This is a genomic window from Streptomyces sp. NBC_00996, from assembly GCF_045162675.1.
In the GTDB taxonomy this organism is placed as follows: domain Bacteria; phylum Actinomycetota; class Actinomycetes; order Streptomycetales; family Streptomycetaceae; genus Streptomyces.
Genome location: NZ_CP108723.1, coordinates 3489221 through 3717791, shown reverse-complemented (window position 1 = coordinate 3717791; position 228571 = coordinate 3489221). Strand labels below are relative to the sequence as shown.

Here is a 228571-nt window from a genome sequence, read left to right as displayed (position 1 = left end):
CCGAGGCCTGGCTGCGCTGGTCCGTCGTGCTGTGTGGTCTGGCCGTGCTCGGGTCCATCGCCCTGCGCAGGAAACGGCGGGCCGGGGCGGGTCAGTGGTACGCCGCCTGTCTGCTGGCCGGCAGTGGCTTCCTCGCCTACCTGTGGTGCGAGCCCTCACCGCTGTGGCGGCCGAGGCCGGTCGGCCACCCGCCGATGACCGGCCGCCGGGTGGCAACGGTCACCCTGGCCGTCTTCGTCGGCGTCGTCGTGTCCGGCGTCGCCCTGGCGGCACTGCGCCGCTGACCGAGGCGGTCGCCGGACATCGTCCGGACCGTGAAACGTTCGCGCACCTAATGGGCATCCGGGCCGCCTCTTCGCGTAGATTGCCGATCAGGGCAGTCGATCGGCGCGCAGCGCGGCGATTCGCGTGTGAAGGGGGACGAGACCGCAAGTGTCAGCGGCAAGGCAGGACGGCGTAGCAGCAAGGCGACGGGTCGCGGAGGCGGCCCGGATCGTCGTCAAGGTCGGCTCCTCCTCGCTGACGACCGCCGCCGGCGGCCTCGACGCCGACCGTGTCGACGCCCTGGTGGATGTCCTCGCCAAGCACCGCAGCGGCGGTGAGAAGGAGATCGTGCTCGTCTCCTCCGGTGCCATCGCCGCCGGGCTCACCCCGCTAGGGCTGCGCCGCCGCCCCCGAGACCTCGCCCGTCAGCAGGCCGCCGCCAGCATCGGCCAGGGGCTGCTCGTGGCCCGCTACACCGCCTCCCTCGCCCGTTACGGCGTCCGGGTCGGTCAGGTGCTGCTGACCAGCGACGACATGAGCCGCCGCGCGCACCACCGCAACGCCTCCCGCACCCTCGACAAACTCCTCGCGATGGGCGCCCTGCCGGTCGTCAACGAGAACGACACCGTCGCCACGGACGAGATCCGCTTCGGCGACAACGACCGACTCGCCGCTCTCGTCGCCCACCTCGTACGGGCCGACCTGCTCGTCCTGCTCTCCGACGTGGACGGCGTGTACGACGGCGATCCCAGCAAGCCCGGCACCTCGCGGATAGCGGAAGTGGGCGGGCCCGCCGATCTCGACGGCATCGAGATCGGCAGCGCGGGCAAGGCGGGTGTCGGCACCGGCGGCATGGTCACCAAGGTCGAGGCTGCCCGGATCGCGGCGGCCGCCGGCATCCCGGTGGTGCTGACCAGTGCGATCCACGCCGCCGACGCCCTCGCGGGCCGGGACACGGGCACCTACTTCCACCCCACCGGCAAGCGCTCCGCCGACCGGCTGCTGTGGCTGCAGCACGCCTCCACCCCGCAGGGCGCGCTCACCCTGGACGACGGCGCCGTGCGCGCGGTCGTCGAGCGGCGCAAGTCGCTGCTGCCGGCGGGCATCGCGTCCGTCGAGGGCGAGTTCATCGCGGGCGACCCGGTCGAGCTGCGCGACAGCACGGGCCGGGCGGTCGCGCGCGGTCTGGTGAACTTCGACGCCAAGGAGATTCCGCAACTGATCGGCCGCTCGACGCGTGAGCTGGCCCGTGAGCTCGGACCCTTGTACGAGCGTGAGGTCGTACACAGAGACGACCTGGTGATCCTGCATCCGTAAGACATCCGTTCTGCGGCACCCCCGAAACGGCTGTCCACTGCACCCGTAAACGGCCCATTCCCCCGCCTACGGTGGGGGACGTTCCGTAAAACCGCCACGCGACGGCTCCCCACCTGCTCAACTTTGTGGCAGGGAGACCCCGGTATTCGGCACGACCATTGCGTAAAGGAGGCCGTCGTGAGACGAGTGCGCCCCGAGGCGGCGGCGTCCCGCGGTGGTGCCGCTTCCCGTGCGGGTGGCGCCGCTTCCCGTGCAGGAGGTGCCACGTCCCGTGCGGGTGCTGCCGCTTCCCGTGCGGCGGGCGAGGAACGGGCCCTGACGAGCGTCGCGGCCGGTGACACATACGAGGGCGAGGAACCGGCGGACCAGCCCCGGCTGTGGCACGTCACCCTCAGCGTCTCGGGCGATGAGGCCCCGCTGAAGGAGGTCAGGCGCGGTCTCGAACAGCTCGCCCACGACCACCCGTTTCTGCTGACCAGCCGTTACGCCAACGACCACGCGGAGATCCGCTACTGGGAAGAGGCCCGCGATCTGCACGACGCGGCGGCGGTCGCCCTGCGCCTGTGGGGCGAGCACCGCCAGACCGCCAAGCTCCCGCCCTGGGAGATCGTCGGCCTGGAGGTCATCGACCGCGAGACGTACCACCAGCGGATCGCGGAGGGCTACGGACCGCTGCCGGCGACGCCCGTCGGAGTGCACCCCTTCTGAGTCGGTGTCCGGGTCCACGCCGAAGTGCGCCCCCCTCCGTCCGCGCGCGAGCTCACGTCGGAAATCGCTCCGCTTGAGTGCGCGTCCGGGCTCACGTCGGAGTTCGCCCGTTTTGGGCCCGTCTCGCGGTGTGGGATAGCCGGTGGACCCGCTCGCCGGGCGCACTACCCTTCCCTCATGACCACGCTCTCGCCGTACGACTCGATGTCCCCGGTCACCCAGGCCGCCTACCGCGCGAAGGCCGCCGCCGCCGACCTGGCGCCCCTGCCGCGGGCCGAGAAGGACGACGCGCTGCTCGCGATCGCGGACGCGCTGGAGGTCCGTACCAGCGAGATCGTCGCCGCCAACGCCAAGGACATCGCGCGCGCCCGTGAGGCCGGGACCAGCGAGACCGTCATCGACCGGCTCACGCTCACACCCGAGCGCGTGCGCGCGATCGCCTCCGACGTCCGCGACGTGGTGGCGCTGCCCGACCCGGTCGGCGAGATCGTCCGCGGCTCCACCCTCCCGAACGGCATCGACCTGCGCCAGGTCCGCGTGCCGCTCGGCGTCGTCGGCATCATCTACGAGGCCCGCCCGAACGTGACGGTCGACGCCGCCGCGCTCTGCCTGAAGTCCGGAAACGCGGTGCTGCTGCGCGGCTCGTCGTCCGCGTACGAGTCGAACACGGCGCTCGTACGGGTCCTGCGCGACGCCGTGGGCGGCGCCGGGCTGCCCGCCGACGCCGTCCAGCTCGTGCCCGGCGAGGGCCGCGAGTCCGTCCGCGAGCTGATGCGCGCCCGCGGCCTCGTCGACGTGCTCATCCCGCGCGGCGGTGCCTCGCTGATCCGCACGGTCGTCCAGGAGTCCACCGTCCCGGTCATCGAGACCGGCACCGGCAACTGCCACGTGTATGTCGACGCGAACGCCGACCTCGACATGGCGATCGACATCCTGATCAACTCCAAGGCCCAGCGGCCCAGTGTCTGCAACGCCGCCGAGACGCTCCTGGTCCACCAGGACATCGCCCCGCAGTTCCTGCCGCGCGCCCTGGACGCCCTCGCGGACGCCGGGGTCACCGTGCACGCCGACGAGCGCGTCCTCGCCTACGCCAAGGACTCCAAGGCCACCGTCGTCGAGGCGACCCCCGAGGACTGGGAGGCGGAGTACCTCTCGTACGACATCGCCGCCGCTGTCGTCGACTCGCTCGACAGGGCCGTGGAGCACATCCGGCTGTGGACCTCGGGCCACACCGAGGCCATCGTCACCACATCGCAGCAGGCGGCCCGCCGCTTCACCCGACTGGTCGATTCCACGACGGTAGCCGTCAACGCGTCGACCCGCTTCACCGACGGCGGCCAGTTCGGCTTCGGCGCCGAGATCGGCATCTCCACGCAGAAGCTGCACGCGCGGGGGCCGATGGGGCTGCCGGAGCTCACGAGCACGAAGTACATCGTCACGGGGGACGGGCACATTCGGCGCTGAGGCGCCGGTGCAGGGACGGCCGGCGCCGGAGCCCGGGGGCGCGCGGCGTGCGGTGGACGGTCCGCGCTCCGCGCGAGATGCGTCTCGTCAGGTGGATGAATTTCCATACCGTCTGCCCAAAATGACCCCCCAGGTCTACTCTGGATCCGTGCCGGAGGACGTGGGGGGCACGCCGTTCCCTGACGGCTGGGAGCCCGACGACGACCGCGACCGCGGGGGTGCGGACGAAGAGTTCGCCTCCGTGGTCTTCGACGAGGACTTCGTACGGGCGGCGGTGATCCACGAGCCGACCGCCGTGGAGAGACTCCTGGCAGCCGCCCAGGCCCGCGCGGAGGCCTCCGAGGCCGAGGGGCGCCGGGCGCACGCCCGGGGTGCCCGCGGCGACGATGAGCGCTACGAGGACGGCTTCGGGCCCGACGACCGTGGCGATTTCGGCCACGATCCCGAATGGGACGATCTGGACGACACCGAGGTCCTGGAAGGCCGCTACGGCGTACCCGGGACGTACGGCAGGGCCTACGGGAAACAGACCCGCTGGCACCGCCCCGTCGCCTGGATCCTCGCCCTCGTGATGGGCATCGGCATGGTCGCGCTGGCCTTCACTGCGGTCTACCGAGGGGCATCCTCAGGCCGTCAGGAACAGGTCCCGCCGCCCGCCTCGACAGGCCTGGAACATGGCCAGGACAAGGTCACCGGCACCGGTCCCTCCGCCTCGGCCGACTACTCCCAGCCAGCGGTGTCGGCGGTCCCCCGGACACCCTGACACCAACGCTGCCGACGACCCTTCGGACACCGTGACGATCCTGGTGAGAACCTGTCAGAACTTGTCGTGTACCAGGGCGTTTACCTGAGCTCCGGGAGACCTACTCTGAATATATGGGCGGGCCTGGAGACCCACCTGAGGGGACACCCGAGGGTGCTCCCGCTGGTGGAGAGGACGAGTACCGATCCGTCGTCTTCGACGAGTCGTTCGTCCGTGCTGCCCGCCTCCAGGAATTCTCGGCCCAGGAGCGCATGGCCGACCACGCCCCGGCCGTACGCCGCCGCCCGACCCTCCAGCGCGGGCTGTCGCGGCAGGCGCTGATCCTCGTCCTGCTGATCGCCATAGCCTTCGGCACCGCGATCTACATGGGTGTACGCCATCCGTACCAGGCCCCCACCGCCCAGCCCCCCGAGCCCCTGCGGATGACGGTCATACCCCTGGCCCCGCAGACAGCCGTGCCCGGCTCCACGAGCGCCGACGAGCTGTACGCGCGCAGCCCGGCCGCCCAGTTCCGCATCGGCGCCGAGGGCATCACGCTGCCCGCCTCCCGGCGCACCGCGCACTTTTCCGACAGCCAGGTCGTCACCGCCCTGACCACCGCCAAGGACTACCTCGTCGAGTCCTCCCTCGACCCGGACGTGCTCACCGGCGGCGCCACTCGGCCGGTGCGGATACTGCTCGACCCGCAGCAGCTCGACCAGTTCGACCAGAGCATCGACCGGCCGATCGCGGACGGGCGGCACGCGCCCACCGGCTGGCTGGTCCGCTTCGACGCGGCCCAGGTCCAGCTCGCCGACAAGAAGATCCGTGTACAGGGCACCCTCCAGGCCGCCGAGTTCGACTCGAACACCCTTGAGGTCATCGCCGACCACACCTTCGTCTACGCGCTGAAGCCGACGGGCTCGGACGCGAAGGCGAAGGCCTCGCTGTTCACCGTCCGGCGCGAGCTGCACTTCCGCTTCGACCGCGACGACCTGCGCATGCACCAGGCCGAGCTGGTCGTCTCCTACGTCCAGGCGGGGCCGCTCGCCTGCTCCGAGGACTCCGTCAACCACCTTCGCCCGCTGCTCGCGGGACAGACCGCGAAGGCGGGCGGCCCGGCCGGCACCGACCCGTACGCCACCGGCAGTGCGACGGCGCTGTGCGGGTCGCTGGCGACGAGCGCGCAGCCGAAGCTGTAGCCGTTACCGGCGGCGTCTCCGGCGGCGCGGCCCCTTTGGGGCCGCCCTTGGCCGGTTCCGGGTCAGCCGTCGCCGTTGGGGCTTTCGTCGTCCGGGTGCGCGTCGGTGTCCCGCGGCGGCGCGTCCTTCGGTGAGCCGGACGTGTCCTTGCTGGAGCCGCCGCCGCTCGCGAAGCCGCCGAAGCCGCGTCGCACCCGGCCCCCGAGGTCTCCCGCACCGCCCGCGATGTCGGTGACCAGCTTCATCAGCGGGTCCTTGGAGTTCTTCACGTCGCTGGCGTAGCTGGCCGCCGACTGCCGGAAGGAGTCCGAGACCGAGGTGTCCTTGTCCTCGTTGCGCCGAGAGTAGTGACCGTCCATGATCCGCTGGAAGTCGCGGGACTCGGCCCACTTCTTCAGCTCGCCCGCGCGGACGGTGGTGAAGGGGTGGGTGCGGGGGAGGGTGTTGAGGATCTTGAGCACCGAGTCGCGCAGGTCGCCCCCGGCCTCGTACTCCTCGGCCTGGGCGAGGAACGCGTCCACGTTCATCTCGTGCAGGTGATTGCCTCCGGCGAGCTTCATCAGGCCGCGCATCGAGGCCTGCAGGTCCTGGCCGACCAGGAGCCCGGCGCGGTCCGCGGACAGCTCCGACTTGCGGAACCACTCGCGCAGCGCGGTGACGATCGCCATGATCGCGAGGTTCCCGAGCGGGATCCAGGCGACCCGGAGCGCGAGGTTGGTGAGGAAGAGCAATATCGTGCGGTAGACCGCGTGGCCGGAGAGGGCGTGGCCGACCTCGTGGCCGACGACCGCCCGCATCTCCTCCTCGTCCAGCAGCTCGACGAGCCCCGTCGTCACGACGATGATCGGCTCGTCCAGGCCGATGCACATCGCGTTCGGCTGCGGGTCCTGGGTGACATACATCGGCGGGACCTTCTCCAGGTCCAGGATGTAACACGCGTCCCGCAGCATGTCGTTGAGGTGCGCGAACTGGGCGTCCGAGACGCGCACCGAATCGGACAGGAACAGCAGCCGAAGGCTGCGTTCGGGCAGCAGACCGCTGAGCACCTTGAAGACCGTGTCGAAGCCGCTGAGCTTGCGCAGGGCCACCAGGGCCGAGCGGTCCGCGGGGTGTTCGTACGCCCGAGAGGAGATCCCCTCGAAGCGCCTGCGCTGCCTGCTCGGCACGTTCTCGTGCCCGTTCTGCTCGTGGCCGTCGTCGGACATGTGTTCCCCCATGTGCGTCTGAGTGCCCTATGTGCCCCCAAGGCAGAGCCCAGCCTAGGCGGAGATACCGTGGACGGGCAGTACAGAGAAGGAGTCGTACGCCATGGAGCACATCTCCGCAGCCGCCTGGCTCACCGAAGCCGCGAACGCGGCAGACAGGCAGGGCCCGGGAAATCTGCTCCGTGTCGTGCTGATCGTGATGGTCGTCGGAGTGGCTCTGACCGCCTGGTTCCTGCTGCGGGGGTACAAGCGGGACGACTGAGCGCCGCGTCATGGAGGAGGCCGCGACAGTCGGCACACGGGTGTGCGCGGCAACCGGCGTCCCCAACGGCGGAGTCGGGGTGATCGTGGCGGAGGCGCCCGCATACGATGGGCCGACGTCTTTATCCCGCCCACACCGGATAGGTCCTGCCGAGATGAGCTTCCACAGCACCGCTGCACAGTTGGTCACCGTCGCCGCCGAGGGCGAGAACGGCGGCAACCATGAGAGCCTCAGCCCGTTCCTGACCGGCGGCGGGGCGCTCTTCATCCTGCTTCTGCTGCTGTGGATCACCACGCGCTTCAACCGGGACCGCTGAGCCCTATCGGGCCCGCTCGGGGCCTCTGTCGGCCGGAGCCCGTCGGCCGGGCGGGTAGGGTCTGCACGCATGGGAGAGCAGGACATGCCTACCGGTCCGGTGAGTGACACGGAGAGCGGCGCCGCCGGCGCCGCCACGGGTGGCGCGAACGGCGCGGCCGACGACAGCGCGGCGAAGCGACTGACGACCCGCCCCGGAAACGGCTCCTCGAATCCGGGCAAGCGCCGCCTCGGCGTCATGGGCGGAACCTTCGACCCGATCCACCACGGGCACCTCGTGGCGGCCAGCGAGGTCGCCGCGCAGTTCCACCTCGACGAGGTGGTGTTCGTGCCGACCGGGCAGCCGTGGCAGAAGACCGACCGCAAGGTCACCCCGGCCGAGGACCGCTATCTGATGACGGTCATCGCGACCGCCGAGAACCCCCAGTTCTCGGTGAGCCGCATCGACATCGACCGCGGCGGCCCGACCTACACCACGGACACCCTGCGCGACCTGAAGGCACTCAACCCCGACACCGACCTCTTCTTCATCACGGGCGCCGACGCGCTCGGCCAGATCCTCACCTGGCGGTACACGGAAGAACTGTTCTCCCTCGCGCACTTCATCGGGGTCACCCGGCCCGGCCACCCGCTGACCGATCCGGGGCTTCCCGAGGGCGGTGTCTCGCTCGTCGAGGTTCCCGCGCTCGCCATCTCGTCCACGGACTGCCGTGCGAGAGTGGCCAAGGGCGATCCCGTCTGGTATCTGGTGCCGGACGGTGTGGTGCGCTACATCGACAAGCGCGAGCTGTACCGCGGCGAGTGAGCCGAGAGGGGCACCGGTGAACGACCGATACGACGGATACGCGGGCGGCGACCAGTACGAGCTCGTCGGCTATGACGAGTTCGGGCAGCCTGTGTACGGACAGGTGCCGCAGCAGCCTCCCCAGGGGTACGACCCCTATGGCGCCCAGCCGCAGGGCTACGGCTACGACCCGTATGCGACCGGTCAGCAGCAGCCCGTGCAGCCGTACGACACGGGCCAGCAGCCGCATGTGTCGGCATATGACACCGGTCAGCAGCCTCCTGTGTCGCCCTATGACACCGGTCAGCAGCCGTCCGTCCCCTCGTACGACCCTTACGGCACCGGCGCGCCCGGCGCCGCCGGGACCACCTCGCCCGCGTACGACCGCTACGGGCAGTCCGCGGGGCCGGCCGGCACCGCGGGTACCGGTCAGCAGCCCCGAGTTGCCGAGCAGACCGCCTACATCCCGCAGCAGGCCGGACCAGCCAAGGACGGCGAACCCCGGGGCGGTCGGGTCGACCGGGACTACCGCACCGAGCAGTTCGCCTTCGTCGAGGAGCAGGAGGACAACTCCGAAGACGTCATCGACTGGCTGAAGTTCACCGAGAACCGCACCGAGCGCCGCGAGGAGGCCCGGCGCCGCGCCCGCAGCAGGGTCGTCACCCTGCTCGTGGTGCTTGCCCTGGTCGCGGTCGGCGGCGTCGGCTATCTCTGGTACGCGGGCAAGCTGCCCGGCACGTCCTCGAAGGGCAAGCCCGCTACGACGGCCGCCGTGGGTGCTCAGAAGCGCGACGTGATCGTCGTCCACCTGCACAACACCAACGGTGGCGGCACCTCCACGGCGCTGCTCGTCGACAACACCACCACCAAGCAGGGCACCACGGTTCTGCTGCCCAACACCCTTGCCATGACGGGCGACGACGGCTCGACGACCACGCTCGCCAAGTCCGTCGACGACGACGGCTCCTCCGGGACCCAGGACGCGATCGACACGGTGCTCGGGACCAACATCCAGGGCACCTGGCGCCTCGACACCCCCTACCTCAACAACCTGGTCGAGCTCGTCGGCAACATCGACATCACCACCAACGCCGATGTGCCGGACCCCGGTTCGAAGAAGAAGGGCGAGTCGCCCCTTGTGAAGAAGGGCGAGGAGCAGACCCTCAGCGGCAAGATGGCCGTCGCCTACGCCACCTACCGGGCCTCCGGCGAGTCCCAGAACGCGCAGCTGGAGCGGTTCGGACAGGTCATGCAGGGTGTGCTGCGCAAGTTGTCCTCCGACAAGCAGGCGGCGACCACCACGGTGCAGACCCTGGCGCAGATCCTCGATCCGTCCCTGACCGACCAGGACCTCGGCGCCTTCCTCGCCAAGCTCGCCGACCTTGCCAAGGGCGGCGACTACAAGACCGCGCTGCTGCCCGTGCAGCAGGACGGCACCCTGAGCGAGAGCGCCTCCGACAGCGTGGTCAAGGACGTGCTCGGCGGTACCGCGAAGAGCCCCGACGCCGGCGCCGCCGTCCGCGTCGGCATCAGGAACGCCACCGGCAACAAGGCCGCCGCCGCGCAGGCCCGCGTCGTCCTGGTCAACGGCGGTTACACCTTCCTCGACTCCGGTACCGCCACCGCCGCCCGGAGTGTGTCCCTGGTCACATACACCGACGCCGCCAAGAAGAACGACGCCGTCGAGGTCGCCAAGACCTTGGGGCTGCCCACGAGCAGCGTGAAGAAGGGCAAGGCCACGTCCAACGCGGACGTGTCCGTGGTCCTGGGCCAGGACTACAAGGCGAGCAGCGGCTCGACGGGGTGACGGATGCCACGTCCCGGGAGCGCCCGGGGCGGGGCCGAAGAAACGCGTGGGGTGTCGTCGGCGGTCCGTGAGACCCTGGAGTCATTACTGACCGCCGACGGAAAGCCGCGTAGTGACCGCCACGGACCGCTCCATCGAGCTCATCAACACCGCCGCACAGGCGGCCGCAGACAAGCTCGCGCACGACATCATCGCCTACGACGTCAGCGACGTGCTCTCCATCACCGACGCCTTCCTGCTGGCGTCCGCGCCCAATGACCGCCAGGTCAAGTCGATCGTCGACGAGATCGAGGAGCGGCTGAGCAAGGAGCTCGGCGCCAAGCCGGTGCGCCGCGAGGGCGACCGCGAGGCCCGCTGGGTCCTGCTCGACTACATCGACATCGTGGTGCACGTGCAGCACAGCGAGGAGCGTGTCTTCTACGCTCTGGAGCGGCTGTGGAAGGACTGCCCGGAGCTGGACCTGCCCGCCGACGCCAAGGCCACCCGCGGCAAGGCGGCCGAGCACGCCAAGCTCCAGGCCGAGGAGGACTCCGCCGAACTGGGGGAGCTGCGGTGAGCGCCGAAGCCGGGAGAAAGCCGGGCCGGGGCCGCCGCATCATCCTCTGGCGGCACGGCCAGACCTCCTGGAATGTGGAGCGCCGCTTCCAGGGCTCCACGGACGTCGAGCTCACCGAGACCGGGGTGGGCCAGGCCCGCCGTGCCGCCCGGCTGCTCGCCTCGCTGAAGCCCGACGCGATCGTCGCCTCGGACCTCCAGCGTGCCGCGAACACGGCCGAGGAGCTGTCCGCCCTCACCGGCCTCGACGTCACCCACGACGAGGGCCTGCGGGAGACCTACGCGGGCGTCTGGCAGGGGCTGACGCACGAGGAGATCATCGCCCGGTACGGCGACCAGTACTCCGCCTGGAAGCGGGGCGAGCCGGTACGCCGAGGCGGTGGCGAACTGGAGACGGAGGTCGCCGACCGCGCCGCCCCCGTGGTGCTGCGGCACGCCGAGAAGCTCCCCGAGGACGGCACTCTCGTCGTGGTCAGCCACGGCGGCACGATCCGCACCACCATCGGCCGCCTCCTCGGCCTGGAGTCCCAGCACTGGGAGAGTCTCGGCGGCCTCTCCAACTGCTGCTGGTCCGTCCTCGGTGAGGGAGCCCGCGGCTGGCGCCTCCTCGAGCACAACGCCGGCACGCTGCCGGAGCCGGTGCTCGGCGACGACGACTGAGCGGCCCCTGTCCGGTCCCGCGGGCCCGTCGGGACCGGATTTCACTTTCCGGCTGGTCGCAGGCTAAAGTTCTTCTTGTTCGCCCCGCCGGGCGGGAAGAACGCAAGGGGCTATAGCTCAGTTGGTAGAGCGCCTGCATGGCATGCAGGAGGTCAGGAGTTCAATTCTCCTTAGCTCCACAGATTGACTCTCTTTTGAGTTGTCAAAGAACAGTGGTGAAGATCCCGTTCCCATCAGGGGGCGGGATTTCTCATGTCTGCGTCCCTGTCGCCTCGACGCCCAAGGAGCGTGACGGCGGCCACAACTCGTCCCGCCGATCCCGCAACGCGGCCAGCCTTCTCCTCGCCTCCTCATCTTCCGGTGTGTAGGCCACGATCCGGCACTCCGGCATGCCGTTGATCGACAGCGACACCGAGGTCATGTGCAGCTCGCCCACAGCCTCGTGCCGGAACGTCTTCACACGCGGTCCCGGCGGCACGACATCGCCTCCCGACCACAGCTCCGCGAAGTACGGACTGGCGGCCGAGAGCCTGCGTATGAAGTCCTCCCAGGCGGGCTCGCCGACATGTCTTCCGTACGACGACCGCATGGTCGCCACCATCAACGGCAGCTCGCTGTCGCGGAATACGACCGGGCAGTTCGGTTCGGGCACGGTGAACAGCGTCCACAGCGCGTTGGGAACGCCGACGTGGAGCGTCTGCGGCACGAAGAACAGGTCGCGGTAAGGGGGGTTGGTGGCCAGGATGTCGTACCGCGAGTTGTAGACCGCTGCCGGACGCGGGTCGAGGGCGTCGATGATGCCCTGGATCTCCTCGCCCACGGTCTGCACGGGGCCCTCGCGTTCGGGCTCGTAGGGCACCTCGGCCAAGTGATAGAGATGCTCGTGCTCGGGCTGGTCGAGGCGCAGCGTGCGCGCCACTGCATCCAGCACCTGCGCGGACGCGTTGATCGGGCGTCCCTGCTCGAGCCATGTGTACCAGGTGACGCCGACCCCGGAGAGTTGTGCGACCTCCTCGCGGCGCAGCCCCGGCGTACGGCGCCGTAAGCCCGGTGGCATCCCCACGTCGGCCGGTGTCACCCGCGCCCGCCTGCTGCGCAGGAAAGCGGCCAGCTCCGGCCTGCGACGCTGTGTCGTGTTCATCGGCCTCACTTCCCCCGTCACTCATCGTCCGTGCCGAACCCGTCCGCTGCCAGGTGCTGTCAGTACCAGCATCGGCGGGCTCTCGTTACCCGTATCCAGCCGCCATCACGCTCGACGGCATGACGACGACAACCCCCGCGGGAACAGGTCCGGCACGCGATCCAAGTCCTGAGACCAGTAAAGACCCCGGCACTGACAACCGGCCCGGACGTCTGCTCGCGGTCGTGCTCGCGGCCCAGTTCATGGCATTGCTCGACGTCTTCATCGTGAACGTCGCGGTGCCCACGATCGGTTCCGAACTCCACGCGTCCGGCGCCGGACTGCAGCTGGTGGTCGCCGGATACTCCATCTCGTACGCCGTGCTGCTGATCACCGGAGCGCGACTGGGCGACCGGCTGGGCCACCGACGGGTCCATCTGGCCGGGCTCGCGCTGTTCACCGCCGCCTCGCTGGCCTGCGGACTTGCCCAGGGAACAGGGGAGTTGATTGCCTTCCGGCTGATCCAGGGCGCCGGATCAGCTGTGATGATCCCGCAGGTGCTCAGCCTGATCCAGCGCAACTTCACCGGCGAGGCACGGGCCCGCGCCCTCGGCGCCTACGCGGCAGTCCTCGCCACCGGCGCCGCGGCCGGACAGGTGCTGGGCGGCGTTCTGGTCAGCGCCGACCTGTTCGGCACCGGCTGGCGGCCGGTGTTCCTGGTGAACGTGCCCGTGGGCGTCGTACTCCTGGCCGTCGGCAGCCGCGTACTGCCGCGGGACGACGTATCGGCCCTTGAACGCTCGCGCGGCCTCGACCTGCCGGGGCTCGTGCTGCTGGCCGCCGCCGTCTCCCTCTTCACTGTGCCACTCGTGCTCGGGCAGGAGGAGGACTGGCCGCTGTGGTCCTGGCTGTCACTGGGAGCGGCCGCGGTGTTCTTCGCCCTGTTCTGTCTGTACGAGTCCCGGTTGGCCCGGCGCGGCGGGGTGCCGCTGATCGCGCCGAGGGTGCTGCGCCACCCGGGCATCGGCCTCGCGGTGTTCCGGCTCCTGGCCGTGATGGCGGTCAACGCGGGCTTTCTGTTCGCACTCACCCTGCACATCCAGGGCGGCCTCGGCTACAGCGCGCTGCGCGCGGGACTCACCTTCGCACCCACCGCGGCGGTCTTCGGTCTGGTCGGCCTGACCTGGCGCAACTGGCCCGCTCGCTGGCAGCGCGGCCTGATACCGGCCGGGTTCGCGCTCGCGGCCGTCTCGGTGGCCGGGGTCGGCGGCGTACTGAAGGACGAGGGCGACGGCGGCCTGTGGCTGTATGTGGCGTTCGCGGGTGTCGGTGCCGGGCTCGCGCTCGGTTTCAGCCCCACGCTCACCAGGGCTCTGGCCACGGTGCGGCCCGAGGACGCGGCGGACGCCAGCGGACTGCTCGCGACGGTCACCCAACTCGGTCAGCTGATCGGTGTCGCGGCCTTCGGCACACTCTTCTTGAACCGGCTTGAGTCACTTGGGTCCCCCGGGGCGTATACCTCTGCGGACGCGCTCCTCGCGTGCACATATGCGCTGGCCGCGACGGCCACGTTGGGTGCCGTGTCCGGACTGGTACGAAGGCGTCGCTGACCGTATTGCTCCGGCCGTGGCAGAATCAAACGGCCGGAAGGGGGCGCGGCCCGACGGGAGGGAGAAGCGATGCCTGCGAGCATCCTCGAGGAGGTCGACATTCTCCTCGAAGTGGCACTGACGCGGAGAAAAGCCACTCTTCTCAACTGCCCTTCCTGCGGATCGGTCCACGTCGCCCAGGTCCTCGGTGACAACGGTGGGATCTCCTACGTGTGCACGGCCTGCGGCCACAGCTGGAGCTGATCGATGGGTGCACACAGGCGGAAGTGCGATTGGTGCGGCAGTGGTACGCCGATCGTCCGCGACATGGAACCGGTCAACCACGACTACCAGTACTGGTGCGAGGAGTGCGCGCGGGCGCTGATCATAAAAGGCGACCCGATCGAGACGTACCGCGAGCTCGAGGGCGAGCCGATCTATGGCCGGCTCCTCGACGAGCACTGCACGCTCAAGCGGTTCTACTCGTTCGCCACAGCCTGAACCCGATGAGGGCCAGGAAGGCGAAACCGGTCGCTACGTAGAGGGCGGACAGCGTCAACTCGGAGCCGTCCTGGTGCAGTTCGAGTCTGCCCGGCCCGTGCGGCACCCACCACAGCGCGTACGTACAGAAGGCCAGGGCCGTGCAGACGGCGGCCGTCCGCCGCGTCGCCGCGAGGACCAGCACCATCGGCAGGCACCACACCCAGTGATGCGACCACGACACCGGACTCACCAACAGCGCTGTCACCGCGCAGGAGGTCGCCGCCCAGGCGCGTCGCCCACGCAGCTCGGCGGCCACGGCGATCGCGAGGCCCCCGACGCCCGCCAGGGCCGCCGTCGCACCCCACCAGACGCCGGGCTCGGTGGTGTGCAGCAGCCGGGCCAGGACGCCGCGCAGCGACTGGTTCGCGGTGTCCTCGACGAGCCCGACCCGGCCCGCCGTGAAGACCATGCGGGTCCAAAAGCGCCACGAGTCGTACGGCAGGACGGCCGCCGCCAGCAGCGTCGCCCCGGCGAACGCGGCTGCGGCCCCCCGCGCATGCCGCAACCACGGCCCACCGGACGCCCGTCTTGTATGCTCCACGACACCGGTGACCAGCAGAAACACCGCGAAGAGCGCGGGCGTCAGCTTGATCGCCGCTGCGATCCCGATGCCCGCTCCGGCACATCGGTGCCCGGGGCGTCGTGACAGGTCCCACAGCACCAGCACGGCGAGCAGCAGATTGATCTGGCCGTACCGCAGCGTCGTCCACACCGGCTCGCACCACACGGCGGCCGCGGCGACCCACCAGACGTACTCCACGCGCGTGTGGCCGCCGAGTCGCAGTGAGAGGGAGACGAACACCACAAGAAGAGCCAGGTTTCCGGCTGTCGCCAGGGGGCGCATGGCCGCCGTGTCCAGCAGTGTCAGCGGTGTGAACAGGAGCGCCGCGAACGGCGGGTACGTGGTGGGCAGATGGGCCTCGGTCGTGCGCAGTGCGTAGAGGTCGCCACCCGCGCGGACGGTCTCGCCCTCCGCGCGGTACACCATCAGGTCGATCATCGACACGTGTGCGGCCCGCTGAGCGCACCAGAAGGCCGCGAACGACAGCAGACACACACCCAGAGCGACGGGCGCACGGCGGCGGACACGAGGGAGTGCGATCACGGTCACGAAGGCCGACACTATCCCGCATGTCCGTATTGTCTGCGCGGGACGGAAACGATTTGGTGGTGCACCCGGAGGACCGTGTAATGTTGGCGTCGCCGCCGGGGAAACCGGGCGACACGGTCAACATGCGGCTCCGCCGCGTGGCCGCAAGGGGCTATAGCTCAGTTGGTAGAGCGCCTGCATGGCATGCAGGAGGTCAGGAGTTCAATTCTCCTTAGCTCCACAGACGTTGAGAGCGGGCCACCCGATCAGGGTGGCCCGCTTCTTCGTGTTCAGCGGCCGCTGCCGAGGGCTCGGCGGCCGCGGCCCTGGGAGAGGACCGGCAGGTTGTTGCGCGCCGGGGCGGCGGACCGGGTGTCCTCCTCGATGCGCAGCGCGAGCGCCGGGCAGCGACGCACAGCACGCAGGGCCTTCGCCTCCGCATACCGGGGCACCGGCGCCTGCGCGACGGTCGGGAAGCCGTCGGCACCCAGCTCGAAAACCTCCGGAAGGATGTCCGCGCACAGTCCGTGACCCCGGCACAGCGTCCAGTCGACGTAGACCTTCTGACGGCTGGGGCCGGCCTCCGGCTGCCCCTGGCCGCCCGGGATGCCTGTAGGGGCCTGGCCGCTCTCGAAGAGCGGCAGAACGCCCTCCACGGGCCTTCCGCAGCCGTTGCCGAGGACGTGCGCGGCCAGGTCGTCCGTGAACGCCTTGATGGTCGACTCGATGAACATCGCCGAGCCGTCCGGGTGCGAGCAGGCGCCGCGCCGCTTCACGGCCTTGGCGACCTGCTTCACGGCCTCCAGGGCCGCCGGGCCGCCGCCATTGAGGATGTCCTCCAGGCCGCGCGCCGCGGCGGGCAGACCCAGGTAGCAGGGCCCGCACTGTCCGGCGCTCTCCTCGGCCAGCCACTGCGCCACCCGCAGTGACTCGCCCAGCGGGCACGTCTGCTGGCTGATCGGGAGGATCGCGCCCGCGCCGAGCGCACCGCCCACGGCGTCCAGGGAGTTGCGCGAGACGATCGCCTCGTCGAGCGCCGCCGCGTCCAGCCACTTGCCGTGGTATCCGCCGGTGAGCACGCCCTGGGGCATGGGCGGGGCGCCGGCGAGCTGGAGCACGTAGCGCAGCGGCACGCCGGTCGGGACCTCGATCACCATGGGACGGGCGACCGCGCCGGAGACGGTGAGCATGACGGTGCCGGGCTCGTCGTACAGGCCCGTGTTGCGGTAGCGGTCGGGGCCGATGCGCGCGGCGATGGCCAGCTGGGCGAACGTCTCGGCGTTGGACAGCAGCGTGGGCGCGCCGCCGACGCCGCTCTGCGACGCGCTGATCTTGCGGCCGGGCGGGATCGCCGGGCCGCCGTCGATGGACCGGATCAGCGAGGCGGCCGCTCCGGTCACCATGCGCACCGGATTGCGCTGCACGCGTGCGCGTAGGGGTGATCCGCGCCGGTTGCTCAGCCCGCGCTCGGCCAGCGCGGCTTCCATCGAGGCCTGCGTGGACGCACGTGTCACTCCGATGACCAGGGTGCGAGCACCCATGGCCTCCGCGGCCAGCAGGGCGCCGTCCAGGATGAGGTGCGGGGCACGGTTGATGAGCACCGTGTCCTTCCGGCAGGCGGGTTCGTCCTCACTTCCGTTGACGACCACCACGGGGCGGATGCCCTTCTGGATGGCCGACTCTGCTACCGAGCGCAGCTTCTTGGCAAAGGGGAAGCCCGCCCCGCCGCGACCCTTCAGGGAGATCGCCTCGGCGAGGCCCGCGAGCTGCTCACCGCCCATGGGTTCGAGCGGCCCGTGCACCTTGAGGTGCATGGGGAGATCCAGTCGTTCAACCAGGTCGAAGCCCGACGTGAGCTGCGGAAGCCCGACGACGCGGACCTCCGGGACGTCGGGCAGGGCCTCGTTCACTTAAAAGCCTCCGGAAGGGGCGTTCCATGGTTCACCGGAGCCAGGAGCGTCGAAGGCGCCCGGCAGTACGTCAGTCGTGGGACCGCTGTCGTACGTGTCGTTGGTGTTGTACGTGCCGTAGGCGGGGTTCGTCTCACCGGTGTCGTACACATCACTCGTGCCGTAGGCATTGGCGGCCGAATTGTCATAGACCGGGATGTTGTATCCCGTGTCGTTGAGCGGGTCGTACGCCGACTGGGGCGCCTCGCCGACAGGGGGCGGGGAGGGGATGGGCCAGCTGCCGGACGTGCTGCTGCCGTCGACGTGCGGGAACGACTCGGTGGGCTGCATGTCCATCGGCATCTGGAAGCGCTCGGTCGGGGTGGCACCGAAGCTGTCTGCGCCGGACGCCCCGCCGGACACCGCCCGGTAGGCGGCCGCGAAGCCGGGCATGCTGCCCGTGGTTGCCGGGTCGGGCGCGGCCTCGTAAAGCGACGAAGGAGACTGGGTGCGCTGCGGGGGCACGAACGAGTCGCCCATGGACTGAGCCTGGGCGGAGCGCGCGGCGAAGCCCGGCAGCGGCGAGTCCGCGACGGCGGCACGGGATGCCTCCAGATCCTCACGGGCGCGGGCGCCGGGGCTGCTGTTCTCCCCGATGATCGCCAGAATCCGGTCGGCGACCTTGCGCTTGACCGGGCCCGAGGCCGAGCGAATTGCCAGGGCGCCCATTACGGCGACCAGGCAGAGGCTGTAGAGCACCGTGACGTACGTCTTCGCGGGGCGTCCCGCGTACAGGCCGTGCACCAGGGCGGAGCACCAGGCCGGATACGCCAGCATGTGCACGGCCCGCCAGCGTGCCGCGACCGGCGCGGGGGACGCGAAAGCGCTGCGCAGCGCGCCGGTGATGGCCGTGAAGATCATGAGCAGGCCGGCCAGGGAGCCGAATCCGATGAGGCCGTTGGTGCCCGTGAGGCCGAGCCCGAAGGGGATCAGTGCGGCGACCAGAGTGGTGTGGTCGAGGGCCAGCTTGACCGTGATGTGCAGCAGGAGGAAGGCGACCGAAGAGACGGCGGTCGTCCTGTGCACAGCCTGGGCGACCAGCCGCTGACGCGTGTTGAGGAACAGCCGGTCGGTGGCGACGAGGCCCCACACCACGGAGCAGGTGAGGGCGACGAGCGACAGCACGCCGGCGCCGAAGTTGAGGAAGTCGCGCAGGCCGTCGCCTCCGACCAGTACGACCATGGGTATGAGCAACAAGGCGGCAGCCGTCAGCGCCCCGTAGGCCGAGCGGCCCGGTCGGGGTAGCGAGCTGTTGTTGCGACGAGGGTTCATGGGGGTACTCCCAACGGTTCGGGGAAGCGGTCCCGAAGCCGCACTCTAGGTCGAGCCATACCGATGAGTACGAGGTTTGAGTTATTGCGTTGTTACCAAAGGGCAATGAGCTCTTTGTGTTGTCCCTTAGCGTCCGTTACGCGAAGTAACTTTTGAATATTGTTCAGATTTTCCGGTGATCGCGTGGCGCTCGGAGGGGTGGCACGGCGTGCCGAACGGTCCCCGGCAAGCTCGTCGCGGCGCCCGTGGGGGCTGCGGTACCCTGACGCCATGCGTGCCGTACGCCTTCTGCTTAGCGAGCCGCGCTGATCAGTCCCGACCGCTGAAGAATCGTGGTCGGAATCGGCGCGGCGTCCCCTCCTGTGCGAGGGGATTTTTCGTTTCTTGAATGTCGCAGCCGCTGGCAGAGACGATCGATGGAGCTTTGAGGATCATGAGCGAGACGACTACCGCTGCCACCGCCGAGATGGCAGCGCCGCACCGCTACACGGCCGCCCTGGCCGCTGAGATCGAGGCACGCTGGCAGGACTTCTGGGACGCCGAGGGCACGTACGAGGCGCCGAACCCGAGCGGTGACCTGGCCGGGGACGCCGGGTTGGTCGCCAAGCCCAAGAAGTTCATCATGGACATGTTCCCGTACCCCTCCGGTGCGGGCCTGCACGTCGGTCACCCCCTGGGCTACATCGCCACCGATGTATTCGCCCGATTCCAGCGGATGACCGGCCACAATGTCCTGCACACCCTGGGCTTCGACGCCTTCGGCCTGCCCGCCGAGCAGTACGCCGTGCAGACGGGCACGCACCCGCGCGTGTCCACCGAGGCCAACATCGAGAACATGAAGGTCCAGCTGCGCGCGCTGGGCCTGGGTCACGACAAGCGCCGGTCGTTCGCCACGATCGACCCGGACTACTACAAGTGGACCCAGTGGATCTTCCTGCAGATCTTCAACTCCTGGTACGACGACGAGGCCAAGAAGGCCCGTCCGGTCTCCGAGCTGGTCGCCCAGCTCGAGAGCGGTGAGCGTGCCGTACCGGCCATCGACGGCACCACGCGCGCGTGGAACGAGCTGAGCGCCGCCGAGCGAGCCGACGTCCTGAGCGGATACCGACTGGCGTACGCCTCCGACGCGCCCGTCAACTGGTGTCCCGGACTGGGCACCGTACTGGCCAACGAGGAGGTCACCGCCGACGGCCGTTCCGAGCGCGGCAACTTCCCCGTCTTCAAGGCCAAGCTGCGCCAGTGGAACATGAGGATCACGGCGTACGCCGACCGGCTGCTGGACGACCTGGATGCGCTGGACTGGCCCGAGGCCATCAAGCTGCAGCAGCGCAACTGGATCGGCCGCTCCGAGGGCGCCCGCGTCGACTTCCCGATCGACGGCGAAGCGATCACGGTCTTCACGACGCGCCAGGACACCCTGTTCGGGGCGACCTACATGGTGCTGGCGCCCGAGCATCCGCTGGTCGAGAAGTTCACCCCGGCCGCCTGGCCCGAGAACACCCACGAGGTCTGGACGGGCGGCCACGCGACCCCGGCCCAGGCCGTCGCCGCCTATCGCGCGCAGGCCGCCTCGAAGTCCGACGTGGAGCGCCAGGCCGAGGCCAAGGACAAGACCGGTGTCTTCACCGGCGCGTTCGCGACCAACCCGGTCAACGGCGAGCAGATCCCCGTCTTCATCGCCGACTACGTACTGATGGGCTACGGCACCGGCGCGATCATGGCCGTCCCGGCGCACGACACCCGCGACTTCGCGTTCGCGCGCGCCTTCGAGCTGCCGATGCGGTGCGTCGTGGAGCCCTCCGACGACCGCGGCACGGACGCGTCGACCTGGGACGACGCCTTCGCCTCGTACGACGCGAAGATCGTCAACTCCTCCAGTGACGAGGTCTCCCTGGACGGCCTGGGCGTCGTCGACGCCAAGGCGCGCATCACGGAGTGGCTGGAGCGCAAGGGCATCGGCGAGGGCACGGTCAACTTCCGGCTGCGTGACTGGCTGTTCAGCCGCCAGCGCTACTGGGGCGAGCCCTTCCCGATCGTCTACGACGAGGACGGCATCGCGCACGCGCTGCCCGAGTCGGGGCTGCCCCTGGAGCTGCCGGAGGTCGAGGACTACTCGCCCCGCACCTTCGACCCGGACGACGCGAACACGTCCCCGGAGACGCCGCTGTCCCGCAACGAGGACTGGGTCGACGTCACCCTGGACCTGGGCGACGGCCGTGGTCCGCAGAAGTACCGCCGCGAGACCAACACCATGCCCAACTGGGCCGGCTCCTGCTGGTACGAGCTGCGCTACCTGGACCCGCACAACGACCAGAAGCTGGTCGACCCGGCCATCGAACAGTACTGGATGGGCCCGCGCGAGGGCCGGCCGCACGGTGGCGTCGACCTGTACGTCGGCGGCGCCGAGCACGCCGTGCTGCACCTCCTGTACGCGCGCTTCTGGTCGAAGGTCCTGTTCGACCTGGGGCACGTCTCCTCGGCCGAGCCGTTCCACAAGCTGTTCAACCAGGGCATGATCCAGGCCTACGTGTACCGCGACAGCCGTGGCATCGCGGTGCCCGCCGCCGAGGTCGAGGAGCGCGACGGCGCGTACTACTACCAGGGCGAGAAGGTCTCCCGGCTGCTGGGCAAGATGGGCAAGTCCCTGAAGAACGCGGTCACTCCGGACGAGATCTGCGCCGAGTACGGTGCGGACACGCTGCGCCTGTACGAGATGGCGATGGGTCCCCTGGACGTGTCCCGGCCGTGGGACACGCGCGCGGTGGTGGGCCAGTTCCGGCTGCTGCAGCGGCTGTGGCGCAACGTCGTCGACGAGGCGACCGGTCAGGTCACGGTCGTCGATTCCGAGCCGGACGAGGAGACGCTGCGTGCTCTGCACAAGGCCATCGACGGCGTACGCCAGGACCTGGAGGGCATGCGGTTCAACACCGCCATCGCCAAGGTCACCGAGCTGAACAACCACCTGACCAAGGCGAGCGGTCCGGTGTCGCGGACGGTCGCCGAGGCTCTGGTGCTGCTGATCGCGCCGCTGGCCCCGCACATCGCCGAGGAACTGTGGCGCAAGCTGGGCCACACCGACTCGGTCGTTCACGAGGACTTCCCGGTCGCCGACCCGGCGTACGTCGTGGACGAGACCGTGACCTGCGTCGTGCAGATCAAGGGCAAGGTCAAGGCGCGCCTGGAGGTCTCCCCGTCGGTCTCCGACGAGGAACTGGAGAAGGTCGCGCTGGCCGACGAGAAGGTCGTCGCGGCGCTGGGTGGCGCGGGGATCCGCAAGGTGATCGTGCGGGCGCCGAAGCTGGTGAACATCGTTACCGCATAGCCGTTTCGGCTGGTGAGCGTGGCGGGTGGGCTTCGGCTCGGCCGCCGCGTCCGTCCGGGCGTGGCCGACTCGGTCTGTCCGGGAGCGGCCGCCTCGGGGTAGTCCCCTACGGGCAGGTTCGGGGTTCTTCCGGAACTCCGAACCTGCCCGCAGCGTTTACCGTTGAAGAGCGCGGCGGCAGCTGTCGCGGCCGGTTGGAGGAGGAGCGTGGTGGGAACCTTGATCACAGTTGTCGCCCTGCTCTTCCTGCTGTTCGTGGTGCTGGGCGCGTATGCCACGGTGAAGGTGATGGGTGCCGCCAAGCGCGGTGTGGACCGCACGATCTCGCAGGCGCGACGCACGGTCGAGGACACCACGCTGCGCGCCAAGACTCTTGCCCAGCCGGGCCCGCTGGGCGAGCTGGCCCAGCTCCGCCTGAAGCTGCGCACCTCGATGCGGGCCACGCAGGACGCGCTGCACGCGGGCGTGGCGGAGGACGAGTCGCTGAAGGAGTCCCTGGGCCTCTTCGAGCGGCTCAGCGTGCACGGGCACGAACTGGACGACGAGCTCAAGCGCCTGGAGACCGAACCCGACCGGGGCGCGCTCGCCTCGCGGCTGCCCGGACTGCGCGAGCGCACCGAGCGGATCACGCAGTCGGCGGACTCGCTGCGCTGGGCCGCGCGCGACCGGGCTCGCCGCTTCGCGGACGACGACCTGGACTCGCTGAGCGCCCAGATAGACGTGGAGGCCGGCGCACTGCGGCACTGGACGACCGAGCCGAAGCCGGCGGCTTCCTGGCCCGAGGCGCCGACGCCGGACGCGGCCACTTCCGGCGGGCAGACCTGGCCGGACAGCCCGGAGTCCCGGACGGCCGAGGAGCCGACGCGCGCCGCCATCACGCCTCCGGGCCGACGCCCCGCCTACCCCTGGCAGAAGAAGCCCCGTCCCGAAAGCACGACTTGATCCGGCCGCTCCAGCCGCAGGTGGGAGGGGCCGGGCTGCCGCCCGCCCGCCCCGACAGGTAACCTCCAGCTCATGTCCCGCCATGTCGCGATCGTCACCGATTCAACGGCCTACCTGCCGCCGCGGACGATGGAGCGTCACGGCATCACAGCGGTGCCCCTGACCGTGGTCCTCGGTGACCAGGCACTTGAAGAGGGCACCGAGATCTCGGCCCGCTCCCTGGCCCAGGCGCTGCAGAAGCGGCGTCCCGTCACGACGTCCCGGCCCAGCCCCGAGCTCTTCGCCGCGACCTACCGCAAGGTTGCCGAGTCCGGCGCCTCCGGCATTGTCTCCCTCCATCTGTCGTCCGAGTTCTCGGGCACATACGACGCCGCGGTACTCGCGGCACGTGAGGCTCCGGTGCCCGTGCGGGTGGTGGACACCGGGATGGTCGCGATGGCCCTAGGGTTCTGCGCCCTGTCCGCGGCTCAGTCCGCGGAGTCCGGCGGCACCATCGATGAAGCGGTCACGGCCGCGGAGAAGCGGGCCGCGGGCACCTCCGCGTACTTCTACGTCGACACCCTCGACTATCTGCGCCGCGGCGGCCGGATCGGGGCCGCGCAGGCGCTGCTGGGCTCCGCGCTCGCGGTGAAGCCGCTGCTGCAGCTGGACGACGGCCGCATCGAACTCCTGGAGAAGGTACGGACGGCGTCCAAGGCGATCGCCCGGCTGGAGGAGATCGTGGCCGAGCGAGCCGGCGGCGCCCAGGTCGACATCGCCGTCCACCACTTGGCCGCCCCTGATCGGGCCTCGGCTCTCGCGGACCGGTTGCGGGAGCGCGTTCCTGGCCTGGCCGATCTGCATGTCAGCGAGGTCGGCGCGGTGATTGGGGCGCACACGGGGCCCGGGCTGCTGGGGGCGGTCGTCTCGCCTCGGTGAGCCCGCGCATCACTCATGTGGGTGGCGGAGTTATCCACAATTGGGCGGTAGCCCACTGGAATTGAGCAAGATCATCGCGAAAGCGCCGAGATGCCCGACCCTCGTCGCATGGCACTTCGATCATCTTCACGCACAGCCACACCCACCAGCGGTCCGGGTCGCGGCCCCGTCTCCGACGGCCGCATCCGCCATCGCCGCCGCCACCCGCGCAGCCGGGCCCGACGCCACGAGGCATCGGCCGAGGCCCTCCGGCTCCGCGCGGAGGCACTCTTCGCCGAAAGAGCCGGAGAACGGCATGAGTTGGGGAACGGACCGCCGGGGGCGGACAGGGATGTGGGAGACGGGCCGCGGGCGAGCACCGCGGTGGGGTTGGGCGTTGCCGATGTGTGGAGACCGGAGAACAGGGTCGGCGAGGCCTTGGGGCGCGGCGGGTCAACGGCGGGTGGGGGACTGCATCCTGATGGCGCCGGAGCACGCGAAAGGCCGAGGACTGACGGCGCCGGCGTACACGGGACGCTGAGGCCTGGTGGCGCCCGGGGCCACGGGCGCTTGAGCTCTGCTCGCGCCCGGGCACGTGGCGTGGTGAATCCTGAAGAGTCGTGGACGTCGGGGGCGCCGGGCTCTGAAGGGGCCTGGGCCCGCGGGTTGCTGGGCTCTGGCGGCTCCCGGGTCAGCGGTGCCGTGGCCGCGGACCGGGACGCACCGGACAGGGGTGCGGCGCCTATCGCGAACGCGAACGCGGACACGCACACCCACGTGGACACGTACACGCCCACGGACGCGCACACAAACGCGCCCACGGACACAAACACGCCCACGGACACGGACGCGCACGCTGACGTCGCTTCGAGTACGGCGGGTTCGGGGGCGGCCTGGCGGGACCGGGTCGGCCCTGCCGTGCGGGAGCGGATGCCGCTGTGGCTGCAGTCGAGGTGCGGTCTTGAGCGCAAGAGCGTGGCCGCACTCACTGTGCTGCTGGTCGTCGCCGCGGTCTTCGCGGTGCAGCACTTCTGGGTCGGCAGGACTCAGTCGGTCCGGGCCCCCGAGGTGGTGCGGGCGGTGCCTCCCTACGGCGGAAGGGCCGGACAGGGGGAGCCGTCGGGCGCGGGACCGGATGCCTCGGCCGGAGCACCGAGCCCCGTTGGCGCGGCAGGGACCGCGATCGTCGTGGACGTCAGCGGCAAGGTGCGCAGCCCTGGGCTCCAACGGTTGCCGTCCGGTTCCCGCGTCGCGGACGCGCTGCGCGCGGCGGGCGGGGTCCGCCCCGGCGCGAACACCGATGGTCTCAACCGCGCGCGCCTCCTCATGGACGGCGAACAGATCGTGGTTGGTGCTCCCGCGCCTGTCGCGGGATCAGGCACAGGCGGGACGGGCTCCGTCGGCCCAGGGGGATCCGCTGCCGGCGTGGCACCCTCCGCTCCGGTCGCGCTCAACACGGCCACAGTGGACCAACTCGACAGTCTCCCGGGCGTCGGCCCCGTCCTGGCCCAGCACATCATCGACTACCGCACCCAGCACGGCGGCTTCCGCTCGGTCGACGAGCTTCGCGAGGTGAATGGAATCGGGGATCGCCGGTTCTCCGATCTTCGGAATCTGGTGCGGCCATGACCGGGCCGGAGGTGCCAGAAATGGCCAAGGTGCCGGAAGGGACAAAGCAGTCGGAGGAGGCAAAGCAGGCGGGGGAGACGAAGGCGGAAAGAGGGCCGGGCGAGGTCAAGGCGCCGAGAGGGTCGGGGGAGACGAAGGCGGAAAGAGGGCCGGGCGAGGTCAAGGCGCCGAGAGGGTCGGCGGAGACGCAGGCGCCAAGAGGGCCGGCGGAGACGAAGACGGGAAGAGGGTCAGGGGATACGAAGACGCCAAGTGGTCCGGAGGATCCCGACGTGCCGGAGCGCGCCGTGCCGAACCGCCCGAGCATCCCCGGCGCCGCGAGCCGACGCCCGGTGCATGCCGCCTCGGGCAAGCGGTTGGGGGCCTCGCATCCCCGGGAGGAAGGACCGACGGATCTCCGGCTCGTGCCGCCCGCTCTGGCGGCCTGGGTGACGGCTGCTGCGACGGTGGGCGCCTCGCCCAGCTGGGTCACGGGTGTGGTCGCGGTTTCGCTGGTCGTGGCCGGCGTGCTGCTGGTGACAGGGCGGAGAGGGGCGCCCGGTGCGAAGCGACACGGGGGACAGGCGGCGGGTTCGTGGCGTCGGGCCTCCGTTGCGGCAGCGCTGCTCTGTGTCGCCGCGGCCGCGGCCTCGGCGGGGTTGCACGGGGCGGATCTGCGACGCGGACCCGTTCCTTCCCTGGCAGGGCAGTTCGCCTGTGTGACGGCAGAGGTGGAGATCACCTCCGATCCGCGGCTCACCCGGCCCCGGATCAAGGGGGATCGCATGGCTCCGACGGCCGTGCTGCTGGACGCGGAGGTCAGGCGGGTGACGCGAGCGGACGGGACGGCCGTGGCGACACGCGCGCCGGTGCTGGTGATCGTCGACGCGCGCTCGCCAAGGGGTTCGCCTCAGCTCTCCGTCGGCGGTCCTGAGGGTTCACCCTGGTTGTCGCTGCTGCCGTCCACGCGGCTGCGGGTGTCGGCGCGGCTCGTGCCCGCCCTGTCGGACGGCGATGACATCGCGGCCGTTCTGCGAGTGTCGGGCGGCGCGCCGCCCGAGGTGGTGGGAGAGCCGTCCGCGTCGCAGCGGTTCGCCGGTCGGTTACGTGAAGGCCTGCGGAAGGCGACCGACGGGTTGGAGACGGACGCGCGGTCGCTGCTGCCCGGGCTGGTCGTGGGGGACACCACGCGAGTAACACCGGAGCTGGACGACGCGTTCAAGGCGACCGATCTCACGCATCTCCTGGCTGTCAGCGGCGGGAATTTCACGATCCTGCTCGCCCTGTTCATCGGACCGCCGGGCCTGGCCCAGCGCGCCGAGCGGCGGGGTCTCGCACCGCGGCTCGGTGTTCCGCTCCGGGCGACGGCGCTGTTCGGCGGAGTGCTCACGCTCGCGTTCGTGATCGTTTGTCGCCCGGATCCGAGTGTGCTGCGGGCCGCGGCCTGCGGATCGATCGCGCTGCTCGCCATCGCGACCGGGCGCCGCAGATCGCTGATTCCCGCGCTGGCCACGGCCGTCCTGCTGCTGGTGCTGTACGACCCGTGGCTGGCCCGCAGTTACGGCTTCCTGCTCTCCGTCCTGGCGACCGGCGCCCTGCTCACCCTCGCCCCGCGGTGGAGCGCGGCGCTCCAGAGGCGACGCGTGCCGCCGCGTCTGGCCGAGGCGCTCGCCGCGGCCGCCGCGGCGCAGGCCCTGTGCGCGCCGGTGGTAGCCGTCCTGTCGGCTCGGGTGAGCCTGGTGGCGGTGCCGTGCAATCTGCTCGCGGAGATCGCCGTCGCGCCGGCCACGGTCCTGGGCTTCGCGACACTGGCGACGGCCTCAGTGGCGATGCCCGTCGCCAAGGCCCTGGCGTGGTGCGCGAGTTGGCCCGCCCGGTGGATCGCGGACATTGCGCGTGCCGGGGCGGCTCTGCCTGGAGGGGGAGTGGACTGGCCGGGCAGCTGGACGGGGGCGCTGCTGCTCGCTCTCGGCACCGCGGTGGTCGTGCTCGTGGGGCGACGGCTCCTGAGACATCCGTGGCTGAGTGGCGTCTGTGTGCTGCTGTTCCTGCTGGTCGTGGTGCAACCACCGCCTCTCGCCAGAGTGATCACGGGGTGGCCACCGCCCGGCTGGCGGTTCGCGATGTGTGACGTGGGGCAGGGGGACGCGACGGTGCTCTCGGCGGGCGACGGCGTAGCGGTGGTGGTGGACGCGGGGCCCGATCCGTTGTTGGTCGACCGCTGCCTGAGCACGCTCGGCATCACCAGGATTCCGCTCGTCGTACTGACGCACTTCCACGCCGATCACGTCGCGGGGCTGCCCGGCGTGCTGCGCGGGCGTTCGGTGGGCGCGATCGAGACGACCGGCTTCGAAGAGCCGCCGGACCAGGTCGAGTTCGTACGAGGGGAGGCGGCGACACGGCACATCCCCGTGACGCGGGCCGTGGCGGGGGAGCGGCGGCGCACGGGAAGCCTCGAGTGGCGGGTGTTGTGGCCGCCCCCGAGCCCGGCCCCGACGCCGGACGGCCCGAACGACGCGAGTGTCGCCCTGATCGTACGGTCCGCCGGACTGCGGCTGCTGTTGCTCGGCGACCTCGAACCCCCGGCCCAGCGGGCCCTGTTGAGATCGCCGGCGGCCGCTGAGCTCGGAGCGGTGGATGTTCTCAAGGTCGCTCATCACGGTTATGCCTTGTTCGTTGTACTCTCGGAGGGTAGTCCGGCAAGGGGAGGGCAAGCATGGCCGTTCTGACGGCAGTTGAGGCGACGGCGATCGACGTCATGACACGGTCCGCGCGGGAGTACCTGCGCGTATCCAAGGGCAAGGGCCGCACCGCGCGCAGCATCCGGGACCAGCACACCGACAACCTCGACGCCGAGCAGGAGTTCGGGCCGTGGACGTGGGCTGAGCCGTACACGGACACCGGGTCGGCCAGCAAGTTCGCCCGCAAGCAGCGCGACGACTTCGAGAAGCTGCTCGCCGACCTGAAGACCGGAGCGTTCGGTAAGCCGGGCGATGTGCTGGTGCTGTGGGAGATCTCCCGCCTGGCCCGTGAGACCGGCCGCGGCGTGGAGATCATCGACCTGTGCGAGACACGCGGCTATCTGATCCACATCACCAGCCACGAGCGGCCGTCGTACAACCCCGCCAACTACAACGACCGGCACGAGCTGATCTCCGGCATCGCCGACGCCGAGCGAGAAGCCCGCCGCCTGTCCAAGCGGACCCTTCGCGGCCTGAACTCCGCTGCCCGCGAGGGCCGCCCGCAGGGACAGGTGCCGTTCGGGTACGCACGCGACTACGAGGTAATCGACCGCCGGCCCCGGCCCGTCGCCCAGTACCCGCACCGCGAGGAAGGGCCGCTCATCGCGGAGCTGTTCGTCCGGGTGGCGGGAGCCGACGACAACCAGCTCGGCGACGAGGACGTCCCGCTGCTGTACGTGCGCCCAGCCGAGGGCGATGGATGCGCCCTGCCGGAGCCGATGTACGCCATCGCCAGGGACTGGGAGGAGCGGGGCATTCTCAGCCGGGACCGGATGGTGGACGGGGAGATGGTGCCCGGCATCCCGTTCAGCCCGCAGAACCTTCGCTCGATGCTGCTCCGTCCGGCGTACGCGGGGCTGCGCAAACACAACGGGAAGATCGTGCCGATTCAGTGGGAGGGCTGGACTCCGGTCGTGTCCCGGCAACTCTTCGACCGCGCTCAGAAGATCCTCGCCGAGCCTTCGCGGCGCACCTACACGGGCGAGCACATCAGGCACGCATTGACCATGACGTTGAAGTGCGGAGTCTGCGGCGGCGGGATGGTGGTGGTCACCCGGAGGAAATCCGGCGCCCGGGACCTCGTTGGCTACCAGTGCGGTCCCAAGGGCCACGTGTGGGTGTTGAAGGAGGAGACCGACCGCATCATCATCGGGGACCTGGACCGGTTCGACCCGGAAACCGGACAGCGCCTTGCGCCTGTGCTCGGCACGATTCTGAAGTATCTGGCCAGCCCGGACCGGCACGCCGCTCTGCGCCATCGCCCCAAGGAGGGGCAGGAGGCTCAGACCATCCGCGGCGAACTGGCGAGGCTGAACGGTGAGCTGAAGGTGCTGGAGGACGAGCCGGCGCCGAAGACGGCACGCGCGCGAATCCAGCGGACCAAGGACATCGAAGAGCTGGAGACAGACGTGGCCGGGCTGGAGGCGAAGCTGAAGAAGCTGACGACCCCGGCCCCGCTCGCCGAGCTGCTTCCCAACGGGCCCATTACGGATGTGGTGCGGTGGTGGAGGGGAACTGGCGTCGAGAAGCAGCGGGCCATTGCTGCACGGCTGCTGACGCCCTCTCTGCTGGGCGAGGTACGCATCATGCCCTCGCCCAGCAGGAGACCCCTTCCGGCAGCCGAGCGGATCGGCTGGCGCCGAGAAGGGCCCACGGACGGTTAGCCGTCAGGTAAGGCAGGCCTCCAGGGTCGGCAGGGGTTCCGCGGACACGCCGACGCACATGTGATGGCCCCGCGATGTGGCGGGGGAACTCGGCGGGCGCGTCTGGCCCGGCGGCGCACTGCCTTGGCCCGACGACTTGGCCCGGGGGCCCGGTGAATGCGTTGCGCCGGGCGGTGTGACGCGGCCGGGCGACGCGGCCGGCCTGTGGCCCCGGCCGGGCTTGCCGGTGCTGGCCCGGTCTGCGGCTATCAGCTCCTCTCCTGCCGGGCCCGGCGATTGGGTCGGCTGTGGACCCGCTGGCGCGGACTTGCCCGGGGAGGCGCTGGGGCTTTCGCTGATGCCGGGCCCCGGCGGTGGCGTGTACCCGGGAGAGGATGCCGCCGTCGGTGCGGAGGACGGCGGCTGGTGGCTGGCGTCGTCGGACCACGGCTGCACGGTGATCAGGGTGACAGTGGCTGCTGCCGTGACGGCGGCCCCGGTCACTGTGGCGATGAGCTGGCTGCGGTGCGCGTGCAGAGCGTCGCGTGCCGCTGTGATGATGGTCGCGATGGCGGCGACGGCGCCGCCGATGTAGAGAGCCAGATTCCCTTTGCGCAGGACAGGTTCAGGCCCGGCCTGCGGCTGGACTCCAGCTGCGGCGCCAGGCGGAAGCCCGGCGCCCTCTCCGTTCACGACGGCGGCATGCACGGGCGGACCGCCGTCGTCGTCTCCTTCGTCTTCGTCTTCTTCTTCGATGAGCTGTCTGACAAATTTCACGTGGGCTCGCTGGGCGCGCATCTCCCTGTCGAACCGTGTGATCTGCCGCCTCAGCTCGGCTACTTCACCGAGCAGGCGCCGCAAGAACAGAACCCCACAGATGACCATGATGACGCCGAGCGCGCCCGCAACGATGACCGAGGTCATATCCCATCCCCTGTTGCGTGCGCGTCGGGCTCCATACATGTCGGCGTATGTACGGGACATGCATAGTGCGCCTGGAGTGACGCGACGTCATGCATATATGCAGGGAACGTGACTGAAGCGTTACAAACCTTTACCCTGTGCAACTATCCCGTGCGACGGGGCTGTTGAGAATCGCCCTTCCGGGCTCGACGCCTCATCGCGGCTTCGTAGTCAGCTGCCATCTCGCGCAGCACGTCGGCCCGGTCCTCGGGGTCGACGTCCTCAAGAGCGGCCTGGATCATGCGGCGCACGTGCGGCGGTGCGGTTCGCAGGACTTCCGGCATCGGCGGCGCCTGTTCGGCGCCCTGGCGCTCCATCTCCCGCAGGATCGCCGCGGCCTCCGCGTGATGCTCCTGGAGCCGGTCCGCGGTCATGCCGACGGTGCGCGCCATGGCCGCCAGTGTCGACGGCTTGGTGCTCACCGGCTTGCGGTCCTTGCCTCGATAGCCGGCCTCGATCTGCCGCCAGCTGCTCCCGCTGAACTTGAAGGGCATGTTCGCGGCGGCCGTCTCCGGGCTCCAGCCCTTCGCTTCGCGCGCGAGTTTGATGAGTGCTCCGTAGCCCGGTGGGCCCTGGTCCTGTTCCTCCGGCATGACTCCCCCTCGTGGTCACTCGTACTTTCTCGAACTTTATTGACGAGCGGCAGGTAGCGCGAGTGCGTGCACGAGTCCTTCACAAAGGCCAGAAGTTTTCAGGACATGCCACTTGTGGAAATTGATACAAGGTCGTACCTTCGAGTGCATGAACGAAGACCCCCGAGAGTTCCGCCGTCGGCGGATCGAGGCCGGTCTCTCCCAGACCGAACTCGCCAGACGGATCGGCAAGGGCCGAAGTCGGATCTGCGACGTCGAGAAGGAGCGGGCCGGGCTCGCACCCGAGGACCTCAAAAAGGTCGCCGAGATCTTCGGCTGTGAGGTCCACGACCTGCTGCTGCCCGACTCGGACGACACAACAGGCGTGATCCAGTCGGTCCGAGCCGCGATCGGGTACCCGTGTCCGGCCTGTGATGCCGAGCCCAAGAAGGCCTGTCTGACACCGGCGGGGCGCCAACTCCCTGGCGTTCATCGTGCCCGAACTCGTCTCGCGCAGCGGGACGCTCGCCGCCCCCACCGGAGCGTGGCCTAATGCGCGCCCGCATCGACGCCGTATGCCGGTGGGTGTGCACCAACTGCGGCCACCGCAACGGGATCCTTCGCGCCCAGTGCCGCGTGTGCGGCGCCGACCGCGAGTTCAAAGCGGGCACGTCGTGAGCGGCGAAACGGTCCTGCGGATCCAGCCGGGCGAGTCCATCGAGGACTTCACCAACCGGATCGCCGACACGGCACCCGCAGCGCCCCCCGACGTCATCGACCAGCTGCGCGACCTGCTCGCGATCGACGCGCAGGCGCCCGCCGAACGCGCCGCCTCCCGGCAGCCTGCCCGCGCCGCCGCCTGACAGCACTGAGGGCCCGCCGGATCGCACCCGACGAGCCCTCGGCCCACCCGCCCATCACCTTGAGAAGGAAACAGAGGTGGACCCGATGCAAACCAGCATCGCACACACCGACCGACCGCCGACCTTGTCGGCGTTCGTTCCGCCGCTCGACATCGCACGCGTTCAGGCCCGCCGCACGCTCACCGAGGCCATGGCACTCGACTTGGAAACCGCCGACTCCCTTACCGTCGCTGGCGAGTTCGGCGCGGTTCGCGAGAGCCTCCGCCAGGTCCTGGCCGCGCTCGACGCCGATGACGCCCAGGAAGCGCCCGAACCGGACGACGCCCTGGCCACGATGACCGTCCGCGTCTGCGACCGGGGCACCGGGCCCTCCTACGTCGGAGTCACCATCCGCACGGTCACCGTCCCCGCGGTCTGTCCCGTCTGCGGTGGCCCGCGCGGCGTGGACAGCTTGCGCAGCGAGCAACTCCCCGAGGACGGCGAGTGGTACACGGTCTCCCGCTGGGAGAACCCCTGTGGCCACGTCGACCTGTATGCCGACGTGCTCCGCGAGGCCCGCGCGTACGCCGGGTTCGGTGAGCGCGATGCCTGAGCCGCTGTCCGCCGAGTACCTGAAGGAGACGCAGCGGATCATCGCTGCCGTCCCCAAGGGACCCTGGGAGGTCGAGCCCAGCGAGCACGGCTTGCCCGATCAGGTCGGCCCCATCTGCTTCCTGGAGACGTGGGTGGACAGCGACCGGCTGACCGTCGTCGAGTTCATCGCCTTCGCCAGGGAGGCGCTGCCCCGGTACGTCGGCGAGATCGCCCGGCTCAAGGACCAAGTCCGGCGGCTGGAGCGCGCCAAGGACGGTGCCCGCCATGACCGTTGACGACCGCGTCTTCCCCTGGGCAGCTGAGTACGACGCCGACCAGCTCGCCGCGTTCATCGAGGACCTGTGGGGTGCCGCGTCCGGCGACAACGACCTCGCCACCCTCCAGGCCGTCGAGGACGCCATCGCCGCACACCGCCCGGCAGCTGACCTCCCGGCGCCGTGCCCGCTGACCGAGCGGGAGGTCGAGATCCTGACCCTGCTCGCCAGCGGAGCGACGTATGCGAGCGCCGGACAGAAGCTGAACGTCACCGACCACAGCGTCCGTCGCCATGCCGAGCGCATCTACGACCGCCTCGGCGTGCGGAACGCAGCCCATGCGGTATCCGTCGCCGCACATCACCGCTGGCTGCCCGACCTGCCCATCCCGGAGCCCGTCGCACGGATGCCGCGTGCCGGTCCCCATACCCGGCTGGCCATGTACCAGGAGCGGGCGGCCGAGATGCGCGGGCGACCGGGCGAGCCCGCCGAGATCGGGCCGTACGGCTCGATCGCCGCGGTGAAGAACGCGGCCTATCGCATCAACAGGGGTCTGGTGAACGCGTTCAAGCCCGCCGGTTCCTTCCGCGCCCAAGCGGTCCGCTCCGACAGCGGCCAGTGGTTCGTCCGCGCCCGCTACCTCGGCACCCCCGTCCGCACCACAGAGAGGACCACGTCATGACCGCCCGCGCGCTCAACTACCGGGGCGCCATCGTGCCTGACGGGCCGAAATGGGTGACGTACCGCGCCCACCTCGCGGAGCTCGCCGTGCAGTTCCCCGTCGGCACCCGCATCGTCCACGCCTGCGGCCGGGCGGGCACCGTCGCACTCGACCAGCCGGTCCACGTGCCCGGCATGTTCGACGGCGAGCCGTCCGCCGTCCGCCTCCAGGGCGAGTGGCACGACCAGCCGATGGTGTTCGCCAGCTGGGAAAACGAGCACGAGTTCACTTGGGGCGTCTGGGTGCCCGCCGACCAGGTACGGCGCACCAGCGCTGTGTCAGCGAACCGGCCCGGCAACCGCGCACGAGCGGGTGGCCGGCGATGAGGTACGCGGTCATCGCCCCGGACGGCGAACTCACGCACCACGACGGCGACTTGCTGTGGGACGACGTCATCGGGCCGGAAGGCAAGGCCCGGGTCCGCCTCGACGAGCGTCTCGCCGTCGCCGGTTGGGCCAACGATGTCGGCCTGCTCAACCCGAAGCGATACCCGCGCAACGTCGTCGGCTCCTGCGTGCTCGCCGCGCTCGGCGCGAACGTGCAGCCGTACGCCGGGCCGGTCGTCTTCACCGGCTGGAACCCGGACAACACCGCTCTCGGGCTGCTGGAGATCGATGCGCTGCCGCAGCCCGTGACCACGCTCGACACCGTGCACGGCGACGTCCTCAAGGCGCTGGCCGGACAGACCCCGCGCGAGCTGTCCCCGAGCTGGGCCGAGCAGATGCGCGAGATCGCCGAGCACGTCCGCACCGCGCCCACCCCCGGCATCACGATCCGGACGGTGAAGCTGCCATGAAGACCACTCGCCCGGAGTCAACGTCACCTGCAGCCGGTCCTCGAACAGCCGCCGCGGGATCGAAGGGAGGCGAGGGGCTGGCGCGTACCTGGGCCCCGGAGACCTTCCCTGCTCCGGGCGAGTTCCAGACCGCTCGCTCGAAGTCAAAGCCGCCCGCCGCCGGACAGAGCACGGCCGTCGTGGGAGCCAAGGCCGGAGAGGCGCCGAACGACAGACCGGCTCCCGAGACCCTGCCTGCTTCGAGCGAGCCCCCTGCCACCCGTGCGGCGTCAACGCCGCCTGCTGCCGGTCTCCGAACAGCCGCAGCAGGAGCCAAGGCAGGCGAGGGGCGCTCCCCTTGTGCCGCCCCCGAGACCCTGCCTGCGCCGCACGGGCACCACGTCGGGCCGGAGGCAACCCCCATGGCCTCCGGCCCGACGGCCACCCGCCCCGTCTTGGAGACGCGATGAACACCCCCGAACACAAGACCCGCCAGCCCGGCACCGAGGCCGGTGAGTCAGCGTGAACCAGCGAGAGACCGAAGAGGCGATCGCGCAGGCGTTGACCGCACGCGGCTTCAGGGCGATGACCTCCGAGCACTGGTCACGTCAGGGCGCCCTCGACGTGGTACGCGAAGGCCGGCGCCGCCACGCTGGGGACCCGCGAGTCCAGAAGCTTGGTGAGATCGCGGCCACCCTCGCCGACCGACTCGCCACGCATCTGGACGTTCCGCCGGAGGACATAGCGACCGTGCTGCTGGCGGCCGGAGCATCCGTTGGCGCGCTCGCCGTCATGCACCATCTGCCCGGCCCGGTGATCTCCGAGATCCTCCAGGTCACTGCCGACGAGCTGGACCAGCGGGGGACCGGCGGTGAGCCGCGGTGAGCGCGCCCCGTGTCCTCGGCTTGGACCTGTCCATCACTGCCACGGGTATCTGCCTCCCGGACGGCACCACGCGAACGATCAAGACGAATCCGAAGGACGGCGACCGCCGCCTCCAGCAGATCGTCTCTGAGGTCGGCATCGCCCTGGACGAGCACGAGTTCGGCGACGCCAGCGACCTCGTCGTCATGGAGGAAGCCCCGCCCGGCCTCAAGGGGCCAGCGATCAAGGCCATCCACATGGTCCACGGGGCGGTCCGGCTTCGACTGCTCGACTTCGACACCCCGTACGCGGTGATCAACCCGACAGTGCTGAAGACCTACGCCACCGGGAGCACGTCGGCTGACAAGACCGCTATGGCCATGGCCGCGTACAAGCGCACCGGCCGCGAGTTCGGCGACGACAACCAGTGCGACGCCTGGTGGCTTCGCGTGGCTGGTCTCGACTGGCTCGGCTCCCCCGAGTTCTCCCTGCCCGTCGCCCAGCGCGACCGGCTTGCCAAGGCCACCTGGCCCGTCCCGAAAGGCAACCCATCGTGACCGTCCTCAAGTTCGACGCGAAGGTGTCGATGAGCGCCCAAGAGGCCCTCGAACCGCACGTGCGCCCGATGTACGACCAGCCCGGCAGCCGACGGATGGCGATCATCGAGTTCGCTGCGATCGAGCGTACGGAACCCGCGCCCAACACCGAGGGCAAGCCGTCGGTAAAGGTGCGCATCGTCGGCCTGGAGCTGCCGAACAAGGAGCAGGAAGGCGCCATCCGCGACGCCCAGCGCTTCCTCTTCCTCCAGCGCACCGCACGCGGCACGTTCGACGACGACGGCCAACTCGAACTTTCCGACAACACGCTGCGGTTGACCGGCGGAATGCTCGCCTATCTGGAGACGGCACGGCTGCGTGCCGGTCTCGCTCACTGGCGGGAGTACGCCCAGCGCCTCGTCCACGGACCTGACTTGACGGTCACCGAGGTCCGGCACGAGATGCAGGCCCTGTCCGAAGGCCTCACCGCCGTGCTCAACACCGCCCGAGATCACGGCGACGACGACGCCTGACGCACCCCTGCCCCAACCCATCCAGCTCTGAAGGGAGGTGACCCCAATGCCCCAGCCTGTACGTGTACCCCTGCGCGTGATCGTCGGCTCGTATGCCGACTCCACCGTGTCCGTGTACGTCAAGGTCGCGGCGCTCGACCGGCGAGACACCGGCTGCGAGGCGGGGGTCGCCTACCTTGCCAGCCTGCTCGGCCTGGCGCGCTCCACCGTCGAACGCGCGCTCACGCAGCTCATGCGGCCTGCGCCGGACGACGACGTGGTGGAACTGACGAGCCAGCGGCGCACCCGCCGGGGCGGCAACGGCTGGACGGCCGTGCGCCGGATCCGCGCCACGACGCGCGCCGAGCACGGCGCCTGGGTGCCCAGCCGCGCCGCCGAGTCGCTCAGCCCGCGCCAACTGCGCGCCTACTGCGCCTTGTCGTACGCCACCGCGACTGGCACTCATATAACCCTGGCCGAGCTGGCGCGCGTGCTGCGCCACCGCTCCGGACAGAAGGCCGGCCAACCGCTCGACGTGCGCTCCGTGCGCCGCATCCTGAGCGACCTGGAACGGCTCGGCTGGATCAGCGTTGAGCGGCGCGCTGGGTACCGCGGCCGCCACCTCTACACCGTCCACGACGAGCCGACCCACGCCGTGCTGACTGCGGACTCTGGAGAGGGATCGGGTGGGGATCTTGGTGAGGGATCCCTCGCGTCTAAGGAACACCACCAGACTGACTCACCTGATGATCCGCGGGCCGGTGGTTCCATCCGCCGTAGGCGAGATCAGGTAGTAGCGCGAGCGGCTGTGGAAAACCCTCCGCTTCCGCCCACGTTCCGCCACCCGTACACGGGGCCACAGCTGAGTCTCGCTCCGCGGATCTGGCGAGTCATCGAACCCGTGAAGCCGCTGCTGGCCGGGCTGTCGCCGTACGTGGTGCGGGAGCTGGCGCGGGAGATCGGCCGCCAGCTCAACGCAGGCACCGACGGCGAAGTCCTGCGGGCCCGACTGGAGTTCCGGTTCGCGTCCACCGAGGACATCCGCGACCCGGGCCGCTGGCTGCTCGGCGCGGCCCTGCGGCCGCCGAAGCTGCGCCGGTCCGACTGCGGCCTCGCCGACTGCGACGGCGGTGTCATGCGCTACACGGGCGCCCCGTGCAAGGCCTGCGCCGAACTCGCTGGCGCCCATCCACCGCATCCGCCTGCCGAGCTGCTGGGGAGGCCCGGATGAACGACGTTCCCCGGCCTGCCACTGGGCAGCTGCTCGCGCTCGCAGCAGCCGCGCGCCCGGACTGGTCCATCGACCAGCTCCGCGACGTCCTCGCCCAGGCCCGCAACACGGACATGAGCTGGCCCCGCGTCCTCGTCGCCGTCGCCCAGATGATCGCCGACCCCGACGCCGAACCACCCGACCTGCTCGCCGCCACACCGGAGCCATGGCGCCAACGCCGGCACCCGCCCGCACCCGAGACCGCACACCGCGGGGCCGCCGCCGTACGCGCAGCCCTTCACCACACCGACACCGACACCGACTGACCGAGGGAGATGATGGCGATGGCCACGCTGCACGTCGCCCGTCGCACCATCCCGCACCACCCGCTCACCGGCCTGCGCGAGCGCTGGAACACCTTCCAGTTGCGGCACTTCCGCCGCGTGCAGACGGCGTACTTCACGCAACTGCACGACGCGCTGCCCCTGGACGACCCGGACCGGCACGCGCTGGAAGCCCCGGCCCTCGAGGACGCGTTCGCCTGCCTGGCCGCCGCGCACCCCGAGGCGGTCACCCCCGCCGACGGCGGCGCCCTGGCCCGCGACACGGACCGCGAGCAGCTGCTACTCGCGGCCTGCGACGCCTGGTTCCGCGATGCCCACGGTCCCGAGCACCGCTGGTCGCCGCGCACCATCGCCAAGTACGACCGCCTGATGGCCGACGTCCGCGGCTGCTTCCACCCTGGCGGTGCGGCGTGAGCTCCAAGACCGGACAGTTCCAGGCGGACGCCGCCACACGGTCCGCACTGGACGAGCGGCTGTACATCCTGGTCGGCCGCAGCGTGAAGGAGATCCGCATCACCCGCGTCCGCTGGCCGCAGGGCAAGCGGTGGGTGGCCCTGGTCATCGGACGCAACGGGCGGGAAGTGCCCCTGCACGAAGGCGGCCTTCACCACCAGGCGGCGATCGTCCTGCGCGACGCCTTCCCGCAGGCCAACTGGTCCCGCGCCCAGGACTACGACGTGGCCACCGGCGTCCTGCGCGAGCATCTCGTGCGGCTGCCCGCTGGCCTGCGGGATGGAGACCGCTGATGCGCACCTACGACGAGGCCTTCGCGGCCGCCCGCGACGAGTCGACCTTCTCCAACAGCTCCCAGTGGGAAGTCTGGTCGGCGAAGAACTGCGATCGCTGCATCCACGACAAGCCGGCCCGACAGGGCGATGACGGCAACGGCTGCCCGCTCATCCTCGTGGCGCTCATGGACAAGCGACCGGCCGAGTGGCTCACGCAGACCGAAGAGCAGGAGATCTTCGCCGACTACACGTGCACCGAGTTTCGGGGCGAGGACGACCCCGACCCGAACCCGCGGCCCGTGCCCACGCCGGACGGCCAGGGCGAGTTGCTGCCCCGCGAGCCTTTCGAGGGCCACCGCATGCTCACACCCCTCGAACCGACCGACGCCACGGCCAGCCTGCGAGGTGAGCGGCTGTGAGCGGCCACACCGTGAAGGCGCGCACCGACCACCAGCACGCCGCCCAGCAGGCCCGGCAGATGCCCGGCCAGTGGGTCCTCGCAGGGACGTACGGGAGCGGCGCGAGCGCGACGTCTGCGGCCCTTCAGGTCCGCACCGGCGAGCGGCTGCCCACCTACCGTCCGGCCGGAGCCTTCCGGGCGCGCACCGAAGTGACGCAGGACGGCGCCGACCTCTGGGTCTGCTACGTCGCCCCCAGCGACCAGCACAACCGCGACTTCCGCGAGTCCATCGCGTCCGGGCTCACCGAGGACCTCGACGCCTACTCCCGCCGCCTGGAGGCGGCCACCACCGACACCGCCCGGAGGACCGGATGACCGCCCCCAGCTTCATGCGCCGCTGGCGCACCAAGCTCAGCGATGCCCAAGCGAAGCGGCTCCGTGTCCTGCTGGCCAAGGCGGAGGACCGCAACCGCCATCTGGAGGAGCGGCTCGCCGAACTCCAGGCCGCGAACGAGGGCGCCTACAGGGAGCTGCGCGAGGCCACCGGCGGACCCACCTTCGACCCGGCGCAGCCGTTCGGCGCACTGCCCGTGAAGGGCGGCACAGCGTGATCGGCTACGTCTTCCTCTCCGTCGGCGCGCTCGGCACAGCGGTCGTCGCCTATCACCTGGCCCCGGCCGGCCGCGGCGCGCACCGATACGTCGTACCCCGGGCCGTGCTGCGCGCCGAGGCCGCCCGCAGCACGGCGGCCGCCGACGAACTGGCGTGCAAGCTGATCGGCCTCGCCAGCGAGCTCGACGCCACCACGGTTGAACGGAACGACTTCAAGGCCGCGCTGGAGAAGGCCGACCTGCGCATCGCCGAGCTCGAAGAGCAGGTGTGCGACAGGGACCAGCTCCGCGAAGCGAATACCGCGCTCAAGGCTGCCCTCAACAACGCGCATGCCATCCGGCCGCTGGTGCCCGGACCGTCCCCGGCCGACGACGCGAGCGCCCTTCCCGACGAGATGCAGGAGTTCGCCAACCAGACCGCTACCGCCTGGCGCGCCAGCGCCTAACCAGACCCGCCCGCCGCCGGGTGACACCGGCCCCGGCGGCGGGCGGCACCACCACAGCAAGGAGAAAGACCCATGTTCCACCGATTCAAGAAGCCCGATCCGCCCCAACTCGTTGCCGTGCCGCCTCAGGCTCCGCCGCTCACGGGCGTCCCGTCCGGACTCGTCTCGCTCGCCAAGTCGGCCGCCGTGTCGCTGGAAAAGCGCGGCCTGACCGGCCAGCGCACCGCCGTGTACCTGGTCGTGGACCGGTCGTACTCCATGAGGGACTACTACCGGAACGGCAGTGTGCAGCATCTCGCGGACCAGGCGCTCGGCCTGTCCGTGAACCTGGACGACGACGGCAAGGTGCCGCTGGTCATGTTCGACTCGCAGCCCTACCCGCTCGTGGAGATCAGCCTCGACCGGTATCAGGGCGTCGTCGCCGAGCAGCACCGGCTCCACGGTGGCGAGCTGACTATGGGCGGCACCTACTACACGATCGCCATGCAGGCCGTCATCGAGCACTACCAGAGCTCCGGCGCCAGCGACCCGGCCCTGGTCATCTTCCAGACCGACGGTTCCCCGCAGGACCACGACGCGACGCGCTTCAAGCTCGCGCAGGCCTCCAAGCTGCCCATCCGCTGGTCTTTCTGCGGTTTTGGCCCCTCGCGTGTGCGCTTCCTGGAGCGACTCCGCGATCTCCCCGGCCGCATCGTCGACAACGCCTCGTACTTCCACGCCGGAGACCGGCCGTCCGCACTGCCGGACAGCGTGGTCTACGACGGCATCACCAAGGAGTTCGGCGCCTGGCTGTCTCAGGCCCGTGTGAAGGGCGTCCTGCGATGAACACCAGCCCCACGCCCCGGGCCACGACCGCCCTGGAGAACTGCCCGACCTGCATGCAACCGCACCCCTGCCGGTGCGGCGCCCCGAACCACCCGCACCTCAACGGCTGGAGCACCCCATGAAGAAGTCCACCCGCCTCGCCCTGGCGGCCGTCGCCGCCGCCGTGGCCCTCGTCGCGACCGGATGCAGCAGCAAGTACGCGGAGCCGTTCAAGGACGCCCCGCGCTCCGGCCACGACAACGGCCAGCCCGCGGACCTGATCCGCATGCCCGACGGCTTCTCCAACGCCGCCACCAAGTGCGACGGACCGAACAGGGTCTATGTGCTCTACCACGGCGACAACGCGTACGGCTCCATCGCGGTCGTGCCCGATGACCCGAGGTGCACGAAGTGACCAAGGAGTGCCACGACTGCGGAGCTGTGAAACCACTGGAACAGTTTCGGCTCCCTAAGGGACGCAAGTCCCGCGTGCGCTACTGCCTGGACTGCGAGAAGGCGAAGAAGCGGGCCTGGTATGAGGCGAATCGCGAGCGGGTCATGGCGAAGGTGAAGGACTGGAGCCGGAAGAACCCGGACAAGGTCAGTGCCTATCGCCGGACCTCCCGCGCCCGGCGCATTGGCCGGGAACAGGTTCGCATCCGTGAGCGCGTTCTCGCTGGCTATGGCATGGACGCCGAACAGTATGCGGCCCTCTTTCAAGCCCAGGGTGGAGTGTGCGCCATCTGTAAACGCCCTGAGGTGACCGGACGGAGCATGCCCGTCGATCACTGTCACGAGACCGGAGAAGTACGGGGGTTGCTCTGCACCTCGTGCAACCTCGGCCTCGGTCGCTTCGCTGACGACCCCGTACGCCTCCGCGCCGCCGCCGACTACTTGGAACGCGCCGCGATCGCCGTCGTCCGCCAGGACCCCACCTGCCCCTGACCAATCCCGGCGCGGGGCCAGCTCCGGCCCCGCGCCCACCCGAGGAGTATCTGTGAACGTTCGTCAGCTCGCCGCGATCGTTGCCAACGACACCGGCCTGACCGACTCGGAGGCCGAGGACGCCGTATGGGCCACCCTCGACGCCATCGCCCGCACCCTGGCCGCCGGCGAGCCGTTCAGCGTCTCCAACTTCGGCACGTTCGAGACCCGCATTCGCAAGCCGAGCAAGGCGATGAACATCGCGACCGGCGAAACGCTGACCGTCGCCGCGCATAACGTCGCCCGCTTCCGGCCCACCGGACGTCTGCGCGACATGGTCCGCTACGGCGACACCACTGCCAGCATCCGCAAGCTGCCCCAGGGCAGCAGGACGGCCGCGGAGTGACCCATGGGCTACACCGGATCGATCCCCGACACCGCGGCCCGCCGCCACGACTGGATGGCGCGCATGGCGTGCCGCGATATGGACCCAGATCTGTTCATCGACAGGGCGACCGAGCACGAGGCACGGCTCATCTGTGCGGTGCGCTGCCCCGTGCGCGCCGAGTGCCTCGCCAACGTCAAGCGTCTGGAGGCTGGGGTTGCCCGTGACCGGCGGGACGGTGTCGTCGCGGGACTCACCGGACCAGAACGCTGGCGCCTCGACGCTGATGCCCCCGGCCACAGCGACAAGCCCGCCCTCGTGTTCACCGGCGAGGCGCCCAACTGCGGCACCTACACCGCGCTGCTGCGGCACCTGTGGCTCGGCGAGCGCGTCGACCCGGGGTGCTGGAGTAATGAGGTCCGCCGCGATCGCCTCAACCGCGCCCACCTGGCGACGAAGCGGCAAGAAGATGTCGCCGCGATCAACGCAGAGGCGTCATGAAGATCCGCACCGACATCGCCGCCATGCTCCGGGCCGGGACCCACACCCAGAGAGCCATCGCCGAGGCCCTGAACGTCAGCCCCAAGACAGTCCGGCTCACCCGCGAAGCCCTCAAACTCCCCGCACCGTCCCGGGGGCGTCCGCAGAACCAGGCTGCGGACGACGTCTACCGCGCAGGCACCGAGCCCGTCGAGGGCGGACACCTGCGATGGACCGGCGCACACACATCGAGCGGTGTTCCCCTCATCCGGTCCCACAGCAAGCAGGAGACGGTCTACCGGATCGCGTTCCGCCTGCACTACGGCCGCGACCCGGAAGGCAACGCCACGCCGGGCTGCGGCATGCCCGGCTGCGTCGCAGGCGCACACCTCGCAGACCGGCTCCTGCGGCAGGCCAACCAGCGGGCCGCCAACGCGTACGAGGCGATCTTCGGCAGCCCTCCCACCGACCACCATGAATCCGAGGAAGCCCAGTGCCCATCCTGATCGCCGTGGCCAGCGGCATCGTCCTGGCCGCCACAGTCGGCCTCGCCTTCGGCCTGTCCGACACCTGGTTCTGCAGGCTGCTGTCGCTGGCCTGCCTGGTCGGCGCCGCCGACATGGCCTACCGCGAACTCACCCTCTGGGCGGTCGCCCTCCTCATCGGTGGCGTGGCGCTCGCTGGGGCCTCCCTGTGGGCCACCTACCGCGACCGACGCACTGGCAGGGGCGGCACGTGATGGCGATCCTCACCCCCGGCCAGACGTACGTCATCGGAGTCATCGGCGGACTCACCGTCCTGCTCGGCATCTTCGTCCTCGCCGCAGTCGGCGGGGGCCTGTGGCGCCTCAGCCAACGCGACGCGTGCGAGGCCTGCCGCGCTCTGAAAACGGCCCGCCGCCGACTCCGCACTACCCACACCATCGACGACCTCAAGGAATAGCCGTGCACACCCACCTCAGCCTTTATGGCATAGCCGTCGGCAGCCTGCTGCTCGCCAAACTGCTGCTGTCGCTGCCGCTACGCCGCAGACCCCCGGCAGCCTTCCGCGAGGGGCCGCCCCTGACCGTCCACGCGGTCATCACCGTCTACAACGAGTCCCCGGACATGCTGCGCCGCTGCCTGCGTTCCCTGCTCGGCCAGACCCGCCGGCCCGACTCGCTGACGGTCATCGACGACTGCTCCAAGACCCGCGACGCCCAGGCGGTGACCGAGGAACTGCGGGCCCGCTTCACGGCGGCCGGGATTGCCCTGGAGCTGATCCGGTTCCCCGTCAACCGGGGCAAGCGCCACGGGCTCGCCGCCGGATTCAAGGCCCGGCCGGACGCGGACGTGTACCTGTGCGTCGACTCCGACACCGTCCTCGACATAGACGCGGTCGCCGAGCTGCTGCGCCCGCTGGCCCGCCGACGCGTCATGTGCGTCACCGGCCTCGTCCTCGCCAACAACCGCACCCGGAACCTCCTCACCCGGCTCATCGACATGCGGTACGTCAACGCGTTCCTCGGCGAACGCGTCGCCTACTCCCGGCTCGGCTCGGTGCTGTGTGCCTGCGGCTCGCTGGTCGTCTACCGCGGCTGGGTCGTGCGCAAGCACCTCGATGACTTCCTCGGCCAGACCTTCCTCGGGAAGCCCGCCACGTTCGGTGATGACCGGCGCCTGACCTACTACTGCCTGACCGAGGGCCAGTCGCTGATCCAGCCCGCCGCCGTCGGCCGTACGGACGTGCCGGAGCGGCTCGGCCACTACGCCCGCCAGCAGGTCCGCTGGGGCAAGAGCTTCTTCCGTGAGGGCCTGCTCCTGGCCGCGCAACTGCGGCTCGTGTGCCGCGCGTTCTGGTGGCTCAACCTCGTCGAACTCGTGACCTGGCTCGCATTCACCGCGGCCCTACTCGCCGCCCTGGTCGTGGTCGCCGTGCACCCGGCGGGCTGGACGATCCTCGCTGCTTACACCGGCTACGTGTGTGCCATGGCGTGGCTGCGCTCCGTGCACTACCTGCGCCGCGCGCCCGGTGTCCCGTTCCGCGACCGCATCGGCACGTTCGCCGCCGCGCCGCTGTACGCCCTGCTCAACTTGGTGATGCTGCTGCCCCTGCGCCTCTACTCGCTGGCCACGCTGCGCCGCAACGGCTGGGGCACCCGCCAGAACGGCGCCGAGATCGCCCTCGTCAACCCGGCCGCCTCACTGCCGGACGACGACACCTTGCAGATCCCCCGGATCCCGGTCGCGAAGCTGCTCGACCCCGACACCGAGACGACGCTCACCCTGCCCATCCCGCGCCAGCGCACCGCTACGCCCCAGCCCGAAGGAACCCTGCGATGATCCGCAACACCGAGAAGGCCGCCAAAGATCCGGCCGAAGCGATGCTCATCCTCGCCGCGAGCATGGGCCCCGGCGGCAGCGACCAGGCCATCGCTGAGCAGGAGCGCGCCGGGCAGGCGCAGCTCGTCAACTCCGAGCAGCTGCCCACCGACCTCAACGGCGACGACCAGGCCGCCTTCGAGGCCCTCGGCATTACCTTCGGCGAGCCCACGCCCGGGGATCCGCTGTTCCAGTCGGCCACCCTTCCCGAAGGCTGGAAGCGGGAGGCTGCCGACCACGACATGTGGTCGTACGTCGTGGACCGGTTGGGCCGTCGCCGTGTCGCTGTCTTCTACAAGGCCGCCTTCTACGACCGGCGTGCGTTCATGCGCATCAACACGCTGTTCGGCTACGTCACCGAGTGCGTGCGCCAGGGCACGGACATCGTCACCGACGACGCCTGGGCCACCCCGGCCGCCGTGGCTGGAGAGCTGCGGAAGGCCGCTCAACGCGCTCAGGAGAAGCTCGACCGCTGGTCCGACATCGCGGAGACGAAGGGCACCGACGACGAACTCCGTGAGTTCATCGCGGAGGACACCACCACCCGCGATCGCTGCATCGAACTCGCCACCAGCTTCGAGGCGGTGACCGAGGCATGAGCGACGCGATACCCCGCTTGTTCGTCCTCCAGCGAGACCGCGACGTCACCGGAGTGAGCGGGCCCGGGCCCGTCGCGGACGGTGTGGAGTGGCCGGATGGGACCATGGCCCTTCGCTGGCGCGAGCGGCCGTCTACTTCGGTGTGGGACAGCCTCGACCTGATGCTCTCCGTCCACGGCCACGACGGCGCCACCCGCGTCGTGTGGGCGGACGACCGAGCGCGGGCCGCCGCCGGACGTGCCTATCTGCTGGCCGACCGCTGGCAGGCCGCACACGGCTCGTCGATGTTCCTCGTACGGGCCGCCGGTGCCGAGCTGCGCGACGTCCTGGGCGAGGCCCTGGCGGAAGACCCGGGGCTTGCCGCTGCCGAGTGCTCCGCGCAGTACCCCGCCCACGAAGCAAGCCCGCGCCTGTGCATCCGTGCGGCGCAACACCGCGGCGACCACATCGACGAGCACGGATTCCACTGGTCCGACTCCGTCGCCGTGTACCCGGCCGCGAGCAGCCAGCCGATGCAGCACGGCCGGGCGTACGCGAGCAGCTGCTCCAACCCGGACCACGCCTGCCCGACCTGCGGCGACTGCGTACGACAGCACCCGGGCGAGGGCCAGTGCGCGACCCCGAACCAAGGCGCGCTGGCAGGTATCGAGGTACGGGATCCGTGCCCGTGGTGCGAGGACTGCCCGCTCATCCCGCGCACGCTGATGAGCGACCACATCCGCGAACACCACCCGGAGGTGCGCGAGGGGGGCCCCGGTATCCCGGTGCCCGACGCCGTTCCGGAGCTGGACGACTGGGTCACTGAGGAATGCCCTCACTGCGACGAGCGGTTCCCCCGCAACCGCATCGACGAGCACGTCACCGTCGCGCACGCCAACCTTCCCCCGTGCACCGCGACGCTCGTCAGCGAACACGTCAGCCTGAAGCGCTGCGTGTTCCGCGCCGGGCACCGCGAGGGCGAGTACGGCAGCCACCATGCGAGCGCGCACGGCGAGATGGGCCGGACTGTGTGGGCGGACTGGGCAACGGGAGCGACGCCCCACCAGGAGCCGGACGGTCTCGCCGCGGCACTGGTACCGCCCGACGGTGGCATCGCCGAGGACGGTCTGCGAAGGCGGTGCGAGGAACTGCACGCCCGGCTGGACGATGCCGAGTGGGCCGTCACCGAGGCCGTACGGCAGCGGAAGGCGGCGGAGGATCGAGCATGTCGGGCCGAGTCCGCTGTCGCGCGCGTCCGCGCCCTGATGCCCACAGAACCGTGTCCCACCCGCGGCCTGCCCAACGAACTCGCCCGCGCAGAGGCCGAGTACGACACCTGGGAGGCCGTGCGGTACGCCCTCGACGGCGACACCCGCGAGGCCACCGAAGCCTGCCCGTACTGCACTGGCGCCCCGGAGTTCCCCCGCTCCGAGCTTGGCGCGCACGTCGAGGCGAAGCACGCCCGCGTCCTGGACGTGCTCGCCAGCGGTGCCAGCCTCGACGAGCGGCTGGCCGGCCCCGAAGCGCGATGCCGCCTCCCGCACGAGATGGAGGCCTGACCATGCATGATCCGCTCACCGTCGCGTTCGAGATCCGCCGCCCCTGGCCCAAGGGCGAAGCCTGGAAGACCGAGCAAGCGGCCCGCACCGGAACCCGCTGGAAGATCGGCGGCGCGTTCTGGGTGCTCGCCGGGCGCGGCCTCTACTTCCCGCCCCTGATCACCGTGTGGCATCGAGACCCGTCCGGCTACGACTCCACCACTTGCGCGATCTATCCGGGACGCACGTGGCGCTTCCACGTTCACCACTGGCGGTTGCAGGTACACCCGCTCCAGCAGTGGCGGCGCCGTCTGCTCACCCGCTGCACCTGGTGCGGCGGACGCTCCGCCAAGGGCGACCAGGTCAACATCTCCCACTCGTGGGACGGACCACGCGCCCGCTGGTGGCAGGGCGAGCGCGGCCTGTATCACCGGGACTGCTCATCGATCAAGCGGGCCCACTCCACCTGCACATGCACCATGCCCCGCCTGGACCACGACATCCACGGGAAGTGCGCCCGCTGCGGTCTGTTCCGACCCTTCGGGATCACCGACGCCAACCTCGCCCGCGCCCGGGACCTACGGACCATCCCGCGCGGCGGCCGACGCGACACCCCGAAGGAGGTCTGACCGATGACCATCGCAGTGGACTTCGACGGCGTTGTGCACCAGTACTCGCGCGGCTGGCAGGACGGCACGATCTACGACCCGCCCATGCCCGGCGCCCTCGACGGCCTCCGCACCCTCATGGAGCACGACGCCGTGTTCATCTTCACGAGCCGGAGCACTGAGCAGGTAGCCGACTGGCTGTTCGAGCGAGGCGACTTCAACATCACGTGGGAGCCGCCCGGCGAATCCATCTGCGAGTTCTGGAACAACAGGGACCGCATCCTCGTCACCAACCGGAAGCTGCCCGCGACCGCGTACCTCGACGACCGCGCGGTCCGCTTCGAGACGTGGGAGCAGGCACTCGCCGACCTCGACCGCATGAGGGAGGCCTGAGGTGGGACGCCGTATCAGAGCCGCGTCGGTCGAGCGGCTGCTCATCGACCAGGGCCACGAGTTCTCCGAGTTCGAGGGCGGCGACTGGGACCCCGGCGTCCGCGTCGCCCAAGCCGGAACCCGCGCCGTGCACGTCTTCTACGACGGGCCCGGCGAGGCCGACCAGCTCGACAGCATCACGGCCGAACTCCGCGCCGCGGGGTACCACGTCGTCGCCACCCAGCAGGACCGCGGCGGGCGCTGGCGCCTGGAGGTGACCAGGCCGTGACGATGCAACCCGCCTTCACCCGTGGCTTCCGCCTGCACCACAACGGCCGCATCATCCACGGCGCCGAGTTCCCCGGCGGCGAGGTCATCGTCGCCGACGACCCGCAGTACGGGCTCGGAACGGCCGCCCTGTCCCTTGAGGAACTGCTGAAGGGCTACCACGGCGCACGCGTCGAGTGGCCCGGCGACCAACTCGTACCCACCGCCCTGTTCCTCGGCCTGGTGAACATCGCCACGCACGTCGCCGCCGGACACAAGCACTTCATGGCAGGCCGCCCCATGGACACCGCCGCCCGCGCGGTCCTCGGCCAGCTCACCAAGTACCTGGGCCACGACGTCGCCGAGCGTGCCGCCGGGCAGGAAGCCAACCGTGCCCTCGCGCGAGGGGAGACGCACCTATGAGCAGCACCGCCGCCGAAGAACTCCGTCAGGCTGCCGACAAGTTGCGTGGCCTCGTTGAAGCGCTCGGAGACTGCCGTGGCTCCTGGTACATCGTCAACGAGCAGGACCGTCCGTACCCGCAGTCGATCAGCAACATCGGCGTGCCGTATTGCGTCGCCACCACGACCACCGATCCGCACGTTCCGCCGCACATCGCCCAGTACATCTGCGCCATGCACCCCGGCGTCGGGAAGGCGCTGGCCGACTGGCTGGAACGCGAGGCGAAGCAGGAGACCTACACCCTCGCCGAGTTCACCTACCGCAGCGCCGCACCCGAAGCCCTCGCTGTCGCCCGGCAGATCAACGCCACCGGAGGCCGCAAATGACGTGCCACCCGATCCCGGAGAACCAGCACTGCTGGTGGCTGGTGTGCGGCAAGGAGCGGCGCCTGCACGCCGTCGCCGGGCAGCGCATCAGTCCCGGGCAGATGCGGGACGCCATCGACGAGGCCCGGCTGATCCCGGCGCGCGCGGTGTGCGGGCTGCGGCGCCGCTGGTGGATGCCCGGCCTGTTCTCCCGCCTCGGCCGCCGCCGCTGCGTCCCCTGCTGCCGTGCCCTCGTCATCGAGCCCGGCTACGGCACCCCCGCCAACGAGAACGACCTCAAGCAGAAAGACCAGGCCGCATGACCGACACCCAGTGGAACGGCGAGCCCTGCGCCGCCCGCCAGATCACGGCCACCGTCGCCGACAACACCGCGTTCCCCATGTACTGGGCGCGCCCCTTCGTCGGCATGCGCCGCAAGGCCGTCGAAGTCGAGTACGGCGGCGAGACCTTCTACCTCGACGACGAGGCCGGCGAAGGCTGGCACAAGGTCACCCACGGCGGCTCACCGTGGCTGACGCACAGCAGCCTGACTATCGAGCCGGACAGTGTCGAGCCACGCGCCGACGCCCCGGATCAGATCCGCTTCGCCCGCCGCTTCGTCGCCATCATTCCCGACCAACCCGACATCCACGGTGTCCAGTTCCCTTCCGGCCGCATCATCGCCGACACCGAAACTGGCCTCACCGCCTTCCTCACCGCTGACGTCATCACCGCCGACTACGCCGGGGCCGTCATCCATTGGGCAGACGAGGAGAACACCGATGGACGCTGACCACCGCATCGTCACCATCGACCGGCACGAGTGGACGCTGCAGAGCCCCGCCCACCACACGGAGGTCATGAAGGCCGTCGCCGTCGCCGAGCGCGAGCGCGGGCAGCTCGCCTCCAAGGGCGTTCGGACCGGTGACGTGCACATCCACGGCGACGACACCGAGCTGGTCATTTCATTCGAGGCAGAGCGGCCGAAGAACCCCAAGCGGGGCATCGAAGAGGAGGTCAAGTGAGCACTCGGTACGCCCCGTACAGGTACTTCCTTGTCTGCAATGGATGCGGCGCTGAGCACAAACCGGCCGACGATCCCGAGCTGGGTTTCGAGTCCGCCATGGAGGCTCGTGCCAGTGCCTACAACCAGGGCTGGCGCTTCCCGCACATGAGCACGAAGAAGGGCACTCCTGCGAACCGAACGTCGGATGTGTGTCCGCAGTGCTACCCCGACTGGGATCCGCCGCGCGCAATGCCAGAGCAGGGACCTGCATCAGCGGATGATCTGAGGCGGCGACCGCGCGGGAGGACCACCGATGCCTGAGCAGTGGTTCACGGTCGAACTCCAGTCGGGCGGGACGGCCTCGCAGTGCGGAGGCCACTGGAACAGGGAGCAAGCCGAGGCGCTTGCCGATGGCGCCGCTTCGAAGACCGACGAAACGGTTCTGGTCGTCGCCCACACGCGGACCGTAGCCGCGACATACCGGCGCACGGTCGAGATCACCGTCGCCCGCACGGACGGGGCCGCCGATGGCGACGCTTGACGACCTCGTGCGCGACCAGCCAGTTGCTCACGGATACACCATGCGGGACCTCGACAAGCTCGCCGCCGCCGCCTGCACCTACGACCGGTCCATGGCCTCCGACGCCACCACCCGCTACGACATCGCCTGGTCCGCGATCGCCGAAGCGCTCTGCATGGCCGATGAACCGCCGCAGTGGCACGACCTGTTCACGGTCGGCTGGCACGCCATCTACGCCGAAGTCCGCGAGATGCGACACCTGTTCGGGCAGCGCGACAAGGACGGCACCAACGAGGTCGCGTCGTCCCCGAGGTTCCGGCAGTACTGGACGCTGCCTCCGGCCTACCCCGAGGACGGGCTCGTCGAGCGCCTGGCCATGCCACAGATCCTCGCCGTCCTCACCGATACCTACCGGGATGCCGTGGTGGCGCTGGCCGTACACGACGACTACCAACGGGCCGCCGACGCTCTCGGCATCAGCTACGGGGCCTTGACGTTCAGGCTCAGCACCGCACGACGCACCTTCCGCACCCACTGGTACGCACCCGAGACCGCGCCCCCGGCAAAGGGCACGGACCGGCGAGTCGGTTCCCGGACGAAGCCGCCACGCACGCACTGCGGCGAGGGTCACGAACTGACCAGAGACAACGTCTACCGCCGCCCCAACCCGAAGCCCGGCAGGCGCGGCGAACGGGCGTGCCGTGCGTGTGAGTCCGAACGCAGCAGAGCCCGGTGGGCACGTAAGAAGGAGGCCGCAGCCTGATGCAGACGCTTGACGACCTGGTCACCGATCTCGTCGACCGCTACACCGGCGACGAGCAGCACCCCGGCGACGGCGGCCCCGGCCTCCTGCTCCGCCTCGACACCCTCGGCCTGCGCTCCCGCCAGCCCCGCGACGGCGGCCACGCCCCGCCCGGCAGCCGGCCGCCGACATCGCTGGAAGCCGTGTCCTGGTCCCAGCGCATCAAGGTCGAAGCCATCGGCCTGGACATGCGGCTGCGCGGCTCGTCGCGCACACAGCCCTGGTACCGGGCGCTCAAGGCCATCCCGCCCGGCGCCGAGAACGCCGACCGCGTGTCGGAGGTGACGCGCACCGTGGGCCGCTGGCACGGCACCGTGCTCACCGTGCTCGGGCTCCGCGGGCCGTCCGTGCACTTCCGGCACGCCCTGTGCCTGGCCTGCGGGGAGCGCACCGTGTACGGCCGCGCCGACGACGACCGGCCCCGCGCCTGGTGCATCAACGACCTATGCGAGGACGGCGGCACCGGCGCACCTGCCCGCTATGAGGGGACGCGGCTGTATCTGCTCACGGAGAACCGGGCGTCGTGAGGCTGCGGCCGAGGGCTGGTCAACGGTTCTGACTGGGACGGGTGTTGGCAGAGAAAGTACGATCCACCACTTGTGGAAAGTCGTACATAGTCGTACTCTGGTTACAGAGGTCGGGGCACACGCCCCGGGCGACGACCCCGTGAGGAGGACCCGGCCATGGACACGCTGTTCCGCTCCATCGACCTGATCGAGCCCGGGGACCTGGTCCTCTACCACGGGTCCATTGAGTCGAGCCACGGCCTGTGGCTGGCCATCCCGTGCCCGTGCGTGATCTGCCAGGCGCTGGACGAGTTCGGAGTCCCGGACCTCCGCTTCGCTCTCGTCGACCCGTGGGGCGAACTGCCCGGCCCGTTCCACGTGCGCCGCGCCTCCATCACTCGCTCGGCCGCCTGCGCCTGAACACCAACCACCCTTGAGGGGGGAACCGTGACCGTCACCGACGTCAACACCGCTTTCGCCGCCGAGAAGACCCGCCAGCTCGACACTGCCCGCCAGCAGCAGCGCGCCTTCCAGGCCCGCATCGACCGGGGCGAGATCCGCATGATCGGCGCCGACCGGTACAAGGTCCTCACCGGTTGGGACCGCGGCGAGGTCTTCACCGTCACCCGCAACACCCAGGGCCAGATCGACGGGATCATCGCCCAGCACGGTCTCGACGAGCGCGCGGACGGCACGATCGCCCTGTACGCGTCGTCCCCGGCCTGGCACGGCCTCGGCCAGATCATCCCCGGCGGCACCACGGACATCGACGAGGTCCTCGCCCTGTCCGGCCTGGACTTCAAGGTCACCACCGTCCCCGCCCTGTACGAGTGGCAGGGCGAGATGCGCGAGCACGCCGACCAGCGGCACACCGTCCGCACCGACACCGGCGCCGCGCTCGGCGCGGTCGGACGGAAGTACTGCCCGATCCAGAACCGGCAGGGCTTCGAATTCCTCCAGGAACTCGTCGGCCGCTTCGACGTGGTGTGGGAGTCCGCAGGGCTGCTGCGCGGCGGGAAGCGCGTGTTCATCAGCATTCGCCTCCCCGAGACCGTGACCGTGGACGCCGACGGCATCAACGACATCGTCGTCCCCTACGTCGCGGTCATGAACGACCACAGCGGGCAAGGCCAGTTCCAGTGCGTCGTCACCCCGTGGCGGCCCGTCTGCGCCAACACGGAACGCTTCGCCGTCCGCGACGCCGTGACCCGCTGGGCCGTGCGCCACACCGCCGGGGCCACCTCGGAGATCAAGGAAGCCCGCCGCACCCTCGGCCTGTCCGTGCAGTACTTCGAGCACTTCGCCGCCGAGGAAACCGCGCTCGCCCGCACGGACATCGCCGTCCGCGACTTCCACGACGTGATCGGCGACCTGTGGCCCCTCGACGACGACGCCACCGATGCGAAGAAGACCAACTTCGCGGCCCGGCTCGGCACCCTCGACGAGAGGTTCCGCACCGAGACCGAGCGCGTCGGGCGCACCGCCTACGCAGCCGAGCGCGCCATCACCGGCTACCTCGACCACGTCGCCCCGAGGCGCCCGCCGAAGTCCATGACGGAGGAAGTCTTCCGCGCGACCGCCGTCATGGAAGGCGCCGACGACGAGACGAAGAGCAAGGCCCACCGGCGCCTGCTCACGCTCACCCGGGCCTGACCACAGACTGGCGGCCGGGCCGACTCCCCCCGGCCCGGCCGCCACCCAGGGCGACGCCCCACTCATCCCCCGCCACGGGGCGTCGCCCGCCCAAGCGCCCGTAGCCCAATCGGTAGAGGCAGTGGCCTATACCCACCCCAAGTGCGGGTTCGACCCCCGTCGGGCGCTCCAAGCCAGACCCCCAACGACCCTCAGAGAGAGGCAGCATGACCAGCCCTGCTCGCACCGCCTCCAAGGCCGGCGACCTCATCCGATCCTTCAACCACGACACGATCGTCACCGGCGACGGCTGGCAGTACCCGCCGAACGCCTACGACGCGATCGGCTCCCTCGCCTACACGGTCCGCATGCTGCCGCAGGCCATTGAGCAGACCCTGCGGCCCGTCGAGCACACCCACAAGCAGGGCCGCGTGCTCATCGACGGCGGCCGCGACCCCGAGCCGGCCGTGACCGAGCTGCGCGCCCTCGTCGGCGACGCAGCCACCCTCGCACGGGCCCTGAGCAGGGCCCTGGACCTCATGCACTCCGCCGCCTTCCCCATGGGTCTCGACACCCGCGGCCTTCCCGAATTCGAGGACTGACCGCCATGAACACCACACCGAACCTGCCGTCCCTCGCTGTGGCCTGCCCCATGTGCGGCTCAGCCGCCGGGCAGCCGTGCACCAGCCACGGAGGGAAGCGTGTCCGCCGTGACAATGTCCACCTGGCGCGCAAGGTCGCCTGGGAGCAGTCGCGGATCGACGCTGTCCCGGCCGCCAAGCTCGTCGCCGACCACGGAGCCTGGGTCCGACACGCCAAGCACGCGGCCGAACTGCTCGACAAGCACGGCTATGCCACGGAGGCCGAGCAGATCCGCCGTGCGACCTCCGAGCGCAACGGGCTCATGTCCGCCAAGCAGGCCATCGCTTTCCTGGTCGACGGTGCTGAGGACGGTGAGGGCCGGTGAGCGCCCGCGACACGCTGATCGGGATCGTTGGGCAGTGGGCTGAGCGGATTGGCTGCGCTCCCAAGACGCCTGACGCTGTAGTCGGCGCCTTCCGTGACGAGGTGCTCGCCGAGCACCAGGCCGAGCCGCTGATCGTGTCTCGGTACGACGTGGCCATGGAGCCTGCACCGGAAGAAGAGCCCGTGCTCACGGTCGGCGCGGTCGCCGAGGACGGGCGCCCCGTGGCGCTGCTCTTCGACCTGGAGGCGCGCGCGAAGGTCGCGGGCTGGCTCGCCCCCAGCGAGGACGCGGTGACGTTCGTGCCGCGTACCGAGCGCTCGCACTGGGTGAGCATTGCGGACGCCCTCAACGCCGCGCACTCGGCTGGCATGGCGGTCGGCATCGACCTCGACGGCACCCTGACCGACCACCACATGTGGTCTGTGATCTGGGACCGGGCTGCCGAGCGATGGACGGTCGCCGGGTATGAGGTCGAGGATCCGTGTCGCCCGTGTGGTTGCCCGAAGCGCTTCAACCGACACGCGGAAGGCTGCCCCACACTGCCCGCCGAGGAGCCGCAGCCCGTGACCCGCACTGGGCGCTGCTACCTCAACGGAGACGTGCTCTTCCTCAGCGACGCCGTCATTCAGCATCCGATCACCAAAGAACCGCACGTCATGGGCTGGACGCGCAAGACCAACGAGCGCGAATGGAAGCCGACAGCCGTCGCCCAGAAAGAGCTGAAATGCAACAGGTGGCAAGACGTCACGGTCGACAAACTCGACGACCCGGACGCCGACATGCGCCGCAAACTGACGCACCGGACCACCTCGGGTGCGCCGGTGGCGCACGCCACTGAGCCTCCGGAGGCGAGCCAGTGAGCCAGCCTCCTGCCATGAGCGTCGCCACCCGGCGCGCGCTCGTGCGCCAACTCGCCGACCAGGACCCGACATTGAGCACCCGCGCCATCGCAGCCCAGATCGGGGTCAGCAAAGACACCGTGCGCCGCGACCTCGACGAAATGCGCCGCGAGCAGACCCAGCCTGCGCCGGACGGGGCCGCCGCCGAGCCGGACGATGCGCCGGACAGCGACCGGCTCGTGCTGGTCCTCGACGAGCCGCTGCGCCGGGCCCTCGCCGCCCTACGCGCCACCGTCGGAGCGCCCGACACCCCGGAGCAGAACGTGGCCGCCGCCCGCGCCGCGATCCGGGCCACGGCAGACGCCGTTCTCGAAGCCCAGCCGATAGCGGAGCCGGATCGGTGAGCGCGCCGCCCCAGCCCCGCCACCCGGTGCCTGACCACATCCCCGAGCACCTGCGTGAGGCCTTCGCCACGGCCAAGGGCCGCCAGGTCCCGCCGCACTGCCCATACAAGTTGGGCGACGCCGTCCAACGCCACGGGTACGGCGGCAACCAGCCATCACCAGGGTTCGCCAACACCGGGTTCCGCGGCTGGGTCGTCGCCACCGTCGGCGGCACCCTGCTCACCGGAATCACCACCGATGGCCGCGAGTGGTGGGAAGAGTGGGGGCGCCTCTACCCGGACGGACGACCAGTCGATATGTGGGACCACTGCGTGTGCTGCCGCGACGAACGCCGCGAACTCCTGCGCGCCCACTACGCCGGGCAGCGCGCCCGCGGCGACCAACTCGACCTTTTCGGAACGGAGACGACCTGATGCCCTGCGAAGACTGCGGCCGCTTCCCCTGCACCTTCTGCGGCGGCCACATCTGCTGCGAGCCCTGTGAATGCGGCCGCTCCCACAACTGCGGCTGCGAATGCGCCGACTACGACCGCCTCATGACCGACGCCGACTGACGACACGACGTCGACCGCCGCGTACGCTGATCCCGCGAGGACTCCCACTAGGGGCGACGCACAGGGATGGGTTGTCCAGCCCCCGCCCGTGGCGGACAGTGCTGGCCGGTGCCGCATACCGGAAGCGGACCCTGTCGCCCCACCCACCATGAAGGCCCGGACACCGCACCACGGCTGGGTGTCCGGGCCACCTCATGTTCAGTCCTCGTCGTCGTACAGCGCAGAGAAGGACCGCCGGGCCACAGCGCCCGTGTACGCCGTGAGGTTGGCCATCTCTTCGGCAGTCAGCGGACGCGGATCACGCAGCCCTTCGGCGAACCTCTCCGCCATGGCGCAGCCAAGGGCTGCGTACCGCTCACTGGTGGTGGGCCTGCTCAACAGGCGGCGGATCAGACGGCGCATGCGGCCAGCATGGCACCGCTGACCGTACGGGCACACTGGATACGTGATCACCTCCAGCACCGGGCGTGACGGCCGGGCCCTCGTCACCACGACCATGGCTGCCTACTCGCTCGGCATGAAGCCCGCCAGCTTCCGCAGCTGGGCACGGCGCCACGGCGTGACCGCCGCCGACTACCAGCGCACCCCCGGCAGCACGGGCCAAGCCGGCGCACTGTGGGACCTCGCAGACCTCACCAGCGCCATGCGCACAAGCAAGGCCGCTTGACCACAGATCAATTGCCACGCATCATCAGTCATGGTGCACGTACTGCCTCATGAGCCCGGCCACAGAGCCGGGCTCCGGCATATCCGGGGGTGACGATGCCCAAGCCCCCCGACGTCCCGCCCACCACACCACCCGGCAAAGGTGGAGGACGGGACATCGCAGCCCGCGCCCGGAACAACCGTGCCACCCGACACCGCGCCCGCATCAACGCCCAGGTGCACGCCGAAGAGACCACCTGCTGCCACTGCGGCGGCCACGTGGACCCCACCCTCACCGGCACCCACCCATGGGCCGGCACCGTCGACCAGCCCCGCCCCCTGTGGGCCAGCGGCAACCCCAACGTCCGGGCCAACAACCGGCTCGCCCACCAGCTCTGCCAGGGCGCCCACCAGCAGCAGCTCAGGGTGGCAGGCCAAACCAGAGGCGGTCACGTCGCACGGACCGGGCGACCAGCATGACCGTGGGCCTCCTCATCAGCCGGGACCTCGTCGCCGGCCTCGCCCTCGACCAGGTAGCCGACCTCATCAGTGCACGCATCATCGGCCAGCACGATCAGGACGAACACACCATCGTCCTCCGTGTCGTTGATCCGCACGCACCGCCAGGCGCCACCCGCATGGAACCCGTCCTCACCACGGGCCCGCATGGCACGCCCCTGGTCGAGCGCATCGACTACTACCGCGCCGACGGCACACGCATCACTGCACAGTGAGAGCGAGGTGAGCCCATGGCCAAGAGCACCGCAGCCGCAGGCTACGGCTACGCCCACCAGGCCCTGCGCCGCGCCCTCCTGCCCGACGCATACGGCAAGCCCTGTCCGCGCTGTGGCCTACCCATGCTGCGTGGCCAGAGCCTGGACTTGGACCACACCGACGACCGCTCTGGGTACAACGGCATGGCTCACGCCTCCTGCAACCGCGCCGCAGGCGCGCGCAAGCGCAACGCCCGGCAAAACCGCAGGTGGAAGACCTCCCGCCAATGGTGATCATGCATCGTCGCAGGTCAGAGGCAGAGAGCGGAGGGGTAGGGGGGCGGGTCCGCCACGTGATCTTGGCGCTCCCTGACCCCGCCCCCATTCAGGATTTCTCTCCCTGGCTTTTCTGGTCATGTAACGCCGCCCCTCCAGATTTCTCCGGTGGGGCGTTCAGGTGATCTGAGGTTGTGAGGCTTCCGGCTCGCTCCGGTCGGTGTTCCGTTCCCGGGGGCTCTGTTCTGCCTCTGGTTCCATCATCCTGCTCGGCCAGGCTGGCGTCAATGCCCCAACTCCCCTTATTCCAAAGTCCTTTGGGGCGTTCTTGGCAGGTGAGGGGGCGAGCGTGGAGAAGCAGTGCGGCGGCTGCGGGAAGTCCTTCGACGCACAGCGGAAGACGGCGAAGTACTGCTCGGACCGGTGCCGGATGCGCGCCCACCGGCGCCCTGCCGATAGCGAACGAACGGGTTCCGTAACGTCACCCGCTCCCGCCGAACGCCAGAACACGGACTCATTGACGGATGCGGTCCGCGCCGAGCTGAAGGCGGCGGGCCGACTCGACTCGGCGGCTGGCCGGGTGGTGCTGGCGCTGGCCCGGCGGATCGATGCGGGCGGCCGGGAGTCCGGGTCGTCGCTGGCGTCGCTGGCGAAGGAGTTCCGTGCCGCGCTGGGCGAGGCGCTCAAGGGTGTCGAGACGGCGTCGGATCCGGTGGATGAGCTGAGGGCGCGGCGTGACCGTAAGCGTTCTGGTTGACCCGGCGTACCGCAGCCAGCCGCAGTGGCGCAGCACGCTGGGGCCGGAGGTCGCGGATCTGGCGCGGCTGGCTGGGTTCGGGCCGGACCCGGAGCAGGAGATGATCCTCGATGCTCTGTTCGCGCTCGATGAGCGGGGCACATCGGCCTGCTTCGAGGTGGCCACCGTCGTCGGCCGGCAGAACCTGAAGACGGGCCTGATGAAGCAGGCCGCGCTCGGCTGGCTGTTCCTGACCGAGGAACGCCTGGTGATCTGGAGCGCGCACAACTTCCTCGCCGCGGAGGAGGCGTTCCGCGATCTGGAAATCCTGATCACCGGCTGTGCATCGCTGTCGCGGCAGGTGAAGCACATTCACCGCGGCAACGGCGATGAGGCGATCGAGCTGTACGGGGACCGGCGGCTGCTGTTCAAGACGCGCACCAAGGGCGGCGGGCGCAGCCTGTCCGGGGACAAGGTCATCCTGGACGAGGCGTTTGCGTTGCAGCCGATGCACATGGGCGCGATGCTGCCGACGCTGTCGGCGCGGCCGGATCCGCAGGTGCTGTACGGGTCGTCGGCCGGCTTGGCGGAGTCGGCGGTGCTGCGCGGGATCCGGGACCGCGGCCGGGCGGGCAAGGATGCGCGGCTGGCGTACTTCGAGTGGTGCGCGCCGCCCCAGGAGCAGGTGTGTGCGGCGGGGGCGAAGTGCACGCACGCGCTCGGTACCGAGGGCTGCGGCTGCGACAAGCCGGAGCTGTGGCAGATCGCCAACCCGCAGCTGGGGCGGCGCATCAGCATCGACTTCATGGCGGCCGAGCGGCGGGCGCTGCCGCCGTCGGAGTTCGCTCGCGAGCACATGGGCTGGTGGGACGAGCCGGTCGGCGGTCTGATCCCCATCACCGTCGAGGCATGGGCGGCCTGCGCGGACGAAGAGTCGCAGGTGCAGGACCCGGTGGCGATCGCCGTGGACGTGACACCAGACCGATCCATGGCGGCGATCGCCGTGGCGGGCCGGCGGGCGGACGGGCTGATGCACGGCGAGCTCGTCGAGCACCGGACCGGGACCGGCTGGCTCATGGACCGGCTCGTCGAGCTGGCTTCGCGGTGGCGGCCGTGCGCGGTGGTGCTGAATCCGGCGGGCCCGGCCGGGTCGCTGGAGAAGGAGATGAACGAGCGCGGCTTCAAGACGGAGCCGGTGGGCGGCGAGTGGCGGCTGCATCTGGTCGGCAGCCGCGAGTACGCGCAGGCGTGCGGGGCGCTGACCGACGACGTCAACAACGGCCGGTGGGCGCACGCGGATCAGGCGCCGTTGAACAAGGCCGTGGAAGGTGCGGGCACCAGGCCTCTGGCGGAGGCCTGGGCGTGGTCGCACCGCAACAGCCTGAACGACATTTCCCCGCTGACGGCCATCACGCTGGCGCGGCACGGGTTCGCTGCGCATGGGGTGACGGAGCCGGTGGCGCCGTTCGCGATCTGGAGCTGAGAGGGAGGGCGGCGGCGTGGCGGTGTGGGCTGACCGGGTGCCGGTCGAGGAGATCAGTGAGCGGGCGCGGCAGGTGAAGTTCTGGCGCACGTGCCTGACTGTGCTGGCGGGACTGCTGTTCGGGCTGGGCTGGCTGGCTGCGAAGGCGTTCGCCGTGCTGTGGCTGGCCGTCGTGTGGTCGGCGACCGCGGTGAAGGTCGGATGGCAGGAGGGCCGCCGTGGGGCTGCTCGACCGCGTTAACGCCGCCCTGGCCCCGCAGCAGCGGGACGCGCCACTGGGCTTGGACCAGTGGGCGCAGCTCTTCTCCTTCGGCGGCACGAGCTACCCGCTCGTGCAGACCACGATGAGCACGATCGACGAAGAGCAGATCGCGTTCACGGCGTCCGCCGCATACAAGTCGAACGGGCCCGTCTTCTCGCTCGTGGTCGCCCGGCTTCAGGTGTTCTCCCAGGCCCGCTTCCAGTGGACCCGCTTCAACGGTGGGCAGCCCGGCCAGCTGTTCGGCAACCCCGAACTCGGTGTGCTCGAGCGGCCCTGGCCCGGTGGCACCACTGGTGACCTGCTGGCCCGCATGGAGGTCGACGCCTCCCTCGCCGGGAACTCCTACATTCGCCGCACCCGCGCCGACCGGCTGAACCGGCTGCGCCCGGACTGGGTGATCGTCGTCCTCGGCTCCAAGGAGATGGCCGACTTCCCCTCTCAGGCGGCCGATGTCGAGGTCGTCGGGCACGTGTACGACCCGCCGTCCGGGCCGATGCAGTTCTTCCCCATCGACGGCAGCAAGGGCCGCATCGCCCACTACGCGCCGCTGCCGGACCCGGACTTCCACTTCCTCGGCCAGTCGTGGATCACTCCGGTGTTGCGGGAGATGCAGGCTGACTCCCTGGCCACCGAGCACAAGGCCCGCTTCTACACCAACGCGGCCACCCCGAACCTGGCCATCAAGTTCGACCCGTCCGTCACGCTGGCGCAGGTCAAAGAGTTCAAAGAGCTGATGGAGTCCGAGCATCAGGGCGCCTGGAACGCCTACAAGACCCTCTACCTGGGCGGCGGCGCGGACCCGAAGGTCATCGGCAAGGACTTCAAGGAACTCGACTTCGCCGCCACCCAGGGCAAGGGCGAATCGAGGCTCGCCGCCGCGGCCGGCGTCCCCCCGTCCTGGGTGGGCTTCTCCGAGGGCCTCCAGGGCAGCTCGCTGAACGCCGGGAACTTCACCGCCGCCCGCCGCCGGTTCGCCGACGGCACCATGCAGCACCTGTGGAGCAACGCCGCCTCCAGCCTGGAAGCGCTGCTCACCCCGCCTGACTCCGGCACGGCCCTGTGGTTCGACACCAAGTCGGTGGCGTTCATGCGGGAGGACGCCGGCGACCTGGCGCGGATCCAGCAGGAGCAGGCGCAGACCATCGCCGCGCTGGTGCGGGACGGGTTCACCGCGAAGTCCGCCGTGGACGCCTTGATCAACAACGACTGGACGCGCCTGGTCCACACGGGCCTGACCAGCGTGCAGTTGCAGCCGCCGTCGGACGGTCAGGAGCCGATCCCCACGGAGAACACCACACCGGAAGGAGTCAACCCGTGAGCGACGACAAGCGTCGCGTCCGGAGCATCCTCGACGGGATCGTCGAGGGCGAGGACGGGATTCGGCGCTACACGGAGACGGACGGCCTGTACTCCCGTGTGGTGCCCCTGGACAACATCGAGATCGTGTCCCGCGCGAAGGGCGGCGACGGTCGCACCGTCCGCGCCTACGCCGCGGTGTTCGACAGCCCGGCCGAGATCCGCGACCAGGACGGCCACTACCAGGAGCAGATCTCGCGCACCGCGTTCGAGCAGAGCCTGGCGATGCGTAGCCGCGCGGTCGGGGTGTTCTATAACCACGGCCGCACTCTTCACGGAACGCCTTCGGAGCGCGCATCGGTGCCCCTGGGCAGGCCAGTGATGATCAAGGCGGACGGGCGGGGGCTGCTGACCGAGTCGCAGTACAACCGCACTCAGCTCGCTGACGACATCCTGGAGTCGATCCGCAACGGTGACATCACCGGGCAGAGTTTCACCGGCATTTTCCTGCGCTCTGACCCCAAGGGGCCCTACCTGCCGTCGCGTTCTGGCGATCTGTCGCTGGTGACCCGGCAGGAAATCGCACTCATCGAGTACGGACCAACCCCGATCCCCGCCTACCAAGACGCGGAGATCCTCGGCGTACGGGCCGCCAGCACCGTCGACCAGGGCAACATCGACACCGCGAACGCCGCCGACCTGGACACGGCCGCCCGCCAGCACGCGGCCTCACAGGGCTGGGCCATGGAGGACGGCTCGTACCCGATACGCCCCCTCGACTCGCACGGCCGCACCGACCTCGAGGCCGCGGTCCGTGCTGTCGGCCGCGGCAGCGGATCCCACGACGCGATCCGCGCCCACATCGTCAAGCGTGCCAAGGCGCTCGGCCTGGCGGAGATGATCCCCGCCAGCTGGCCCGCAGCGCCCACGACCCCCAGCGGCGGCAGCAATGCCGCCGCCGGCAGCACCAGCAGCACTTCGGGCCGGGACGACGCTTCCGCGACCGGTACTCCAGCCGCCACCAGCACTGGAGCCGCCACCCGCCAGGACGCCCCCGCCGGAGCCGCACCCGAGCCGCAGACCACGCACTCGGCGACAACCCGAACGACTTCCCAGGAGGGAACCGCCATGGACGACCGGATGACGGTCGAAGAGCGGGCATCGCGCCAGAGTGAGATCCGGGCGCGGCTCGCTGAGATCGACAACGAGTTCTCCGGCGCCGTACTGCCGGAGGAGACCCAGACCGAGTGGGACGGCCTCCAGACCGAGTACGCCGAGCACGACCGTGCCATCGAGGCCGCTTCCGCCCGCGCCGAGCAGCTCGCCGCGCTTGCCGGGACCGAGGGCGCCACCGAGCGGGTCGACAACACGCGCGCCGGATTCGGCGGCGGCCGCCAGGCCCCCAACCAGATCCGCCGGCCGGAGAACATCTACGACCTGGCCGAGGTCCGCCGGCACGCCCGCAGCATCGAAGAGCTGCCGACCCTGTACCGGGACCGGGCCATGCGCGCCATCGAGCAGGCCGCCTTCCCCGGCGTCGCCAACCGGGAGGCCGCACAGGAGCGGGCCGCCTACCTCGTCGACACCATCGACGACGAAGACGGCACCCTCGCCCGGCGCATGCTCCAGACCGGCAGCCCGCTCTACAACCGGGCGTTCGGCAAGATGATGACGCGGCTGTCGGTGAACGGGCTCACCGCGGAGGAGTCCCGCGCCCTGTCCCTGGGTGTGGACGCCTCCGGCGGCTTCGCCGTCCCCTTCCAGCTCGACCCGACGGTGATCCTCACCTCGGACGGGACCATCAACCCGCTGCGCGAGGTCGCCCGCGTCGAGCAGATCGTCGGCAAGACCTGGCAGGGCGTCACCGCGGCCGGCGTCACCGTCACCCGCGGCGCGGAGACGGATGAGGCCCCCGACTCGTCGCCCACCCTCGGACAGCCCGAGGTCGACACGAACCCGGTGCAGGGCTTCGTCCCGTTCACCACGGACGTCGAGCGGTCCTGGAACGCCATGCGCAGCGAGATCACCATGCTGCTCCAGGACGCCAAGGACACCGAAGAGGCCACCAGCTTCACCCTCGGCGACGGCACCGGCACCAACGCCGGCGGCATCGTCACCACCCTGCCCGCCGGCTCCAAGGTCGGGCAGACCGGTGCGGCCGGCGCCCTGACCGTGCCGGACGACATCTTCGCCATCGAAGAGGCACTGCCGCCGCGGTTCCGCGCCCGCGGCTCGTGGCTGGGCAACAAGTCCATCTACAACAAGATCCGCGGTGCCGCGTCCGGCAAGTCCGGCTACGCCGGCGACCTGTGGGCGCGCCTGGCCAACGGTCAGCCGCCGGAGCTGATCGGCTACGCGGCCCGCGAGCTGTCGTCCATGGACGGCACGATCGAGGCCTCCGGCAGCGGGGCCAACCTGATCCTGCTGTTCGGGGACTACCGGCGGGGCTTCATCATCGTCGACCGTATCGGCATGGCGGTGGAGCTGGTGCCGCACCTGTTCGGCGCCAACGGGCGCCCGAAGAACCAGCGCGGCATCTGGGCGCACTGGTCGAACAACTCCAAGGTCCTCGTTCCCGAGGCCATCCGCGTCCTGAACGTGGTCAGCCCGGTCTGATCCGTCCCCGGGGCCCCTGGCGAGACCCGGGGCCCCGGGCCGCTGTGAGAGAGGAGACGGCCATGGCAGGCGGCATTTTCGTCGCGAAGAAGACCGCGTCCATGATCTGGCAGGGCAGGCACATCGTGCTGGAGCAGGGTGTGACACTGGCCCGCGAGGGGCATCCGCTGCTCGACGCCGCGGGGGAGATGTTCGAGCCCGTCACCGTGCACTTCGACCTCGAGGACTCCGCCGAGCCCGTCCAGGCCGAGGAAGACGCCGAGCCGAACCCGGCTGCGCCCGGAGCGTCGGCGAAGCCGTCGGCGAAGGACATACGCGCCTGGGCGAAGGCCAACTTCATCGACGTCCCCGCACGCGGCCACATCCCCGACGACGTGTACGAGCAGTACCAGGCGGCGCACAGCTGACATGGCGATCATCACGCTGGAGCAGGCCAAGGCGCAGCTGAACATCGACGCGACCGACACCAGCGACGACGCCGAGTTGCAGCTGTACATGGACGCGGTCACCGGCGCCCTGGAGGAGTACAAGCACCAGGTCATCGAGCAGCGGGAGTTCACCGAGGACATCCGCGTCACCTCCATCGGGTCCTTCCGCTTGTTCAACACCCCCGTCGTCAGCCTGACCTCGGTGGAAGCCGCCGACGGCTCGCAGACCTGGGATGTGGCGAACCTGCGCGCGGCACCGTCAGGTGTCGTCAGGGTCCTTTCCGGGCTGCTGGTGACGGGCCTGATCACCGTCGTCTACACCGCCGGACCTGCCACTGTGGCCGCGAACTATCAGCTGGCCGGGCTCATCGTCCTCCAGCACCTATGGGAGACCCGGCGCGGCCGGTACGGCACCGTCCCGGGCGGTGGCGAGGCCGTCATCCCCGCCGGGTACGCGCTCCCGAACCGGGCCATCGAACTGCTCGGCGTGCCCACACCGGTGGTGGCGTAGATGGCCAGCAGCCGCGTCCCGCAGCTCATCGACAACTTCCTCGCCGCATTGAACGCCGCAGCCGGCCTCGCCGGCGTGAAGGTGGTCGACGGGCCGGAGGTCAGCGACACGGCGGCGACCGAGTTCGTGGTCGTGGGCTTCGACGGCGACTCCGAAGGCGAGTACGAGGCCGCGTCGACAACCCAGGCTTGGGCGGGGATCGGTGCGAAGAAGAAGAACGAGGACATTCAGATCACGTGTGCCGTCCTCGTGCGGAAGGGCTCCCCGGCCGTCAAAGGCCTGCGGGACCGCGTGTTCGAGATCTTCGCCGAAGTCGAAGCGGTCGTACGCGCCGACCCGGCGCTCGGCCTTCCGCCGCCGTCGGTGTGCGCCGTCACCGACACGTCGTTCCGCACTCCGCAGACCAGCAACGGTCTTGAGGGCCGTCTGCTGTTCACCCTCGCCGCCACACCCACCCGCATCTGACCCCGCAGCAAGGAGATCCGATGGGCGCCGTACGCCTGCGCAACCTCGGGGAGGCCGTGCACCTGTACGCGCCCCCGGGTAGCCCCAACAGCCTGCCGGTGGACGCCGCGCAGATCATCACCGTCGCCGGGCCCATGGAAGAGACCGCCGACGCGTACGTGTGCGGCGAAGGTGACCAGGCCCGCGCCTTCCCCAAGTCCCGCTGGGTGGTGGAGGCGCCGCCGACAGCGAAGAAGGCCGCGGCGAAGGCCGCTGACGAGAAGGGGGACAGCTGATGGCCACGGGTTCCGGGCTCGACGCCCAGGTCATGGTCGGCGCGGAGGTGACCTGGGGGACCGGCGTGACCCCCGACCACGCGTACGAGTTCAACGACGAAAGCCTCAAGAGCGAGCTCACCTACCTGGAGCCGACGGGGCTGCGCGCGGGGCAGAAGTACAAGCGGGCCGACCGGGTGTCGATCTCCCGCGAGTCGGTGTCCGGTGACCTGACGCTGGAGCACGCGACGAAGGGCATGGGCCTGCTGTGGAAGCATGCCCTCGCCTCCAGCGCGGTGCCGACGCAGCTCGCGGCCACCGCGGCGTACGAGCAGATCCACGTGCCCGGGGATTTCCGCGGCCTGGGCCTGACGGTGCAGGTGGGCCGTCCGGAGCCGTCCACGGGCACGGTGCGGCCGTTCACCTACGCCGGGTGCAAGATCGGGTCGTGGGAACTGTCGGTCTCCGACAACGCGATCCCCACCCTGAAGGTGACCTTCGACGGTCGGGAAGAGGACACGGCGACCGCGCTGGCCGCGCCCTCGTACCTGACCGGCTCCCACGTCTTCTCCTTCGCCGACGCCACCCTCACCCTGGGCGGCACTGTTTCCACCACCGCTGGTAAGACCACCGTGTCCGGAGCCACGGCGATCGCGACCGTCGTCACCGGCGTGTCCGTGTCCGGGGCCGCGCCGATGGCCTCCGACCGGTTCGGCATCGGCAACGCGGGCCTCAAGTCGGAGCAGCTGGAGAACGACACCCCGACCATCACCGGGTCGCTGTCCGCCGAGTTCAACAAGGCGGAGCTGTACGACGTCTACCGCAACAACGACACCACGGCGATGGTGCTGCTGCTGACGGGCGTTGACATCGAGGCAGGCAACCTCGAAACCCTGGAGGTCATCCTCCCGGCGGTGAAGTTCAAGTCGGCGGCGCCGAACGTGGGCGGACCGGACATCGTGCAGATGTCCACGGACTTCGAGGCGTACGACGACGAAACCAACCCGCCCATCCAGGTGCGGATCATCTCTGCGGATGTCGCGCTGTGATCAAGCTGACCGTTGAGGGCCTCGTGTATGAGTTCGACCAGGAGCGCCTCCTGCTCGCCGAGGCCCGCGAGCTCAAGACGTTCACCGGCCTGACCCCACCCAGGTGGGCGGCGGGTATCGACGAGCAGGACCCGGATTCCGTTCAGGGGCTGATCTACCTGGCGAAGAAGCGGGCCGGGGAAACGCTGCGCTGGTCCGACCTCGACCAGCTCGACTTCGCCGACATCGAGCTGGAGCTGATGGGCGAGGACGCCGACGCGCCGGACGGGACCGAGACGGCGGGCCAGGAGACCGCTCCGAGTCCGGACCCTACGGTGCCGCCGCCCGACTCTGGGACGATCCCGACGGACGGTTCTACCGCTACCTCGCCGCCTTCGCCTACTACTTCAAGTACACCCCCGCCGACATCGGCGCTCTGACACTCGGCGAGTTCGACCGCCTCGCCGCCGCGGCCGACCGACTGGCAAAGGACGCTGCGGAGATCGACGACTAGCCGGCCCACACCGTGTAGACGGCGCGAGTCGCCTTGCTCAGGGCGGGGATGCCGGTCCACTGCTCGCGATAGCTCATTCCGGCCGGAAGCGTGTCGGGCACGTTGTCGGAGGAGCCGGAGTCACCGCCCACGACGTTCCCCTTGGCGTCGTAGAGGACGACCTGCTGAGTCACTCCGCCCGTGATCTCGTCACGGGTGCTGTTGGTGACCTTCACCGACAGGTTGTAGGACAGCGGAGCGTCGGAGAACAGATCGTCCCGGCTGCCCTGCGTCAGTTTCAGCTCGCTCGTGCCGAGCATCGGCGCCTCGACCGCACCCGCCATGCCGAACGCGTCCTTCGCCTGCGACACCTCGATCTTCGCGGGAGTGCCGGTGAGTTCGGTGAAGCCGCCGCCGAGGCTGCCGAAGAAGTCGAAGGTGCCGTGCGGGATGTTCGGCAAGGTCTCCTGGCTGGAGCCGACGATCGTGCCGGTCTTATCGAGGGCACGCACGTCCAGGGCGACGGAGGCGGCACCCTTGCCCGGATTGGTGACCCGGGCCGCGTACCAGACCTCCGTGTCGCCGTCGTCCTTGGCCGTGTGGCTCCAGGCGAGCCGGACTGTGGTGCCGGCGGTGGTGGCCGGTGCGGCGTTCGGCGTGTTGAGGCTCGCTGTACTGGTTCGGGTCTTCGCGGCCGGTTCCCCGCCGCTGCTGCATCCGGCGATCATGATGGCGGCTGTGAGCGCGATAGCAGCTCTGATGGCACGTCTCACGGCAATCCCCCCAAGGCTGATATGAATTGGCCGGATGCTCCCACCGCTCCCATACCGGGTCAACCTGATCTAGGAGGAGCGATGGTTGCTGACTTCCAGCTGCGGACGGGCAAGGACCTGAAGCGGATCGCGGCCGAGCTTCGCCGCATGGATGACCGTGAGCTGAAGAAGCGGCTCTCCAAGGAGCTGCGGGCGGCAGCGAAGCCGATGGTCCCGGCCGTCCGGCAGGCCATCCGGAACATCCCGTCCAAGCGCGCCTACAGCGCGGCCGGGCTGCGTGGGGCGCTGTCGAAGGCCGTGAAGCTCGAAGTGAAGACGAGCGGGAAGCAGGCAGGTATCCGGCTCAGGGTCGACGGCCGGAAGATGCCCAACAAGATGGGGTCGCTGCCGAAGCTCATGGAGGGCGAGGGTGTGCAGCGGGGGCGCCGGGTCGATACCCGATGGCGGCACCCCGTGTTCGGCAAGGACAGGTGGGTGCAGCAGCCGCCCAAGCCGTACTTCTTCAAGACCGTCCAGTCACTGGGGCCGCGCTCGCGGCAGAGCGTGAACCGCGTCCTTGACGGCATCTCCCGCGACATCACCTGACGCACCAGAAAGCGCCCGGCGCGACTTCTCCGGGCGGCGCATGAACCAGGCCGGGCGCAGGCCATAGGCCGACTCCGGATCACCGCAACCGTCACGACCGGCCCCGCCGCGTCCCGTACACGCCGATGCGGAGGTGAGCCCCCGTGTCGAGCGCCCGCATCATCTACGAACTGATCGCCAAGGACCGGGCGTCCGGTGTATTCGGCCGGGTCGGCAGCGCCGCGACCGGATTGCAGAAAAAGGGCTCCGGTGTCGGCGCGGCATTGGCGAAGGGCTTCAAAGTCGGCGGCATTGCTGCAGCCGGGCTCGGCTTCGCTTCCCTGAAGGCGTCCGGTGACTTCGAGAAGTCAATGAACCAGGTCCGCGCCGTCAGTGGCGCGACAGGCAAGGACTTCACCGACCTGCGCGAGCAGGCCAAGCAGCTCGGCGCGACCACCAAATTCAGTGCGACGCAGGCCGCCGACGGCATGGGCTTCCTGGCGATGGCGGGCTTCAAGACGAAGGACATTCTCTCGGCGATGCCGGGCGTCCTGAGCCTGGCCTCTGCCGGGAACATGGACCTCGCGCAGTCCGCGGACATCGCCTCGAACATCCTCACCGGCTACGGCTTCAAGGCGAAGGACACCAACAAGGTCGTCGACATCCTCGCGAAGACCTTCACCTCGACGAACACCAACCTCGAGCAGCTCGGCGAGGCGATGAAGTACGCCGGGCCCGTCGCCCACAGCGCCGGCCTGAAGTTCGAGGAATCCGCGGCGGCGATCGGCCTCATGGGCAACGCCGGTATCCAGGCGTCGATGGCGGGCACCTCGCTGCGGGGATCGATCTCCCGGCTGCTCGCGCCGACGGACAAGATCCAGGGCGCGCTGGACAAGCTCGGCGTGAAGGTGACGGACGCCCACGGCAAGATGCTGCCGCTGGCGGACATCATCGAGCAGCTCGGCAAGAAGGGCGCCAGCACCTCCGACCTGATGACGATCTTCGGTCAGCGGGCGGGCCCCGCGATGGCCGCCCTGATCGACCAGGGCGCGCCCGCGCTGCGGAAGCTGACGGGGCAGCTGGAGCATGCGGGCGGCACCGCCGACCGCATCGCGAAGATCCAGATGGAGGGCCTTCAGGGCCAGTTGGTCTCGCTCAAGAGCGCCTGGGAAGGCCTGATGATCGAGATCGGGGATCTCGGCATCCTCAAGCTCGCCACCGGTGCGGTCGAGGGCGTCACCACCGCCACCCGGGGTCTCACCGGCTTCGTCGACAAGCACGCCTTGCCCGCGATCAAGGGCTTCCGCGACAAGGTCGCGGACATGGTCCCGCTCGGTGACCTGAAGCAGAAGTTCGCCGACGCCAAGACCACCGTCGGGGACTTCTTCTCCGGCCTGGCAGGCAAGGGCACCGTCAACGTGGCGACCCCGCGCTTCGACAAGGCGCCCATGGTGATGCCGACGTCGCAGGCGACGCAGATCGGGCAGCAGATCCGGGACGCGATCAGCGGCGGCATCTCTGGCATCGACTGGGGTGAGCTCGGCGGGAGCATCGGCTCCGGTCTGGCGAAGGCCGTCGGAGTCGCTGCGAAGGGCGCCGTGAAGCTGACCGAGGCGTTCGGCAAGCTCCTCGGAAAGATCGACTGGGTTGGTGTCGGCATCAGCGTCGGCAAGTTCGTCCCTTCGCTGATGGCTGGGTTCGTCGTCGGCCTGATCAACTTCGACTTCGGCGGCCTGCTCAAGGGCATCGGCCAGCACTGGCAGGAGGTAGCGCTCGCCGTCCTATTCGTGGCGTTCTTGCCCGCCAAGTGGGCTGGTGCCATCGGCAAGGCCCTCGGCAAGATCCCGTTCGCGGGCAAGCTACTCGCCTGGGGCTTCGAATCGTTCGCGAAGTTCGGGCGCGGCATCAAGGACCGGGTCCTGGCGCCGGTCGGGCGTGGCATCGCGGACGGCTTCAAGGCCGCGTTTCCCGCGGCCTCCCGCGCCGTCGGAGGATTCTTCAGCGGCGTCGCGGAGTTCTTTGTCAGAAACTTCGGCCGTCTGAAGACTCTGGGCGGGCTCGCCCCGAGCGCGATCGCGGAAGGCATCCGGGGCGGCACGAAGTTCGTCACCGAGAAGGCCCTCCAATTCGGCGGCTTCCTGCTCAAGGGTCTGAAAGACGGGATCATCGGCGGGGTGAAGGGCGTCGGCTCCTTCCTCAAGAAGTGGATCGTCGATCCGGTCGTCAGCGGCGTGAAGTCCCTGTTCGGGATCAGCTCGCCGTCGACGGTGTTCGCGTCCATCGGCCGCGACCTGGTGCGCGGCTTCAAGAACGGCATCACCGGGACCGCCAAGGCGATTGGCTCCTGGGCCTGGCGCACGGTTGGCAAACCGGTGGTCGACGCGTTCAAGACCTCCGGATCGTGGCTGTGGGACAAGGGCAAGTCGTTGGTGTCAGGCTTCAAGTCCGGCACGACGGCAGGCGCGAAGGCGATTGTCGGCTTCACGAACCGCACGGTCATCTCGCCAGTGACCGGGGCTTTCAAGGGCGCCGGATCTTGGCTATGGAGTAGGGGCAAGAGCCTTGTCTCAGGCTTCAAGTCCGGGTCCCTGTCCGTCGCGAAGACGATCGGCGGCTGGCTGGGCAAGAACGTCATCAGCCCCATCACGGGCGCCTTCAAGCACGCGGGCACGTGGCTGTGGTCCAAGGGCGGCAGCATGATCTCGGGCCTGGTGTCCGGGACCTGGGACTGGCTGAAGGCGAAAGGGCACAGTTTCCTGTCGTGGGCCGGGAAGATCAAAGACAAGATCGTTTCCGGGATCAAGTCGGCCTTCGGAATCCACTCTCCGTCAAAGGTCATGATGGGGCTCGGCGGGCACATCATGTCCGGCCTGTGGCACGGCATGCTCCGCGGCAAGAACATCCTCACCTCCGCCGTGAAGGGCCTGTTCAAGAACCCGCTCGACGCCGCGAAGAACCTCGTCTCCAACGGCGTGCAACTGTCCAAGAAGTGGATGAAGAAACTCGGCCTGTCGATCGGGCTGGGCGACAGTTCCGCCACCACCAGCGCCCAGCAGTTCGCACAGGGCGCGCTGAAGACCTACGGCTGGGGGCCCTCCCAGTGGCCTGCCCTGAAAGCGCTGTGGCAGGGCGAGTCCGGGTGGCGGTGGAATGCCAAAAACCCGTCATCGGGCGCCTACGGCATCCCGCAGGCACTCCCGGCATCGAAGATGGCGTCTGCGGGCTCCGACTGGCGGACGAACGCCAGCACCCAGATCCGGTGGGGTCTCAGCTACATCAAGTCCCGGTATGGCAGTCCCGCGAACGCCTGGTCGGCATGGCAGGCCCGAAGCCCCCACTGGTACGACTCCGGCGGCTACCTGCCCACCGGGGCCTCGCTGGTGATGAACGGCACTGGCCGTAAGGAGCCCACCGCCGTCTTCACCCAGGAGCAGTGGGACACGCTGCACGCCATCGCGGCAGGCGGGGGCAACGTCCAGGTGAAGGTGTACGTCGGCGACCAGGAGATCCGCGACATTGTCCGCGTCGAGACCACACCCTTGATCAAGGCGTCGGAGCAGCGGCAGGCGTTCCGGGCCAGCGTGGGACGCCGCCCATGACGGCCCTTACGCGGCACGAACGAAGGAGGTGACCGATGCCGCCGCCGTACACCAGTTACGCCGATCTGGCGGCCGAGCAGGTTGAGGGCGTCGACTATCAACGCGTGCACGTCACGCCGACAGGCTGGTCCTGGCTGTCGTCGGCAGTGCACGGCGGCGGCATCGAGCCCGGCACCTCCGAGATCGCCCTGTACGTTGCGGGCGAACGCATGGGCTATTACGCGTTCGAAGGCATCAAAGCGTCCGGTAATAGCGACCTGCACATCACGTCCACACTGATCGACTACCCGGACCTGCTGGCCCTGCTGCCCGACACCCGCCGGTACTTGTCCTTCCACGGATTCGCCGGCACGGCTGGTGTGGAGGAGGTCGCGGTCGGCGGCCTCGACGGCGAGCTGGTGGCCGCCGTCACCGCAGCACTGACGGGCGCAGGATTCTCCGTGATCACAGCGCCGAGCGAGATTGCAGGCACGGACCCGGACAACATCTGTAGCAGGGGCCTGACGAGGATGGGCTGCCAGCTGGAGTTGTCCAACGCGTTGCGGGCTTCGTTTTTCCCGGGTGGTGACCTGTCGGCGGCGAACCGGGCCACGGGGATCCGCACTGCCGCCTTCTACGCTTTCGGGGACGCCCTCAAGGACTTGCAGTTCCTGCTCCTCTCCTACGACGCCGCGAACGCGCAAGTCCAGGTATCGGGCAGTCCGGTCGGCGTGTACGACACGTTCGCCCGCACCGCCTCCAGCAGCTGGGGCACCTCGGACAGCGGTCACACCTGGACCACGGAAGGCGGCAGCGCATCCGACTTCTCCGTCGGCAGCGGCCTCGGCCAGCTCTCGGCGGGCAGCGTCAACTCCTCCCGGTGGGCCACCGCACCCACTGGCCAAGCTGATTTCGATTTCACGGCCAGCGTCGCCACCGATGCACTCGCCACAGGTGGCAGCCACTTCGCCGCATTCGCCGGGCGGTTCACCGACGTCGACAACACCTATCTCGCGCGCGTCGAATTCAACACTTCGCAGGTCGTGAACGTGACGATCCGTAAGCGGGTCGGCGGCACCGAAACGTTGCTCAGTTCCACCGTGAACACGGGGCTCACCCACGCCGCGAACACGCGGTTCGCGGTCCGGTTCCGCGGCTCCGGCACCACCCTGCAGGCCAAGGTGTGGCTGGCGTCCGGCTCCGAGCCGGGCACATGGACAGTCACACAGACCGACAGCAGCATCACCACCGGATACCGGGTCGGCGTGCGGGCCATCCTGTCGTCATCCAACACCAACACCCTGCCCGTCACATACACCGTCGACGACATGCGCAGCCTGGGCACCACCCTTCTGCAGCAGTCGACGGACGGCAGCACCTGGTCGACCGTCGACGATGCGCTCGCCGCACGGCCTGCCTCACTGTCCACGACAGCGGGCGCCACGGGCGACGTCCCGAACTGGTACCGCATCCAGCAGATCGACGGCACCTCCGCCGCCGTCCTCGTGGAAGGCGATCAGGAGTCTCTGACACCGACCGTGGACACGTCGGGCATCACAGTGTCCGCCACGCTGCAGGCGGTGTTCCCGCCGCGGGTGCTGGTGTCCGTGACCGGCATGGCCGCCGTCGGGATCGTCTCGGCGACCCTGTACCGGAACGCAGCGGGCGCCCGGACGGTACTGAGGGCCGCCGATTCAGTGGACGTGACCGGCGCCGACGTACTGCTGCGCATCGACGGAGAGCAGCCGTTCGGTGTGCCCGTCTCCTACATTGCGGCGCTAACCGACGGCACGGGAGCCGGCGCGGAGGTGTCGTCGAGCACGGTCACCTCAACGGTCACCTCGGACGTCATCTCCGATGCGATCCGCGGCACCGGCGCGCATGTGTTTATTGAGGACTGGGCGGACAAGAAACGCACCCGCGACGCGACCGTGTTCAACGTCGGTGGACGGCTGGTCGTCGTCGGGAAGAAACGCTCCGCGGCGCAGGCCACCGTCACCGTGTCCACGGACACCGCCGAGGAGGGCGACACCCTTCAGGACGTCCTCGGCAACGCCACCGAGGGCGTCATCCTCATCCGCGCCCAGACGTCGGCCGAGGGTGTCGACGGGCATCTCGCGCTCATCGACGACGACGAGCGCCGCAACTGGCAGACCGCCTACCGCGAGTGGGACCTGTCCACTGCCGAGACGGAGGCGTGGCCGGACATTCTGGAAGCGGCCGGGTTCACCTTGCAGGACATCGCCGACAACTTCACCACCCTGCAGGACATCGCCGACGCGTTCCCCGGCACGCTCCTCGACATTGCTTTGTACGACTTCGGGAGCTGACATGCTGGAACTGTCAGACGAAGCCCTCGCGATCGTGCAGCGCTCCTTCATCATGGACATCCGGGCCGAAGCCTGGCTGGGTGACGAACTCCTCGCGGCGGAGGTTCCCGTCACCGACGGCACCGAGGACCGCGACCGGACACTGTCCGTGCCCGAGCGGATCACCCTGACGGTGCCGCGCCGCGACCGCGGCACCGACTGGGACCCCGGCGCCGACCCGGCGCATCCACTCGCCGCGTTCGGGCAGCAGATCCGCATCGACTACGGCATCAACCTCGGCGGCGGCGACTTCGAGTGGGTCAACCGCGGCTGGTTTTTGATCACCGAGTCGGAGGCCAGCGGCGACACCGTAACCGTCACCGCGCAAGGCCTCCTCACCCTCATCGATGAGGCCAAATTCGTGGCCCCGTTTCAGCCCGCTTCCGGGGACACCCTGGTATCCACGGCGCGCGGCCTCGTGGAGCCCGCCCTCACGGTCTCCATCGACGGAACCCTCACCGACCGTGCTGTCCCCCTCGGTATCGAGTGGGACGACGACCGGCTCGGCGCTCTCACCGAGGTGCTGAATGCCTGGCCTGCGGACGCCCGCGTCACCGAGAGCGGCTATCTCCTGATCGAGCCGCTCGACGACACCGGCGACCCTGTCCTGTCGTTGACGGACGACACGGGCGGCACAGTGGTGCGCTGGCAAGGCTCCACCACCCGCGACGGCGGCTTCAACGTCGTCGTCGCCCAGGGCGAAGACGCGGACGGCAACCAGATCCAGGGCGTCTCCTACGACGTATCGGGCACCTCCCCGTACCGGATCGGCGGCCCCTACAGCGTGCTGCCCGTCCCATACACCTTCTACAGCCCGCTCATGACGACGGTCGCCCAGTGCCGGGCAGGCGCCGCGACCACGCTGACCAGGCTGCGGCGCACCGCCTCCCGCAAACTCACGGTGACGATGGTCCCGCATCCCGGCCTGGAGGTCGGCGACATCGTGTCGGTGACCGGGGCTGGCCTCACCAACACCCCATGCATGATCGAAGTGTTGTCGCTGCCGTACTCGCCCGGCGAGATGACCCTGACCGTGCGCGTCCTGTAAGGGAGTGCCGTTTTGGCGGATTTCGCAGACACCCGGGTCTCCCTGGCAGGACAGGGAACCCTGACCGGGGTCGCCCTCACCAACGCATCCGGCGGTGCATGCATTGCCGCCGTCGCCGGAATCGAGATCACCGCCCGCGTTGTGACCGGAGTGACCGTCACCGCGGGGGACACGATCCTGATCCTGCGGCGCGGCAGCGTGTACTGGGCGATCGCCGTCGCCGGCGCCGCACCCACTGTGCCGCCGACCGCTCCGACCACACCGGATTCGCCGCCACCTGACACGGGGGACAGTTCTCCGGCGCCGAAGCCGTCGACGACGACAGGCAGTCTGACGGTGCATCCGGTGGCCACATCGACGTGGCGTGACGGGCACTGGCGCACTGATATCGGATCGTCGACTTCGGCGGACACCTACCAGGGCCGTTACGGCGGTTCGGGCTACGGCCGCAACTCGGGCTTCGCGTTCTACGGTTCGAAGCCGCACACCTTGTCGGGGGCGACCATCACCAAGTGCACGGTGCGGTTGCGGCGGCTTACCTCGGGCGACTACAGCAAACGCTCCCCGACGCTGCGCTTGGTCTCACAGTCCACCAGGCCGAGCAGCTTCCCCACGCTCAACGAGTCGACGACGGGCCCGGCGCTCGGTGTCATCAACCGGGTGTCGCCCTGGGAGACCACGTTCACGCTGCCCGACAGCTGGGGGCAGGCCATGGTCGACGGCACCCGCGGCGGCCTGGGCATCACCGTCGCCTCCGACTCCCCGTACATCCGTCTGGCCGGACGCGGCTCCTGGTCCGCGGCCTGGACCCTCACGCTCTACTGGAGGCGCACCTCATGAGCCTGAACACCTCCAAGGGCATCACCTATCCCCAGAACACGGAGAACACCCGGATCTGGGAGCTGATGCAGACCCTCGCCACGACCGCCGACAGCATCATCATCGGCAATGTCGACGTGCAGGTGTTCACGTCCTCCGGAACGTGGACGAAACCGACTGGCGCCATCCTGGTGATCGCCCAAGTGCAGGGCGGCGGCGGCGGGTCGGGCGGCTGTCCGGCGACCGGGGCCGGGCAGGGCGCGGCATCTCCCGGCGGCGGCGGCGGCGAATACGCGCGCGGCACGTACAAGGCCGCCGACCTCGGCGCCACGGAGTCCGTCACCGTCGGCGCGGGCGGATCGACTGGTTCGGCAAGCCCCGGCGCGGGCGGAAACGGCGGAACCAGCAGCTTCGGATCCGTCATCACCGCACTAGGCGGCGACGGCAGCCAGGCAGGCACCGCCTCCTCTTCCAGCAGCTCCAGTCTCGCCGGATCGTCGGGGGGTAGTGGCGGCACGGGCGGCGATTTCCGTATCTCCGGCGATGACGGGCCGTGTTCGCAGACCATCTCCGGCTACCCGGTGAAGTTCAACAATGGCGGAGGCAGCTTCCTCGGCAGCATGCAGCGGTCCAGCGGTATCTCCATCAACCAAACCGCGGGCAGTAACGGAAACAGCTACGGGGGCGGTGCATCGGGCGCGTCGAACGGGCCGTCGCAGACGGCTGTTGCCGGTGCTTCCGGCGCGGACGGCGTCGTCATCGTCACCACCTACACAGCCTAGGAGGGCCCATGCCCTATGACCCGCCTGTAGTGCAGACGTCGGACACCGAGTGGACGGTGAGCGCCCAGTACGGCAGCGCAACCACTGTCAGGCTCGCGGTCTCCATCACCGTCGAGGGCAGTGCCACCGAGGCGGACGGCGACAGCGCGTTGCAGGACATCGTGGACGCGCTGTCGGGCCGGGTCCGCTTCTCCAACGTCTTCGGGCAGAAGGCCTACAGGTCGTCCGAGGCGCGCGCCATGCAGCCCACCACCTGAGAGGCCGCCGTGGACTTCCCCCTGTGGCTGTGGGCCATCCCCGCCGGATCGTTCGCCGTCCTCGAGGGCCTCGCCATATTCAACCGGCGCCGCGGCGACACCCTCTCCGAGCTGATCCGCCGCGCTGCCGGGATCAGCCCCGCACGCCCGTGGCGGCCTCTCGGCATCGCCGCAATCGCCACGTTCTGCACGTGGCTCGCCCACCACCTGATCAACAGCTGATGTCATCCCGAAGGAGACCGCCATGGCGACCGTACGAGCGAAGTTCCGGTGCCACTCCGTCGAGCAGTCCAGCAGCGAACCCACACCGGTGCTGCGCTACCTCCCGGGCGGCGGCACCGAGCCCACCGAAGAGATGAGCTGGCCGCGCACCTACCGCTTCCACGCGCTGTACGACACCTCCATCCCCGAGGACGTCCGCTACGCCAAGGCCACACCGTCCGGGCAGCTCAGCATCGCGGTCGACAACCCGACCGTCGTCTTCGAGCCCGGCAAGTCCTACTACCTCGACTTCACCCCGGCCGACTGAAGGAGTCTCGCCATGCCCCAGCCCAGCGTGGGCCGGATCGTCCACTACGTCAGCTACGGGACGCCCGGCGGCGAATACACCTCGCAGTGCCGGGCCGCCATCATCACCGCGGTGGAGCCCTCGGAGGGTGAGGGCACCCTGGCCAACATGAATGGCGAGGAGCGGGTATCTCTCGCCGTCCTCAACCCCACGGGGATGTTCTTCAACCAGGGCTGCCGCCACTCCGAGGGCGCGCAGACCGGTGGCACCTGGCACTGGCCGGAGCGTGTGTGATGGCCACCTGCCGAGGCGTCGACGTCTCCGCCTACCAGGCCGTCCAGGACTGGGGGGCGCGCAAGCGTGAGGGCGTCGTCTTCGCCTTCGCCAAGGCCTCCGAGGGCCAGCACTCCCGCGACTCCCGGTTCGCCACCCACATCACCGGCATCATCGCTGCCGGTTTGATCCCCGGCAGCTACCACTTCGCGTGGCCCAACCAGGACGTCGGCGCGGAAGCCACCAACTACATCGGCGCCGTACGGCAGTACGCCCACGCCCACGACTACGTGCACTGGCTCGACCTGGAGCGCTACTCCGACGGCCGCAACTACGCGGGCCGCAGCTCCGCGCAGATCCTGGCCTGGGTGAAGCAGTGGATCGCCATCGTCCAGGACGCCTTCCCCGGCCAAAGGGTGGGCGTGTACACCAGCGCGGATGACATCGCCAAGGGGCACGTCCCCGCCGGGGTGCCGATCTGGTACCCGGCATACCCGGGCACGCGTGTCGACACCTACACGGAGGCCGAAGCGGCTGCCCAGCCCAAGCCGTCCGGACGCTCGCCGCTGATCTGGCAGTTCACCTCATCCCCTGCCAGCGGTCCGCGTATGGACCTCAACATCTGCTATCTGTCCGCCGCCGGGTTGCGTGCCTGGGCGGCCGGAGACATGGAGGACGACGTGGACCTGCGAGACAAGGTCGATCTGACCTACACCGATGACGGCGAGAAGAAACTGCTGTGGGCCGGGCGGCTGATCGACGGCAAGTCCGAGATCTCCGTGAACTACGCGCTCGCGTGCGCCGCGGCGTCGCTGTTCTACGGCAAGGAGCACAAGGCGCTGCTGACGGCGCTGACTGCGAAGGTCGACGCGCAGGCGGTGACGATCGACAAGCTCGTCGATGCGATCACCGCTGGCCCCGGCGCCGACCTCGAAGCGCTGAAGGCCGAGATCCGGCAGGCCATCGAGGGCATCTCGGCCACCGTCCACCTCGACATCCCGGAGAGCTGAGCCGTGAAGATCTCGAAGGTGTGGAAGGCCGTCGTCGCCGCTGCGGCCGCCGGCAGTGCAGCTGCGGCGACGGCGGTGCAGGACGGCACGGTGACGACTGCCGAAACGGTCACCATCGCGCTGGCCGTTCTCGGCGCGTACGGCGTGACGTGGAAGGTGCCGAACCGGGAGCCCAAGGACTCGGTATGACCGCTTCCCCGGACCCGACGACGAACGTCGCAGTCGAGCTTGCTCAGCTACGAGGGGAGATCAACACGGGTCTGGAGTCCATCAAGGGCACCCTGGGCATCCTCGTCGAACGCACCACCCGCACCGACGCCGACGTACGCCAGCTGCGCGCCGACGTGGAAGCCGAGTTCCAGAAGATCCGCGAAGACGAGCTCAAGGCCCTGCGCGCCGAGGTCGAGGCGCTGAAGCAGGGCCGATGGCCGCTCGCACAGATCGGTGCCCTCGTCGGCGTCGGTGCCCTGGTCGCCGCGGTCGTTGCCTTCTTCGTCCACTGATCCGTCTTCACTGTCTACAGATCACCAAGCCCCCGCCGCCTTCGGGCGGTGGGGGCCTTTTCGCGTGCCCAGAGCGGTGTGCGATTCGAGGGCGTCAGCCGCGGGCCGCCCCGTTAGGCCACACGATGTCAACGGGCAGGCCAGCCTCGCGGGCTTCGAGGACCGTGTCAGCAGTGCCGCCGCCCTTGCCTGACGGGGGAGTGCTGTCCCAGACGGCGACCAGTCGGTCGGCACGGCGCAGCACTTCACTGTTGGCGGCCTCGTACGCGGAGCGGTTCGCGGTCTCGAAGTCCAGAACCACGACTTCGGTGGCTGCTTCGATGAGCCGGTCGAAGACGGGCGCATGATCCGGCTTGACCTTCACTTCGCGGTAGTCCCGCGAGGGCAGCACCACGACCAGGTGGCCGCCGACGTCGAGCAGCGCCTCGGCGAACAGTGAGTCGGCGCCGCGCGCGATGCAGGACACCCCGATCAGGGTCTCGTCGGCGTGCTCGGCGAGCAGGTTCCGCAGGGCGCCGCGCACCAGCTCAGTACTCGGCTCGGCTAGGTCCATGTGCCCAGTCACAGCGAAGGTGGTCACGTTGCTCCTCAGCTCGACAACAGGTCGCGGATCCTTGCCCGCGCTTCGCCGACCGTACGCGATGTCGACCGTCCCACCGTGTACGGGTACAGCTGGCCGAGCTGGGTGCGGACCCGGCTGGACTGGGTGATGGCGGCGGCGTCGGCCGCCCGGTGCGTCTGCTCAATCGCCCCTGTCACGTCGCCCATCAGGAAGTGGCACTCCGCCAGCCCGATCAGGTCGAGGGCGTGGCTGCGGCCCGCCTCGGCACCGCGGGTCTCCAGCGCGTCCCGGATGCTGGCCGCGGCGGCCTCCGCATGCTGCTGTGGATCGTCGCGGGCGTCGCGGGCGTCGCGGGCGTCGCGGGCCATGTCGAGCAGGCGCCCGCCGGTGACGCCCGCCAGCTCGGCCTCATCGAAGTACGCGATCCAGTAAGGCTCTTCGCCGGTCTCCGCCTCGGTGAGGGCCTCGGCCGCCTCCCCAGTGGCACGCCGGAAGGCCGCGGCGCGGCCCATGGCCGCATACGCCCAGGCCTCGCGGGTGTGGAGCATGGCGTGCACGCGTGGCCCGGCAGCCTTCCTTGCACCCTTCTGCGCAAGATGCACGAGTTCGAGGGCGTCTTGCGGGCGGTCCCGGTACAGCATCTGCCGGGCCATGCCCGCCAGTACGTTGGCGCCGAACGCGGCGTCGCCACCGGCGTGAGCCGCACGCAGCGCCAGCAGGTAGTAGTTCTGGGCCTGCTTGTGAAGCCCCGAGTCCCAGGCCATCGTTGCGGCCGTGCCGCCGAGGTAGGCCATTACCCGGAACAGGCCCTGCTCGACTCCGGGCGCCTGGTGCTCATCCAGGTGGCTGGCCACCTCGTTGAGCTGCCCTACGACGGCCTTGCGGCGCAGGCCTCCGCCGAAGCGGTGGTCCCAGGCCCGGAAGGCGCGCGCTGTCGCTTCGAGCTCACGCACTTCCCGCAGTCCGATGCGGCCTCGGTGTTGCGCAGGCTCTGCGGCCGGCGCCGGTTGGAGCCAGCCTTCAAGGGAGTCGAGCAGGGCAGCGCCGGACAAGGCGGCGCCGGCGAGGGCGCGCGTTGCCGTACGGCGGTCCATCACGAGGTCGCTCCTGGTCAGGTCTGCGGCCAGGTGCACGGTCGCTGTGGGGCGCCAGGGGGCGTCATCGGATGACCGTGTGGCCGGTGGCATCGGCGGGTCTGGGGCGTCGGGCTGTCTCTCCCATGGCCGGTCGGCGAGCCCCACCATGCGGCCGGGGATCCGCAACCCGTCGGCGATGCGGCAGATCACGTCGAAGCTGGTGACCTGCTGCTGGCCGCTGATGATGGTGGAGACCTTGCCGGGGGTGAGCTGGCAGGCCGAAGCGATCCGGTTCTGGGAAAGTCCGCCCCACTTCTTGATGAGGGTGAAGGCGGCGGCGAAGTCGTGCTCTGCCAGGGCTCGCTTCACGTCGTCCCTGTCGAGGACCTCGCGGGCGAGCGGGCCGGGGGTGGTGGCGTCCATGGGGGCCAACTTCCGGAGAGATCGTAAGCGCATTGGAGCGCCGTACCGAACCAGCAACGAGTGTATTACCGACTCGGTAACACCCGCTGGTCATCCCGGAGTTGCACGTAACCGGCGACCCTCGATGAGTGAGCAGAGCAGACCCCGGCGACCGCGCGAACGGTCCCGGGGCGTGGCCAACGCTGCTGAGGAGCGTCGACATGACGAACGCTACAACCCCGAGAAAGCTCGGGGTCAAGATGACCATCCGCGTGTACTCGGTGAACGGCGACGGCGCGGTCACCGGCGACCGCGGCACCGTGAGCGTCCCCTACGGGCAGCAGCCGCTGCCGCTGGATCATGCGTTCCCGCCGTGCCAGTGCCCGCGGCATCTGAAAGTCGGTGCTGCCCGGTGAACGCCACCCGCCCCGAGACCGAGGCGCTGCCGCTCGATGTCGAGACGATGCGCGACGCAGCGCGCCGTCTGCTCGCGGAGGACGCCGAACTGCCCTCCTTCGACGAGCTTCAGACGCTGACGCTGCGGCTGCGCGGGCACATGATGCTGCTCATCCCCGAGGTCGAGAAGGCGGCAGGACGGCAGCCCAAGGACGACGTCCCCCGGTACTGCGCGCTCGCGTGCATCGGTGAGGCCCGTATGCGGCTCGGTCTCGAAGCAGGCCACGGGCTCCCGGCAGGAATCGCGCATGCCAAGCGACTGTCTCGCGCCGTGAACGCGCTCTGCGATCACTACCAGAACCTGGACGGCCACCCGGGACCGGCAAAGTCGTGAGGGAGATCCTCGCCCTCGTCGTTTACGTGGCGGCCGTATCAGCCCCGGTCCTCGCCCTGGTGCTGGCGAGAACACCGTCCTGACGCACCCCCATGGCGGCCGCAGGGTCAGGGCCGCATCCAAGACCCCCGTCTCACCGGGCTCCGCAAGACCCGGTGAGACGGGCTCCCCGTTCCGCCGGGACCGGAATCCTCGGCGGGGCGGGTCCCACACATGGCGCGGAGACCGCCTCTGCGTCAACGGATCACCAGCTCCATGGAGGTCAGTTATGGGAAGTCCCAATCTGTACGAGCTGCACGCAGTGGCTGACGCGCCTGCCAAGAAGTGGTGCGGTGGCAACCTCGGCGGCGACAACGAGACCTGCGTGACCACCACGCCGCTCGTCGGCCTCGACGCATTCGCCGTGGCCGACTCCAAGCCTGAAGGCGACGGGCGCGAGCTGCGCATGAGCGGCGCGGAGCTCGACACGTTCGCCGTGAACTGGGTCCGCACCCGCGGCCTCGCGCTCTAGTCTGAGCGCTCACCTCACCGCACACCACGGGCCGTCTCCCCTTCGGGGACGGCCCGTTCCGGAGGATGCATGACCACCACCGCTCCCGAGGCGCCCGCCGTCACCAGCCAGACGTGGGCAGGCCACTGGCATGGCTTTGGACCCTGGCTAGGCTCTCCCGACCGCTACGCGCGTGAGGGTAATAGGCGACCGCCCCACCTTGTGCGGCCTGCCGCCGACGCGGACCACGCCACCCGCTACCAGGAGGCCGCCGGCGAGTTCGCCACGTCCAGCCTGCCACCGCTGATGACCGGTCACTGGATGGCCAAGAAAGGGCAGGCCGCAGCCGACCGCACGTGGACGGACGTCACCGACGCTGTCGAGTGGCTGAAGCGGCACTACACCGACCAGCCGCCGTTCGAGCGGTCGGATGGGTTACAGGCGTACGTCGGCCTGGACGGGAAGCTCGGGTACGCGTTCGATGTCCTCCCTCGGGGGGTGGACGTCTCCTGGGTTCACTACACCCAGTCGCGGAGCCTGCTGTCGATGTCCGTCGTGTGCTGCCCGAACCTCTTCCACCCGGACCTTCCGTGTCCGCTGCTCCCTCGCCGATGAGGAGATCAGATGTCGCTGCGTTTACTGCTGCCCCCGCAGGGGGTGGCTGACCTTCTGGCCGACTGGCCGTCCGAGCCGCGCGTGTACGAGCGCGGCGCCACGGCACTGGACAGTCTCGTCACCGTCCGTTCCTTGCACGACTGGATCGACACCGGGTGCGTCCCGGCCGCCGAGGTGGCGGTCATGAAGGCCGGGCCGTCCGACCGGGAAGCCTTCAAGACCGGTGGGCGCACCGACCCGGTCAAGCTGCGCAACCTGTACGAGCGCGGCTACACGATCCGGCTGGGCAACCTCCAGCGTGTGATCCCGGCTTTCGCGAGCATGTCTGAGGCCATCCAGCGGGAGACCGGCGGCTACAGCAACTACGCCCATGCCTTCCTCACGCCAGCGGGGCAGCAGGGGCTGCTGCACCACTGGGATCAGCAGATGGCGCTCATCGTGCAGATCGCCGGGGCCAAGCGGTGGGAGCTGTGGAAGCCCGTGTACGAGGCGCCCATGCGTGAGTTCCAGGAGTCGTTCCGGGTCTGGCAGCCCGAGTTCATTCCGGCCTGGGAGGCTGCCGGGCCGGACCTGACGGTCGACCTCGTGGCGGGGCAGACGCTGTTGCTGCCTCGGGGCTGGGTGCACAACCCGCACGCGCTGGACAGCGGTTCGGACAGCATTCATCTCACCTTCGCGATCCGGGAACGCACTGCGCTGTGGCTCGCCGAGAAGCTGGTGGCGCGTGCGATCGAGGAGCGGGAATTCCGGCGCGTCATCCTGCCCAGGGACTTGGAGGGGGCTGTGCTCGCCGACCGGCTGGGCGAGACTGCGCGGGCGCTCGCCGAGTTCTTCGGCGGCATGGACATGGAAGAGATGGCCGGTCGGGTCCGTGACGCGGCCGTGACGGAGCTGGAGTACACCACCTGAGCTCCCCTCCATGCAGCCCCGTCTGTCCGCTTCCCCCGTGGCGGATGGGCGGGGCCTTGCCGTGTCAGTCCACGAGGACGGAGACGCGGGTGTCAAGGACTGCGGCGATCCTCAGCAGGTGGCCATACCGGGGGTCCGACTCGCCGGCCTCGATGCGCTGAAGCGTGCGCCGGTCGATGCCGGTGATCTCTGCGAAAGCCTCTTGCGTGTAGTTGGCGTGGAGGCGTAACTCTCGGATGCGATCGCCCAGCTCGCGACGCCGTTCGGTGATCCATTCAGGAAGGTCGCGAGGCACTCGACAAACTTGGGATCTACATGTTCATATGTCAGCGACAGCCGTGACGCATTATTTGATCATGGTTCAGGGGTGAGCGTACCCCCACCTGAACGCCCGCCCCGTCGGAGGTCCGCAAGCCTCTGGCGGGGCGGGTTTTTGCGCGCCGGGTGTTCACTGCCCCACCCTGAGCAGCCCCGCCCGACGTCTGCGTGGTAGGGGGCGTCACTGCGCATCCGCAGACTGTCTTGGTGGTGCATCAAAATGCTCAGGGACTAAGGCAGTTCCACGGCTCGGCCTACCAGGACCCGGACCTCATACGCAGGGTGTCTCCGCGGCTCGCGCTGATCTCGTGCGGCAAGGACAACCCCTACGGGCATCCCGCGCCGAGCACCGTCGCGGCGCTGCGGGCCGGAGGTGCGGTGGTGCTGCGCACGGACGAGGACGGGGCGCTGGCCGTCGTCGGTGCGGGCGGAGGGTTGAGTGTGGCGAGAGACTGAACTCATGAATTCCGCACAGGCCGACGCCTACCTCCGCCGGATCGGAGCCCAGCACCCCGCGTGGCCCACGTCCGATGTGCTCCGGGACCTACAACTGCGCCATCTGCAGACGGTGCCGTTCGAGAATCTGTCGATCCACCTCGGTGAGGAGATCGTGCTGGAGGAGAACAGCCTGATGGACAAGCTGGTGGGCGCTCGCAGGGGTGGGTTCTGCTACGAACTGAACGGTGCGTTCGGGGCGTTGCTGGGGGCGCTGGGCTACGACGTGACGCTGCTCGCGGCGCGGGTGTACGGCGAGGAGGGGCGGCTGGGGATTCCGTACGACCACCTCGCGCTGCGGGTGCGGACGGTGGACGGGGGCGACTGGCTGGCCGACGTCGGGTTCGGGGCACACAGCCACTACCCGCTGGCTTTCGGGGAGAGGGGGGAACAGGAGGATCCGGGCGGCACGTTCCGGGTCGTCGAGTCGGGGCCGGACGCTGCGGGGGTTCGCGGTGTCGGCGGTTCGCGCGAGGGCGAGGACCTCGACGTCATCCGGAACGGCAAGGCGCAGTACCGCCTGGAGGTGCGGCCGCGGGTGCTGCGGGACTTCGTCACGGGGGTCTGGTGGCACAGCACGTCGCCGGTGTCGCATTTCGGGCGGTCGCTGGTCTGTTCGCGGGTCACGAAGGACGGAGGGCGGATCACGCTCAGCGGGCGGAGCTTCACGGTGACGACGGCCGACGGGACGAAGGAGGTATCGGAACTGGCCACGGACGAGGAGGTGCTGGCCCTGTATCGGGAGCGCTTCGGGATCGAGTTGAGCGAGGTTCCGGAGGTGAGGAAGGCGCGGGAGTGAGGAGTGAGGCGGGCGGGAGCGGCAAGGGCACGGCAAGCGCGTCGGCGTCGGGAGGCGCACCGACTGCGAGAGGAGTGGGAGGAGTGGGAGGAGTGGGAGGAGCGGCGGGTGCGGGAGGAGCGGCGGGTGCGGGAGGCAGGGCGGGTGGGGGAGGCCCGGGCTGACCTGGCGTTCTGGCGTGGCTGCCGTGAGGGCCGACCCCGTCGTCGGGGCTGCTGGGAGTATCGGAAAATGTTCATGTGAGTGATGTGAGACATGTGCTGGTGCTGCCCGACCGCGATGCCGCGGAAGAGGCGGCGGAGGCGCTCGGTGACCGGTTCGGGCTCGATGAGGAGCCGCAGCTCGTGCGGGACGCGCTGGCCGGTGAGGACGATGCCGAGGACGCGCAGTGGCTGGTGGTCCTGACGGACCCCGGGGAGCGGCTCGACCCGAAGGAACTGGACGAGTTCGCGGGGGAGTGGGACGGCTGGCGCGAGGAACCGTAGCGCTCCGCCTGGGGGAGGGCGGCCCGACCGGTCCGCGTTGTCAGTGCCGCATGGGATGCTTTCGGTGATGGCCAGGAAGACTGCACATGACGACCCTCTCGCCCCCGTCACGCTTGCCGTGGGCCAGGAGGACCTCCTGCTCGACCGTGCCGTGAGGGAGGTGGTGGCCGCCGCCAGGGCCGCCGACGCCGACACGGATGTACGGGACCTCACCCCGGATCAGTTGCAGCCCGGCACGCTTGCCGAGCTGACGAGTCCGTCGCTCTTCTCCGAGCGCAAGGTCGTGGTCGTACGCAACGCGCAGGATCTGTCGGCCGACACCATCAAGGACGTGAAGGCGTATCTGGAGGCGCCGGCCGAGGAGATCACTCTTGTGCTGCTGCACGCGGGTGCCGCCAAGGGCAAGGGACTGCTCGATGCCGCGCGCAAAGTGGGGGCGCGGGAGGTGGCGTGCCCCAAGATGACGAAGCCGGCGGATCGGCTGGCGTTTGTCAGGGGGGAGTTCCGGGCGCTGGGGAGGTCTGCCACGCCGGAGGCCTGTCAGGCGCTCGTCGATTCCATCGGGAGTGATCTGCGGGAGCTGGCTTCCGCAGTGTCTCAGCTGACCGCCGATGTCGAGGGGACGATCGACGAGGCCATCGTCGGGCGGTATTACACGGGGCGGGCCGAGGCGTCGAGCTTCACGGTTGCTGATCGGGCTGTGGAGGGGCGGGCCGCGGAGGCGTTGGAGGCATTGCGGTGGTCTCTGTCCACCGGGGTTGCCCCCGTGATGATCACGAGTGCGTTGGCGCAAGGGGTGCGGGCCATCGGCAAGCTGTCCTCCGCCCGTGGGGGGCGTCCTGCCGACCTTGCGCGTGAGCTCGGGATGCCGCCGTGGAAGATTGATCGGGTCCGGCAGCAGATGCGGGGGTGGACTCCTGACGGGGTGGCCGTTGCGTTGCGGGCCGTCGCGGAGGCCGATGCCGGCGTCAAGGGTGGCGGGGACGACCCCGAGTACGCGCTGGAGAAGGCGGTAGTTGTTATTGCTCGGGCGGCTCGGTCTCGTCGGGGTTAGGTTCCCGGCGGTCGCGTCGGCCGAGGGTTTGCGCCCCCTCCGCCCCTGCCCATCCCTGAGCTCTCGGCTTCGCTTCGAGCAGGGGGATCACCCGCATCGTCACCGGGGGACTCCGCCTCCCCAGACCCCTTGCAGTGGCGCCATGGGATGCAAAGGTGGTCAAAGCTGGATACAGCAATGCCCCCGAAGTGGGTCCGGGGGCACTGTACGCGGCGTGGCGACCACGATGTCTGTCCGTGAGTCGAGGTAGAGGGCTCGACGTGTCCTCACGGTGGATGGAACGTTCCCCAGGCTTGCGAGCGCAGGCCGCGCACGGGTCCGGGGGTGCCGGTCAGGAGCGGGTGAGAAGGCCCGCTTGGTCCTTTCCGGTGGTCAAGTCAGGGGTGAGCCCAGCAGGGCCCAGCCGACTCAGCCCTTGAGGGAAGCGACCTTCGAAGCAAGCGCCGACTTCTTGTTGGCGGCCTGGTTCTTGTGGATGACGCCCTTCGAGACAGCCTTGTCGAGCTGGCGCGACGCGGCGCGCGTGTACTCGGTGGCCTTCTCGACGTCACCCGCGGCAGCGGCCTCGCGGGCCTTGCGGATCGCGGTCTTCAGGGAAGACTTGACGGCCTTGTTACGCAGCCGGGCCTTCTCGTTGGTCTTGATCCGCTTGATCTGGGACTTGATGTTCGCCACGAAATGAGCCTTTACAGGTTCAGGCGCGCGAGACAGCACGTCTCACACGCCGTTTTGATTTCCTTGGGGTGTGCCTCCTGCAGAGAGGGCATGAGACACAGCGACCCAGGCTACCAGCCGTCGTACGACCGGCCCAAACCAGTCGTCGACCGGTCGCTCCCGCGGCCCGAAGCCGCCGGCTCATGCGGCCCATAACGGTCGCACCTCCCCACCCGTGGGACCATGGAGCCTACGTATCGATCCGACCCGAGGCGACAGGCGCCTCAAGAGACAGGACCCTGCGTGCCCGCGACCCCTAACAATGTGCCCGAGCCGAGCCGTACCGCCCCGGCTCTGATCCGCAATTTCTGCATCATCGCGCACATCGACCACGGCAAGTCCACGCTCGCCGACCGCATGCTCCAGCTGACCGGGGTGGTCGAGCAGCGGCAGATGCGTGCCCAGTACCTCGACCGCATGGACATCGAGCGCGAGCGTGGCATCACGATCAAGTCCCAGGCGGTCCGTCTGCCCTGGGCGCCGACAGAGGACCCGGGCAACACCCACATCCTCAACATGATCGACACCCCTGGGCACGTGGACTTCACGTATGAGGTGTCGCGGTCCCTGGCGGCCTGCGAGGGCACGGTCCTGCTCGTTGACGCCGCCCAGGGGATCGAGGCCCAGACCCTCGCCAATCTCTACCTGGCGATGGAGAACGACCTCAAGATCATCCCCGTACTCAACAAGATCGATCTGCCGGCCGCCCAGCCGGAGAAGTTCTCCGAGGAGCTCGCCAACCTCATCGGGTGCGACCCCGAGGACGTTCTCAAGGTCTCCGCCAAGACCGGGCTCGGCGTCGAGGCGCTGCTGGACAAGGTCGTCGCCGAGATCCCGGCACCCGTCGGCGTCGCCGACGCGCCCGCCCGCGCGATGATCTTCGACTCTGTGTACGACTCCTACCGGGGTGTCGTGACGTACGTACGAGTCATCGACGGGCAGCTCAACAAGCGTGAGCGGATCCGGATGATGTCCACGGGGGCCACGCACGAGCTCCTGGAGATCGGGACCAACTCGCCGGAGATGCTTCCGGCCGACGGGCTCGGGGTCGGCGAGGTCGGATACCTGATCACTGGCGTGAAGGATGTCCGCCAGTCCAAGGTCGGTGACACCATCACCACCCTGCACAAGGGCGCGACCGAGGCGCTCGGCGGGTACAAGGACCCCAAGCCCATGGTCTTCTCCGGGCTGTATCCGCTGGACGGGTCCGACTACCCCGAGCTGCGCGACGCCCTCGACAAGCTGCAGCTCAACGACGCCGCGCTCGTCTATGAGCCGGAGACCTCCGCCGCTCTCGGCTTCGGTTTCCGTGTCGGCTTCCTGGGGCTGCTGCACCTGGACGTCATTCGTGAGCGTCTGGAGCGTGAGTTCGGACTCGATCTCATCGCCACCGCACCGAACGTCGTGTACCGCGTGGTCATGGAGGACGGCACCGAGCACACGGTCACCAATCCGAGCGAGTTCCCGGAGGGGAAGATCGGTGAGGTGTACGAGCCCGTCGTACGCGCCACGATCCTCGCGCCCTCCGAGTTCATCGGCTCGATCATGGAGCTGTGCCAGACCCGGCGCGGCACCCTGCTCGGCATGGACTACCTGTCCGAGGACCGGGTCGAGATCCGCTACACGCTGCCGCTCGCCGAGATCGTCTTCGACTTCTTCGATCAGTTGAAGTCCAAGACCCGTGGCTATGCCTCGCTCGACTACGAGCCCACCGGCGAGCAGACCTCCAGCCTGGTCAAGGTCGACATCCTGCTGCATGGCGACAAGGTGGACGCCTTCTCGGCGATCACGCACAAGGATCAGGCGTACGCGTACGGTGTGCGGCTCGTCGCCAAGCTGCGCGAGCTCATCCCTCGGCAGGCCTTCGAGGTGCCCATCCAGGCGGCCATCGGCTCCCGGGTCATCGCCCGCGAGACCATCCGCGCCATCCGCAAGGACGTCCTCGCCAAGTGCTACGGCGGTGACATCTCCCGTAAGCGGAAGCTGCTGGAGAAGCAGAAGGAGGGCAAGAAGCGGATGAAGATGGTGGGGTCTGTGGAGGTTCCGCAAGAGGCCTTCATCGCCGTGCTGTCCAGTGACGACAGCGGGGGCTCGGCCAAGGGTAAGAAGTAGCTACTTGTTCCTCGGGAACAGTCGTCTGTTACCCCCGGAAACTCGGGCACAATGCGGGCTCGTCGCGCCTCGGCGCGGCGAGCCCGTACGCGTGCGTAGGGTTGCTCTCTGTAGGAAGTGACAGGCCGCCGCCTCTTACGCACCGGCCGGACGCGCTTTACTCTGATCTCTGCTCGATGGTTACTCGCGAGTTAAACAACAGCCGCAACCAGCCAGCACGCACAGCAGTAGTCGGCAGCCAAGAGACAGCAGTTGGCAGCAGCCAACACAGTCGGTCGAGCCAGACGCACGCACTGTCGCGGGCCCCGGAGGATGTCGTGAGCGACACACAGACCCTGATCGAGAACCGTCCGCCGTCCGTGGCGGCCCTCTTCCTGGAGCGCGTGGCGGCCACACCGGACGCCGAGGCCTATCGCTACCCGGTGCCACCCTCCCCCAAGCCCTCGGCTTCGCTCGAGCAGGGAGGTGCCCCCACGGGCGAGGGCCCGGACGAGTGGAAGTCGCTGAGCTGGGCGCAGGCCGCCGAGCGGGTCTTCGCCATCGCGGCCGGTCTGATCGAACTGGGTGTGCGGCCGGAGCAGCGCGTCGCGCTCGCCTCGTCCACCCGGGTCGAGTGGATCCTGGCCGACCTCGGCATCCTGTGCGCGGGCGCGGCCACGACGACCGTGTACCCGCAGACCAACGCCGAGGAGTCGGCGTTCATCCTCTCCGACTCCGAGAGCAAGGTGCTCATCGCGGAGGACGCGGCCCAGCTCGCCAAGGCCCGGGAGAAGCGCGCCGAGCTGCCCGAGCTGACCCACGTGGTCGTCATCGACCCGGCGGGCGTCGAGACCGGCGACTGGGTGCTCACGCTCGCCGAGCTGGAGACGCGCGGTGCCGCCTACCTGGAGAAGAACCCCGATGTGATCAAGGAGAAGGTCGGCGCGATCACCGCCGAGCAGCTCGCGACCCTCATCTACACCTCCGGAACCACGGGTCGTCCCAAGGGCGTCCGCCTCCCGCACGACAACTGGTCGTACATGGCGAAGGCCATTGCCGCGACCGGGCTGGTCGGCCAGGACGACGTGCAGTACCTGTGGCTGCCGCTCGCACACGTCTTCGGCAAGGTGCTCACGTCCGGTCAGATCGAGGTCGGGCACGTCACCGCGGTCGACGGCCGCGTCGACAAGATCATCGAAAACCTGCCGGTCGTGCAGCCGACGTACATGGCGGCCGTCCCGCGCATCTTCGAGAAGGTCTACAACGGGGTCGCGGCCAAGGCACGAGCCGGCGGCGGCGCCAAGTACAAGATCTTCCAGTGGGCGGCCGAGGTCTCCCGCGAATACGCGAAGGTCAGCCAGGACAACTTCCGCCGTACCGGCACCGCCTCCGTCCCCTTCGGGCTGGGCGCCAAGCACAAGGTCGCGGACGCGCTCGTCTTCGCCAAGATCCGCGAGGCCTTCGGCGGCAACCTGCGCGCCTGCGTCTCCGGCTCCGCCGCGCTCGCGCCCGAGATCGGCTACTTCTTCGCGGGCGCCGGCATCCACATCCTGGAGGGGTACGGCCTCACGGAGTCCTCCGCGGCCTCCTTCGTGAACCCCGGCGAGGCGTACCGCACCGGCACCGTCGGCAAGCCGCTGCCCGGCACCGAGGTGCGCATCGCGGACGACGGCGAGATCCTGCTGCGCGGTCCCGGCATCATGGAGGGCTACCACGGGCTGCCCGAGAAGACCGCCGAGGTCCTGGAGTCGGACGGCTGGTTCCACACGGGCGACATCGGTGAGCTGTCTCCCGACGGCTACCTGCGCATCACCGACCGCAAGAAGGACCTCATCAAGACCTCCGGCGGCAAGTACATCGCGCCCGCCGAGGTCGAGGGCCAGTTCAAGGCCGTCTGCCCGTACGTCTCCAACATCCTCGTGCACGGCGCCGACCGGAACTTCTGCACCGCGCTCATCGCCCTCGACGAGCCGTCCATCCTGGACTGGGCGAAGGGGAACGGCCTGGAGGGCAAGTCGTACGCCGATGTCGTCGCCGCGCCCGCCACCGTCGCCCTCGTCGAGGGCTACGTCAAGGAACTCAACGAGGGCCTCCAGCGCTGGCAGACCGTCAAGAAGTTCCGCCTCCTGCCGCGCGACCTCGACGTCGAACACGGCGAGATCACGCCCAGCCTGAAGCTGAAGCGGCCGGTCGTCGAGCGGGAGTACAAGCACCTGATCGACGAGATGTACGCGGGGTCGCGCGAGGCCTGACCTCGAGCGGCGCATGCTGGGCCGGACCTCGAGCGGCGCGGGGGCGGGGCTACAGGCCCCGCCCCCTCCGCATCTCTCTCAACAGCTCCTCCATCTGACGTACCTGATGACGCAGTTCGAAGACGTCCTGGAGGCTGCTGGCAGCCATGTGCGTCTCGATCTTCTTCAGCCGGTTGGCGAGCTCGTCGAACTGCTCCTGTTCGCGTGCGAGCATCCGCTCGAGCTGCTGGTTCTTGCGGTGCAGGTCGAGGAAGACGGTGACCTTGGCGCGCAGGACCCATGGGTCGAAGGGTTTCGTCAGATAGTCGGCGGCGCCGGTCGAATACCCGCGGAAGGCGTAGCCCGCGTCGGCGTCCGTGCCGGTCAGGAAGATGATGGGGACGTCCTTCGTCTGGTCGAGCCGCTTGATGTTCGCGGCGGTCTCGAAGCCGTCCATGCCCGGCATCCGGATGTCGAGCAGGACGACGGCGAACCGCCGCCGCAGCAGGGCCTTCATCGCCTCCTCGCCGGAACGCGCGCGCACCAGTGGTTCGTTGAGGGACCCCAGGACGGCCTCCAGTGCGATCAGGTTGTCCTCCATGTCGTCGACAAGAAGGATGCCGGCGCGCTCGTCGGTCGTTTCCTCAGCGCTCATGATGACTGTTGCCTCACTCAGTCGTCGGTGGAACCGCGGACTCCCCTGATGTGCTCGGTCCCGGTACAACCGCACCGTCCGCGGCGTCCTGCTCCGGCTCGTCCGTGCCCTCCGGGTCGAGGAGGGCGCAGACGACGGTGAGGAGCTGGTCGACGTCCACCGGCTTCGGTACGTAGTCATTGGCGCCCCGTGCGATGGACTTCTCGCGGTCGCCGGGCATCGCCTTCGCGGTCAGCGCGACGATGGGCAGGCCGGTCCAGCGCGGGGTACGGCGGATGGCGGAGATCGTTTCGTAGCCGTCCATCTCCGGCATCATGATGTCCATCAGGACGAGTTCGACATCGGGATTGCGTTCAAGCGTCTCGATGCCCTCGCGGCCGTTCTCCGCGTAGAGGACGGGCATGCCGACACGGCCCAGGACGTGGGTGAGCGCGAAGACGTTGCGGATGTCGTCGTCCACGATCAACACCCGTCGACCCGGCAGGACTTGGCCCGCCCGGCCGGACTTCCATGCCTCCAGTTTGGTGGGTGTCGGCCAGGTGTCGTCGGTGTCGTGCGCGGTGTACGGCTCGCTGGACAGCTGCTCGGGCACGTGCACCTGGCGATCCTCAGGGGCGGGGCCGGTCGCCGTGTGCCCGGGGCTCACGACAGGGACGTACAGCGTGAAGGTGGAGCCCTTGCCGGGCTTGCTCTCGGCGATGATCCGGCCGCCGAGCAGCCCGGCGATCTCCCGGCTGATGGACAGGCCGAGGCCCGTGCCGCCGTATTTGCGGTTGGTGGTGCCGTCGGCCTGCTGGAACGCCTCGAAGATCACCGGGAGTTTCTCCGCGGCGATGCCGATGCCGGTGTCGGTGACCGCGAAGGCGATCACGTCGTCGCTGTTCTCGCGGGTGAAGTTGTGCTCCGGGTCCTTGAGACGGTTGACGCGCAGCTCGACACGACCGGTCGCGGTGAACTTGATCGCGTTGGAGAGCAGGTTGCGCAGGATCTGCTGGAGCCGCTGCTCGTCCGAGTACATCTCCCGCGGTACGTCCTCGCCGACCGTCACCTCGAAGGCGAGCCCCCGGTCCAGAGTGAGCGGGCGGAAGGTCGCATGGACGTAGTCGAGCAGCTTGATGAGGGGGAGCCTCTTGGGGCGTACGTCCATCCGGCCGGCCTCGATCTTCGACAGGTCCAGGATGTCGTTGATCAGCTGGAGGAGGTCGGAGCCGGAGCGGTGGATGGTGGTCGCGAACTGCACCTCCTGGTCGGAGAGATGGCCGTCCGGGTTGTCGGAGAGCAGCCGGGCGAGGATCAGCAGCGAGTTGAGCGGTGTGCGCAGCTCGTGCGACATGTTCGCCAGGAACTCGGACTTGTACTGCGAGCTGGTCGCCAGCAGGGCCGCCTTCTCTTCGAGTTCGGCGTTCGAGCGCTGCAGCTCGGCCTGCTGTGACTGGAGTTCGTCCGAGCGGTCCTGGAGCTGGACGGCCAGCCGCTGGGACTCGCCGAGCAGGGACTCCGTACGGGAGTTGGCGATGATGGTGTTGATGGCGACGCCGATGGTGTTCACGAACTGGTCGAAGAAGGCCAGGTGGACGTCGGAGAAGCGGGAGAAGGAGGCGAGTTCGATGACGCCGAGCAGTTTGTCCTCGAAGAGGATCGGGATGATCACGACGCTCGCCGGGGCCGCCTCGCCGAGCCCGCTGTTGATTTTGATGTAGTCCGGCGGGGCCTCTTCGACGAGGATGCGCTTCTTCTCGCGCGCCGCCTGCCGGACCAGCCCGTGCACCGGCATGCCGCCGGTGTCGACGGTCGCGCCCTGTGCCGAGCCGTACCCGGCGATGAAGGCGAGTCCCTTGGTGGGCACCGCCGTTCGCAGTGACGTGCCGTCCTCTTCCGGGTCGGCCAGGAAGAAGGCGCCGTACTGGGCGTTCACCAGCGGGGTCAGCTCGCGCAGGATCAGGTCGGCGACCTCCATCAGGTCGCGGTGGCCCTGCATCAGCGCGGCGAGGCGGGCGAGGTTCGACTCCAGCCAGTCCTTCGCGCGCGTGGTCTCGCGGAGGTTGGCCACCATCAGGTTGATGTTGTCCTTCAGCTCGGCGACCTCGCCCTGGGTCTCCACCGTGATGGAGCGGGACATGTCGCCCTGGGCCACGGCGGACGCCACTTCGGCGATCGCGCGGACCTGGGTGGTGAGGTTGGAGGCGAGCTCGTTCACGTTCGTCGTCAGGCGCTTCCAGGTGCCGTACACGCCCTCGACCCGGGCCTGGCCGCCGAGTTGGCCCTCGGAGCCCACCTCTCGGGCCACGCGGGTGACCTCGGAGGAGAAGGAGGAGAGGGTGTCGACCATGGTGTTGATGGTCGTCTTCAGTTCGAGGATCTCGCCGCGGGCGTCCACGTCGATCTTCTTCGACAGGTCGCCCTGGGCCACGGCTGTCGCGACCTGCGCGATGTTCCGTACCTGTGAGGTCAGGTTGTCGGCCATGTAGTTGACGTTGTCGGTCAGGTCCCGCCAGACGCCCGACACGCCGAGCACCTGGGCGCGGCCGCCCAGCCGTCCGTCGGTGCCGACCTCGCGGGCGACGCGGGTGACCTCGTCGGCGAAGGCGCGCAACTGCTCCACCATCGTGTTGACGGTGTCCTTCAGCTCCAGGATCTCGCCGCGGGCGTCGACGGTGATCTTCTTCGACAGGTCGCCGTTCGCGACCGCCGTGGTTACCTGGGCGATGTTCCGGACCTGGGACGTCAGGTTCAGGGCCATGAAGTTGACGTTGTCGGTGAGGTCCTTCCATACGCCCGACACACCGCGCACCTGGGCCTGGCCGCCGAGGTTTCCCTCGGTGCCGACTTCGCGGGCGACGCGGGTGACCTCGTCGGCGAAGGCGGAGAGCTGGTCGACCATGGTGTTGATGGTCGACTTGAGCTCCAGGATCTCGCCCTTCGCCTCGACGGTGATCTTCTTGCCGAGGTCGCCCTGCGCCACGGCGGTGGAGACGAGAGCGATATTGCGGACCTGCGACGTCAGGTTGTCCGCCATGAAGTTGACGTTGTCGGTGAGGTCCTTCCATACGCCGCTCACCCCGCGTACTTGCGCCCGGCCGCCGAGGTTTCCCTCGGTGCCGACTTCGCGGGCGACGCGGGTGACCTCGTCGGCGAAGGCGGAGAGCTGGTCGACCATGGTGTTGATGGTCGACTTCAGTTCGAGGATCTCGCCCTGCGCGTCGACCGTGATCTTCTGGCTGAGGTCGCCGTTCGCCACGGCCGTCGTGACCTGGGCGATGTTCCGGACCTGGGACGTCAGGTTCGAGGCCATGAAGTTGACGTTGTCGGTGAGGTCCTTCCAGACCCCGCTCACGCCCCGCACCTGCGCGCGACCGCCCAACTGGCCCTCGGTGCCGACTTCGCGGGCGACCCGGGTGACCTCGTCGGCGAAGGCGGAGAGCTGGTCGACCATGGTGTTCACGGTGAGCTTCAGTTCGAGGAGCTCGCCGGTCGCCTCGACGGTCACCGTACGGGTCAGGTCGCCGCGCGCCACCGCCGTGGTCACCAGGGCGATGTCCCGCACCTGGGCCGTCAGACGGGAGGCCATCGTGTTGACCGCCTCTGTCACATCCCGCCAACTACCCGACAGGCCCGTGACCTTGGCGCGGCCACCGAGCCGCCCCTCGGTGCCGACCTCGCGGGCGACACGGGTGACCTCGCCGGTGAAGAGGGAGAGCTGGTCGACCATCTTGTTGACGGCGCGGCCCAGTCTGCGTAAGTCGCCGCGGAGTTGACGGTTGCCGTCGTGCAGGTCGACCCGCTGGGTCAGGTCGCCGCCGGCCACCGCGTCGAGGACTCGGGTCGCGTTCGCCGCCGGGGCCACCAGGGCGTCGAGCAGTTGGTTCACGTCGTTGACGCGCGCTGTCCAGCCGCCCTGGCCGGGGCTGGCCGAAAGGCGCTCGTCGAGCCGCCCGTGCCGTACCAACTCCCGGCGGACACGCTGCACCTCGGAGTTGAAGTGGGTACTGCGGTCCATGATCTGGTTGAACATCGCGCTGAGGTCGGCCACCGGGCCGTGCCCCGTTTCCGGCACCTTGCTGAAGTCCCCGTCCCGTGCGGCGGTCATCGCGGCGAGCAGCGGACGCAGATCCGATGCTCGAATCTGTCCGTCTTCGAGCACATGCATACCACTGTTCTCACTCATGGCGGCCCACTTCGGTAACTCGGCGCTTATGGGCAGGGCCAGTCTGTCACTCTGTCCGCATCGCCTGAGGCGTATTCGTCCGAACTGCTCAGGGAGCTGCACAGTGGGGGCCATTCCGACGCAACGGGAGTCCATGGCGCGTGCCCCTGATGCGCCTGCGCACAACCGCGCCGGCCAGGAAGTCGTGGCCCGCGCCTCGCTGCCCGGCACTCCGCTCGCCCCCGGAGCCGCCCGCCGGTTCGTGCGTGGCACGCTCGCCGACTGGACCGAACTCGCCCTTCCGGGCGCCGAGATCATCGACGACCGCCTCACCGACGACGCCATCCTGGTGATCAGCGAACTCGTCACCAACGCCGTGGTGCACGCGGGCACCGACGTCGAGCTGCTGTGCCGCCTCGAAACCGCGGGTGACGGGGCGCCGGGACCGTTGGTCATCGAGGTCTCCGACCACCACCCCTCGCGCGCGGTACGCGACGACGGCATCGAACGGCCGTACGGCACACCGGAGTACGGGCGCGGGTTACGGCTCGTGTCCGCGCTCTCCGACGCCTGGGGGATCACCTATCGCACCGGGGTCAAGACCGTGTGGGCGCGGCTGCCCGTCGACGGGAGTGCGGTCATGGAGGTGGCGGGCATTTCGGGTGCGCAAGGCGTCCCCGCCGTGGGTGGCGTCCCGGGTGCCGAGATGATGTCGGAAGCCGACAGGAATTCCGCATCCGGAAGGATCTCGAATACGGGAAGGATGTCGGATGCGGGGCAGATCTCGAATACGGGAGGGGCGTCGGATTCGGGGCGGATCTCGGACGCGGGAAGGGGTTCGGGCTCGGGAAAGGGCTCGGACGTGGGGCGGATCTCGGATCCGGGAGGGGGATCGGATTCGGGGCGGATCTCTGACGCGGGAAGGGGTTCGGGCTCGGGAAAGGGCTTCGGCTCGGGTTCGGGAAGGGTCTCGGACGTGGGACGGATCTCGGGTTCGGGAAAGGTCTCGGACGCGGGAAAGGTCTCGGACGCGGGAAAGGTCTCGGAATCGGGGCGGATCTCCGATGCGGGAAGGATCTCGGGAGTCGGCAGGATTTCGGGAGCCGAAAGGATTTCCGGAGTCGCGGAGAAGATAGCGGCGTACGCCGGTGAGCAGGCGCTTGAGCGCGGGATACGGGTGGGCGAAATACTCGCCCCCGAGATATTTCCGCCCGAGCCGCGACGCAACGCCCAGCAGGACCAGGACTGGCTCAACCGCGGGGCGCTCTCCTTCCTCGCCGAGGCGTCCGATCTGCTCGCCGGGCAGCTCGACGAGGACCTGGTGGCCGCGCTCGCCGGACAGCTGCTCGTGCCGCGCCTCGCCGACTGGTGCGCGGTGTGGCTGGAGGACGAGGCCACCGACCGGGCGGGCGGTCTCGGCTTCGCCCTGGGACCCCGGCTGGCCCGGGTCTGGCACGGCAGCGAGAACCGCATCGAGGAGCTGCGCCGTGCCCTGGAGAAGGACCCGCCACTGCTGCCCGACGCGGTGCGTTCCCGGGCCGTCCCCGTGCCCTGGCCCGGCGAGGCGCTGGGCGGGCGCGGGGCGAGCGGGGCGGCGCTCGCGTACCGGCTGATCGCGGGCGGGCGGCCGCTGGGCACGCTCGTCATCGGACGGGCCGGGCTGGTCGACTTCCCCGACGAGATCACCGGGCTCGTCGAGGACCTCAGCCGGCGCATCGCCCTCTCCATCGGCGCGGCCCGCCAGTACGCGCGCCAGGCCACCATCAGCCGGGTCCTCCAGCGCGGCCTGCTGCCCGGCGCGGTCGCCGAGATCCCGGGCGTACGCAGCGCGCTCGTGTATGAGCCGCTCGACAAGGGCGGGCCCAGCGGCGACTTCTACGACCTGTTCCCCGCGGGCGACGGGCGCTGGTGCTTCGCGGTGGGCGACGTCCAGGGCAAGGGCCCCGAAGCCGCCGTGGTGATCGGCCTGGCCCGGCCCTGGCTGCGGCTGCTGGCCCGTGAGGGCTACCACGTCGCGGACGTCCTCGACCGCCTCAACCAGCTCCTGCTCGACGACGCGACGGAGGCCGCGGACGCGGCGGCCCGTGCGCTTGTGGCAGCGGGCGGGCCGGGGCTGGGCGCGGACCTCGGCCCGCAGACGCGGTTCCTTTCCATGCTGTACGGCGAGCTCGTCCCCTTCGACGGTGGTGTGCGCTGCACTCTGGCCTCCGCCGGGCATCCGCTGCCGCTGCTCCTCGGGCCCGACGGTGACGTACGGGAAGTGGCGGGGCCGCAGACTCTTCTCGGCGTCTTCGAGGACGCCTGCTACAGCTCCGAGACCTTCGATCTGCATGCCGGTGACACCTTGCTGTGTGTCACCGACGGGGTGACGGAGCGGCGCAGTGGGTCCCGGCAGTTCGACGACGAGGACGGGCTGGCGAAGGCTCTGGAGGGCTGTGCGGGGCTGAGTGCCGACCTGATCGCGGAACGGATCCGCAGGCTGGTGCACGAGTTCGGGGCGCGACCGCCGGAGGATGACATGGCGTTGCTGGTGCTGCAGGCCGAGTAGGGGGACAGCGTGTTTTCGCCCTCTCCGCCCCTGCCCGTCCCGTACCTGGGGGCTCTGCCCCCGGACCCCCTGGGGTGTGCTTTCGGTGCGGGCCGGTGGGGGCTGGTCGCGCGGTTCCCCGCGCCCCTGGCGGGGGCGCTCCTGGGTCTGGCGAGCGAGGGCATGGGCGGACGTGCTGGACAATGGAAGGCATGCCTTCCGCACTTCCCGACGGTGAGCCCGTCCCCGACGACGGGGCGCTGCCCGCGCACGCCCTGGCCGGTGGGGGTACCTCCCAGGCCCTTAAGGCACTGGGGGAGGCCGAGCGACCCCTCGGGTTCTATCTTCACGTGCCGTACTGCGCGACCCGCTGCGGCTACTGCGACTTCAACACCTACACGGCGACCGAGCTGCGGGGCACCGGAGGCGTGCTCGCCTCCCGCGACAACTACGCGGACACGCTGACCGACGAGGTCCGCCTCGCCCGCAAGGTCCTCGGCGACGACCCGCGCCCCGTCCGCACGGTCTTCGTCGGCGGCGGTACGCCGACCCTGCTCGCCGCCGACGATCTCGTACGGATGCTGGGGGCGATCCGCGACGAGTTCGGGCTCGCGGACGACGCTGAGATCACGACCGAGGCGAACCCGGAGTCGGTGGACCCGGCATACCTGGCGACCCTGCGCGCCGGGGGCTTCAACCGGATCTCCTTCGGCATGCAGAGCGCCCGGCAGCACGTACTGAAGGTGCTCGACCGCACGCACACCCCCGGCCGCCCCGAGGCCTGCGTCGCCGAGGCCCGCGCGGCGGGCTTCGAGCATGTGAACCTCGACCTGATCTACGGCACGCCCGGGGAGTCCGACGACGACTGGCGCGCGTCGCTCGACGCGGCCCTCGGCGCCGGCCCCGACCACATCTCCGCGTACGCCCTGATCGTCGAGGAGGGCACCCAGCTCGCCCGCCGCATCCGCCGTGGCGAGGTCCCGATGACGGACGACGACGTTCACGCGGACCGCTACCTGATCGCGGACGAGGTGATGTCGGCGGCCGGGTTCGACTGGTACGAGGTGTCGAACTGGGCCACCTCCGAGGCCGGTCGCTGCCTGCACAACGAGCTGTACTGGCGCGGCGCCGACTGGTGGGGCGCGGGCCCCGGCGCCCACAGCCACGTCGGCGGCGTGCGCTGGTGGAATGTGAAGCATCCCGGGGCGTACGCCGCCGCCCTGGCCTCCGGCCGCTCCCCGGGCGCGGGCCGCGAACTCCTCTCCGAGGAGGACCGCCGCGTCGAGCGGATCCTGCTCGAACTGCGGCTGCGCGAGGGCTGCCCGCTGTCCCTGCTCCGGCCGGACGGGCTGGCCGCATCCCGCCGGGCCCTGTCCGACGGACTCCTCGAGCCCGGCCCGTACGACGCCGGTCGCGCCGTTCTCACGCTGCGGGGGCGGCTGCTGGCCGACGCGGTGGTGCGGGACCTGGTGGACTGAGGCACCCGGGGACGCGGCCGGGGTCGGGAGCGGTGCGCCTACCGGCGCTCGCAGGGTGCCGCCTTCTGCGGGGCGGGTGCCGCCCCGGCGGCACGACTGCCCCCAGCTACACCGGTGCCGTCACGAAGTCGATCAACTCCTCCACCCGGCCCAGGAGTTCCGGCTCCAGGTCCTTGTAGGACCGCACCCGGGACAGGATGTGCTGCCAGGCCGCGCCGGTGTTCTCCGGCCAGCCCAGGGCGCGGCAGACGCCCGTCTTCCAGTCCTGGCCGTGCGGGATCCTGGGCCAGGCCCCGATGCCCACGGAGGACGGCTTCACAGCCTCCCAGATGTCGATGTACGGGTGGCCCAGCACCAGGGCGTGGTCGCTGGTGACCGCGTCCGCGATGCGGGACTCCTTCGTGCCGGGGACCAGGTGGTCGACCAGGACGCCGAGGCGGGCGTCCGGCCCCGGCGCGAAGTCCGCGACGATCGACGGGAGGTCGTCGATGCCCTCCAGGTACTCGACGACGACGCCTTCGATACGGAGGTCGTCGCCCCAGACACGCTCGACCAGTTCGGCGTCGTGGCGGCCCTCCACGTAGACACGTCCGGCCCGCGCGACCCGGGCCCGCGCGCCGGGGACGGCGACCGAACCGGAGGCCGTGCGGGTGGGACGTACCGGACCGGAGGCCGGGCGGACCAGCGTCACCACCTTGCCCTCCAGAAGGAAGCCGCGCGGCTCCAGCGGGAACACGCGGTGCTTGCCGAAGCGGTCCTCCAGGGTCACCGTGCCCGCCTCGCAGCGGATCACCGCGCCGCAGAAGCCGGTGCCGGGCTCCTCGACCACCAGGCCGGGGTCGGCGTGGACCTTGGGCACGGCCTGGGGCTTCTTCCACGGCGGGGTCAGGTCCGGAGAGTACTGGCGCATTCGGATGACGATAGGAGAAGCTCCCGGCCCGCTACGAAGACACGCCGAAACGTGTGGCCAACGCGTCCCGCTGTGCACGGACAAACGCCGCATTCACCGCCGCGCCGTGCCCCGGCACGTACACCGCGTCCTCCCCGCCCAGGTCGAGCAGCCGGTCCAGCGCCGCCGGCCAGTGGGAGGGAACGGCGTCGGGACCCGCCTGGGGTTCGCCCGACTCCTCCACCAGGTCGCCGCAGAAGACGGTCTCCGGTGAGCCGGGTGGACCGGGGACCAGGACCACCAGATCGTGGCAGGTGTGGCCGGGGCCCACGTTGGCGAGCAGGACCTGTATGCCGCCTCCGAGATCGAGGGTCCACTCGCCGGACACCGAGTGGCGGGGGTGGACCAGGAGATCCGCGGCCTCCGCCGCCTCGCGGGGGTCGAGACCGTTGCGTACGGCGTCCGCGCGCAGCTCCTCGCGGTCGTGCGCGAAGACCGCGTCCAGGCCGACCGCGCCGAACACCTCCACCCCGGCGAACGCGGCCGCCCCGAAGACATGGTCGAAGTGGGGATGCGTGAGTGCGAGGTGCGTCACACGGCGGTCGCCACCGAGGATCCGTCGCGCCTCGGTCCGCAGCTGCGCGCCCTCCCGCAGGCTCGACCCCGCGTCGATCATCAGCGCCGCGCCGTCGCCCACCACGAGCCCGGCCGTGCAGTCCCAGACCGGAAGCCGCTTCCGCCCGACCCGGGGCGCCACCGTTTCCCACCCCAGGTCTTCCCAAGTCAGCCTCATATGGAGACGCTAGCCGTGAGAGCCTGCCAGGCACGACATCGCAGGCCCGCCCTTGCCGGGGCCGTACCTCACCGCCGTACACTGGGCCGGGGAACGCTGGCACTCACGTGCGCTGAGTGCCAGGCCGAAGGCCACGAAGTGCGCGGGGAAGACTTCTGGAGGTGTGCGCGATGCTCAGTGAACGCAGGCTCGAGGTGCTGCGCGCCATCGTCCAGGACTACGTGGGCACCGAGGAGCCGGTCGGTTCCAAGGCGCTGACCGAGCGGCACCGCCTCGGCGTCTCGCCGGCGACCGTGCGCAACGACATGGCTGTGTTGGAGGACGAGGGTTATATCGCCCAGCCGCACACCAGCGCCGGGCGCATCCCCACCGACAAGGGCTACCGCCTCTTCGTCGACAAGCTCGCGGGCGTCAAGCCCATGACCGCGCCCGAGCGGCGCGCCATCCAGAACTTCCTCGACGGCGCCGTCGACCTCGACGACGTCGTGGGCCGGACCGTACGGCTGCTCGCGCAGCTCACACGGCAGGTCGCCGTGGTGCAGTACCCCTCGCTGACGCGCTCGACCGTGCGGCACGTGGAGCTGCTCTCGCTCGCCCCCGCGCGCGTGATGCTCGTGCTGATCACCGACACCGGCCGGGTCGAGCAGCGCATGATCGACTGCCCTGTACCGTTCGGCGAGACGTCGCTCGCGGATCTGCGGGCCCGGCTCAACAGCCGGGTCGCGGGTCGCCGTTTCGCGGACGTCCCGCAGCTCGTGCAGGACCTGCCGGAGGCCTTCGAGGCGGAGGACCGCGGTACGGTCTCGACAGTGCTCTCCACTCTTCTGGAGACGCTCGTCGAGGAGACCGAGGAGCGGCTGATGATCGGCGGCACCGCCAATCTCACCCGTTTCGGACATGACTTCCCTCTCACCATCCGGCCGGTGCTCGAAGCGCTGGAGGAGCAGGTGGTGCTCCTCAAGTTGCTTGGTGAGGCCGGGGATTCGAGCATGACCGTGCGAATCGGGCACGAGAACGCGTATGAGGGACTCAACTCCACGTCCGTGGTCTCGGTCGGCTACGGTTCGGGCGGCGAGGCAGTAGCCAAACTCGGCGTGGTCGGCCCGACCCGCATGGATTATCCGGGAACGATGGGAGCGGTACGAGCGGTGGCACGGTACGTCGGACAGATCCTGGCGGAGTCTTAAGTGGCCACGGACTACTACGCCGTACTCGGCGTGCGCCGCGACGCGTCCCAGGACGAGATCAAGAAGGCGTTCCGGAGGCTCGCGCGCGAGCTGCACCCGGACGTCAATCCCGATCCGAAGACGCAGGAGCGGTTCAAGGAGATCAACGCCGCGTACGAGGTGTTGTCGGACCCGCAGAAGAAGCAGGTCTACGACCTCGGTGGCGACCCGCTGTCCCAGTCGGGCGGCGCGGGCGCGGGCGGCTTCGGCGCGGGCGGCTTCGGGAACTTCTCGGACATCATGGACGCCTTCTTCGGTACGGCGTCGCAGCGCGGCCCCCGGTCGCGCACCCGCCGTGGCCAGGACGCCATGATCCGGCTCGAGATCGAGCTGGACGAGGCCGCCTTCGGCACGACGAAGGACATCCAGGTCGACACGGCCGTCGTCTGCGCCACCTGCAATGGGGAAGGCGCGGCGCCGGGCACCTCGGCGCAGACGTGTGACATGTGCCGCGGTCGCGGTGAGGTGTCGCAGGTGACGCGGTCCTTCCTGGGCCAGGTCATGACGTCCCGCCCCTGCCCGCAGTGCCAGGGCTTCGGCACCGTGGTCCCGACCCCGTGCCCGGAGTGCGCGGGCGACGGACGGGTCCGCTCCCGTCGGACGCTGACCGTGAAGATTCCGGCCGGTGTCGACAACGGCACGCGGATCCAACTCGCGGGCGAGGGCGAGGTCGGCCCCGGTGGCGGGCCCGCCGGTGACCTCTACGTCGAGATCCACGAGCTGCCGCACGCCGTGTTCCAGCGGCGTGGCGACGATCTGCACTGCACGGTCACCATCCCGATGACCGCGGCGTGCCTGGGCACGAAGGTGCCGCTGGAGACGCTCGACGGCCTGGAGGAGGTCGACATCCGTCCGGGCACGCAGTCCGGGCAGTCGATCCCGCTGCACGGGCGGGGCATCACGCATCTGCGGGGCGGTGGCCGGGGCGATCTGATCGTGCACGTCGAGGTGATGACGCCCACGAAGCTCGATCCCGAGCAGGAGCGGTTGCTGCGGGAGCTTGCGAAGCTGCGGGGTGAGGAGCGGCCGACCGGGCAGTTCCAGCCCGGGCAGCAGGGGCTGTTCTCGCGGCTGAAGGACGCGTTCAATGGCCGCTGAGGTGGAGTTTTTCGCCCCCTTTGCCCCTGCCCGTCCCGTCCCTGGGGGGCTCCGCCCCCCAGACCCCCGGTTGTCTTTCGGCTGCGGGTGGGTGGGGGCTGGTCGCGCCCACGCGGCGGAGCCGCAAATGTCACAGCCCCGCGCCCCTTACGGGGCGTTCGACAGGGGCGAAAATGTGTGGTCGCGGGTGCCCATCCCGTTGGCCTATGCCAGGCGGAAGGCCGGATTCGGACTTGTACGGGGGACGTGACAACATGCCGTCATGTCCTCCGCACTGACCGATCTCTTCCCCCACCCGATCGTGCAGGCCCCCATGGCGGGCGGCGTCTCCGTCCCGCATCTCGCGGCCGCCGTGTCCGAGGCCGGTGGGCTCGGGTTCCTCGCCGCCGGGTACAAGACCGCCGACGGCATGTACCAGGAGATCAAGCAGCTGCGCGGACTCACGGGCCGCCCCTTCGGCGTGAACCTCTTCATGCCGCAGCCCGAGTATGCGGACTCCGCCGCCGTCGAGGTGTACGCCAACCAGCTCGCTGGTGAGGCCGCCTGGTACGAGACCGAGCTCGGTGACCCCGACAGCGGCCGGGACGACGGCTACGACGCCAAGCTCGCCGTCCTCCTCGACAACCCGGTGCCGGTGGTCTCCTTCCACTTCGGCGTCCCCACCCGCGACGTCCTGGACTCGCTCGCCCGCGCCGGCACGCTGACGATGGTCGCCGCGACCACCGCCGAGGAGGCGCTGGCCGTGCAGCGGGCGGGCGCCGCCGTGGTGATCGTGCAGGGCGTCGAGGCGGGCGGCCACCAGGGCACCCACCGCGACAACCCGGAGACGGACGGCACCGGCATAGGGCTGCTCTCGCTGATCGCGCAGGTCCGCGAGACCGTGCAGATCCCGATCGTCGCGGCGGGCGGCATCATGCGCGGCAGCCAGATCGCCGCGGTGCTCGCGGCGGGCGCGAGCGCGGCCCAGCTCGGCACGGCGTTCCTCGCCACCCCCGAGTCCGGCGCGAACGCCGTGCACAAGCAGGCGCTGACCAACCCCCTGTTCGTGCGCACGGAGTTGACGCGCGCGTTCTCCGGGCGCCCGGCGCGCGGACTGGTCAACCGCTTCCTGCGCGAGCACGGTCCGTACGCGCCCGCCGCGTACCCCGAGATCCACCACCTCACCTCCCCGCTGCGCAAGGCGGCCGCCGCGGCGGGCGACGCGCAGGGCATGGCACTGTGGGCCGGTCAGGGCCACCGCATGGCCCGCGAACTGCCTGCGGGCCGACTGGTGGAGGTGCTGAGCGCCGAACTCGCCGCCGCCAAGACAGCGTTGTCGGCGCTCCCGGAAGAGGACGGGGGTGCGGGCAGATGACCGCCCCGGTGTTCGTGGTCGAAGATTTCAACGCGGGGGGCGGCGGACGCTATGTCCTCGACGGGCCCGAGGGGCGGCACGCCGTCTCGGTGAAGCGGCTGCGACCCGGCGAGGACGTGGTCCTCACCGACGGGGCCGGGCGCTGGGCGGAGTGCGTGGTGCTGGAGACCGAGGGCAAGGACCGGCTGATCGTCCGGATGGACTCGGTGACCGAGGAGCCGGCGGAGGAGCCGCGCATCACCGTCGTGCAGGCCCTGCCCAAGGGTGACCGGGGCGAGCTCGCCGTCGAGACGATGACGGAGACCGGCGTGGACGCGATCGTGCCCTGGGCGGCCTCCCGCTGCATCACGCAGTGGAAGGGCGAGCGGGGGCCGAAGGCGCTCGCCAAATGGCGGGCCACGGCCCGGGAAGCCGGCAAGCAGTCCCGGCGCGTCCGCTTCCCCGAGGTCGCGGACGCGATGTCGACCAAGCAGGTTGCCGCACTTCTCGCCAAAGCGGATCTGGCGGCGGTACTGCACGAGGACACGGAGCTCGGGACCGAGCCGTTCGCGACGGCCGAACTGCCCGGTTCCGGGGAGATCGTCCTTGTGGTCGGCCCCGAGGGCGGGATCTCGCCCGAGGAGGTGGCGCTGTTCACCGAGGCGGGTGCGCGGACGTTCCACCTGGGGCGTACCGTGCTGCGTACTTCGACCGCCGGGACCGTGGCGGCGGCGCTGCTGCTGGCCCGTACCGGTCGCTGGTCCTGACACCCACGGGGGATCGCCTTGGAACTCGCTCAGGTACGGCTGCTCGTCTCGGACTTCGCCGCGTGTTACCGCTTCTATGCCGAGGTGCTGGGTCTCAAGCCCCAGTCGGGTGCGACGGAGGGGCCGTACGAGAAGTTCAGCCCCGCCACCGGGTCGGCGGGCATCGCCATACAGGACCGGTCGGTGATGGCCGAAGTCCTGGGTGAACTGGGCGACTTGGCTACCGGGCATCGGTCGTTGGTGGTGCTGCGGGTGGATGACCTGGACGCGTACTGCGAGCAGATCGCCTCGCGTGGCGCGACCGTCCTGCACGGTCCTGTCCCCATGACCGACCGCATGCGCGTCGCCCACCTCAAGGACCCGGAGGGCAACCTGGTGGAGCTCCAGGAGTGGCTCCTCCTGCGCACCTGAGGTCCAGGCTTCTTTCGCCCCCGCCGCCCCTGCCCATTCCCGTCCTCTGGGGGCTGCGCCCCCAGACCCCCGCCAAAAGATTGCGCAGTTCCCCGCGCCCCTTTTCAGGGGCGCGGGGAACTGCGCGAACGGGGTCCGGGGCGGAGCCCCAGGTCGGGACGGGCAGGGGCGGCGGGGGCTGAAAAACCCTCCTTCGGGTGGTCCTGGGGATCGTGGCCGCATGCGGTCTACCGTCGTTCGCGGGACAGTGGCAGGCTGCCGTCTATGGGGGCTTTGAGGCGGATAAGGCGTCGGACAGGACGTCGACAGGTGCTGATGGCGGTGGGGCTCGGAGCGGCCGGAGTGTTCGGGGTGGCCGCGTGCGAGCCGACGGGCGGGCTGAGTTCGGCCACGGTGGCCTACACGACCGACCGGACCGCGACCAAGGAACTCGAACGACAGCATGTGAACGTGCGCTGGCTCAGCTGCACGGCGTCCTACGGTGGGGCCAACAAGGCCTACACCCCCGGGAAGACGCCCGCGCCGACCGTGAGCACCGCCGCCTCCGTCGACTGCCAGGGGCAGACGGATGACGGACGGAAGATCGTCGTCAAGGGCAAGGTCACCCGCGCCGTCGACGGCGCGTGCGTACGCGGGGACCTGCGCGCCACGGTCGGCGGCAAGGAGTGGTTCCACGTGAGCGGCCTCGGGAACTGCAACGCCACGAACGCCCCCAACCCGCCGATCTCGTACCACCCCACGAACGGGCAGCCCAACCCCACCGTCACCGTCACCGTGACGAAGACCATGTGGTGCAAGGGCGACCCGACCTGCTGGCCCTCCCAGGGCAAATGACCTGCCCGGTGACCTGCCCGGCCCACACGGATCAAGTGATCGAAACCCCTTTCAAGGGGTGCGGTCGCTGCATAGGGTGATCGGGTGACAGAGTCCGCAGCCTCCGCGTATCTCCGGTTTCCGCATCTGCACGGTGAGTTGGTCGTCTTCACGGCCGAGGACGACGTCTGGGCCGCCCCGCTCGACGGCGAAGGCAGGGCCTGGCGGGTCAGCGCCGACAACGTCCCGGTGAACCATCCGCGCATCTCCCCGGACGGCGCGACCGTCGCCTGGACGTCCACGCGTGACGGGGCGCCCGAGGTGCACGCCGCCGCCCTGGCCGGCGGCCCGTCCAAGCGACTGACGTACTGGGGCAGTTCGAAGACCCAGGTGCGCGGCTGGACCGCGGACGGTCAGGTGCTCGCGCTCAGCACCCAGGGACAGGCGAGCCTGCGGCGCAGCTGGGCCCGGGCCGTCCCACTCGACGGCGGCCCCGCGACGACCCTTCCCTACGGGCCCGTCGGCGACATCGCCCACGGCGGCCCGGGTGTCGTGCTGCTGTCCGCGCCCATGGGGCGCGAGGCCGCCTGGTGGAAGCGGTATCGCGGCGGTACGGCGGGCAAGCTGTGGATCGACCGGGAGGGCGACGGGGACTCCGCTTTCGTACGGCTGCATGAAGAGCTCGACGGGAACATCGAATACCCCCTCTGGGTGGGGGAGCGGATCGCCTTCCTGTCCGACCACGAAGGTGTCGGGGCGCTCTACTCCTCCCTCGCCGACGGCTCCGACCTGCGGCGCCACACGCCCGGTGGGGGAGGGTTCTACGCCCGCCACGCGGCCACCGACGGCACGCGGGTCGTGTACGCGTCCGCCGGTGAACTGTGGCTCCTCGACGACCTGGAGGGCGCCGAGCCGCGCAGGCTGGACATCCGCCTCGGCGGCCAGCGCGTCGACCAGCAGCCGCACCCGGTGAGCGCCTCGCGCTGGTTCTCCGCCGCCGCGCCCGACCACACCGGACGCGGCAGCGCGGTCTCCGTGCGCGGCGCCGTCCACTGGGTCACGCACCGCTCGGGTCCGGCCCGCGCACTCGCCGCCGAGCAGGGCGTGCGCTCCCGGCTGCCCCGCACCTTCCGGGCGGAGGGCGAGGAGCACGTGGTGTGGGTGACCGACGCGGAGGGCGACGACGCCCTGGAGTTCGCCCCGGCGACGGGAGTCGCGCCGGGGGCGACCCCGCGCCGACTCGCCGCCGGGCAGCTCGGACGGGTCCTCGGGCTCGCGATGGCCCCCGACGGGAGCCGCGCCGCCGTCGCCTCGCACGACGGCCGTGTGCTGCTCGTCGAGCGGGAGAGCGGGGAGGTGCGCGAGGTCGACCGCAGCGAGGACGGTGAGGTCAGCGGCCTTGTCTTCTCGCCCGACTCGGCCTGGCTCGCCTGGTCGCACCCCGGACCGCGCCCGCTGCGCCAACTCAAGCTGGCCAACACCGCCGACCTGTCGGTGACCGAGGCGACCCCGCTCCGGTTCCGTGACTACGAGCCCGCGTTCACGCTCGACGGCAAGCACCTCGGGTTCCTCTCGGCGCGCGCGTTCGACCCCGTCTACGACGAGCACGTCTTCGACCTGGCGTTCGTGGGCGGCTCGCGGCCCTACCTGATCACCCTGGCCGCGACCACGCCGTCCCCCTTCGGGCCGCAGCGGCACGGCCGCCCCTTCGAGGCGCCGGACAAGGACGAGACGCCCGACAGCGAGGGCGCCCCCACGACCCGCATCGACCTCGACGGGCTCGCCGACCGGATCGTGCCGTTCCCCGTCGAGGCCGCCCGCTACTCGACGCTGCGGGCCGCCAAGGACGGGCTGCTGTGGCTGCGGCACCCGGTCCGCGGTGTGCTCGGCGCCTCCCGCGCCACGCCGGACGACCCGGACCCGCAGACCGAGCTGGAGCGGTACGACCTCGCCCAGCGGCGCATCGAGCATCTCGCCGCCGACGCCGACCACTTCACCGTCACCGGCGACGGCAAGCGGGTCCTGCTGTGGACCGACGGCAAGCTCAAGGTCGTACCCAGCGACCGGCGTGCCTCGAACGACGACGAGAGCGACACGAACATCACCGTCGATCTGTCGCGGGTCCGGCAGACCGTCGACCCGGCCGCCGAGTGGCGGCAGATGTACGACGAGACGGGCCGCCTGATGCGGGACAACTTCTGGCGGCCCGACCTGGGCGGGGTCGACTGGGACGCCGTGCTCGACCGCTATCGGCCGATTCTGGAGCGGGTCGCCACGCACGACGACCTCGTCGACCTGCTCTGGGAGGTGCACGGCGAACTCGGCACCTCGCACGCGTACGTCATGCCGCGTGGCGGAGGGGGTGGCGGCGACCGGGCACAGGGGCTGCTCGGCGCGGACATCTCCCGTCATGCGGACGGCAGTTGGCGCATCGACCGGATCCTCCCGTCCGAGACCTCCGACCCGGACGCGCGGGCGCCGCTCGCCGCGCCGGGGGTCGCGGTGCGCGCCGGAGACGCGATCGTCGCGGTCGCCGGGCAGCCGGTGGACCCGGTGGCCGGGCCCGGGCCGCTGCTCGTCGGCACGGCGGGCAAGCCGGTGGAGCTGACCATCTCACCTTCGGGCGGCGGCGATCCACGTCACGCGGTCGTCGTCCCGCTCGCGGACGAGGAGCCGCTGCGCTACCACGACTGGGTGGCGGACCGGCGGGCGTACGTCCACGAGCAGTCCGGGGGCCGCCTCGGGTATCTGCACGTGCCGGACATGGTCGGCTCCGGGTGGGCTCAGCTCCACCGCGACCTGCGCATCGAGGTGGCCCGGGAGGGGCTGGTGGTGGACGTACGCGAGAACCGCGGCGGCCACACCTCCCAGCTCGTCGTCGAGAAGTTGGCGCGGCGGATCGTCGGCTGGGACCTGCCGCGCGGCCTGCGCCCGTACAGCTACCCGGAGGACGCGCCACGCGGCCCGGTCGTCGCCGTCGCCAACGAGTTCTCCGGTTCGGACGGCGACATCGTCAACGCGGCGATCAAGGCGCTCGGGATCGGGCCCGTGGTCGGCACCCGTACCTGGGGCGGAGTGATCGGCATCGACAGCCGCTACCGGCTCGTCGACGGCACACTCGTCACCCAGCCCAAGTACGCCTTCTGGCTGGAGGGTTACGAGTGGGGCGTCGAGAACCACGGTGTCGACCCCGACGTGGAGGTCGTCCAGGCTCCGCAGGACTACGCCGCGGGACGGGACACCCAGCTCGACGAGGCGATCCGCATCGCCCTGGCGGCCCTCACCGAGAACCCGGCGAAGGCCGCGCCCGCTTTGCCGCCGTTGTGACCTGCGGCGCCGCTGTGGCGGGGTGATCCACCGCTTTCGCGGCGGATGTTCCCCATCCGCCCGCCCTTCCGGGTGGGCGGCGCACGCCCGCGATCGCGGCGGCCGGGACGGTGAGGGTCCCGGCGGGGCAACGGGCGGCTGGAGGATGCCGGGTGGCGCGGGGTCGTGGGCGATCGGCTCGCCACCGCCTGTGCAGTACCGCGGCTCGGTCGAGCGGTCCGATCCGGCGGCCGGTCGGTGCGCCCTGTGTACGCCGCTGATGGTCGGCACAGCCGTACGCGGCCTGCCCGGTCGGGCCGATAGCATGCGGAGGTAATGATCGGCTGGCGTGAGGAGGCACACGCATGGCGGGAGAGCCGCAGGACGACTGCCTGTTCTGCAAGATCGTCGCCGGGCACATTCCGGCGACCGTGGTCCGGGAGACCGAGACGACCGTCGCCTTCCGCGACATAAACCCTCAGGCGCCCAGCCACGTCCTGGTCATCCCCAAGGTGCACTACGCGGACGCCGCCTCGCTGGCGGCCGCCGAACCCTCGGTCGTCGCGGACGTGCTGCGCGAGACCGCCGAGGTCGCGGCCGAGGACAAGCTGGAGAGCTACCGGGTCGTGTTCAATACGGGCAGCGGAGCGGGCCAGACCGTCTTCCACGCGCACGCGCATGTGCTGGGCGGTCGCGGCATGCAGTGGCCCCCGGGGTAACCGGCCTTGTCCGTACGTGAATTGGTGGTCCTCGGCACCGCCAGCCAGGTCCCGACCCGGCATCGCAACCACAACGGCTATCTGCTGCGATGGGACGGCGAGGGACTGCTCTTCGACCCCGGCGAGGGCACGCAGCGCCAGATGCTGCGTGCCGGGGTCGCCGCGCACGACCTGCACCGCATCTGTGTCACGCACTTCCACGGGGACCATTCGCTCGGGCTCGCCGGCGTGATCCAGCGCATCAACCTCGACCGCGTGCCGCACGAGGTGACCGTCCACTATCCGGGCTCAGGCCAGCGGTTCTTCGACCGGCTGCGGTATGCGACCGCCTACCGTGAGACCGTCGAGCTGACGGAAGCCCCGGTCGAGGTCGAGGGCGTGCTCGCGACGGCGCCCTCGTACACCTTGGAGACCCGCAGGCTCTCCCACCCCGTGGAGTCGTTCGGGTACCGGCTGGTCGAGCCGGACGGGCGGCGGATACTGCCGGAGCGGCTCGCCGAGCGCGGCATCAGAGGGCCCGACGTCGGGCGTCTGCAGCGGGAGGGCTCGCTTCATGGGGTGTCCCTCGACGACGTCAGCGAGGTGCGGCGCGGGCAGCGATTCGCGTTCGTCATGGACACCCGGCCGTGCGAGGGCGTGGGCGCGCTCGCCGAAGGGTGCGACCTGCTCGTCATCGAGTCGACGTTCCTCGACGAGGACGAGCAACTGGCCATGGATCACGGCCACTTGACGGCAGGTCAGGCGGGACGGGTGGCCGTGGAGGCCGGCGTACGCCATCTCGTGCTCACCCACTTCAGCCAGCGGTACTCCGAGCCCGAGGAGTTCGAGCGGCAGGCTAGGGCCGCGGGGTTCGACGGAGAGCTGACCGTGGCGCACGATCTGGTGCGGGTGCCGGTTCCGAAGCGCCGGTGAGCGAGCCGGCTCCGGGGCGTCCGTGGTCGCGGCCCGGACGCCCTTCCCGAGCGCTCGCCATCGGCACCCTTGATCGCGGCCCGGGGCGCCGACTCCGAGTGCCCGGAAATCGACCGTACGATGCTTTGATGTCCCTCCCCAAAGCAGAACTGCACCTCCACATCGAAGGCACGCTCGAACCCGAGCTCGCCTTCGCGCTCGCCGCGCGCAACGGCGTCACGCTGCCGTACGCGAACACCGAGGAGCTGCGCAAGGCGTATCTCTTCGACGATCTCCAGTCGTTCCTGAACCTGTACTACGAGCTCATGGCCGTACTGCGGACGGAACAGGACTTCGCGGACCTGGCCGACGCCTATCTGGCGCGGGCCGCCACTCAGGGCGTCCGGCACGCGGAGATCTTCTTCGACCCGCAGGCGCACATCGCGCGCGGGGTGGACATGGGGACGGTCGTGGAGGGCCTGCATCGCGCGCTGGCCAGGTGGGGGTCCCCCCGCTCGAGCGAAGCCGAGAGTGGGGGAGTGGAGACGCACGGCATCTCCACGCAGCTGATCATGTGCTTCCTGCGGGACGAGTCCGCCGAGTCGGCCATGGAGACGCTGGAGGCCGCGAAGCCGTACCTCGACCGGATCGTCGGCATCGGACTCGACTCCGCGGAGGTCGGGCACCCGCCGGTCAAGTTCCGCGAGGTGTACGAGGCCGCCGGCGCGCTCGGTCTGCGGCGCGTCGCGCACGCGGGCGAGGAGGGCCCGCCCGCGTACATCACCGAGGCGCTGGACGTGCTCGGCGTCGAGCGCATCGACCACGGGCTGCGCTGCATGGAGGACCCCGCGCTGGTCGAGCGGCTCGTGCGGGAGCGGATCCCGCTCACGCTCTGCCCGCTGTCGAACGTACGGCTGCGGGCCGTGGACGTCCTGGAGGAGCACCCGCTGCCGGCCATGATGGACGCCGGGCTGCTGTGCACCGTCAACTCCGACGACCCCGCGTACTTCGGGGGCTATGTCGGCGACACCTTCCACGCCGTGCACGAGGCGCTGGGGCTGGACCAGGAGCGGCTGCGGGAGCTGGCCCGCAACTCGTTCGAGGTGTCCTTCCTGGAGCACGACGAGGAGCGGCGGGCCCGGTACATCGCCGAGGTCGACGCGTACGAGTTCGAGTAGCCGTCAGCCGGTCCCGGACCCCGGTGCGGCCGCTGCCGCCGTCTGCCGGGGTCCCGCCGTGTCGTACACCGCCCGTCGGGCGGGTACGGCCTCCAGCGGGATCTCGACGACCGGGTGGTCCTGCGGGGTGCCGCGCCTGAGGCGGAGCGCCACGGCGTCATCGGGACGGTGACGGCGAGCAGGCCGAGTGCCAGGATCACGCCCATCGCCGGGAGCCCGGCGCGCGCGGAGGGCAGACTCCCGGCGAGCGGGCCGCACGCCGTGCCCAGCGAGGAGGCCGAGCCGACGAGGACAGCCCACCGTCCGCGCGGGTCCAGGGAGGCGGCGAGGCCGATCACGTACGAGAGCACGACCGGGTAGAGCGTGTTCCAGGCGAAAGGACGACTGGGGAGCCGCGCTCGACCCGGCCGGAGTCGTCGCGCGGGCGCGGAAGTTCATCGAGCGGTACGGGTTCACTTCGTTCAAGCTCTGGGGCGCAGCCCCCAGGGACGGGACGGGACGGGTAGGGGAGGGGGGGCGAAAACAGGCTTGAGCGGACGGGGCGGGGTGGTTTCCGGTGGTGCACACTGGCCAGATCCGTACCACGTCAGGGAGCGCACCGTGATCGCGTCCAACGGAGAGCGACCGTACTGCCAGGCCCACGTCGACCCGCTGGCCGGGCTGCGCACCCCCCAGGACCCGCCCTGGGACGTCTATCTGACGGGCACGGTCTTCCTGGACATCATCTTCACCGGGCTCGATTCCGCCCCCGTGCGGGGGACGGAGTCCTGGGCGCGGGGGATGGGTTCCAGCCCGGGCGGAGTCGCCAACATGGCGACCGCCCTCGCGCGGCTGGGGCTGAAGACCTCCCTGGCGGCGGCCTTCGGCGACGACCACTACGGGGAGTACTGCTGGGACGCCCTGGAGCAGGGCGAGGGCATCGACCTCACCCCGTCGCGCACCGTGCCCGGCTGGCACTCCCCGGTCACCGTGTCGATGGCGTACGAGGGCGAGCGCACGATGGTCAGCCACGGGCACGAGCCGCCACCGGAGGAACCCGCGCCGGACTGCCCGCCACGCGCGCGTGCCGCCGTCGCCGCGCTGACGCCGGGCACGCGCGCGCCGTGGATCGGGCAGGCCGCGAGCAAGGGCACCCGGATCTTCGCGGACGTCGGCTGGGACGACACCGGCCGCTGGGACCTGGCGGGCCTCGCCGATCTCGAACACTGCGAGGCGTTCCTGCCGAACGCCGAGGAGGCCATGCGGTACACCGGCGCGGACTGCCCGCGCGCGGCGGCGCACGCGCTGGCCGAGCACGTACCGCTGGCGGTCGTCACCCTCGGTTCGGAGGGCGCGTACGCCGTGGACGGCCGTACCGGGGAGACCGCCGAGGTCCCTGCGATCGCCGTCGAGGCCATGGACCCCACCGGCGCCGGTGACGTCTTCGTCGCGGGCTTCGTCATGGGCACCCTGGCCGACTGGCCCCTCGCCGACCGTCTCGCCTTCGCCGGGCTGACCGCCGCCCTCTCCGTCCAGGAGTTCGGGGGGTCGCTGTCGGCGCCCGGCTGGTCCGAGATCGCCGCCTGGTGGCGCCGCGTCCAGTCGGTCGACGACCAGGACCCGACGGCCCTGAGGCGCTATGCGTTCCTGGAGGGGCTGCTGCCCCAAGTGACGCGCCCGTGGCCGCTGCGCCGGGCGGTGCCGACGATCGGTTTCGGGCGCTCCGCGTGAGGCGTCGTGTGGTGCTCCGCGTGAGGCGCCGTGCAGTGCTCTGTGCGGCGCTCCGTGCGGGTGAGGAAAAGCCCTACGGCTCTGTCAGTGCGGCGACGTACGCTTGGAATCGCAAGGCTGCCCTCGTGGCAAGCGTGCCGATCAAGGAGGAAAAGCAGGCCTTCAGAGCCGGCCCATGACTCAGACACCCACAGCTCACACCCCCGCGCAGGGACAAGCGAGAGCGCAGTTCACCGTTCCGGCCGCGCACCCCATGGTGACCGTGCTGGGCTCCGGCGACTCCCTCCTGCGCGTGATCGAGAAGGCCTTCCCGGCGGCCGACATCCACGTCCGGGGCAATGAGATCAGTGCGGTCGGCGACGCCGGTGAAGTCGCCCTCGTCCAGCGCCTGTTCGACGAGATGATGCTGGTGCTCCGCACGGGGCAGCCGATGACGGAGGACGCAGTGGAACGCTCGATCGCCATGCTCAGGGCGAGCGAGAACGGGGAGGGCGACGGCCAGGAGACTCCGGCCGAGGTGCTCACGCAGAACATCCTGTCCTCGCGAGGCCGCACCATCCGCCCCAAGACGCTCAACCAGAAGCGGTACGTCGACGCCATCGACAAGCACACCATCGTCTTCGGCATCGGCCCCGCCGGTACCGGCAAGACGTACCTCGCCATGGCGAAGGCGGTCCAGGCGCTTCAGTCCAAGCAGGTCAACCGCATCATCCTGACCCGTCCGGCGGTGGAGGCGGGCGAGCGACTGGGATTCCTCCCGGGCACGCTCTACGAGAAGATCGACCCCTACCTGCGTCCTCTGTACGACGCGCTGCACGACATGCTCGACCCGGATTCGATCCCGCGCCTCATGGCGGCCGGGACGATCGAGGTCGCGCCGCTCGCATATATGAGAGGCCGAGCGCAGCCGCGGTTCACGAACGTCCTGACACCGGACGGTTGGCGCCCGATCGGCGACCTCCAGGTCGGTGACCTGGTCATCGGCTCGAATGGTGAGCCGACGCCGGTCCTCGGCGTCTATCCGCAGGGTGAGCGGGACATCTACCGTGTAACGGCCCAGGACGGCTCTTGGACGCTGTGCTGCGGCGAGCATCTGTGGACGGTCAGGACGCGCGACGACAAGCGCCGCAACAAGCCGTGGCGGGTCCTGGAGACCCAAGAGATGATCGGCAACCTGCGGGCGGCGCATGCCCGCCGGTACGAGCTGCCGTTGCTCACGGCACCGGTGTGCTTCCCCGAGCAGGACGTGCCGATGGCTCCGTACGCCCTGGGGCTGCTGCTCGGCGACGGTTGCCTGACCGGCTCCACCACGCCTTCGTTCTCGACGGAGGACCGGGAGCTGGCCCAGGCCCTGGAAGCCGCCCTTTCGGGCGTTGCACTGCGGCACCGTGGCGGCCCCGATTACGTCCTGAACCGGGTCAAGTCCCCGGGCGACGTGGTCACTCTGGAGAACCCGGTCACACGAGTCCTGCGTGATCTGGACCTGCTGCGTACCCGCTCGCACACCAAGTTCGTTCCGGACGCCTACCTGTACAACTCGGCCGATGTACGGCTGGCCGTTCTCCAGGGGCTGCTGGATTCGGACGGTGGCCCGGTGACTCAGTCCGACCGCACCTGTCGTATCCAGTACACGACGACGTCGATCGTGCTCCGTGACGACGTGATCTCGCTCGTGCAGTCGTTGGGCGGCGTCGCCTACACCCGTCGGCGGGTTGCCGACGGACGCAAGCCGGGTCTCGCGAAGGGCCGGGAAGTCGGATACCAGTACGACGCCCACGTCATCGACATCCGCCTCCCCGAAGGCATTGAGCCCTTCCGCCTCGCCCGCAAGGCGGAGAAGTACCGCGCGGCCGGAGGCGGCGGACGCCCGATGCGGTTCATCGACAGCATCGAGCCCGCGGGCAGGGAGGAGACCGTCTGCATCCAGGTGGCTGCCGAGGACTCGTTGTACGTCACCCAGGACTACCTGCTGACGCACAACACCCTCAACGACGCCTTCATCATCCTGGACGAGGCCCAGAACACGAGCGCCGAGCAGATGAAGATGTTCCTCACCCGCCTCGGCTTCGACTCGAAGATCGTGGTCACGGGCGACGTGACACAGGTCGACCTGCCGAACGGCACGAAGTCGGGTCTGCGCCAGGTCCAGGACATCCTGGAGGGTGTGGACGACGTCCACTTCTCGAGGCTCACGTCCCACGATGTCGTACGGCACAAGCTGGTCGGCCGTATCGTCGACGCGTACGAGAAGTACGACAGCGAGAACGGCACCGAGAACGGCTCCCACAAGGGCCGCGGCAAAGCCGGCCACAAGGGGAAGTAGACCAGCACGACCATGTCGATCGACGTCAACAACGAGTCCGGAACCGAGGTCGACGAGCAGGCGATCCTCGACATCGCCCGCTACGCGCTCGCGCGGATGCGCATCCACCCGCTCTCCGAGCTCTCGGTGATCGTCGTGGACGCCGACGCCATGGAGCAGCTCCACATCCAGTGGATGGACCTGCCAGGACCGACGGATGTCATGTCCTTTCCCATGGACGAGCTGCGGCCGCCGTCGAAGGACGACGACGAGCCGCCGCAGGGCCTGCTCGGCGACATCGTGCTCTGCCCGGAGGTCGCCGAGCGACAGGGCAAGGAAGCCGCGACGCAGCACTCCATGGACGAGGAGCTCCAGCTCCTCACCGTCCATGGGGTGCTGCACCTGCTCGGCTACGACCACGAGGAAGCGGACGAGAAGGCCGAGATGTTCGGTCTCCAGGCCGCCATCGTGGACGGCTGGCGCGCGGAGAAGGGCATGACGGGCCCCTCCCCGGCCCCGACCGTGTCATGAGTCCTCAACTCGTCGTCGGCGCCGTCCTGCTGGTCGTCGTCGCCTGGCTCGCCGCCTGCGCGGAGGCGGGCCTCGCGCGCGTCTCCAGCTTCCGCGCCGAGGAGGCCGTACGCAGCGGCCGGCGCGGCAGCGCCAAGCTCGCGCAGGTCGCCGCCGACCCGACCCGCTATCTGAACGTGGCGCTGCTCGTGCGAGTGGCCTGCGAGATGGCGGCCGCCGCGCTCGTCACGTACGCCTGCTTGAAGGAGTTCGACAAGACCTGGCAGGCGTTGGCCGTCGCCATCGGCGTCATGGTCCTCGTCTCGTACGTCGCGGTCGGCGTCTCCCCGCGCACCATCGGCCGCCAGCACCCGCTGAACACGGCGACGGCAGCGGCATATGTCCTGCTTCCGCTGGCCCGGGTGATGGGCCCGATCCCGCCCCTGCTCATCCTCATCGGCAACGCGCTCACGCCCGGCAAGGGCTTCCGGCGCGGCCCGTTCGCCTCCGAGGCCGAGCTGCGCGCGCTGGTCGACCTCGCCGAGAAGGAGTCGCTCATCGAGGACGAGGAGCGCCGCATGGTGCACTCCGTCTTCGAGCTGGGCGACACCCTCGTGCGCGAGGTCATGGTCCCGAGGACCGACCTCGTCGTCATCGAGCGCTACAAGACCATCCGCCAGGCCCTGACCCTCGCGTTGCGCTCGGGCTTCTCCCGCATCCCCGTCACCGGGGAGAGCGAGGACGACATCGTGGGGATCGTGTATCTGAAGGACCTGGCCCGCAAGACGCACATCAGCCGCGACGCCGAGTCCGAGCTGGTGTCGACGGCCATGCGGCCCGCCACCTTCGTGCCCGACACGAAGAACGCGGGCGATCTGCTGCGCGAGATGCAGCAGGAGCGCAACCACGTCGCCGTCGTCATCGACGAGTACGGCGGCACGGCCGGCATCGTCACCATCGAGGACATCCTCGAGGAGATCGTCGGCGAGATCACCGACGAGTACGACCGCGAGCTGCCGCCCGTCCAGGAGCTCGGCGACGACCGCTACCGCGTCACCGCCCGCCTCGACATCGGCGACCTCGGCGAGCTGTACGGCTTCGAGGCGTACGACGACGAGGACGTGGAGACCGTCGGCGGGCTGCTCGCCAAGGCGCTCGGGCGGGTCCCGATCGCCGGGGCCTCCTCGGTGGTCGAGCTGCCCGACGGGCGCGAACTGCGGCTGACGGCGGAGGCCGCAGCCGGACGCCGGAACAAGATCGTCACGGTGCTCGTCGAGCCGGTCGGCCCGGTCGAGCCCCTCGAGGAGGAGAAGCCGGAGTGACCCCGCAGCAGCTGCGCGCGTTCTGCCTGTCCTTCAACGCGACCGTCGAGGACTTCCCCTTCAACCCGGAGACCTCGGTCTTCAAGGTGCTGGGCAAGCTCTTCGCCCTGAGCCATCTGGGCGCACGCCCGCTGACGGTCAATCTGAAGTGCGACCCGGACGACGCGGTCCGGCTGCGCGGCGAGCACCCGGGGCTGATCATCCCCGGCTATCACATGAACAAGCGGCACTGGAACACGGTGACGGTCGACGGCGAACTCCCGGACCGGCTGGTCCGGGAGCTCATCGAGGATTCGTACGATCTCGTCGTCGCCGGTCTACCGAAGGCCGAGCGCCTCCGCCTCGACCGGCTCTGAACCCGCCTTCGGGCCACGTCGGCCGAGTCCCACCGCGACCAGCACCGCCGCGGCCAGGACGATCGCCGCGTCCAGGGCGAGCACCGTGTGGACGCCGCTCAGCAGGTCGTCCGACGTCGTCGCGAGGACGCCGAGCAGCGGGATGCCGACGGTGATGCCGACCTGCTGGGTGGAGGTCACCAGGCCCGTGGCCAGGCCCTGCTCCTCGTCGGGGACGCCCGAGGTGACGGTCAGGCCGTAGGAGATGATCGCGCCGAGGTGGCACATGCTGGCCAGCGAGACCGCGGCGGCGGCGAGCCAGACGGACCAGGTGTGCGCGTTCAGTCCCACCAGCGCCGCGACGAACAGTCCCTGCCCTGCCAGTGAGCCGACCAGCGTACGGCGGGCGCCGAAGCGGCCGATGACCTTCGGGGCGTACACCCCGGCGACGGCCGACAGCGCGCCCTGGACGCCGAAGACCAGACCGGTCTCGAAGGCGGACAGGTCGAGGGTCTCCTGCAGGTACAGCGTCAGCACGAAGACCACCGTCGACATCATCGAGAAGGTGACCAGACCGCCCAGGTTGCCCCACGCCACCGTGCGGCGGCGCAGCATGGGGAGGCTGACCAGCGGGGCCTGGGCACGCGACTCGATGTATCCGAACGCGGCCAGCAGGAGGACACCCGCGACGAGGCCCGCGATGACGTCCGCGCCGCCGAAGCCGCGCTCGGCAGCCGTCGACAGGGCGTAGATCAGGGCCAGCAGACCGCCGGTGACGGTGACCGCTCCCGGGATGTCCAGACGCGGGCGGTCGGGGATGGGGGCACCTCCCATGCCCTTAAGGCTATGGGGGAGGGACTCCGGCAGGAGGCCCGGGGCCAGCGGCAGCACGATCAGCGCGAAGACCGACAGCAGGCCCATCGTCGAGCGCCAGCCGAGTACGTCGGTCAGGACGCCGCCCGCCACCATGCCGACCGTGAAGCCGAGGGACAGCAGCGTGCCCGAGATGCCCAGGGCACGGTCGCGCGCCGGGCCCTCCCGGAACGTCGTCGTCAGCAGCGACATGGCCGTCGGCACGATCGCCGCCGCGCCCAGGCCCTGCAACGCCCGCCCGGCCAGGAACGACGCCGGGTCCCAGGCGAAGGTCGCGAGCAGCGAGGCCGCGCCGAACAGGGCCAGGCCCGTCAGGAAGAGCCTGCGGCGGCCGTACAGGTCGCCGATCCGGCCGAAGAGGAGCAGGAAGCCGCCGGACGGCAACGCGAAGGCGGTGACCGCCCACTGGAGCGCGGACTGGCTCATGCCCAGGTCCCTGCCGAGCACGGGCAGCGCCACGTTCAGGACGGAGAAGTCGAGCGCGACCATGAACTGCGCCGCACACAGCACGAAGAGGACGAGCTTGTCGCGGGTCGAAAGCCGCGTGCCGAGCGGGGGTTGGGGGCCTCGCGCGGGGCCGGTGGAGGTGCGGGTGGGGACGCCTGGGGAGGTGCCGGTGGGGGTTTCGGCCGTCGTCTCGGTCGTGGTCTCGATCGCCATGGCAAGAGCTTCCTGCGGTCGGAACAACCGTGGGGAGCGGGAACTTATGCTGGTGGTCGCACCACCAGTCACCAAGAGGGGGATTCGAACGTGACTCAGGACGCGCTCAGGACCCACCGACGGCGGGAACTGCGGGACTTCCTGATGAGCCGTCGGGCCCGGGTGTCACCGGCCCAGGCCGGGCTGCCGGACGGCGGGGCGCGCCGTCGCACCCCCGGTCTGCGTCGGGAGGAGGTCGCCGTGCTCGCGGGTGTCGGCGCCTCCTGGTACCAGTGGCTGGAGCAGGGACGCGACATCTCCGTCTCGCCGCAGGTCCTCGACTCGGTGGCCCGTGTGCTGCGGCTCAGCAACGCCGAGCGGCGCCATCTGTATGTGCTCGCCGGGCTGAACCCGCCGGAGCCCGAGGTCGCGCCCGAGGACCGGGACATGTGCGAGGGGCTGCGGCGGCTGATCGACACGTGGATGCCGTATCCGGCGCACATCATGGACCGGTACTACAACTGCGTGATGTACAACGACGCCGCCGGGATGGTTCTCGGCATGCGCCCCGAGAACACACAGAACTGCATCGTCGACTTCTTCACCGACCCGCTCTACCGGGGTCAGTCCCGGACGTGGGAGGAGAACGCGCGCACGGTCGTCGCCCAGTTCCGCGCGTCGTGCGCCGCCGACCCCACGGACGAGGGGTTCCAGGAGCTGCTGACCCAACTGCGGGAATCCAGCGCCGAGTTCACCGAGCTGTGGGAGCGGCGGGACATCGAGGACGCCGGGCAGATCCGCAAGGAGCTCGACCATCCGCTGGTCGGTCTGCTGGCCGTCGAGTCCACCGCCATGAAGGTCCCGGCGCGGCCCGACCTCACGATCGTGCTGCACACGCCGCTGCCGGAGGCGAACACGGCGGCGAAGCTGGAGTGGCTGGCTTCGCCGGAGGGGCGGCGGGGGTCGATGTACACGGTGGCCGGCTAGCCGCGTACCGCCGCGCGGGGTGGGAGTGGTGCTTCGTATGCTCGGGGCATGACCGACAGCAGCGCGCTTGACCCCGAGGACCGCAAGATCGTGACCCTGGCCCGTTCCGTGCGGGCCCGCAATGGTGTGCCCGAGGGGGCGGCTGTGCGGGACGAGACGGGCCGTACGTATGTCGCCGGGACGGTGGCTCTGCCCTCCCTGCGGCTGAGTGCCCTCCAGACCGCCGTGGCCATGGCGGTCGCCTCGGGGGCGAAGTCCCTGGAGGCGGCGGCTGTGGTGTCCGAGACGGAGGCCGTGGCCGCGGAGGACCGGGCTGCGGTGCGGGACCTCGGCGGGGCCGAGACGCCGGTGCTCCTCGCGGGGCCCGACGGGGCGGTCCGCACCGCGGTCACCGCGGGCTGAGGCAAGGGTCTTCGCCCCCTCAGCCCCTACCCGTCCCGTACCTGGGGCTCCGCCCCGGACCCCGTTCGCGCAGTTCCCCGCGCTCCTGAAAAGGGGCGCGGGGAACTGCGCGGTCTTCGGAGCCCGCCCAGCTCAGAACCCCAGCTTGCGCAGCTGCCGAGGATCCCGCTGCCAGTCCTTGGCGACCTTCACATGCAGGTCGAGGAAGACCGGCGTACCCAGCAGCGCCTCGATCTGCTTGCGGGACTTGATGCCGACCTCCTTCAGACGCTTGCCCTTGGGGCCGATGATGATGCCCTTCTGGCTGGGCCGCTCGATGTAGACGAAGGCGTGGATGTCCAGGAGGGGCTTGTCGGCGGGCCGGTCCTCGCGCGGCAGCATCTCCTCCACGACGACGGCGATGGAGTGCGGCAGCTCGTCGCGCACACCCTCCAGAGCGGCCTCGCGGATCAGCTCCGCGATCATGACCTGCTCGGGCTCGTCGGTGAGATCGCCCTCGGGGTAGAGGGCCGGGCCCTCCGGCAGCAGCGGCACGATCAGGTCGGCCAGCAGGCTCACCTGCTTGTCGCCGACCGCCGACACCGGCACGATCTCCGCCCACTCGAACCCCAGCTCCTTGCCGAGCTGATCGATCGCGATGAGCTGCTCGGCGAGCGTCTTGCTGTCGACCAGGTCCGTCTTGGTGACGATCGCGATCTTCGGCGTCTTCTTGATGGACGCCAGTTCCTTCGCGATGAATCGGTCACCGGGGCCGAGCTTCTCATTGGCCGGCAGACAGAAGCCGATGACGTCGACCTCGGCCCAGGTGGTCCGGACGACGTCGTTGAGCCGCTCGCCGAGGAGCGTGCGCGGCTTGTGCAGACCAGGGGTGTCCACCAGGATCAGCTGGGCGTCGGGCCGGTGCACGATGCCCCGTACCGTGTGCCGAGTCGTCTGCGGCTGGTTCGCGGTGATCGCCACCTTCTGGCCGACCAGAGCATTCGTAAGGGTGGACTTGCCCGCGTTGGGGCGGCCCACGAAGCAGGCGAAGCCGACGCGGTGGGGGGCCTCGGACGGCTTGGATGACGGGGTACGAACGCTCATGGCGCCCATTGTCCCTGATCCACAAGCCCCCGCCGCACGCCGTGCGCCCCGGCTGTACGCCGTGAGGTTCCGGAAACCCCCGCGCAACACGAAACACGCCGGAAACGCGTGTGTGCACAACCGGAAACGCGCGCCCGTGACTCTCTGACGACGCCCTCGGACCGCTGGAGAGACTGTGACCCTGGCTGCCCCGCACATCGACACCGGTGACACGGCCTGGCTGCTCGCCGCCACCGCGCTCGTCCTGCTGATGACGCCCGGCCTGGCCCTTTTCTACGGCGGCATGGTCCGCACGAAGAGCGTCCTCAACATGCTGATGATGAGCTTCGTGTCGATCGCCCTGGTCACGGTGGTGTGGCTGGCCGCCGGTTACTCGCTCGCGTTCGGGGACGACGCCCTCGGCGGGCTCATCGGAGGGCTCAAGCATGCGGGCATGGCGGGCCTCGGCCCGGACAGTGTCCAGGGCACGGTCCCCACCCTCCTCTTCGCCACCTTCCAGCTCACCTTCGCGATCATCACCGCCGCGCTGATCAGTGGCGCGATCGCGGATCGCGCGAAGTTCGGGGCCTGGCTGGTCTTCGTGCCGGTCTGGGCGCTGCTCGTATACGTTCCCGTGGCCCACTGGGTGTGGGGTCCCGGGGGCTGGATCCTGGACAGGCTGGGCGCGCTGGACTTCGCGGGCGGTCTGCCGGTCGAGATCACCTCGGGCGCCTCCGGGCTCGCGCTCTGTCTGGTCCTCGGTCCGCGCCTCGGCTTCAAGAAGGACGCCATGCGGCCGCACAACCTGCCGATGGTGATGCTGGGTGCCGGACTGCTGTGGTTCGGCTGGTTCGGCTTCAACGCGGGCTCGGCTCTCGGCGCCAACGGGCTGGCCGCCGCCGCGTTCCTCAACACGCTCGCCGCCGGGTGCACCGGCCTGCTCGGCTGGCTCTTCGTCGAGCAGAAGCGCGACGGGCATCCGACCACGCTGGGCGCGGCGTCCGGCGCGGTCGCGGGTCTGGTGGCCATCACCCCGTCCTGCGGGTCCGTGTCGTTGCCGGGTGCGCTGGTCGTCGGTCTCGCCGCCGGTGCCGTCTGCTCGTACGCCGTGAGCTGGAAGTTCAAGCTGAACTACGACGACTCGCTGGACGTCGTCGGTGTGCACCTGGTCGGCGGGATCATCGGCACGCTGCTCATCGGAGTCTTCGCGGCCAAGGAGATGACGGGTGGGGCCGAGGGGCTCCTGTACGGCGGCGGGCTCGGCCAGCTCGGCAAGCAGTTGGTCGCCGTGGTGGCGGTCGGGGCGTACGCCTTCACCGCCACGTACGGCATCGGGAAGCTGATCGACCGGCTCATGGGCTTCCGGGCGGACGAGGAGCAGGAGCAGACCGGCCTGGACCTTACGGTGCACGCCGAGAGCGCCTACGATCACGGGGCCCTGGGCCACGGTGCCTCGGTCTCTTCATCCCTCCCCACCGCGACCGCCGCGACGACGACGAAGGCCAAGACCCAGGCTTGACTTCCTCCCCTCCCCAAGGGGAGAGGATTCCCACGGCTCGCGCCGTGGGGCTTCCTGCTTCATCACCGACTGCCTGCCCGGATATCTCCGTTGAGGTCTTACACCGGCTCCACAGGCTGAAACCGCCAGCCCGGCGGCCCTGAGGTTCTTTGCCGCGTTCACGTCCCGGTCGTGGGCCGTACCGCAGTTCTCGCACGTCCAGGTTCGAACGTTGAGCGGCATCCGCGCTTGCAGCGTGCCGCAGCTGGAGCACAGCTTGGACGAGGGAAACCAGCGGTCCACGACCACCAACTGCCGCCCGTACCAAGTGCATTTGTACTCCAGCATGGAACGCAACTCGGACCACGCCGCATCACTGATGGCCCGGGCGAGTGCGCGGTTCTTGACCATGGCGTGCACGGCCAGGTCTTCGATCACGACCGTTTGGTTTTCACGGACGAGTCGAGTTGTCAGCCTGTGCAGCGCGTCACGCCTGCGATCGGTGATGCGGGCGTGGATTGTGGCGACCTTGTGGGCGGCCTTGGCCCGGTTCGCTCCATCACCCTTGGCCTTGCGGGACAGTTCCCGCTGGGCCTTGGCGAGCCGGGCACGGTCTTTCCGCTCATGCCGCGGGTTCGTGATCTTCTCTCCCGTGGAGAGTGTCACCAGATGGTTCAGCCCGGCATCGAGTCCGACTGCTGAACCCGTTACGGGCAACGGCTTGACGTCCGGATCCTCGCACAGCAGGGACACGAACCAGCGTCCCGCGCTGTCTCGGGAAACAGTCACCGTGGACGGCACCGCGCCTGTCGGGAGAGGCCGGGACCAGACGATAGCGAGTGGCTCGGTCATCTTCGCCAGATACAGATGTCCGTTGCGGAAGCGGAACGCGGAGGAGCTGTACTCGGCGGAGGAACGGGACTTCTTCCTTGACTTGAAGCGGGGGTACTTGGCCCGCTTGGCAAAGAAGTTGGTGAACGCCCCTTGCAGGTGGCGAAGGCATTGCTGGAGTGGAACCGACGACACCTCGTTGAGATAAGCGAGTTGCTCGCTCTTCTTCCATGCGGTCAGCATCGCCGAGGTGGCGTTGTAGTTGATCCGCTCCTGCCGCATGGTCCACGCCTCAGTGCGGGCGGCGAGCGCCATGTTGTAGACCTTCCGCACGCATCCGAACGTGCGAGACAGCTCCCTCGCCTGCGCATCGGTCGGGTAGAAGCGGTACTTGAACGCCCGCTTCACGTGGCCGGTTCCCATAGCTCACAAACTACCATGCCATCTTGTAAGATCAGCAATTAGTTGATAGCGGACGGCGATCCGCCCTGGCGGCGCATCACCTTCTCCTGCTCGGCGTGAGCCTGCGTCTCTCCCGTCTGAAGGCGGGGCGTATCCATGAAGGGATCCGGATGAAACTCATCACCGCCATCGTCAAGCCGTACCGCCTCGACGAGGTCAAGACCGCCCTGCAGGAAATCGGCGTGCACGGCCTGACGGTCACCGAGGCCAGCGGCTATGGACGCCAGCGCGGCCACACCGAGGTGTACCGCGGGGCCGAGTACCAGGTCGACCTCGTCCCCAAAGTGCGGATCGAGGTCGTCGTCGAGGACGCGGACGCCGACGCGGTCATCGAGGCGGTCGTGAAGGCCGCGCAGACCGGGAAGATCGGGGACGGGAAGGTGTGGGCCGTGCCGGTGGAGACCGTGGTGCGGGTACGGACGGGGGAGCGCGGGCCGGACGCGCTCTGATCCTCCGCCGCAGCTGTGAGCATGCGTGCCGGCCCTGCGGCACGATGGCCCGCAGCCAGGGCCTGTCGTTTGGATCAGGCCGGGCTCGCGGGGCTTGGCACGCACATCTGCGGCGTTGTCTTCACGCGCCGACGGGATGCAGTGCGTGGCGAAGTCCACGTGGGTGGCGGCTCCCGCCGGGGCGGCCGGTGCACCTCCCGCGGTGCCGCGAGGGCGGTCACCCCGAGCAGCGCCGAGGTCATCAACTCCTGGTGCACACAAGGGAGTTGTGTTGCGTGTGGCACCGTGCCGTGATCCGTGATCCGTGATCCGTGATCCGTGATCCGTGAACCGGTGCCGCTGCGCGCGGGCGGCACCGGTCTTCACGTGTGCGGGCTCAGTCGAACACGAACGGGCCCGGGGACTGCGGTGCGTCCGCCGTGCAGGTGATGGTGATGCCGAAGACCACCATCTGCAGCGAGCCGCCGTATGCCTCCAGGCTGTCGCCGGAGGCGACCGTGCCGTCGAGCGGGCCGACGGAGACGCCGCCGCCCGCGGGGATGGCGGGGTTCTTCGTGCCGGAGAAGACCGTGGTGCCGCCGCTCGCCTTCACCATGGTCAGTGTGGAACCGACCGAGTCCTGGGCCACGTCGATCGGGGCCGTGATCTCGGTGGAGCTGAGGGTGATGGTCGCGGCCGTGCCGTCCTGGGTGGCCGTGAGGGTGGCCGCGCCGCTGCCGCCGATGCTGCAGGTCGCGTTGATGGTGGCCGTCTGTGGGGTGACGGCCGCGGCGGCGGGCGCGAAGGCCAGGCCGGTCGCGGCGAGGGTGCCGGCGGCTAACGCCGCGGCGATTCCGAGTTGCTTGCCTCTCATCGGATTCCCTTCCCTTGTACGGGAATTGCCATGTGGGGATGGTGGGACCGAACCGCCCTGTCCGGGCACACGGGCTTCTCACCTCTGTGCGGGCGAGGGTGCGGGGAGATGTGTGCGCGGACCGTCCGCGAGTGGGGTGCGGGACGCCATGCGGCGGCGTATCTGACGGTCCGTCGGAACGTGCGGTTCCATTGATGCGCGGGGGGCTCGCGATTGCAAGGGGTCCCGAGGCTTTCCTTCAACGGTCAGAAAAAGTGGCCGAAGTTGGGTGTCGGGTTGGGGTGTTCGCCCCCTCCGCCCCTACCCGTCCCGTCCCTGGGGGCTGCGCCCCCAGACCCCCTGAACGATTGCGCAGTTCCTCGCGCCCCTTTCGCGATCAGGAGCGGTCCGCGATCGGGGACATGTCCTGGAGGCCCACCACGCGCAGGAGTTGGAGGCGTTCGTAGGACTCGGTGCCGGGGCGGGCCGTGTGGACGATCAGGAGTTGGTTGTCGCCGGAGCTGAGCAGGATTTCGCAGTCCAGGTCGAGCAGCCCGACCGTGGGGTGCAGGAACCTCTTCGTCGAGGCGCGCCGCACCGCCACCTCGTGCGACTCCCAGAGTTGGCAGAACTCCTCACTGGCGGCACGGAGTTCGGCCACCAGGCGGGCCGGCTCCGGATCGTCGGGCCGGGCCGCGGTGACGGCACGCAGATTGGCGACATGGGCGCGCGCGTGCTCGGCACGGTCCTCGGGCGGGGAGAGGGCACGGCCCCGCGGGTCGATGAAGAAGCGCCGTACGAGATTGCGGTCGGTGTCCGCCGCGCCCACCAGGGCCGCCGCCATCGCGTTCTGCGCGAGCACATCGCCGTAGTCGGTGATCACCTGCGCGGGTGCGTCGTGCAGCCGGTCGAGGATCAGCAGCAGACCGGGGCGGACATGTGCCGAGGCACTCTCTGCCCGCGGCGGTTCCTCGCCCACCAGATGGAAGAGGTGGTCCCGTTCGTCGCCGGTGAGGCGGAGTGCCCGCGCCAGGGCGGTCAGCATCTGGCGGGACGGGCGCGGGCCCCGCGACTGTTCGAGCCGGGTGTAGTAGTCCACGGACATGCCGGCCAGCGCCGCCACCTCCTCGCGGCGCAGGCCGGGCGTACGGCGTCGGGCCCCGGCCGTGAGCCCCACGTCGGAGGGCTCCAGCCGGGCGCGGCTGCGGCGCAGGAAGTCGGCGAGTTCGGCTCGGTTCACGTCTCCAGCCTGACCGAACCCGCCCGTCTTATCCAGGCACTGCCAATCCCCGGATCAGCGGGTCTCTCCCGCCGCCCGGGGCACGGGGAGACGCTGAAGGCCGACGAGAGGAACCCATCATGTTGACGTTGGTGACAGGAACCACCGGCGAGGTCGGCCGCCGCTTCGTACCGCGGCTGCTGCGGCAGCTGCCCCCGGGCGACCGGGTACGGGTCCTGGTCCGCGACGAGGCGAAGGCGGCTGCCCTCGCCGACCTCGGCGCGCACGTCGCGGTCGGTGACCTGCGGGACGCGGAAGCGCTCGGCAGGGCCCTTGCGGGCGTCGACGCGGTGGTGAACATCGCGGCCGCCTTCCGTGGCGTACCCGACGAGGAGGCGCGGGCGGTCAACCGCGATGCCGCCCTGGAGCTGGGCCGCGCGGCCGAGACCTCCGGCGTACACCGCTTCGTGCAGGTCAGCACGAACCTGGTCTACGGAACGGGCCGCGGCCGCCCCCTCACCGAGGAGGACCCGAGTGTGCCCGGCGGCGACATGTGGGGCGCGTACCCGGAGGCGAAGGCGGAGGCGGAGCGGGGCCTGCTCGCCCTGGAGGGCGGTATGGACGTGCGGATCGGGCGTCTGCCCTTCGTCTACGGCGAAGGCGACCCGCATCTCGCCGCGTCGATGCAGTGGGCCGCGCACTGGCCCGCCACCCAGCGGCTCCAGATGGTCCACCACGCGGATGTCGCGCAGGGCCTGTGGCGCCTGCTGTACGCCCCGGGCACGGCGGGTGCCGTGTACAACATCGCCGACGACGCGCCCGTCACCACCGTCGACCTCCACCAGCTCAGCGGCGTCGACATCCCGCCCGCGCTGTACGAGCGCACCGACCCCGATCCCTGGTTCGGGATCGTGTCCACGGCCCGAATCCGCCGGGAACTGGGCTACCGCCCGCTGTATCCGTCGGTATGGACAGCGGCTGATGCGGGTGCCCTCTGAGCGGCCTCGGGGACGTACCGGCACGTCCCCGACGCCGCTCAGTCCACGCCCCTGATCCTGCCCACCAGCACCGCCCCCGCCATCCCGATCACCGCCGCGACGAGGTACAGCACCCGGTATCCGCCCAGATACGTCACGATCGGCGCGGCCAGCGCGGGCGCGGCGACCTGGGGCAGGGCGTTGGCGATGTTGATGACGCCGAGGTCCTTGCCGCGGTCCAGGGCCTTGGGCAGAACGTCCGTCATCAGGGCGAAGTCGACGGATGTGAAGACACCGAAGCCCACGCCCAGGACCGCCGCCGCGACGATCGCGCCCGGCCAGGTCTGCCAGCCGGAAAGGGCCGCCGTGGCCACCGCCATCAGGACGCCCGACCAGATCACGAACGGTTTGCGGCGGCCCACCCGGTCCGACCACACCCCGCCCACCACGACCGTGGCGAGCAGCGTGACACCGTTCACCGCGGTCAGGATCAGCACGCCGTTCTCGGGGTCGTCGTAGTGCAGCCGGTCCCTCAGGTAATAGAGCAGGTAGAGGAGTACGAGGGCGTTGCTCAGGTTGATCAGGAAGCGGGTCAGCCAGGCCCAGGCGAGGTCCGGGTAGCGGCGCGGACTCAGCCAGAAGGAGGCCAGGAAGGCGCGCCAGGACCAGGCGGGGCGGGCCGAGGCGGGCAGGCGCAGGTCCTGGTGGCGCAGTACGTAGGGCAGGACGCCCACCAGCGTGAACACCGCGCAGGCCGCGTACCCGCCGCCCACACCCCCCGCCGCCGTCGCCAGGCCCGTCCCGCCGACCACGCCCAGGATCTGCGCCGCGCCCAGCCGGCCGCCCACGGAACCCCGCTGCAGTCGTGGCACCCGGTCGGGCACGGCCGCCGTGACCGCAGCGAAGGCGGCGTTCAGCGTCAGCTGGACCAGACACCAGCCGGCTGCCATCGTCCACACGCCACCCGCGCCCGCCAGGAGCAGCAGGGACAGTGCGCCGCCCGTCGCTCCCGCCACGATCCACGGGGTACGGCGGCCCCAGCGCGCGGTCGTGCGGTCGGACAGCGCGCCGAAGAGCGGGTTGGCGACCAGCGAGACGACCGCGCCCGCGCCCGTGACCCACGCCAGCATCGTCTCCTTCGACATGCCGGTACCGGGCGCGAAGTCCTCCGCCTGGGAGGCGAGGAGGATCTGCAGGGGACCGTACCAGCCCACCCAGATCGCCCCGTTGGCCAGCGAGAGCGCCGAAGTCCAGCCCCGGCCGACCCGCTCGACCGGCTCGGCGAGAGCGGTCACCCGTACGGTGTCCTCGGTGGTCATCTCCGCGCCCGCAGGGCGTCCCGCAGCCACGCGTACGACGCCTTGGGTGTCCGCTCCAGCGTCTCGTAGTCGACATGGACGAGACCGAAGCGGCGTGCGTATCCCTCCGCCCACTCGAAGTTGTCCATCAGCGACCAGACGAAGTAGCCGCGTACGTCCACGCCCTGCTCCAGCGCCCGGTGCAGCGCCCGGACATGACCGTCCAGGAAGGTGATCCGCTCCTGGTCGTCGATGCCGTCGTACGAGCAGCCGTTCTCGGTGATGACGACGGGCGGGAGCCGGTCTCCATAGCGCTCGTGGAAGCCGACCAGCAGCTCGGTGAGTGCCTCGGGGACGACCGGCCAGCCGAAGTCCGTGACCGGGTAGCCCTCCAGTTCACGTACGGAGAAGGGGAGTTCCGCGGGCAGGGTCAGTCCGCTGAACTCGATCTCCTCGCCCTCGGGGGCGCCCACCTTGGTCGGCTGGTAGTAGTTGATCCCGTACCAGTCCAGCGGCTCCGCGATGACCTTCAGGTCCGATTCGACGTCGCCCGGCATCAACTCCCCGATGCCCTCGGGATATTGGCCGAGCAGCAGCGGGTCGGCGAACAGGCGGTTGAGGAGGATGTCGTAGAAGTCGGCGGCTTCCATGTCCTCGGTCCGGCGGGATGCCGCCCAGGTGGGCCCGTGGGAGTTGGCGATCCCGATGTCCGTGGCGCCGGCCGCGCGCAGGGCCCGTATGCCGAGGCCGTGGGCGAGGAGCTGGTGGTGAGCCACCGGCAAGGCGTCGAACAGGAGCTGTTTGCCGGGGGCGTGCGCGCCGAGCGCGTGGCCCAGCAGGGTGTGTTCGGCGGGCTCGTTGAGAGTGATCCACTTCTTCACGCGGTCGCCGAGGCGTGCGGCGACGACACCGGCGTACTCGGCGAAGCGCTCCGCCGTGTCCCGGTTCAGCCAGTCCAGCTCGAGTGGCAGGTCCCAGTGGAAGAGGGTCGGCACGGGCCGTACGCCGGCGGTGCACAGCTCGTCGACCAGGCGGTCGTAGAAGTCGAGACCGCCGGGGGAGTTCACCCGGGGCCAGGAGAGGGAGAAGCGGTAGGCGTCCACGCCGAGGTCGGCGAGAAGTGCCACGTCCTCGCGGTAGCGGTGGTAGTGGTCGCAGGCCACCTCCGCGGTGGTGCCGTCCTTGATCCGGCCGGGCTCGGCCGTGAAGGCGTCCCATACCGAGGGGGCGCGCTCGGTCGAGGCCCCCTCGATCTGGTGGGCCGAGGTGGACACGCCCCAGAGGAAGCCGGGCGGGAACTGCGGTAGGGGGTTCGTCGCCATGCGCGCGATCATCCGTACCGGCGGTAACGGAAGTCAACGGGGCGGTGTGAACTGGCCGTTACTTGTTGGGGCGCCCAGGGGGAGTGCGGTCTTTGTCCGGCTGCGGGCCGTCGGGGGCCGGTCGCGCCCAGGCGGCGGAGCCGCACGCTGTGACAGCCCCGCGCCCCTGACCCGGGACCTGCGTCCTAGGCGCCTTCCTTCAGTACCCGCGAAATCAACTTTCGTTGCTCCTCCGTGAGCCGGGGATCGGCCGCGTACACCGTCTTCCCGTCCACCGTGATCTCGTAGCTGAAGCCGTCCGGGACACCCGTGGGGGGCGCGCCCCGGCCGGCGGCGATCGCCTGCTCGGCCAGGGCGTGCCACTCATGGGCGTCGGGCCGTCCCGAGGTGTTCACCTCGGCATGGCGCTCGATGCCCGCGAATCCGCCCGTGCGCCTCACCTGAATACGCATGGGTCCTGTCTAGTACGAGTCGGGGGTCGGGGCTATGTGGTCGGCACTCCGACCTGTTCCCAGGCCTTCACCACGGCCTGGAGTTCCTCTCCCTCGTTGTACCGGGAGCGGGCCGCGGCGAGCGTGAGCCGGGCGAAGTCCGAGAACAGCGCCTGTGAGGGAAGCTCGCCGCCGGTCAGCACGTCGTACCAGATCTGTCCGGCCCGCTCCCACGCGTGGCCGCCGAGCGCCTCGGCGACGAGGTAGAAGGCGTGGTTGGGGATCCCGGAGTTGATGTGGACGCCGCCGTTGTCGCGGCCGGTGCGGACGTAGTGGTCCATCGTCGCGGGCTGCGGGTCCTTGCCGAGCACGTCGTCGTCGTACGCGCTGCCCGGCTCCTTCATGGAGCGCAGCGCCGTGCCGGTGACACGCGGGGCCAGCAGGCCCGCGCCGATCAGCCAGTCGGCCTCGGCGGCGCTCTGGCCGAGCGTGTACTGCTTGATCAGCGAGCCGAAGACGTCCGACATGGACTCGTTCAGGGCGCCGGGCTGGCCGAAGTAGGTGAGGTTGGCCGTGTACTGGGTGACGCCGTGGGTCAGCTCGTGGCCGATGACGTCGACCGGGATGGTGAAGTCGAGGAAGATCTCGCCGTCACCGTCGCCGAACACCATCTGCTCGCCGTTCCAGAAGGCGTTGTTGTAGTTCCGGTCGAAGTGCACGGTGGCGTCGAGAGGCAGGCCCTCGCCGTTGATCGAGTTGCGCCGGTACGCGTTCAGGTAGAGCTCGAAGGTCGCGCCCAGACCGGCGTACGCGCGGTTGACGGTGGCGTCCTTGCCCGGCTTGTCGCCCTCGCCGCGGACCTTCTTGCCGGGCAGGTCCTGGTGGTGGCGGGCGTCGTAGATCGTGCGGTGCGGCTTCTGCTCGGCCGCTTCCCCGGGTGGCACGACGGTCGGGGCGCCGATGACCGTGGTCAGCCGGCGGTGGGTGCGCTCATAGGCGTCGCGCTCCAGGGTCTGGCGCGCGGGACCCGCGAGCGCGGGGTCCTCGTGCTGGGCGAGCTTGTCGAGGACGTGGGGCGGCACGATGGTGCAGAAGACGGGCTCGAAGCCCCCGTTGGTCGTCATGCCCGGCACCCTTGCACTGAGTTATGGCTCTGTCACCACCTGCAACCATGATTGGTGAAATGGGTCGATAAGGAGCCTCGGAGTCCGGTTCGAAGTGGTATGGCGCACCTTTTTGCACCTTTCGTTCCTTTCGTGGCCGTGATCCCGCATACTGATACAGCCCCCCGCACGGAGCATGGCTCGGCTAGGCTGCAGAGCATCATGCGTTTCGGGCTGCTTCTCCTTAGCTGCCGCGGCGAGGGCCTGTAGTCGAGGCCGACCCCCTCCCCGCGGAGTCTGGCGTTGCGCCGTCGGCCGTCCTTTCCGGACACCACGAGGAGCCCACGCACCATGGCGAACAGCCAGAACCGCCAGCAGCCCACGTCCATGCCGATCCACAAGTACGGTCAGTACGACCAGGTGGACATCCCGGACCGCACCTGGCCGGAGAATCGGATCACCGTCGCCCCCCGCTGGCTCTCCACGGACCTGCGCGACGGCAACCAGGCCCTGATCGACCCCATGTCGCCCGCGCGCAAGCGCGCGATGTTCGATCTGCTGGTGAAGATGGGCTACAAGGAGATCGAGGTCGGCTTCCCGGCGTCGGGACAGACGGACTTCGACTTCGTACGGTCGATCATCGAGGACGAGAACGCGATCCCGGACGACGTGACGATCTCCGTGCTGACCCAGGCCCGTGAGGACCTGATCGAGCGGACCGTCGAGTCGCTGAAGGGCGCCAAGCGCGCCACCGTGCACCTGTACAACGCGACCGCGCCGGTCTTCCGCCGGGTCGTCTTCCGTGGCTCCAAGGACGACATCAAGCAGATCGCCGTCGACGGCACGCGACTGGTCATGGAGTACGCCGAGAAGCTGCTGGGCCCGGAGACGGAATTCGGCTACCAGTACAGCCCCGAGATCTTCACCGACACCGAGCTGGACTTCGCCCTGGAGGTCTGCGAGGCGGTCATGGACGTCTGGCAGCCCGGCCCGGGCCGCGAGATCATCCTGAACCTGCCCGCCACGGTCGAGCGCTCCACCCCCTCCACCCACGCGGACCGCTTCGAGTGGATGGGCCGCAACCTGTCCCGTCGCGAGCACGTCTGCCTGTCCATCCACCCGCACAACGACCGCGGTACCGCCGTCGCCGCCGCCGAGCTGGCGCTGATGGCCGGCGCCGACCGCGTCGAGGGCTGTCTGTTCGGGCAGGGCGAGCGCACCGGCAACGTCGACCTGGTCACCCTGGGCATGAACCTGTTCTCGCAGGGTGTCGACCCGCAGATCGACTTCTCCGACATCGACGAGATCCGTCGTACGTGGGAGTACTGCAACCAGATGGAGGTCCACGCACGCCACCCGTACGTCGGCGACCTCGTCTACACCTCCTTCTCCGGCTCCCACCAGGACGCCATCAAGAAGGGCTTCGACGCGATGGAGGCCGACGCGGCCGCCAAGGGCGTCACGGTCGACGACATCGAGTGGGCCGTCCCGTACCTGCCGATCGACCCGAAGGACGTCGGCCGCTCCTACGAGGCCGTCATCCGCGTCAACTCGCAGTCCGGCAAGGGCGGTATCGCGTACGTCCTGAAGAACGACCACAAGCTGGACCTGCCGCGCCGGATGCAGATCGAGTTCTCGAAGATCATCCAGGCGAAGACGGACGCCGAGGGCGGCGAGGTCACGCCGAGGGACATCTGGGCGACCTTCCAGGACGAGTACCTGCCGAACCCCGACAACGCGTGGGGCCGTATCCAGGTCAAGAACGGCCAGTCGACCACCGACACCGACGGCGTGGACACGCTGAAGGTCGAGGCCACGGTCGACGGCCAGGACACCGTCCTGACCGGCTCCGGCAACGGTCCGATCTCCGCGTTCTTCGCCGCCCTGCAGTCCATCGGCATCGACGTACGCCTCCTGGACTACCAGGAGCACACGATGAGCGAGGGTGCCTCCGCGCAGGCCGCCTCGTACATCGAATGCGCGATCGACGACAAGGTTCTGTGGGGAATCGGCATCGACGCGAATACGACACGTGCCTCGCTGAAGGCTGTCGTCTCCGCCGTCAACCGCGCGGCCCGCTGACCCCGTTCACCTGGTTCTTTCCGGCTCCGTCCGCCTTTCGAGGCGGGCGGAGCCGCGTCGTTTCCCGGCCAATCCGCGTGGAGGTCACGAGCAGGTCTCGTCCGGGGTACTGACTCCGCATCAACAATGTGGCTAACATCACGCCAGCGCGGCGATGTTGCCGCGGCATTACGGAGGTGTGCGACGGTGCTGCCGGAACGGGGACGAAACGGTCGTGCAGTTCAGGTTCCCCGCGTCCTGGGCACCCGTACCGCGTGGACCACCGTCGGCGACGGCGAGTTCTTCTGCCCCGGCTGCGGAGGCGACCGCAACTACCAGCGCCTCACCGGCCGTCGCCGCTTCACCCTCCTCGGTGTTCCCGTTCTCCCGCGCGGCGAGACCGGGCCCGTCGTCGAATGCGCCGCCTGCCGCCACCACTACGGCGCCGACGTCCTCGACCACCCCACCACCACCCGCTTCTCGGCGATGCTCCGCGACGCCGTCCACACCGTCGCCCTCGCCGTGCTCGCCGCGGGCGGCACCTGCTCCCGTACGTCGCTGGAGACCGCCGCGGGCGCGGTGCGCTCGGCCGGCTTCGACGACTGCACGGCGGACCAGCTCGGCGCGCTCGTCGAGGCGCTCGCCGCGGACACCGGCCGGGTCTTCGGGGAGCCGTGCGGGGCGAGCCTGGCCATAGAGCTTCACGAGGCGCTGGACCCGCTGGCCCCGCACCTCGCGCCGACCGGCCGGGAGGCGATCCTCCTCCAGGGCGCCCGCATCGCGCTGGCGGACGGCCCCTACACCCCCGCCGAGCGGGACGTGCTGGCCACCGTGGGCGCGGCGCTGACGATCTGCTCGGACGATGTGACGCGGTTGCTGGTGGCGGCGCGTACGCCGTCGTAGTACTCCCCAGGGAGTAATGCCTCCGTCTCGCCACCCCTCGGAGTAGCCCCGAACTCGCCCTCCCGCGCGACGATTCCGGTCCCACGCGCCGGGAGTCTGGTTCTTGTCCAGACACCCGGCCAGGAGGGGAGGACCCCGTCATGGGGCCCGGAAAGACAACCACGTACAGGCGGCGCAGGGCCGTGCCCTGGGCGCTGCTCGGGCTCTGGGTGGCCGTCCTTGCCATCATCGGGCCGTTCGCGTCCAAGTTGACGGATGTGCAGCACGACCGAGCCGTGGACTACCTGCCGGCGAGCGCCGACTCCACGCAAGTGGCCAAAATCGAGGACCGGTTGCCCGGCGGTGAGACCACCGAGCTGGTGCTGGTCTACCACCGCGACGGCGGGCTGAGCGCCGCCGACCGTGCGACGGCCGAGCGCCAGATCGCCGAGATCACCAAGGAGAACCCGCTCACGGCACCCCCGAAGGGCGTGCCGTCCCGGGACGGCACCACGCTGATGTACCCGGTCGCCAGCTCCGCACCCGGGACGGACGAGAAGAAGCGGGACGCGTTCGTGAACGACGTACGCGATGTCGCCCGCACCGAGAACGGCATGAGTGTCGACGTGGGCGGGCCCGGCGCGCTCGCCACCGACGCGGCTGAGGTCTACAACTCCCTCGGCGGCCCGCTGCTCTACACCACCGTCGCCGTGGTCGCCGTCCTGCTGATCCTCATCTACCGCAGCCCGCTGCTGTGGCTCGTACCGCTCGCCGTCGCGGGCGTTGGCGACTACCTGTCGATGGGCGTCGCGTACGGCCTCCACCAGGCCTTCGGGACCACCATCTCCGGCCAGAGCTCGGGCGTGATGACGATCCTCGTCTTCGGCGCCGGGACCGACTACGCGCTGCTGCTCATCTCCCGCTACCGCGAGGAGCTGCGACGCGTGGAGCGGCCGTACGACGCGATGCGCAAGGCCCTGCGCGGCTGCGGGCCCGCCGTGCTCGCCTCCTCGGGCACCGTGGCCGCCGGACTGCTGTGCCTGCTCGCCGCCGACCTCAACAGCAGCCGGGGCATGGGACCGATGGGCACGGTCGGCGTGCTGTGCGCGCTCGTCGCCATGCTGACCCTGCTGCCCGCCGTTCTCGTCGTGCTCGGACGCCGGGTGTTCTGGCCGCTCGTGCCCGCCTACGGCAGCGAGCCCAAGCAGCGGCGGAGTCTGTTCGCCGCGATGGGGTCCTCCGCCGGACGCCGGCCGTACGCCGTCCTCACGGGCGGGGCCGTCCTGCTCGGGGCGCTCGCCCTCGGGACCCTGAACCTGCCCGGCTCGCTCAAGCAGCAGGACTCCTTCGTCCACACGCCCGACTCGGTCGCCGCGATCGAGACACTCGCACAGGCCTACCCGGGGCAGGGCACCCAGCCGATCACCGTGATCACTCCCACCGGGCGGACGGACGCCACGCTGGCCGCGGTGCGGGACCAGCGAGGTGTCGCGAGCGCCGAACGAGGGCGCAGTGGGGGCGGCTGGACGGAGATCTCCGTGACGGCGAAGGGCGCGCCCCAGTCGGCGGCCGAGACCGCCACGATCAAGTCCTTGCGGGGAGATCTCAAGGGCTCGGGCTCGTACGTCGGTGGTCCGAGCGCCCAGCAGATCGACCTGCAGGACACCAACGCCCGCGACCGGCTCGTCGTCGTACCGATCGTGCTCGCCTCCGTGCTGCTGATCCTGATCGCGCTGCTGCGCAGCCTGGTCGCGCCGTTGCTGCTGGTCGCCGCCGTGATCGCGGTGTGGGGTGCGGCGCTCGGCATCGGCGGGCTGGTCTTCGGGCCGCTGTTCGGGTTCGAGGGGACCGACCCGGGGCTCGGGCTGCTGTCCTTCGTCTTCCTCGTCGCGCTCGGCGTCGACTACGGGATCTTCCTCATGCACCGGATGCGCGAGGAGTCTCTCTCGGGTGCCGAGCCGGCCACCGCCGCGCTGACCGCGCTGCGCACGACGGGAGGTGTGATCGCCTCGGCCGGACTGGTCCTGGCGGCGACCTTCGCGGTGCTGACGAACATGGGACTCGTGCAGCTCGTCGAGCTCGGCTTCGTGATCGCGGTCGGGGTGCTGCTCGACACCTTCCTCGTCCGTACGTACCTGGTGACCAGCGCGAGTGTGGCGCTGCGGAGGAAGGTGTGGTGGCCGGGGCGGCTGTCACGGGAGCCGTCGCAGCCACCGGAGCCGCGGCACAAGGAACCCGTCGCGGTCGCCTGAGCGGCGGCGCTGGGAACCCGTCGCGGTCGCCTGAGCGGCGGCGCTGGGAACCCGTCGCGGTCGCCTGAGCGGCTTGTGGGCGCCCCTGTCTCCCGCAGGGGCGCCTCCTCACGGAGGATGAACCGGTGGACGCCAAACGCATACTGCTCACGGGCTTCGCCCCCCGGGGAAGCGCCGGCCCCGCACGGATCCTGCGCCAGGACGCGCTGTTGGCCGCCGCGCTGCTGGTCGTCGACGTGTCCGTGGCGCTCGTGCTCGACACCGATGGCCGTCGGCCGGACGGGCTCGGCTGGACCCTACTGATCGCCGGGCATGTCCCGATGGTGTGGCGGCGCCGCGCCCCGTTCCTCTCGTTCCTCGCGCTCGTCGCCTGCGTCGGCCCGTACCACGCGCTCGACTTCGATCACACGGCGCCGCTGCTCGTCTCGATGCTCGGCCTGTTCACCGTCGCCGTGACGGGGCGCCCGCTGCGCTCCGCCCTGGTCGGCGGCGGAGTCATCGGCATCATGCTCGCCGTCAAGTTCGGGCAGGGCACCGCCGAGGGCGCCCAGGCGCTGCGCGTGACCGGCTGGATCGTGGCGTTCCTCGTCCTCGGCGTGTACGTGCGCGTGCACCGCCAGTACGTCACCTCGGTCGTCGAACGCGCCGAACGCGCCGAACGGACCCGTGAGGAGGAGGCTCGCCGCCGGGTCGCCGAGGAACGCCTGCGCATCGCCCGCGACCTGCACGATCTGCTCGCCCACAGCATCACCCTCATCGGCGTCCAGACGTCCGTCGCCGCGCACGTCCTGGCCGCCGATCCCGACCGCCTCGACCGGACGGCGGTCGCCCAGGCCCTCGACGACATCTCCGAGACCTGCCGCACCGCGCGCGGTGAACTGCGCACCACGCTGGAGGTGCTGCGCGCCTCCGAGTTCGGCGGAGACGGCCGCGGGCCGCTGCCCGGGCTCGACGGCGTGCCGGACCTGGTGGCGGCGGCACGCACCTCGGGCGCCACGGTGGAGACCGCGGTCGCGGTGGACACGGGCGACGTGCCGTCCGCGGTCGGCGCCGCCGCCTACCGGATCGTCCAGGAGGCGCTCACCAACGCGGTCCGCCACGCGGGTCCCGATGTGACGGTGCGCGTGGACCTGCGCGCGGAGGGCTGGGCGCTGCATGTCACGATCACGGACGACGGCGTCGGCGACGCGGGCGGCACCCCCGGGTTCGGGCTTGTGGGGATGCGGGAGCGGGCTCGTAGTGTGGGCGGGACGTTGGAGGCCGGGGTGCGGGAGGGGGGTGGGTTCGGGGTGTCGGCGGTGCTGCCACTGGGGGCCGGGGTACCCGCGCAGATGTCCGGGCGGGACGGCGTACGTGATGCCGGGCCTGTACGGGATCTCGAAGACGTAGGTGATGCTCGGGCCGTGGGTGATCCCGGTGCCGTGGGTGATGCTCGGGCCGTGGGTGATCTCGATGCCGTGGGTGATGCTCGGGCCGTGGGTGATCCCGGTGCCGTGGGTGATGCTCGGGCCGTGGGTGATCCCGATGCCGTGGGTGATGCTCGGGCCGTGGGTGATCCCGACGCCGTGGGTGATGCTCGAGCCGCGCGTGGTCCCGACACCGTACGTGACGGCGACGCCCTACGTGAGCCCGGACCCGTACGCGCGCCCGATCCCGTACCAGCATCCGATCCCGGGCGTGAGCCCGAACTCGAGCGAGGCGAGTCCCGATGACCATCCGTGTACTCCTCGCCGACGATCAGACGCTCGTGCGGGCCGCGTTCGCCATGCTGGTCGAGTCGGCGCGGGACATGGAGGTGGTCGGACAGGCGGCCACCGGGCGGGAGGCCGTGGAGCTGGCGGGCAGCGCGCGGGCCGATCTGGTCGTCATGGACATCCGCATGCCCGACCTGGACGGCATCGAGGCGACCCGGCTCATCGCGGCGGACGAGAACCTGGCCGGGGTCAGGGTCCTGGTCCTCACCACCTACGACACCGACGAACACATCGCGGAGGCGCTGCGTGCGGGCGCCTCCGGCTTCCTGGTGAAGGACACGAGGCCCGCCGAGCTCCTCGACGCCATCCGCACGGTGGCCGGTGGCGAGGCCCTGCTCTCACCGGGCCCGACCGCCCGGCTGATCGCCCGTTTCCTGCGCGGCCCGTCGGCTCCGGCGCCCGCGGCGGGCGGTCCCGGCGGCCTCTCCGAGCGGGAGCGCGAGGTACTCACGCTGGTCGCGCGCGGCCTCAACAACACCGAGATAGCCGGGGCGTTGGGACTGAGTCCGCTCACCGCGAAGACCCACGTGAGCCGCATCATGGGCAAGCTGGGCGCCCGCGACCGGGCCCAGCTGGTGATCGTGGCGTACGAGTCGGGTCTCGTCACCCCCGGCACCGGCACCGGCAGCTGAACTGACGACACATCAACACGCCGTAGCCGCACGGATGTTGATACGTCACCCTGGGCGCACTACGTTCTCCTGGACATCCCACGTCCTATGTCCATCGGAGTTCAGGGAGCGCGCCATGAGCATCACGAGCCGCAGGGTCGCGTCGGCGGCAGCCATCGGTCTCCTCACCGCGCTCGCCGTCACCGGCACCGCATCGGGCGCGCCGCTCGCCGGCCGGGGCTGCACCTCCTCCGTGCCGTACACGGCGGGGCACGACGGCTACGACACGTACCGCATCCCGGCGACGGTCACCACGCGCGCGGGCACGCTGCTCGCCTTCGCCGAGGGGAGACACAACAGCGCGGGCGACACCGGCAACATCGACGTCGTCCTCAGACGCTCCTTCGACGGCGGCTGTACGTGGGACCCGCTGCGGGTCGTCGCGTCCGGTGACGGCGACACCCGGGGCAACCCGGCGCCAGTGGTGGACCCGAAGACCGGACGGATCGTGTTGGTCACGTCCTACAACAGCGGTGCGGTCACCGAGGCGCAGATCATGCGGGGCGAGGTCACACCGGAACAGAGTCGTCGCGTCTTCGTCCAGACGAGCCGCGACGACGGTCGGCACTTCTCCTCTCCGCGCGACATCACGGCTCAGGTGAAGCTGCCGGGCTGGCGGTGGTACGCCACCGGCCCCGGCCACGCGATCGCTCTGCGCCACGGCCGGCACGCCGGGCGCCTGGTCGTCGCCGCCAACCACTCCGCCGCCCCGCCGGTGGGCTCCGCGGACACCGGGCAGGAGCCCGAGTACTACGGCGCGCACGCCCTCTACAGCGACGACGGCGGGGTCACCTGGCGGTTGGGCTTCGTGGACGACTCGTACGACGGTGTCGACAACGCGAACGAGAGCGGCGCCGCGGAACTTCCCGACGGTCGGCTGTACTTCACGTCCCGCGACCAGAACGGCACGAGTGCCGGAAACCGCCTCGACGCCTACTCCAGCGACGGCGCCGAGACCCTCGACCGCCCCTACGCCATCCAGCCCACCCTGAACGACGTGCCCGTCGTCCAGGCGAGCGTCCTCCAACTGGCCGGTCCTTCCGCGCCCCTGCTCTTCTCCGGCCCCTCCGTCCCCACCGCCCGCCAGTCCATGGCCATCTGGCGCAGCACGGACGCCGGCGGGTCCTTCACCAAGGCCACGACGCTCTCCTCGCAGCGCGCCGCATACTCCGACCTCGTGCAGCTCGGCGCGAGCCGGGTCGGTCTCCTCTACGAGACCGGCGCGACGGGGACGTACGACACGATCGAGTTCCGACGGGTGCCGGTGAGCGACTTGCTGGGGTGAGGGTTTTCGCCCCCTCCGCCCCTGCTTGTCGCGCAGTTCCCCGCCCCTTTCAGGGGCGCGGGAACTGCGCAGTCCTTTGGGGGTCTGGGGGCGCAGCCCCCAGGTACGGGACGGGTAGGGGCGGAGGGGGCGAAGACCAGCCCTTACAGCAGCCCCGCCCCCGCCAGATACTTCCCCACCAGCTCGACCTCCCCCTCCGACAACGGAACCTGCGGCTCCGCCGTAACCGGGCAGTCGATGACCCCCCGCAGATACAGGGCGGCCTTGAACGCCCCCAGCGCCGACGAGCTACCGCCCATCCGGGCGGAATCCCCCACGTCCACCATCCGGAACAGCGCGCACAACCGTTCCTGCTCGGCCCGGGCCCGCTCCCGGTCGCCGTCGCGGCAGAGCCGGAACAGGCGCACGTATCCGACCGGATCGACGTTCCCGAGCCCGGGCACCGCGCCGTCCGCCCCGAGCGCCAGCGCGGAGTCGACGACGACCTCGGAACCGGTGAGGAGCGTGAACCCGCTGATGTCGGGGTGGGAGCGGGCACCGGTCACGACGGTGCGGAAGGCGCCGAGGTCGCCGCTGGAGTCCTTGAGGCCGGCGAGGACACCGTCCGCGGCCAGCTCCAGGACCAGGTCCGCGCTCAGCTTGGTGTGGACGGAGACGGGGAGGTCGTAGGCGAAGACCGGCACGGGCGAACGCGTGGCGATCACGCGGTAGTGGCGGGCGATCTCCGCCGGGTGGGTGCGGGTGTAGAAGGGGGCCGTGACGACCACGGCATCCGCGCCCGCCGCCGTCACGTCCCGAACGTGGTCCAGGACGCGCGGCGTCGTCATGTCGATCGCACCCGCCAGTACGGGGAGCCGGCCGGCGACATGACCGGTCACGGTCTGCACGACCAGCCTGCGCTGCGCGTCCGTCAGATACGCCGCCTCCGACGTCGAGCCGAGCACGAACAGACCGTCCACCCCGCCGTCCACCAGATGGTCCACGAGCCTGATGAGCGAGGGGACGTCCACCTCGCGTTCCGGTGTCAGGGGAGTGCAGACGGGCGGTACGACACCGGTCAACGGGGTGGGAATGGTCATGAAGGCTCCCTGATGTGCTGCTGGAACGGGACGTCGGCCATGGCGGTGGCCGGGGCGGCGGACTCGGCCTGCGCGACCAGCGCGCGCGTGGACTGGCCCTCCTCCACGGGATGGTGGCACCGGTAGCGGTGATCGGGGGTCGACGCGGCCGCGAAGTCCGGCATCGATGACGCGCACGCGTCGTCCGCCTTCCAGCAGCGTGTGCGGAACGGGCAGCCGCTCGGCGGACGAGTCGCCGACGGGACGGGGCCTACCAGGGGGATCGGGTCGATGGGGTCGAGCAGGCCCGGGGTCGCCGAGAAGAGGGCTCGTGTGTAGGGGTGGCGGGAGCGGTCGGTGACCTCGTCGGCCGGTGACTCCTCGACGATCCGGCCGAGGTACATCGTGATCACCCGGTCGCTCATCCGCCGCACCGTCTGGATGTCGTGCGAGACGAACACCAGGGCCAGGCCGAGGCGCTCCTTCAGGTCCAGGAGGAGGTTCAGGATCTGGGCGCGGACCGACACGTCCAGCGCGCTCGTCGGCTCGTCGGCCACCACCAGGTCGGGGTCCAGTGCCAGGGCCCGGGCGATCGCCACGCGTTGGCGCTGGCCGCCGGAGAGCTGGCCGGGCAGGGCGTCCGCGAGGGCGCGGGGTAGGCCGACCAGTGCCATCAACTCCCGTACCCGGTCCGCACGTTCGGCGGTCGTGCCGCGCCGGTGCACGTCCAGCGGGTCTCGCAGGATCTGGTGGATCGTCAGCCGCCGGTTCAGCGCCGTCGACGGGTCCTGGAAGATCATGCCGGTGCTGCTGCCGATGGCCGTGCGCCGGTCCGCGGGTTTCATGGACCAGACGTCCTGGCCGCGGAAGGTCACCGTGCCGGACGTCGGCCGCTGCACCCCCACCAGTACCTTCGCGAGCGTCGACTTGCCGCAGCCGGACTCGCCGACGACGCCGACCGTCTCGCCGGGTGCGATGGCGAGATCGGCGGCGGTGAGGGCGTACACCCGGTCGCGGGCGAACAGACCGCCGGTACGGGCCTTGTGGACGACGTGGGTGTCGGACAGCGCTACCAGTACGGTCACTTGAGGGCCTCGGCTTTCCCGGTCGGCGCGGTCGCTTGCGGGCCTTGGTCTGGTGCGGTCGGTGCGGTCGCTTGCGGGCCTCGGCCTCTTCCGGTCGGTGCGGTCGCTTACGGGCCTTGGTCTGGTGCGGTCGGTGCGGTCGCTTGCGGGCCTTGGTCTGGTGCGGTCGGTGCGGTCGCTTGCGGGCCTCGGCCTCTTCCGGTCGGTGCGGTCGCTTGCGGGCCTTGGTCTGGTGCGGTCGGTGCGGTCGCTTGCGGGCCTCGGCCTTCTCCTGTCCGCGCGGTCACGTGACGGCCCCCTCGCTTCCGTTGGGATCGGCCAGCGCGACGGCGCCCCCGCTCTCCCTCGCCATGGACCCCAGGTCGGCGGCCGGGTGGTGGCAGGCCGCCGTGTGCGTCCGTGTCCCCACCAGGTCCGGCACCGTCGTACGGCACACCTCGCTCGCCATCGGGCAGCGGTCGGCGAAGCGGCAGCCGGTCGGGAAGTCGGCCGGGGAGGGCACGACCCCCTTGATCTGGGTCATGCGCTCGGCCGCCGACTCCAGCGAGAGCACACTGCCCAGCAGCCCGCGTGTGTAGTGGTGGGCCGGGGCCTCCACCAGGTCGGCGGTCACCCCGGTCTCGACGATCTGGCCGCCGTACATGACGACCACCCGGTCGGTGACCGCCGAGACGAGCGCCAGGTCGTGCGAGACGAGGATCAGCGCGAAGTCCATCTCCGCGCGCAGCCGCAGCAGCAGCTCTATGACCTGCGCCTGCACCGTCACATCGAGGGCCGTGGTCGGTTCGTCGGCGACGATCAGCCTGGGGCTGCGGGACAGGGCCATCGCGATCAGGACGCGCTGGCGCTGGCCGCCGGAGAGCTCGTGGGGGTAGCTGCGCAGGGTGCGGTCGGGGTCCAGGCCGACCAACTCCAGCAGCTCGGCCGGGGAGCGTTTGCCACCTCTGCGTACGACCTGTTTCAGCTGCGCCCTGATCGTCATCGCCGGATTCAGGGAGGACAGCGCGTCCTGGTAGATCATCGCCATCTCGTGGCCCAGCAGCCGGCGTCGTACGCGCATCGGCTCGCCGATCAACTGCCGCTGGCCGAACCGGACATGGCCCCTGACCCGGGCTCCCTTGGGCTCCAGGCCCATCACCGTGAGCGCGGTCAGCGACTTGCCGCAGCCGGACTCGCCGACCAGACCGAGGACTTCGCCCGGCTGCACTTCGAAGCTGATGCCGTCGACGATGTCCACGCCTTTGTGACGGGCGTCGAAGCCGATGGCCAGGTTCTCGACGGCGAGTACGGGCTGGCCGGAGGGCAGCGGGCGGGCCCGTGCGCGCAGGCGCGCGGCCGCCTCGGCGAGGCCCGGCAGTTCCAGGACCTTGCCGCTGCCCGGCTCGGGGGCCTCCAGCCGGTCCTCCGCCGCGGGCGCGGACACGTCCCTGGCCGCGGGTGCCGCCCACGCGTCCGAGACGCCCTCGGAGAGGATGTTCAGCGACAGTACGGTGATCAGCATCAGCAGGCCGGGGAAGACCGTGGCCCACCAGCCGCCGGTCAGCACCATGTTCTTGCCGTCCGCGATGACGCTGCCCCAGGACGGGTCCGGGGGCCGTACGCCCGCGCCGATGAACGACAGCGACGCCTCGAAAACGATGGCCTCCGCGACCTGCACGGTGCAGAACACCAGCACGGGGGCGGCGCAGTTGACGGCCACGTGCTTGAGGACGATGTGCGGGGTGCGGGCGCCGATCACGTGCTCGGCGGTCACGTAGTCCTCGCCGTACTGGTCGAGGACGTTGGCCCGTACGACCCTGGCGACCGGCGGCGTGAACAGGAAGGCGATCGCGCAGATCAGCACCGTGATGCCGCCGCCGAAAACGGCCACCAGGACCGCGGCCAGCGCGATGCCGGGGAACGCCATCACCACGTCCAGGCAGCGCATCAGCGTCTCGTCGACGGCCTTGCGGGACGTCGCCGCGACCGCACCGAGGAGCGCTCCCACGACGAGGGCGAGTGCGGTGGCGCCCAGGCCGATCGCGAGGGACCAGCGGGCGCCGTACATCAGCCGGCTGAGGATGTCCCGGCCGAGGCTGTCCTGCCCCATCCAGTGGTCGGCGGAGGGGTGTCCGGTGCCGTCCACGGGCGCCTGCTGGTCGAGCGGGTCGTGCGGGGCGAGCAGCGGGGCCAAGAGTGCCACCAGCACGACCACGGCCAGGAAACAGACGGCGACCTTCGACAGCAGTGGCAGTCGGCGCCGGCCACGCAATCGGACGCCGGGCCGGGAGAGGGCCTCGGTGAGGCTCTTGCGCGTGAACATCAGGTCGCATCCCTCTGTAGTGACATCAGGTCGCACCCCCGGGCAGCGCCATCAGGTGGCCTCCCTCAGGCGTGGGTTGACCAGCAGATACAGGATGTCGATGACGAGGTTCACGATCACGAATCCGGTGGCCGTGGTCAGCACGACGCCCTGCACGACCGCCGGGTCGCCGTTCTTCACCGCGTCGATCATCAGCTTGCCCATGCCCGGCAGTGAGAAGATCGTCTCGATGACGACCGCGCCGCCGAGCAGATAGCCCACACGCAGGCCCAGCACGGTGAGCGGGTTGATCAGGGCGTTGCGCAGCACGTTCCGCCCGACCACCACCCGCGGCGGCAGACCGCTCCCGATCGCCGTCCGTACGTAGTCCTTGTCCAGCTCCTCCACCACGGAGGTCCGCACGATCCGGGTGAGCTGCGCGGCGACCGGCAGGGAGAGTGCGAGCGCGGGCAGGGCCATGGTCTTCAGCCAGCCGCTCAGTGAGTCGGCCGGGTTGATGTAGCCGCCGGTCGGGAACCACCCCTGGTCGACGGCCAGATACTGGATCATCAGCAGCGCCAGCCAGAAGCCCGGCGCCGCGACCCCCGTGAGCGAGACGACCCGGATGATCTGATCCGGCAGCCGGTCGCGGTAGATCGCGGCGGTGACCCCGCCGAGCAGCGAGAGCACCACCGCGATGCCGAGCCCCAGGAAGGTGAGCTGGAGCGTGAGCGGCAGCGCGGTGGTGACCTGGTCGAGGACCGACCCCCGGGTCAGTGCGCTGGTGCCCATGTCGCCGTGGAGCAGGTCCCCGACGAAGTGGAAGTAGCGCACCGGCAGCGGGTCGAGGAGTCCGTTCTGCTCCCGGAAGTCGTGCAGCTGCTGCGGGGTCGGATTGGCGCCCTGGAAGAACGCCGACGCAGGATCGACGTCGGAGAACCGCATCACGAGGAACACGAACAGGACGATCCCGAGCATCAGCGGCACGAGCAGCGTGACGCGGCGCAGCAGGATCCTGGCGATGGCGACCACGTACGAACTCCTTTGTCGCCTAGACCCACTTGGCTTGCAACAGGTTGATGCCCGGGTACGGCTGCGCCCTTATCCCCGCGAGTTTCTTCGGGTCCCATGCCGTCATCAGCTCGTTGTGCACGACCGGGTAGAGCACGGCCTCTTCGGCGACGATGTCGATGTAGTCCTGGATCATCGCCTTCTTCTTGTCGGCGTCCGGCTCCTGCGTCGCCTGGTCCATGTCCTTGAAGAGCTTCTTCGCCACGGAGTTGCCGGCCCAGCGGGCGTAGCCCATCCAGAGGTTCTCGGGCCCGTAGTTGTAGTGCATGATCAGGTCGGCATCCAGACCGAACTGATTGGGGTTCGAGGCGGCCGCGACGACCTGGTAGTCCTGCTTCTGGTCCATCTTGGTGAAGACGGCGGTCGTCTCCTGCGGGGACAGGGTGGTCTCGACACCGATCGCGTCCCAGGACGCCTTGATGGTCGGCAGGCAGTCGACGATCCAGCTGACGTTCACCGACAGGATCTCGATCTTCAGCCCCTTGACCCCGGCCTCCTTCAGGAGCTTCTTCGCCTTCTCGGGGTCGTACGAGTAGACGGTCTTCGCGGGGCGGTAGCTCGGGTTGCTCTCGTTGAGGAAGGAACTCGACGGCTTTCCGTGCCCCTTGAGGGCGACCTCGACCATCTTGCCGGTGTCGATGGCGTAGTGCAGCGCCTGCCGGACGCGTACGTCGTCGAAGGGCTTGTGCTGGGTGTTGAACATGAGGAAGAGGTTGTTCATGCCCGCGCCGCCCTGGACGGTCATGCCGCCCTTCTTGAGCTGCTCGATGTTGGCGTACGGGATGTTGTCGGCGATCTGTGCGCCGGCGCTGGCACCCGAGATCTTCGCGACCCGGGGCGCGGCATCCACTATGGTCAGCCAGTTCATCTTCTTGAACGCCGGCTTGCGCGGCCCGTTGTAGTCGGCGAACGCCTCGAAGGTGGTGTTCGACTTCGGGTGGTGCGCGGTCTGCCGGTAGGGCCCCGAACCGACCGCCTTGCCCTTGATCGCGTCGTCCCAGGCCCCCGGCTGGGAGAAGATGTGCTTCGGCATGATCTTGGCCAGGGTCAGCCGCGAAATGCCCTCGGGGAAGGGGAACTTGAGGACCAGCTCGACGTTCTGGGCGTCGATCTTCTTGACCTCCTTCAGCCAGCCGGCGAAGAAGCCCTTGGCGAGGGTCGGCGTCTTCGGGTCGAGTATCCGGTCGAAGACGAACACCACGTCGTCGGCGGTGACCGGCTTCCCGTCGTGGAACTTGGCGCCCGCCCGCAGCGTGAACTTCCAGGACGTGCCGCTGAGATCGGACGGCACTTCGGTGGCGAGCGCGGCGTACGGCTCACGGGAGATCGGGTCCGTGTCGAGCAGGCCCTCGTAGATGTGGTTGTTGGCGGCCATGCAGAAGGCGGACGCGGTCTGTGTCGGATCCCAGCTGCCGTCGTTCCCGTAGCCGATGACTGCCGTCAGCGTGGCGTTCTTGCCTCCGCCTCCGCCTCCGGTGTCGTTCGTGGACTCCGGCCCGGACGAGCAGGCCGCCAGCGACGAGGAGAGGGCGGCGGCCGCGCCGAGGGCGCCGGTGTACTTCAGGAACGACCGGCGGTGCAGCGCCGGAGTGTGGGTCACGTCGCGCACGGTTCCTCCAGCAAGGAGTGGTCCAGTGAAGTGATCCAGTGAGTAGGAGATACGACGTCCTACGTCATAGGGGGCAGCGTGACCATAAGAGGGGGCGTGGAGGGGGTCAAGGGATCGCACACGAATGGCGTATCTTCCACAGGTGCGACCAATGGCGGTATGAGACAAGGTAGTTGGCGGCAGTTGACGTTTAATCAGCCCGGAGGTGGGACGTCCGATGTCCAGCGAGCGTACGATGCGGCGCATGTCTGAGGAGACCGGGTTCCCGCGCCGGCCAGAGCGCCGGGTGAGCAGCCAGATCCAGCGCGAGGTCATGCAGCTGATCCTCGACCGCAAGCTCCCGGCCGGTGCGCCGCTGCCCACCGAGACCGAGCTGATGACCGACCTCGGCGTGAGCCGGAACTCCGTCCGCGAGGCGCTCAAGGCCCTGCAGGCGCTGGACATAGTCGAGATCAGACACGGCTACGGCACCTATGTCGGCCAGGCCTCCCTGACCCCGCTCGTCGACGGTCTCACCTTCCGCACGCTCGCCCAGCCGGACGACGAGACGGGGGCGTTGACGGAGATACTGCAGGTCCGCGAGGTCCTGGAAGAGGGGCTGATCCGCCGGGTCGCGGCGACGCTCTCCGAGGCGGAGCTCGACCGCCTCGAATCCGTCGTGTCCCAGATGGAGGCGGCGGGCCGCGCGGGGCGTCCCTTCCCCGAACTCGACCGCGAGTTCCACGAGCTGCTGTACGCGTCCCTCGGCAACACCTTCGTGCCGCAGCTCCTCAGCGCCTTCTGGACGGTGTTCCGCCGCGTCGCCCGCGCACGCGGCTGGACCGACGATCCGGCACCCGAGGTGACCGTCCGCCGCCACCGCGACATCGTCACCGCACTGCGGGCCCGCGATGTCGAGGGCGCACAGCGGGCGATGGCGGACCATTTCCGGGGAATCGAGGCACGGGCGGCACAGGAGTCACGAGGGGTGAGCTGAACTGCGCAGTCTTTAGGGGCGCGGGGAACTGCGCAGTCTTTTGGCGGGGGTCTGGGGCGCAGCCCCCAGGGACGGGACGGGTAGGGGCGGAGGGGGCGCAAACCATGGCTGAGAGATGGGACCCGCACGATGCGGGCGTGCTGCGTCTGCCCTCCGGGCGGCTGGTGCGGGGCCGCGCCCTGCGCAGGCCGCTCCCGGAAGACGTCCCGGCACCGACGTACGCCGTGTATCTGCTGGGCAAGCAACCCCCGGAAGCCCCATGGGAAACCCACTGGCTGCGCTGGCCGGACTTCCGGCTGCCCGCCGACCGGGGCGAGGCCCGCACGGTACTCGCCGAGGCCTGGAAGCGAGCCCCCACCCACCGCGTCGAGATCGCCTGCGCCGGCGGCCGCGGCCGCACCGGCACCGCCCTGGCCTGCCTCGCGGTCCTCGACGGGGTCCCGCCCGAGGAGGCGGTGACCTTCGTACGCCGCCACTACGACCGCCACGCGGTGGAGACGCCGTGGCAGCGAAGGTACGTACGCCGCTTCACGGCAGCGCGATGAGCGGCGCGGACGCGAAGGCCGCCGACGGAAAGTCGGTGGGACGAGTGCGCGGGCCCATGGAACCCTGAGCCGCGTGACGCGCTCCGAGACGACCCCGTACGACGACGACCGCCGTGCCTACACCCGAGAGGCGCTGGCCCGACTCGTGCTCAGCGAGGCCGCGAGGGGCGTCGCCGGCTCCGCCCGTGAGCTGGTCGTCACGCGACACGACACGTACTGCGGTCCGGGCGGCAGGGCCGGCGAGGCGGCGCAACTCGTCGAGTCCGCCGAATGGACGCTCGCGTGGGCCGTCGTCTACGAGCGCGAGCGCGGCAGCTCCTGGGAGGAGATCGCCGGGTATCTCGGGATCGCGGCGGACGAGGCCGAGAAACGCTTCGCTCCCGGACTCGCCCTCACACCGACGTCGAGACCCTGACCGACAACAACGGCGATACCCAGGCCACGTACGGTTACACGGCCTACGGCAAGGACGACGCGTCCGAGTTCACCGGCATCGACAAGCCGGACGTCGCGAACCCGACGAAGGAGGCGTACAACCCGTACCGCTTCAACGCCGAGCGCTGGGACGCCCAGTCCGGCACGTACGACATGGGCTTCCGCGACTACAGCCCGGGCCTGAACCGCTTCACCACCCGGGACATGTACAACGGGGCGCTCGCGGACATGGGGCTCGGGGTCGACCCGTACACCGGTAACCGGTACGCGTTCGGAGGCGGCAATCCCACGAGCTTCATCGAGCTCGACGGACACACCAGCTGCGACGTCACGGGTATGTGCGGTGGCGTCTACCGCGAAACCCCGATGATCAAGCACGAGGAAGCGGAGGGAATCAACCTCTCGATCCAGTCGGAAACCCCCACGTATTTGTCGGACAAGGGGCAGAAGGCATGGAATGACGCGCTCGACGAGGTGCGGTCGCACAGCAGCTTCTTCGCCAACGGAGCAGAAAACGCGCGAGGGACTGGCCGCGATGAGCGAGCTGTTCTGGGGCACGTGCTGCGGAAAGGTGAAGAAGAGCGAGTGCCCTGCGGCGCGAATGAACGCGACATCGCTGCAGGACTTCGGCCTCCGCACAGTCGATACCGGACTGGGTAATCGCCTCGAACCCATGGCCGCCGCCGGCTCGGTCGCCGGTCTGACGTCCGCCCAGGCGATGAAGAAGCTCATGGACCCGGAGCACCTTCGCGGCCAGAGCGAGGAGTACGTCCTTGAGCTGGCGGAAAAGGCGGGAATGTCCACCGCGCCGATGAAGCCGACTTCCGCGACGGGCGGACGTGGCACGCGGATATTCAAGCCCGGAGATTCGAATGTGATGCTCTTCATGGAGGCGGGCGATCCGGAGAGCGCCAGCGCGGACAAGGTCCACGAAGGGCCGTATGTCGAATATCAGATCTCGGGTGCCGGGAAGGACGGCGCTTTCCGTGTGCCGATCGCAGGAAACCCGAACCCCGAGCTCGGCGGGGAAGTTCCCACCGTGTCCCGGAGGCGCATCATGCAGTTCCTCTTCGGGATGGAGGAGTAAGAGAAATAGAATAGGGTTGTAAAGCTCGCAGGTGGCCGGTCGGCCGGGTCTTCGGATGCCGCCCGACCGGCTACACTGCTGTCATGCCTGATTTCTCCTTATTTTCCCCGGATCGGTTCGCGGATGCACTTCGTCGTGGCACCGACGGGCTGTGGTCCCTTGACGCGTCTGTCTGGCTCCTGGAGCATCATGGAGCCTGGCTCGGCAGCCCCGAACTGCGGAATCTTGCGCAAGGGGGTGTCGATGAGAACGGCGAAGTGTGGGCGGGATTCGATGTCCGCCGGACAAAAGAGGCGGTCGATTCCGGAGAATTCGGAGAGTGGCGTGAGGATCTTGCGATCCTTTTGGTGGCCATGAGCCTTTACGGGGATTTCCCGATCGCCCTTCGGTACACCTGTGAAAATATCTCCAGGGAGAACCTCGCGCTGATCAGCGAAGCCCTGTTCAAGGCTTGCGGTTACGAGGTCGAACTCGCCGTCGCAGAAGGCCGCGACGACTCGTGAGCAAACGTCACCACCCTGCCGGTTCGCGACGGGGTGGTGACGATGCTGTCTGTGGCAGGTCGTGTGGCAGGTCCAACGGCAGTGCCGGCATCCGCTCCAGCGCCGGCTTCGTACTCCGTGGAGCCCACAAGCTGCTCGGCGGTCAGGCCGGCGATCTGTGGAACGCTCTCAACTCCAATCACATCGGCGGCACGGAGCAGTCGGCGGCGACCTGTCGCGGTTCGACCTCTACGACTTACTGAACGTGAACTCGGGTTGTCGTCGTCGTTGTGGCCACGCCGCAGCAGCCACCAGATGCACTCGACCGGGTCGAGGTCGGGTGCGTGGGAGGGCAGCTGGTAGACGGTCAGCCGGTCCCGCCCGGCGATGAACTGCCGTATCCCGGCCGTGAGATGGACGTTGAGATTGATGCCCCTACGTTGTGTCAACCGGTTCCGGTCTTCGGCTGGGGCAGTGGTGCGGCGCGGATGCAGTGGTGGATCTCCCATGCCACGTAGCGCTTGAGACACCGGATGACCTCTCGTTTGGTCTTGCCTTCCGCAGTGCGTCGTTCGAGGTGGTGCCGGGGTTCGCTCTTCTCGCCGTAGGCGTGTGGGCACGATGCGGTAGAGCGCCGCGTTCCCCTGGCGGCTGACGCCGTGATTGAGGCGGCGATGTCGGCTCTTTCCGGAAGGGTGCTCGACCGGGCTCACGCCGTAGAGGGCGGCGAAGGACGCCTCGATGGTGAGGCGGTCATGGTTTTCCCCGGCGGCGATGAGCGAGTGAAACCGGCTTCCTCGCGGCGTCGCTTCAGCTCGGCCCCGAAGAACTCCCACGCCGCCTGCCGCGAACCGTTGGCCATAGGCCAACCCTCTTGTGCTGCGCCGCACTTGTAGAGGACAGACTCCTGTCGAGTGTAGATGCAGAGCGTCACGATGGAGACGCAAAGCGTGAAACCCAAAGGGACGGGGGAGCACGGTGAGGGAACAACACGCACCACTCGGGGGACGACACTCGGCGCTGTGCGTCGAAGAGGCGGAGGAAACAGTGAAGGAATTGCGGGCGGCGCTCGCCGACGCCGGAATTACGTTGCCGTCACTGCGGATCGACCCGGCGACTTTGGCGCGCGAGGCACCTTGTCCGCCGGTCGAATGGGGCGACTGTTCCGTCGAGGCCGCCGCCCGGCTCGCGGCGGCCCTGCGGTGAAGCTGCCGCCGATCGGCTCCTACGCCGTGGACACGCACACAGGGAAGGTGGGGATGGTCATGGGGCACGAGGGACCGTATGTACAGCTGAGACCGTACGGCGGCGGCAAGGAGTGGGACTGCGAACCGGACGCCCTCCGGCGAGCCACCGCGGCGGAACGACTCAGTGCGGCGACCGCGTACGCGAATGCACGCAGTCGGGGGGAGGTCCCTTGAAGAGGCCCGAAGGGGGAAGTGTCCTGATCCCCTGAGGAACGGCGTGGCATAGGGTGCGGCGCCATGGCGATATGGAACCGTCGCAAGCCGAAGGCTGCGAGCAAGTATCCCGTTCCCCTCACCACGCACCAGCTGTGGATGGTGTCGCTCAGTGCGCCGGTGAACCGGGACCGGGACGCGTCACGGACGACCCTGTACCCGTTCACCCGCATCGACGACGAGAAGGCCCGGCGGTGGCTGGCCGAACAGTGGGAAATCACCTCGCGTGACGCTCTGGTCGGCCGGCTCGACGGCCTCGCGCGGACCGGTTACCGCACCCGGGCGCGGCTGCGGCTCGGCGTCGAACCACTGGCCTGGGACGCCGGGCTGTATGTGGACATCTCCCGCAGGGGCTTCGCCTGCGGGATGCTGAGCGAGGCCGAGGCGTGGACCGCGCTCAAGAACATCGTGCCGGCGGTGGTGCGGTCGTACGCCTCCTGGAACGAGTACGCCGAGCACTATCTGCTGGGCCGGATGGTCTGGCGGGACAACCTGCAGGGCACGCCGGACGCGAACTTCCCCGCCCCGCAGGCCGTGTCCGACGCACATCTGAAGTCCCTTCTGGACCCGGCGAACCGGGCGAGCCCCTGGAACATGGCGCCGTGGGAGGCGATCAGCCACCCCGACCACGCACGCTGACTCCGTACGCGAGAATGGGCCCATGAGTCTGTTCCGCGACGACGGCATCGTGCTGCGCACCCAGAAGCTGGGTGAGGCGGACCGGATCATCACGCTGCTCACCCGCGGTCACGGCCGCGTACGCGCCGTAGCGCGCGGCGTCCGGCGCACCAAGTCGAAGTTCGGGGCGCGGCTCGAACCCTTCTCGCATGTGGACGTGCAGTTCTTCGCGCGGGGGAGCGAGCTGGTCGGGCGCGGACTGCCGCTGTGCACGCAGAGCGAGACGATCGCTCCGTACGGTGGCGGGATCGTCACCGACTACGCGCGGTACACCGCCGGGACGGCCATGCTGGAGACCGCCGAGCGGTTCACCGATCACGAGGGGGAGCCCGCCGTGCAGCAGTATCTGCTGCTGGTCGGCGGGCTCCGCACCCTCGCCCGCGGCGAGCACGAACCGCACCTCGTCCTCGACGCCTTCCTGCTCCGCTCCCTCGCCGTGAACGGCTACGCGCCCAGCTTCAGCGCCTGCGCGAAGTGCGGGATGCCCGGACCGAACCGGTTCTTCTCGGTCGCGGCGGGAGGTTCCGTCTGCGTCGACTGCCGGGTGCCCGGCAGCGTCGTACCCTCGGCGCAGGCCCTCGAAGTGCTCGGCGCGCTGCTGACGGGAGACTGGGAGACCGCGGACGCGTGCGAGCCGCGGTATGTCAGGGAGGGCAGCGGGCTGGTGTCGGCCTATCTGCACTGGCATCTGGAGCGCGGACTGCGCTCCTTGCGTTACGTAGAGAAGTAAGCACCGAAGCAAGCGCCACAAGGGCAAGCAAGTAGGGGAGACGAGAAGCACATGGTCGTACGCGGGATCCTGGGACGCCAGCGCCGCGAGTACAGGAAGCCGGAACCGCACCCGTCCGGTGCCCGCGCGCCGAAGCTCCCCGGTGAGCTGGTGCCCAACCATGTGGCGATCGTCATGGACGGCAACGGACGCTGGGCCAAGGACCGCGGGCTGCCGCGTACCGAGGGGCACAAGGTCGGCGCCGAGCGCGTCCTCGACGTGCTGCAGGGCGCGATCGAGATGGGGGTCGGCGCCATCTCGCTGTACGCCTTCTCCACCGAGAACTGGAAGCGCTCGCCCGACGAGGTGCGCTTCCTGATGAACTTCAACCGCGACTTCATCCGCAAGACCCGCGACCAGCTCGACGAACTCGGCATCCGGGTCCGCTGGGTGGGCCGGATGCCCAAACTGTGGAAGTCGGTGGCCAAGGAGCTCCAGGTCGCTCAGGAGCAGACCAAGGACAACGACCGGCTGACGCTGTACTTCTGCATGAACTACGGCGGTCGCGCCGAGATCGCCGACGCCGCGCTGGCCCTGGCGGAGGACGTGAAGGCCGGGCGGCTCGACCCGTCGAAGGTCAACGAGAAGACCTTCGCGAAGTACCTCTACTACCCCGACATGCCGGACGTGGACCTGTTCCTGCGGCCGAGCGGCGAGCAGCGCACCTCCAACTACCTGCTCTGGCAGAGCGCCTACGCCGAGATGGTCTTCCAGAACGTGCTGTGGCCGGACTTCGACCGCCGCGACCTGTGGCGGGCGTGCGTCGAGTTCGCCTCGCGCGACCGGCGCTTCGGCGGAGCGGTTCCGAACGAGCAGCTGCTGGCGATGGAGGAGGCCATGAAGGGCCGGCCCGAGGGCAATTGACGTCGGCGGCCACCGCCACCGCCGCCGGTACCGGCGGCTACCGCTGTGCCCCCGTCCCGCCTTGCGGGACGGGGGCACAGCCATCAACGCCGGGTGCCGTTGCGACAAAGGGTTCCCGGCAACGGGGCTGGACTCGGGGCCGGGTGCGCAACTCGGCGCGAACGAGGTGCCGCTGTGCCCACCCGTGCCGCCCCGAGCGGCACGCATGCCCATAGCTACGCGGGCGGGGGCGGCGGCATGCATGCCCACAGCCATGGCGGCGGCCACGGCTGTGGCGGTCGCGTCAGCCCTTCGCGGCCGCGCACTCCGCGCACGTGCCGAAGATCTCCACCGTGTGCGCCACGTTCACATACCCGTGCTCCGACGCGATGGCCTCCGCCCACTTCTCGACGGCCGGGCCCTCGACCTCGACGGCCTTGCCGCAGACGCGGCAGACGAGGTGGTGGTGGTGCTCGCCGGTGGAGCAGCGGCGGTAGACGGACTCGCCGTCGGAGGTGCGCAGGACGTCGACCTCGCCGGCATCGGCGAGGGACTGCAGCGTGCGGTACACGGTGGTGAGCCCGACCGAGTCGCCCTTGTGCTTGAGCATGTCGTGGAGCTCCTGCGCACTGCGGAACTCGTCCACCTCGTCGAGCGCCGCCGCCACGGCGGCACGCTGCCGGGTGGAACGGCCCCGTACGGGCGATCCAGCGGTTGTCACCGTTGCCTCCTCACGTCTGCCCTTGCCCGGCCATTGTGCCAGTCCGGACTGTGCGTAGTCAGACGCCGACCTTCGTCTCCTGGCCACGCGTGGCCGGAATCGCGCACTCTGCCGGGTCTCCGGCGGCCTGCGCGGCGGCGAGCGCCCGGGCCCGGCGCCGGGCCAGCGGGGTCGCCAGCGCCGTCAGCGCAATGAACGCGCCAATGGTCAGCAGCACGATCGTCGCGCCGGGCGGCACGTCCTGGTAGTACGACGTCACGGTGCCGCCGATGGTCACGCTCACGCCGATGGCCACCGCGATCGCGAAGGTGGCGGCGAAGCTGCGGCTGAGCTGCTGCGCCGCGGCCACCGGGACCACCATCAGCGCGCTCACCAGCAGCAGGCCGACGACCCGCATCGCGACCGTCACCGTGACTGCCGCCGTGACGGCGGTGAGCAGGTTCAGGGCGCGCACCGGCAGTCCCGTCACCCGGGCGAACTCCTCGTCCTGGCTGACCGCGAACAGCTGTCGGCGCAGGCCCAGGGTGACGAGGACGACGAAGGCGGCCAGCAGACAGATCGCCGTCACATCGGACTCGGAGACGGTGGACAGCGAGCCGAAGAGGTACGAGGTCAGGTTGGCGTTCGAACCGCCCGGCGCGAGGTTGATGAACATCACGCCGCCCGCCATACCGCCGTAGAAGAGCATGGCCAGGGCGATGTCGCCGCGCGTCTTGCCGTACCAGCGGATCAGCTCCATGAGGACGGCGCCGAGGACCGAGACGGCCGTAGCCATCCACACGGGATTGGTGGAGAGCAGGAAGCCGAGGCCGACTCCCGTCATCGCGACGTGGCCGATTCCGTCGCCCATGAGGGCCTGGCGGCGCTGCACGAGGTAGATGCCGACGGCGGGCGCGGTGATGCCCACGAGGACGGCGGCGAGCAGGGCCCGCTGCATGAAGGCGTAGTCGAGGATGTCCATCAGCTCAGCAGTCCCGTCCGGATCGGTTCGGCATCGTGAGCCGCGTGCGGGTGTACGTGGTCGTGGCCGGGCAGCGCGTGCTGGCCGACCGCCTGCGGGGGCGGGCCGTCGTGCAGGACGCAGCCGTCGCGCAGCACGACCGCGCGGTCGATCAGCGGCTCCAGGGGGCCCAGCTCGTGCAGGACGAGCAGCACGGAGGTGCCCTGGGCGACCTGCTCGCGCAGGGTCGCCGCCAGCACCTCCTGACTGGCCAGGTCGACGCCCGCCATCGGCTCGTCCATGATCAGCAACTCGGGTTCGGAGGCGAGTGCACGGGCGATCAGCACGCGCTGGTGCTGGCCGCCCGACAGCGCGTTCACCGAGTCCTTGGCGCGGTCCGCCATCCCGACGAGCTCCAGGGCCCGTCGTACGGCCTCGTGGTCGGCCTTGCGCAGCATGCCGAAGCGGGCACGGGACAGCCGCCCGGAGGAGACGATCTCGGTCACCGTGGCGGGCACCCCACCGGCGGCGGTCGTGCGCTGCGGCACGTATCCCACGCGGTGCCAGTCCCGGAAGCGGCGCCGCGGGGTGCCGAAGATCTCGATCTCCCCGCCGCTGATGGCGACTTGGCCGATGACACTGCGGACGGCGGTCGACTTGCCGGAGCCGTTGGCACCGAGCAGCGCGACGACCTCACCGCGGTGCACGCCGAGGTCGATGCCCCGTAGGACCGGGCGCGAGCCCAGCTCGGCGGTCACCCCGCGCAGGGATATGACGGGCTCGCTCACAGGGTCCTCCACGGTGATCACTCGGCGCCCAGAGCCGTCTGCAGAGCCTTCAGGTTCGACCCCATGACCTGCAGGTAGTCGCTGCCCTCGGACTTGTCGGTGATGCCCTCGATCGGGTCGAGGACGTCGGTCCCCAGGCCCGCGTCCTGGGCGATGGTCTTGGCGGTCTTGTCGCTGACGAGCGTTTCGTAGAAGACCGTGGAGACGCCGTCGGCCTTCGCCATCTTCTCAAGGTCCTTCACCCGGTTCGCGCTGGGCTCCGACTCCGGGTCCAGGCCGTTGATGGCCTCCTCGGTGAGGCCGTAGCGCTCGGCGAGGTAGCCGAAGGCGGCGTGTGTGGTGATGAAGACCTTGGTCTTGGTGTTCGCCAGCCCGTCCTTGTACTGGGTGTTGAGGGCGTCCAGCTTCTTGACCAGCGCTTCGGTGTTCTTCCGGTAGTCGGCCGCGTGGTCCGGGTCTTCCTTCTCCAGGGCCTTGCCGACACCCTGGGCGACCTCGGCGTACCGGACCGGGTCGAGCCAGATGTGCGGGTCGGTGCCGCCGCTCTCCTCGCCCTCGGTGTCGTCGTGGGCGGCCGCGTGCCCGCCGACCTCGTTGCCGTGCTTCTCCAGCGTGGTCAGCGACGCGGCGTCGATCTTGGTCTTGACCTCGGACTGCGCCACGGCGTCGTCCACGGCCGGCTGCAGGTTCTTGAGATAGAGGACGGCGTCCGCCTCCTGGAGCTGCGCGGTCTGCCGGGCGCTGATCTCCAGGTCGTGCGGCTCCTGGCCGGGCTGGGTCAGGTTCGTGACCTTGACATGCGTCCCGCCGATCTGTTCGGCGAGGTACTGCATGGGGTAGAACGACGCCACCACGTCGAGCTTGCCGCCGCTCTTGCCGTCCGCCGCGGCGGAGCCCGAGCAGGCGGAGAGGGTGCCGAGGCCGAGGGCGGTGGCCGCAGCGACCGCGGACCCGGATATGAGGCGTCGTCGTACGTTCATGACACTCATTTTCAACAAATCTGGAAACGATTGTCAACAAGCCCTTGGGTGAGCAGTCGGTAAGCCCGCACTCCGGGCACAGCGCCCAACCGATTTGATACGGGGGTGGGCCCCGCCGGTAACCTGAAGCATTCGCCCGCCCGTCTCCCGACCACCACCCCTCACCGAGGCGCTGCGCGCCGCACCTACCTATTCGTCCGTTCGTAATGAAGAGAGCACCGTGGCCGCCGACAAGATCGACACCATCGTCAGCCTGAGCAAGCGCCGTGGCTTCGTTTTCCCCTGTAGTGAGATCTACGGCGGTCAGAAGGCCGCCTGGGACTACGGCCCGCTCGGCGTCGAACTCAAGGAGAACATCAAGCGCCAGTGGTGGCGTTACATGGTCACCTCCCGTGAGGACGTCGTCGGTATCGACTCGTCGGTGATCCTTGCCACCGAGGTCTGGGTCGCGTCGGGTCACGTCGCCACCTTCACCGACCCGCTCACCGAGTGCACCTCCTGCCACAAGCGCTACCGCGCCGACCACCTGGAGGAGGCCTACGAGGCGAAGCACGGCCGCCCCCCGGAGAGTGGTCTCGCGGACATCAACTGCCCCAACTGCGGCAACAAGGGCCAGTTCACCGAGCCCAAGCAGTTCTCCGGCCTGCTCTCCACCCACCTCGGCCCCACGCAGGACAGCGGCTCCATCGCCTACCTGCGCCCCGAGACCGCGCAGGGCATCTTCACCAACTTCTCCCAGGTGCAGACCACCTCGCGCCGCAAGCCGCCGTTCGGTATCGCCCAGATGGGCAAGTCCTTCCGCAACGAGATCACGCCCGGCAACTTCATCTTCCGCACCCGCGAGTTCGAGCAGATGGAGATGGAGTTCTTCGTCAAGCCGGGCGAGGACGAGAAGTGGCAGGAGTACTGGATGCAGGAGCGCTGGAACTGGTACACCGGCCTCGGCCTGCGCGAGGAGAACATGCGCTGGTACGAGCACCCGGCCGAGAAGCTCTCGCACTACTCCAAGCGCACCGCCGACATCGAGTACCGCTTCAGCTTCGGCGGCAACGAGTGGGGTGAGCTGGAGGGCGTCGCCAACCGCACGGACTACGACCTCTCCGCGCACTCCAAGGCCTCCGGCCAGGACCTCTCCTACTTCGACCAGGAGGCCGGCGAGCGCTGGACTCCGTACGTCATCGAGCCCGCCGCCGGTGTCGGCCGCGCGATGCTGGCGTTCCTCCTGGACGCCTACGTCGAGGACGAGGCCCCCAACGCCAAGGGCAAGATGGAGAAGCGCACGGTGCTGCGCCTCGACCCGCGCCTGTCGCCCGTCAAGGTCGCCGTCCTGCCGCTCTCCCGTAACCCCGAGCTGTCGCCCAAGGCCAAGGGCCTGGCCACCGCCCTGCGCCAGCACTGGAACATCGAGTTCGACGACGCCGGCGCCATCGGCCGCCGCTACCGCCGCCAGGACGAGATCGGTACGCCGTTCTGCGTCACGGTCGACTTCGACACGCTCGAGGACAACGCCGTCACGGTGCGCGAGCGCGACTCGATGAAGCAGGAGCGCGTGTCGCTGGACCAGATCGAGGGCTACCTGGCCGCGCGTCTGATCGGCTGCTGACCCGACTGCCGGCCCGGCTGTTCGCGCGACTTCGTGTGCGCAAGCCCCTGGTTCCCTCCACGGGAACCAGGGGCTTCGTGCTGCCTCGGTGCCTTATGGCCCTCTCCTCGGCGTATCTGCTCGGGCCCGCGGCTGTTCAGCCGGTGAGGTGGCGAGGTGCCTTCCGCGGGATGCAGAAGAGCGCGAGAGGGGCAGCCGTCAGGTACGCGGCCGCGCCGATGGCCATGCTGGTCCGCAGCCCAGTGGTGAAGCCGGCGGGGCCGGCCAGCAGTGAACCTCCCAGCGCGACGCCTGCGGCGCTGCCGATCTGGCGGGTGGTGTTGAACAGGGCAGAGGCGGTGCCGGAGTACTTGTCCGGGGCGGCCGACATCACGGTGGCGGTTGCTCCGGTGAGGGCGAAGGACGTGCCGAAGCCCGCCGCCATCATCGGCGCCACCAGCAGCAGGTACTCCGGGTTCGGGCCGGTGGTGGCCCAGCCGGCCAGACCCGCCGCTCCCAGGAGCATGCCCGTGACCACGAGCGGGCGGTGTCCGGTGCGGCCTGCCAGTCGCCCGGACAGGACGGAGGCGAAGGTGGTCATGACCACCGCCGGGAAGAGGGCGATCCCGGTGCGTAGCGCGCTCAGACCGCGATGGTGCTGGAAGTACACGCTGGCGGTGAAGATCATGCCGTAGAAGGCGAAGTTGAACAGCAGGCCGATGGCCGCTCCTCCGCCCATCGGGCGGGAGCGCAGCAGCGGCAGGGCAGCACGGGGGCACGGGCCAGATGCTCGCGCAGCACGAACGCGGCGGCTACCAGCAGGCACAGGCCGGCCCCGGCGAGGATCAGCGGGTCCGTCCAGCCACGCCGTCCAGCCACGCCGTCCGGCCTCGTTGTGGTTCAGGTGTCTCAACGGCCCTGGAGGGCCTTCACGTTGTTGCCGAACGTCCAGTTCTTCGAGCCGTCCCAGTTGATGGACCAGGTCATCAGGCCCTTGAGACTGCTGCCGTAGTGCTGCCATGCCTGGGAGACGAGGCTCGGTGACATGTAGCCGCCGCCGGCGCCCGACTGGGCGGGCAGCCCCGGGACCTGCTTGTCGTACGGCACCTTGACGGTGGTGCCCTGGACGACCAGCCCCTTGTTCAGGCAGTCGGTCTGCGCGGTGAAGCCCTGGACGGTGCCCGCGGAGTAGGAGTCGCCGGAGCAGCCGTACATGCTGCCGTTGTAGTACTGCATGTTCAGCCACCACAGGCGCCCGTTGTCCGCGTACTTCTTGACGATCGGCAGATACGCGCCCCATATCGAGCCGTACGTGATGCTGCCGCCCGTGACGTACGCGGTCTCCGGCGCCATGGTCAGCCCGAAGTCGGACGGCATCCGGGACAGCACCCCGTCGATGATGCGGATCAAGTTGGCCTGGGAGGTGGAGAGTTGGCCGATGTTGCCGCTGCCGACGAGACCCGTCTCGATGTCGATGTCGATGCCGTCGAAGTTGTACTTCTTCAGAATGGCCACGATCGTCGCGACGAACCGGTCGGCCACGGTGGACGAACTGAGGTCGATCCCGGCTGCCGCCCCGCCGATGGACAGCAGGATCGTCCGGCCGGACGCCTTGGCCGCGCACATCTCGGCCGGTGTCGCCACCTTCACGCCCGTGTCCATCCCGTCCTCCCACAGCGCGGTGCCGTCGGAGCGGATGACCGGGAACGCCGCGTTGATCACGTTGTATCCGTGCGCGGCGATACGGGAATCGGTGATCGGCGTCCATCCGAAGGGCGGGTGCACACCGTTGGACGAGCCGTCCCAGTTCTCCCAGTAGCCCTGAAGGACTTTGCCTGCCGGGCGGGACTTCACGGCGCAGGTGTCGGCCGCGGATGCGGTGGGGGCGGTGGCGATCGACAGTGGGGCGAGGACGGCTGCCGACAGCGCGACGGCGAGCAGGCGCAGCTTGCGACGGATCATGCGAGGCCTCCCGGTGGGGGTGCGGTGAGGTGTCGTAGGCATGACAGTGCTCGTGGTCCAGACCTCTCGTCAATAGGTCTGGACCAACTTCCCGTCCGGTCGGCGAATGACAGATGACAGATGACAGATATTGAAATCTGTCATCTGTCATGTCATGGTGAATGCACCACCCCACGGACACCCAAGGAGTCCTCATGCAAACCCGCCCTCTCGGAACCACCGGCCCCCAGGTCTCCGCCCTCGGCCTCGGCTGCATGGGCATGTCCGCGCTGTACGGCGAGGCCGACCGAGCCGAGTCCGTCGCGACGATCCACGCCGCCCTGGAGGCCGGCGTGACCCTGCTCGACACCGGTGACTTCTACGCCATGGGTCACAACGAGATGCTGATCGGCGAGGCGCTGCGTTCGGCCCCCGCGGCGCGCCGTGAGCAGGCGCTGACCAGCGTGAAGTTCGGCGCACTGCGCGATCCGGACGGCGGCTGGTCCGGGTACGACGGTCGTCCGGCCGCCGTGAAGAACTTCGCCGCGTACTCGCTGCAGCGTCTCGGCGTGGACCACATCGACGTGTACCGGATCGCGCGGGCCGATCCCGAGGTGCCGATCGAGGAGACGGTCGGGGCGATCGCGGAGCTGGTGGAGGCCGGGCACGTACGGCACATCGGCCTGAGCGAGGTCGGCGCGGACACCATCCGCCGGGCCGCCGCGACCGCGACCGTCTCGGACCTGCAGATCGAGTACTCGCTCATCTCGCGCGGCATCGAGGACGAGGTCCTGCCGACCACGCGTGAGCTGGGCATCGGCATCACCGCGTACGGAGTGCTGTCGCGCGGTCTGATCTCCGGGCACTTCACGCCGGACCGGCAGCTGGCCCCGACCGACTTCCGTTCCATGAGCCCCCGCTTCCAGGGCGACAACCTGCGGCACAACCTCGGCCTCGTCGAGGCGCTGCGGAAGGTCGCCGAGCAGAAGGGCGTCTCGGTGGCGCAGATCGCGATCGCCTGGGTGCTGTCCCGGGGCGAGGACATCGTGCCGCTGGTCGGGGCGCGGACCCGGGAGCGTCTGGCGGAGGCGCTGGGTGCCCTGGACGTCACGCTCGACGCGGACGACCTCGCCGCGATCGAGGCGGCCGTACCGGACGGCGCCGCCGCAGGCGACCGCTACCCGCAGGCGCAGATGTCGCACCTCGGCACGGAGCGCTGACGGTACCGGCAGGTACGGTCTTCGACATGGCACCGACCACCGACGTACTGACCGCCGAGCGCATCCTCGAAGCGACCGAGGAGGTGCTGCGCCGCCACGGGCCCGCCAAGGCCACCGTGGTGGACGTGGCCCGCGCGCTCGGCGTCAGCCACGGCAGCGTCTACCGTCACTTCCGTACGAAGGCGGCGCTGCGGGAGGCCGTCACCGAGCGCTGGCTGGACCGCACGTCCGAGGCGCTGTCCGGCATCGTCGCCGAGGACCGCGACCCCGAGTCCCGCCTCCGTGACTGGTTCACGGCCCTGTTCGCCGCCAAGCGTCACAAGGCGGGCGACGACCCTCAGCTCTTCGCCACGTACATGGTGTTGATCGGTGAGAACAGCTCTGTCGTCGAGCGCCACATCGCCGACCTCACGGGCCAGCTCACCACGATCATCGAGCACGGCGTCGAGCGCGGTGCGTTCGCCTCCGGCGCCCCCGCCGTAACGGCCCGCGCCCTCTTCGACGCCACGGGCCGCTTCCACGACCCGTGTTATGCCCGTGAGTGGGAACAGCCGGGCATCGACGCGGAGTTCGAGGCGGTCGTGGAGCTGGTTCTGCGGGGGCTGCGCGCCTGACCCGCGTCATGGCGCGCACGGCCCGTCGCGGCCGTACCGGCCGCATGGGTGCGAGGAAGCCCATGGCTGACGCACTCGACGATCGGGACGCCTTGCGGGTTCCCGCGATGAGGAGCGGGCGGCCGTCATGAAGCGGGCGCGTGCGGACGAGGTGGTCGCGGCGCAGGCTCCCGTCAGCGACGCCGCCCGGCTGCTGTCCTCATGACTCCGTCGGATCCACCGTCGCCTGATGCGCCTCCGCCAGGTGTTCCTCCGCCTTGAGCCACGGCAGGAACTGGGCGCCCTTGCGCCAGCCGCAGGTGTCGCATCTGATCGTGCGTTGCACGCCCGCTCGTTGGACGTGTACGACGTGCTCGCGGCCGTGCTGGTCCCAGCGGCTTACCTTGCTCGTGTTGATCTGCAGCATGACACCTCCAGGTGTTACCGCTCCGCTTGCGCAGCAAGGAGTGTGCAGCATGGCGAAGATCAATGGGGGTTCTTCGGCGGCGAGTTCGGTGTGAAGCGCGGTTCCGCCTACGACCTCTTCCTCTCCCGCACGCTGCGGCACGCGCGCGTCGTGCGCGGGGAGGAGGGGGTCGAGGTGTTCCGCGCCGAGGGCCTGGAGGCCGCCGCCGGTATCCGCCGGCCGATGACCGAGTTCGTCGCCGCGCATCCCGAACTCCGCCTGATCGAGGACCGCTTCATGCAGATCCACCAGGCGGTCGGCACGATCATGACCCGGCGTCCCGAGACCGTCCGTTTCCTCCACGACCTCGTCGAGGAGCTGAAGACGAACGGCTTCGTCGCGGCTGCACTGCGCCGCGCGCACCAGTCGCAGACGCTGGTCGCCCCACCTGCGTAGGCGTCCGCGGAGGGAGGGGCGCGCTCCCGGAAGGCCGCCCTCCACCCGGCCTGGGACGGTCCCCGCGCTCAGCTGATCGTGCGCGGCAGTCGCAGACTCAGCGCCGTTGTCAGTGCCACGCCCGCCAGCTGGACCAACAGCGTGGTCACCAGGGCGTCCTGCATGCCGTGGCTCGGTACGAGGGAGAGGAAGAGGGTGCCGAGCGTGGCGACGCCCAGGGCGAGGGCCGACTGCTGGGTGGTGATCATGACGCCGCTGCCGACGCCGGCCCGGGCGGGCGGGACCTCGGAGAGGATGATCCGGAAGATGACCGGGAGTTGGAGGGCTTGGCCCGCGCCCGCGACCGCCGCGCCCGGCAACAGCTCCCACACACCGAGGTTCGGCCAGGACCGCCAGGCGGTCACCACCAGAAGGGCCACACCCACCGCCTGGATCAGCCCGCCGGCGGTGACGACCCGGGTGCCGTACCGGGCGACCAGCCTGGGACCGCACAGGGAGACGACGAAGAAGACGACCGCCATGGGCGCGAGAGCCAGGCCCGCGGCCACCGGACCGAGGCCCGCACCGCGCTGCAACGCCACCGCGATCACGAACATGAACCCGCTGAAGCCGATCGAGAACGGCACGATCATCACGAGGCCGCGGCGCAGGGAGAGCAGCGCGAAGAGGCTCGGGGGGACCAGAGGCGTACGGCCGCTGCGGTCCTCCCGGCGTTCGACGAAGTAGAACGCCGCCGCCGCGACGGGGAAGAGAGCGAGTGACACCCAGGTCCACAGCGGCCAGCCCGCCGCCCGGCCCTCCGTCAGCGGGGCGAGGAGGGTCAGCAGGGAGATCGCGAGCAGTACCGTGCCCGGCGCGTCGATCGGCTCCGGGTGCTGCGAGCGCGTCTCGGGCACGGCACGCGCGGCCAGGATCAGGCCGAGGATCACGACGGGCACGTTGACGAGGAACACCGAACGCCAGCCGGTGCCGGCGATGTCCGCCGCGACCAGGACGCCGCCGAGGATCTGCCCGACCACCATGGACAGGCCGGCCGTGGCCCCGTACAGGCCCATGGCCTTGGCACGGCGCGGGCCCGCGGTCGCCGACTGGATGGTGGCGAGCACCTGCGGCAGCATCGCAGCGGACGCCGCGCCCTGCGCGACGCGCGCCGCCACCAGGGTCCAGGCGGTGGGCGCGAGTCCGCACGCCAGCGAGGTCACGCCGAAGGCCGCCATGCCGCCGAGGAAGAACTGACGCCGCCCGAAGAGATCGCCGAGGCGTCCGCCCAGGACGAGCAGGACGGCGTACGCGACTCCGTAGCCGGCGACGACGAGTTCGAGGACGGCCTCGCTCGCGTTCAGGTCACGGCCGATGGTCGGCAGGGCTACGTTGACGATGAAGAAGTCGATGAGAGGCAGTGCCGCACCGAGCAGCACGGTGAAGAGTCCGAGGCCGCCGAGCACGGGTGGTGCGACGGGGGAACGGACTGGGGTTGTGATAGTTCCGGTTTCGGTCACGTGGTCCAGCCTTCTCCCGGCCTCAGGCTGGTACCAGAGTCTTCTTATCCTGGTAGAAGCAGTACCTGGAAACAGGTTCCGGTGAACGGCAGGCTGGAGGCATGACGACCATGGCGCAGGAGACGACGACCAGTGGCCCTGCCCCGACCGCCACCACCGCCGCGCGGGAGACGGCGGGTACCGCAGCACCCCCGCAACCGCGTGGTACCGCGGCCCCACGCGGCAGCGAGATCCGGCGGCACGAGCTCGCCACCTTCCTGCGCAACCGCCGCGAACGCATCACGCCCGAGCAGGTCGGACTGCCCCGCGGCCGCCGCCGGCGCACCCCGGGCCTGCGCCGCGAGGAGGTCGCGCAACTCTCCGCCGTCGGCGTCACCTGGTACACCTGGCTCGAACAGGCCCGTGACATCCAGGTCTCCGAGCAGGTCCTCGACGCCCTGGCCCGCACCCTGCTGCTCGACTCCAGCGAGCGCGCCCACCTCTTCCAGCTGGCCGGCGCCGTCGACCCCTCGCCCGCCGCGCAGTGCCCGACCATCACCCCGGCCCTGCGCCTGATGCTGACCCAGCTGGAGCCCGTCCCGGCCTGCATCCAGAACAGCCGGTACGACATCCTCGCGTACAACCGCACGTACGCCCGTCTGATGGGCAACCTCGACGCCGTACCGCCGGAGGACCGCAACTGCATGGTCCTTGTCTTCACCAACGAGGAGTGGCGCCGCTCGATCGTCCTCCTCGACGAGACCATGCGCCTGATGGCCGCCAAGCTGCGCGCCTCGATGGCCGGACACCTCGGCGAACCCGCCTGGAAGATGCTGGTCAAGCGACTGCGGACGGAGTCCGAGGAGTTCCGCGAGATCTGGGAGCGGTACGAGGTCGTCAGCACCCGCAGCAAGACCAAACAGTTCCTCAACCCCTACGTCGGGCTCCTCACGCTCGACCACACCGACCTGTGGTTGGCCCCCGACATGGGCGCCCGCATGGTGACGTACGCCCACAGCGACGAGGAGAGCCGCGAGCGGTTGGAGAAGCTGCACGAGATCGCGCTGGCGGCGGAGACCGAGACGGCCTCGGCCTAGGTCCTGTCGTCGAACTCCCGTCGTCCGCCCGGAGGGCCGGCTCCGCGGCGTCTGGTGCGTGCTCTCGGCGTGCCGGGTACAGGCCCTCGTACTGGATCTCGGGTCTGTGCCCGGTGCGGCGGGGCACCTCCCACGCCCTTGAGGCGGTGGGGGAGCGTGCCAGGCGTCGCGGAGCAGGCGGGAGTTCGACGACAGGGCCTAGGCGGGTGGGGTGGGTACTCGGGGCGCCGAGGCCGCCCGGGCGGTGGGTGACCGGGCGGCCGAGCCCACCGGGCGGCGGGTAACCGGGCCGGCCGCCCGGTGAGGGTGACCGGGCTGCCCGCGGTCGGCTAGGCCGCGGGCGCGTCCTGGGTCCGTACGCCCACCGTGTCCCGCACCTCCGGGGACTCCAGCTGTTGTGCCGCCCGCTCGGCCGTGCCGCGCGCCCAGCGTCCGCTGGTCAGCGCGCCCAGGACAAGGACCGCGAGGCCGCACCCGGCGATGATCCACCAGCCGGGGCGGGCGGCCGACACGAACGTGTCCTTGTACGCGGAGGCCGCCACCCCGGAGGCCAGCACCGCGCCGACCACGGCGACGCCGAGGGTGCCGCCGATCTGGCGGCTGGTCGAGGCGACAGCGGCGGCGACGCCCGCCTGGCTGCGGGGCATGCCGGAGACGGCGGTGTTGGTGATGGGGGCGTTCACGAAGCCGAAGCCCAGGCCGAAGAGGACGTAACCGAGGACCAGCGTGGCGTTCGAGGTCTCGGCCTCGAAGGCGGCGAAGAGGATGCCGCTCGCGGTCATCGCGACCCCGGCGACCAGGAGTGAGAAGCGCGGGCCCCGGCTGCCGACCAGCCGGCCCGACACGGGAGCGCACACGAAGCACATGGCCGCCATCGGCAGCATCCACAGGCCCGCGTGCAGCGCGTCCAGGCCGCGGACGTTCTGCAGATAGAGGGTCGACAGGAACAGGAAGCCGCTGAGCGCCGCGAACGCGCTGATGGCGATGACGGTCGCCCCGCTGAACGGCGCCGAGCGGAAGAAGCGCAGGTCGATGAGGGGTTCGGCGCGCCGGGGCTCGTACCGCAGAAGGCCGAGCAGCGCGGCGACGGCGACCGCGCCGAAGGCGAGGGTCTTGAGGGTGCCGGAGCTGGGCGCCTCGATGATCGCGTACGTCAGCGAGCCGAGCAGGGCGATGACGAGGAGCTGGCCGACCGGGTCGGGGCGGCGGGCCTTGGGCGCCCGGGACTCGGGCACGTAGCGCAGGGTGAGCAGCAGCGCGGCCAGGCCCACCGGGAGGTTGATCCAGAAGATCGACCGCCAGCCGACGGAGTCCACGAGCAGGCCGCCGACCAGCGGCCCGGCGGCCATCGATATGCCGACCACGCCGCCCCACACGCCGATCGCGCGGGCGCGCTCGCGAGGGTCCGTGAAGGTGTTGGTGATGATCGACATCGCCACCGGGTTCAGCATCGAACCGCCGACCGCCTGCACCATGCGGAAGGCGATGAGGGAGTCGAGGTTCGGGGCGAGGGAGCACAGCACCGAGCCGACCGTGAAGATGATCAGGCCCGCCATGAAGACCTTGCGCCGCCCGATGCGGTCGGCCGTCGAGCCCGCGAGCATCAGCAGCGAGGCCAGCACCAGGGTGTACGCGTCGATCGTCCACTGCAGGCCCGCCACACTCGCGTGCAGTTCCTTCTGCATCGAGGGCAGGGCGACGTTCAGAACCGTGTTGTCGAGGCTCACGATCAGCAGGCTCATACAGCAGATCGCGAGCACCAGCATCCGGTGGCGGTGGCTGAGCTCTGGCATTCCATCAGAGTACGCCGTTTTCGATAGTGCGTCTAACTAATGACTGCTACATGATCTTCTCTCCCGTATCCGGGGGAGGTGTCCGCCCCAGGGCCGTACGAGCACGCGTCGCCGTACGCGACAATGGGGGAATGTCCACGCCGACCCTCGCTCCCGTGTCCCCGCTGTCGATCGGCCCCCACACCGTGCAGCCGCCCGTCGTCCTCGCGCCCATGGCAGGGATCACGAACGCGCCGTTCCGCACGCTGTGCCGCGAGTTCAGCGGCGGCAAGGGCCTGTTCGTCAGCGAGATGATCACCACGCGGGCGCTGGTCGAGCGCAACGAGAAGACCATGCAGCTGATCCACTTCGACGCGAGCGAGAAGCCGCGCTCGATCCAGCTGTACGGCGTGGACCCGGCGACCGTCGGCAAGGCCGTCCGCATGATCGCGGAGGAGGGCCTGGCCGACCACATCGACCTGAACTTCGGCTGCCCGGTCCCGAAGGTGACCCGCAAGGGCGGCGGCTCCGCCCTCCCGTACAAGCGGAACCTGCTGCGGGCGATCCTCCGCGAGGCCGTCAGCGGCGCCGGAGACCTGCCCGTCACGATGAAGATGCGCAAGGGCATCGACGACGACCACATCACCTTCCTCGACGCCGGTCGGATCGCGGTCGAGGAGGGCGTGACGGCGATCGCGCTGCACGGACGCACCGCCGCGCAGCACTACGGCGGTACGGCGGACTGGGACGCCATCGCGCGCCTCAAGGAGCACGTGCCGGAGATCCCGGTGCTCGGCAACGGCGACATCTGGTCCGCTGAGGACGCGGTGCGGATGGTGCGGGAGACCGGGTGCGACGGGGTTGTCGTCGGGCGTGGCTGCCTCGGCCGGCCCTGGCTGTTCGGCGACCTGGTGGCCGCCTTCGAGGGCCGCACGGATGCCTACGCCCGCCCGACGCTGCGCGAGGTCGCGGCCGTCATGGTGCGGCACGCCACCCTGCTCGGCGAGTGGATCGGCGACGAGGCGCGCGGTGTCATCGACTTCCGTAAGCACGTGGCCTGGTACCTGAAGGGCTTCGCGGTCGGCTCCGAAATGCGCAAGCGCCTCGCGATCACCTCGTCGCTCGCCGAACTCTCCGAGGGGATTGCCGAGTTGGACCTCGACCAGCCTTGGCCCCTCGGTGCGGACGGGCCCCGCGGTCGTACGTCCGGCAACAACCGGGTGGTGCTGCCGGACGGTTGGCTGAAGGACCCGTACGACTGTGCGGGGATCGGCGAGGACGCGGAGCTGGACACGTCCGGGGGCTGAGCTTCGCTTCGGGGGCTGCGTTTCGCTTCGGGGGCTGAGCGCCGCTTCGGGGCTGAGCGCCGCTTCGCACTGCGGTCCGGTGGGGGGGCGGGGCCGTGCCGGTACATCCGCCCGTCGCGTGGCGTGCGTACTGCTCGGGGGTGCAGACGGTTCGACTTGGCTGTGCGGAGCTGTAAGCGACGGGCGGTGATGTACCGGCGCGGCCCCTTCCGAGCGTGGGCGGCTGCGGGGCGTGCGTGGCCGCGGTCGTGTGTGGTGGCTGCGGGGCGTGCGTGGGTGCGGTCGTGTGTGGTGGCTGCGGGGCGTGCGTGGCCGCGGTCGTGTGTGGTGGCTGCGGGGCGTGCGTGGGTGGCTGCGGGTGATTTGGCCGTCCCCCCACTGCGGGCAATCGTGCCGCTGGGGCGGCACGGGTGGGCGCAGCGGCACCCGGTGAGCGCCGGTGAGCGTACCCGCCCCGAGCCCGGCACCTGCTCGGGGTGCCGGGTGAACAGAGGCGAGGGGAGTTTGCCGGCCGGGGGCGACCCCAGGGAGGTCAGGCGCCCCCTACGGCGGTGAGCAGTGCCAGCGGGGCCGCTGCCGAGCGGGACTCGCGTACGCACGCGTGCGGGTAGGGCACCGGCTCGCCGTGGGTGTCGCGGCCGTAGCCCGCGAGGACCTCGGGGAGACGGTGGCCGGCGGCGGTGGCCGCGTCGACGAGGGCGTGGGCGACCGTGCGGGCCTCGTCGTGCAGGCCGTACCGTGCCAACCCCAGCGTGATCAGCGCGTTGTCGTGCGGCCAGACCGAGCCGCGGTGGTACGAGAGCGGGTGGTAGGCCGGCTGGTCGGCGGCCAGCGTGCGCACGCCCCAGCCGGAGAAGAAGTCCGGCTCCAGCAGTCGGCGGCCGACCAGTTCGCCGTACTCCTTGTCCAGGAGGCCGGACCACAGAAGGTGGCCCGCGTCCGACGCGAGCGCGTCCACGTGGTGACCGTCACCGTCCAACGCCAGGGCCGGGAATGCGTGTTCGGCCATCCAGAAGTCCCGCTGGAAGCGGTCGCGGAGGTCACTGGCGGCCTGTTCGAGCAGGGCCGCGTACACCTCGTCGTCCCAGACCGTGCGAGCCAGGTGCGCGGTGCGGCGCAGGGCGTCGTACGCGTACCCCTGCGCGCCCGCCGCCATCACCGGGCCGCTGGGACGGCTGCCGTCCGCCGAACAGATGGCGCCCGGGGAGTCCTTCCAGTTCTGGTTGGCGAGACCGCCGCCGTCCGCGCGGTAGACGAGATAGCCGCGGGAGGTCAGCCCGCCGTGGTCCAGCATCCAGCCGATCGCCGCGCGGGCGTTGGCCTCCAGGCGCCGGGCCGGAGCCGGATCACCGGTCTGCTCGGTGTAGGCGCCGAGCAGCACCAGGAACAGCGGCGTCGCATCCACCGAACCGTAGTAGCGCCCGTACGGCACCTGTCCGAAGTGCGCCAGCTCACCGTGCCGCACCTCGTGCACGATCTTGCCGGGCTGGGCCACCGCCCCGGCCCCCGTCTCCGTCGCCTGGGTCGCGGCCAGCGCGGGCAGCGTGGCGGCCGCGAGCTGGGGGCGGTAGGGCAGCGCGAAGAGCGAGGTCAGCAGAGCGTCACGGCCCAGCAGGGTGAGGAACCAGGGGACTCCGGCCGCCGGGACACGCAGCTCCTCACCGTCCGGCCCCGTCGCCGGTACCTGCAGCACCGCCAGGTCGGACAGGCCCCGCGCGCAGGCCGCGGCCAGCTCCGGCCAGCCGGTCGGGAAGGGCACGCCCTCGGCGAACTCGCCCTCCAGAGTCAGGAGTTGCTCGTTGGCGGCGGCGGGGGAGAGCGGTACCCGCGGATCGTGCGCGGCGCCGTGCGGACGCGCCGCGACCCGCAGCGACAGCTCCGCCGAACCGTGCGGTTCGAGATCCAGGGTCCATACGAGGCGACGCGCGCCCGTGCCCGTCTCCTCGACGCCGTCCGGGGCGGGCTCGGAGGTGACGGTCGTACGGGATCGCCATTCACCGCGCCGGTAGCTGAACTCCACGCCGTCGTCCAGCACTTGGCGCTGGCGGACCACGCCCGTCTTGGCGTACGTACGGTAGTCGGAGCGCAGCTCGAACTGGTCCGTGAAGTCGGCGTCCGCGGTGACCGCGATACGGACCGTCGTGGGCGTCGGACGGTTGCTGGTGACGCGCAGGGCCTCCACGAACGCGCTGTCGGCGACGGCCTGTTCACGGAAGAGCGTGTACGCGGGCGGCTCGGTGCGACCGCCGCGCGGCACCAGTACACAGCGTGCCGTGTCGCCGTCCGCGACCGGCGTGAGCGCCTCTGGTACCGCGCCGTCGACGGTCAGCTGCCAGCGGCTGAGGTGCCGGGCGTCCTGTACGAATAACCCGTCCGGGGAGCTGCCGCCCCGCACGCCGCTGATGTCCCCGCCGTCGCCCACGGCGGCGAACGTCCCACCGTGCACGAGCAGATGATGCCGGTCCGTCATCCCCGGTCCCCTCCCTTGGCGCCCGTCTCGAATGCGCTGTGTCGTGTGGTGTTGTGCCCTGTGGAGCTGTGTGCCTTGTCGAACGCGTCGTGCCCCGGGTGGGATACGACCTGGTCCGCCCCTGAGGGCTCGTGCAGCAGGTCCAGCGTCAGTGCGGCCGTCCAGCTGAAGCCGAGTGCTCCGCAGGCCTCGCCGGTGTACGGGTCCACGTACTCCGCGAACCCGGACTCCCCGGCCGTGTCGAGCAGCGCGGCCCGCAACCCGTCCGCCCGCGCGTGCTCCCCGTGCAGCCGCAGCCCCCGCTCCAGCAGCCAGTTGGTGTTGAACCAGGCCGGCCCGCGCCAGTACCGGTGCGGATCGAACGCGTGCCCGGTCAGGTCGTAACTCGGCACGAGCCGCGTCGCTCCGCCGAGTTCGAAGTGCGGGCCGCTCGCGGTGCGTACGAGGGCGACTGCGATGTCGTGGGGGAGCGCGGGGAGGATGAGGGGGAGCAGCCCGGCGACACTGCGCTCGGGGATCAGGGCACCACTAGGAGAGCGCCGCTCCGAAGCGTGACCGCTGCTCTGGAAGCGCTGCTGAGAAGCGTGAGCAGTGCTCTGTGAGCGCCGCTCCGAATCAAGAGCACCGCTCTGCGAGCGCCGCTCCGGAATGTGAGCACCGCTTCGTGACTCCTGCTCCGAACCGAGAGCACTGCTCCCCGGACCGGCGGCGCTGCCTCGTGGCCCGTGCTCCGAATCGAGAGCACCGCTTCGTGACCCCCGCTCCACACCGAAAGCACTGCTCTCGCCCTCCTCCCCGCCATACACATCCCGGCAGAAGAACAACCCCGCCGCCGGATCCCACAGTCGCTCCACGAGCGCCGCCGTCAGGCGCTCGGCCCGGGCGTGCCGGGCCGTCCCCGCCGCGCCCAGCTCCTGCGCGATGCGCGCCAGCGCGTGTTCCGACGCGATCAGCAGGGCGTTGAACGCCGGATCCTCGACCGCGAACTCGCCCGCCCGTCTCCCACCACCACCCTCGACCGAGGCCCTGCGGGCCACCCCCTCGTCCACCCCGTCCGCGTACCCGCGGTCCCGGTAGTCGGTGGCGAGGCGTACGTACCGCCCGTAGTCGAGGTCGGTGGGACGGTCCTCGGGGGTCCCGTGGTCGAGGTCGGCGCGGCGGAAGGAGCGGGCCGGGGCCGGGGTGATCCGGCTCAGCGGGGCGTCCCAGCAGGGGCTGTTGTCCATGCCCTGTTCCCAGGGGTGGACCACGGAGGCGAGACCCCCGCCGCCCAGGTCCCGGCGGTGCAGGAGGTAGCGGTGCCAGGCCGCCAGGCGGGGATACATCCGGGGGAGGAAGTTGCGGGCCCGGGACAGCCCCGGGTCGGCGCGGTGTACCAGCCACACGGCGAGCGCGTGCACCGGTGGTTGCACGATGCCCGACGTCTGTACGGTGCGCGGGGCGCCCGCAGCGCGCCCCGCGGTCGAGGAGCGCCAGAAGTCGGGGCTCGGGAAGTACGCGTCCAGTGGCACGGAGGGGTTGAAGACGATGTGCGGGATCCGCCCGTCGGCCCACTGCGCGCCGAGCAGGGTCTCCAGCTCGATCTGGGCCCGCAGCGGGGACAGATGGCGCAGTCCGATCGCGATGAACGCGGAGTCCCACGACCACTGGTGCGGATACAGACCGCGCGAGGGCACCGTGGACGTTCCCGTCCAGTTGCCGTTCAGGACCCGGGCGGCCCTGAGGTGCAGTGAACCCGCCGGGTCGGCGGGATCGTATACAAGTGATCCGGAATGGCTGATCTCGCCCGGAGCGGGCGAAGAGGGCGGGCCGGAGCTGGGTACGGGAGTGCCGGAGGTGTGCACGGGGGTGGGGGTGCCCGTGCGCAGGGCGGTGAGCTGGGTTGTGCTGTCCACTCAGGTCTCCCCGAAGACGTCCGGCCGACCAGTTCGGCAGTAGGTACCGCAGAGTTACGTCTATTTAACACGCAAAACTCAATATGTAATGCAGAGTTGAGGAACGCAAGGGGGTGCGCATGGCAGGAAGGGCAGGGAGAGCCGTGAAGGCCGGAAACCAGGCGAGCGCCGGAGATCTGCTCGAACTGGTGCGCAGTGGCCGCGCCACGACGCGCGGCGCACTGCAGCAGGCCACCGGCCTGTCGCGGGCCACGGTCGGCCAGCGGCTCGACCGGCTCTTCCGGGCGGGCTGGCTGCGCGAGGGTGCGGGGGGTCCGGTGGACTCGCCGCTGGGCGGCCGCCCCTCCATCACCCTCGAGTTCGACGACGCCCACGCCGTCGTCCTCGCCGCCGACCTCGACACCCGGCACGGCCGGGCGGCCGTCCTCACCCTGACCGGCGAGATCCTGGCCGAGCACACGGGGGTCCTGGTGATCGACGAGGGCCCGGAGGTGGTCCTCGGAGAACTCGGGCGCTGGTTCGCCGAACTGCTGGAGAAGGCCGGGCACCCGGTGGACGCGGTGTGCGGCATCGGGCTCGCGGTGCCGGGCCCCGTCGACAGCGACACCGGCCGCGTCGTACAGCCGCCGATCATGCCGGGCTGGGACGGCTACGACGTAAGAGGACGCCTGGGCCGGGCCTTCGCCGCGCGATCGGGCGCCAGGGCGGACATCCCTGTACTCGTCGACAACGACGCCAACCTCATGGCGTACGGCGAACAGCGCACCGGATACCCGAATTGTTCGGCGTTCGCCCTGGTCAAGGTCTCCACCGGTATCGGCGCCGGCATGGTCGTGGGCGGCGCCATCTACCGCGGCATCGACGGAGGCGCCGGCGACATCGGGCACATCCGGGTGGGCGCCGAGGCGCTGTGCCGGTGCGGCTCGTACGGCTGTCTGGCCGCCGTCGCGAGTGGTGGCGCGGTGGCGCGACGGCTCGCCGAGTCCGGGGTTCCGGCCGCCTCCGGCTCGGATGTGCGCAACCTGCTGACGGCCGGGCACCCAGAGGCGATGGCGCTCGCGCGGGAGGCGGGGCGGCAGGTCGGTGACGTACTGGCCACCGTGGTGACGCTGCTCAACCCCGGCGTACTGATGATCGCCGGGGATTTGGCCGGAACTCCCTTCCTCACCGGTGTGCGTGAGCTGCTGTACCAGCGGGCGCTGCCGCGCTCCACCGCTCATCTGGACGTGGTGACCTCGCAGCTGGGCGAGCGGGCGGGGCTGGTCGGGGCCGGGGCGCTGGTCGTCGAGTACTTGTACGCGCCGGAGCGGGCCGAGGAGCGACTGGCCGCGCTCGGCGTGTGACGGCCAGGCGCACCCTCGCGCATCCAGGCGCCCCCAGGCACGCTGGGGTGCCCGCAGGAGCATTCGGGCACATCAGGCGCACATCCAGGCGTGTGACATCCCCGTGTCGTGTCCGCATCGCGGTCCGCATGGTGACATTTGGCCGTCTCATGCGGCGTGATTCTCGCCACCCTTGATAAGGTCTCCGCTCAGATGAGCGGATCTTGGGCGGCTGCACTTCCCTAAGGGGTGGCACTCAGTGCCACCCCTTGATCGTTCATCGATTAAACTCAGACGTGCCAGACGTCGCTCACCTGAGCAACTACAATGGTCTACGGGCGTTGATTCGTTCAAGAAGTGAAAACATCGCGCCTCTATGACTTGCCAAGCTTTGACTTTCGATCTGCTGGCGGACGAGTGGTTACAGGCGCATGACGCGCAAGTGGACGTACCCAGGCGCCTTCGATCTGGGTATGTTCCCCGTCGTCAGGGCAGCCACCGCGACGTCGAGGAGTCGAGACTCGTGTCGGAAAACAAAGATCCCCACGTAGCTGAGAGCGGCGTCGAGGGCGTGAAGTTCGTCTATGACTTCACCGAGGGCAACAAGGACCTCAAGGACCTCCTTGGCGGCAAGGGCGCGAACCTTGCCGAGATGACCAACCTGGGTCTTCCGGTCCCTCCCGGCTTCACCATCACCACCGAGGCGTGCAAGACGTACCTCGACAGTGGCGAGGAGCCGGCGGCACTGCGTGACGAGGTGAGTGCACACCTCGAAGCCCTCGAAACGAAGATGGGCAAGAAGCTCGGTCAGGCCGACAATCCTCTGCTCGTATCCGTCCGTTCCGGGGCGAAGTTCTCCATGCCGGGCATGATGGACACCGTCCTGAACATCGGCCTCTCCGACAAGTCCGTCCTGGGCCTGGTCAAGCAGGCCGGCGACGAGCGCTTCGCGTGGGACTCGTACCGCCGCCTCATCCAGATGTTCGGCAAGACCGTCCTCGGCGTCGACGGGGAGCTCTTCGAGGACGCCCTGGAGGCGGCCAAGAACGCCAAGAAGGTCACGGTCGACACGGACCTCGAAGCGGCCGACCTGAAGAAGCTGGTCACCAAGTTCAAGAAGATCGTCAAGTCCGAGGCCGGTCGCGACTTCCCGCAGGACCCGCGCGAGCAGATGGACCTCGCCATCAAGGCGGTCTTCGACTCGTGGAACGGCGACCGCGCGAAACTGTACCGCCGCCAGGAGCGCATCCCGCACGACCTCGGCACGGCGGTCAACGTCTGCTCGATGGTCTTCGGCAACCTGGGCCCCGACTCGGGCACGGGCGTCGCCTTCACCCGCGACCCGGCCTCCGGCCACCAGGGCGTGTACGGCGACTACCTGCAGAACGCGCAGGGCGAGGACGTGGTGGCGGGCATCCGCAACACGGTCCCGCTCGCGGAGCTGGAGCAGATCGACAAGAAGTCGTACGACCAGCTGATGCAGATCATGGAGACCCTGGAGAACCACTACAAGGATCTCTGCGACATCGAGTTCACCATCGAGCGCGGCCAGCTGTGGATGCTGCAGACCCGCGTCGGCAAGCGCACGGCGGGTGCGGCCTTCCGCATCGCCACGCAGCTGGTGGACCAGGGCCTGATCGACGAGGCGGAGGCGCTCCAGCGCGTGACGGGCGCGCAGCTCGCCCAGCTGATGTTCCCGCGCTTCGACGACCAGGCGAAGGTCGAGCAGATCGGCCGGGGCATCGCGGCGTCGCCGGGTGCGGCGGTCGGCAAGGCCGTCTTCGACTCGTACACGGCGATCAAGTGGTCGCGTTCGGGCGAGAAGGTCATCCTGATCCGCCGCGAGACGAACCCGGACGACCTCGACGGCATGATCGCGGCCGAGGGCATCCTGACCTCGCGCGGCGGCAAGACGTCCCACGCCGCCGTCGTCGCGCGCGGCATGGGCAAGACCTGTGTGTGCGGTGCGGAGGAGCTCGAGGTCGACACCAAGCGCCGCCGGCTGACCGCCCCCGGCGGGGTCGTCGTGGAGGAGGGCGACGTCCTCTCGATCGACGGTTCGACGGGCAAGGTGTACCTGGGCGAGGTCCCGGTCGTCCCGTCGCCGGTCGTCGAGTACTTCGAGGGCCGGATGCACGCGGGCGCCGACGACGCCGATGAGCTGGTCGCCGCGGTGCACCGGATCATGGCCTACGCGGACCGGGTGCGCCGCCTCCGGGTCCGCGCCAACGCCGACAACGCGGAAGACGCCCTGCGGGCCCGTCGCTTCGGCGCCCAGGGCATCGGCCTGTGCCGTACCGAGCACATGTTCCTCGGTGACCGGCGCGAGCTGGTCGAGCGCCTGATCCTGGCGGACACGGACGCCGAGCGCGAGGAGTCGCTGAAGGGTCTGCTCCCGCTCCAGAAGCAGGACTTCGTCGAGCTCTTCGAGGCGATGGACGGCCTCCCGGTGACGATCCGTCTCCTGGACCCGCCGCTGCACGAGTTCCTGCCGGACATCACCGAGCTGTCGGTCCGTGTGGCCCTCGCGGAGTCCCGCAAGGACTCCAACGAGAACGACCTGCGCCTGCTCCAGGCGGTGCATCGGCTGCACGAGCAGAACCCGATGCTGGGCCTGCGGGGCGTGCGCCTGGGCCTGGTCATCCCCGGTCTCTTCACCATGCAGGTACGGGCGATCGCGGAGGCCGCGGCCGAGCGCAAGAACGCGAAGGGCGACCCGCGGGCGGAGATCATGATTCCGCTCGTCGGCACCGTCCAGGAGCTGGAGATCGTCCGCGAGGAGGCCGACCAGGTCATCGCGGAGGTGCAGGCGGCGACGGGTACGGAGCTGAAGCTGGCGATCGGCACGATGATCGAGCTGCCGCGCGCCGCCCTGACGGCAGGCCAGATCGCGGAGGCGGCGGAGTTCTTCAGCTTCGGCACGAACGACCTCACCCAGACGGTGTGGGGCTTCAGCCGGGACGACGTGGAGGCCTCCTTCTTCACGGCGTACCTGGAGAAGGGCATCTTCGGTGTCTCCCCCTTCGAGACGATCGACAGGGACGGCGTCGGTTCGCTGGTGAAGTCCGCGGCGAAGGCCGGCCGCGAGACGCGCCCCGACCTGAAGCTCGGCGTCTGCGGCGAGCACGGGGGTGACCCCGAGTCGGTCCACTTCTTCCACGAGGTGGGTCTCGACTACGTCTCCTGCTCGCCGTTCCGGATCCCGGTGGCCCGCCTGGAGGCGGGTCGCGCGGCGTCGACGTCGAAGGGCAGCGACCACCGCTGATCCCCTGAGACCCCCGGAACCGCTGTCGGTCATCCTGACCCTCACCGACAGCCAGCGGTCCCGGCGCACCACGAGAGGGCGGTACCCCTGTGCGGGGGGTGCCGCCCTCTTGGGTTTGGTGCCGGTGCCGCTTCCGTCGGCGCCGACGAGTCGTGTCGGCGTACGCGGGTGAGGCAGAGGCCTGCCGCGCCCACGGTGAGCAGGGACAGGCCCAGCACGGTCAGGGGGACGGCGGAGGTTCCGGTCCTGGGGTGTTGGCCGCACGGCGGGGTGCTGGACGGCGGTGTGCCGGATGGCGAGGTGCTGGAAGGCGGGGTGCGAGGCGCCACGCGTCCGTCCGCTTCGCCCCGACGCGTACGGACCGTGACCGCTCCTCGTACGCTGAGACCACACGCACAGGCAGAGGGAGCCCCGCCATGGCCGGCTGGAATGCGAGTGACATCCCCGACCGGAGTGGCCGCACCGCCGTGGTGACGGGCGCCAACAGCGGCCTCGGCTACATCACGGCACGCGAACTCGCCCGCAGGGGCGCACGGGTCGTCCTCGCCTGCCGCAGCGAGACGCGGGGGACCGAGGCCGGGGAGCGGATTGCCGCCGAAGTGCCCGGCGCGGACGTGGAATTCCAGCGGTTGGACCTCGGGGATCTGGACTCGGTACGGGAGTTCGCGGCGGTGTACGAGCGGGCGTACGACCGCCTCGACCTCCTCGTCAACAACGCCGGTGTGATGGCTCTGCCCCTCGGCCGCACCGCAGACGGGTTCGAGACCCAGTTCGGGGTCAACCATCTCGGGCACTTCGCACTCACCGGGCTGTTGCTGCCCGCGCTGCTGGGGACTCCGGACGCCCGGGTCGTGACCGTCTCCAGCATGGTGCACGCGCTGGCCAACATCGACATCGAGGACCTCAACAGCGAGCGCGGGCCGTACAGAAAGTGGATCGCTTACGCGCGGTCCAAGACCGCCAATCTCCTCTTCACCCATGAGCTGGCGCGGCGGCTCGCCGACATCGGCTCCGACGTCGTCGCGGCCGCCGCGCACCCCGGGTACGCGTCCACCAACCTGCAGACCGCCGGGCCGAAGCTGGAGGGCCGCAAGGGCGCCGAGCGGTTCATGGAGATCGGCAACCGGGTCTTCGCGCAGAGCGCCGAGGCCGGGGCGCTGCCCTCGCTGTACGCGGCCACCGCACCCGACGTGCGGCCCGACGCGTTCATCGGACCGTCGTTCGCGATGTGGCGCGGCTCGCCCGGGAAGTCCTGGCGTGCCGGGTGGACGCTCAACGACACGGCGGCGGAACGGCTTTGGGCCGCATCGGAGCGGCTGACCGGAGTCACGTACGACGCGCTCAAGGTGTGACGACCCGGGGAGGGCGGCGGGGCTTCGCGGCCCCGCCGCCCTCCCCGGCGGGTCCCGCCGTGCGGCCACCTTCCGGGGCGCCGTACGGCCTCCGCCGTGCCAGGGCCGCGCAGCTGTCCGGGCAGCCGTCGAGCAACGAACCGTGTGCCTCCGTGTTCGAGTCAGAGGGAACCGCCGCTGTCGACCACCAGATCCGTGCCGACCACCGACGCCGCGTCGTCGGACGCCAGGTAGAGGACGGCCGCGGCCACCTCCTGCGTCGCCGACACCCGGCCGAGCGGCAGTTCGTGCTTCACGCGGTCCACGCGTTCGGCCTCCGTCTCGCCGGGGCGCAGCGACATGGCGGTGGCGGAGGCGCCGGGGCTGACCACGTTGATACGGACGCCGTCGGCGATGTGGTCCAGGGCGGCGATGGGGGTCCCCCGCGCGAGCGAAGCCGAGCGTGGGGGAGGCTCAGCGCGGAACGATCGGTCAAGTAAGCCTGGGGTGGCCGATGGGCATGGGCTGGTCCGGCCACCCCGGCGGTCAGGAGGTGCGGACCTCGTACGTCGTCACCCGCACCGTCTCGTCGTCCAGGCACTGCCCCGACTCCAGGTCGAAGCGCTGCTTGAGGAGGGGGGAGGCGACGAACGGGCGGCCCTGGTGAGTGCCCGTCAGGCCGCGGGAGAGCACTGCCGCGCCGCTGAACGGGTCGCGGTTGTCGATGGCGTACGTCCGGCCCGTGCGGTCCAGGAACACCGCGACCTGGCGGCCGTCGGGGAGGAGGGCGGCGACTCCGCGGCCGGGACTCAGCTGGGAGAGGTCACACACCGTCAGCCAGCTGTCCTCCAGCTGCAGTTGAATCTTCAGGTCGGTCGTCTCGGGTGCCAGGGTCATCGCTGGGCGCTTCCTTCCAGGGGACGAGTGCCGATGGTCAGCAGCGGCAGGTCGGGCTTGATCTGGTCGCGCTCGGGGACGAAGCCGACGACCGGGTCGGGGGTGTCCGGGGCGTTCACGAAGGACACGAACCGGGCCAGCTTCTCGGGGTCGTTGATGGTCTCGGCCCACTCGTCGCGGTAGTTCGCCACGTGCGCCGACATCAGCGCCTCCAGCTCCTCGCAGATGCCCAGCGAGTCGTGGACCACCACATCGCGTACGTGGTCCAGGCCGCCCTCGATCCGCTCCAGCCAGGTCGATGTGCGCTCCAGACGGTCGGCGGTACGGATGTAGAACATCAGGAACCGGTCGATGAGGCGGACCAGTTCGGCGTCGGACAGATCCTGGGCCAGCAGGTCGGCGTGGCGCGGGGTCGCGCCGCCATTGCCACCGACGTACAGGTTCCAGCCGCTCGAGGTGGCGATCACGCCGAAGTCCTTGGACTGGGCCTCGGCACATTCGCGGGCGCACCCGGAGACCGCCGACTTCAGCTTGTGCGGGGACCGGAGCCCCCGGTAGCGCAGCTCCAGGTCGATGGCCATACGCACCGAGTCCTGCACGCCGTAGCGGCACCAGGTCTGGCCCACGCATGACTTGACCGTGCGGAGAGCCTTTCCGTACGCGTGGCCCGACTCGAAGCCGGCGTCCACCAACCTCGCCCAGATCAACGGAAGTTGCTCGACCCGCGCCCCGAACATGTCGATGCGCTGGCCACCCGTGATCTTCGTGTAGAGGCCGAAGTCCCTGGCCACCTCGCCGATCACGATGAGCTTCTCGGGGGTGATCTCGCCGCCGGGGATGCGGGGCACGATCGAGTACGAGCCGTTCTTCTGCAGATTGGCGAGGAAGTGGTCGTTGGTGTCCTGGAGCGCGGCCTGTTCGCCGCCCAGGACATACACGTCCGCGCCGATCGTCGGAGCGAGCGAGGCGATGATCGAGGCGACGGCGGGCTTGCAGGTCTCGCAGCCGTCGCCGCCGCGCGCGTTCTCCCGTCCGTGGCGGTCCAGGAGCTGCCGGTACGAAGTGATCCTCAGGGCCAGGACGATCTCGTACAGCTCCTCGCGGGTCTGCGAGAAGCAGCCGCACAGGCCCTTGTCGACCTCGACGCCGCTCGCCTCCAGCTCCGCGGTGACCAGCTGGCCGAGGACCTTGACGCAACTGCCGCAGCCCGTGCCCGCCTTGGTGCACTTCTTGACTTCCGGAACCGTCGTGCACGAGTGCTCGGTGACCGCGCCGCGGATCGTGCCCTTGGTGACGTTGTGGCAGGAGCAGATGACGGCGGAGTCCGGGAGCGCGGAGGGGCCGAGGGCGACCGGGGCGCCCGCGCCCTCCGGCAGGACCAGCTGCTCGGGGGCGATCGGCGGCACCGAACCGGTGAAGGCGCGCAGGGTGCCGTACGCCTGCGCGTCACCGACCAGGATGCCGCCCAGCAGCCGGCCGTCGCGGCCGATGACGAGCTTCTTGTACGTGCCCGAGCGCGAGTCGGCGTAGACGACGTCGAGGCAGTCCGCGGTGGCGCCGTGCGCGTCGCCGAAGGACGCGACGTCGACGCCGAGGAGCTTGAGCTTGGTGGAGAGGTCGGCGCCGGTGAAGCTCGCCTCGTCGGCCGCGATCGTGGCGGCGGCCGTCTCGGCCATCTCGTAGCCCGGCGCGACCAGGCCGTACACCCGGCCGTCCGACGCCAGCGCGCACTCGCCGATCGCGAACACGTGCGGGTCCGAGGTGCGGCACTGCTCGTCGACCGTGATGCCGCCGCGCTCGCCGACGTCGAGTCCGGTGTCGCGGGCGAGCTGGTCCCGGGGGCGTACACCCGCCGAGAACACCACCAGATCCGTGGGGAGTTCGGAGCCGTCGGACAGCTTCATGCCGGTCACGGCGCCGTCGTCGCCGGCGACGACCTCCTGCGTGCCCGTGCCCGTGTGGACCGTCAGGCCCATGTCCTCGATGGTGCGCAGCAGCGCGGCGCCACCGCCCTCGTCGACCTGCACCGGCATCAGGCGCGGTGCGAACTCCACGATGTGCGTGGTGAGTCCGAGTCCCTTGAGCGCGCCCGCCGCCTCGAGTCCGAGCAGGCCGCCGCCGACCACCGCACCCGTCGTGGCCCGCGCCTTCGCGTACTCCTCGATCGCGAGGAGGTCCTCGATCGTGCGGTAGACGAAACAGCCCTCGGCGTCCTTGCCGGGGACCGGCGGGACGAAGGGGTACGAGCCGGTGGCGAGGACGAGGGTGTCGTACGAGACCACCAGGCCCGAGCGGGCCGTTACGGTCCGTGCCGCGCGGTCGATCGACTCGGCCGGGTCGCCGAGGTGCAGCTCGATGCCGTGATCCTTGATGAACTCCGCGTCGGTGAGCGAGAGTTCGTCCGGTGTGCGGCCCGAGAAGTACGAGGTGAGCTGGACCCGGTCGTACGCCGGGCGGGGCTCCTCGCACAGCACGACCACGCGGTGCGTGGCGGTCAGTCCGCGCTCGGCGAGCGCTTCGAGGAAGCGCTGGCCGACCATCCCGTGTCCGACGAGCACGATCGTGTGTGCGGTCCCGTCGGTGGCGTTCGCCGCCTTCGTCGCGTCCGTGGACATTCAGGAGCCTCCATCGTTGGTGAGCAGGTGGAGCAGGGGTGCGCCGTCCGAGGGGAGCGGCTCTGCTCCCTCCCAGGCGCGGGCGAGCGCGCCGACGGTGCCGAGTTCGCCGACGAGCACGCCGCCGACCACGCGGTCGTCGCGGACGACGACCCTGCGGTAGGTGCCGCGGGTGGCGTCGGCGAGCTGGACGACGTCGTCGCCCGGGCGGGGTTCGGGCTCGCCGAACGCGGCGAGGTCGAAGGGGGCGTCGCCGCCCGTGAGGGTGAGGCGGGTCAGGGAGCGGGTCCCGGTGTAGCGGGCGTTCGCGTCTCCGGCGATCAGCTCGGCGAGTATGTCCGCCTGCTCGAGCGCCGGTGTGGCCAAGCCGTAGAGGGTGCCCTTGTGCTGGGCGCAGTCGCCGATCGCCCGGATGTGCGGGTCGGACGTGCGCAGTTCGTCGTCGACGAGGATGCCCTTGTGGACGGCGAGTCCCGCGTCCTGGGCGAGGCCCACCCGCGGGTGGACGCCGCAGGCCAGGACGACGAGGTCGGCGTCGAGGGCGTACCCGTCGGCCATCTCGACGGAGCGGACCGCGCCACCGACACAGCGCACGTCGCGCACCCGGCACTCGGTGTGTACCTCGACACCCAGGTCCGTGAGGTGCCGGTGGACCAGACGGGACGCGGACGGGTCGAGCTGGCGCTCCATGAGCCGCTCGGCCTGCTGGGCCAGCACCACCTGGGCGCCGCGCACGGCGAGCGCGCGGGCCGCGGAGACGCCGAGGAGACCACCGCCGATCACGACGGCGCGGGCGCCGGGCCGTACCGCCTTCGACAGCCCCAGGCAGTCGTCCATGGTGCGAAACGCGTGGACGCCTTCCGGGAGTTCGTGCCCGCCGTGGCCGAACAGGCCGCGCAGCGGCGGGAGCACGGGGTTCGAGCCGGTCGCGAGGACCAGCGTGTCGTATGCGATCACCGAGCCGTCCGCGCAGTTCAGCGTGCGCGCGGCGCGGTCGATTCCGGTGACCCGGCCGCGGGTCAGTCCGCCCGGCACCGGGAGGGCGATCACCTCCGGCGCGTACCGGCCGGCCAGGACCTCGGCGAGCAGGACGCGGTTGTAGGGGCGGTGCTCCTCCTCGCCGACGAGCTCGACGGACAGGGCGGGGGCGCCCGCCGTGCCGCCGGACGCGCCGAGCTCTTCGAGCCGCCGGGCGAGCCGGGCGCCCGCGAGCCCGGCGCCGATCACCACCACACGCGTATTCGAGGTCATGACCACACCGTGCGGTGCCGGTGTTACCCGGCCGCATCACGACTGTTTCCCGGGAGGAACGCTGCCCTCAGCGGGGGCGGGGCCCGGATGTGAGGGTTCGGCGCACCCGCCCGGGGACGGGTGTGAGGTGGGGTTAACCGAACCTGCGGTTTCCGTGCAGGCACGATCGATCACGGCGGCCCGGCACGGAAACCTTGAGGCGTCGGGTTCCACCAGCTCACGCCCAGGGGGACACATCATGGCCATCGCCCGGAAACTTCAGCCACCGCCCGTGCGCGACGACTCCGCCGTACGCGTCTGGCGGGTCGTCCGGGAACCGTTCACTGCGCAGACCTGGCGCCGGGTCGCATACGCGCTGCTGGCGTTCCCGGTGGGGGTGATCTGCGTCCCACTGGCGCTGGTGGGTGCTCCGACCGCGCGCTGGCAGCGAGGGCTCGTACGCAATTTCCTGGGCGTCCCGGGCGCCCAGGGCGTCCCTGGCAGGGAGCCGCCCGGGTCCGCGCGCGGTCTGGCCCACGCGGTCCTCGCGGCACCCCTCGACCTCGTCGTGCTGGCGGTCACGGTCTACGGCTGGTCCCTGGTGCCGATGAACCTGGGCTGGCCCCTGCGCGCCGCCGGATCCGACTACGCGGACGCCTGGGGCGGGCCCACCTTCGCCGGGGCCTGGACCTTCCACGCGATCGTCGGCGGGCTCGGCTTTCTGCTGCTCATGCCGTGGCTCGGCCGGGTCATGGCGTCCGTACAGCTTCGCCTCGCGGCGGCGCTCCTCTCTTAGGTTGATCCCATGAACCGCCTCCGCGCCACGCTGCGCTTCCCCTTCGGGCGGCAGGCCCTCGCGGCCCTTCTCTACGGGCTGATCGCCTTCCCGCTCGCCCTGGTCGGGTTCGTTCTCACCCTCGTGGGGCTGCTGGTCGGCGGCGTGCTGTCCGTGACCACGCTGGGACTGTGGCTGATCGCCGTCACCGTACGGGGAGCGCTCGCCCTGGGCAGGCTCCAGCGTGCGCTGGCCCGGCACCTGCTGGGGCTGGAGATCGAGCACCCGACGCGCCGCGAGGGCGCCGGGATCCTGGGCTGGCGACGCGCTCTGCTCGGCGACCGGAGCGGCTGGCGCGCCGTCGCCTGCGCGCTGGCGACGCCCTTCACCGCAGTCTTCGGGTACGCCGCCATCGTCATCGGCTACGTGTACGGCGTCCTGCTCGCCCTCCACCCCCTCCTCGAGCACTGGAACTACAACACCGAGCGGGCGAGCGACGGCACGGAGCGCCGTGTCTCACTGGAGTTCTTCGGCTTCCAAGTCGACTCCTGGCCAAGGTGGTTGATCCCCGTGGCCCTCGGGCTGTTGCTTCTCGCCACCGCCCGCCGGCTGCTGCGCTACGGACTGGGTCCGCACCGCGCGCTGCTCACGGTGCTGCTCGGCCCCGATGCCGCCGAGCGCCGCATCCGGGCCCTGGAGGAGACCCGTGCCCAGGCTGTGGACGACGCGGCGGCGACCCTGCGGCGCATCGAACGCGACCTGCACGACGGCACACAGGCCCGGCTGGTCGGCCTCGCGATGCACCTCACGATGATCCGCGAGCTGATCGGCACGGGGGCTTCCCCGGAACAGCTGCTCGCCATCGTCGACACCGCGCAGGGCAACGCCACTCAGGCCATCGTCGACCTGCGCCATCTCGTCAAGGGTATCCACCCGCCCGTACTGGACCAGGGCCTCGACACCGCCCTGGCCACGCTCGCCGCCGACAGCGCCCTGCCCGTCGAGGTCACCACCGACATTGCGTCCCGCCCGAGCCCGGCGGTCGAGTCCATCGCGTATTTCTGCGCCGCCGAACTCCTCGCCAACGCGACCAAGCACAGTGGGGCGACCGGCGCCACCGTGACGGTGACCGCGCGGGACGGGCTGCTGCGGCTGAGCGTGCGCGACGACGGACGCGGGGGAGCGGTGATCGGCGCGGGCTCGGGCCTGACCGGGCTGCTCACCCGGGCCCGGACCGTCGACGGCACGCTCACCTGCGACAGCCCGCCGGGAGGGCCTACCGTGGTCACGGTCGAACTGCCGTACTGATCACGAGAGTCACGAGGGTCACATGGGTCGCATGCGCGTCGTCATCGCCGAGGACTCCGCACTGCTGCGGGACGGGCTGGTCCAGCTCCTCCAGCTGCGCGGCGTGGAGGTCGCGGCCGCCGTGGGGGACGCCGACGCGCTGCTGGTCGCCGTGGCCGAGCACCGCCCGGACGTCGCCGTCGTCGACATCCGGCTGCCGCCGACCCAGACGGACGAGGGGGTCAGGGCGGCCGTACGACTGCGCAAGGACCACCCCGGCACCGGGGTGCTGATCTTCTCGCAATACGTGGAGACGACGTACGCGACCGAACTCCTCGGTGAACCGGCCGGATTCGGCTACCTCCTCAAGGAACGCGTCGTCGACATCGGCGAGTTCGTGGACGCCATGGAGCGGGTCGCCGGAGGTGGCACGGCCCTCGACCCCGAGGTCGTCGCCCAGCTCTTCGGCGCGAGCCGCCGCGCCACCGCGCTCGACACGCTCACGCCACGCGAGCGGGAGGTCCTCGCCCTGATGGCCGAGGGCCGCACGAACCACGCGATCGCCGCGGCCTTCACCGTCTCCGAACGGGCCGTCGAGAAGCACATCGCCAACATCTTCACCAAGCTCGACCTGCCCCCCTCCGACACCGGACACCGACGGGTACTGGCGGTCCTGCGCTACCTGGACACGGTGAACTGAAGCCGCGCCGAAAGGCACAGAGCGTTGCAGACAGAAACGGACATACGCGCACGGACAAGGCACAGAGGGTCGTAGGCGGACGCGCGGAGAACCGGGTCGTACCTCAGAAGACGCTCACCAGGATTCATGGACGTCACATCTATCCCGTCCATAGGGTCGCGATCATGCCCGACATATCGCTGACCGTGGTCGCCGTCCTGTGCCTCGCCTCCCTGGCGGCCGGCTGGATCGACGCGGTCGTGGGCGGCGGCGGGCTGCTTCTGCTCCCCGCGTTGCTGCTCGGGCTGCCCAGCGGCACCCCGGCGGTGTACGCGCTCGGGACGAACAAGGCGGTGGCCATCGTCGGCACGACGGGCGCGGCGGTGACGTACGCGCGCAAGGCGCCCGTCGATGTGCGCCTGGCCGTACGGATCGGGGTCGCGGCGCTCGCCGGTTCGACGGCGGGGGCGTTCGTCGCGGCCGGGCTGAGCACCGAAGTCCTGAAGCCGGTCGTCATGGTCGTCCTTGTCGGCGTCGGCACCTTCGTCATCCTCAAGCCCGCCTTCGGTACGGCGCCCTCGACCGCCCCGGTCTCCCCGCGTCGCGTCCTCGCCGCGATCGGGCTCGCGGGCCTGGGCATCGGCTTCTACGACGGGCTGATCGGACCCGGCACGGGTACGTTCCTCGTGCTCGCCCTCACCGCGCTGCTCCACCTCGACCTGGTGACCGCCTCCGCCACCGCCAAGATCGTCAACTGCTGCACCAACGCGGGGGCCCTCGCCACCTTCGCCTGGAAGGGCACGGTGCACTGGCAGTTGGCCGCCTTGATGGCCGTCTTCAATCTGGTCGGCGGCACGGTGGGGGCACGCACCGCGCTCAAGAAGGGCAGCGGGTTCGTTCGGGTGGTGCTGCTGACGGTGGTGTTCGCGTTGGTGGCGAATCTGGCGTATCAGCAGTGGATCGCGTAGCGCGGTGGAGGTGGCGCCCGCGACCGTGCACTGTGGCGTGGAGAGTTTTTCGCCGGCCGCCATCGTACGGTGCGCCCGTCAGATCAATGCCCCGGAAAAGGCCTGTCGTGGCGAGGGGCACCGCTGGTGGTCCGGCACCTCAGGCTGGTCCGGGGCGGCTCCCCGTCAGGTGGGCGAAGACGACCACGTTGCCCTGGTATCCCGTCGTCTTCGAGTAGCCGCCGCCGCAGGTGATGACGCGGAGTTCGGGGCGGGGGGCGGCGCCGTACACCTTCTCGTCGGGGAAGTCGCGGGCCTGGTACACCTCGACGGCGTCGACGGTGAAGACGGCCGTGCCGCCGTCGCGCCGCGGCACCTCGATGGCGCTGCCCTTCTTGACGGCGCCGAGGTCGTAGAACACGGCCGGGCCCTCGGCGTTGTCGACATGTCCGGCGACGATGGCGGTGCCCCGCTCGCCGGGGGCGGTGCCGGCCTCGTACCAGCCGGCCAGATTCTTCTCCTCGGGGGGCGGGACGTCCAGGCTGCCCTGCGGGGTGAGGCCGAGGCCCATCAGCGGGGCGTCCACCCGGATGGAGGGGATGCGGATGCGTTCGGGCGGGGAGTGCGGCAGCGCGGGCGCCCCGGAGGGCCGGTCGCGGGTGTCGGGTGACGCGGCCTGCGCGGCGGACGGCTGGGGCGGCGCATGGGTCTCGGCGCCGCTGCGCAGCAGCCAGGCGCCGGAGCAGAGTGCGACCACGGTGACGGACGCTATGGCGATGTTGCCGGCGTGACCGGCCTCTCGGATCCTGCCGATCTTGCGGATCCTGCCGATCTCGTAGATCTTGCCGGTCCTGCTGAATCGCCGCACGTGAGCCTCCTTTCTGCTGCTCCTCTCAGTCCCGTTCCCCCTCCGGGCCGCGAGGGGCGTCGGGCCGCGGAGGGGGAGGGGACGGCGGTACCGGTGGACGGACAGCGGAGGGTGTCCGTCAGATCCCGTCGCCTCTCGCCCGGCGATGCAGGAGCCAGGTACCGCCCGCGGCGGCGACGGCCAGGGCCGCCACGCCCGCCGCGGTCTGCACGGGATCGGGGCCCAGTGCGCCGCCGACCCCCGTATTCACATGGCCACGCGGTTGGATCTGTTCGCGCGTGGGCGTCAGCGTCACCATCAGGTCCCCCGTCACCTTCCGGTCGCCGCACCTCGCGACGATCTCGTAGGTCCCCGGCTGCGCGCTCGGCGGCACCCGGAACTGGCCGATCACGTCGTGCTCGTGCGCGCTCGGGGCGAGGGCGAAGGCGCCCGCGCCCACCGCGCTGGCGTCGCCCGTCGCCACGTCCGCGCCGCACGCCGCCGTGTTGACGGTGACTGCCGAGCCCGGGATGACGCTGGAGGGGAACACCTCCAGGCGGCTCGCGTCCCCGCTGTACGCGGGCGCGGTGGCGAGGCTCGCGGCGGCGACGGCGAGCGCGGTACCGGTCAGCAGACGGGCGGTACGTCGCATCGTGCTTGCTCCTCCGAGGGGGCGCGGCCCGCGACACCCCCAAGTGCCGCTGCGTCGGTCGTGCCCCTGCCCTACCGAGGTAAGTGGCACATGGCCGCATCCGCTTCCTGATGGAGCGTCAGAAATGATGTGAATGGGTGTCAGGTGGGCGGCCGGAAGGGGGGAGGCGGTGGCGTTTCAGCAGGTCACTGGCGTGTGGCGGGTGTGTTGTGGAAGAGAACCCGAAGGGTGAGGGGTGGGGGTGTGAACGGGTGACTCGGGCGGGCGTCCGGGGGTGCTACCGAGGCGGGGGTGGGGGCCGGGTCGCGTGTCGGCGTGGCAGCCGAACGGGTGCCGTGCACCATGAACCCGGCAGGGCTTGAAGGCAAGCACGGCTTGTGGCTCGTGCGGCTTGATGCGTGTGCGGCTTGGGGTCCGTAGCGCTTGGTGCGTGTGCGGCTTGTGGTCCGTGCGGCGTGAAGCCTGTACCGCTTGACCTCAATGAAGCATGAGATACGAGGCTGTGCGTCATGGAGACAGCCACAGCTGATTCCACCGTCCCCGTCCAGACGTCGCAGACCCCGTGCGGGTCGGCGTGGTCATCGGCAGCAACCGAGAGGGCCGCTTCGGGCCCGTCGTCACCGACCGGCTGCCGGCCCGGATCCGTGAACGCGACGACTTCGCCCCCGAGGTCGTCGATGTCGCCGCTCTCCGGCTCCCGACGGCTCTTTCGTATTCCCCGTCCCCCTCGGTGGCCGCCGAGCTCGCGAAGGTCACGCCCGCCCTCGCCCGAGGGCCTGGCACCAGCACCTCCGTTCAGCGCACGGGCGAGCGCGCCACCCGGAACCCCACGTCGTCGACCCGGAAGGTCGGATGGCTGCGGCGGCGTGCGGAGGCGCGGCAGCTCCAGTGCTCGTCGAACCAGCCGCCGCCGCGCAGCACGCGGTAACCGCCGTAGACCTCGGGGTCGTAGAGGTCCCAGCACCAGTCCCAGACGTTGCCGATCATGTCGTACAGGCCCCACGGGTTGGGCCGCTTGATGCCCACCTCGTGGATCGTCTCGTGCGAGTTGTCGCGGTACCAGGCGATCTCGTCGAGCGGCCCGTACCGCGGTCCGGTCGTCCCGGCACGGCAGGCGTGTTCCCACTCGGCCTCGGTCGGCAGCCGGTACCCGTCGGCGGACCCGTCCCACTCGACCCGCTTGTCCTCACCGCGGAGGCGGTAGGCGGGCGTGAACCCGTCGCACTCGGACAGCGCGTTGCAGAACCGGACCGCGTCCCACCACGAAACGCTCTCGACGGGCAACCGCTCCCCACGGGCGGCACTCGGCGACAGCCCCGTGACTTGCGCGTACAGCTCCTGCGTGACCGGGAACGCCGCCAGCTCGTAGGGCACGACCTCGACCGGCCAACTCCGCCGCGTCCGCCGGTCCGACAGCGTCACCCGCCCCGCCGGGACGGTGACCATCGTCGGCCCTACCGGCGGGACCGCGGTCGTCTCGTTTCCTGCGTGTGCGCCCATGGGCGGATGATCCTATCGGCACGTTGCTCGTCATCGGCTGGGTCGCAGGTCTTCGTACGGGATCTCCATGAAGTCGGGCTGCGCCGCATTCAGTTGAGCAAATTCCGCGTTGTGTGATGTGGCGTACCGGCATGAGGTGTTCACGCAGTATCGATTCAGCAAAGATCGCTGGTCGATCAAGGGTGAACGGGGGCGAATCTGGTCTTCCCGACCTTGATCTTTAGGTGACAGGAGCGCCAAAGTTTCTCCACAAGTTGTGCACTGAGTGACCAGTGATGTGCACGGTGTGTGGGGGTGGGGGAAGTGCTGACCTCGGCGTGCGCGCGTATGCGCGTGTTGATCGTGGTGCTGGTGCTGTCCGTTGTTGCGGGCGGCGGCTGGCTGATCAGGGTGGCGGTCGACGACACCGGTGGGTCCGGTAGCGCGGCGTACGGAGGGCCGCAGCCTGCGGCGCACCAGAAGGCTGTAACGCCTGAGGAGCGGCGCAAGCAGACCAAGGACCGGGCGAAGCCGACGAAGCCGCACGCTCTGCCGACGACGAGGAGCAAGCCGGCCACGGCCGCGCAGCTCGCCCTGCTCCAGGAGGACCAGCGGCAGTTGAAGGCGGCTGCTCCGAAGGCCAGGAACGCGGCGATGGCGCCTGGTTCCGGCACCGGCGTCACCCAGGCGTCCTTCACCACCAGCGTGCAGGCGGCTGAGGCCTCGTACACGAGCGGCGCGCTGTACCAGGTGACGAAGGATCCGTTCGGCAACGCGGCTGCCCAGCAGGGTGGTTGGCTGATGGCACTCGGCAATCACATCGGTGCAGCGGTGCCGGGCGAACCTCTTCAGGTGTCGGCGGCGATCTGGCAGACCGGGGGCGCCGACGACGAGGTGCACCCGGTGAAGGTCCGCTGGAAGGTGGACTACTACGGCTGCCGCCTGAGTAACGACGACGTCCAGTACTTCGACTTCGGGCAGACCGTCCAGGCGCCGACGCTGAACACCGACAAGACGTTCCCGGTGGTCAACGCGTCGTTCACGGTGCCGACCACGGAGTGCAAGTACCCAGTCCCGCGGTACTTCGTCTACGCCTGCACGGTGGTGGCGGACGACCCCACGGACACGGAGACCTGCGGCTCGTACAACGCTTTCGACATCGTTCCGTCCCTGCCCGAGGGCGCCGCCTGCGGTGCGCTCTGCGGCGACGCGAGCGGCTCAGCGGGTACGACCGTGATGCGCGCGGACCCGGTGAACACCGCGACCGGCGCCTTCATGGAAGCGTTCTCCGATGCCCAGGTGCCGGCCCCGGGTGTACCGCTGGCGGTCGGCCGCGTCTACTCCTCCGACAACACGCTCACCGGCGCGCTGGGCAAGGGCTGGCAGCTGCCGTGGGAGACGCGGCTGGAGTTCGAGTCCGACGGCGCTGCGGTCCTGGTCGGTGAGGGCGGCACCCGGCACGCCTACACCAAGAAGTCCGACGGAACGTTCACGACGCCCGGCGAGGCCCGCTCCAAGCTGGCGGCCGACGGCAGCGGCTACCAGCTCACCACCGCCGACCACTCCACGTACGGCTTCAACGCATCCGGTCGGCTGACCGCGCTGAAGGACCGTACCGGGCGGGGTCTGACCCTCGGCTACACCGGCACTCAGCCCACGAAGATCACGGATTCGGTGGGCCGGGCCGCGACGCTCGCGTACGTCGGTGACCGGCTGGACAAGGTGACGCTGTCCGACGGACGGGTGGTCGACTACGGCTACACCGGCGACCAGCTGACCGGTGTGACGGCGCTGGACGGGAAGACGGAGACCTACGGCTACGACGCCTCCGGCCGCCTCGACAAGGTCACGAACGCCCGCGGCAAAACCGTCACGTTCAACGTCTACGACGCGCAGGGCCGGGTGACGTCCCAGACGGACGCGCTGGGCCACAAAACCACGTTCGCGTACTCCAAGAACGGTGTCTTCGACCAGGTCGACGTCACGGCCCCGGACCAGGGCGTGTGGACGGACGTCTACTACAAGAACGTGCTGTTCACGCAGCTCGACCCGCTCAACAACAAGAGCTACTACCGCTACGACGAGTTCTTCAACCGCACCAGCGCGGTCGATGCGGAGATCCGCGAGACCCAGTGGTCCTTCACCAACTCGGGTCGGCTGAAGCGCCGTTCCAGCTCCGCGTCGGACGAGGACTGGACGTACGACGCCAACGGCAACGTGGCCACGCACACGGACGGCGAGTGGAACAAGACCGTCTTCGGCTACAACACGGCCAACCAGCTCACCACCGTCAAGGACCCGCTGGGCAAGACGACGACGTACGGCTACAACGCCACCACCGGGCTGCCGGAGACCGTCACCACCGCGCGCGGCAAGACCACGAAGTACGGCTACGACGCGAACGGCAACCTGACGTCCGTCACCACGCCGAAGGGCTACAAGACCACCTACACCTACTTCCCGTCGGGACAGGTGAAGACGGTCGTCGACCCGCGAGGCAATGTCAGCGGGGCGGACCCGGCGAAGTACACGACCGCGTACACGTACGACGCCGCCGACCGCGTCAAGACGGTCACCGACGCGCGCGGCAGCACCACCGCCTACGCCTACGACGAGGTCGGCAACCTCGTCACGGTCACGGACGCCGCGAAGCGCGTCACGACCTACGGCTACGACGACGCGAACCGCCTGAAGGCGATCACGGACCCGGCGCAGAAGCAGACCAGCCTCGGCTACGACGTGATGGGCCGCCTGAACAAGGAGACCAACCGCCGGGGCGCGACCACCACCTACCAGTACGACAAGGTCGGCCACCAGGTCCAGATGGTGAGCGCCCGCGGCAACGCCACCGGCGCGGATGCCTCGAAGTACACCTGGACGATCGGCTACGACAAGGTCGGCAACCGCAAGACCGTCACCGACCCGCTCGGCAAGACCACGGCGTTCGCCTGGGACGCGGACAACCGCCCGCTGTCGACCACCGATCCGCTGGGCCACACCCGCAGCGTCACCTACGACGACAACGGCAGCGTCACCAAGACCACCGACGGCCTCGGCCACGGCATGACGCTGACCTACGACGACGACAACCGCCTCGCCTCGTCGAAGACCTGGTCCGGATACGTCACCTCGTACGAGTACGACGACGACAGCCACCTGAGCGCGGAGGTCTCCCCGGAGGCCGAGCGCACCACCTACGGCTACGACGACGACGGCAACCTCGCCAGCACCGCCGACCCGCGCGGCAACGTCACCGGCGCGGACCCGGCCAAGTACACCTGGACGTACGGCTACGACCCGGCCGGCAACCCCACCTCGGTCACCGACCCGCTCGGTCACCAGAACAAGACCGGCTACGACGCGGTCGGCAACATCACCTCGGTCACGGACGCGCGCGCCAAGCAGACCGTCTACGAGTACGACGAGTTGGGCCGCCCGAAGAAGGTCACCGCCCCGGACACTGGTACCACCGCCTTCACGTACAACACCGCCGGTTTCCTGGAGACGACCACCGACGCCAACACCCACACCAGCACCTACGGCTACAACGCCGAGGGTCAGCTGACGTCGGTCAAGAACCCGTTGAGCAAGACGATCTCCTACGAGTACGACCTCGACGGAAGCCGCACCAAGGTCACCAACGCCCGCGCGCAGACCATCACCACCACGGTCGACGCCCGCAACCTGCCCACCAAGGTCGCCTACTCCGACGGCACCGCGACCGAGTCGTACACCTACGACGACGCGAGCCGCATCAAGAACGTCACCGACGCGACCGGCACCCGCACCCTGGCCTACGACAACGACGACAAGATCCTGTCGATCACGTCACCGGGCGCGAGCAAGCCGTTCAGCTACCGCTGGAACACCAACGACACGCTCAAGTCGCGTACCTACCCGGACGGCCGGGCCACCAGCTACACGTACGACAAGGTCGGCCGGGTCAAGACCCAGACCGCCAACAGCAAGGCCACCGGCTACGGCTATGACAAGGCGGGCAACCTCACCTCGGTGACGCTGCCCACCACCACGGCGCGCAGCGAGACCCGCACCTACGACAAGGCCGGCCGCCTGGCGTCGATGACCACGCCGACGCTGAGCAACACCTACACCTACGACAACAACAACCGCCTGGTCGCCGACAAGCCCGGCACGGGATACCCGGCCCGCTACGGCTACGACGACGCGGGCCGCATGACCCGCGCGTGCACCGACACCTCGGCCACCTCCTGCCTGACCGGTACCAGCGGCTCGACCTACACGTACGACAAGGTCGGCAACCTCAAGACCGCGGTCGACTCGGGTTCTACGACCACGTACGCGTACGACGCCGGCGACCACCTGTCCTCCACGACAGTCGGCTCGACCACCACCAGCTACACCTACGACGCCGACGGCAACCAGACCAAGGACGGCTCGGAGACCTACGCCTACGACCCGGTCGGCCGGGTCAAGTCCGCCACCATCGGCAGCAACACCTTCTCGTTCCTCTACGACGCCGACGGCAACCGCACCGTCTCCAAGAAGAACAGCGCACTGACACGCACCTCGCGCTGGGACATCGTGGGTGCCCTGCCGCAGATCGCCACCGACACCAACTCCTCCGGCGCGCTGATCGCGGACTACCGCTACGACCCCGACGGCACGGCCCGCTCCATGGACCGCACCGACGGCACCTACTCCTTCACCCACGACCGTCAGAACTCCGTCAGCGCCGTCTACGACGCAGCGGGCGTCGACAACTACCACTACACCTACGACGCCTGGGGCAACTTCACCGGCAAGGCCACCATCACCGGCGGCCGGAGCAGCATCTTCGGCTACACCGGCCAGTACAAAGACCAGTACCTGCCCCACCGCCTCCTGCTGCGCGCCCGCTCCTACGACACGACCCAGCGCCGCTTCACCACCCAGGACCCGGTCCCGGCCGCCCCCGACAGCCCCAACCAGTCCGCCTACAACTACGCCGACAACGACCCCGCCAACCTCTCCGACCCCTCCGGCAACTGCCCGATGTGCATCGGCGCGGTCATCGGCGGCGTCGTCAGCGGAGGCGTCTACGCCTTCACCCACCACGACGACTTCGACTGGGGCGACTTCGCCGCCGCCACCGGCGAGGGCGCGGTCGTCGGCGCGGTCGGCGGCTTCCTCGCCCCGGCGGGTACCAGCCTGGCAACCCAGCTCGGCCTCTCGGGCGGACGGGCCCTCGGCGTCGCCACCGTCACCGACGCCGCGATCGGCATGGGCTTCACCTGGGCCATCAACACCGCCCAGTGCCAGCCCACCACACCCACTGACCTCCTTGCTGGGGCGGTCACCGGCGGATTCGGCAACCTGATCAAGCCAGTCTGGGGCGTTTTCAGGAGCGGTTTCAAGGGGCTGTTTGCCCCTAAGGTCACGGTCTATGCGGGCAATCCTCCTATCAGCCTGTTCCGCTCCCCTCTTCGAGGGAACCGGGCATCCGAGGCGCGAGGGCCGAATCCAGATAATCATCCGCCCTACCAGACCTCCGACGGTCACACGCATGAAGGGACTGCGTATCTCGGCGAGAGTGACTTGGTGGCGGAAAGGTACGCCGTTCAAGGAATCTATGAAGACGGGTACCATGAGTTTGTGATGAAACCCGGGTTCCTGAAAGAGTTCCCCCCTGGCGGTAAATATCGAAGGACGCATGACAACCGGCCTGGGCAGTATCAATGGCTAATTCCTGCATCGGAAATCCCGAAATTTAATGACCAGATTGACCATGTGATCTGGTGGAATTACAGGGAAGGCATTGGTGCATGGACGGATGACGGGAGGGTGCGCTGATGGCGGACAGGCAGGAATGGGATCTGCGCGGACTGCAGCCGCGTCAACTTGTTCGGTGTGTTGTCACTGGACATCGGGGTCGGTTTGGCATTGATGTCCAGATTGTCGCCCCGCGGGTGCCGCAACCGCGAGCCTTCATTGACTTTGTTCTGCTCGTGGAACCCGGAGAGCAAATAGATCCGTCTGGGTTCCCTCCTGTGGGGAGTTCGATCGCGGCGGTGACGGTCGACATCATGCCCGATGGTGAACTGCGCCTCGATGCAACACCGTCGGCAGTACTTAGTCTCCGTCCTGCAGGCGAGGAATAAGGAACACTGCCACCACGGCTAAAACGTGTTGCTGAGGCCGTGATCAGAAGGTCTCAGTCGATCTGTCGGTCAGGGCTGGGCAGATAATCGCACCGACATCCGGCGCAATCTGATGCAGCCAGCAGTCGCCTCACCTCCCGTCGGGACGTCGCTGTGCTCGTGCTGGCCGAGTCCGTGATGATCGGACTCCTGGGCGCGGTGGTCGCTGCAGGGGTGTGCTGGTCTCTGTACGCCGTGGTCGCCCCTGGGATCACCGGCGGTGCCGGCGCTGGACCGTTCCCCGTCGGTGCCTGCCTCATCGGGCTCGGCGTCGGCGCAGGCGCCGGCATCCTGGGCGGTGCTGTCCCTGCGTTGCGTGCCTCTCGCCTTCCGATTGCTGTGGTCATGCGGGCGTGAGCCTGCGGGGGCTCGCGTTCTGTTGTCAGGGGCAGCAGGCCAGGGCCGATCTTGAACTCCGGATCACAACCGTCCGATGGCTACAGCCGCTTGGAAGGTGGTCCAGGTGGTGGGGTGGATGCGGAGAGCGGGGCCGGTGGGGTTCTTGGAGTCGCGTATGGCGATGGTGGTGGGGATGTTGGTGGCTATCTCGACGCACTCGCCCTCGTCGTCGCTGTAGCTGGATTTGCGGTACTGGAATGGGGGCATGGCTCAGAGGTCCTTGCGGAGGTCGTGGAGGAACAGCAGCGAGTCGCGTTCGCTGAGGGAGCGGGCGGCGATCAGCTTGAACAGCTCGTCGTATCGCGCGGCTCCTTCTCCTCCCTCGATCCACAACTGGGTCAGCACGGTCTCAGAGTAGACGACGTCCATGGCCCCCGACTCGGCGAAGGAGAGGATGTTGAACGAGCCGTTCAGGCCCTGGTGCATTCCCCCGCTGAACGGGAACATCTGGATCGTGATGTTCGGTGAGTCGGCCATCCTGGCCAGGTGATCGAGCTGCTCGCGGGCTGTGTCCGCACCGCAGGGCATGTTCCGGAGCGTCGCCTCGTAGAGCAACGCGTGCACGGAGAGCGGGGGGTCGGCGGACAGGCGCCGCTGGCGTGCGATCCGCGCGGCGACGAATTCGTCGTCGGGCCCTCGGTTTCCGGTCGCTGTCGAGGGCGTGCTTCTCAGTGCACTCACATAGCTGGGGGTTTGGAACAGACCGGGGATGTAGCCCGGTTGCCACGTTCTGATGGCCGTTGCCGCGCTTTCCAGGGTGACGTACTCCTGCATGGCGCCGAGGAGCGTGTAGTCATCCCACCAGCCCTTCGCCTTACGCCGCTCCCGGTCGAGCCGCGCCAGTTCCAGCAGCCTGCCGACGGTGCCGGGGTTCTGGATCCCGTACAACTCGCAGAGTGCCCGGATGTCCGGATCCCGTACGGGCACCCAACCGCCCTCCATCTTGGCGATCTTCGCGGTCGAGGCTGAGAGCACCTTGGCGGCCTGGGGCTGGGTGAAGCCGGCCGCTGTGCGCAGCTTGAGGAGTTCGGCCCCCAGTCTGCGCCCCAGAACGCTGGAGGTGCTGTTCCCCTGCCGTGCCTGACTTGCTGTCACTTAGCTGCTCCTTCAGGGCTGTGCGGGGTCAGTCTGCTGGTGCCAGGCGGGTCCTCGCAACACGATCGGTGGATATCTACCGGGTGGATGTTGAATCGATCAAGGCTTCGCCGCTACCTTCCGCTAGGAACTGCTCGCAGAGCGGCGTCAGTTGAGATGCGTGGCGCTGCCCACCCCTGCCCGGAGGTGAGCGACATGGTCGCCCCCCAAGAGCCCCCAGAAAGCCCCGGTGAAGCCGTCCTTCGCCGGGACCGCCTCGACTACACCCCCCTCCCGAAGAGCGTCACCCTCGCCCGTCGTCGCGCCCACCGGCTGGTCACGGAATGGGGGTACCCCGAACTCGCCGCCGACGCGGCCCTGCTGATCTCGGAGCTGGGCGGGAACGCCGTACTCCACGGCTGTCTCCGCGATCGCCTCTTCCGGGTGGAACTCACCCTCACCGAGCGGGCTTTACGGGTGGCCGTCTCCGATCCGAAGGGAGAGCTGCGGCCGAGCCCGCGCGTGGCGGAGCCCGGTGACATGTTCGGGCGGGGGCTACTCGTTGTGGGTGAGATCGCGCAGCGCTGGGGCGTGTGTGAGCTGACCGTCGGGAAGTCGGTCTGGGGCGAGCTGGATGTCGTACGCCAGACAGGCTCAGCCCACTACCGTGACCTCTGCGAACCACCGCCCCCAAGGAGGATGACCATGGCTGAACCATTGAAGACCCTTGTCGGCGGTGTCGAGGTCGAGGTCCCCAACAGCATCCCCGACATCCGCGCCGCCCTCCCCGTGGAACGCCGCGAGGAGTTCGACCGGGCGATCAACGAGGCCGGGGTGCACGACATCCATGCCGTCATGCGGCACTGGATGCTGGAGGCCGTGCCGGACCGGGAGGCCGACGCGCTGCTGGAGCGGCTCGCCGCGGACGAGGCCGAGAGGCGGGGCGCGGCTTGAGCTACCGCATCGCCTATGCCCCGCCCGCCGATGACACCCTGGCCAAGATGCGGAACGCCGACTCCTTTCGCCGGGCGATGGCGGACACGATCGGCCGCGACCCGTACGGGCACGGATCGACCCACGTCAAAGGCGAGCGCGACCGCCGTGAGGCGACGGTCCTCGGCGCCATCGTCCTCTATTACGTCTCGGGGACTGTGCTGACCGTGACCGTGGTCAGACTCGTCCCGTCACTCTGAACGGCGACGGTCGCCTCGGCGTGTACGAGGCCGAGGCGACCGTCGTCGGTTTGGAACCGGTCAGCCCACGGAGACGGCGCTCCAAGCCGCCGCTACCGCGTTGTACTCGGTGCTGCCTGCGCCGTACAGGTCCTTCGCCGCGTTCAGGGTCGCTGTGTGGGCGCCCGCGTAGTTCGTCGAGGACGTCATGTAGACCGTCAGCGCGCGGTACCAGATCTTGCCGACCTTGTCCCGGCCGATGCCTGTCACTGTGGCGCCGTTGCACGTCGGGGAGTTGTAGCTGACGCCGTTGATGGTCTTCGCGCCGCTGCCTTCCGACAGCAGGTACGCGAAGTGGTTGGCCACGCCCGAGGAGTAGTGCACGTCCAGGTTCCCCACCGAACTGCTCCAGCAGTCGGCGGAGTTGCCGTCCTTCGACGGCTTGTCCATGTAGCGCAGGGCCGTCTTGCCGAAGCCCGAGCGGACGATCTTCTCGCCGATGAGGTAGTCGCCGAGGTCCGAGGAGTTGTTCGCGTACCACTCCACCATGGTGCCGAAGATGTCCGAGGTCGCCTCGTTGAGCCCGCCGGACTCGCCCGAGTACGTCAGCGCCGCCGTCTTCGACGTGACGCCGTGCGACATCTCGTGCCCCGCGACGTCCAGCGCGACGAGCGGGCCGAACGTCGTCCCGTCACCGTCCCCGTACGTCATGCAGAAACAGTTGTCGTCCCAGAAGGCGTTGTTGTAGTCGGTGCCGTAGTGCACGCGGTTGTACGAGCCCTTGCCGTCGCCAGCGATGCCGTTGCGGCCGTGGACGTTCTTGTAGTAGTCCCAGGTCTCGTTGGTGCCGTACTGTGCGTCCACCGCCGCCGACGAGCGGTCGGACGTCGTCCCGGAGCCCCAGTGGTTGTCGGAGTCCGTGAACAGCGTTGCGGGTGCGCGGACGAAGCAGATCCCGAAGAAGCAGAGGTCTGTCTGGTTCTCGGCGTCGCCGGTATACGTGTTCCCGCGCGTCGGGTCCTTGAGCTGGTACGTCGATCCCGACAGCGTCGTCTCCAGCGGGACCGTGCCGCTGTAGAGCGACTTGCCGTCGCCGGTCGCCGTCTCGATGCTGTCCCAGGCGTCGATCTGCGCGCCCGTGCGGGCGTCGGTGAGGACCGTGCGGGCGACCGGGTTGCCGAGCGAGTCCTGTGCCACCGCGTTCGTGCGCCAGGCCAGCTTCGGTGCGCCGTGCAGGGCGTCGACGACCAGCTGGGGCCTGGCCTTCACCTTCTTCAGCGTCTCGCCGAGGTTCGCGGCGCGCAGCGCGTTCACCGCGAGGCCGGCCGCCTTCGGTGCGGAGAGGGCGGGGGTGACGGAGGAGAGGGAGATGGCGCGCCCGGTGGCCCGGTCGGCGCTGTGATAGGAGCCGTTCGGCGCCAGGTGGACGACGAAGTCGCCGCCCAGGACGGGCAGTTCATGGTAGGTGCGGTCGTAGCGGACGTGCTGGGTGCCGTCCGCGTCGATGACGACGTCGCGGACGGTGGTGTCCTGGCCGGAGGTGAGGCCCAGGCGGGCGGCGTGGTCCACGAGCGCGGACGCCGCGTTCTCGATCGCGGTGGCCCGGGTCGGTCTGTCGGCCGCGTTGGCTGCGGGGGACAGCGTGGCGGCCAGCAGCGCGGCAGTGGTGGCGGCTGTGCCGGCCGTGGCGAGACGGGAACCTCGGATGTGCCGTATCCGACTCATCGGTCTCCTAGGGAAGGCGCCTCGGGGCGCGTGGGGGCGGCGCTGAAGTTGACTCAGATTTAAAGGTCCATGACATGTCATGTCCATAGCGCGCACTGGCGGATGTGTGTGGGTGTGTGAGGGTGTGGAGAGGGGCGAGAATCGTTTCTGCAAAGGGCTCCGGCGGGGCCTCGGCAAGGATTCGGAAGAGAGGCCGATCATGGCCACGGACGGCTGGCTGACCGTGCTGACCACGACCGATGCCGTCGAGAAGGCGGAGGCCCTCGCCCGCGGCGCGGTGGAGGCGCGGGCCGCGGCCTGTGCGCAGATCTCCGGGCCGGTGACGTCGGTGTACCGCTGGAAGGGGGCCGTCGAGACCGCCGCCGAGTGGCAGGTGCTGTTCAAAACGACGAGCGCCCGGTACGACGCGCTGGAGGCGTATCTGCGCGAGGCGCACGACTACGACACCCCTGAGATCGTCGCGACGCCGGTCGTCCGGGGGAGCGCGGACTATCTGCGCTGGCTGGAGGAGGAGACCGCTTCTTGAACGAGGTGGGACTGCCCTTCTTCGTCTACGGCACCCTGCGTCCCGGCGAGCACAACCACGATCTGCTCCTGCGCGGGCGTACGGAGTCCGAGGAGCCGGGACGCATGCGGGGGGTCGTGCTGTACGACGGGCCCGGATATCCGTACGCCGTGGAGGAGCCCGGAGGTGTCGTGTGCGGGGAGGTGCTCACCGCGTCGCCCCGCGCCTCCCGCCCCAAGGAGTCGCCGCGTGACCGGATGCCAACTCCCCGCCCGATACCCCTACTTCACCGACTCCACCCGCACCGCACAGGTCTTGAACTCCGGCATCCGCGAGGTCGGGTCCAGGGCCGGGTTGGTGAGAGTGTTGGCCCGCCCCTCGCCCGGCCAGTGGAACGGCATGAACACGGTGTCGGGGCGGATGGTGGTCGTGATCCGGGCCGGTGCGACGGCCCGGCCACGCCGTGACACCACGGCCACCGCGTCCCCGTCCGCCGCCCCGAGCCGCTCGGCCAGCCGCGGATGCATCTCCACGAAGGGCCCGGGCGCCGCGGCGTTCAGCTCGTCGACCCGCCGGGTCTGCGCACCCGACTGGTACTGCGCGACCACACGGCCGGTGGTCAGCAGGACCGGGTATTCGTCGTCCGGCTCCTCTGCCGCCGCCCGATGGGACACCGGAACGAAGCAGGCCCGGCCGTCCTCGGTGGCGAACCGGTCGAGGAAGAGGCGGGGCGTGCCCGGGTGGACCCCGCCCGGGAAGCCGCCCTCGGCCGGGCCGCCCGAGAGCCCGCCCGGCGAAGCGTTCTCGGTCGGGTCACCCAGGAGCACGTCCGGCGCGGCGCCCTCGTCCGCGTCGCCGCGGCGCTGGTCGCCAAGGAGCACCTCCGGCGAGGAGGCCTCGGCCGGGTCACCGGGGAGCACGTCCGGCGAGGAGTCCCCGGCCGGGTCGTCAGGATCCACGTCCAGTGAGGCGTCCTCGGAGTCGCCGGCGCCCTCCGCGCCGGCCGGCGCCGGGCATGGCCAGAACACCCCGCCCTCCTCCGCGAGCCGCCGGTAGGTGATCCCCGAGTAGTCCGCCGCTCCGCCCGCGCTCGCCCTGCGCAGCTCGTCGAAGACCTCCTCCGGGTCCGTCGGGAAGCCCTTCTCCACATCCAGTCGGGCGGCGAGTTCGTGCAGGACGTGCAGGTCGCTGCGTACGCCGTCGGGAGGGGTGATCGCCTGGCGTCGCAGCAGCACCCGGCCCTCCAGGTTCGTCGTCGTGCCGGTCTCCTCGGCCCATTGCGTCACCGGCAGGACGACGTCCGCGAGGGCGGCCGTCTCGGAGAGGACGACGTCCGCGACCGCCAGGAAGTCCAGGGACTTCAGGCGCTGCTCGATGTGCGCGGCGCGCGGCGCGGACACCACCGGGTTCGAGCCCATCAACAGCAGTGAGCGGATGTCCGTCCCCATCGCGTCGAGGAGTTCGTACGCGCTCCGCCCGGGCCCCGGCAGCGAGTCCGGGTCGACTCCCCACACCTCGGCAACGTGGCGCCGCGCCGCCGGGTCCGTCAGCTTGCGGTAGCCGGGCAGCTGGTCGGCCTTCTGGCCGTGCTCCCGCCCACCCTGCCCGTTGCCCTGCCCGGTGAGGCAGCCGTACCCGGACAGCGGACGCCCCGCACGGCCGGTCGCGAGACACAGGTTGATCCACGCGCCCACGGTGTCCGTGCCCTTCGACTGCTGCTCGGGCCCGCGCGCGGTGAGCACCATGGCGGCCTCCGGCTCGCAGAACAGCCGTACGGCTTCCCGGAGTTGTGGAACGGACACCCCCGTGATCCGCTCCACGTACTCCGGCCAGTGCGCCATGGCCGCCGACCGCGCCTCCTCCCAGCCGCTCGTACGGGTCCGGATGTACTCCTCGTCCGTACGCCCCTCGGCGACGATCAGGTGGAGCAGCCCCAGCGCGAGCGCCAGGTCCGTACCCGGGCGCGGTGCCAGATGCAGGTCGGCCTGCTCGGCCGTACGGGTGCGGCGCGGGTCGATGACGATCAGCGTGCCGCCGTTCTCCTTCAGCTCGGTGAGGTAGCGCAGCGCGGGCGGCATCGTCTCGGCGAGGTTGGAGCCGACGAGGATCACACAGCCGGTCCTCGGAATGTCCTCCAGCGGGAAGGGAAGGCCCCGGTCGAGGCCGAAGGCCTTGATGCCGGCCGCCGCCGCCGACGACATGCAGAAGCGTCCGTTGTAGTCGATCTGCGAGGTGCCGAGGACGACGCGGGCGAACTTCCCGAGCGTGTACGCCTTCTCGTTCGTGAGTCCGCCCCCGCCGAACACCCCGCACGCGTCCGGGCCATGCTCCGTACGCGTGCGGGACAGCCCCTCGGCGATCCGGTCGAGCGCCTCGCCCCAGGTCGCGGGCTCCAGAACGCCCGCGTTGCGGACCAGCGGGGAGGTCAGCCGCACCCGGGACGAGAGCAGCTCGGGCGCGGTACGGCCCTTGCCGCACAGGGCCCCCCGGTTCACCGGAAAGTCCGCGCGCTCGCTCACCTCGACGCCCCCACCGGACGCGGGCGTCAGATTCATCCCGCACTGCAGGGCGCAGTACGGGCAGTGGGTCGGCGTCGCGGAGGTGTTCATACCGCTCAGCGTGCGTCGGGCGTGTTACGCGCCGGGGCGGCGGGCGTTACACGGCCGGGACGGTGACCTCCCGGCCGGTCATGGCCCGCCGTGAGGATTTCAGCCCGACCGGCGTTCGAGGACGAGCGGGAAGCGCGATACGGGGGGTCGGGGACGGAGCCCCCAGGTGCGGGACGGGTAGGGACGGAGGGGGCGAAAAGCCGCCGTAGCAACCCCCTATCGCGCCGCCCCCAACGCCCGGGCAACTCCCGGCTCCTTCGGCCCCAGGAACCGCGGATCCGGCTTGAACACCGCGTCCAGCGCGGCCTTCCCCGCGGCGAAGACCTCGCGGGCACCCCCGTAGTACCAGGTGACGTCGTGCTTGGCGTCGACCCCGACCCCGTACGACTCGACCCCCGCAGCCTGACACAGCGCGACCGCCCGGCGGATGTGGAAGCCCTGACTGATCAGCACGGCCCGGTCGACGCCGAAGATCTTCTTCGCGCGGACGCAGGAGTCCCAGGTGTCGAAGCCGGCGTAGTCGCTGACGATCCGCCCGTCGGGCACGCCGCGCTTGGTGAGGTACGCCCGCATCGCGTCCGGCTCGTCGTAGTCCTTGCGGCTGTTGTCGCCGGTGACGAGGACGACCTCGACCCGGCCCGCCCGGTAGAGCTTCGCGGCCGCGTCGAGGCGGTGGGCGAGGTAGGGCGACGGCTCGCCGTCCCACAGGCCCGCGCCGAAGACCACCGCGACCTCGGTGCGCGGGACGTTCGCCGTCGTGCGCAGTCGGTCGCCCGTCACCACGTACATCCAGGTCGCGGGCAGCAGCGCGAGCACGCACAGCACCATGAGCCCCTGCACGGCGCGCCGCTGGCCGGTACGCGTACGGGGCAGACGCAGCACGCGCGGTATGCGCGGTTTCGGTAGCTTCGGACGGCGCATCGAACGGTCCCCTCCCCAGGTGGCCTCGACCATGGAGGACGCGGCGTGGAGTGATCCGGTTCGCGGCGGCAAGAGTGACCAGATTCACTCGGGGAGTCGTCGTCGCAGGTCACGAGGGCTCACACACCCTATGCATCTTCTCGTGAACCCCTGGAAAACACCCGTCATGCCCGCGCAACGACCCGGCAACCTCCTGCCGTCAGGATCGCTCCATGACGGCGTCGAACCCTCCTCGCGACGAGTCCCTCCACCGCCCCGGCGGTCGGCCGCCGCGTGGTGCCCACCCAGACAGTCACCTCGACAGTACGGCGCAACTCATGAACCGGATCACCAGCCAGCTCGGCAGCCAGCTCAGCCTCGTCTCGCTCGACGGCACGCGCCGCCCGGCGCCGCCCGCGCTCGTCCTCGTGGGGCACGGCAGCCGCGACCCGCGGGCGCTGAGCACCATACGCACCCTGATCGAGCGGATCCGCGAGCTGCGCCCGCACCTGTCGGTGCACCTGGGCCACATCGAGCTGAACGAGCCCCTGCTGACCGACACGCTCGCCTCCCTCGGTGGCAAGGAGAACGCCGTCCTCGTACCGCTGCTGCTCAGTCGCGGCTACCACGTCAAGCACGACATCCCCGAAGCCGCGGCCGCCGCGCCCGGCGTACGCACCCGCGTCGCCGCCCCGCTCGGCCCGCACCCGCTGCTCGTGGAGACGCTGTACGCGCGGCTCGTCGAGGCCGGATGGCGCACCAGAATGAGCGACAGCGCGCGCCGCGCGAGCGCAGTCGTGCTCGCCGCCGCCGGTTCCCGCGACCCCGACGCGGCTGTCGACACCCGCCGCACCGCCCAGCTGCTCGCCGAACGCCTCGGCGTCCCCGTCGTCCCCGCGTACGCGTCGGCCGCCGCGCCCACCGTCTCCGCTGCCCTGCGCGCCCTCGCCACCCGCGGCCGCCACCGGGTCGCCGTCGCCTCGTACTTCACCGCCCCCGGCCGCTTCGCCACCCAGTGCGCCGAGGCCGCCCCCTGGATCGCCGCCGATCCGCTGGGCGACCATCCGGCGATGGCCCGCCTCGTCCTGCACCGCTACGACCAGGCCGTCGCGACCCCCGAGCCCGCCCCGGAGCGCGCACTGGCCTCGGCCTGAACCGGACGGCTCCACCCCGTTCGTCAGCGCCGAGTACGTCCCGATTGTCACTGGCTGCGTTTACTGTCGGTGGCATGGAAGGCATCGCACCGAAGGCACCCAAGGCATACGAGAACCACGCGGCGCACGACGGACGGCAGGCGTACGACGAGTCCGCAGTCGACCGCTTCGCCGTCGAGCCCGACAAACGCCCCGGCCGCACAGCCTTCCAGCGCGACCGCGCGCGCGTGCTGCACTCCGCCGCCCTGCGCCGGCTCGCGGGCAAGACCCAGGTAGTCACGCCGGGCACCAGGAGCCAGGTCTGGGACGCCAGCCCCCGTACGCGCCTGACCCACTCCCTGGAGTGCGCCCAGGTCGGCCGAGAACTGGGCGCGGCGCTCGGCTGCGACCCCGACCTGGTCGAGGCGGCCTGCCTCTCCCACGACCTCGGGCACCCGCCCTTCGGGCACAACGGCGAACAGGCGCTGAACGAGTTCGCGGAGGACTGCGGAGGGTTCGAGGGCAACGCGCAGTCCCTGCGCCTGCTCACCCGGATCGAGCCCAAGCGCTTCGTCCACTCGGACGCGGTGACATCGGCCGCCGGCGCGGCGGGCGGCGAGCTTGTCAGCGTCGGGCTCAACCTCACCCGCGCCGCCCTGGACGCCGCCACCAAGTACCCCTGGGCGCGCGGCGCCCACCCCACCGACCCCAAGTCGCCCAAATTCGGGGTCTACGAGGACGACCGGCCGGTCTTCGACTGGGTCCGCAAGGGCGCCCCCGGCAGCCGTACGTGCTTCGAGGCCCAGGTCATGGACTGGTCGGACGACGTGGCGTATTCGGTGCACGACGTCGAGGACGGTCTGCACGCGGGCCACATCGACCCCAACTGCCTGCACGCGGAGCCCGAACGGCAGGAGATCTTCGCGGTGGCCATCGGGCGGTACGTGCCCGCGGACACGGATCCCGCCGAGCTGTCCGAGGCCCTCGACCGCCTCCTGGACCAGGAGTGGTGGCCGCACGGGTACGACGGATCGGCCGTCGCACAGGCCCGGTTGAAGGACGCCACCAGCCAGCTCATCGGCCGTTTCTGCCTGGCGGCGGAGGGCGCCACACGCGCGACGTACGGCAGCGGACGGCTCACGCGGTACGCGGCGGAGCTGGTCGTCCCTCGCGGTGCGCGCCACGAGTGCGCCGTTCTCAAGGCCGTCGCCGACCGGTACGTCATGCAGCGCGCCGAGCAGGAGCGGCTCCGCGCCGACCAGCGGATCGTCGTCGCCGAACTGGCACAGGCGCTCACGGCCCGCGCGCCCGACGGCCTGGATCCGCAGTTCCGGGCGCTGTTCGACCATGCGATCGACGACCGTACCCGCAAGCGCGTGATCGTCGACCAGATCGCTTCGCTCACCGATGCCTCGGCGCGTTCCCTGCACCTCAGGCTCACCACGCGTTCCTATGGGGGAGGACCTGTCCGGCGGATCGGGCCGGAGGAGAGCAGCGGTGCGTGACAAGCGGAGGTGAGAGAGGTCTGGTGCGTCCAGCTGCACGGCGGAGGAGGGCGTCGACGCGATGGGGGTCCCCCCGCGCGAGTGAAGCCGGGCGTGGGGGAGTCGGCAAGTGACGACAACGCCGTAGATGGGCGTGTCGGACCTCGCGTCTCCGGCATGATCCGACGGACAGGTCCTGAGGGGAAGTGTGACCCTGCGTGGCCTGATCGGGCCACTCCCTCTTCCCGCATCACGCTCCGTGCGGGACGCTCGCATGTGGCGACATCCTTACGAGGAGGCATCAAGTGGTCGACGCGGATCAGACATTCGTCATCGTGGGGGGAGGTCTCGCCGGCGCGAAGGCGGCCGAGACGCTCCGAGCGGAGGGCTTCACCGGCCGCGTGATACTGATCTGCGACGAACGCGACCACCCCTACGAACGCCCGCCGCTGTCCAAGGGCTATCTCCTCGGCAAGGAGGAGCGTGACAGCGTCTTCGTGCACGAACCCGCGTGGTACGCGCAGAACGACATCGAGCTGCACCTCGGCCAGACCGTCGACGCCATCGACCGCATCGCGAAGACCGTCCGCTTCGGTGACGACGGCACCCTCGTCCACTACGACAAACTGCTCCTCGCGACCGGCGCGGAGCCGCGCCGGCTCGACATCCCGGGCACCGACCTCGCGGGCGTCCACCACCTGCGCCGCCTGGCGCACGCCGAGCGGCTGAAGGGCGTCCTCTCCGCCCTCGGCCGTGACAACGGGCACATCGTGATCGCGGGCGCCGGCTGGATCGGCCTGGAGGTCGCGGCGGCGGCCCGTGAGTACGGCGCCGAGGTCACCGTCGTCGAGCACGGGCCGACCCCGCTGCACGCGGTCCTCGGCCCCGAGCTCGGCCAGGTCTTCGCCGAACTGCACCGCGAGCACGGCGTCCGCTTCCACTTCGGCCGCCGGCTGACCGAGATCGTCGGCCAGGACGGCATGGTGCTCGCCGCCCGCACCGACGACGGCGAGGAGCACCCCGCCCACGACGTTCTGGCGGCCATCGGGGCGGCCCCGCGCACCGCTCTCGGCGAGGCCGCGGGCCTCACCCTCGCCGACCGCGCGCACGGCGGCGGCATCGCGGTCGACGAGCGACTGCGCACCTCCGACCCCGACATCTACGCGGCCGGTGACGTGGCAGCCTTCCACCACACCCTCTTCGACACCCGGCTGCGCGTCGAGCACTGGGCCAACGCGCTCAACGGCGGACCGGCGGCGGCGCGCTCGATGCTGGGGCGCGAGGTGACCTACGACCGGGTGCCGTACTTCTTCTCCGATCAGTACGACGTGGGGATGGAGTACTCGGGGTGGGCGCCTGCGGGGTCGTACGACGAGGTGGTGATCCGGGGAGACGCGGGGAAGCGGCAGTTCATCGCGTTCTGGATGAAGGAGGGGCGGGTGCTGGCCGGGATGAACGTGAATGTGTGGGACGTCACGGATCCGATCCAACGGCTGATCCGCTCCCGTGCCCAGGTGGACACCGAGGCGCTGGCCGACCCGCACGTTCCGCTGGACAGCCTGGCCCCGTGACCGACGGCGGCATTCGGCTGCCACACCCTCCCCCCTGCTGTGATTCCTGGGGGACAGCCCCCGGCCCCCCCGGCCGGGGGCTGTCACCTCGCCCCAGGAGTGTCAGTTCTGCCCCGTAGAATCACCTCGTGGCTGGAAGGATCAACGACGAGGACGTGAAGGCTGTTCGGGACGCGGTCCCGATCGACGCCGTGGTGTCCGAGTACCTTCAGCTGCGCAACGCGGGCGGCGGCAACCTCAAGGGCCTGTGCCCGTTCCACGACGAGAAGTCACCGTCCTTCCAGGTCAGCCCGAGCAAGGGACTCTTCCACTGCTTCGGCTGCCAGGAAGGCGGCGACACCATCACGTTCGTGATGAAGGTCGACCACCTCTCCTTCTCGGAAGCCGTCGAGCGCCTCGCCGGCCAGGCGGGCATCACGCTGCGGTACGAGGAGGGCGGGTACAACCCCTCCCACCAGCGCGGCGAGCGCATCCGCCTGGTCGAGGCGCACAAGGCGGCCGCGCAGTTCTACATCGAGCAGCTCGGTACCAGCGCGGAGGCCGACGCGGGCCGCACCTTCCTCGCCGAGCGCGGCTTCGACCAGGCGGCCGCCGCCCACTTCGGCGTCGGCTACAGCCCCCAAGGCTGGGACCATCTCACTCGCTACCTCCGCGGCAACGGCTTCACCGACAAGGAACTGCTCCTCTCCGGCCTCTCCCAGGAGGGCCGCCGCGGCCCCATCGACCGCTTCCGCGGCCGCCTGATGTGGCCGATCCGCGACATCGGCGGCGAGGTCGTCGGCTTCGGCGCGCGGAAGCTGTACGAGTCGGACAACGGACCCAAGTACCTGAACACGCCAGACACCGCGATCTACAAGAAGTCCCAGGTCCTGTACGGCATCGACCTCGCCAAGAAGGAGATCGCCAAGAGCAGCCGGGCGGTCGTGGTCGAGGGCTACACGGACGTGATGGCCTGCCATCTGGCGGGGATCACGACGGCGATCGCGACCTGCGGCACGGCGTTCGGCGGCGACCACATCAAAATCCTCCGCCGGCTGCTGATGGACAACGGCTCGGCGCGCGTGATCTTCACCTTCGACGGCGACGCGGCCGGCCAGAAGGCGGCGCTGCGCGCCTTCGAGGACGACCAGAAGTTCGCGGCGGAGACGTACATCGCGATCGCCCCGGACGGCATGGACCCCTGCGAGCTGCGCCTCGCCAAGGGCGACGAGGCGGTCGCCGACCTGGTCGAACCCCGCACCCCGCTCTTCGAGTTCGCGCTCCGCCAGATCGTGCTGCGCTACGACCTGGAGACGCCGGCAGGGCGCGCGGCCGCCCTGGACGAGGCGGCGCCCATCGTCGCCCGCATCAAGAACAGCGGAGCGCAGCACGAGGTCGCCGTGCAGCTCGCCGGCATGCTCGGCATTCTCGACACCCAGTTCGTCGTCAAGCGGGTGGCCCAGCTGGCCCGCTGGGCCCGCGACCGCGGCGGCAAGGGCCCGGCACCGACCGGGCAGCGCCACCAGCAGACGTACGCCGCCGTCCAGGCACCCGTCGGCGGTCCGGCGCTCAACCTCCGCAACCCCGTCTTCGCCACCGAGCGCGAGCTCCTCAAACTCGCCCTCCAGCGGCCGGAATTGGTGTCCCCGGCGTTCGACGCGTACGGGATCGACGAGTTCACCGCCCCGCCGTACGCGGCCGTGCGCCAGACGATCATGGAGGCGGGTGGCGCCGAGTACGGCGTCCAGGACCCCCAGGAGTATCTGGTCCGGGTCCGCGAGGCCGCCCCGGACGACGTGGTGCGCGCGATGGTCACGGAGCTGGCCGTCGAGGCGATCCTGCGCAAGACCGTCGACGAGGGCTACGCGGGCGATCAGCTGGTCATGGTCCGCCGCCGCGCCGTCGACCGCCGTATCCGGGACGTTCAGGGCTCCCTGGCCCGGCAGAGCGCCCACGGCGACCCGGCGCAGCTGGCGGCCGTGCAGAACGAGTTGTGGGTGCTGCAGCAGTACGAGCAGGCATTGCGCGAGCGGGGCGCGGAGGCGCTCTGAGGCCTGTGGGGCCCTGCTGCACGGCGCACATGCCAAATCTGGTCCACCCTTCAATCTGTTTTGCGCGGGGTGAGCTGCGCACTCGTACGGCACGGTAACCGTGCGGTCACGGACCGGACGCAAAAAGTCACCGCACGCCCCTCGTGGCGGCGATGTGTCGTACTCCACACTGGGTTCCGGTGCCTGAGTCCTCGGAGCGCGGCCGACCCGAACGCGACGGGTTCCCGATCCCCGCGGTTCCGCTAAACGACTACGGGATGGACAGCGGCGAGGCCGTCGACCCCATCCCCGACGTACCGCTGCCGCACGTCTCAGCAGCGACATTCCTGGAGGTCGCCCCCGTGCAGACCCAGACCCTCACCCAGACCGACATCACCACGGACACGGATACCGACGTCGTCACGGCGGTACCCCCGCAGAGCCGTGCCGCGCACCACCCCGAGGCGGAGCCGGAGGGCCCGCCCGGGCCGGACGAGCCGCCCGTGGGCGCCGTCGAGGCCCCCGAGGTCGAGGCCGAGGCCCCCGAGCCCGTCGAACTGCCCCGCGGCCGTACGGCCGACACCGGTGGTCCCTCGTCCGACCTGTTCCGCCAGTACCTGCGGGAGATCGGCCGCATTCCGCTGCTCACCGCGGCCGAGGAGGTCGAGCTCGCCCGCCGGGTCGAGGCCGGACTCTTCGCCGAGGAGAAGCTGCGTCTCACCCCCGACCTGGACAGTCAGCTCGCCCTCGACCTGGACAAGCTGGTCGTCATGGGCCGCATGGCCAAGCGCCGGCTCATCGAGGCGAACCTGCGGCTCGTCGTCTCCGTCGCCAAGCGGTACGTGGGGCGGGGGCTGACCATGCTCGACCTGGTCCAGGAGGGGAACCTCGGGCTCATCAGGGCCGTCGAGAAGTTCGACTACGCCCGTGGGTACAAGTTCTCCACGTACGCGACCTGGTGGATCCGCCAGGCCATGTCGCGTGCGCTCGCCGACCAGGCCCGGACGATTCGCGTCCCGGTACACGTGGTCGAGCTGATCAACCGGGTGGTCCGCGTCCAGCGGCGCATGCTGCAGGAGCGCGGGTACGAGCCCACTCCCGAGGAGGTCGCCGCACACCTCGACCTGCCCAGCGAGCGTGTCAGCGAAGTCCTGCGCCTGGCCCAGGAGCCGGTGTCGCTCCACGCTCCCGTGGGGGAGGAGGACGACGTCGCCCTCGGCGACCTGATCGAGGACGGTGACGCGACGAGCCCGGTGGAGTCCGCGGCCTTCCTCCTGCTCAGGGAGCACCTGGAGGCGGTCCTCTCCACGCTGGGCGAGCGTGAACGCAAGGTCGTCCAACTCCGGTACGGCCTCGCGGACGGGCGCCCGCGCACTCTGGAGGAAATAGGCCGCATCTTCGGCGTCACCCGCGAACGCATCCGCCAGATCGAGTCCAAGACCCTCAACAAACTGAGGGACCACGCGTTCGCCGACCAGCTGCGGGGCTACTTGGATTGAGCAGGGCTGTTTCCGCCCCTTACGCCCCTGCCCGTCCCGACCCGGGGCTCCGCCCCGGACCCCGTTCGCGCGGTTCCCCGCGCCCCTTTTCAGGCGCGCGGGGAACCGCGCAATCTTTTGAGCGACGGGGACGGTCGGGGGCGGCGGGGGCGAAGAACCCCCATGGGGCAGTCCTCAGTCGACCTCGGCCACCGCCTGGGCGAACTGGGCCTTGTAGAGCCGCGCGTAGGCCCCGTTCGCGGCGAGCAGGTCCGTGTGGGCACCCTGTTCCACGATCGAACCGTTCTCCATCACCAGGATGGTGTCGGCATCGCGAATGGTCGACAGACGGTGCGCGATGACGAACGACGTCCGCCCGTGCGCGAGCTTCGCCATCGCCTTCTGGATCAGTACCTCCGTACGGGTGTCCACCGAACTCGTCGCCTCGTCGAGAACGAGGATCACCGGATCGGACAGGAACGCCCGGGCGATCGTGATCAGCTGCTTCTCTCCCGCGCTGACCCCGGTCCCCTCGTCGTCGATCACGGTGTCGTACCCGTCGGGCAGCGTACGGATGAACCGGTCCGCGTGAGCGGCCCGCGCCGCCTCCTCGATCTCGCCGCGCGTGACGCCCACCGGTCGCCCACCGCCACCCTTGCCGGAGGCGCTTCGCGCCCCCCCGTCAATTCCAGCCCCGTACGCGATGTTCTCGGCGATCGTGCCCCCGAACAGCCAGGTGTCCTGGAGCACCATCCCGATCCCGGCCCGCAGATCGTCCCGGGACATGGTCGCGATGTCGACCCCGTCGAGAGCGATGCGCCCGCCCGTGACGTCGTAGAACCGCATCAGGAGGTTGACGAGCGTCGTCTTGCCGGCGCCCGTCGGACCGACGATGGCCACCGTGTGCCCGGGCTCCACCTTCAGCGACAGATCCTCGATCAGCGGCTTCTCGGGGTCGTACCGGAAGGACACGTTCTCCAGTGCCACCCGCCCGCGCAGCTCGTCGGGACGGGCCGCCGGGACCGGGTCGCTCTCCTGCTCGTCCGCGTCGAGGAGTTCGAAGACGCGCTCGGCCGAGGCGACACCCGACTGCACCAGGTTCGCCATCGACGCCACCTGCGTCAGCGGCATCGAGAACTGGCGGGAGTACTGGATGAAGGCCTGCACGTCACCGATGGACAGGGAACCCGAAGCGACGCGCAGACCGCCGACCACCGCCACCAGCACATAGTTCAGGTTCGACACGAACATCATCAGCGGCTGCATGACCCCGCTGTTGAACTGCGCCTTGAACCCGGCCTCGTACAACTGCTCGTTCTGCTCGGCGAACTGCGCCGCCGACTCCTCCTGCCGCCCGAACACCTTGACCAGGGTGTGCCCGGTGTACATCTCCTCGATGTGCGCGTTGAGCTTGCCGGTGGTGCGCCACTGCTGCACGAAGTGCGGCTGCGACCGCTTGCCGACGCGCGTGGCCACGAAGAACGAGAGCGGGACCGTGACCAGCGCGACCAGAGCGAGCAGCGGGGAGACCCAGAACATCATCGCGAGCACGCCCACGATGGTCAGCAGGGAGTTGATGAGCTGGCCCATCGACTGCTGAAGGGTCTGGCCGATGTTGTCGATGTCGTTCGTCGCCCGGCTCAGCACCTCACCGCGCTGCCGCTTGTCGAAGTACGACAGCGGAAGCCGCGACAGCTTCGCCTGCAGGTCCTCGCGCATGTGGAAGACGGTCTTGTTGACCGCCCGGTTCACCAGCCGCGTCGCCACGGCCATCAACAGGCCGGCCAGGACGAACACCACGAGCGCGAGGCCGAGCACCTCGCCGACCGCGTTGAAGTCGATGCCCTTGCCCGGAGTGAAGTCCGTCCCGGAGAGCATGTCGGCCATGGCGCCGTCGCCGCTCTTCCGCATGGACGCGAGGACCTCGGCCTTCGTGGCGCCTTCGGGCATCCGGCGCCCGACGATGCCCGCGAAGACCAGGTCGGTCGCCCGGCCGAGGATCTTCGGCCCGACCACCGAAAGGCCCACGCTGAGGACCACGGCGATCAGCATCGCGTACATCGTGGCCCGCTCGGGTTTGAACTGTGCGAGGAGCCGTTTGCCGGACCCCTTGAAATCCATCGAGCGCTGATCGGGGCCGCCCCCGGCCATCATCCGCCCCATCGGCCCCGCCATCAGGCAGCCTCCGCTTCCGTCAGCTGGGAGAGCACGATCTCCCGGTAGGTCTCGTTGTCCGCCATCAGTTCGTGGTGGCGCCCGGTGCCGACGACCCGGCCCTCGTCGAGGACCACGATCCGGTCGGCGTCCCGGATGGTCGACACCCGCTGGGCGACGATCACGACGGTGGCCTCGGAGGTTTCCTCGGAGAGCGCCGCCCGCAGCGCCGCGTCGGTCGCGTAGTCGAGCGCCGAGAAGGAGTCGTCGAACAGGTAGATCTCGGGGCGCTGTACGAGGGTGCGGGCGATGGCCAGACGCTGGCGCTGACCGCCCGACACATTTGTGCCGCCCTGCGCGATCGGCGAGTCGAGGCCGTTCTCGAGAGCCTCCACGAAGCCCCTGGCCTGCGCCACCTCCAGCGCGTGCCACAGCTCCTCGTCGGTCGCGTCCGGATTGCCGTACCGCAGGTTCGTGGCCACCGTGCCCGCGAAGAGGTAGGGCTTCTGCGGGACGAGGCCGACCGTCCTGGCCAGCAGCTTGGGCTCGATGGTCGCGACGTCCACGCCGTCGACGAGCACCTCCCCGTCGGTGGCGTCGAACAGCCGGGGGACCAGCCCGAGCAGCGTCGACTTGCCGCTGCCGGTGGACCCGATCACGGCGGTCACCTCGCCGGGCCGCGCCACCAGGTCGATGGCCTTGAGCACCGGCTCCTCGGCACCCGGGTAGCGGAACCCCGCCTCGCGGATCTCCAGGTGGCCGTGGCGCCGCAGTTCCAGGACGGGCGCGGTGGGAGGCACCACGCTGCTGTCCGTGCCCAGGACCTCCTGGATGCGCTCGGCGCAGACCTCCGCGCGCGGCACCATCATGAACATGAAGGTCGCCATCATCACGGACATCACGATCTGCATGAGGTAGGCGAGGAACGCCGTCAGATCGCCGATCTGCATGCCGCCGCTGTCGATGCGGTGGGCGCCGAACCAGACGACCGCGATGGACGACAGGTTCACCACGGTCATGACGATCGGGAACATCAGCGCCAGTATCCGCCCGGTGCCGAGGGACACCTCGGTCAGCTCGGTGTTCGCGCCCCGGAAGCGGTCCTTCTCGTAGTCGTCGCGCACGAAGGCACGGATCACGCGGTTGCCGGTGATCTGCTCGCGCAGCACCCGGTTCACGGTGTCCAGGCGCACCTGCATGGTGCGGAACAGCGGGCGCAGCCTGCGCACGATGAGGGTCACGGAGACGCCGAGGACCGGCACCACGGCGACCAGCACCCCGGACAGCGGCACGTCCAGGCCGAGGGCCAGGATGATGCCGCCCACGCACATGATCGGCGCCGACACCAGCAGGGTGAACGTCATCAGGGTGAGCATCTGCACCTGCTGGACGTCATTGGTGGTGCGGGTGATCAGCGAGGGCGCCCCGAAATGGCCGACCTCACGCGCCGAGAAGGACTGGACGCGGTCGAAGACGGCGGCCCGGATGTCCCGGCCCACCGCCGACGCCGTGCGGGCGCCGTAGTAGACGGCCCCCATGTTGCAGACCACCTGTGCCAGCGAAATTCCGATCATCACGGCGCCGAAGGACAGGATGTAACCCGTGTCCCCCTTCACGACACCGTTATCAATGATGTGCGCGTTCAGAGTGGGCAAGTAGAGAGTGGCGCAGGTCTGCAGGAACTGCAGCAGCACCAGAAGGGAGATGGGCTTCTTGTACGGACTGAGGTAGGTCCGAAGGAGTCGTATGAGCACGCGGGGTCTCTCGGAGTCGACGACGGCAGGGCGATCGATGGGCGATCAGTGGTCGATCGGTGGTCGATCGGTGGTGCACCACCCCCTATCGTCGAACACTCCACCCGTGTTACCTCAACCGATTAACTCGACTGCGGGCCAAGAGTGGACAAGACCTCAGACCTCAGACGTAGGCCGGTGGGGGCGCGTTACGCCCGGAACGCCCCCGGATGCGTCTGTTCGCGTACGGAGACGTACTGCTGTCGTACGGCCTGCCCCACGGCGAGTTCCTCACCCGGCTCCAGCACTTGGGCGACCGCACCCTGCCAGACGGGAGGCAGCCGCGGATCGAGCGTGCCCTGCGAGACCCCGAGGGCCCAGGCCGCCTGCCGGGCCGCGCCGAGCGCCGCGTAGTCCGCGGGCTGCGGTACGACGACCTGCGCCCCGAACAGCGCGGGCGCGACCGCCTGGACGGCGGGCAGCTCGGCGACCGGTCCCAGGAGGAAGATCCGCCGTACGTCGACACCGCGCCCGCGCAGCACGTCCAGCGCGTCCGCGAGCCCGCACAGCATCCCCTCGAAGGCGGCCCGCGCCAGATGCTCGGGCCGCATCGACTCCCGCCGCAGCCCGGACAGCGTCCCCGCGGTGTGCGGCAGATTCGGCGTCCGCTCGCCCTCCAAATAGGGCAGCAGTACGAGCCCGTGGGCGCCCGGAGTCGACTTCATCGCCAGATCGGACAGGCCCTCCAGATCGGGCACGCCGAGGAGTTCGGCGGCGCCGCGCAGCGCCCGTACGGCATTGAGCGTGGTGACGACGGGCAGATGCATGCCGGTCGCGTCCGCGAGGGAGGTGATCATGCCGGTGGAGTCCACCAGCGCCTCGGGGTGCACGGCCATCACGGACCCGGAGGCGCCCAGTGACACCACCGCGTCGCCGAGCCCGATGCCGAGCCCGAACGCCGCCGCCATCGTCTCGCCGGTCCCGGCGGAGATCAGCAGCCCCTCCGGCGTGGTGCCGGCCGCGTCGGACGGGCCGAGCACGTCCGGCAGTGCGGCCTGGTGCCCGAGTGCCAGCTCGACGAGATCCGGCCGGTACGCGCCGGTCGCCGCCGACCAGTAGCCGGTCCCGGAGGCCCCGCCGCGATCGGTGGTCCGGCGCGCCGGGCGCCCGAGCAGCTGCCAGACCAGCCAGTCGTGGGCCTGCATGAGCACGGTGGTCCGCAGCGCGGCCTCCGGCTCGGTCTTGTTCAGCCAGCGCAGCTTGGTCACCGGCTGCGCGGCCTGCGGTACGCAGCCCACGGCCTGCGCCCACGCCTCGCGTCCGCCGAGCGCGTCGATGAGATCGGCGGCGGCGACCTGAGCCCGCTTGTCACCGCCCACCAGCGCCGGCCGCACCGTATTGCCCTGCGCGTCCAGCGGGACCAGGCCGTTCTGCTGCGCCGACACGCCGATGGCCTGCACACCTTCGAGCAGTCCGCCGCCGGCGGCCTCGCCCAGGGACAGCAGCCAGGCCTGCGGATCGACGTCGGAAGGACGCCCGCCGCCCTCGGTGGCTTCCACCGGGTGCGGCGCATACCCCTGCCTGAGCACGGCACCCGTGTCCGTGTCGCAGACGACGATACGAGTGAAATCGGGCGAACTGTCCAACCCGGCGACTATCCCCATGGCGGAAATTCTGCCGTACGTCGGGGCATGAGCGCGCCGCGTGGGCACGGCGGGGTCGGAGTCCGTGACCCCGGCGTGGCCGGAGAGGCCGGAGCTAGTGCGGTCAGCCAAGGTTTGCCCGTTGAGGAGCGGCGGCCGGTGCGGCGAGAGTGCGTGCCGGGCGTCGCGACGGGGCGAACCTTGGCTGACGCGGCACTAGTGTCCTGCGCCATCAATTCGTCGTTAGTTCTTGGTGCCCCACTGCCGCCGACTTGGCCGAATACTCGCAGGCCGGGGCTGGATGGGCGGACAACCAACCCGGCCGGGCAAGGCGTGAATCCACCGACGAACTTCTGGCGCAGCGCACTAGGTGTTGCTGGTGCCCCAGTCGTCCCCGCCGGTGCCGTTGGTGTTCCGTGCGCGCAGGGAGCGCACCCGCTCGGCCACCGCGTCGGGAACGTGGTCGCCCACCTTCTCGCTGACCACGTGGTATGCCTTGCCCGCGAACTCGCGGCCCTGCTGGGCGGCGCTCTCCGCGGTGTTGCGCACCGCCGGGTTCTGGGCAGCCTGGCGCGCGGACTTCTTCAGCTGCTCGTAGCGCTCGCGCCCGGCGCGCGTGCCGAGCACGTAACCCAGAGCCAGTCCGGCGACGAATGTGAGCCGGTAGCGCATGACGGCCACCCTTCCCTTGCGTCGGCATCGGTACGGGGGAACCGATTGGGAGCACCCCCCCTGCTTGCGCTAATGTATGTGTCGCAGCGAGCGCACGCCCCCTGGCGAATACCCAGGTAGGTGCGTTCGATGCAACGAGGCATTCCTCCGTAGCTCAATTGGCAGAGCAGCCGGCTGTTAACCGGCAGGTTACTGGTTCGAGTCCAGTCGGGGGAGCTCGATCTCCTGTAGCTCAATTGGCAGAGCAGCCGGCTGTTAACCGGCAGGTTACTGGTTCGAGTCCAGTCGGGAGAGCAGCGGAAGAGGACCCCTCAGGGGTCCTTTTTCATGTCCGGGGGAACCGTGCAGGCCGCGCCGAAGTCCTCATGGTCGTGCGATGCCGACCATCCGAAGCAGGAGATCGTATGAGCGGCTATGCTGCGGCAGACGGCGCGCACAAATGTGCGCGACACGCCGTATGGGGCGGTAGCTCAGCCGGTTAGAGCAGCGGACTCATAATCCGTCGGCCGTGGGTTCGAGTCCCACCCGCCCCACTGTTTAGGCCCGTCACCTGCGGAAACGTCTCAGCAGGGGTGCGGATTCAGGGCCTTGACGCAAGGAGCTGAATCCGCTGCTTGCGAGCTCGACTCCGTTGCCACCGGCGTTGGTTCGAGTCGCCCTGACCTGGCTGAGTGTTGGCCTGGCGTCGGGGCAGGTCTCCGCAGGTGGTGTGTGCGAGGGGCTGGACGCAGGATTCGGGACACTGGGTTTCCAGGTCTGCGAGCCGACCTGCGCCGAGTTCCCCTACTCGGTCATCGGACGGGCCCGCCGGGACGAGATGGCCGAATAACTGGACACCTTGTGCCGCCTGGCACCGGTACTCGTGACACTCCGTCGGAGACCGGAGGGCCCTCGTGATCGAAGTCGTAAAGGCCTCGTTGAGGCCGTGGTAGAACTGCAACCGGTCGGCGGCGACGCCGGCGCGGATCGTGTCGAAGGCCTTGATGGCCAGACCCTTGGGGTTGGCCTCGGTTTGAGGATCAGCGGTGGGAGCACCTCGGGGTTCGTCCCCGTCCGCGGTGGCCGGATTGCCCGGAGCACATGGCACTTACGCGGACGCGGCGCCCGCCGCAGCCGGGCCCCACGGGGACGTGTGTGCCGCCGGGCGGAAGCCGACCGTGCCCCGAGCTCGGCTCGTTCCCACGTGCCACGCCGGGTCTGAGGTCTGACGTCTGGTGACCCGGACGGTTCCTACGGTGCGGTCCGGGGCCGGCGGGGCATGAGCAGGTACGCCGCCACAGCCAGGGCGAGCGGCGGGAGGCTCACGACCAGCATGGTGAGCCGCAGGCCGTTGGTGAAGTCCAGCCCGAGGTCCAGTCCGGACTGCCTGAGCAGGTTCGGGTCGTATCCGGCGGTGCCCGGACTGTGCGCCATCGCGCTTCGCGTCGCGTCCACCGCCTGAGCGGCCTCGGACGCCGACGTACCCCGCGCGTCGGCGTCGTTGAGCCACTGCCGCTGGAAGAAGAGGTTGAGAAGCAGGAGGTAGACGGCGGGGCCGAGCGCGTAGCCGGTCATTCCGAACGCCGGCTGGACGGAGGCGACGGCGCCGGACTTTCCGGGCGGGGCGTGCGAAAGGATGGTCTCGGCCACCGCGGAGGAGGTCACCAGCGACCCCAGGTTGGTGAGCCAGGTTGCCAGTACGACGATCCACAGAGCCATCGTGGGCGTAGCGGTGGCCGCCATCAGCAGCCCGCCCGCGACCATCACCAGCAGGCCGGTGATGAGGACCGGCCGGGGGGTGTACTTCCCGATCAGACGCCCGGCGAAGATGACGGCGACCGCGATCGCCACCGTGCCGGGCAGGAACAGCAGGCCGATGGTGCGCGGGGGCAGCGAGAGGATCACACTGCCGAACTGCCCGAGGGCGAAACTGAACCCCGCGACGAGGAAGTTGAGCGTCAGGCTGGCCAGCGCGGCCACGGCGAACGGACCGCTGCGGAACAGCGACAGGTCGAGGACCGGTTGCGGTGTACGGCGTTCACGGAGCACGAACAGCACGCCGGCGACCGCAGTGATCACCAGTGGCAGCCAGGCCTGGAGCTGGGAGATCCCGTTCTCCGCCTCGGCGACGCCATGGACGAGGGTCAGCAGGGTGACGCCGACCAGGCTGACGCCGACGACGTCGACTCCGCGGCGCTCCAGGACGGGGGGCTCGGTGACGTACCGGGCCGTCAGCCCCAGCGCGATCAGCGACAGCAAAGGGGCGAGCAGGAACAGCCACCGCCAGCCGACGGCCTCCACCACCCAGCCCCCGATCGCGGGGGTCACCCCGCTCAGCACCATATCCATGGCCATGAAGATGCCGATGGCGGCCGGCCGTCTCTCCGGAGGCACCGACACCTTGAGCAGGGCCATCGACACGCCCAGGACCGCGGCCAGCGCCAGGCCGTCGAGGAGTCGCGTCACCAGCAGGAACGTGTAGCCGGGGGAGATCGCGGAGAGCAGGTTGACGACGATGTCGCCGACCAGCCCCAGCATCAGCATCCGCTTGAGCCCGAAGGCATCCCCGAGACTGCCCACGGCGAGCACGGCGGCGGCCATGGCCAGCGTCGCCGCACCTCCCAGGAACCCGACGACGTCGGGCGGCACGTGGAGCGCCCGGCTGACCTGCGGCATGTTCAGGCTGAGGACCAGCGGGTCGATGGCCGTGATCGTGAAAGCGATGGCAAGTCCCGAAATGATCGGGAGGATCGTGACAATGGATCGCGGCTCCGCAGTCGACACAGCAGTACCTCCCGCACATCGGTCGGCGCCGACCGCTCGTCCATCGACCGTAACCGGGCCACCGCTTCCAGTCCGCCTTCCCCGCACTCGCGCACGCGGGTCGACACTTGTTCGGACCAGGAGGATCAGTCGTACGTGACCAGGAGCGCCGGCCCGCTTCGGCAGAGTCGAGGGTGTACTGGGCCATGAGAGACCGGATGGCCCGCGTACCGACCGCCACCTCCACTCCCCGCCCGGCGCGGCGCATGAGGGGCGGCGAGCTGACCCTGGGCGGGTACCGGCGCACCTGGAGGAGCGGGAGGGTGAGATCGCCGTGCAGGCCGAAGCGAACCGGGGACGCGTCGCGGAACTGACGGCGCAGCTCCAGGAGTTCGACCGGAGGGCTGAGGAGGCCCGGACTGCCCGCAGGCCCCTGCTTGCGCTGCCCGGTCCGCCGACGCCGACGCCGACGCCGACGGCCGCGAAGCTGCTGGACAGAGCCTGCCGCGATGACGTGCTGTTGCCGGGCTGTGGCTGCGGTGATCTACTCGAAGTAGGCCCAACTCGCATATAACGCCCCCACTCGCTGTCCCGGCACCCCCTGCACGCGACCCTCAATGGCCGACCGCTACTTCACCTTCGAACTGGTCGCCTTCACCTCCGACAACTACGACTACGTGGGCATGCGGGCGACCGGATCAGGGGTCGGTGACTTCGCCCTCATCGGCCCGGGCTGGAGCGGGGACCTCCCGAAGGGCGTGCGCCGCACGGCAAACGCCCCCACCCCCTGGGTCCTGGTGGTCGGGCGGACCCTCGTCGAGGGCGAGGAAGACCTCCCGGCCGTCCACGCGCTGCAGCAGCAGTACCGGCTGACGCCGCTCCACCTGTTCGGCGAGGAGGGCGCCAAGCTCCCGGAACGCCGCGACGTACCGGTG

General features: G+C 70.0%; 227 protein-coding genes, 5 tRNA genes and 8 pseudogenes (2 of these 240 cut by a window edge). 178 read left to right on the top strand and 62 right to left on the bottom strand.

The annotated features are described in order from the left end of the window. The 6 genes from OG390_RS17660 to OG390_RS17635 all read left to right on the top strand — a co-directional run. A protein-coding gene (locus tag OG390_RS17660; protein ID WP_406169038.1) for a hypothetical protein crosses the window boundary here: on the top strand, window positions 1-284 show its end. Its footprint begins 439 nt before the window's first position; only the last 284 of its 723 coding nucleotides appear in the window; its start codon lies off the left edge, out of view; the stop codon is at window positions 282-284. Window positions 285-432: 148 nt separating this feature from the next. Further along, the gene (gene proB / locus OG390_RS17655; RefSeq protein WP_406169036.1) at window positions 433-1581 is read left to right on the top strand and encodes a glutamate 5-kinase; all 1149 of its coding nucleotides are present in this window, start codon (window positions 433-435) and stop codon (window positions 1579-1581) included. Window positions 1582-1758: 177 nt separating this feature from the next. Beyond that, window positions 1759-2289: a hypothetical protein gene (locus tag OG390_RS17650; protein ID WP_406169035.1), complete on the top strand. Its 531-nt coding sequence runs from the start codon at window positions 1759-1761 to the stop codon at window positions 2287-2289. Window positions 2290-2466: 177 nt separating this feature from the next. Continuing rightward, window positions 2467-3753 (top strand): glutamate-5-semialdehyde dehydrogenase, encoded by a 1287-nt coding sequence (locus OG390_RS17645; RefSeq protein ID WP_406169033.1) that lies wholly within the window; start codon window positions 2467-2469, stop codon window positions 3751-3753. Between the two features lie 121 nt (window positions 3754-3874). Beyond that, on the top strand, window positions 3875-4516 hold the full coding sequence (locus OG390_RS17640) for a hypothetical protein (RefSeq protein ID WP_406169031.1): 642 nt from the start codon (window positions 3875-3877) through the stop codon (window positions 4514-4516). 113 nt (window positions 4517-4629) lie between these two features. Next, the gene (locus OG390_RS17635; RefSeq protein WP_406169029.1) at window positions 4630-5697 is read left to right on the top strand and encodes a hypothetical protein; all 1068 of its coding nucleotides are present in this window, start codon (window positions 4630-4632) and stop codon (window positions 5695-5697) included. A gap of 62 nt (window positions 5698-5759) precedes the next feature. On the opposite strand, the gene OG390_RS17630 is transcribed toward OG390_RS17635, so the two are convergent. Next, window positions 5760-6902, bottom strand: a complete 1143-nt coding sequence (locus OG390_RS17630; protein WP_406169027.1) for a M48 family metallopeptidase — start codon at window positions 6900-6902, stop codon at window positions 5760-5762. Between the two features lie 103 nt (window positions 6903-7005). On the opposite strand from OG390_RS17630, the gene OG390_RS17625 reads away from it, so the two are divergent. The 7 genes from OG390_RS17625 to OG390_RS17595 all read left to right on the top strand — a co-directional run bounded on the left by OG390_RS17625 (window position 7006) and on the right by OG390_RS17595 (window position 11464). Further along, window positions 7006-7164 (top strand): hypothetical protein, encoded by a 159-nt coding sequence (locus OG390_RS17625; RefSeq protein WP_406169026.1) that lies wholly within the window; start codon window positions 7006-7008, stop codon window positions 7162-7164. A gap of 154 nt (window positions 7165-7318) precedes the next feature. Continuing rightward, window positions 7319-7480, top strand: a complete 162-nt coding sequence (locus OG390_RS17620; RefSeq protein WP_327428662.1) for a hypothetical protein — start codon at window positions 7319-7321, stop codon at window positions 7478-7480. A 69-nt stretch (window positions 7481-7549) separates the two neighbouring features. Then, window positions 7550-8284 (top strand): nicotinate-nucleotide adenylyltransferase, encoded by a 735-nt coding sequence (gene nadD / locus OG390_RS17615; RefSeq protein WP_406169024.1) that lies wholly within the window; start codon window positions 7550-7552, stop codon window positions 8282-8284. Window positions 8285-8300: 16 nt separating this feature from the next. Further along, complete coding sequence (locus OG390_RS17610; protein ID WP_406169022.1) at window positions 8301-10070, top strand: LytR C-terminal domain-containing protein; 1770 nt, start codon at window positions 8301-8303, stop codon at window positions 10068-10070. A 112-nt stretch (window positions 10071-10182) separates the two neighbouring features. Next, window positions 10183-10626 carry a ribosome silencing factor gene (rsfS, locus tag OG390_RS17605; RefSeq protein ID WP_406169020.1) on the top strand — a complete coding sequence of 148 codons (444 nt, stop codon included), beginning with the start codon at window positions 10183-10185 and terminating at the stop codon, window positions 10624-10626. Continuing rightward, window positions 10623-11285: a histidine phosphatase family protein gene (locus OG390_RS17600; RefSeq protein ID WP_406169018.1), complete on the top strand. Its 663-nt coding sequence runs from the start codon at window positions 10623-10625 to the stop codon at window positions 11283-11285. Before rsfS ends, OG390_RS17600 begins: the two co-directional genes overlap by 4 nt. A 106-nt stretch (window positions 11286-11391) precedes the next feature. Beyond that, window positions 11392-11464, top strand: a tRNA-Ala gene (locus OG390_RS17595). A gap of 71 nt (window positions 11465-11535) precedes the next feature. Here the strand turns inward: OG390_RS17595 and OG390_RS17590 are convergent. Further along, window positions 11536-12426, bottom strand: a complete 891-nt coding sequence (locus OG390_RS17590) for a helix-turn-helix transcriptional regulator (RefSeq protein WP_406169016.1) — start codon at window positions 12424-12426, stop codon at window positions 11536-11538. 119 nt (window positions 12427-12545) lie between these two features. On the opposite strand from OG390_RS17590, the gene OG390_RS17585 reads away from it, so the two are divergent. The 3 genes from OG390_RS17585 (at window position 12546) to OG390_RS17575 (ending at window position 14495) form a co-directional block, all read left to right on the top strand. Then, window positions 12546-14015, top strand: a complete 1470-nt coding sequence (locus OG390_RS17585) for an MFS transporter (RefSeq protein ID WP_406169014.1) — start codon at window positions 12546-12548, stop codon at window positions 14013-14015. A gap of 69 nt (window positions 14016-14084) precedes the next feature. Further along, on the top strand, window positions 14085-14258 hold the full coding sequence (locus OG390_RS17580; RefSeq protein WP_406169012.1) for a hypothetical protein: 174 nt from the start codon (window positions 14085-14087) through the stop codon (window positions 14256-14258). 3 nt (window positions 14259-14261) lie between these two features. Beyond that, on the top strand, window positions 14262-14495 hold the full coding sequence (locus tag OG390_RS17575; RefSeq protein ID WP_010986886.1) for a hypothetical protein: 234 nt from the start codon (window positions 14262-14264) through the stop codon (window positions 14493-14495). On the opposite strand, the gene OG390_RS17570 is transcribed toward OG390_RS17575, so the two are convergent. Then, window positions 14464-15648: a glycosyltransferase 87 family protein gene (locus OG390_RS17570; RefSeq protein ID WP_406169011.1), complete on the bottom strand. Its 1185-nt coding sequence runs from the start codon at window positions 15646-15648 to the stop codon at window positions 14464-14466. The genes OG390_RS17575 and OG390_RS17570 overlap by 32 nt on opposite strands. Before the next feature lie 147 nt (window positions 15649-15795). Here OG390_RS17570 and OG390_RS17565 point away from each other — a divergent pair. Beyond that, window positions 15796-15868: transfer RNA gene (locus tag OG390_RS17565), tRNA-Ala, on the top strand. 49 nt (window positions 15869-15917) lie between these two features. Here the strand turns inward: OG390_RS17565 and OG390_RS17560 are convergent. Together OG390_RS17560 and OG390_RS17555 are read right to left on the bottom strand one after the other, a co-directional pair. After that, window positions 15918-17537, bottom strand: a complete 1620-nt coding sequence (locus OG390_RS17560; RefSeq protein ID WP_406169010.1) for an NADH-ubiquinone oxidoreductase-F iron-sulfur binding region domain-containing protein — start codon at window positions 17535-17537, stop codon at window positions 15918-15920. Next, window positions 17538-18848 (bottom strand): cytochrome b/b6 domain-containing protein, encoded by a 1311-nt coding sequence (locus OG390_RS17555; RefSeq protein WP_406169008.1) that lies wholly within the window; start codon window positions 18846-18848, stop codon window positions 17538-17540. It lies immediately after the preceding gene. Between the two features lie 433 nt (window positions 18849-19281). Between OG390_RS17555 and leuS the strand changes: the two genes are divergently transcribed. The 6 genes from leuS (at window position 19282) to OG390_RS17525 (ending at window position 30022) form a co-directional block, all read left to right on the top strand. Next, window positions 19282-22170, top strand: coding sequence for a leucine--tRNA ligase (gene leuS / locus OG390_RS17550; RefSeq protein WP_406169006.1), 2889 nt, complete (start codon window positions 19282-19284; stop codon window positions 22168-22170). A gap of 219 nt (window positions 22171-22389) precedes the next feature. Beyond that, a complete protein-coding gene (locus OG390_RS17545; protein WP_406177717.1) occupies window positions 22390-23112 on the top strand; it encodes a hypothetical protein in 723 nt (240 codons plus the stop codon). Between the two features lie 72 nt (window positions 23113-23184). Next, on the top strand, window positions 23185-24030 hold the full coding sequence (locus OG390_RS17540; protein ID WP_406169004.1) for a DegV family protein: 846 nt from the start codon (window positions 23185-23187) through the stop codon (window positions 24028-24030). Between the two features lie 756 nt (window positions 24031-24786). Next, on the top strand, window positions 24787-25638 hold the full coding sequence (locus OG390_RS17535) for a helix-hairpin-helix domain-containing protein (protein ID WP_406169002.1): 852 nt from the start codon (window positions 24787-24789) through the stop codon (window positions 25636-25638). Window positions 25639-25910: 272 nt separating this feature from the next. Then, a complete protein-coding gene (locus OG390_RS17530) occupies window positions 25911-28346 on the top strand; it encodes a ComEC/Rec2 family competence protein (protein WP_406169000.1) in 2436 nt (811 codons plus the stop codon). Further along, window positions 28334-30022 carry a recombinase family protein gene (locus OG390_RS17525; protein WP_406168998.1) on the top strand — a complete coding sequence of 563 codons (1689 nt, stop codon included), beginning with the start codon at window positions 28334-28336 and terminating at the stop codon, window positions 30020-30022. Before OG390_RS17530 ends, OG390_RS17525 begins: the two co-directional genes overlap by 13 nt. 3 nt (window positions 30023-30025) lie before the next feature. Here the strand turns inward: OG390_RS17525 and OG390_RS17520 are convergent, their stop codons facing one another. Next, on the bottom strand, window positions 30026-30925 hold the full coding sequence (locus OG390_RS17520; RefSeq protein WP_406168996.1) for a hypothetical protein: 900 nt from the start codon (window positions 30923-30925) through the stop codon (window positions 30026-30028). A 143-nt stretch (window positions 30926-31068) separates the two neighbouring features. Further along, window positions 31069-31557 carry a hypothetical protein gene (locus OG390_RS17515; protein WP_406168994.1) on the bottom strand — a complete coding sequence of 163 codons (489 nt, stop codon included), beginning with the start codon at window positions 31555-31557 and terminating at the stop codon, window positions 31069-31071. A 148-nt stretch (window positions 31558-31705) separates the two neighbouring features. Here OG390_RS17515 and OG390_RS17510 point away from each other — a divergent pair, with 148 nt between their 5' ends. The 49 genes and pseudogenes from OG390_RS17510 to OG390_RS17270 all read left to right on the top strand — a co-directional run bounded on the left by OG390_RS17510 (window position 31706) and on the right by OG390_RS17270 (window position 56706). Next, a complete protein-coding gene (locus OG390_RS17510; RefSeq protein WP_406168993.1) occupies window positions 31706-32089 on the top strand; it encodes a helix-turn-helix transcriptional regulator in 384 nt (127 codons plus the stop codon). Window positions 32090-32210: 121 nt separating this feature from the next. Further along, window positions 32211-32399, top strand: coding sequence for a hypothetical protein (locus OG390_RS17505; RefSeq protein WP_406168991.1), 189 nt, complete (start codon window positions 32211-32213; stop codon window positions 32397-32399). An 85-nt stretch (window positions 32400-32484) separates the two neighbouring features. Then, a complete protein-coding gene (locus OG390_RS17500) occupies window positions 32485-32991 on the top strand; it encodes a hypothetical protein (RefSeq protein WP_406168989.1) in 507 nt (168 codons plus the stop codon). Continuing rightward, entirely contained in the window at window positions 32984-33268 is a 285-nt protein-coding gene (locus OG390_RS17495; protein ID WP_406168988.1) for a hypothetical protein, read from the top strand. The genes OG390_RS17500 and OG390_RS17495 overlap by 8 nt, the downstream gene beginning before the upstream one ends. Next, window positions 33258-33929, top strand: a complete 672-nt coding sequence (locus OG390_RS17490; protein ID WP_406168987.1) for a helix-turn-helix transcriptional regulator — start codon at window positions 33258-33260, stop codon at window positions 33927-33929. The genes OG390_RS17495 and OG390_RS17490 overlap by 11 nt, the downstream gene beginning before the upstream one ends. After that, window positions 33926-34294, top strand: coding sequence for a hypothetical protein (locus OG390_RS17485; protein ID WP_406168986.1), 369 nt, complete (start codon window positions 33926-33928; stop codon window positions 34292-34294). Before OG390_RS17490 ends, OG390_RS17485 begins: the two co-directional genes overlap by 4 nt. After that, window positions 34291-34764 (top strand): hypothetical protein, encoded by a 474-nt coding sequence (locus tag OG390_RS17480; protein ID WP_406168984.1) that lies wholly within the window; start codon window positions 34291-34293, stop codon window positions 34762-34764. The genes OG390_RS17485 and OG390_RS17480 overlap by 4 nt, the downstream gene beginning before the upstream one ends. Before the next feature lie 501 nt (window positions 34765-35265). Continuing rightward, the gene (locus OG390_RS17475; protein WP_406168982.1) at window positions 35266-35628 is read left to right on the top strand and encodes a hypothetical protein; all 363 of its coding nucleotides are present in this window, start codon (window positions 35266-35268) and stop codon (window positions 35626-35628) included. Then, window positions 35625-36164 (top strand): Holliday junction endonuclease, encoded by a 540-nt coding sequence (locus OG390_RS17470; protein WP_406168980.1) that lies wholly within the window; start codon window positions 35625-35627, stop codon window positions 36162-36164. Before OG390_RS17475 ends, OG390_RS17470 begins: the two co-directional genes overlap by 4 nt. Then, a complete protein-coding gene (locus tag OG390_RS17465) occupies window positions 36161-36676 on the top strand; it encodes a hypothetical protein (RefSeq protein ID WP_406168979.1) in 516 nt (171 codons plus the stop codon). Before OG390_RS17470 ends, OG390_RS17465 begins: the two co-directional genes overlap by 4 nt. 46 nt (window positions 36677-36722) lie before the next feature. After that, complete coding sequence (locus tag OG390_RS17460; protein ID WP_406168977.1) at window positions 36723-37886, top strand: hypothetical protein; 1164 nt, start codon at window positions 36723-36725, stop codon at window positions 37884-37886. After that, window positions 37883-38191 carry a hypothetical protein gene (locus tag OG390_RS17455; RefSeq protein WP_406168975.1) on the top strand — a complete coding sequence of 103 codons (309 nt, stop codon included), beginning with the start codon at window positions 37883-37885 and terminating at the stop codon, window positions 38189-38191. The genes OG390_RS17460 and OG390_RS17455 overlap by 4 nt, the downstream gene beginning before the upstream one ends. An 18-nt stretch (window positions 38192-38209) precedes the next feature. Further along, window positions 38210-38623: a hypothetical protein gene (locus OG390_RS17450; RefSeq protein ID WP_406168973.1), complete on the top strand. Its 414-nt coding sequence runs from the start codon at window positions 38210-38212 to the stop codon at window positions 38621-38623. Continuing rightward, the gene (locus tag OG390_RS17445; protein WP_406168972.1) at window positions 38620-38955 is read left to right on the top strand and encodes a hypothetical protein; all 336 of its coding nucleotides are present in this window, start codon (window positions 38620-38622) and stop codon (window positions 38953-38955) included. Before OG390_RS17450 ends, OG390_RS17445 begins: the two co-directional genes overlap by 4 nt. After that, window positions 38955-39356 (top strand): hypothetical protein, encoded by a 402-nt coding sequence (locus tag OG390_RS17440; protein ID WP_406168971.1) that lies wholly within the window; start codon window positions 38955-38957, stop codon window positions 39354-39356. Before OG390_RS17445 ends, OG390_RS17440 begins: the two co-directional genes overlap by 1 nt. Then, window positions 39353-39712, top strand: a complete 360-nt coding sequence (locus OG390_RS17435) for a hypothetical protein (protein WP_406168969.1) — start codon at window positions 39353-39355, stop codon at window positions 39710-39712. The genes OG390_RS17440 and OG390_RS17435 overlap by 4 nt, the downstream gene beginning before the upstream one ends. Further along, window positions 39709-39948: a hypothetical protein gene (locus tag OG390_RS17430; protein ID WP_406168967.1), complete on the top strand. Its 240-nt coding sequence runs from the start codon at window positions 39709-39711 to the stop codon at window positions 39946-39948. The genes OG390_RS17435 and OG390_RS17430 overlap by 4 nt, the downstream gene beginning before the upstream one ends. Continuing rightward, on the top strand, window positions 39945-40394 hold the full coding sequence (locus OG390_RS17425) for a hypothetical protein (protein ID WP_406168965.1): 450 nt from the start codon (window positions 39945-39947) through the stop codon (window positions 40392-40394). Before OG390_RS17430 ends, OG390_RS17425 begins: the two co-directional genes overlap by 4 nt. A 72-nt stretch (window positions 40395-40466) precedes the next feature. Further along, window positions 40467-41219, top strand: coding sequence for a VWA domain-containing protein (locus OG390_RS17420; protein ID WP_406168963.1), 753 nt, complete (start codon window positions 40467-40469; stop codon window positions 41217-41219). A 118-nt stretch (window positions 41220-41337) separates the two neighbouring features. Then, a complete protein-coding gene (locus OG390_RS17415) occupies window positions 41338-41613 on the top strand; it encodes a hypothetical protein (protein ID WP_406168961.1) in 276 nt (91 codons plus the stop codon). Between the two features lie 74 nt (window positions 41614-41687). After that, the gene (locus tag OG390_RS17410; RefSeq protein ID WP_406168959.1) at window positions 41688-42143 is read left to right on the top strand and encodes an endonuclease VII domain-containing protein; all 456 of its coding nucleotides are present in this window, start codon (window positions 41688-41690) and stop codon (window positions 42141-42143) included. Between the two features lie 52 nt (window positions 42144-42195). After that, window positions 42196-42528: an HU family DNA-binding protein gene (locus tag OG390_RS17405; RefSeq protein WP_406168957.1), complete on the top strand. Its 333-nt coding sequence runs from the start codon at window positions 42196-42198 to the stop codon at window positions 42526-42528. Between the two features lie 3 nt (window positions 42529-42531). Next, window positions 42532-43008 (top strand): WhiB family transcriptional regulator, encoded by a 477-nt coding sequence (locus tag OG390_RS17400; RefSeq protein ID WP_406168955.1) that lies wholly within the window; start codon window positions 42532-42534, stop codon window positions 43006-43008. Further along, entirely contained in the window at window positions 43005-43493 is a 489-nt protein-coding gene (locus OG390_RS17395) for a hypothetical protein (protein ID WP_406168953.1), read from the top strand. Before OG390_RS17400 ends, OG390_RS17395 begins: the two co-directional genes overlap by 4 nt. Beyond that, window positions 43481-43726 carry a hypothetical protein gene (locus OG390_RS17390; RefSeq protein ID WP_406168951.1) on the top strand — a complete coding sequence of 82 codons (246 nt, stop codon included), beginning with the start codon at window positions 43481-43483 and terminating at the stop codon, window positions 43724-43726. The genes OG390_RS17395 and OG390_RS17390 overlap by 13 nt, the downstream gene beginning before the upstream one ends. Then, entirely contained in the window at window positions 43726-43929 is a 204-nt protein-coding gene (locus OG390_RS17385; protein WP_406168949.1) for a hypothetical protein, read from the top strand. The genes OG390_RS17390 and OG390_RS17385 overlap by 1 nt, the downstream gene beginning before the upstream one ends. A gap of 2 nt (window positions 43930-43931) precedes the next feature. Then, entirely contained in the window at window positions 43932-45308 is a 1377-nt protein-coding gene (locus OG390_RS17380) for a glycosyltransferase (RefSeq protein ID WP_406168947.1), read from the top strand. Then, window positions 45305-45946 (top strand): hypothetical protein, encoded by a 642-nt coding sequence (locus OG390_RS17375; protein WP_406168945.1) that lies wholly within the window; start codon window positions 45305-45307, stop codon window positions 45944-45946. Before OG390_RS17380 ends, OG390_RS17375 begins: the two co-directional genes overlap by 4 nt. Further along, on the top strand, window positions 45943-47484 hold the full coding sequence (locus OG390_RS17370; RefSeq protein ID WP_406168943.1) for a hypothetical protein: 1542 nt from the start codon (window positions 45943-45945) through the stop codon (window positions 47482-47484). The genes OG390_RS17375 and OG390_RS17370 overlap by 4 nt, the downstream gene beginning before the upstream one ends. Window positions 47485-47486: 2 nt before the next feature. Then, the gene (locus tag OG390_RS17365) at window positions 47487-48092 is read left to right on the top strand and encodes a hypothetical protein (protein WP_406168941.1); all 606 of its coding nucleotides are present in this window, start codon (window positions 47487-47489) and stop codon (window positions 48090-48092) included. 3 nt (window positions 48093-48095) lie between these two features. After that, window positions 48096-48464: a hypothetical protein gene (locus OG390_RS17360; protein ID WP_406168939.1), complete on the top strand. Its 369-nt coding sequence runs from the start codon at window positions 48096-48098 to the stop codon at window positions 48462-48464. Window position 48465: 1 nt separating this feature from the next. After that, a complete protein-coding gene (locus tag OG390_RS17355; RefSeq protein WP_406168937.1) occupies window positions 48466-48732 on the top strand; it encodes a hypothetical protein in 267 nt (88 codons plus the stop codon). Further along, window positions 48729-49133, top strand: a complete 405-nt coding sequence (locus OG390_RS17350) for a hypothetical protein (RefSeq protein ID WP_406168935.1) — start codon at window positions 48729-48731, stop codon at window positions 49131-49133. Before OG390_RS17355 ends, OG390_RS17350 begins: the two co-directional genes overlap by 4 nt. After that, a complete protein-coding gene (locus OG390_RS17345; protein ID WP_406168933.1) occupies window positions 49130-49498 on the top strand; it encodes a hypothetical protein in 369 nt (122 codons plus the stop codon). The genes OG390_RS17350 and OG390_RS17345 overlap by 4 nt, the downstream gene beginning before the upstream one ends. Further along, window positions 49495-49800: a hypothetical protein gene (locus OG390_RS17340; RefSeq protein ID WP_406168931.1), complete on the top strand. Its 306-nt coding sequence runs from the start codon at window positions 49495-49497 to the stop codon at window positions 49798-49800. The genes OG390_RS17345 and OG390_RS17340 overlap by 4 nt, the downstream gene beginning before the upstream one ends. Further along, on the top strand, window positions 49797-50270 hold the full coding sequence (locus OG390_RS17335; RefSeq protein ID WP_406168929.1) for a hypothetical protein: 474 nt from the start codon (window positions 49797-49799) through the stop codon (window positions 50268-50270). Before OG390_RS17340 ends, OG390_RS17335 begins: the two co-directional genes overlap by 4 nt. Continuing rightward, on the top strand, window positions 50260-50502 hold the full coding sequence (locus OG390_RS17330) for a hypothetical protein (protein ID WP_406168927.1): 243 nt from the start codon (window positions 50260-50262) through the stop codon (window positions 50500-50502). Before OG390_RS17335 ends, OG390_RS17330 begins: the two co-directional genes overlap by 11 nt. A gap of 294 nt (window positions 50503-50796) precedes the next feature. Then, window positions 50797-51024 (top strand): hypothetical protein, encoded by a 228-nt coding sequence (locus OG390_RS17325; RefSeq protein ID WP_406168926.1) that lies wholly within the window; start codon window positions 50797-50799, stop codon window positions 51022-51024. After that, window positions 51011-51766 (top strand): hypothetical protein, encoded by a 756-nt coding sequence (locus OG390_RS17320; protein ID WP_406168924.1) that lies wholly within the window; start codon window positions 51011-51013, stop codon window positions 51764-51766. The genes OG390_RS17325 and OG390_RS17320 overlap by 14 nt, the downstream gene beginning before the upstream one ends. Continuing rightward, window positions 51766-52332, top strand: coding sequence for a hypothetical protein (locus OG390_RS17315; protein ID WP_406168922.1), 567 nt, complete (start codon window positions 51766-51768; stop codon window positions 52330-52332). The genes OG390_RS17320 and OG390_RS17315 overlap by 1 nt, the downstream gene beginning before the upstream one ends. Window positions 52333-52488: 156 nt before the next feature. Further along, window positions 52489-52731, top strand: coding sequence for a hypothetical protein (locus tag OG390_RS17310; protein ID WP_406168921.1), 243 nt, complete (start codon window positions 52489-52491; stop codon window positions 52729-52731). A 27-nt stretch (window positions 52732-52758) separates the two neighbouring features. Beyond that, window positions 52759-53964: a DUF932 domain-containing protein gene (locus OG390_RS17305; RefSeq protein WP_406168919.1), complete on the top strand. Its 1206-nt coding sequence runs from the start codon at window positions 52759-52761 to the stop codon at window positions 53962-53964. A gap of 94 nt (window positions 53965-54058) precedes the next feature. Beyond that, window positions 54059-54135: pseudogene (locus OG390_RS17300) on the top strand. 35 nt (window positions 54136-54170) lie between these two features. Next, window positions 54171-54545, top strand: a complete 375-nt coding sequence (locus tag OG390_RS17295) for a hypothetical protein (RefSeq protein WP_406168917.1) — start codon at window positions 54171-54173, stop codon at window positions 54543-54545. Window positions 54546-54550: 5 nt separating this feature from the next. After that, window positions 54551-54910, top strand: a complete 360-nt coding sequence (locus tag OG390_RS17290; RefSeq protein ID WP_406168915.1) for a hypothetical protein — start codon at window positions 54551-54553, stop codon at window positions 54908-54910. Then, window positions 54907-55770, top strand: coding sequence for a hypothetical protein (locus OG390_RS17285; protein WP_406168914.1), 864 nt, complete (start codon window positions 54907-54909; stop codon window positions 55768-55770). Before OG390_RS17290 ends, OG390_RS17285 begins: the two co-directional genes overlap by 4 nt. Window positions 55771-55784: 14 nt before the next feature. Then, window positions 55785-56153 (top strand): DeoR family transcriptional regulator, encoded by a 369-nt coding sequence (locus tag OG390_RS17280; RefSeq protein ID WP_406168912.1) that lies wholly within the window; start codon window positions 55785-55787, stop codon window positions 56151-56153. Continuing rightward, a complete protein-coding gene (locus tag OG390_RS17275) occupies window positions 56150-56566 on the top strand; it encodes a hypothetical protein (protein WP_406168910.1) in 417 nt (138 codons plus the stop codon). Before OG390_RS17280 ends, OG390_RS17275 begins: the two co-directional genes overlap by 4 nt. Beyond that, window positions 56566-56706, top strand: a complete 141-nt coding sequence (locus OG390_RS17270) for a hypothetical protein (protein ID WP_406168908.1) — start codon at window positions 56566-56568, stop codon at window positions 56704-56706. The genes OG390_RS17275 and OG390_RS17270 overlap by 1 nt, the downstream gene beginning before the upstream one ends. A 198-nt stretch (window positions 56707-56904) precedes the next feature. On the opposite strand, the gene OG390_RS17265 is transcribed toward OG390_RS17270, so the two are convergent. Beyond that, window positions 56905-57108 (bottom strand): hypothetical protein, encoded by a 204-nt coding sequence (locus OG390_RS17265; RefSeq protein WP_406168906.1) that lies wholly within the window; start codon window positions 57106-57108, stop codon window positions 56905-56907. Between the two features lie 43 nt (window positions 57109-57151). Between OG390_RS17265 and OG390_RS17260 the strand changes: the two genes are divergently transcribed. The 15 genes from OG390_RS17260 (at window position 57152) to OG390_RS17190 (ending at window position 67859) form a co-directional block, all read left to right on the top strand. Next, a complete protein-coding gene (locus OG390_RS17260; RefSeq protein ID WP_406168904.1) occupies window positions 57152-57373 on the top strand; it encodes a hypothetical protein in 222 nt (73 codons plus the stop codon). A gap of 95 nt (window positions 57374-57468) precedes the next feature. Then, window positions 57469-57831 carry a hypothetical protein gene (locus OG390_RS17255; protein ID WP_406168903.1) on the top strand — a complete coding sequence of 121 codons (363 nt, stop codon included), beginning with the start codon at window positions 57469-57471 and terminating at the stop codon, window positions 57829-57831. Continuing rightward, the gene (locus tag OG390_RS17250) at window positions 57828-58085 is read left to right on the top strand and encodes a hypothetical protein (protein WP_406168901.1); all 258 of its coding nucleotides are present in this window, start codon (window positions 57828-57830) and stop codon (window positions 58083-58085) included. Before OG390_RS17255 ends, OG390_RS17250 begins: the two co-directional genes overlap by 4 nt. Before the next feature lie 15 nt (window positions 58086-58100). Next, on the top strand, window positions 58101-58358 hold the full coding sequence (locus OG390_RS17245; RefSeq protein WP_406168900.1) for a hypothetical protein: 258 nt from the start codon (window positions 58101-58103) through the stop codon (window positions 58356-58358). A gap of 331 nt (window positions 58359-58689) precedes the next feature. Continuing rightward, on the top strand, window positions 58690-59097 hold the full coding sequence (locus OG390_RS17240) for a hypothetical protein (protein WP_406168898.1): 408 nt from the start codon (window positions 58690-58692) through the stop codon (window positions 59095-59097). Next, a complete protein-coding gene (locus tag OG390_RS17235; protein WP_406168897.1) occupies window positions 59075-60559 on the top strand; it encodes a terminase in 1485 nt (494 codons plus the stop codon). Before OG390_RS17240 ends, OG390_RS17235 begins: the two co-directional genes overlap by 23 nt. Before the next feature lie 16 nt (window positions 60560-60575). Beyond that, window positions 60576-60800 carry a hypothetical protein gene (locus OG390_RS17230; RefSeq protein ID WP_406168895.1) on the top strand — a complete coding sequence of 75 codons (225 nt, stop codon included), beginning with the start codon at window positions 60576-60578 and terminating at the stop codon, window positions 60798-60800. Then, entirely contained in the window at window positions 60778-62139 is a 1362-nt protein-coding gene (locus OG390_RS17225) for a phage portal protein (protein ID WP_406168893.1), read from the top strand. Before OG390_RS17230 ends, OG390_RS17225 begins: the two co-directional genes overlap by 23 nt. After that, a complete protein-coding gene (locus OG390_RS17220) occupies window positions 62136-64733 on the top strand; it encodes a phage major capsid protein (RefSeq protein WP_406168891.1) in 2598 nt (865 codons plus the stop codon). Before OG390_RS17225 ends, OG390_RS17220 begins: the two co-directional genes overlap by 4 nt. A 62-nt stretch (window positions 64734-64795) precedes the next feature. After that, window positions 64796-65140, top strand: coding sequence for a histone-like nucleoid-structuring protein Lsr2 (locus tag OG390_RS17215; protein WP_406168889.1), 345 nt, complete (start codon window positions 64796-64798; stop codon window positions 65138-65140). 1 nt (window position 65141) lies between these two features. Then, window positions 65142-65672 carry a head-tail connector protein gene (locus OG390_RS17210; RefSeq protein WP_406168887.1) on the top strand — a complete coding sequence of 177 codons (531 nt, stop codon included), beginning with the start codon at window positions 65142-65144 and terminating at the stop codon, window positions 65670-65672. After that, window positions 65673-66137: a hypothetical protein gene (locus OG390_RS17205; RefSeq protein ID WP_406168885.1), complete on the top strand. Its 465-nt coding sequence runs from the start codon at window positions 65673-65675 to the stop codon at window positions 66135-66137. Between the two features lie 20 nt (window positions 66138-66157). Then, window positions 66158-66412, top strand: coding sequence for a hypothetical protein (locus tag OG390_RS17200; protein WP_406168884.1), 255 nt, complete (start codon window positions 66158-66160; stop codon window positions 66410-66412). Further along, a complete protein-coding gene (locus OG390_RS17195; RefSeq protein WP_406168882.1) occupies window positions 66412-67440 on the top strand; it encodes a phage tail tube protein in 1029 nt (342 codons plus the stop codon). Before OG390_RS17200 ends, OG390_RS17195 begins: the two co-directional genes overlap by 1 nt. Next, window positions 67437-67859, top strand: coding sequence for a hypothetical protein (locus OG390_RS17190; protein WP_406168880.1), 423 nt, complete (start codon window positions 67437-67439; stop codon window positions 67857-67859). The genes OG390_RS17195 and OG390_RS17190 overlap by 4 nt, the downstream gene beginning before the upstream one ends. Before the next feature lie 70 nt (window positions 67860-67929). Here the strand turns inward: OG390_RS17190 and OG390_RS17185 are convergent, their stop codons facing one another. After that, window positions 67930-68685, bottom strand: a complete 756-nt coding sequence (locus OG390_RS17185) for a hypothetical protein (RefSeq protein WP_406168878.1) — start codon at window positions 68683-68685, stop codon at window positions 67930-67932. A gap of 81 nt (window positions 68686-68766) precedes the next feature. Between OG390_RS17185 and OG390_RS17180 the strand changes: the two genes are divergently transcribed. The 13 genes from OG390_RS17180 to OG390_RS17120 all read left to right on the top strand — a co-directional run bounded on the left by OG390_RS17180 (window position 68767) and on the right by OG390_RS17120 (window position 80396). Then, on the top strand, window positions 68767-69270 hold the full coding sequence (locus OG390_RS17180; RefSeq protein ID WP_406168877.1) for a hypothetical protein: 504 nt from the start codon (window positions 68767-68769) through the stop codon (window positions 69268-69270). Window positions 69271-69413: 143 nt separating this feature from the next. Next, the gene (locus OG390_RS17175; RefSeq protein ID WP_406168875.1) at window positions 69414-72848 is read left to right on the top strand and encodes a phage tail tape measure protein; all 3435 of its coding nucleotides are present in this window, start codon (window positions 69414-69416) and stop codon (window positions 72846-72848) included. A gap of 35 nt (window positions 72849-72883) precedes the next feature. Further along, window positions 72884-75157, top strand: a complete 2274-nt coding sequence (locus OG390_RS17170) for a poly-gamma-glutamate hydrolase family protein (protein WP_406168873.1) — start codon at window positions 72884-72886, stop codon at window positions 75155-75157. A gap of 1 nt (window position 75158) precedes the next feature. Next, a complete protein-coding gene (locus tag OG390_RS17165; RefSeq protein ID WP_406168871.1) occupies window positions 75159-76244 on the top strand; it encodes a DUF5047 domain-containing protein in 1086 nt (361 codons plus the stop codon). Window positions 76245-76256: 12 nt separating this feature from the next. Then, the gene (locus OG390_RS17160; protein WP_406168869.1) at window positions 76257-77084 is read left to right on the top strand and encodes a hypothetical protein; all 828 of its coding nucleotides are present in this window, start codon (window positions 76257-76259) and stop codon (window positions 77082-77084) included. Continuing rightward, the gene (locus tag OG390_RS17155; protein ID WP_406168867.1) at window positions 77081-77845 is read left to right on the top strand and encodes a hypothetical protein; all 765 of its coding nucleotides are present in this window, start codon (window positions 77081-77083) and stop codon (window positions 77843-77845) included. Before OG390_RS17160 ends, OG390_RS17155 begins: the two co-directional genes overlap by 4 nt. 8 nt (window positions 77846-77853) lie before the next feature. Next, window positions 77854-78102: a hypothetical protein gene (locus OG390_RS17150; RefSeq protein ID WP_406168865.1), complete on the top strand. Its 249-nt coding sequence runs from the start codon at window positions 77854-77856 to the stop codon at window positions 78100-78102. 9 nt (window positions 78103-78111) lie between these two features. Beyond that, window positions 78112-78324 carry a hypothetical protein gene (locus tag OG390_RS17145; RefSeq protein WP_406168864.1) on the top strand — a complete coding sequence of 71 codons (213 nt, stop codon included), beginning with the start codon at window positions 78112-78114 and terminating at the stop codon, window positions 78322-78324. A 22-nt stretch (window positions 78325-78346) separates the two neighbouring features. Beyond that, window positions 78347-78631, top strand: coding sequence for a hypothetical protein (locus tag OG390_RS17140; protein ID WP_406168863.1), 285 nt, complete (start codon window positions 78347-78349; stop codon window positions 78629-78631). A gap of 12 nt (window positions 78632-78643) precedes the next feature. After that, window positions 78644-78904 carry a hypothetical protein gene (locus OG390_RS17135; RefSeq protein WP_406168862.1) on the top strand — a complete coding sequence of 87 codons (261 nt, stop codon included), beginning with the start codon at window positions 78644-78646 and terminating at the stop codon, window positions 78902-78904. Next, the gene (locus OG390_RS17130) at window positions 78904-79893 is read left to right on the top strand and encodes a glycoside hydrolase family 25 protein (RefSeq protein WP_406168860.1); all 990 of its coding nucleotides are present in this window, start codon (window positions 78904-78906) and stop codon (window positions 79891-79893) included. The genes OG390_RS17135 and OG390_RS17130 overlap by 1 nt, the downstream gene beginning before the upstream one ends. 3 nt (window positions 79894-79896) lie before the next feature. Next, on the top strand, window positions 79897-80082 hold the full coding sequence (locus OG390_RS17125) for a hypothetical protein (RefSeq protein ID WP_406168858.1): 186 nt from the start codon (window positions 79897-79899) through the stop codon (window positions 80080-80082). Continuing rightward, on the top strand, window positions 80079-80396 hold the full coding sequence (locus tag OG390_RS17120; RefSeq protein ID WP_406168857.1) for a hypothetical protein: 318 nt from the start codon (window positions 80079-80081) through the stop codon (window positions 80394-80396). Before OG390_RS17125 ends, OG390_RS17120 begins: the two co-directional genes overlap by 4 nt. Window positions 80397-80490: 94 nt before the next feature. Here OG390_RS17120 and OG390_RS17115 read toward each other — a convergent pair whose 3' ends face one another. After that, window positions 80491-80976 carry a hypothetical protein gene (locus OG390_RS17115; RefSeq protein ID WP_406168855.1) on the bottom strand — a complete coding sequence of 162 codons (486 nt, stop codon included), beginning with the start codon at window positions 80974-80976 and terminating at the stop codon, window positions 80491-80493. Window positions 80977-80984: 8 nt separating this feature from the next. After that, a complete protein-coding gene (locus OG390_RS17110; RefSeq protein WP_406168853.1) occupies window positions 80985-82490 on the bottom strand; it encodes a helix-turn-helix domain-containing protein in 1506 nt (501 codons plus the stop codon). Window positions 82491-82657: 167 nt separating this feature from the next. Here OG390_RS17110 and OG390_RS17105 point away from each other — a divergent pair, with 167 nt between their 5' ends. From OG390_RS17105 to OG390_RS17085, 5 genes are all read left to right on the top strand, one after another. Beyond that, on the top strand, window positions 82658-82852 hold the full coding sequence (locus OG390_RS17105) for a hypothetical protein (protein ID WP_406168851.1): 195 nt from the start codon (window positions 82658-82660) through the stop codon (window positions 82850-82852). Beyond that, window positions 82849-83226 (top strand): DUF6415 family natural product biosynthesis protein, encoded by a 378-nt coding sequence (locus OG390_RS17100; protein WP_406168850.1) that lies wholly within the window; start codon window positions 82849-82851, stop codon window positions 83224-83226. Before OG390_RS17105 ends, OG390_RS17100 begins: the two co-directional genes overlap by 4 nt. A 268-nt stretch (window positions 83227-83494) precedes the next feature. Beyond that, window positions 83495-83737 (top strand): DUF397 domain-containing protein, encoded by a 243-nt coding sequence (locus OG390_RS17095; protein WP_406168849.1) that lies wholly within the window; start codon window positions 83495-83497, stop codon window positions 83735-83737. Window positions 83738-83806: 69 nt separating this feature from the next. Beyond that, window positions 83807-84331 (top strand): hypothetical protein, encoded by a 525-nt coding sequence (locus OG390_RS17090; RefSeq protein ID WP_406168847.1) that lies wholly within the window; start codon window positions 83807-83809, stop codon window positions 84329-84331. 9 nt (window positions 84332-84340) lie between these two features. Further along, window positions 84341-85240, top strand: a complete 900-nt coding sequence (locus tag OG390_RS17085; protein ID WP_406168845.1) for a JmjC domain-containing protein — start codon at window positions 84341-84343, stop codon at window positions 85238-85240. Window positions 85241-85304: 64 nt separating this feature from the next. On the opposite strand, the gene OG390_RS17080 is transcribed toward OG390_RS17085, so the two are convergent. Then, complete coding sequence (locus OG390_RS17080) at window positions 85305-85535, bottom strand: helix-turn-helix domain-containing protein (RefSeq protein ID WP_406168843.1); 231 nt, start codon at window positions 85533-85535, stop codon at window positions 85305-85307. 266 nt (window positions 85536-85801) lie between these two features. Here OG390_RS17080 and OG390_RS17075 point away from each other — a divergent pair. The 4 genes and pseudogenes from OG390_RS17075 to holA form a co-directional block, all read left to right on the top strand. Further along, window positions 85802-86014: pseudogene (locus OG390_RS17075) on the top strand (hypothetical protein); the annotation flags it as partial. Between the two features lie 4 nt (window positions 86015-86018). Then, window positions 86019-86852 (top strand): arylamine N-acetyltransferase, encoded by an 834-nt coding sequence (locus OG390_RS17070; protein ID WP_406168842.1) that lies wholly within the window; start codon window positions 86019-86021, stop codon window positions 86850-86852. 239 nt (window positions 86853-87091) lie between these two features. After that, window positions 87092-87337 carry a hypothetical protein gene (locus OG390_RS17065; protein ID WP_406168840.1) on the top strand — a complete coding sequence of 82 codons (246 nt, stop codon included), beginning with the start codon at window positions 87092-87094 and terminating at the stop codon, window positions 87335-87337. Window positions 87338-87404: 67 nt separating this feature from the next. Further along, window positions 87405-88391, top strand: a complete 987-nt coding sequence (holA, locus tag OG390_RS17060) for a DNA polymerase III subunit delta (protein ID WP_406168838.1) — start codon at window positions 87405-87407, stop codon at window positions 88389-88391. A gap of 408 nt (window positions 88392-88799) precedes the next feature. Here the strand turns inward: holA and rpsT are convergent, their stop codons facing one another. Further along, complete coding sequence (gene rpsT, locus OG390_RS17055; protein ID WP_028802556.1) at window positions 88800-89066, bottom strand: 30S ribosomal protein S20; 267 nt, start codon at window positions 89064-89066, stop codon at window positions 88800-88802. A 282-nt stretch (window positions 89067-89348) separates the two neighbouring features. Between rpsT and lepA the strand changes: the two genes are divergently transcribed. Together lepA and OG390_RS17045 are read left to right on the top strand one after the other, a co-directional pair. Next, window positions 89349-91217 carry a translation elongation factor 4 gene (gene lepA / locus OG390_RS17050; RefSeq protein WP_406168836.1) on the top strand — a complete coding sequence of 623 codons (1869 nt, stop codon included), beginning with the start codon at window positions 89349-89351 and terminating at the stop codon, window positions 91215-91217. 317 nt (window positions 91218-91534) lie between these two features. Beyond that, window positions 91535-93448 carry an AMP-dependent synthetase/ligase gene (locus OG390_RS17045; RefSeq protein ID WP_406168834.1) on the top strand — a complete coding sequence of 638 codons (1914 nt, stop codon included), beginning with the start codon at window positions 91535-91537 and terminating at the stop codon, window positions 93446-93448. A gap of 49 nt (window positions 93449-93497) precedes the next feature. Here OG390_RS17045 and OG390_RS17040 read toward each other — a convergent pair whose 3' ends face one another. Together OG390_RS17040 and OG390_RS17035 are read right to left on the bottom strand one after the other, a co-directional pair. Beyond that, window positions 93498-94082: a response regulator gene (locus OG390_RS17040; protein ID WP_406168832.1), complete on the bottom strand. Its 585-nt coding sequence runs from the start codon at window positions 94080-94082 to the stop codon at window positions 93498-93500. A gap of 13 nt (window positions 94083-94095) precedes the next feature. Further along, on the bottom strand, window positions 94096-98247 hold the full coding sequence (locus OG390_RS17035; protein ID WP_406168830.1) for a HAMP domain-containing protein: 4152 nt from the start codon (window positions 98245-98247) through the stop codon (window positions 94096-94098). A gap of 103 nt (window positions 98248-98350) precedes the next feature. Between OG390_RS17035 and OG390_RS17030 the strand changes: the two genes are divergently transcribed. Next, window positions 98351-100774 (top strand): SpoIIE family protein phosphatase, encoded by a 2424-nt coding sequence (locus OG390_RS17030; RefSeq protein ID WP_406168828.1) that lies wholly within the window; start codon window positions 98351-98353, stop codon window positions 100772-100774. A 191-nt stretch (window positions 100775-100965) separates the two neighbouring features. After that, on the top strand, window positions 100966-102231 hold the full coding sequence (hemW, locus tag OG390_RS17025; protein ID WP_406168826.1) for a radical SAM family heme chaperone HemW: 1266 nt from the start codon (window positions 100966-100968) through the stop codon (window positions 102229-102231). A 106-nt stretch (window positions 102232-102337) separates the two neighbouring features. Here hemW and OG390_RS17020 read toward each other — a convergent pair whose 3' ends face one another. Next, complete coding sequence (locus tag OG390_RS17020; RefSeq protein WP_406168824.1) at window positions 102338-103141, bottom strand: DUF3097 domain-containing protein; 804 nt, start codon at window positions 103139-103141, stop codon at window positions 102338-102340. 31 nt (window positions 103142-103172) lie between these two features. Next, window positions 103173-103913, bottom strand: a complete 741-nt coding sequence (locus OG390_RS17015) for an MBL fold metallo-hydrolase (RefSeq protein ID WP_399074535.1) — start codon at window positions 103911-103913, stop codon at window positions 103173-103175. A 170-nt stretch (window positions 103914-104083) separates the two neighbouring features. On the opposite strand from OG390_RS17015, the gene hrcA reads away from it, so the two are divergent. From hrcA to OG390_RS16965, 10 genes are all read left to right on the top strand, one after another. Next, window positions 104084-105100: a heat-inducible transcriptional repressor HrcA gene (gene hrcA, locus OG390_RS17010; protein ID WP_406168821.1), complete on the top strand. Its 1017-nt coding sequence runs from the start codon at window positions 104084-104086 to the stop codon at window positions 105098-105100. Continuing rightward, window positions 105101-106237, top strand: coding sequence for a molecular chaperone DnaJ (gene dnaJ, locus OG390_RS17005; RefSeq protein ID WP_399074531.1), 1137 nt, complete (start codon window positions 105101-105103; stop codon window positions 106235-106237). A gap of 262 nt (window positions 106238-106499) precedes the next feature. Then, window positions 106500-107591 (top strand): nitronate monooxygenase, encoded by a 1092-nt coding sequence (locus OG390_RS17000; protein WP_406168819.1) that lies wholly within the window; start codon window positions 106500-106502, stop codon window positions 107589-107591. Further along, on the top strand, window positions 107588-108337 hold the full coding sequence (locus OG390_RS16995; protein WP_406168817.1) for a 16S rRNA (uracil(1498)-N(3))-methyltransferase: 750 nt from the start codon (window positions 107588-107590) through the stop codon (window positions 108335-108337). Before OG390_RS17000 ends, OG390_RS16995 begins: the two co-directional genes overlap by 4 nt. A gap of 18 nt (window positions 108338-108355) precedes the next feature. Then, window positions 108356-108748 (top strand): VOC family protein, encoded by a 393-nt coding sequence (locus tag OG390_RS16990; protein WP_399074525.1) that lies wholly within the window; start codon window positions 108356-108358, stop codon window positions 108746-108748. Between the two features lie 315 nt (window positions 108749-109063). Beyond that, the gene (locus OG390_RS16985) at window positions 109064-109582 is read left to right on the top strand and encodes a hypothetical protein (protein ID WP_406177716.1); all 519 of its coding nucleotides are present in this window, start codon (window positions 109064-109066) and stop codon (window positions 109580-109582) included. Window positions 109583-109666: 84 nt separating this feature from the next. Continuing rightward, complete coding sequence (locus tag OG390_RS16980) at window positions 109667-112888, top strand: S41 family peptidase (protein ID WP_406168814.1); 3222 nt, start codon at window positions 109667-109669, stop codon at window positions 112886-112888. Between the two features lie 344 nt (window positions 112889-113232). Further along, complete coding sequence (locus tag OG390_RS16975) at window positions 113233-113586, top strand: histidine triad nucleotide-binding protein (protein WP_406168812.1); 354 nt, start codon at window positions 113233-113235, stop codon at window positions 113584-113586. A 6-nt stretch (window positions 113587-113592) separates the two neighbouring features. Continuing rightward, a complete protein-coding gene (locus OG390_RS16970) occupies window positions 113593-114498 on the top strand; it encodes a ribonuclease Z (protein WP_406168810.1) in 906 nt (301 codons plus the stop codon). 128 nt (window positions 114499-114626) lie between these two features. Then, window positions 114627-115655, top strand: coding sequence for an adenosine deaminase (locus OG390_RS16965; protein WP_406168808.1), 1029 nt, complete (start codon window positions 114627-114629; stop codon window positions 115653-115655). 3 nt (window positions 115656-115658) lie between these two features. On the opposite strand, the pseudogene OG390_RS16960 reads toward OG390_RS16965, so the two are convergent. Then, window positions 115659-116029, bottom strand: a pseudogene (locus OG390_RS16960) (MFS transporter); the annotation flags it as partial. Between the two features lie 226 nt (window positions 116030-116255). Here OG390_RS16960 and OG390_RS16955 point away from each other — a divergent pair. The 5 genes from OG390_RS16955 (at window position 116256) to OG390_RS16935 (ending at window position 121855) form a co-directional block, all read left to right on the top strand. Further along, complete coding sequence (locus OG390_RS16955; protein WP_406168806.1) at window positions 116256-117365, top strand: carbohydrate kinase family protein; 1110 nt, start codon at window positions 116256-116258, stop codon at window positions 117363-117365. A 175-nt stretch (window positions 117366-117540) separates the two neighbouring features. After that, on the top strand, window positions 117541-119688 hold the full coding sequence (locus tag OG390_RS16950) for a PhoH family protein (protein ID WP_406168804.1): 2148 nt from the start codon (window positions 117541-117543) through the stop codon (window positions 119686-119688). Window positions 119689-119700: 12 nt separating this feature from the next. After that, on the top strand, window positions 119701-120198 hold the full coding sequence (gene ybeY / locus OG390_RS16945) for an rRNA maturation RNase YbeY (RefSeq protein ID WP_189185145.1): 498 nt from the start codon (window positions 119701-119703) through the stop codon (window positions 120196-120198). Then, window positions 120195-121499, top strand: a complete 1305-nt coding sequence (locus OG390_RS16940) for a hemolysin family protein (protein WP_406168802.1) — start codon at window positions 120195-120197, stop codon at window positions 121497-121499. Before ybeY ends, OG390_RS16940 begins: the two co-directional genes overlap by 4 nt. Next, the gene (locus tag OG390_RS16935; RefSeq protein ID WP_406168800.1) at window positions 121496-121855 is read left to right on the top strand and encodes an MmcQ/YjbR family DNA-binding protein; all 360 of its coding nucleotides are present in this window, start codon (window positions 121496-121498) and stop codon (window positions 121853-121855) included. Before OG390_RS16940 ends, OG390_RS16935 begins: the two co-directional genes overlap by 4 nt. Here OG390_RS16935 and OG390_RS16930 read toward each other — a convergent pair. After that, window positions 121817-123367, bottom strand: coding sequence for an MFS transporter (locus tag OG390_RS16930; protein ID WP_406168798.1), 1551 nt, complete (start codon window positions 123365-123367; stop codon window positions 121817-121819). The genes OG390_RS16935 and OG390_RS16930 overlap by 39 nt on opposite strands. Before the next feature lie 144 nt (window positions 123368-123511). Between OG390_RS16930 and OG390_RS16925 the strand changes: the two genes are divergently transcribed. Next, window positions 123512-124333, top strand: coding sequence for a helix-turn-helix transcriptional regulator (locus tag OG390_RS16925; RefSeq protein ID WP_406177714.1), 822 nt, complete (start codon window positions 123512-123514; stop codon window positions 124331-124333). A 48-nt stretch (window positions 124334-124381) separates the two neighbouring features. Beyond that, complete coding sequence (locus OG390_RS16920; protein ID WP_406168796.1) at window positions 124382-124735, top strand: cytidine deaminase; 354 nt, start codon at window positions 124382-124384, stop codon at window positions 124733-124735. A 132-nt stretch (window positions 124736-124867) separates the two neighbouring features. On the opposite strand, the gene era is transcribed toward OG390_RS16920, so the two are convergent. Next, a complete protein-coding gene (gene era, locus OG390_RS16915; protein ID WP_406168794.1) occupies window positions 124868-125827 on the bottom strand; it encodes a GTPase Era in 960 nt (319 codons plus the stop codon). Between the two features lie 166 nt (window positions 125828-125993). Between era and OG390_RS16910 the strand changes: the two genes are divergently transcribed. Then, window positions 125994-127316, top strand: coding sequence for an ammonium transporter (locus OG390_RS16910; protein ID WP_406168792.1), 1323 nt, complete (start codon window positions 125994-125996; stop codon window positions 127314-127316). Here OG390_RS16910 and OG390_RS16905 read toward each other — a convergent pair. Next, window positions 127260-128549, bottom strand: coding sequence for an RNA-guided endonuclease InsQ/TnpB family protein (locus tag OG390_RS16905; RefSeq protein WP_406168791.1), 1290 nt, complete (start codon window positions 128547-128549; stop codon window positions 127260-127262). The two genes, OG390_RS16910 and OG390_RS16905, sit on opposite strands and share 57 nt — an antisense overlap. Before the next feature lie 149 nt (window positions 128550-128698). Here OG390_RS16905 and OG390_RS16900 point away from each other — a divergent pair, with 149 nt between their 5' ends. Then, on the top strand, window positions 128699-129037 hold the full coding sequence (locus OG390_RS16900) for a P-II family nitrogen regulator (RefSeq protein ID WP_399074491.1): 339 nt from the start codon (window positions 128699-128701) through the stop codon (window positions 129035-129037). Between the two features lie 376 nt (window positions 129038-129413). Here OG390_RS16900 and OG390_RS16895 read toward each other — a convergent pair whose 3' ends face one another. Continuing rightward, window positions 129414-129890 carry a hypothetical protein gene (locus OG390_RS16895; RefSeq protein ID WP_406168789.1) on the bottom strand — a complete coding sequence of 159 codons (477 nt, stop codon included), beginning with the start codon at window positions 129888-129890 and terminating at the stop codon, window positions 129414-129416. Between the two features lie 376 nt (window positions 129891-130266). Further along, window positions 130267-131109: a helix-turn-helix transcriptional regulator gene (locus OG390_RS16890; protein WP_406168788.1), complete on the bottom strand. Its 843-nt coding sequence runs from the start codon at window positions 131107-131109 to the stop codon at window positions 130267-130269. 119 nt (window positions 131110-131228) lie between these two features. Between OG390_RS16890 and OG390_RS16885 the strand changes: the two genes are divergently transcribed. Continuing rightward, window positions 131229-132086 (top strand): NAD-dependent epimerase/dehydratase family protein, encoded by an 858-nt coding sequence (locus OG390_RS16885; RefSeq protein ID WP_406168786.1) that lies wholly within the window; start codon window positions 131229-131231, stop codon window positions 132084-132086. 38 nt (window positions 132087-132124) lie between these two features. On the opposite strand, the gene OG390_RS16880 is transcribed toward OG390_RS16885, so the two are convergent. The 4 genes from OG390_RS16880 to OG390_RS16865 form a co-directional block, all read right to left on the bottom strand. Continuing rightward, window positions 132125-133384 (bottom strand): MFS transporter, encoded by a 1260-nt coding sequence (locus tag OG390_RS16880; RefSeq protein WP_406177713.1) that lies wholly within the window; start codon window positions 133382-133384, stop codon window positions 132125-132127. Continuing rightward, a complete protein-coding gene (locus tag OG390_RS16875) occupies window positions 133381-134697 on the bottom strand; it encodes a GH1 family beta-glucosidase (RefSeq protein WP_406168784.1) in 1317 nt (438 codons plus the stop codon). The genes OG390_RS16880 and OG390_RS16875 overlap by 4 nt, the downstream gene beginning before the upstream one ends. Before the next feature lie 173 nt (window positions 134698-134870). After that, entirely contained in the window at window positions 134871-135137 is a 267-nt protein-coding gene (locus OG390_RS16870) for a protealysin inhibitor emfourin (RefSeq protein WP_399074481.1), read from the bottom strand. 32 nt (window positions 135138-135169) lie between these two features. After that, window positions 135170-136240: a M4 family metallopeptidase gene (locus tag OG390_RS16865; RefSeq protein WP_406168782.1), complete on the bottom strand. Its 1071-nt coding sequence runs from the start codon at window positions 136238-136240 to the stop codon at window positions 135170-135172. A 330-nt stretch (window positions 136241-136570) separates the two neighbouring features. On the opposite strand from OG390_RS16865, the gene leuA reads away from it, so the two are divergent. The 6 genes from leuA (at window position 136571) to OG390_RS16835 (ending at window position 145124) form a co-directional block, all read left to right on the top strand. After that, complete coding sequence (gene leuA, locus OG390_RS16860) at window positions 136571-138301, top strand: 2-isopropylmalate synthase (protein ID WP_406168780.1); 1731 nt, start codon at window positions 136571-136573, stop codon at window positions 138299-138301. Between the two features lie 186 nt (window positions 138302-138487). Continuing rightward, window positions 138488-139183, top strand: a complete 696-nt coding sequence (locus tag OG390_RS16855; protein WP_406168778.1) for a TerB family tellurite resistance protein — start codon at window positions 138488-138490, stop codon at window positions 139181-139183. A 140-nt stretch (window positions 139184-139323) separates the two neighbouring features. Beyond that, window positions 139324-141414, top strand: coding sequence for an MMPL family transporter (locus OG390_RS16850; protein WP_406168776.1), 2091 nt, complete (start codon window positions 139324-139326; stop codon window positions 141412-141414). A gap of 125 nt (window positions 141415-141539) precedes the next feature. Continuing rightward, the gene (locus OG390_RS16845; protein WP_406168774.1) at window positions 141540-143126 is read left to right on the top strand and encodes a sensor histidine kinase; all 1587 of its coding nucleotides are present in this window, start codon (window positions 141540-141542) and stop codon (window positions 143124-143126) included. Then, window positions 143123-143800, top strand: coding sequence for a response regulator (locus tag OG390_RS16840; protein WP_406168773.1), 678 nt, complete (start codon window positions 143123-143125; stop codon window positions 143798-143800). Before OG390_RS16845 ends, OG390_RS16840 begins: the two co-directional genes overlap by 4 nt. Window positions 143801-143915: 115 nt before the next feature. Continuing rightward, window positions 143916-145124, top strand: coding sequence for an exo-alpha-sialidase (locus OG390_RS16835; protein ID WP_406168771.1), 1209 nt, complete (start codon window positions 143916-143918; stop codon window positions 145122-145124). A 143-nt stretch (window positions 145125-145267) separates the two neighbouring features. Here OG390_RS16835 and OG390_RS16830 read toward each other — a convergent pair whose 3' ends face one another. From OG390_RS16830 to OG390_RS16810, 5 genes are all read right to left on the bottom strand, one after another. Next, window positions 145268-146203, bottom strand: coding sequence for a dihydrodipicolinate synthase family protein (locus tag OG390_RS16830; RefSeq protein ID WP_406168769.1), 936 nt, complete (start codon window positions 146201-146203; stop codon window positions 145268-145270). Beyond that, window positions 146200-147267 (bottom strand): oligopeptide/dipeptide ABC transporter ATP-binding protein, encoded by a 1068-nt coding sequence (locus OG390_RS16825; protein WP_406168767.1) that lies wholly within the window; start codon window positions 147265-147267, stop codon window positions 146200-146202. Before OG390_RS16825 ends, OG390_RS16830 begins: the two co-directional genes overlap by 4 nt. 283 nt (window positions 147268-147550) lie before the next feature. Further along, window positions 147551-149569: a dipeptide/oligopeptide/nickel ABC transporter permease/ATP-binding protein gene (locus tag OG390_RS16820; protein ID WP_406168765.1), complete on the bottom strand. Its 2019-nt coding sequence runs from the start codon at window positions 149567-149569 to the stop codon at window positions 147551-147553. Window positions 149570-149620: 51 nt separating this feature from the next. Continuing rightward, on the bottom strand, window positions 149621-150580 hold the full coding sequence (locus tag OG390_RS16815) for an ABC transporter permease (RefSeq protein ID WP_406168763.1): 960 nt from the start codon (window positions 150578-150580) through the stop codon (window positions 149621-149623). Between the two features lie 19 nt (window positions 150581-150599). After that, a complete protein-coding gene (locus OG390_RS16810; protein WP_406168761.1) occupies window positions 150600-152228 on the bottom strand; it encodes an ABC transporter substrate-binding protein in 1629 nt (542 codons plus the stop codon). Between the two features lie 235 nt (window positions 152229-152463). Between OG390_RS16810 and OG390_RS16805 the strand changes: the two genes are divergently transcribed. The 6 genes and pseudogenes from OG390_RS16805 to OG390_RS16780 all read left to right on the top strand — a co-directional run bounded on the left by OG390_RS16805 (window position 152464) and on the right by OG390_RS16780 (window position 155774). Further along, a complete protein-coding gene (locus OG390_RS16805) occupies window positions 152464-153204 on the top strand; it encodes a FadR/GntR family transcriptional regulator (protein ID WP_406177711.1) in 741 nt (246 codons plus the stop codon). Between the two features lie 104 nt (window positions 153205-153308). After that, window positions 153309-153749 carry a protein-tyrosine phosphatase family protein gene (locus OG390_RS16800; RefSeq protein WP_406168759.1) on the top strand — a complete coding sequence of 147 codons (441 nt, stop codon included), beginning with the start codon at window positions 153309-153311 and terminating at the stop codon, window positions 153747-153749. 73 nt (window positions 153750-153822) lie between these two features. Next, the gene (locus tag OG390_RS16795) at window positions 153823-154164 is read left to right on the top strand and encodes a hypothetical protein (protein WP_406168758.1); all 342 of its coding nucleotides are present in this window, start codon (window positions 153823-153825) and stop codon (window positions 154162-154164) included. Further along, window positions 154143-154520 (top strand): annotated as a pseudogene (locus tag OG390_RS16790) (RHS repeat-associated core domain-containing protein); the annotation flags it as partial. The gene OG390_RS16795 and the pseudogene OG390_RS16790, both read left to right, overlap by 22 nt. Window positions 154521-154857: 337 nt before the next feature. Continuing rightward, window positions 154858-155271 (top strand): hypothetical protein, encoded by a 414-nt coding sequence (locus OG390_RS16785; RefSeq protein WP_406168756.1) that lies wholly within the window; start codon window positions 154858-154860, stop codon window positions 155269-155271. Window positions 155272-155354: 83 nt separating this feature from the next. Then, window positions 155355-155774 carry a hypothetical protein gene (locus tag OG390_RS16780; RefSeq protein WP_406168754.1) on the top strand — a complete coding sequence of 140 codons (420 nt, stop codon included), beginning with the start codon at window positions 155355-155357 and terminating at the stop codon, window positions 155772-155774. On the opposite strand, the gene OG390_RS16775 is transcribed toward OG390_RS16780, so the two are convergent. Both OG390_RS16775 and OG390_RS16770 read right to left on the bottom strand, forming a co-directional pair. Then, complete coding sequence (locus tag OG390_RS16775) at window positions 155729-156496, bottom strand: transposase (RefSeq protein WP_406177709.1); 768 nt, start codon at window positions 156494-156496, stop codon at window positions 155729-155731. The two genes, OG390_RS16780 and OG390_RS16775, sit on opposite strands and share 46 nt — an antisense overlap. Before the next feature lie 35 nt (window positions 156497-156531). Then, a pseudogene (locus OG390_RS16770) lies at window positions 156532-156615 on the bottom strand (transcriptional regulator); the annotation flags it as partial. 185 nt (window positions 156616-156800) lie between these two features. Between OG390_RS16770 and OG390_RS16765 the strand changes: the two are divergent. The 5 genes from OG390_RS16765 to OG390_RS16745 all read left to right on the top strand — a co-directional run bounded on the left by OG390_RS16765 (window position 156801) and on the right by OG390_RS16745 (window position 159524). Then, window positions 156801-156959 (top strand): hypothetical protein, encoded by a 159-nt coding sequence (locus OG390_RS16765; RefSeq protein WP_406177708.1) that lies wholly within the window; start codon window positions 156801-156803, stop codon window positions 156957-156959. Then, window positions 156905-157174, top strand: coding sequence for a hypothetical protein (locus OG390_RS16760; protein ID WP_406168752.1), 270 nt, complete (start codon window positions 156905-156907; stop codon window positions 157172-157174). Before OG390_RS16765 ends, OG390_RS16760 begins: the two co-directional genes overlap by 55 nt. Window positions 157175-157237: 63 nt before the next feature. Continuing rightward, on the top strand, window positions 157238-157852 hold the full coding sequence (locus OG390_RS16755; RefSeq protein ID WP_406168750.1) for a DUF1266 domain-containing protein: 615 nt from the start codon (window positions 157238-157240) through the stop codon (window positions 157850-157852). A 22-nt stretch (window positions 157853-157874) separates the two neighbouring features. After that, on the top strand, window positions 157875-158621 hold the full coding sequence (gene recO, locus OG390_RS16750; RefSeq protein ID WP_406168748.1) for a DNA repair protein RecO: 747 nt from the start codon (window positions 157875-157877) through the stop codon (window positions 158619-158621). 51 nt (window positions 158622-158672) lie between these two features. After that, window positions 158673-159524: an isoprenyl transferase gene (locus OG390_RS16745; protein ID WP_399074445.1), complete on the top strand. Its 852-nt coding sequence runs from the start codon at window positions 158673-158675 to the stop codon at window positions 159522-159524. 283 nt (window positions 159525-159807) lie between these two features. Here the strand turns inward: OG390_RS16745 and OG390_RS16740 are convergent, their stop codons facing one another. The 4 genes from OG390_RS16740 to OG390_RS16725 are packed head-to-tail and all read right to left on the bottom strand — an operon-like array spanning window position 159808 to window position 162932. Then, complete coding sequence (locus tag OG390_RS16740; RefSeq protein WP_369246457.1) at window positions 159808-160224, bottom strand: Fur family transcriptional regulator; 417 nt, start codon at window positions 160222-160224, stop codon at window positions 159808-159810. 58 nt (window positions 160225-160282) lie between these two features. Beyond that, complete coding sequence (locus tag OG390_RS16735) at window positions 160283-161185, bottom strand: metal ABC transporter permease (RefSeq protein ID WP_406168745.1); 903 nt, start codon at window positions 161183-161185, stop codon at window positions 160283-160285. Continuing rightward, entirely contained in the window at window positions 161185-161952 is a 768-nt protein-coding gene (locus OG390_RS16730) for a metal ABC transporter ATP-binding protein (RefSeq protein ID WP_406168743.1), read from the bottom strand. The genes OG390_RS16735 and OG390_RS16730 overlap by 1 nt, the downstream gene beginning before the upstream one ends. A gap of 17 nt (window positions 161953-161969) precedes the next feature. Next, complete coding sequence (locus OG390_RS16725) at window positions 161970-162932, bottom strand: metal ABC transporter substrate-binding protein (protein ID WP_406168741.1); 963 nt, start codon at window positions 162930-162932, stop codon at window positions 161970-161972. A gap of 220 nt (window positions 162933-163152) precedes the next feature. On the opposite strand from OG390_RS16725, the gene OG390_RS16720 reads away from it, so the two are divergent. Then, a complete protein-coding gene (locus OG390_RS16720; protein WP_406168740.1) occupies window positions 163153-164535 on the top strand; it encodes a glycine--tRNA ligase in 1383 nt (460 codons plus the stop codon). 136 nt (window positions 164536-164671) lie between these two features. Here OG390_RS16720 and OG390_RS16715 read toward each other — a convergent pair whose 3' ends face one another. Further along, window positions 164672-165535 carry an MFS transporter gene (locus OG390_RS16715; protein WP_406168738.1) on the bottom strand — a complete coding sequence of 288 codons (864 nt, stop codon included), beginning with the start codon at window positions 165533-165535 and terminating at the stop codon, window positions 164672-164674. Beyond that, on the bottom strand, window positions 165424-166476 hold the full coding sequence (locus OG390_RS16710; protein ID WP_406168736.1) for a chitinase: 1053 nt from the start codon (window positions 166474-166476) through the stop codon (window positions 165424-165426). Before OG390_RS16710 ends, OG390_RS16715 begins: the two co-directional genes overlap by 112 nt. Before the next feature lie 194 nt (window positions 166477-166670). Here OG390_RS16710 and OG390_RS16705 point away from each other — a divergent pair, with 194 nt between their 5' ends. Together OG390_RS16705 and OG390_RS16700 are read left to right on the top strand one after the other, a co-directional pair. After that, window positions 166671-167675 (top strand): aldo/keto reductase, encoded by a 1005-nt coding sequence (locus OG390_RS16705; protein ID WP_406168734.1) that lies wholly within the window; start codon window positions 166671-166673, stop codon window positions 167673-167675. A 26-nt stretch (window positions 167676-167701) separates the two neighbouring features. Then, a complete protein-coding gene (locus OG390_RS16700; protein ID WP_399074427.1) occupies window positions 167702-168289 on the top strand; it encodes a TetR family transcriptional regulator in 588 nt (195 codons plus the stop codon). A 199-nt stretch (window positions 168290-168488) separates the two neighbouring features. Here the strand turns inward: OG390_RS16700 and OG390_RS16695 are convergent, their stop codons facing one another. After that, on the bottom strand, window positions 168489-168695 hold the full coding sequence (locus tag OG390_RS16695; RefSeq protein ID WP_399074425.1) for a hypothetical protein: 207 nt from the start codon (window positions 168693-168695) through the stop codon (window positions 168489-168491). A gap of 42 nt (window positions 168696-168737) precedes the next feature. On the opposite strand from OG390_RS16695, the gene OG390_RS16690 reads away from it, so the two are divergent. Further along, a complete protein-coding gene (locus tag OG390_RS16690) occupies window positions 168738-169130 on the top strand; it encodes a hypothetical protein (protein WP_406168732.1) in 393 nt (130 codons plus the stop codon). A 68-nt stretch (window positions 169131-169198) separates the two neighbouring features. Here OG390_RS16690 and OG390_RS16685 read toward each other — a convergent pair whose 3' ends face one another. Continuing rightward, on the bottom strand, window positions 169199-170629 hold the full coding sequence (locus OG390_RS16685) for an MFS transporter (protein WP_406168730.1): 1431 nt from the start codon (window positions 170627-170629) through the stop codon (window positions 169199-169201). A 101-nt stretch (window positions 170630-170730) separates the two neighbouring features. On the opposite strand from OG390_RS16685, the gene OG390_RS16680 reads away from it, so the two are divergent. Then, entirely contained in the window at window positions 170731-171705 is a 975-nt protein-coding gene (locus OG390_RS16680) for a helix-turn-helix transcriptional regulator (protein WP_406168728.1), read from the top strand. A 329-nt stretch (window positions 171706-172034) separates the two neighbouring features. Here the strand turns inward: OG390_RS16680 and OG390_RS16675 are convergent, their stop codons facing one another. Further along, the gene (locus OG390_RS16675; RefSeq protein ID WP_406168726.1) at window positions 172035-173498 is read right to left on the bottom strand and encodes an MFS transporter; all 1464 of its coding nucleotides are present in this window, start codon (window positions 173496-173498) and stop codon (window positions 172035-172037) included. A gap of 131 nt (window positions 173499-173629) precedes the next feature. Between OG390_RS16675 and dusB the strand changes: the two genes are divergently transcribed. Next, the gene (gene dusB / locus OG390_RS16670) at window positions 173630-174784 is read left to right on the top strand and encodes a tRNA dihydrouridine synthase DusB (protein ID WP_406168724.1); all 1155 of its coding nucleotides are present in this window, start codon (window positions 173630-173632) and stop codon (window positions 174782-174784) included. A 532-nt stretch (window positions 174785-175316) separates the two neighbouring features. On the opposite strand, the gene OG390_RS16665 is transcribed toward dusB, so the two are convergent. Both OG390_RS16665 and OG390_RS16660 read right to left on the bottom strand, forming a co-directional pair. Then, a complete protein-coding gene (locus tag OG390_RS16665; RefSeq protein ID WP_406168723.1) occupies window positions 175317-177254 on the bottom strand; it encodes a glycogen debranching N-terminal domain-containing protein in 1938 nt (645 codons plus the stop codon). Next, window positions 177251-179035, bottom strand: a complete 1785-nt coding sequence (locus OG390_RS16660; protein ID WP_406177706.1) for an MGH1-like glycoside hydrolase domain-containing protein — start codon at window positions 179033-179035, stop codon at window positions 177251-177253. Before OG390_RS16660 ends, OG390_RS16665 begins: the two co-directional genes overlap by 4 nt. Before the next feature lie 233 nt (window positions 179036-179268). On the opposite strand from OG390_RS16660, the gene OG390_RS16655 reads away from it, so the two are divergent. The 3 genes from OG390_RS16655 to OG390_RS16645 all read left to right on the top strand — a co-directional run bounded on the left by OG390_RS16655 (window position 179269) and on the right by OG390_RS16645 (window position 185088). Beyond that, on the top strand, window positions 179269-180492 hold the full coding sequence (locus OG390_RS16655; RefSeq protein WP_406168721.1) for an ROK family protein: 1224 nt from the start codon (window positions 179269-179271) through the stop codon (window positions 180490-180492). A 502-nt stretch (window positions 180493-180994) separates the two neighbouring features. After that, complete coding sequence (gene ppdK, locus OG390_RS16650; protein WP_406168719.1) at window positions 180995-183736, top strand: pyruvate, phosphate dikinase; 2742 nt, start codon at window positions 180995-180997, stop codon at window positions 183734-183736. Between the two features lie 416 nt (window positions 183737-184152). Further along, window positions 184153-185088 carry an oxidoreductase gene (locus OG390_RS16645; RefSeq protein WP_406168717.1) on the top strand — a complete coding sequence of 312 codons (936 nt, stop codon included), beginning with the start codon at window positions 184153-184155 and terminating at the stop codon, window positions 185086-185088. 161 nt (window positions 185089-185249) lie between these two features. Here the strand turns inward: OG390_RS16645 and OG390_RS16640 are convergent. The 4 genes and pseudogenes from OG390_RS16640 to OG390_RS16625 all read right to left on the bottom strand — a co-directional run. Next, window positions 185250-185522, bottom strand: a pseudogene (locus tag OG390_RS16640) (SDR family oxidoreductase); the annotation flags it as partial. 91 nt (window positions 185523-185613) lie between these two features. After that, complete coding sequence (gene nirD, locus OG390_RS16635) at window positions 185614-185964, bottom strand: nitrite reductase small subunit NirD (RefSeq protein ID WP_406168715.1); 351 nt, start codon at window positions 185962-185964, stop codon at window positions 185614-185616. After that, window positions 185961-188579: a nitrite reductase large subunit NirB gene (nirB, locus tag OG390_RS16630; RefSeq protein WP_406168713.1), complete on the bottom strand. Its 2619-nt coding sequence runs from the start codon at window positions 188577-188579 to the stop codon at window positions 185961-185963. The genes nirD and nirB overlap by 4 nt, the downstream gene beginning before the upstream one ends. Beyond that, complete coding sequence (locus OG390_RS16625) at window positions 188580-189830, bottom strand: NAD(P)/FAD-dependent oxidoreductase (protein WP_406168711.1); 1251 nt, start codon at window positions 189828-189830, stop codon at window positions 188580-188582. It lies immediately after the preceding gene. Window positions 189831-190068: 238 nt separating this feature from the next. Between OG390_RS16625 and OG390_RS16620 the strand changes: the two genes are divergently transcribed. The 4 genes from OG390_RS16620 to OG390_RS16605 all read left to right on the top strand — a co-directional run bounded on the left by OG390_RS16620 (window position 190069) and on the right by OG390_RS16605 (window position 193518). Next, window positions 190069-190605, top strand: coding sequence for a hypothetical protein (locus OG390_RS16620; protein WP_406168709.1), 537 nt, complete (start codon window positions 190069-190071; stop codon window positions 190603-190605). A 9-nt stretch (window positions 190606-190614) separates the two neighbouring features. Next, window positions 190615-191892, top strand: coding sequence for a sensor histidine kinase (locus OG390_RS16615; protein ID WP_406168708.1), 1278 nt, complete (start codon window positions 190615-190617; stop codon window positions 191890-191892). Between the two features lie 31 nt (window positions 191893-191923). After that, window positions 191924-192571, top strand: a complete 648-nt coding sequence (locus tag OG390_RS16610; protein WP_406168707.1) for a response regulator transcription factor — start codon at window positions 191924-191926, stop codon at window positions 192569-192571. Window positions 192572-192735: 164 nt separating this feature from the next. Continuing rightward, window positions 192736-193518, top strand: coding sequence for a sulfite exporter TauE/SafE family protein (locus OG390_RS16605; RefSeq protein WP_406168705.1), 783 nt, complete (start codon window positions 192736-192738; stop codon window positions 193516-193518). Window positions 193519-193657: 139 nt separating this feature from the next. Here the strand turns inward: OG390_RS16605 and OG390_RS16600 are convergent, their stop codons facing one another. The 3 genes from OG390_RS16600 to OG390_RS16590 all read right to left on the bottom strand — a co-directional run bounded on the left by OG390_RS16600 (window position 193658) and on the right by OG390_RS16590 (window position 196442). Further along, entirely contained in the window at window positions 193658-194302 is a 645-nt protein-coding gene (locus tag OG390_RS16600) for a class F sortase (RefSeq protein ID WP_406177704.1), read from the bottom strand. 181 nt (window positions 194303-194483) lie between these two features. Further along, the gene (locus tag OG390_RS16595) at window positions 194484-194996 is read right to left on the bottom strand and encodes a hypothetical protein (protein WP_406168703.1); all 513 of its coding nucleotides are present in this window, start codon (window positions 194994-194996) and stop codon (window positions 194484-194486) included. A gap of 795 nt (window positions 194997-195791) precedes the next feature. Next, on the bottom strand, window positions 195792-196442 hold the full coding sequence (locus OG390_RS16590; RefSeq protein ID WP_406177703.1) for a formylglycine-generating enzyme family protein: 651 nt from the start codon (window positions 196440-196442) through the stop codon (window positions 195792-195794). 348 nt (window positions 196443-196790) lie between these two features. Here OG390_RS16590 and OG390_RS16585 point away from each other — a divergent pair, with 348 nt between their 5' ends. Continuing rightward, a complete protein-coding gene (locus OG390_RS16585) occupies window positions 196791-202286 on the top strand; it encodes a DUF6531 domain-containing protein (RefSeq protein WP_406168701.1) in 5496 nt (1831 codons plus the stop codon). Between the two features lie 767 nt (window positions 202287-203053). On the opposite strand, the gene OG390_RS16580 is transcribed toward OG390_RS16585, so the two are convergent. Beyond that, the gene (locus tag OG390_RS16580; RefSeq protein WP_406168699.1) at window positions 203054-203239 is read right to left on the bottom strand and encodes a DUF397 domain-containing protein; all 186 of its coding nucleotides are present in this window, start codon (window positions 203237-203239) and stop codon (window positions 203054-203056) included. A gap of 3 nt (window positions 203240-203242) precedes the next feature. Next, complete coding sequence (locus tag OG390_RS16575; RefSeq protein ID WP_406168697.1) at window positions 203243-204127, bottom strand: helix-turn-helix domain-containing protein; 885 nt, start codon at window positions 204125-204127, stop codon at window positions 203243-203245. An 87-nt stretch (window positions 204128-204214) separates the two neighbouring features. Between OG390_RS16575 and OG390_RS16570 the strand changes: the two are divergent. The 3 genes and pseudogenes from OG390_RS16570 to OG390_RS16560 all read left to right on the top strand — a co-directional run. Beyond that, a pseudogene (locus OG390_RS16570) lies at window positions 204215-204676 on the top strand (ATP-binding protein); the annotation flags it as partial. Window positions 204677-204811: 135 nt separating this feature from the next. Beyond that, window positions 204812-205060, top strand: a complete 249-nt coding sequence (locus OG390_RS16565; protein ID WP_406177701.1) for a hypothetical protein — start codon at window positions 204812-204814, stop codon at window positions 205058-205060. Further along, a complete protein-coding gene (locus OG390_RS16560; protein WP_406168695.1) occupies window positions 205057-205299 on the top strand; it encodes a hypothetical protein in 243 nt (80 codons plus the stop codon). The genes OG390_RS16565 and OG390_RS16560 overlap by 4 nt, the downstream gene beginning before the upstream one ends. A gap of 60 nt (window positions 205300-205359) precedes the next feature. Here OG390_RS16560 and OG390_RS16555 read toward each other — a convergent pair whose 3' ends face one another. Continuing rightward, window positions 205360-207003: a M4 family metallopeptidase gene (locus OG390_RS16555; protein ID WP_406168693.1), complete on the bottom strand. Its 1644-nt coding sequence runs from the start codon at window positions 207001-207003 to the stop codon at window positions 205360-205362. 199 nt (window positions 207004-207202) lie between these two features. Here OG390_RS16555 and cutA point away from each other — a divergent pair, with 199 nt between their 5' ends. Both cutA and OG390_RS16545 read left to right on the top strand, forming a co-directional pair. Beyond that, entirely contained in the window at window positions 207203-207529 is a 327-nt protein-coding gene (gene cutA / locus OG390_RS16550) for a divalent-cation tolerance protein CutA (protein ID WP_406168691.1), read from the top strand. A 5-nt stretch (window positions 207530-207534) separates the two neighbouring features. After that, a pseudogene (locus OG390_RS16545) lies at window positions 207535-207735 on the top strand (gamma-glutamylcyclotransferase family protein); the annotation flags it as partial. Between the two features lie 54 nt (window positions 207736-207789). Here OG390_RS16545 and OG390_RS16540 read toward each other — a convergent pair. Continuing rightward, window positions 207790-210117, bottom strand: a complete 2328-nt coding sequence (locus tag OG390_RS16540; RefSeq protein ID WP_406168690.1) for a molybdopterin oxidoreductase family protein — start codon at window positions 210115-210117, stop codon at window positions 207790-207792. Window positions 210118-210333: 216 nt separating this feature from the next. After that, window positions 210334-211038 (bottom strand): vancomycin high temperature exclusion protein, encoded by a 705-nt coding sequence (locus tag OG390_RS16535; RefSeq protein WP_406168688.1) that lies wholly within the window; start codon window positions 211036-211038, stop codon window positions 210334-210336. A gap of 212 nt (window positions 211039-211250) precedes the next feature. Here OG390_RS16535 and OG390_RS16530 point away from each other — a divergent pair, with 212 nt between their 5' ends. From OG390_RS16530 to OG390_RS16510, 5 genes are all read left to right on the top strand, one after another. Then, on the top strand, window positions 211251-212171 hold the full coding sequence (locus OG390_RS16530; RefSeq protein WP_406168686.1) for a sirohydrochlorin chelatase: 921 nt from the start codon (window positions 211251-211253) through the stop codon (window positions 212169-212171). A 74-nt stretch (window positions 212172-212245) separates the two neighbouring features. Then, window positions 212246-213655: a deoxyguanosinetriphosphate triphosphohydrolase gene (locus tag OG390_RS16525; protein WP_406168684.1), complete on the top strand. Its 1410-nt coding sequence runs from the start codon at window positions 212246-212248 to the stop codon at window positions 213653-213655. Between the two features lie 284 nt (window positions 213656-213939). After that, window positions 213940-215205 carry an NAD(P)/FAD-dependent oxidoreductase gene (locus tag OG390_RS16520; protein WP_406168682.1) on the top strand — a complete coding sequence of 422 codons (1266 nt, stop codon included), beginning with the start codon at window positions 213940-213942 and terminating at the stop codon, window positions 215203-215205. Window positions 215206-215333: 128 nt separating this feature from the next. Continuing rightward, the gene (dnaG, locus tag OG390_RS16515; protein ID WP_406168680.1) at window positions 215334-217235 is read left to right on the top strand and encodes a DNA primase; all 1902 of its coding nucleotides are present in this window, start codon (window positions 215334-215336) and stop codon (window positions 217233-217235) included. A 179-nt stretch (window positions 217236-217414) separates the two neighbouring features. Then, window positions 217415-218713, top strand: a complete 1299-nt coding sequence (locus tag OG390_RS16510) for an RNA polymerase sigma factor (RefSeq protein ID WP_406168678.1) — start codon at window positions 217415-217417, stop codon at window positions 218711-218713. 174 nt (window positions 218714-218887) lie between these two features. On the opposite strand, the gene OG390_RS16505 is transcribed toward OG390_RS16510, so the two are convergent. From OG390_RS16505 to OG390_RS16490, 4 genes are all read right to left on the bottom strand, one after another. Next, window positions 218888-220867 (bottom strand): ABC transporter ATP-binding protein, encoded by a 1980-nt coding sequence (locus OG390_RS16505; protein WP_406168677.1) that lies wholly within the window; start codon window positions 220865-220867, stop codon window positions 218888-218890. Beyond that, a complete protein-coding gene (locus tag OG390_RS16500; RefSeq protein WP_406168675.1) occupies window positions 220867-222600 on the bottom strand; it encodes an ABC transporter ATP-binding protein in 1734 nt (577 codons plus the stop codon). Before OG390_RS16500 ends, OG390_RS16505 begins: the two co-directional genes overlap by 1 nt. 188 nt (window positions 222601-222788) lie before the next feature. After that, complete coding sequence (locus OG390_RS16495) at window positions 222789-224243, bottom strand: FGGY family carbohydrate kinase (protein WP_406168673.1); 1455 nt, start codon at window positions 224241-224243, stop codon at window positions 222789-222791. A 345-nt stretch (window positions 224244-224588) separates the two neighbouring features. Next, window positions 224589-224894 carry a YtxH domain-containing protein gene (locus tag OG390_RS16490; RefSeq protein WP_406168672.1) on the bottom strand — a complete coding sequence of 102 codons (306 nt, stop codon included), beginning with the start codon at window positions 224892-224894 and terminating at the stop codon, window positions 224589-224591. Between the two features lie 143 nt (window positions 224895-225037). Between OG390_RS16490 and OG390_RS16485 the strand changes: the two genes are divergently transcribed. The 3 genes from OG390_RS16485 to OG390_RS16475 all read left to right on the top strand — a co-directional run bounded on the left by OG390_RS16485 (window position 225038) and on the right by OG390_RS16475 (window position 225427). After that, window positions 225038-225110 (top strand) — tRNA-Asn (locus tag OG390_RS16485). A 5-nt stretch (window positions 225111-225115) separates the two neighbouring features. Then, window positions 225116-225188: transfer RNA gene (locus OG390_RS16480), tRNA-Asn, on the top strand. Between the two features lie 165 nt (window positions 225189-225353). Continuing rightward, window positions 225354-225427 (top strand) — tRNA-Ile (locus tag OG390_RS16475). 697 nt (window positions 225428-226124) lie between these two features. Here the strand turns inward: OG390_RS16475 and OG390_RS16470 are convergent. After that, window positions 226125-227657 carry an MFS transporter gene (locus OG390_RS16470; protein WP_406168670.1) on the bottom strand — a complete coding sequence of 511 codons (1533 nt, stop codon included), beginning with the start codon at window positions 227655-227657 and terminating at the stop codon, window positions 226125-226127. A 596-nt stretch (window positions 227658-228253) separates the two neighbouring features. On the opposite strand from OG390_RS16470, the gene OG390_RS16465 reads away from it, so the two are divergent. Further along, window positions 228254-228571 carry the 5' portion of a DUF1254 domain-containing protein gene (locus tag OG390_RS16465; RefSeq protein ID WP_406168668.1) on the top strand. Its footprint extends 729 nt past the window's final position, so the window shows 318 of its 1047 coding nt (coding positions 1-318); it begins with the start codon at window positions 228254-228256; its stop codon lies beyond the right edge, outside the window.

Coding starts and splice junctions, on each gene's coding strand:
- OG390_RS17645 (WP_406169033.1), top strand. CDS start 2,467: ATGACCACGCTCTCGCCGTACGACTCGATGTCCCCGGTCACCCAGGCC.
- OG390_RS17640 (WP_406169031.1), top strand. CDS start 3,875: ATGACCCCCCAGGTCTACTCTGGATCCGTGCCGGAGGACGTGGGGGGC.
- OG390_RS17635 (WP_406169029.1), top strand. CDS start 4,630: ATGGGCGGGCCTGGAGACCCACCTGAGGGGACACCCGAGGGTGCTCCC.
- OG390_RS17630 (WP_406169027.1), bottom strand. CDS start 6,902: ATGTCCGACGACGGCCACGAGCAGAACGGGCACGAGAACGTGCCGAGC.
- OG390_RS17625 (WP_406169026.1), top strand. CDS start 7,006: ATGGAGCACATCTCCGCAGCCGCCTGGCTCACCGAAGCCGCGAACGCG.
- OG390_RS17620 (WP_327428662.1), top strand. CDS start 7,319: ATGAGCTTCCACAGCACCGCTGCACAGTTGGTCACCGTCGCCGCCGAG.
- nadD (WP_406169024.1), top strand. CDS start 7,550: ATGGGAGAGCAGGACATGCCTACCGGTCCGGTGAGTGACACGGAGAGC.
- OG390_RS17590 (WP_406169016.1), bottom strand. CDS start 12,426: ATGAACACGACACAGCGTCGCAGGCCGGAGCTGGCCGCTTTCCTGCGC.
- OG390_RS17585 (WP_406169014.1), top strand. CDS start 12,546: ATGACGACGACAACCCCCGCGGGAACAGGTCCGGCACGCGATCCAAGT.
- OG390_RS17580 (WP_406169012.1), top strand. CDS start 14,085: ATGCCTGCGAGCATCCTCGAGGAGGTCGACATTCTCCTCGAAGTGGCA.
- OG390_RS17575 (WP_010986886.1), top strand. CDS start 14,262: ATGGGTGCACACAGGCGGAAGTGCGATTGGTGCGGCAGTGGTACGCCG.
- OG390_RS17555 (WP_406169008.1), bottom strand. CDS start 18,848: ATGAACCCTCGTCGCAACAACAGCTCGCTACCCCGACCGGGCCGCTCG.
- leuS (WP_406169006.1), top strand. CDS start 19,282: ATGAGCGAGACGACTACCGCTGCCACCGCCGAGATGGCAGCGCCGCAC.
- OG390_RS17540 (WP_406169004.1), top strand. CDS start 23,185: ATGTCCCGCCATGTCGCGATCGTCACCGATTCAACGGCCTACCTGCCG.
- OG390_RS17525 (WP_406168998.1), top strand. CDS start 28,334: ATGGCCGTTCTGACGGCAGTTGAGGCGACGGCGATCGACGTCATGACA.
- OG390_RS17520 (WP_406168996.1), bottom strand. CDS start 30,925: ATGACCTCGGTCATCGTTGCGGGCGCGCTCGGCGTCATCATGGTCATC.
- OG390_RS17515 (WP_406168994.1), bottom strand. CDS start 31,557: ATGCCGGAGGAACAGGACCAGGGCCCACCGGGCTACGGAGCACTCATC.
- OG390_RS17510 (WP_406168993.1), top strand. CDS start 31,706: ATGAACGAAGACCCCCGAGAGTTCCGCCGTCGGCGGATCGAGGCCGGT.
- OG390_RS17500 (WP_406168989.1), top strand. CDS start 32,485: ATGCAAACCAGCATCGCACACACCGACCGACCGCCGACCTTGTCGGCG.
- OG390_RS17495 (WP_406168988.1), top strand. CDS start 32,984: ATGCCTGAGCCGCTGTCCGCCGAGTACCTGAAGGAGACGCAGCGGATC.
- OG390_RS17490 (WP_406168987.1), top strand. CDS start 33,258: ATGACCGTTGACGACCGCGTCTTCCCCTGGGCAGCTGAGTACGACGCC.
- OG390_RS17485 (WP_406168986.1), top strand. CDS start 33,926: ATGACCGCCCGCGCGCTCAACTACCGGGGCGCCATCGTGCCTGACGGG.
- OG390_RS17480 (WP_406168984.1), top strand. CDS start 34,291: ATGAGGTACGCGGTCATCGCCCCGGACGGCGAACTCACGCACCACGAC.
- OG390_RS17460 (WP_406168977.1), top strand. CDS start 36,723: ATGCCCCAGCCTGTACGTGTACCCCTGCGCGTGATCGTCGGCTCGTAT.
- OG390_RS17455 (WP_406168975.1), top strand. CDS start 37,883: ATGAACGACGTTCCCCGGCCTGCCACTGGGCAGCTGCTCGCGCTCGCA.
- OG390_RS17450 (WP_406168973.1), top strand. CDS start 38,210: ATGGCCACGCTGCACGTCGCCCGTCGCACCATCCCGCACCACCCGCTC.
- OG390_RS17440 (WP_406168971.1), top strand. CDS start 38,955: ATGCGCACCTACGACGAGGCCTTCGCGGCCGCCCGCGACGAGTCGACC.
- OG390_RS17430 (WP_406168967.1), top strand. CDS start 39,709: ATGACCGCCCCCAGCTTCATGCGCCGCTGGCGCACCAAGCTCAGCGAT.
- OG390_RS17420 (WP_406168963.1), top strand. CDS start 40,467: ATGTTCCACCGATTCAAGAAGCCCGATCCGCCCCAACTCGTTGCCGTG.
- OG390_RS17415 (WP_406168961.1), top strand. CDS start 41,338: ATGAAGAAGTCCACCCGCCTCGCCCTGGCGGCCGTCGCCGCCGCCGTG.
- OG390_RS17400 (WP_406168955.1), top strand. CDS start 42,532: ATGGGCTACACCGGATCGATCCCCGACACCGCGGCCCGCCGCCACGAC.
- OG390_RS17395 (WP_406168953.1), top strand. CDS start 43,005: ATGAAGATCCGCACCGACATCGCCGCCATGCTCCGGGCCGGGACCCAC.
- OG390_RS17385 (WP_406168949.1), top strand. CDS start 43,726: ATGGCGATCCTCACCCCCGGCCAGACGTACGTCATCGGAGTCATCGGC.
- OG390_RS17375 (WP_406168945.1), top strand. CDS start 45,305: ATGATCCGCAACACCGAGAAGGCCGCCAAAGATCCGGCCGAAGCGATG.
- OG390_RS17370 (WP_406168943.1), top strand. CDS start 45,943: ATGAGCGACGCGATACCCCGCTTGTTCGTCCTCCAGCGAGACCGCGAC.
- OG390_RS17365 (WP_406168941.1), top strand. CDS start 47,487: ATGCATGATCCGCTCACCGTCGCGTTCGAGATCCGCCGCCCCTGGCCC.
- OG390_RS17360 (WP_406168939.1), top strand. CDS start 48,096: ATGACCATCGCAGTGGACTTCGACGGCGTTGTGCACCAGTACTCGCGC.
- OG390_RS17345 (WP_406168933.1), top strand. CDS start 49,130: ATGAGCAGCACCGCCGCCGAAGAACTCCGTCAGGCTGCCGACAAGTTG.
- OG390_RS17340 (WP_406168931.1), top strand. CDS start 49,495: ATGACGTGCCACCCGATCCCGGAGAACCAGCACTGCTGGTGGCTGGTG.
- OG390_RS17335 (WP_406168929.1), top strand. CDS start 49,797: ATGACCGACACCCAGTGGAACGGCGAGCCCTGCGCCGCCCGCCAGATC.
- OG390_RS17330 (WP_406168927.1), top strand. CDS start 50,260: ATGGACGCTGACCACCGCATCGTCACCATCGACCGGCACGAGTGGACG.
- OG390_RS17325 (WP_406168926.1), top strand. CDS start 50,797: ATGCCTGAGCAGTGGTTCACGGTCGAACTCCAGTCGGGCGGGACGGCC.
- OG390_RS17320 (WP_406168924.1), top strand. CDS start 51,011: ATGGCGACGCTTGACGACCTCGTGCGCGACCAGCCAGTTGCTCACGGA.
- OG390_RS17315 (WP_406168922.1), top strand. CDS start 51,766: ATGCAGACGCTTGACGACCTGGTCACCGATCTCGTCGACCGCTACACC.
- OG390_RS17310 (WP_406168921.1), top strand. CDS start 52,489: ATGGACACGCTGTTCCGCTCCATCGACCTGATCGAGCCCGGGGACCTG.
- OG390_RS17295 (WP_406168917.1), top strand. CDS start 54,171: ATGACCAGCCCTGCTCGCACCGCCTCCAAGGCCGGCGACCTCATCCGA.
- OG390_RS17290 (WP_406168915.1), top strand. CDS start 54,551: ATGAACACCACACCGAACCTGCCGTCCCTCGCTGTGGCCTGCCCCATG.
- OG390_RS17280 (WP_406168912.1), top strand. CDS start 55,785: ATGAGCGTCGCCACCCGGCGCGCGCTCGTGCGCCAACTCGCCGACCAG.
- OG390_RS17270 (WP_406168908.1), top strand. CDS start 56,566: ATGCCCTGCGAAGACTGCGGCCGCTTCCCCTGCACCTTCTGCGGCGGC.
- OG390_RS17265 (WP_406168906.1), bottom strand. CDS start 57,108: ATGCGCCGTCTGATCCGCCGCCTGTTGAGCAGGCCCACCACCAGTGAG.
- OG390_RS17255 (WP_406168903.1), top strand. CDS start 57,469: ATGCCCAAGCCCCCCGACGTCCCGCCCACCACACCACCCGGCAAAGGT.
- OG390_RS17250 (WP_406168901.1), top strand. CDS start 57,828: ATGACCGTGGGCCTCCTCATCAGCCGGGACCTCGTCGCCGGCCTCGCC.
- OG390_RS17245 (WP_406168900.1), top strand. CDS start 58,101: ATGGCCAAGAGCACCGCAGCCGCAGGCTACGGCTACGCCCACCAGGCC.
- OG390_RS17215 (WP_406168889.1), top strand. CDS start 64,796: ATGGCAGGCGGCATTTTCGTCGCGAAGAAGACCGCGTCCATGATCTGG.
- OG390_RS17210 (WP_406168887.1), top strand. CDS start 65,142: ATGGCGATCATCACGCTGGAGCAGGCCAAGGCGCAGCTGAACATCGAC.
- OG390_RS17205 (WP_406168885.1), top strand. CDS start 65,673: ATGGCCAGCAGCCGCGTCCCGCAGCTCATCGACAACTTCCTCGCCGCA.
- OG390_RS17200 (WP_406168884.1), top strand. CDS start 66,158: ATGGGCGCCGTACGCCTGCGCAACCTCGGGGAGGCCGTGCACCTGTAC.
- OG390_RS17195 (WP_406168882.1), top strand. CDS start 66,412: ATGGCCACGGGTTCCGGGCTCGACGCCCAGGTCATGGTCGGCGCGGAG.
- OG390_RS17180 (WP_406168877.1), top strand. CDS start 68,767: ATGGTTGCTGACTTCCAGCTGCGGACGGGCAAGGACCTGAAGCGGATC.
- OG390_RS17170 (WP_406168873.1), top strand. CDS start 72,884: ATGCCGCCGCCGTACACCAGTTACGCCGATCTGGCGGCCGAGCAGGTT.
- OG390_RS17165 (WP_406168871.1), top strand. CDS start 75,159: ATGCTGGAACTGTCAGACGAAGCCCTCGCGATCGTGCAGCGCTCCTTC.
- OG390_RS17155 (WP_406168867.1), top strand. CDS start 77,081: ATGAGCCTGAACACCTCCAAGGGCATCACCTATCCCCAGAACACGGAG.
- OG390_RS17150 (WP_406168865.1), top strand. CDS start 77,854: ATGCCCTATGACCCGCCTGTAGTGCAGACGTCGGACACCGAGTGGACG.
- OG390_RS17140 (WP_406168863.1), top strand. CDS start 78,347: ATGGCGACCGTACGAGCGAAGTTCCGGTGCCACTCCGTCGAGCAGTCC.
- OG390_RS17135 (WP_406168862.1), top strand. CDS start 78,644: ATGCCCCAGCCCAGCGTGGGCCGGATCGTCCACTACGTCAGCTACGGG.
- OG390_RS17130 (WP_406168860.1), top strand. CDS start 78,904: ATGGCCACCTGCCGAGGCGTCGACGTCTCCGCCTACCAGGCCGTCCAG.
- OG390_RS17120 (WP_406168857.1), top strand. CDS start 80,079: ATGACCGCTTCCCCGGACCCGACGACGAACGTCGCAGTCGAGCTTGCT.
- OG390_RS17110 (WP_406168853.1), bottom strand. CDS start 82,490: ATGCGCTTACGATCTCTCCGGAAGTTGGCCCCCATGGACGCCACCACC.
- OG390_RS17105 (WP_406168851.1), top strand. CDS start 82,658: ATGACGAACGCTACAACCCCGAGAAAGCTCGGGGTCAAGATGACCATC.
- OG390_RS17095 (WP_406168849.1), top strand. CDS start 83,495: ATGGGAAGTCCCAATCTGTACGAGCTGCACGCAGTGGCTGACGCGCCT.
- OG390_RS17090 (WP_406168847.1), top strand. CDS start 83,807: ATGACCACCACCGCTCCCGAGGCGCCCGCCGTCACCAGCCAGACGTGG.
- OG390_RS17085 (WP_406168845.1), top strand. CDS start 84,341: ATGTCGCTGCGTTTACTGCTGCCCCCGCAGGGGGTGGCTGACCTTCTG.
- OG390_RS17070 (WP_406168842.1), top strand. CDS start 86,019: ATGAATTCCGCACAGGCCGACGCCTACCTCCGCCGGATCGGAGCCCAG.
- holA (WP_406168838.1), top strand. CDS start 87,405: ATGGCCAGGAAGACTGCACATGACGACCCTCTCGCCCCCGTCACGCTT.
- OG390_RS17040 (WP_406168832.1), bottom strand. CDS start 94,082: ATGAGCGCTGAGGAAACGACCGACGAGCGCGCCGGCATCCTTCTTGTC.
- OG390_RS17035 (WP_406168830.1), bottom strand. CDS start 98,247: ATGAGTGAGAACAGTGGTATGCATGTGCTCGAAGACGGACAGATTCGA.
- hemW (WP_406168826.1), top strand. CDS start 100,966: ATGCCTTCCGCACTTCCCGACGGTGAGCCCGTCCCCGACGACGGGGCG.
- OG390_RS17020 (WP_406168824.1), bottom strand. CDS start 103,141: ATGCGCCAGTACTCTCCGGACCTGACCCCGCCGTGGAAGAAGCCCCAG.
- OG390_RS17015 (WP_399074535.1), bottom strand. CDS start 103,913: ATGAGGCTGACTTGGGAAGACCTGGGGTGGGAAACGGTGGCGCCCCGG.
- hrcA (WP_406168821.1), top strand. CDS start 104,084: ATGCTCAGTGAACGCAGGCTCGAGGTGCTGCGCGCCATCGTCCAGGAC.
- OG390_RS17000 (WP_406168819.1), top strand. CDS start 106,500: ATGTCCTCCGCACTGACCGATCTCTTCCCCCACCCGATCGTGCAGGCC.
- OG390_RS16995 (WP_406168817.1), top strand. CDS start 107,588: ATGACCGCCCCGGTGTTCGTGGTCGAAGATTTCAACGCGGGGGGCGGC.
- OG390_RS16985 (WP_406177716.1), top strand. CDS start 109,064: ATGGCGGTGGGGCTCGGAGCGGCCGGAGTGTTCGGGGTGGCCGCGTGC.
- OG390_RS16975 (WP_406168812.1), top strand. CDS start 113,233: ATGGCGGGAGAGCCGCAGGACGACTGCCTGTTCTGCAAGATCGTCGCC.
- OG390_RS16965 (WP_406168808.1), top strand. CDS start 114,627: ATGTCCCTCCCCAAAGCAGAACTGCACCTCCACATCGAAGGCACGCTC.
- OG390_RS16950 (WP_406168804.1), top strand. CDS start 117,541: ATGACTCAGACACCCACAGCTCACACCCCCGCGCAGGGACAAGCGAGA.
- ybeY (WP_189185145.1), top strand. CDS start 119,701: ATGTCGATCGACGTCAACAACGAGTCCGGAACCGAGGTCGACGAGCAG.
- OG390_RS16940 (WP_406168802.1), top strand. CDS start 120,195: ATGAGTCCTCAACTCGTCGTCGGCGCCGTCCTGCTGGTCGTCGTCGCC.
- OG390_RS16930 (WP_406168798.1), bottom strand. CDS start 123,367: ATGGCGATCGAGACCACGACCGAGACGACGGCCGAAACCCCCACCGGC.
- OG390_RS16925 (WP_406177714.1), top strand. CDS start 123,512: ATGAGCCGTCGGGCCCGGGTGTCACCGGCCCAGGCCGGGCTGCCGGAC.
- OG390_RS16920 (WP_406168796.1), top strand. CDS start 124,382: ATGACCGACAGCAGCGCGCTTGACCCCGAGGACCGCAAGATCGTGACC.
- era (WP_406168794.1), bottom strand. CDS start 125,827: ATGGGCGCCATGAGCGTTCGTACCCCGTCATCCAAGCCGTCCGAGGCC.
- OG390_RS16905 (WP_406168791.1), bottom strand. CDS start 128,549: ATGGGAACCGGCCACGTGAAGCGGGCGTTCAAGTACCGCTTCTACCCG.
- OG390_RS16900 (WP_399074491.1), top strand. CDS start 128,699: ATGAAACTCATCACCGCCATCGTCAAGCCGTACCGCCTCGACGAGGTC.
- OG390_RS16895 (WP_406168789.1), bottom strand. CDS start 129,890: ATGAGAGGCAAGCAACTCGGAATCGCCGCGGCGTTAGCCGCCGGCACC.
- OG390_RS16885 (WP_406168786.1), top strand. CDS start 131,229: ATGTTGACGTTGGTGACAGGAACCACCGGCGAGGTCGGCCGCCGCTTC.
- OG390_RS16880 (WP_406177713.1), bottom strand. CDS start 133,384: ATGACCACCGAGGACACCGTACGGGTGACCGCTCTCGCCGAGCCGGTC.
- OG390_RS16875 (WP_406168784.1), bottom strand. CDS start 134,697: ATGATCGCGCGCATGGCGACGAACCCCCTACCGCAGTTCCCGCCCGGC.
- OG390_RS16870 (WP_399074481.1), bottom strand. CDS start 135,137: ATGCGTATTCAGGTGAGGCGCACGGGCGGATTCGCGGGCATCGAGCGC.
- OG390_RS16865 (WP_406168782.1), bottom strand. CDS start 136,240: ATGACGACCAACGGGGGCTTCGAGCCCGTCTTCTGCACCATCGTGCCG.
- leuA (WP_406168780.1), top strand. CDS start 136,571: ATGGCGAACAGCCAGAACCGCCAGCAGCCCACGTCCATGCCGATCCAC.
- OG390_RS16850 (WP_406168776.1), top strand. CDS start 139,324: ATGGGGCCCGGAAAGACAACCACGTACAGGCGGCGCAGGGCCGTGCCC.
- OG390_RS16840 (WP_406168773.1), top strand. CDS start 143,123: ATGACCATCCGTGTACTCCTCGCCGACGATCAGACGCTCGTGCGGGCC.
- OG390_RS16835 (WP_406168771.1), top strand. CDS start 143,916: ATGAGCATCACGAGCCGCAGGGTCGCGTCGGCGGCAGCCATCGGTCTC.
- OG390_RS16830 (WP_406168769.1), bottom strand. CDS start 146,203: ATGACCATTCCCACCCCGTTGACCGGTGTCGTACCGCCCGTCTGCACT.
- OG390_RS16820 (WP_406168765.1), bottom strand. CDS start 149,569: ATGTTCACGCGCAAGAGCCTCACCGAGGCCCTCTCCCGGCCCGGCGTC.
- OG390_RS16805 (WP_406177711.1), top strand. CDS start 152,464: ATGCGGCGCATGTCTGAGGAGACCGGGTTCCCGCGCCGGCCAGAGCGC.
- OG390_RS16800 (WP_406168759.1), top strand. CDS start 153,309: ATGGCTGAGAGATGGGACCCGCACGATGCGGGCGTGCTGCGTCTGCCC.
- OG390_RS16785 (WP_406168756.1), top strand. CDS start 154,858: ATGGCCGCCGCCGGCTCGGTCGCCGGTCTGACGTCCGCCCAGGCGATG.
- OG390_RS16780 (WP_406168754.1), top strand. CDS start 155,355: ATGCCTGATTTCTCCTTATTTTCCCCGGATCGGTTCGCGGATGCACTT.
- OG390_RS16760 (WP_406168752.1), top strand. CDS start 156,905: ATGGGGCGACTGTTCCGTCGAGGCCGCCGCCCGGCTCGCGGCGGCCCT.
- OG390_RS16755 (WP_406168750.1), top strand. CDS start 157,238: ATGGCGATATGGAACCGTCGCAAGCCGAAGGCTGCGAGCAAGTATCCC.
- recO (WP_406168748.1), top strand. CDS start 157,875: ATGAGTCTGTTCCGCGACGACGGCATCGTGCTGCGCACCCAGAAGCTG.
- OG390_RS16745 (WP_399074445.1), top strand. CDS start 158,673: ATGGTCGTACGCGGGATCCTGGGACGCCAGCGCCGCGAGTACAGGAAG.
- OG390_RS16735 (WP_406168745.1), bottom strand. CDS start 161,185: ATGGACATCCTCGACTACGCCTTCATGCAGCGGGCCCTGCTCGCCGCC.
- OG390_RS16725 (WP_406168741.1), bottom strand. CDS start 162,932: ATGAACGTACGACGACGCCTCATATCCGGGTCCGCGGTCGCTGCGGCC.
- OG390_RS16715 (WP_406168738.1), bottom strand. CDS start 165,535: ATGGCAGCACTACGGCAGCAGTCTCAAGGGCCTGATGACCTGGTCCAT.
- OG390_RS16710 (WP_406168736.1), bottom strand. CDS start 166,476: ATGATCCGTCGCAAGCTGCGCCTGCTCGCCGTCGCGCTGTCGGCAGCC.
- OG390_RS16705 (WP_406168734.1), top strand. CDS start 166,671: ATGCAAACCCGCCCTCTCGGAACCACCGGCCCCCAGGTCTCCGCCCTC.
- OG390_RS16700 (WP_399074427.1), top strand. CDS start 167,702: ATGGCACCGACCACCGACGTACTGACCGCCGAGCGCATCCTCGAAGCG.
- OG390_RS16695 (WP_399074425.1), bottom strand. CDS start 168,695: ATGCTGCAGATCAACACGAGCAAGGTAAGCCGCTGGGACCAGCACGGC.
- OG390_RS16680 (WP_406168728.1), top strand. CDS start 170,731: ATGACGACCATGGCGCAGGAGACGACGACCAGTGGCCCTGCCCCGACC.
- OG390_RS16675 (WP_406168726.1), bottom strand. CDS start 173,498: ATGCCAGAGCTCAGCCACCGCCACCGGATGCTGGTGCTCGCGATCTGC.
- dusB (WP_406168724.1), top strand. CDS start 173,630: ATGTCCACGCCGACCCTCGCTCCCGTGTCCCCGCTGTCGATCGGCCCC.
- OG390_RS16665 (WP_406168723.1), bottom strand. CDS start 177,254: ATGACGGACCGGCATCATCTGCTCGTGCACGGTGGGACGTTCGCCGCC.
- OG390_RS16655 (WP_406168721.1), top strand. CDS start 179,269: ATGGCAGGAAGGGCAGGGAGAGCCGTGAAGGCCGGAAACCAGGCGAGC.
- OG390_RS16645 (WP_406168717.1), top strand. CDS start 184,153: ATGGCCGGCTGGAATGCGAGTGACATCCCCGACCGGAGTGGCCGCACC.
- nirD (WP_406168715.1), bottom strand. CDS start 185,964: ATGACCCTGGCACCCGAGACGACCGACCTGAAGATTCAACTGCAGCTG.
- nirB (WP_406168713.1), bottom strand. CDS start 188,579: ATGTCCACGGACGCGACGAAGGCGGCGAACGCCACCGACGGGACCGCA.
- OG390_RS16625 (WP_406168711.1), bottom strand. CDS start 189,830: ATGACCTCGAATACGCGTGTGGTGGTGATCGGCGCCGGGCTCGCGGGC.
- OG390_RS16620 (WP_406168709.1), top strand. CDS start 190,069: ATGGCCATCGCCCGGAAACTTCAGCCACCGCCCGTGCGCGACGACTCC.
- OG390_RS16615 (WP_406168708.1), top strand. CDS start 190,615: ATGAACCGCCTCCGCGCCACGCTGCGCTTCCCCTTCGGGCGGCAGGCC.
- OG390_RS16610 (WP_406168707.1), top strand. CDS start 191,924: ATGCGCGTCGTCATCGCCGAGGACTCCGCACTGCTGCGGGACGGGCTG.
- OG390_RS16605 (WP_406168705.1), top strand. CDS start 192,736: ATGCCCGACATATCGCTGACCGTGGTCGCCGTCCTGTGCCTCGCCTCC.
- OG390_RS16595 (WP_406168703.1), bottom strand. CDS start 194,996: ATGCGACGTACCGCCCGTCTGCTGACCGGTACCGCGCTCGCCGTCGCC.
- OG390_RS16590 (WP_406177703.1), bottom strand. CDS start 196,442: ATGGTCACCGTCCCGGCGGGGCGGGTGACGCTGTCGGACCGGCGGACG.
- OG390_RS16580 (WP_406168699.1), bottom strand. CDS start 203,239: ATGCCCCCATTCCAGTACCGCAAATCCAGCTACAGCGACGACGAGGGC.
- OG390_RS16565 (WP_406177701.1), top strand. CDS start 204,812: ATGGCTGAACCATTGAAGACCCTTGTCGGCGGTGTCGAGGTCGAGGTC.
- OG390_RS16555 (WP_406168693.1), bottom strand. CDS start 207,003: ATGAGTCGGATACGGCACATCCGAGGTTCCCGTCTCGCCACGGCCGGC.
- cutA (WP_406168691.1), top strand. CDS start 207,203: ATGGCCACGGACGGCTGGCTGACCGTGCTGACCACGACCGATGCCGTC.
- OG390_RS16540 (WP_406168690.1), bottom strand. CDS start 210,117: ATGAACACCTCCGCGACGCCGACCCACTGCCCGTACTGCGCCCTGCAG.
- OG390_RS16535 (WP_406168688.1), bottom strand. CDS start 211,038: ATGCGCCGTCCGAAGCTACCGAAACCGCGCATACCGCGCGTGCTGCGT.
- OG390_RS16530 (WP_406168686.1), top strand. CDS start 211,251: ATGACGGCGTCGAACCCTCCTCGCGACGAGTCCCTCCACCGCCCCGGC.
- OG390_RS16525 (WP_406168684.1), top strand. CDS start 212,246: ATGGAAGGCATCGCACCGAAGGCACCCAAGGCATACGAGAACCACGCG.
- OG390_RS16505 (WP_406168677.1), bottom strand. CDS start 220,867: ATGGCGGGGCCGATGGGGCGGATGATGGCCGGGGGCGGCCCCGATCAG.
- OG390_RS16495 (WP_406168673.1), bottom strand. CDS start 224,243: ATGGGGATAGTCGCCGGGTTGGACAGTTCGCCCGATTTCACTCGTATC.
- OG390_RS16490 (WP_406168672.1), bottom strand. CDS start 224,894: ATGCGCTACCGGCTCACATTCGTCGCCGGACTGGCTCTGGGTTACGTG.